Annotated in this window: 217 protein-coding genes, 2 pseudogenes and 1 riboswitch (2 of these 220 only partly in view); of the genes and pseudogenes, 108 read left to right on the top strand and 111 right to left on the bottom strand. The window is 71.0% G+C overall.

Annotated elements, in window-relative coordinates; all coding sequences use genetic code 11:
- Positions 1-664, bottom strand: partial view of a GNAT family N-acetyltransferase gene (locus EER30_RS47930; RefSeq protein WP_205650241.1) — the 5' portion only. Its footprint begins 119 nt before the window's first position; 664 of the gene's 783 nt are visible here — the first part of the coding sequence; the start codon lies at positions 662-664; its stop codon lies beyond the left edge, outside the window.
- Between the two features lie 205 nt (positions 665-869).
- On the opposite strand from EER30_RS47930, the gene EER30_RS14985 reads away from it, so the two are divergent.
- Positions 870-1,259, top strand: coding sequence for a hypothetical protein (locus tag EER30_RS14985; protein WP_127501030.1), 390 nt, complete (start codon positions 870-872; stop codon positions 1,257-1,259).
- Between the two features lie 22 nt (positions 1,260-1,281).
- Here EER30_RS14985 and EER30_RS14980 read toward each other — a convergent pair whose 3' ends face one another.
- A complete protein-coding gene (locus tag EER30_RS14980; protein ID WP_127501029.1) occupies positions 1,282-2,049 on the bottom strand; it encodes an alpha/beta fold hydrolase in 768 nt (255 codons plus the stop codon).
- Positions 2,050-2,061: 12 nt separating this feature from the next.
- Positions 2,062-2,445: a VOC family protein gene (locus EER30_RS14975; protein ID WP_127501028.1), complete on the bottom strand. Its 384-nt coding sequence runs from the start codon at positions 2,443-2,445 to the stop codon at positions 2,062-2,064.
- A gap of 58 nt (positions 2,446-2,503) precedes the next feature.
- Here EER30_RS14975 and EER30_RS14970 point away from each other — a divergent pair, with 58 nt between their 5' ends.
- Both EER30_RS14970 and EER30_RS14965 read left to right on the top strand, forming a co-directional pair.
- Positions 2,504-3,142 (top strand): TetR/AcrR family transcriptional regulator, encoded by a 639-nt coding sequence (locus EER30_RS14970; protein WP_127501027.1) that lies wholly within the window; start codon positions 2,504-2,506, stop codon positions 3,140-3,142.
- 27 nt (positions 3,143-3,169) lie between these two features.
- On the top strand, positions 3,170-3,742 hold the full coding sequence (locus tag EER30_RS14965) for a hypothetical protein (RefSeq protein WP_205650240.1): 573 nt from the start codon (positions 3,170-3,172) through the stop codon (positions 3,740-3,742).
- A gap of 29 nt (positions 3,743-3,771) precedes the next feature.
- Here the strand turns inward: EER30_RS14965 and EER30_RS14960 are convergent, their stop codons facing one another.
- The 7 genes from EER30_RS14960 to EER30_RS14930 form a co-directional block, all read right to left on the bottom strand.
- Positions 3,772-5,016 (bottom strand): hypothetical protein, encoded by a 1,245-nt coding sequence (locus tag EER30_RS14960; RefSeq protein WP_127501026.1) that lies wholly within the window; start codon positions 5,014-5,016, stop codon positions 3,772-3,774.
- 176 nt (positions 5,017-5,192) lie between these two features.
- A complete protein-coding gene (locus EER30_RS14955) occupies positions 5,193-5,984 on the bottom strand; it encodes a M15 family metallopeptidase (protein WP_127501025.1) in 792 nt (263 codons plus the stop codon).
- A 66-nt stretch (positions 5,985-6,050) separates the two neighbouring features.
- Positions 6,051-7,070 carry an ABC transporter ATP-binding protein gene (locus tag EER30_RS14950; RefSeq protein ID WP_127501024.1) on the bottom strand — a complete coding sequence of 340 codons (1,020 nt, stop codon included), beginning with the start codon at positions 7,068-7,070 and terminating at the stop codon, positions 6,051-6,053.
- Positions 7,067-7,912, bottom strand: a complete 846-nt coding sequence (locus EER30_RS14945; RefSeq protein WP_205650239.1) for an ABC transporter permease — start codon at positions 7,910-7,912, stop codon at positions 7,067-7,069. Before EER30_RS14945 ends, EER30_RS14950 begins: the two co-directional genes overlap by 4 nt.
- Entirely contained in the window at positions 7,900-8,799 is a 900-nt protein-coding gene (locus EER30_RS14940; RefSeq protein ID WP_205650238.1) for an ABC transporter permease, read from the bottom strand. The genes EER30_RS14945 and EER30_RS14940 overlap by 13 nt, the downstream gene beginning before the upstream one ends.
- Positions 8,792-9,910 carry an ABC transporter substrate-binding protein gene (locus EER30_RS14935; RefSeq protein ID WP_240670022.1) on the bottom strand — a complete coding sequence of 373 codons (1,119 nt, stop codon included), beginning with the start codon at positions 9,908-9,910 and terminating at the stop codon, positions 8,792-8,794. Before EER30_RS14935 ends, EER30_RS14940 begins: the two co-directional genes overlap by 8 nt.
- A gap of 218 nt (positions 9,911-10,128) precedes the next feature.
- Positions 10,129-12,516, bottom strand: a complete 2,388-nt coding sequence (locus EER30_RS14930) for a DUF4132 domain-containing protein (RefSeq protein ID WP_127501022.1) — start codon at positions 12,514-12,516, stop codon at positions 10,129-10,131.
- A gap of 107 nt (positions 12,517-12,623) precedes the next feature.
- Between EER30_RS14930 and EER30_RS14925 the strand changes: the two genes are divergently transcribed.
- A complete protein-coding gene (locus EER30_RS14925; protein ID WP_127501021.1) occupies positions 12,624-13,115 on the top strand; it encodes a hypothetical protein in 492 nt (163 codons plus the stop codon).
- Positions 13,116-13,147: 32 nt separating this feature from the next.
- Positions 13,148-13,957, top strand: coding sequence for a DUF1963 domain-containing protein (locus EER30_RS14920; protein WP_127501020.1), 810 nt, complete (start codon positions 13,148-13,150; stop codon positions 13,955-13,957).
- Here EER30_RS14920 and EER30_RS14915 read toward each other — a convergent pair.
- From EER30_RS14915 to EER30_RS14885, 7 genes are all read right to left on the bottom strand, one after another.
- On the bottom strand, positions 13,947-14,144 hold the full coding sequence (locus EER30_RS14915; protein ID WP_127501019.1) for a diguanylate cyclase domain-containing protein: 198 nt from the start codon (positions 14,142-14,144) through the stop codon (positions 13,947-13,949). The genes EER30_RS14920 and EER30_RS14915 overlap by 11 nt on opposite strands.
- Positions 14,145-14,169: 25 nt before the next feature.
- Positions 14,170-15,543 (bottom strand): B12-binding domain-containing radical SAM protein, encoded by a 1,374-nt coding sequence (locus tag EER30_RS14910; RefSeq protein WP_127501018.1) that lies wholly within the window; start codon positions 15,541-15,543, stop codon positions 14,170-14,172.
- A gap of 167 nt (positions 15,544-15,710) precedes the next feature.
- Positions 15,711-16,757: a GGDEF domain-containing protein gene (locus EER30_RS14905; RefSeq protein ID WP_127501017.1), complete on the bottom strand. Its 1,047-nt coding sequence runs from the start codon at positions 16,755-16,757 to the stop codon at positions 15,711-15,713.
- A 38-nt stretch (positions 16,758-16,795) separates the two neighbouring features.
- A complete protein-coding gene (locus EER30_RS14900) occupies positions 16,796-17,857 on the bottom strand; it encodes a CaiB/BaiF CoA transferase family protein (protein WP_127501016.1) in 1,062 nt (353 codons plus the stop codon).
- Positions 17,854-19,890, bottom strand: a complete 2,037-nt coding sequence (locus tag EER30_RS14895) for a 3-hydroxyacyl-CoA dehydrogenase NAD-binding domain-containing protein (RefSeq protein WP_127501015.1) — start codon at positions 19,888-19,890, stop codon at positions 17,854-17,856. Before EER30_RS14895 ends, EER30_RS14900 begins: the two co-directional genes overlap by 4 nt.
- Positions 19,890-21,095: an acetyl-CoA C-acetyltransferase gene (locus tag EER30_RS14890; RefSeq protein ID WP_127501014.1), complete on the bottom strand. Its 1,206-nt coding sequence runs from the start codon at positions 21,093-21,095 to the stop codon at positions 19,890-19,892. Before EER30_RS14890 ends, EER30_RS14895 begins: the two co-directional genes overlap by 1 nt.
- On the bottom strand, positions 21,085-22,248 hold the full coding sequence (locus tag EER30_RS14885; RefSeq protein ID WP_127501013.1) for an acyl-CoA dehydrogenase family protein: 1,164 nt from the start codon (positions 22,246-22,248) through the stop codon (positions 21,085-21,087). The genes EER30_RS14890 and EER30_RS14885 overlap by 11 nt, the downstream gene beginning before the upstream one ends.
- A gap of 61 nt (positions 22,249-22,309) precedes the next feature.
- On the opposite strand from EER30_RS14885, the gene EER30_RS14880 reads away from it, so the two are divergent.
- The 6 genes from EER30_RS14880 to EER30_RS14855 all read left to right on the top strand — a co-directional run bounded on the left by EER30_RS14880 (position 22,310) and on the right by EER30_RS14855 (position 29,465).
- A complete protein-coding gene (locus tag EER30_RS14880; protein WP_127501012.1) occupies positions 22,310-22,909 on the top strand; it encodes a TetR/AcrR family transcriptional regulator in 600 nt (199 codons plus the stop codon).
- A 127-nt stretch (positions 22,910-23,036) separates the two neighbouring features.
- Complete coding sequence (locus EER30_RS14875; protein WP_164842334.1) at positions 23,037-24,062, top strand: S8/S53 family peptidase; 1,026 nt, start codon at positions 23,037-23,039, stop codon at positions 24,060-24,062.
- Complete coding sequence (locus EER30_RS14870; protein WP_127501010.1) at positions 24,055-24,615, top strand: RNA polymerase sigma factor; 561 nt, start codon at positions 24,055-24,057, stop codon at positions 24,613-24,615. The genes EER30_RS14875 and EER30_RS14870 overlap by 8 nt, the downstream gene beginning before the upstream one ends.
- Complete coding sequence (locus EER30_RS14865; protein ID WP_127501009.1) at positions 24,615-25,061, top strand: carboxypeptidase regulatory-like domain-containing protein; 447 nt, start codon at positions 24,615-24,617, stop codon at positions 25,059-25,061. The genes EER30_RS14870 and EER30_RS14865 overlap by 1 nt, the downstream gene beginning before the upstream one ends.
- Positions 25,058-27,481: a CHAT domain-containing protein gene (locus EER30_RS49605; protein ID WP_127501008.1), complete on the top strand. Its 2,424-nt coding sequence runs from the start codon at positions 25,058-25,060 to the stop codon at positions 27,479-27,481. The genes EER30_RS14865 and EER30_RS49605 overlap by 4 nt, the downstream gene beginning before the upstream one ends.
- 64 nt (positions 27,482-27,545) lie before the next feature.
- Positions 27,546-29,465, top strand: coding sequence for a M48 family metalloprotease (locus EER30_RS14855; protein ID WP_127501007.1), 1,920 nt, complete (start codon positions 27,546-27,548; stop codon positions 29,463-29,465).
- Position 29,466: 1 nt separating this feature from the next.
- Here the strand turns inward: EER30_RS14855 and EER30_RS14850 are convergent, their stop codons facing one another.
- The 3 genes from EER30_RS14850 to EER30_RS14840 all read right to left on the bottom strand — a co-directional run bounded on the left by EER30_RS14850 (position 29,467) and on the right by EER30_RS14840 (position 31,755).
- Complete coding sequence (locus tag EER30_RS14850) at positions 29,467-30,510, bottom strand: sialidase family protein (RefSeq protein WP_164842333.1); 1,044 nt, start codon at positions 30,508-30,510, stop codon at positions 29,467-29,469.
- Positions 30,511-30,642: 132 nt separating this feature from the next.
- A complete protein-coding gene (locus EER30_RS14845) occupies positions 30,643-31,080 on the bottom strand; it encodes a GNAT family N-acetyltransferase (RefSeq protein WP_127501005.1) in 438 nt (145 codons plus the stop codon).
- 18 nt (positions 31,081-31,098) lie between these two features.
- Positions 31,099-31,755, bottom strand: a complete 657-nt coding sequence (locus EER30_RS14840) for an FHA domain-containing protein (RefSeq protein ID WP_127501004.1) — start codon at positions 31,753-31,755, stop codon at positions 31,099-31,101.
- A gap of 73 nt (positions 31,756-31,828) precedes the next feature.
- Here EER30_RS14840 and EER30_RS14835 point away from each other — a divergent pair, with 73 nt between their 5' ends.
- Positions 31,829-32,245 carry a pyridoxamine 5'-phosphate oxidase family protein gene (locus EER30_RS14835; protein ID WP_127501003.1) on the top strand — a complete coding sequence of 139 codons (417 nt, stop codon included), beginning with the start codon at positions 31,829-31,831 and terminating at the stop codon, positions 32,243-32,245.
- On the opposite strand, the gene EER30_RS14830 is transcribed toward EER30_RS14835, so the two are convergent.
- On the bottom strand, positions 32,239-33,252 hold the full coding sequence (locus tag EER30_RS14830) for an LLM class flavin-dependent oxidoreductase (RefSeq protein ID WP_127501002.1): 1,014 nt from the start codon (positions 33,250-33,252) through the stop codon (positions 32,239-32,241). The two genes, EER30_RS14835 and EER30_RS14830, sit on opposite strands and share 7 nt — an antisense overlap.
- 253 nt (positions 33,253-33,505) lie before the next feature.
- Here EER30_RS14830 and EER30_RS14825 point away from each other — a divergent pair, with 253 nt between their 5' ends.
- A complete protein-coding gene (locus EER30_RS14825; RefSeq protein ID WP_127501001.1) occupies positions 33,506-34,393 on the top strand; it encodes a DMT family transporter in 888 nt (295 codons plus the stop codon).
- Here EER30_RS14825 and EER30_RS14820 read toward each other — a convergent pair.
- Positions 34,380-34,823 (bottom strand): methyl-accepting chemotaxis protein, encoded by a 444-nt coding sequence (locus EER30_RS14820; RefSeq protein ID WP_127501000.1) that lies wholly within the window; start codon positions 34,821-34,823, stop codon positions 34,380-34,382. The two genes, EER30_RS14825 and EER30_RS14820, sit on opposite strands and share 14 nt — an antisense overlap.
- A gap of 21 nt (positions 34,824-34,844) precedes the next feature.
- Entirely contained in the window at positions 34,845-35,060 is a 216-nt protein-coding gene (locus EER30_RS14815; protein WP_127500999.1) for a hypothetical protein, read from the bottom strand.
- Positions 35,061-35,144: 84 nt separating this feature from the next.
- Here EER30_RS14815 and EER30_RS14810 point away from each other — a divergent pair, with 84 nt between their 5' ends.
- Positions 35,145-35,897, top strand: a complete 753-nt coding sequence (locus EER30_RS14810) for an N-formylglutamate amidohydrolase (RefSeq protein WP_240670020.1) — start codon at positions 35,145-35,147, stop codon at positions 35,895-35,897.
- A gap of 6 nt (positions 35,898-35,903) precedes the next feature.
- On the opposite strand, the gene EER30_RS14805 is transcribed toward EER30_RS14810, so the two are convergent.
- A complete protein-coding gene (locus EER30_RS14805; protein WP_127500997.1) occupies positions 35,904-38,120 on the bottom strand; it encodes a helix-turn-helix transcriptional regulator in 2,217 nt (738 codons plus the stop codon).
- Between the two features lie 74 nt (positions 38,121-38,194).
- Between EER30_RS14805 and EER30_RS14800 the strand changes: the two genes are divergently transcribed.
- Positions 38,195-38,620, top strand: coding sequence for a hypothetical protein (locus tag EER30_RS14800; RefSeq protein WP_127500996.1), 426 nt, complete (start codon positions 38,195-38,197; stop codon positions 38,618-38,620).
- 79 nt (positions 38,621-38,699) lie between these two features.
- On the opposite strand, the gene EER30_RS14795 is transcribed toward EER30_RS14800, so the two are convergent.
- Both EER30_RS14795 and EER30_RS14790 read right to left on the bottom strand, forming a co-directional pair.
- The gene (locus tag EER30_RS14795) at positions 38,700-39,167 is read right to left on the bottom strand and encodes a molybdenum cofactor biosysynthesis protein (protein ID WP_127500995.1); all 468 of its coding nucleotides are present in this window, start codon (positions 39,165-39,167) and stop codon (positions 38,700-38,702) included.
- 9 nt (positions 39,168-39,176) lie between these two features.
- Entirely contained in the window at positions 39,177-40,472 is a 1,296-nt protein-coding gene (locus tag EER30_RS14790) for a neutral zinc metallopeptidase (RefSeq protein ID WP_127500994.1), read from the bottom strand.
- Positions 40,473-40,561: 89 nt separating this feature from the next.
- On the opposite strand from EER30_RS14790, the gene EER30_RS14785 reads away from it, so the two are divergent.
- On the top strand, positions 40,562-41,182 hold the full coding sequence (locus EER30_RS14785) for a formylglycine-generating enzyme family protein (RefSeq protein WP_127501168.1): 621 nt from the start codon (positions 40,562-40,564) through the stop codon (positions 41,180-41,182).
- Here the strand turns inward: EER30_RS14785 and EER30_RS14780 are convergent.
- The 3 genes from EER30_RS14780 to EER30_RS14770 all read right to left on the bottom strand — a co-directional run bounded on the left by EER30_RS14780 (position 41,172) and on the right by EER30_RS14770 (position 44,295).
- A complete protein-coding gene (locus tag EER30_RS14780; protein ID WP_127500993.1) occupies positions 41,172-42,806 on the bottom strand; it encodes an ABC-F family ATP-binding cassette domain-containing protein in 1,635 nt (544 codons plus the stop codon). The genes EER30_RS14785 and EER30_RS14780 overlap by 11 nt on opposite strands.
- A 12-nt stretch (positions 42,807-42,818) precedes the next feature.
- Complete coding sequence (locus EER30_RS14775; protein WP_127500992.1) at positions 42,819-43,640, bottom strand: PhzF family phenazine biosynthesis protein; 822 nt, start codon at positions 43,638-43,640, stop codon at positions 42,819-42,821.
- 70 nt (positions 43,641-43,710) lie between these two features.
- Positions 43,711-44,295, bottom strand: coding sequence for a hypothetical protein (locus EER30_RS14770; RefSeq protein ID WP_127500991.1), 585 nt, complete (start codon positions 44,293-44,295; stop codon positions 43,711-43,713).
- A gap of 59 nt (positions 44,296-44,354) precedes the next feature.
- Here EER30_RS14770 and EER30_RS14765 point away from each other — a divergent pair, with 59 nt between their 5' ends.
- From EER30_RS14765 to EER30_RS14755, 3 genes are all read left to right on the top strand, one after another.
- Positions 44,355-45,773, top strand: coding sequence for a sigma 54-interacting transcriptional regulator (locus EER30_RS14765; protein ID WP_127500990.1), 1,419 nt, complete (start codon positions 44,355-44,357; stop codon positions 45,771-45,773).
- A 79-nt stretch (positions 45,774-45,852) separates the two neighbouring features.
- A complete protein-coding gene (locus EER30_RS14760) occupies positions 45,853-47,805 on the top strand; it encodes a vWA domain-containing protein (protein ID WP_127500989.1) in 1,953 nt (650 codons plus the stop codon).
- Between the two features lie 24 nt (positions 47,806-47,829).
- On the top strand, positions 47,830-48,783 hold the full coding sequence (locus EER30_RS14755) for a helix-turn-helix transcriptional regulator (RefSeq protein WP_127500988.1): 954 nt from the start codon (positions 47,830-47,832) through the stop codon (positions 48,781-48,783).
- On the opposite strand, the gene EER30_RS14750 is transcribed toward EER30_RS14755, so the two are convergent.
- Positions 48,774-49,691, bottom strand: a complete 918-nt coding sequence (locus tag EER30_RS14750; protein WP_127500987.1) for an SDR family oxidoreductase — start codon at positions 49,689-49,691, stop codon at positions 48,774-48,776. The genes EER30_RS14755 and EER30_RS14750 overlap by 10 nt on opposite strands.
- Positions 49,692-49,996: 305 nt before the next feature.
- Here EER30_RS14750 and clsA point away from each other — a divergent pair, with 305 nt between their 5' ends.
- The 13 genes from clsA to EER30_RS14690 all read left to right on the top strand — a co-directional run bounded on the left by clsA (position 49,997) and on the right by EER30_RS14690 (position 59,937).
- Positions 49,997-50,602 (top strand): cardiolipin synthase ClsA, encoded by a 606-nt coding sequence (gene clsA, locus EER30_RS14745; protein ID WP_127500986.1) that lies wholly within the window; start codon positions 49,997-49,999, stop codon positions 50,600-50,602.
- Positions 50,602-51,504 carry a DUF881 domain-containing protein gene (locus EER30_RS14740; protein ID WP_127500985.1) on the top strand — a complete coding sequence of 301 codons (903 nt, stop codon included), beginning with the start codon at positions 50,602-50,604 and terminating at the stop codon, positions 51,502-51,504. The genes clsA and EER30_RS14740 overlap by 1 nt, the downstream gene beginning before the upstream one ends.
- Entirely contained in the window at positions 51,501-51,833 is a 333-nt protein-coding gene (locus EER30_RS14735) for a small basic family protein (protein ID WP_127500984.1), read from the top strand. Before EER30_RS14740 ends, EER30_RS14735 begins: the two co-directional genes overlap by 4 nt.
- Before the next feature lie 12 nt (positions 51,834-51,845).
- Positions 51,846-52,784 carry a DUF881 domain-containing protein gene (locus EER30_RS14730; RefSeq protein ID WP_127500983.1) on the top strand — a complete coding sequence of 313 codons (939 nt, stop codon included), beginning with the start codon at positions 51,846-51,848 and terminating at the stop codon, positions 52,782-52,784.
- A 40-nt stretch (positions 52,785-52,824) separates the two neighbouring features.
- On the top strand, positions 52,825-53,205 hold the full coding sequence (gene gcvH, locus EER30_RS14725) for a glycine cleavage system protein GcvH (protein WP_127500982.1): 381 nt from the start codon (positions 52,825-52,827) through the stop codon (positions 53,203-53,205).
- Positions 53,206-53,457: 252 nt separating this feature from the next.
- Entirely contained in the window at positions 53,458-53,907 is a 450-nt protein-coding gene (gene odhI, locus EER30_RS14720; RefSeq protein WP_127500981.1) for an oxoglutarate dehydrogenase inhibitor Odhl, read from the top strand.
- A gap of 71 nt (positions 53,908-53,978) precedes the next feature.
- Complete coding sequence (gene ftsR, locus EER30_RS14715) at positions 53,979-54,656, top strand: transcriptional regulator FtsR (protein WP_127500980.1); 678 nt, start codon at positions 53,979-53,981, stop codon at positions 54,654-54,656.
- 107 nt (positions 54,657-54,763) lie between these two features.
- A complete protein-coding gene (locus EER30_RS14710; RefSeq protein ID WP_127500979.1) occupies positions 54,764-55,228 on the top strand; it encodes a bifunctional nuclease family protein in 465 nt (154 codons plus the stop codon).
- 158 nt (positions 55,229-55,386) lie between these two features.
- Positions 55,387-55,941 carry a MerR family transcriptional regulator gene (locus EER30_RS14705; protein ID WP_127500978.1) on the top strand — a complete coding sequence of 185 codons (555 nt, stop codon included), beginning with the start codon at positions 55,387-55,389 and terminating at the stop codon, positions 55,939-55,941.
- 58 nt (positions 55,942-55,999) lie between these two features.
- Positions 56,000-56,608 carry a class I SAM-dependent methyltransferase gene (locus EER30_RS14700; protein ID WP_127500977.1) on the top strand — a complete coding sequence of 203 codons (609 nt, stop codon included), beginning with the start codon at positions 56,000-56,002 and terminating at the stop codon, positions 56,606-56,608.
- A gap of 10 nt (positions 56,609-56,618) precedes the next feature.
- Positions 56,619-57,419 (top strand): transglutaminase-like domain-containing protein, encoded by an 801-nt coding sequence (locus EER30_RS14695; protein WP_127500976.1) that lies wholly within the window; start codon positions 56,619-56,621, stop codon positions 57,417-57,419.
- A gap of 93 nt (positions 57,420-57,512) precedes the next feature.
- A complete protein-coding gene (locus tag EER30_RS47065) occupies positions 57,513-57,683 on the top strand; it encodes a hypothetical protein (RefSeq protein ID WP_164842332.1) in 171 nt (56 codons plus the stop codon).
- A 4-nt stretch (positions 57,684-57,687) separates the two neighbouring features.
- Positions 57,688-59,937, top strand: a complete 2,250-nt coding sequence (locus tag EER30_RS14690) for an FxsB family cyclophane-forming radical SAM/SPASM peptide maturase (protein WP_127500975.1) — start codon at positions 57,688-57,690, stop codon at positions 59,935-59,937.
- A gap of 7 nt (positions 59,938-59,944) precedes the next feature.
- Here EER30_RS14690 and EER30_RS14685 read toward each other — a convergent pair whose 3' ends face one another.
- Positions 59,945-62,305: a tetratricopeptide repeat protein gene (locus EER30_RS14685; RefSeq protein ID WP_127500974.1), complete on the bottom strand. Its 2,361-nt coding sequence runs from the start codon at positions 62,303-62,305 to the stop codon at positions 59,945-59,947.
- A gap of 141 nt (positions 62,306-62,446) precedes the next feature.
- Here EER30_RS14685 and fxsT point away from each other — a divergent pair, with 141 nt between their 5' ends.
- Entirely contained in the window at positions 62,447-66,307 is a 3,861-nt protein-coding gene (gene fxsT / locus EER30_RS14680; protein ID WP_127500973.1) for an FxSxx-COOH system tetratricopeptide repeat protein, read from the top strand.
- Here the strand turns inward: fxsT and EER30_RS14675 are convergent.
- The 3 genes from EER30_RS14675 to EER30_RS14665 form a co-directional block, all read right to left on the bottom strand.
- Positions 66,295-67,212 (bottom strand): helix-turn-helix transcriptional regulator, encoded by a 918-nt coding sequence (locus tag EER30_RS14675; RefSeq protein ID WP_127500972.1) that lies wholly within the window; start codon positions 67,210-67,212, stop codon positions 66,295-66,297. The genes fxsT and EER30_RS14675 overlap by 13 nt on opposite strands.
- A gap of 19 nt (positions 67,213-67,231) precedes the next feature.
- Complete coding sequence (locus EER30_RS14670) at positions 67,232-68,122, bottom strand: alpha/beta fold hydrolase (protein WP_127500971.1); 891 nt, start codon at positions 68,120-68,122, stop codon at positions 67,232-67,234.
- A gap of 139 nt (positions 68,123-68,261) precedes the next feature.
- Positions 68,262-68,933, bottom strand: a complete 672-nt coding sequence (locus tag EER30_RS14665; RefSeq protein ID WP_127500970.1) for an alpha/beta fold hydrolase — start codon at positions 68,931-68,933, stop codon at positions 68,262-68,264.
- On the opposite strand from EER30_RS14665, the gene EER30_RS14660 reads away from it, so the two are divergent.
- Positions 68,932-71,643: a hypothetical protein gene (locus EER30_RS14660; RefSeq protein ID WP_127500969.1), complete on the top strand. Its 2,712-nt coding sequence runs from the start codon at positions 68,932-68,934 to the stop codon at positions 71,641-71,643. The two genes, EER30_RS14665 and EER30_RS14660, sit on opposite strands and share 2 nt — an antisense overlap.
- Here the strand turns inward: EER30_RS14660 and EER30_RS14655 are convergent.
- The 5 genes from EER30_RS14655 to EER30_RS14635 all read right to left on the bottom strand — a co-directional run bounded on the left by EER30_RS14655 (position 71,606) and on the right by EER30_RS14635 (position 77,524).
- On the bottom strand, positions 71,606-72,274 hold the full coding sequence (locus EER30_RS14655) for a response regulator (protein ID WP_127500968.1): 669 nt from the start codon (positions 72,272-72,274) through the stop codon (positions 71,606-71,608). The two genes, EER30_RS14660 and EER30_RS14655, sit on opposite strands and share 38 nt — an antisense overlap.
- Positions 72,271-73,857 (bottom strand): sensor histidine kinase, encoded by a 1,587-nt coding sequence (locus tag EER30_RS49945; RefSeq protein ID WP_432417536.1) that lies wholly within the window; start codon positions 73,855-73,857, stop codon positions 72,271-72,273. Before EER30_RS49945 ends, EER30_RS14655 begins: the two co-directional genes overlap by 4 nt.
- Complete coding sequence (locus EER30_RS14645) at positions 73,854-76,346, bottom strand: DEAD/DEAH box helicase (protein WP_127500967.1); 2,493 nt, start codon at positions 76,344-76,346, stop codon at positions 73,854-73,856. Before EER30_RS14645 ends, EER30_RS49945 begins: the two co-directional genes overlap by 4 nt.
- A 10-nt stretch (positions 76,347-76,356) precedes the next feature.
- Positions 76,357-77,010 carry a nucleotidyl transferase AbiEii/AbiGii toxin family protein gene (locus tag EER30_RS14640; protein WP_127500966.1) on the bottom strand — a complete coding sequence of 218 codons (654 nt, stop codon included), beginning with the start codon at positions 77,008-77,010 and terminating at the stop codon, positions 76,357-76,359.
- 142 nt (positions 77,011-77,152) lie between these two features.
- On the bottom strand, positions 77,153-77,524 hold the full coding sequence (locus EER30_RS14635) for a VOC family protein (RefSeq protein WP_127500965.1): 372 nt from the start codon (positions 77,522-77,524) through the stop codon (positions 77,153-77,155).
- A gap of 87 nt (positions 77,525-77,611) precedes the next feature.
- Here EER30_RS14635 and EER30_RS14630 point away from each other — a divergent pair, with 87 nt between their 5' ends.
- Entirely contained in the window at positions 77,612-78,316 is a 705-nt protein-coding gene (locus EER30_RS14630; RefSeq protein WP_127500964.1) for a winged helix-turn-helix transcriptional regulator, read from the top strand.
- A gap of 106 nt (positions 78,317-78,422) precedes the next feature.
- Here EER30_RS14630 and EER30_RS14625 read toward each other — a convergent pair whose 3' ends face one another.
- The 5 genes from EER30_RS14625 to mgrA form a co-directional block, all read right to left on the bottom strand.
- Positions 78,423-78,800 carry a hypothetical protein gene (locus EER30_RS14625; protein ID WP_127500963.1) on the bottom strand — a complete coding sequence of 126 codons (378 nt, stop codon included), beginning with the start codon at positions 78,798-78,800 and terminating at the stop codon, positions 78,423-78,425.
- Between the two features lie 332 nt (positions 78,801-79,132).
- Entirely contained in the window at positions 79,133-79,495 is a 363-nt protein-coding gene (locus EER30_RS14620) for a hypothetical protein (RefSeq protein WP_127500962.1), read from the bottom strand.
- Positions 79,496-79,519: 24 nt separating this feature from the next.
- Positions 79,520-80,299, bottom strand: a complete 780-nt coding sequence (locus tag EER30_RS14615) for a nucleotidyltransferase domain-containing protein (RefSeq protein ID WP_127500961.1) — start codon at positions 80,297-80,299, stop codon at positions 79,520-79,522.
- Positions 80,296-80,970, bottom strand: coding sequence for a nucleotidyltransferase domain-containing protein (locus tag EER30_RS14610; RefSeq protein ID WP_127500960.1), 675 nt, complete (start codon positions 80,968-80,970; stop codon positions 80,296-80,298). The genes EER30_RS14615 and EER30_RS14610 overlap by 4 nt, the downstream gene beginning before the upstream one ends.
- A 42-nt stretch (positions 80,971-81,012) precedes the next feature.
- On the bottom strand, positions 81,013-82,008 hold the full coding sequence (mgrA, locus tag EER30_RS14605) for an L-glyceraldehyde 3-phosphate reductase (protein WP_127500959.1): 996 nt from the start codon (positions 82,006-82,008) through the stop codon (positions 81,013-81,015).
- 50 nt (positions 82,009-82,058) lie between these two features.
- Positions 82,059-82,162, top strand: a riboswitch (glycine riboswitch).
- A gap of 66 nt (positions 82,163-82,228) precedes the next feature.
- Between mgrA and gcvP the strand changes: the two genes are divergently transcribed.
- Positions 82,229-85,033: an aminomethyl-transferring glycine dehydrogenase gene (gcvP, locus tag EER30_RS14600; protein ID WP_127500958.1), complete on the top strand. Its 2,805-nt coding sequence runs from the start codon at positions 82,229-82,231 to the stop codon at positions 85,031-85,033.
- A gap of 75 nt (positions 85,034-85,108) precedes the next feature.
- On the opposite strand, the gene EER30_RS14595 is transcribed toward gcvP, so the two are convergent.
- Complete coding sequence (locus EER30_RS14595) at positions 85,109-85,309, bottom strand: DUF5999 family protein (protein ID WP_127500957.1); 201 nt, start codon at positions 85,307-85,309, stop codon at positions 85,109-85,111.
- 124 nt (positions 85,310-85,433) lie between these two features.
- On the opposite strand from EER30_RS14595, the gene EER30_RS14590 reads away from it, so the two are divergent.
- From EER30_RS14590 to EER30_RS14560, 7 genes are all read left to right on the top strand, one after another.
- Positions 85,434-86,633 (top strand): chorismate-binding protein, encoded by a 1,200-nt coding sequence (locus EER30_RS14590; RefSeq protein WP_127500956.1) that lies wholly within the window; start codon positions 85,434-85,436, stop codon positions 86,631-86,633.
- Positions 86,634-86,654: 21 nt separating this feature from the next.
- A complete protein-coding gene (locus EER30_RS14585; RefSeq protein ID WP_127500955.1) occupies positions 86,655-87,230 on the top strand; it encodes a dihydrofolate reductase family protein in 576 nt (191 codons plus the stop codon).
- Between the two features lie 273 nt (positions 87,231-87,503).
- Positions 87,504-88,370, top strand: coding sequence for a hypothetical protein (locus tag EER30_RS14580; protein WP_127500954.1), 867 nt, complete (start codon positions 87,504-87,506; stop codon positions 88,368-88,370).
- The gene (locus tag EER30_RS14575; protein ID WP_127500953.1) at positions 88,367-88,858 is read left to right on the top strand and encodes a SigE family RNA polymerase sigma factor; all 492 of its coding nucleotides are present in this window, start codon (positions 88,367-88,369) and stop codon (positions 88,856-88,858) included. The genes EER30_RS14580 and EER30_RS14575 overlap by 4 nt, the downstream gene beginning before the upstream one ends.
- A 28-nt stretch (positions 88,859-88,886) precedes the next feature.
- Positions 88,887-89,387 (top strand): peptide deformylase, encoded by a 501-nt coding sequence (gene def / locus EER30_RS14570; RefSeq protein ID WP_127500952.1) that lies wholly within the window; start codon positions 88,887-88,889, stop codon positions 89,385-89,387.
- Positions 89,388-89,477: 90 nt separating this feature from the next.
- Positions 89,478-89,825: an effector-associated constant component EACC1 gene (locus EER30_RS14565; protein ID WP_127500951.1), complete on the top strand. Its 348-nt coding sequence runs from the start codon at positions 89,478-89,480 to the stop codon at positions 89,823-89,825.
- Between the two features lie 24 nt (positions 89,826-89,849).
- On the top strand, positions 89,850-90,242 hold the full coding sequence (locus tag EER30_RS14560; protein WP_127500950.1) for a VOC family protein: 393 nt from the start codon (positions 89,850-89,852) through the stop codon (positions 90,240-90,242).
- A gap of 193 nt (positions 90,243-90,435) precedes the next feature.
- Here the strand turns inward: EER30_RS14560 and EER30_RS14555 are convergent, their stop codons facing one another.
- Both EER30_RS14555 and EER30_RS47060 read right to left on the bottom strand, forming a co-directional pair.
- Positions 90,436-94,296 carry a ThuA domain-containing protein gene (locus EER30_RS14555; RefSeq protein ID WP_240670018.1) on the bottom strand — a complete coding sequence of 1,287 codons (3,861 nt, stop codon included), beginning with the start codon at positions 94,294-94,296 and terminating at the stop codon, positions 90,436-90,438.
- Between the two features lie 614 nt (positions 94,297-94,910).
- Positions 94,911-95,039: pseudogene (locus tag EER30_RS47060) on the bottom strand.
- 321 nt (positions 95,040-95,360) lie between these two features.
- Here EER30_RS47060 and EER30_RS14545 point away from each other — a divergent pair.
- Both EER30_RS14545 and EER30_RS14540 read left to right on the top strand, forming a co-directional pair.
- Positions 95,361-95,726: a PadR family transcriptional regulator gene (locus EER30_RS14545; RefSeq protein WP_240670017.1), complete on the top strand. Its 366-nt coding sequence runs from the start codon at positions 95,361-95,363 to the stop codon at positions 95,724-95,726.
- The gene (locus EER30_RS14540; RefSeq protein ID WP_127500948.1) at positions 95,723-96,541 is read left to right on the top strand and encodes a hypothetical protein; all 819 of its coding nucleotides are present in this window, start codon (positions 95,723-95,725) and stop codon (positions 96,539-96,541) included. The genes EER30_RS14545 and EER30_RS14540 overlap by 4 nt, the downstream gene beginning before the upstream one ends.
- 11 nt (positions 96,542-96,552) lie before the next feature.
- Here EER30_RS14540 and EER30_RS14535 read toward each other — a convergent pair whose 3' ends face one another.
- Genes EER30_RS14535 through EER30_RS14525 form a run of 3 tightly spaced genes read right to left on the bottom strand, consistent with a single transcriptional unit; the run spans position 96,553 to position 100,668 of the window.
- Complete coding sequence (locus tag EER30_RS14535) at positions 96,553-97,668, bottom strand: alanine racemase (protein ID WP_127500947.1); 1,116 nt, start codon at positions 97,666-97,668, stop codon at positions 96,553-96,555.
- Entirely contained in the window at positions 97,655-99,136 is a 1,482-nt protein-coding gene (locus tag EER30_RS14530; RefSeq protein ID WP_127500946.1) for an IucA/IucC family protein, read from the bottom strand. Before EER30_RS14530 ends, EER30_RS14535 begins: the two co-directional genes overlap by 14 nt.
- Positions 99,133-100,668 (bottom strand): IucA/IucC family protein, encoded by a 1,536-nt coding sequence (locus tag EER30_RS14525; RefSeq protein ID WP_127500945.1) that lies wholly within the window; start codon positions 100,666-100,668, stop codon positions 99,133-99,135. Before EER30_RS14525 ends, EER30_RS14530 begins: the two co-directional genes overlap by 4 nt.
- Before the next feature lie 845 nt (positions 100,669-101,513).
- On the opposite strand from EER30_RS14525, the gene EER30_RS14520 reads away from it, so the two are divergent.
- The 6 genes from EER30_RS14520 to EER30_RS14495 are packed head-to-tail and all read left to right on the top strand — an operon-like array spanning position 101,514 to position 106,945.
- Positions 101,514-103,094 carry an ABC-F family ATP-binding cassette domain-containing protein gene (locus EER30_RS14520; protein ID WP_240670016.1) on the top strand — a complete coding sequence of 527 codons (1,581 nt, stop codon included), beginning with the start codon at positions 101,514-101,516 and terminating at the stop codon, positions 103,092-103,094.
- 12 nt (positions 103,095-103,106) lie between these two features.
- Positions 103,107-104,036 carry a tyrosine-type recombinase/integrase gene (locus tag EER30_RS14515; RefSeq protein WP_127500943.1) on the top strand — a complete coding sequence of 310 codons (930 nt, stop codon included), beginning with the start codon at positions 103,107-103,109 and terminating at the stop codon, positions 104,034-104,036.
- On the top strand, positions 104,014-104,928 hold the full coding sequence (locus tag EER30_RS14510) for an undecaprenyl-diphosphate phosphatase (protein ID WP_349290867.1): 915 nt from the start codon (positions 104,014-104,016) through the stop codon (positions 104,926-104,928). Before EER30_RS14515 ends, EER30_RS14510 begins: the two co-directional genes overlap by 23 nt.
- Positions 104,925-105,875 (top strand): DUF3626 domain-containing protein, encoded by a 951-nt coding sequence (locus EER30_RS14505; RefSeq protein ID WP_240670015.1) that lies wholly within the window; start codon positions 104,925-104,927, stop codon positions 105,873-105,875. Before EER30_RS14510 ends, EER30_RS14505 begins: the two co-directional genes overlap by 4 nt.
- 9 nt (positions 105,876-105,884) lie before the next feature.
- Positions 105,885-106,394, top strand: a complete 510-nt coding sequence (locus tag EER30_RS14500; protein ID WP_127500941.1) for an NUDIX hydrolase — start codon at positions 105,885-105,887, stop codon at positions 106,392-106,394.
- Positions 106,391-106,945, top strand: a complete 555-nt coding sequence (locus tag EER30_RS14495) for a chloramphenicol phosphotransferase CPT family protein (protein ID WP_205650237.1) — start codon at positions 106,391-106,393, stop codon at positions 106,943-106,945. Before EER30_RS14500 ends, EER30_RS14495 begins: the two co-directional genes overlap by 4 nt.
- On the opposite strand, the gene EER30_RS14490 is transcribed toward EER30_RS14495, so the two are convergent.
- The 6 genes from EER30_RS14490 to EER30_RS14465 form a co-directional block, all read right to left on the bottom strand.
- The gene (locus EER30_RS14490) at positions 106,936-107,580 is read right to left on the bottom strand and encodes an MSMEG_1061 family FMN-dependent PPOX-type flavoprotein (protein ID WP_127500940.1); all 645 of its coding nucleotides are present in this window, start codon (positions 107,578-107,580) and stop codon (positions 106,936-106,938) included. The two genes, EER30_RS14495 and EER30_RS14490, sit on opposite strands and share 10 nt — an antisense overlap.
- A 77-nt stretch (positions 107,581-107,657) precedes the next feature.
- Positions 107,658-108,014: a GntR family transcriptional regulator gene (locus EER30_RS14485; protein WP_127500939.1), complete on the bottom strand. Its 357-nt coding sequence runs from the start codon at positions 108,012-108,014 to the stop codon at positions 107,658-107,660.
- Positions 108,014-109,393, bottom strand: a complete 1,380-nt coding sequence (locus EER30_RS14480; RefSeq protein WP_127500938.1) for an MFS transporter — start codon at positions 109,391-109,393, stop codon at positions 108,014-108,016. The genes EER30_RS14485 and EER30_RS14480 overlap by 1 nt, the downstream gene beginning before the upstream one ends.
- 77 nt (positions 109,394-109,470) lie before the next feature.
- The gene (locus EER30_RS14475; RefSeq protein WP_127500937.1) at positions 109,471-109,962 is read right to left on the bottom strand and encodes a hypothetical protein; all 492 of its coding nucleotides are present in this window, start codon (positions 109,960-109,962) and stop codon (positions 109,471-109,473) included.
- Positions 109,959-111,758 carry a dynamin family protein gene (locus EER30_RS14470; protein WP_127500936.1) on the bottom strand — a complete coding sequence of 600 codons (1,800 nt, stop codon included), beginning with the start codon at positions 111,756-111,758 and terminating at the stop codon, positions 109,959-109,961. Before EER30_RS14470 ends, EER30_RS14475 begins: the two co-directional genes overlap by 4 nt.
- Positions 111,755-113,251, bottom strand: coding sequence for a dynamin family protein (locus EER30_RS14465; protein WP_127500935.1), 1,497 nt, complete (start codon positions 113,249-113,251; stop codon positions 111,755-111,757). Before EER30_RS14465 ends, EER30_RS14470 begins: the two co-directional genes overlap by 4 nt.
- A 192-nt stretch (positions 113,252-113,443) precedes the next feature.
- On the opposite strand from EER30_RS14465, the gene EER30_RS14460 reads away from it, so the two are divergent.
- On the top strand, positions 113,444-115,924 hold the full coding sequence (locus EER30_RS14460) for a LuxR C-terminal-related transcriptional regulator (protein ID WP_240670014.1): 2,481 nt from the start codon (positions 113,444-113,446) through the stop codon (positions 115,922-115,924).
- The gene (locus tag EER30_RS14455; protein WP_127500934.1) at positions 115,921-116,484 is read left to right on the top strand and encodes a LuxR family transcriptional regulator; all 564 of its coding nucleotides are present in this window, start codon (positions 115,921-115,923) and stop codon (positions 116,482-116,484) included. The genes EER30_RS14460 and EER30_RS14455 overlap by 4 nt, the downstream gene beginning before the upstream one ends.
- A gap of 328 nt (positions 116,485-116,812) precedes the next feature.
- Here EER30_RS14455 and EER30_RS14450 read toward each other — a convergent pair whose 3' ends face one another.
- Positions 116,813-117,250, bottom strand: coding sequence for a VOC family protein (locus EER30_RS14450; protein ID WP_164842330.1), 438 nt, complete (start codon positions 117,248-117,250; stop codon positions 116,813-116,815).
- A gap of 125 nt (positions 117,251-117,375) precedes the next feature.
- Here EER30_RS14450 and EER30_RS14445 point away from each other — a divergent pair, with 125 nt between their 5' ends.
- The 5 genes from EER30_RS14445 to EER30_RS14425 are packed head-to-tail and all read left to right on the top strand — an operon-like array spanning position 117,376 to position 120,338.
- Complete coding sequence (locus tag EER30_RS14445; RefSeq protein WP_127500933.1) at positions 117,376-117,594, top strand: hypothetical protein; 219 nt, start codon at positions 117,376-117,378, stop codon at positions 117,592-117,594.
- Positions 117,595-117,644: 50 nt separating this feature from the next.
- A complete protein-coding gene (locus tag EER30_RS14440) occupies positions 117,645-118,496 on the top strand; it encodes a phosphotransferase (RefSeq protein ID WP_127500932.1) in 852 nt (283 codons plus the stop codon).
- 45 nt (positions 118,497-118,541) lie between these two features.
- Positions 118,542-118,871, top strand: coding sequence for an ArsR/SmtB family transcription factor (locus EER30_RS14435; protein WP_164842329.1), 330 nt, complete (start codon positions 118,542-118,544; stop codon positions 118,869-118,871).
- Positions 118,871-119,530: a cation efflux transmembrane domain-containing protein gene (locus EER30_RS14430; RefSeq protein WP_127500930.1), complete on the top strand. Its 660-nt coding sequence runs from the start codon at positions 118,871-118,873 to the stop codon at positions 119,528-119,530. The genes EER30_RS14435 and EER30_RS14430 overlap by 1 nt, the downstream gene beginning before the upstream one ends.
- Positions 119,531-119,555: 25 nt before the next feature.
- Positions 119,556-120,338 carry a lysophospholipid acyltransferase family protein gene (locus tag EER30_RS14425; protein ID WP_127500929.1) on the top strand — a complete coding sequence of 261 codons (783 nt, stop codon included), beginning with the start codon at positions 119,556-119,558 and terminating at the stop codon, positions 120,336-120,338.
- Here EER30_RS14425 and EER30_RS14420 read toward each other — a convergent pair whose 3' ends face one another.
- The 3 genes from EER30_RS14420 to EER30_RS14410 all read right to left on the bottom strand — a co-directional run bounded on the left by EER30_RS14420 (position 120,339) and on the right by EER30_RS14410 (position 122,267).
- Positions 120,339-121,055: a hypothetical protein gene (locus tag EER30_RS14420; protein WP_127500928.1), complete on the bottom strand. Its 717-nt coding sequence runs from the start codon at positions 121,053-121,055 to the stop codon at positions 120,339-120,341.
- A gap of 88 nt (positions 121,056-121,143) precedes the next feature.
- On the bottom strand, positions 121,144-121,458 hold the full coding sequence (locus EER30_RS14415; protein WP_127500927.1) for a DMT family transporter: 315 nt from the start codon (positions 121,456-121,458) through the stop codon (positions 121,144-121,146).
- Positions 121,459-121,550: 92 nt separating this feature from the next.
- A complete protein-coding gene (locus EER30_RS14410; protein ID WP_127500926.1) occupies positions 121,551-122,267 on the bottom strand; it encodes a VOC family protein in 717 nt (238 codons plus the stop codon).
- A 69-nt stretch (positions 122,268-122,336) separates the two neighbouring features.
- Here EER30_RS14410 and EER30_RS14405 point away from each other — a divergent pair, with 69 nt between their 5' ends.
- Positions 122,337-122,717, top strand: coding sequence for a MerR family transcriptional regulator (locus EER30_RS14405; RefSeq protein ID WP_127500925.1), 381 nt, complete (start codon positions 122,337-122,339; stop codon positions 122,715-122,717).
- A gap of 45 nt (positions 122,718-122,762) precedes the next feature.
- Positions 122,763-123,179, top strand: a complete 417-nt coding sequence (locus EER30_RS49940; RefSeq protein ID WP_127501161.1) for a GNAT family N-acetyltransferase — start codon at positions 122,763-122,765, stop codon at positions 123,177-123,179.
- Between the two features lie 51 nt (positions 123,180-123,230).
- On the opposite strand, the gene EER30_RS14395 is transcribed toward EER30_RS49940, so the two are convergent.
- The 4 genes from EER30_RS14395 to EER30_RS14380 form a co-directional block, all read right to left on the bottom strand.
- Positions 123,231-124,142, bottom strand: coding sequence for a hypothetical protein (locus EER30_RS14395; protein ID WP_127500924.1), 912 nt, complete (start codon positions 124,140-124,142; stop codon positions 123,231-123,233).
- Entirely contained in the window at positions 124,133-128,035 is a 3,903-nt protein-coding gene (locus EER30_RS47925; protein WP_205650236.1) for an eCIS core domain-containing protein, read from the bottom strand. Before EER30_RS47925 ends, EER30_RS14395 begins: the two co-directional genes overlap by 10 nt.
- Before the next feature lie 13 nt (positions 128,036-128,048).
- Positions 128,049-129,698, bottom strand: a complete 1,650-nt coding sequence (locus tag EER30_RS14385) for a phytoene desaturase family protein (RefSeq protein ID WP_127500923.1) — start codon at positions 129,696-129,698, stop codon at positions 128,049-128,051.
- A gap of 95 nt (positions 129,699-129,793) precedes the next feature.
- Positions 129,794-130,990: a hypothetical protein gene (locus EER30_RS14380; protein ID WP_127500922.1), complete on the bottom strand. Its 1,197-nt coding sequence runs from the start codon at positions 130,988-130,990 to the stop codon at positions 129,794-129,796.
- A gap of 123 nt (positions 130,991-131,113) precedes the next feature.
- On the opposite strand from EER30_RS14380, the gene EER30_RS14375 reads away from it, so the two are divergent.
- The 11 genes from EER30_RS14375 to EER30_RS14325 are packed head-to-tail and all read left to right on the top strand — an operon-like array spanning position 131,114 to position 142,274.
- On the top strand, positions 131,114-131,713 hold the full coding sequence (locus EER30_RS14375; protein WP_127500921.1) for a Pvc16 family protein: 600 nt from the start codon (positions 131,114-131,116) through the stop codon (positions 131,711-131,713).
- On the top strand, positions 131,710-132,537 hold the full coding sequence (locus EER30_RS14370; protein ID WP_127500920.1) for a hypothetical protein: 828 nt from the start codon (positions 131,710-131,712) through the stop codon (positions 132,535-132,537). The genes EER30_RS14375 and EER30_RS14370 overlap by 4 nt, the downstream gene beginning before the upstream one ends.
- 18 nt (positions 132,538-132,555) lie before the next feature.
- Positions 132,556-134,397, top strand: coding sequence for a phage tail sheath family protein (locus EER30_RS14365; protein ID WP_127500919.1), 1,842 nt, complete (start codon positions 132,556-132,558; stop codon positions 134,395-134,397).
- A gap of 16 nt (positions 134,398-134,413) precedes the next feature.
- Positions 134,414-134,860: a phage tail protein gene (locus EER30_RS14360; protein ID WP_127500918.1), complete on the top strand. Its 447-nt coding sequence runs from the start codon at positions 134,414-134,416 to the stop codon at positions 134,858-134,860.
- Positions 134,857-136,824 carry a phage tail sheath subtilisin-like domain-containing protein gene (locus tag EER30_RS14355; protein ID WP_164842328.1) on the top strand — a complete coding sequence of 656 codons (1,968 nt, stop codon included), beginning with the start codon at positions 134,857-134,859 and terminating at the stop codon, positions 136,822-136,824. The genes EER30_RS14360 and EER30_RS14355 overlap by 4 nt, the downstream gene beginning before the upstream one ends.
- Complete coding sequence (locus EER30_RS14350) at positions 136,817-137,317, top strand: phage tail protein (RefSeq protein ID WP_127500916.1); 501 nt, start codon at positions 136,817-136,819, stop codon at positions 137,315-137,317. The genes EER30_RS14355 and EER30_RS14350 overlap by 8 nt, the downstream gene beginning before the upstream one ends.
- The gene (locus EER30_RS14345) at positions 137,314-138,738 is read left to right on the top strand and encodes a CIS tube protein (protein WP_127500915.1); all 1,425 of its coding nucleotides are present in this window, start codon (positions 137,314-137,316) and stop codon (positions 138,736-138,738) included. Before EER30_RS14350 ends, EER30_RS14345 begins: the two co-directional genes overlap by 4 nt.
- Positions 138,735-138,917 carry a hypothetical protein gene (locus EER30_RS14340; RefSeq protein WP_127500914.1) on the top strand — a complete coding sequence of 61 codons (183 nt, stop codon included), beginning with the start codon at positions 138,735-138,737 and terminating at the stop codon, positions 138,915-138,917. Before EER30_RS14345 ends, EER30_RS14340 begins: the two co-directional genes overlap by 4 nt.
- Positions 138,910-139,995 (top strand): phage late control D family protein, encoded by a 1,086-nt coding sequence (locus EER30_RS14335; protein ID WP_127500913.1) that lies wholly within the window; start codon positions 138,910-138,912, stop codon positions 139,993-139,995. Before EER30_RS14340 ends, EER30_RS14335 begins: the two co-directional genes overlap by 8 nt.
- Positions 139,995-140,666, top strand: a complete 672-nt coding sequence (locus EER30_RS14330; protein ID WP_127500912.1) for a phage baseplate assembly protein V — start codon at positions 139,995-139,997, stop codon at positions 140,664-140,666. The genes EER30_RS14335 and EER30_RS14330 overlap by 1 nt, the downstream gene beginning before the upstream one ends.
- A 6-nt stretch (positions 140,667-140,672) precedes the next feature.
- The gene (locus EER30_RS14325; protein ID WP_127500911.1) at positions 140,673-142,274 is read left to right on the top strand and encodes a hypothetical protein; all 1,602 of its coding nucleotides are present in this window, start codon (positions 140,673-140,675) and stop codon (positions 142,272-142,274) included.
- 74 nt (positions 142,275-142,348) lie between these two features.
- On the opposite strand, the gene EER30_RS14320 is transcribed toward EER30_RS14325, so the two are convergent.
- The 3 genes from EER30_RS14320 to EER30_RS14310 are packed head-to-tail and all read right to left on the bottom strand — an operon-like array spanning position 142,349 to position 143,795.
- Positions 142,349-142,843 carry a GNAT family N-acetyltransferase gene (locus EER30_RS14320; RefSeq protein WP_127500910.1) on the bottom strand — a complete coding sequence of 165 codons (495 nt, stop codon included), beginning with the start codon at positions 142,841-142,843 and terminating at the stop codon, positions 142,349-142,351.
- 2 nt (positions 142,844-142,845) lie between these two features.
- Positions 142,846-143,037: a hypothetical protein gene (locus EER30_RS14315; protein WP_127500909.1), complete on the bottom strand. Its 192-nt coding sequence runs from the start codon at positions 143,035-143,037 to the stop codon at positions 142,846-142,848.
- 5 nt (positions 143,038-143,042) lie between these two features.
- Positions 143,043-143,795 (bottom strand): alpha/beta fold hydrolase, encoded by a 753-nt coding sequence (locus EER30_RS14310; RefSeq protein WP_127500908.1) that lies wholly within the window; start codon positions 143,793-143,795, stop codon positions 143,043-143,045.
- Positions 143,796-143,840: 45 nt separating this feature from the next.
- Here EER30_RS14310 and EER30_RS14305 point away from each other — a divergent pair, with 45 nt between their 5' ends.
- Complete coding sequence (locus tag EER30_RS14305) at positions 143,841-144,791, top strand: pyridoxal-phosphate dependent enzyme (protein ID WP_127500907.1); 951 nt, start codon at positions 143,841-143,843, stop codon at positions 144,789-144,791.
- Here EER30_RS14305 and EER30_RS14300 read toward each other — a convergent pair.
- Complete coding sequence (locus tag EER30_RS14300; protein WP_127500906.1) at positions 144,780-145,733, bottom strand: NAD-dependent epimerase/dehydratase family protein; 954 nt, start codon at positions 145,731-145,733, stop codon at positions 144,780-144,782. The genes EER30_RS14305 and EER30_RS14300 overlap by 12 nt on opposite strands.
- Before the next feature lie 46 nt (positions 145,734-145,779).
- Positions 145,780-146,241: a heme-degrading domain-containing protein gene (locus EER30_RS14295; protein ID WP_127500905.1), complete on the bottom strand. Its 462-nt coding sequence runs from the start codon at positions 146,239-146,241 to the stop codon at positions 145,780-145,782.
- Between the two features lie 130 nt (positions 146,242-146,371).
- Here EER30_RS14295 and EER30_RS14290 point away from each other — a divergent pair, with 130 nt between their 5' ends.
- Positions 146,372-147,145, top strand: coding sequence for an endonuclease/exonuclease/phosphatase family protein (locus EER30_RS14290; protein ID WP_127500904.1), 774 nt, complete (start codon positions 146,372-146,374; stop codon positions 147,143-147,145).
- Here the strand turns inward: EER30_RS14290 and EER30_RS14285 are convergent.
- Positions 147,142-147,651 carry a GNAT family N-acetyltransferase gene (locus tag EER30_RS14285; protein WP_127500903.1) on the bottom strand — a complete coding sequence of 170 codons (510 nt, stop codon included), beginning with the start codon at positions 147,649-147,651 and terminating at the stop codon, positions 147,142-147,144. The two genes, EER30_RS14290 and EER30_RS14285, sit on opposite strands and share 4 nt — an antisense overlap.
- A 74-nt stretch (positions 147,652-147,725) precedes the next feature.
- On the opposite strand from EER30_RS14285, the gene EER30_RS14280 reads away from it, so the two are divergent.
- Complete coding sequence (locus EER30_RS14280; protein WP_127500902.1) at positions 147,726-148,154, top strand: MarR family winged helix-turn-helix transcriptional regulator; 429 nt, start codon at positions 147,726-147,728, stop codon at positions 148,152-148,154.
- A gap of 11 nt (positions 148,155-148,165) precedes the next feature.
- Positions 148,166-148,588 carry an organic hydroperoxide resistance protein gene (locus EER30_RS14275; RefSeq protein WP_127500901.1) on the top strand — a complete coding sequence of 141 codons (423 nt, stop codon included), beginning with the start codon at positions 148,166-148,168 and terminating at the stop codon, positions 148,586-148,588.
- Here EER30_RS14275 and EER30_RS14270 read toward each other — a convergent pair.
- On the bottom strand, positions 148,585-149,541 hold the full coding sequence (locus EER30_RS14270) for a tyrosine-type recombinase/integrase (protein ID WP_127500900.1): 957 nt from the start codon (positions 149,539-149,541) through the stop codon (positions 148,585-148,587). The genes EER30_RS14275 and EER30_RS14270 overlap by 4 nt on opposite strands.
- Positions 149,542-149,899: 358 nt before the next feature.
- On the bottom strand, positions 149,900-150,109 hold the full coding sequence (locus EER30_RS48655) for a hypothetical protein (RefSeq protein ID WP_240670012.1): 210 nt from the start codon (positions 150,107-150,109) through the stop codon (positions 149,900-149,902).
- 89 nt (positions 150,110-150,198) lie between these two features.
- On the opposite strand from EER30_RS48655, the gene EER30_RS14260 reads away from it, so the two are divergent.
- Positions 150,199-151,107 (top strand): 2-hydroxyacid dehydrogenase, encoded by a 909-nt coding sequence (locus tag EER30_RS14260; protein WP_127501160.1) that lies wholly within the window; start codon positions 150,199-150,201, stop codon positions 151,105-151,107.
- Between the two features lie 16 nt (positions 151,108-151,123).
- Here the strand turns inward: EER30_RS14260 and EER30_RS14255 are convergent, their stop codons facing one another.
- The 7 genes from EER30_RS14255 to EER30_RS14225 are packed head-to-tail and all read right to left on the bottom strand — an operon-like array spanning position 151,124 to position 162,515.
- On the bottom strand, positions 151,124-152,821 hold the full coding sequence (locus tag EER30_RS14255; RefSeq protein ID WP_127500899.1) for a hypothetical protein: 1,698 nt from the start codon (positions 152,819-152,821) through the stop codon (positions 151,124-151,126).
- Positions 152,818-154,146 (bottom strand): hypothetical protein, encoded by a 1,329-nt coding sequence (locus EER30_RS14250; RefSeq protein WP_127500898.1) that lies wholly within the window; start codon positions 154,144-154,146, stop codon positions 152,818-152,820. Before EER30_RS14250 ends, EER30_RS14255 begins: the two co-directional genes overlap by 4 nt.
- Positions 154,143-156,140: an ATP-binding protein gene (locus tag EER30_RS14245; RefSeq protein WP_127500897.1), complete on the bottom strand. Its 1,998-nt coding sequence runs from the start codon at positions 156,138-156,140 to the stop codon at positions 154,143-154,145. The genes EER30_RS14250 and EER30_RS14245 overlap by 4 nt, the downstream gene beginning before the upstream one ends.
- Complete coding sequence (locus tag EER30_RS14240; RefSeq protein WP_127500896.1) at positions 156,133-157,743, bottom strand: hypothetical protein; 1,611 nt, start codon at positions 157,741-157,743, stop codon at positions 156,133-156,135. Before EER30_RS14240 ends, EER30_RS14245 begins: the two co-directional genes overlap by 8 nt.
- Positions 157,740-159,917: a phage tail protein I gene (locus EER30_RS14235; RefSeq protein ID WP_127500895.1), complete on the bottom strand. Its 2,178-nt coding sequence runs from the start codon at positions 159,915-159,917 to the stop codon at positions 157,740-157,742. The genes EER30_RS14240 and EER30_RS14235 overlap by 4 nt, the downstream gene beginning before the upstream one ends.
- Complete coding sequence (locus tag EER30_RS14230; RefSeq protein ID WP_127500894.1) at positions 159,917-162,085, bottom strand: putative baseplate assembly protein; 2,169 nt, start codon at positions 162,083-162,085, stop codon at positions 159,917-159,919. The genes EER30_RS14235 and EER30_RS14230 overlap by 1 nt, the downstream gene beginning before the upstream one ends.
- A 19-nt stretch (positions 162,086-162,104) precedes the next feature.
- Complete coding sequence (locus tag EER30_RS14225) at positions 162,105-162,515, bottom strand: GPW/gp25 family protein (RefSeq protein WP_127500893.1); 411 nt, start codon at positions 162,513-162,515, stop codon at positions 162,105-162,107.
- A 78-nt stretch (positions 162,516-162,593) separates the two neighbouring features.
- On the opposite strand from EER30_RS14225, the gene EER30_RS14220 reads away from it, so the two are divergent.
- A complete protein-coding gene (locus EER30_RS14220) occupies positions 162,594-163,505 on the top strand; it encodes a prolipoprotein diacylglyceryl transferase family protein (protein WP_127500892.1) in 912 nt (303 codons plus the stop codon).
- Positions 163,506-163,634: 129 nt separating this feature from the next.
- On the opposite strand, the gene EER30_RS14215 is transcribed toward EER30_RS14220, so the two are convergent.
- The 5 genes from EER30_RS14215 to EER30_RS14195 form a co-directional block, all read right to left on the bottom strand.
- The gene (locus EER30_RS14215; RefSeq protein ID WP_127500891.1) at positions 163,635-164,453 is read right to left on the bottom strand and encodes a sigma-70 family RNA polymerase sigma factor; all 819 of its coding nucleotides are present in this window, start codon (positions 164,451-164,453) and stop codon (positions 163,635-163,637) included.
- Between the two features lie 103 nt (positions 164,454-164,556).
- The gene (locus tag EER30_RS14210) at positions 164,557-165,168 is read right to left on the bottom strand and encodes a response regulator transcription factor (protein WP_127500890.1); all 612 of its coding nucleotides are present in this window, start codon (positions 165,166-165,168) and stop codon (positions 164,557-164,559) included.
- Positions 165,165-166,256 carry a sensor histidine kinase gene (locus EER30_RS14205; RefSeq protein ID WP_127500889.1) on the bottom strand — a complete coding sequence of 364 codons (1,092 nt, stop codon included), beginning with the start codon at positions 166,254-166,256 and terminating at the stop codon, positions 165,165-165,167. Before EER30_RS14205 ends, EER30_RS14210 begins: the two co-directional genes overlap by 4 nt.
- A 17-nt stretch (positions 166,257-166,273) precedes the next feature.
- The gene (locus tag EER30_RS14200; RefSeq protein WP_127500888.1) at positions 166,274-167,065 is read right to left on the bottom strand and encodes an ABC transporter permease; all 792 of its coding nucleotides are present in this window, start codon (positions 167,063-167,065) and stop codon (positions 166,274-166,276) included.
- A complete protein-coding gene (locus EER30_RS14195; protein WP_127500887.1) occupies positions 167,062-167,997 on the bottom strand; it encodes an ABC transporter ATP-binding protein in 936 nt (311 codons plus the stop codon). The genes EER30_RS14200 and EER30_RS14195 overlap by 4 nt, the downstream gene beginning before the upstream one ends.
- A 118-nt stretch (positions 167,998-168,115) precedes the next feature.
- Here EER30_RS14195 and EER30_RS14190 point away from each other — a divergent pair, with 118 nt between their 5' ends.
- Positions 168,116-168,640, top strand: coding sequence for a 2'-5' RNA ligase family protein (locus tag EER30_RS14190; protein WP_127500886.1), 525 nt, complete (start codon positions 168,116-168,118; stop codon positions 168,638-168,640).
- Positions 168,641-168,673: 33 nt separating this feature from the next.
- On the top strand, positions 168,674-170,818 hold the full coding sequence (locus EER30_RS14185) for an ATP-binding protein (RefSeq protein WP_127500885.1): 2,145 nt from the start codon (positions 168,674-168,676) through the stop codon (positions 170,816-170,818).
- On the opposite strand, the gene EER30_RS14180 is transcribed toward EER30_RS14185, so the two are convergent.
- Together EER30_RS14180 and EER30_RS14175 are read right to left on the bottom strand one after the other, a co-directional pair.
- Positions 170,755-171,192 carry a response regulator gene (locus EER30_RS14180; RefSeq protein WP_127500884.1) on the bottom strand — a complete coding sequence of 146 codons (438 nt, stop codon included), beginning with the start codon at positions 171,190-171,192 and terminating at the stop codon, positions 170,755-170,757. The two genes, EER30_RS14185 and EER30_RS14180, sit on opposite strands and share 64 nt — an antisense overlap.
- Positions 171,182-172,960 carry a PP2C family protein-serine/threonine phosphatase gene (locus tag EER30_RS14175; protein WP_127500883.1) on the bottom strand — a complete coding sequence of 593 codons (1,779 nt, stop codon included), beginning with the start codon at positions 172,958-172,960 and terminating at the stop codon, positions 171,182-171,184. Before EER30_RS14175 ends, EER30_RS14180 begins: the two co-directional genes overlap by 11 nt.
- Positions 172,961-173,050: 90 nt before the next feature.
- Between EER30_RS14175 and EER30_RS14170 the strand changes: the two genes are divergently transcribed.
- The 7 genes from EER30_RS14170 to EER30_RS14140 all read left to right on the top strand — a co-directional run bounded on the left by EER30_RS14170 (position 173,051) and on the right by EER30_RS14140 (position 182,286).
- The gene (locus EER30_RS14170) at positions 173,051-173,605 is read left to right on the top strand and encodes a TetR/AcrR family transcriptional regulator (protein ID WP_240670010.1); all 555 of its coding nucleotides are present in this window, start codon (positions 173,051-173,053) and stop codon (positions 173,603-173,605) included.
- Positions 173,602-173,922, top strand: a complete 321-nt coding sequence (locus EER30_RS14165; protein ID WP_127500881.1) for a DUF2255 family protein — start codon at positions 173,602-173,604, stop codon at positions 173,920-173,922. Before EER30_RS14170 ends, EER30_RS14165 begins: the two co-directional genes overlap by 4 nt.
- 11 nt (positions 173,923-173,933) lie before the next feature.
- Positions 173,934-174,437: a hypothetical protein gene (locus EER30_RS14160; protein WP_127500880.1), complete on the top strand. Its 504-nt coding sequence runs from the start codon at positions 173,934-173,936 to the stop codon at positions 174,435-174,437.
- A gap of 660 nt (positions 174,438-175,097) precedes the next feature.
- Positions 175,098-177,050 (top strand): NB-ARC domain-containing protein, encoded by a 1,953-nt coding sequence (locus EER30_RS14155; RefSeq protein ID WP_240670009.1) that lies wholly within the window; start codon positions 175,098-175,100, stop codon positions 177,048-177,050.
- A gap of 1 nt (position 177,051) precedes the next feature.
- Positions 177,052-179,988: an NB-ARC domain-containing protein gene (locus EER30_RS14150; RefSeq protein WP_127500878.1), complete on the top strand. Its 2,937-nt coding sequence runs from the start codon at positions 177,052-177,054 to the stop codon at positions 179,986-179,988.
- Complete coding sequence (locus EER30_RS14145) at positions 179,985-181,361, top strand: CHAT domain-containing protein (protein ID WP_127500877.1); 1,377 nt, start codon at positions 179,985-179,987, stop codon at positions 181,359-181,361. The genes EER30_RS14150 and EER30_RS14145 overlap by 4 nt, the downstream gene beginning before the upstream one ends.
- Positions 181,282-182,286, top strand: coding sequence for a hypothetical protein (locus tag EER30_RS14140; protein WP_127500876.1), 1,005 nt, complete (start codon positions 181,282-181,284; stop codon positions 182,284-182,286). The genes EER30_RS14145 and EER30_RS14140 overlap by 80 nt, the downstream gene beginning before the upstream one ends.
- Before the next feature lie 11 nt (positions 182,287-182,297).
- On the opposite strand, the gene EER30_RS14135 is transcribed toward EER30_RS14140, so the two are convergent.
- The 3 genes from EER30_RS14135 to EER30_RS14125 all read right to left on the bottom strand — a co-directional run bounded on the left by EER30_RS14135 (position 182,298) and on the right by EER30_RS14125 (position 185,317).
- The gene (locus tag EER30_RS14135; protein WP_127500875.1) at positions 182,298-182,747 is read right to left on the bottom strand and encodes an ASCH domain-containing protein; all 450 of its coding nucleotides are present in this window, start codon (positions 182,745-182,747) and stop codon (positions 182,298-182,300) included.
- A gap of 18 nt (positions 182,748-182,765) precedes the next feature.
- Positions 182,766-184,775: a methyl-accepting chemotaxis protein gene (locus EER30_RS14130; RefSeq protein ID WP_127500874.1), complete on the bottom strand. Its 2,010-nt coding sequence runs from the start codon at positions 184,773-184,775 to the stop codon at positions 182,766-182,768.
- Between the two features lie 89 nt (positions 184,776-184,864).
- Entirely contained in the window at positions 184,865-185,317 is a 453-nt protein-coding gene (locus tag EER30_RS14125) for an endonuclease domain-containing protein (protein ID WP_127500873.1), read from the bottom strand.
- 332 nt (positions 185,318-185,649) lie between these two features.
- Here EER30_RS14125 and EER30_RS14120 point away from each other — a divergent pair, with 332 nt between their 5' ends.
- Positions 185,650-186,153, top strand: coding sequence for a hypothetical protein (locus tag EER30_RS14120; RefSeq protein WP_127500872.1), 504 nt, complete (start codon positions 185,650-185,652; stop codon positions 186,151-186,153).
- 87 nt (positions 186,154-186,240) lie between these two features.
- Here EER30_RS14120 and EER30_RS14115 read toward each other — a convergent pair whose 3' ends face one another.
- Positions 186,241-187,035, bottom strand: coding sequence for a MerR family transcriptional regulator (locus tag EER30_RS14115; RefSeq protein WP_127500871.1), 795 nt, complete (start codon positions 187,033-187,035; stop codon positions 186,241-186,243).
- Positions 187,036-187,113: 78 nt separating this feature from the next.
- Between EER30_RS14115 and EER30_RS14110 the strand changes: the two genes are divergently transcribed.
- On the top strand, positions 187,114-187,473 hold the full coding sequence (locus tag EER30_RS14110) for a nuclear transport factor 2 family protein (RefSeq protein WP_127500870.1): 360 nt from the start codon (positions 187,114-187,116) through the stop codon (positions 187,471-187,473).
- Positions 187,474-187,515: 42 nt separating this feature from the next.
- The gene (locus tag EER30_RS14105; RefSeq protein WP_127500869.1) at positions 187,516-188,304 is read left to right on the top strand and encodes an SDR family oxidoreductase; all 789 of its coding nucleotides are present in this window, start codon (positions 187,516-187,518) and stop codon (positions 188,302-188,304) included.
- Positions 188,305-188,512: 208 nt separating this feature from the next.
- Here the strand turns inward: EER30_RS14105 and EER30_RS48650 are convergent, their stop codons facing one another.
- On the bottom strand, positions 188,513-189,133 hold the full coding sequence (locus EER30_RS48650) for a TetR/AcrR family transcriptional regulator (protein WP_240670042.1): 621 nt from the start codon (positions 189,131-189,133) through the stop codon (positions 188,513-188,515).
- 87 nt (positions 189,134-189,220) lie between these two features.
- On the opposite strand from EER30_RS48650, the gene EER30_RS48645 reads away from it, so the two are divergent.
- Positions 189,221-189,658, top strand: coding sequence for a nuclear transport factor 2 family protein (locus EER30_RS48645; protein WP_240670041.1), 438 nt, complete (start codon positions 189,221-189,223; stop codon positions 189,656-189,658).
- A 111-nt stretch (positions 189,659-189,769) separates the two neighbouring features.
- Here EER30_RS48645 and EER30_RS48640 read toward each other — a convergent pair.
- The 11 genes and pseudogenes from EER30_RS48640 to EER30_RS14040 form a co-directional block, all read right to left on the bottom strand.
- Positions 189,770-190,180, bottom strand: a pseudogene (locus tag EER30_RS48640) (Tn3 family transposase); the annotation flags it as partial.
- Between the two features lie 19 nt (positions 190,181-190,199).
- Positions 190,200-191,336: an RNA polymerase sigma factor gene (locus tag EER30_RS14095; protein ID WP_127500867.1), complete on the bottom strand. Its 1,137-nt coding sequence runs from the start codon at positions 191,334-191,336 to the stop codon at positions 190,200-190,202.
- 3 nt (positions 191,337-191,339) lie between these two features.
- On the bottom strand, positions 191,340-191,747 hold the full coding sequence (locus EER30_RS14090; protein WP_127500866.1) for a YciI family protein: 408 nt from the start codon (positions 191,745-191,747) through the stop codon (positions 191,340-191,342).
- Between the two features lie 13 nt (positions 191,748-191,760).
- On the bottom strand, positions 191,761-192,261 hold the full coding sequence (locus EER30_RS14085) for a pyridoxamine 5'-phosphate oxidase family protein (RefSeq protein WP_127500865.1): 501 nt from the start codon (positions 192,259-192,261) through the stop codon (positions 191,761-191,763).
- Positions 192,262-192,332: 71 nt separating this feature from the next.
- The gene (locus EER30_RS14080) at positions 192,333-193,559 is read right to left on the bottom strand and encodes an RNA polymerase sigma factor (protein WP_432417541.1); all 1,227 of its coding nucleotides are present in this window, start codon (positions 193,557-193,559) and stop codon (positions 192,333-192,335) included.
- 35 nt (positions 193,560-193,594) lie between these two features.
- Positions 193,595-193,936 (bottom strand): YciI family protein, encoded by a 342-nt coding sequence (locus EER30_RS14075; RefSeq protein ID WP_240670040.1) that lies wholly within the window; start codon positions 193,934-193,936, stop codon positions 193,595-193,597.
- 297 nt (positions 193,937-194,233) lie between these two features.
- Complete coding sequence (locus EER30_RS14065; RefSeq protein ID WP_127500863.1) at positions 194,234-194,974, bottom strand: SAM-dependent methyltransferase; 741 nt, start codon at positions 194,972-194,974, stop codon at positions 194,234-194,236.
- Between the two features lie 226 nt (positions 194,975-195,200).
- Entirely contained in the window at positions 195,201-195,554 is a 354-nt protein-coding gene (locus EER30_RS14055) for a DUF6204 family protein (protein WP_164842326.1), read from the bottom strand.
- Positions 195,555-195,631: 77 nt separating this feature from the next.
- Entirely contained in the window at positions 195,632-196,168 is a 537-nt protein-coding gene (locus EER30_RS14050; RefSeq protein ID WP_127500862.1) for an alpha/beta hydrolase, read from the bottom strand.
- An 8-nt stretch (positions 196,169-196,176) separates the two neighbouring features.
- Positions 196,177-196,725, bottom strand: a complete 549-nt coding sequence (locus EER30_RS14045; protein WP_127500861.1) for a hypothetical protein — start codon at positions 196,723-196,725, stop codon at positions 196,177-196,179.
- A gap of 39 nt (positions 196,726-196,764) precedes the next feature.
- On the bottom strand, positions 196,765-197,562 hold the full coding sequence (locus tag EER30_RS14040; RefSeq protein WP_127501155.1) for a class I SAM-dependent methyltransferase: 798 nt from the start codon (positions 197,560-197,562) through the stop codon (positions 196,765-196,767).
- Positions 197,563-197,975: 413 nt separating this feature from the next.
- On the opposite strand from EER30_RS14040, the gene EER30_RS14035 reads away from it, so the two are divergent.
- The gene (locus EER30_RS14035) at positions 197,976-198,767 is read left to right on the top strand and encodes a thioesterase family protein (RefSeq protein WP_127500860.1); all 792 of its coding nucleotides are present in this window, start codon (positions 197,976-197,978) and stop codon (positions 198,765-198,767) included.
- A 163-nt stretch (positions 198,768-198,930) separates the two neighbouring features.
- On the opposite strand, the gene EER30_RS14030 is transcribed toward EER30_RS14035, so the two are convergent.
- Complete coding sequence (locus tag EER30_RS14030; RefSeq protein ID WP_127500859.1) at positions 198,931-199,629, bottom strand: hypothetical protein; 699 nt, start codon at positions 199,627-199,629, stop codon at positions 198,931-198,933.
- Between the two features lie 11 nt (positions 199,630-199,640).
- Positions 199,641-205,727 (bottom strand): polymorphic toxin-type HINT domain-containing protein, encoded by a 6,087-nt coding sequence (locus EER30_RS14025; RefSeq protein WP_127500858.1) that lies wholly within the window; start codon positions 205,725-205,727, stop codon positions 199,641-199,643.
- Positions 205,728-205,864: 137 nt separating this feature from the next.
- On the opposite strand from EER30_RS14025, the gene EER30_RS14020 reads away from it, so the two are divergent.
- From EER30_RS14020 to EER30_RS14015, 3 genes are all read left to right on the top strand, one after another.
- Positions 205,865-207,367: an MFS transporter gene (locus EER30_RS14020; RefSeq protein WP_127500857.1), complete on the top strand. Its 1,503-nt coding sequence runs from the start codon at positions 205,865-205,867 to the stop codon at positions 207,365-207,367.
- A gap of 87 nt (positions 207,368-207,454) precedes the next feature.
- Positions 207,455-207,619 (top strand): hypothetical protein, encoded by a 165-nt coding sequence (locus EER30_RS47055; RefSeq protein WP_164842325.1) that lies wholly within the window; start codon positions 207,455-207,457, stop codon positions 207,617-207,619.
- Positions 207,620-207,858: 239 nt separating this feature from the next.
- A complete protein-coding gene (locus EER30_RS14015) occupies positions 207,859-208,239 on the top strand; it encodes a VOC family protein (protein ID WP_127500856.1) in 381 nt (126 codons plus the stop codon).
- Positions 208,240-208,254: 15 nt separating this feature from the next.
- Here EER30_RS14015 and EER30_RS14010 read toward each other — a convergent pair whose 3' ends face one another.
- Positions 208,255-209,826 (bottom strand): ISL3 family transposase, encoded by a 1,572-nt coding sequence (locus EER30_RS14010; protein ID WP_127500855.1) that lies wholly within the window; start codon positions 209,824-209,826, stop codon positions 208,255-208,257.
- A gap of 116 nt (positions 209,827-209,942) precedes the next feature.
- On the opposite strand from EER30_RS14010, the gene EER30_RS14005 reads away from it, so the two are divergent.
- Positions 209,943-210,338, top strand: coding sequence for an Imm1 family immunity protein (locus tag EER30_RS14005; protein ID WP_164842324.1), 396 nt, complete (start codon positions 209,943-209,945; stop codon positions 210,336-210,338).
- Between the two features lie 69 nt (positions 210,339-210,407).
- Here EER30_RS14005 and EER30_RS49935 read toward each other — a convergent pair whose 3' ends face one another.
- Together EER30_RS49935 and EER30_RS49930 are read right to left on the bottom strand one after the other, a co-directional pair.
- Entirely contained in the window at positions 210,408-210,791 is a 384-nt protein-coding gene (locus EER30_RS49935) for a transposase (RefSeq protein WP_164842323.1), read from the bottom strand.
- 23 nt (positions 210,792-210,814) lie between these two features.
- Positions 210,815-211,867, bottom strand: a complete 1,053-nt coding sequence (locus tag EER30_RS49930; protein WP_432417540.1) for an ISL3 family transposase — start codon at positions 211,865-211,867, stop codon at positions 210,815-210,817.
- Positions 211,868-212,071: 204 nt separating this feature from the next.
- On the opposite strand from EER30_RS49930, the gene EER30_RS13990 reads away from it, so the two are divergent.
- From EER30_RS13990 to EER30_RS49925, 4 genes are all read left to right on the top strand, one after another.
- A complete protein-coding gene (locus EER30_RS13990) occupies positions 212,072-212,995 on the top strand; it encodes a hypothetical protein (protein ID WP_164842321.1) in 924 nt (307 codons plus the stop codon).
- Positions 212,996-213,056: 61 nt separating this feature from the next.
- Positions 213,057-213,965 (top strand): phosphotransferase, encoded by a 909-nt coding sequence (locus EER30_RS13985; protein ID WP_164842320.1) that lies wholly within the window; start codon positions 213,057-213,059, stop codon positions 213,963-213,965.
- Between the two features lie 425 nt (positions 213,966-214,390).
- Positions 214,391-214,639 carry a hypothetical protein gene (locus tag EER30_RS47920; protein ID WP_205650233.1) on the top strand — a complete coding sequence of 83 codons (249 nt, stop codon included), beginning with the start codon at positions 214,391-214,393 and terminating at the stop codon, positions 214,637-214,639.
- Complete coding sequence (locus tag EER30_RS49925) at positions 214,572-214,823, top strand: hypothetical protein (protein ID WP_432417535.1); 252 nt, start codon at positions 214,572-214,574, stop codon at positions 214,821-214,823. Before EER30_RS47920 ends, EER30_RS49925 begins: the two co-directional genes overlap by 68 nt.
- Before the next feature lie 409 nt (positions 214,824-215,232).
- Here EER30_RS49925 and EER30_RS13975 read toward each other — a convergent pair whose 3' ends face one another.
- Positions 215,233-215,694 carry a winged helix-turn-helix transcriptional regulator gene (locus EER30_RS13975; protein WP_240670007.1) on the bottom strand — a complete coding sequence of 154 codons (462 nt, stop codon included), beginning with the start codon at positions 215,692-215,694 and terminating at the stop codon, positions 215,233-215,235.
- Between the two features lie 79 nt (positions 215,695-215,773).
- On the opposite strand from EER30_RS13975, the gene EER30_RS47915 reads away from it, so the two are divergent.
- Genes EER30_RS47915 through EER30_RS13955 form a run of 3 tightly spaced genes read left to right on the top strand, consistent with a single transcriptional unit; the run spans position 215,774 to position 217,814 of the window.
- Entirely contained in the window at positions 215,774-216,436 is a 663-nt protein-coding gene (locus tag EER30_RS47915) for a GNAT family N-acetyltransferase (RefSeq protein ID WP_205650232.1), read from the top strand.
- Positions 216,433-217,218, top strand: a complete 786-nt coding sequence (locus EER30_RS13960; protein ID WP_127500850.1) for a hypothetical protein — start codon at positions 216,433-216,435, stop codon at positions 217,216-217,218. The genes EER30_RS47915 and EER30_RS13960 overlap by 4 nt, the downstream gene beginning before the upstream one ends.
- A 53-nt stretch (positions 217,219-217,271) precedes the next feature.
- A complete protein-coding gene (locus EER30_RS13955) occupies positions 217,272-217,814 on the top strand; it encodes a dihydrofolate reductase family protein (protein WP_127500849.1) in 543 nt (180 codons plus the stop codon).
- Between the two features lie 126 nt (positions 217,815-217,940).
- On the opposite strand, the gene EER30_RS13945 is transcribed toward EER30_RS13955, so the two are convergent.
- From EER30_RS13945 to EER30_RS47045, 3 genes are all read right to left on the bottom strand, one after another.
- The gene (locus EER30_RS13945) at positions 217,941-218,807 is read right to left on the bottom strand and encodes a dihydrodipicolinate synthase family protein (RefSeq protein ID WP_127500847.1); all 867 of its coding nucleotides are present in this window, start codon (positions 218,805-218,807) and stop codon (positions 217,941-217,943) included.
- A gap of 96 nt (positions 218,808-218,903) precedes the next feature.
- Positions 218,904-219,932 carry a MerR family transcriptional regulator gene (locus EER30_RS13940; protein ID WP_127500846.1) on the bottom strand — a complete coding sequence of 343 codons (1,029 nt, stop codon included), beginning with the start codon at positions 219,930-219,932 and terminating at the stop codon, positions 218,904-218,906.
- A 148-nt stretch (positions 219,933-220,080) separates the two neighbouring features.
- The gene (locus tag EER30_RS47045) at positions 220,081-220,227 is read right to left on the bottom strand and encodes a hypothetical protein (protein WP_164842319.1); all 147 of its coding nucleotides are present in this window, start codon (positions 220,225-220,227) and stop codon (positions 220,081-220,083) included.
- A gap of 157 nt (positions 220,228-220,384) precedes the next feature.
- On the opposite strand from EER30_RS47045, the gene EER30_RS13935 reads away from it, so the two are divergent.
- The 6 genes in view from EER30_RS13935 to EER30_RS13910 are tightly spaced (at most 13 nt apart) and all read left to right on the top strand, a layout consistent with a single transcriptional unit that may run on beyond the window.
- On the top strand, positions 220,385-221,413 hold the full coding sequence (locus tag EER30_RS13935) for a LacI family DNA-binding transcriptional regulator (RefSeq protein ID WP_127500845.1): 1,029 nt from the start codon (positions 220,385-220,387) through the stop codon (positions 221,411-221,413).
- Complete coding sequence (locus tag EER30_RS13930; RefSeq protein WP_127500844.1) at positions 221,410-222,654, top strand: sugar ABC transporter substrate-binding protein; 1,245 nt, start codon at positions 221,410-221,412, stop codon at positions 222,652-222,654. The genes EER30_RS13935 and EER30_RS13930 overlap by 4 nt, the downstream gene beginning before the upstream one ends.
- Positions 222,651-223,577, top strand: coding sequence for a carbohydrate ABC transporter permease (locus EER30_RS13925; protein WP_240670006.1), 927 nt, complete (start codon positions 222,651-222,653; stop codon positions 223,575-223,577). Before EER30_RS13930 ends, EER30_RS13925 begins: the two co-directional genes overlap by 4 nt.
- Positions 223,570-224,394 carry a carbohydrate ABC transporter permease gene (locus tag EER30_RS13920; protein WP_127500843.1) on the top strand — a complete coding sequence of 275 codons (825 nt, stop codon included), beginning with the start codon at positions 223,570-223,572 and terminating at the stop codon, positions 224,392-224,394. Before EER30_RS13925 ends, EER30_RS13920 begins: the two co-directional genes overlap by 8 nt.
- 13 nt (positions 224,395-224,407) lie before the next feature.
- Positions 224,408-225,919 (top strand): glucoamylase family protein, encoded by a 1,512-nt coding sequence (locus EER30_RS13915; protein ID WP_127500842.1) that lies wholly within the window; start codon positions 224,408-224,410, stop codon positions 225,917-225,919.
- Positions 225,920-227,158: the 5' portion of a GH39 family glycosyl hydrolase gene (locus EER30_RS13910; protein WP_127500841.1), read on the top strand. It continues 552 nt past the right edge of the window; 1,239 of the gene's 1,791 nt are visible here — the first part of the coding sequence; its start codon is at positions 225,920-225,922; its stop codon lies beyond the right edge, outside the window.

The following is a 227,158-nucleotide window of genomic DNA, read 5'->3' as shown; positions in this document are numbered from 1 at the left end:
GCAGTACGGCCCGGGTCATCGCGGTGCCGATACCGCGGCGGCGATGCTCGGGCTGGGTGCCGATGAAATACAGGAGTACCAGGCCGTCGCAGTAGAACGCCTCCGCGGTGCCGGCGACCCGGCCGTCCGCGAGGCGGCCCACCAGACGCAGCACGTCGAACGACTTCTCCCGCTCGACGGCCGTCGGCACGCCCGCCTCCGGGATGCCCGAGACCCGGGCGTACGCGGAGACGAACTCGGCGACGTCGGTGGCTTCCTCGATGTTGATGCTCTCGTCGGGCCCGTCCGCGTCGGCGACGGTTGACGTCTTTGCGACCATCACCGGCATCCGGTCGAATAGGGGGAGCGCGCCCAGCTCGAGCAGCCCGTCGGCGGTTCCCGGGTCGCTGTCGGGGCCGACCCACCACACGCGGGGCAGCCCGGCCAGGCGCTCGCGCGCTGCGGCGTACGCCTGGGAAAGGGGTTGACCTTGCACGCGGACAACGCCGTTGAGGGGAGGGTGCGGCACCCCGCTGCGATAGAGGTCGCCCTCGGCGGGGCCGTCGTGCCAGCCGAGCAGATAGGCGCGGTTGGCGGCGAACACTCTCGCGACGGTGCCGTGGTGCGTGCCGGCGGCGATCGTGCCGTAGGCCTCGACGAGGTTCGCTTGCTGGCGAATCGACATGGGCGGAAAACTAGCCCGGCGACCCTTGACGATCAAACGGAGGCGCTATTCGGTAATGGCCGGGAGGACTGTCGCGGAGCGATTTCCGGGGGTGACGTTCCCAGTTCAGGGCCGTGCTTTTCGATGGTCGTTTGGAATTGACTTGGAATTGAGTGATCGGCCGCCGTGAAATCATTCACACCGGGTGATCGGCTAATGTTTGCCCATGATCGAGCGACTGACGCTGGGGTGGGCTCGCGAGGTGGCCGCGCAGGAGGCGGCCGTGGCCGCGGGGACGCTGCCGCCCGACCAGGCCTACGCGGCGAGGGCGTGGCCGGCCGACTTCATCGCCCAGGTCGACGCCGCCCTGCAACGCTACGAGCAAGACCTCGCCCGCCTCGACCCCACCGACGACGCGGCCGCATGGTCAGCCGTCGAACGCGTCGTGACCGCCATCAACGCGGCCGACCAGGGCGAGATCGACACGATGACCCGCGAGGAACTGGCCGAACATCTGGACGACGCCCTGACCGAGGCCGGCGTCGACGTCGAGGCCCTCACCGGCCGCCGCGACCTGGACCGCTCGGCACTCACCGACGAATGGCGCGAGTGGTAGAGCCGTCACGCCGGCGTCGTCATCAGCGGCTGGGCGATACGAACGATCCGCAGAACTGGTCGATTTCCCGGGCCAGATCGGTGGGCCTGGTCAACGGCATCAGGTGGTTGGCGCCGGGGATGGTGACGATCGTCGAGCCGGGGATCAGACCCGACAGGTGAGTGATCAGGCGGTGGAGCGGGGGCGGGCTGTCGCTGCCCTGGATCAGCAGGACGGGTGTCTCGATCCGGGTCAGGTCCGGCGGATTCCAGGCGCCGATCGCGGGGAGCTCGTCGGTGAAGAAGTAGGCGCGGCGGGCCGCGGCCTCGACGACGTCGGGGCCGAGCGCGTCGAGCATGACGCGGCGGTGGTCGGGGCCGCAGACCAGGGTCATGAACGTGTCGAAGGCCGCGGGGACGTCGCCGCGGGCGACTGCGACCATGGCTTCGCCGATGACCGGGCCGAACATGGACTGGAGCAGGTCGTGGTCGGCCGGGTCGGCGAGGGCGTCGACCAGCGGGGGTTCGACCAGGACGAGCGTACGGATCAGGTCGGGGTGGTCGAGGGCGAGCTGAAGGGCGACCGCGCTGCCGGACGAGTGTGCGACCACGTGTGCGGGGGCGGCCTTGATCAGCTCGGCGGCGTGTTGTGCGTGGTCGTTGACGGTGAGACCGGGCGGCACGGGCGTGTCGGTGTAGCCGGCTCGCACCGAGCGGATCACCCGGTAGTCCTTCAGTACCGGGTCGTCGGCCATCGGGGCGAACCAGTCGGCGAGTCCGCCGCCGTGGATGAGGAGCATGGTGTCGTTCATGGTGGTGCCTCCTTAGTCTGCGTACAACCTGATCTCGATGCCGTCGGGGTCGTGCAGGCCGACCAGGACCGAGCCGCCCCGGTGTCCGGTCACCACGCCACCGTGCGGTTGCCCCAGCTCGTCGAGCCGCAGGCGCCACACCTCGACGTCGTCGCGGGTGGGCACGGCCAGGGCGAGGAAGTCGAAGCCGGCCACGGCCGCCGCCCGTTCGGGATCGTGGCGCAGCGCCAGTGCCAGAGTGTGGCCCGGGTCGCTGAGGGCGAGGCCTTTGACGACGCCGTCCTCGGTGAACTCGATGTCCACGCCCAGGCCGAGCACGGACGTGTACCAGCCGCGGCTGCGTTCCAGGTCGGCGACGGGCAGCTTGACGTGATGAAAACCGGATAGGTCGGGCATCTTGCTGACCCTTTCGCTAGAGTCGCCTCTAGTAACTGACTAGAGTAGGCTCTAGCGAATGGCGGAGTCTGTCAAGCGGAAAACGGCGGGAACTCGTGCCGAAAAAGCCCGCGCCACCCGCCGGCGCATCATCGCGGCCGCGGCCGACAGCTTCGTCGCGCACGGCTACGGAGCGACACTGCTCGATCAGGTGGCGGCCGCGGCCGGGGTCGCCGTGCAGACCGTCTACTTCCACTTCGGAAACAAGCGCACGCTGCTGAAACACGTCCTCGACGTAGCCGCTGTGGGGGACGACGAGCCGGTGCCGCTGCTCGAACGGCCGTGGGTGCGCGAGATCCAGGCCGAACCCGACCCGCGGCGCATCATCGACCTGTGGCAGGCGAACGGGCGCGAGATCCTGCAGCGGGTGTCCCCGGTCATGCGCGTCATGCGAGGCGCCATCGGCACCGACCCCGAGCTGGCCGCCCAGTGGGACACGAACCAGCAGCAGACCCGAACGGCGTACGGAATGCTCGCGCAGCTGCTCGCCGCCCGCGGCGGCCTCAAGCCCTCGCTGGACGTCGACCAGGCCCGAGACATCGCCTTCACGATCGGCAACGTGGAGACCTACCTGCAGTTCGCCGACATCTGCGGCTGGACCCCTGAGCAATGGCAGCACCGAACCGCGGCGATCCTCACCGCCTCCCTCCTGGCGTGACCGGCCACCGTCGGTTAGCGTGCGCCGGTGAGACGGTCATACCCGTACGTCGGCCCGGCCGAACTGCGCCACACTCCGCCCGCGCCGGGCTCGACAACCGTCGACTCGCCGGCGCATATCTCCGACGACCAGCCTCGTACGTTCGTGGTCACCCCGGACGGCCGTCTCAGGCTGGCGCCACGCCATAGCGAACACGTGGCTCTGGCCGGAGACGAGAACGTAGCCGCAGCCGGCGAGATAGTGTTCGCTCGCGACGAAACCGGTTGGCGAGTGACCACAGTGACCAATCAGTCGACCGGCTACTGCCCCGACCCCGACTGCTGGCCCGCCGTGGCCGAGGCATTGGACCGTCTGGGAATCCGCCACCCCGGCGACTTCACCGAGAAGTTGGTCTTCCGCCGCTGCGAGTCGTGCGGCGAACGCAACGTGGTCCGCGACGCCGACTTCACGTGCGCCCTCTGCGACGCCGACTTGCCCGCATACTGGAACTTTGCTGCACTCACCGCCGGGTGCGTTGAACGGACTCCTGCCCACGTCGTCGGGGGCCTTTCGGCCGGCTTCGTCATCGGCGGCTCGGGGGAGGGATGTGCCGCCTCCTAGCCGCGTCGCGGGCTGCGCAACGCCCGCCGCTAACGCGGCGCGATATCGGCGAGACGGCGAGCCATCTCGTCGTCCCGTCCCATGGCCCTACCCAGGGCTCTGATGCTCATGAAGAGCGGCATGGAGACGTGCCCTCGGAAACGATCCTCCAGCGCTGAGAGACTCTCGGGATTCTTGCGGAGTTCAATCAGGTCAAGCTCCCCATCGAATTCAAGGCTCTGAAGGAACGGAGTCTCCACGAAACGGACGTCACGGCCGGCGAGTTCGTCGGAGGTCAGCTTCAGAAGTGTCACCCCGACGTACTCGGGCTTCGCGCCCTCCTTGACCCAGCGGAAATAGCCGAGTATCTCGGTCCAGGCGATGTCGCGATAGCGAATGTTCGATTCCTCGACCAGTTCGCGTTGCATGGCACCGGCGAGGAAATCCACGAGAGCGCGTTCACCGTTAGAGAATCGTCGAATGTCCCGCAGATCCGCCGACCCCGATCCGGCCGGAGCGTATAGGCCGGCTTCCGATGCTGACCCGGGTCCCTGCAGAGCCAGCACCAGTCTGCCGTCCGCGCTGAAGGCCAGCGTCGAGACGCCTATGGCGTTGGCTTGGGAACTGACGGCGAGTGGGATCAGCTCGCCGTCGCGAAGAAAGAGCTTCGCCCCGTCGACCAGTTCGCTGCCGGTGCGCCGGTCGAGCACGCGCCGACCCGTCAGGTAGTTCGAGCAGAACAGACTGAAGTAGTCGGTGCGGCTGAGATTCAGGGTGCCGCCTGCGGTCAGCGTCTCGGCGGTCAGATCATCATCCTGGCGCACCAGTGCTCCGTTGAACAGGCCCTCCCTCCTCGGGCTGCTGACAATGATCTCGTGGGCCAACCGGCTGATCCGATGGGGCAACTTCGTCTGCTGTGACCGCCAGCGGCATATTGCGGTTGACGTCGGTAAGGCCTCGTCGATGTCGTCCCAGACGACCGCCAGCCCTTTCCCGCTTTCCGCGACGCTGCCCGGCAGTCGCACCAGTGCGCCTCCGGCAGGCGCCGTCCTGACCTTCGGAACGGCGGCGGGAACCAGGGCGATGGTCGAGCGATGCAACCGGATCCACTCCGGAACCATGAGAGCGACCGACAACAGCACGCCGGCGACGCCCAGGCTGTAGCCCCAACTCAGGCTGGCGGTTCCAGCTAGCAGCCCGAGAACGCTGAGCAGGAGCCCGGCAATCGCGCCATAGTAGGTGGCGCGGCGCTGAACTCCAGTGCGACGAAGGTCCCAGCCTCTGCGCAGGCCCAACGCTAGCAACCACAGTCGGCTGGTTTCCCGTGCTTGCGGGTCCGGTTCTGGTGACATTCAGCCTCCCGATCACACACCAGGTATCTGTCGTGGACTCAGGGTAAGCCAAACGATCGACCTGGCCGCTGCGCGAGTTCAGGGTTCGGCAGGGCGCGGAACACTGACTATCTAGGGCGTCAGCGGTTGGTGAGGCTGAAGTGCATGTAGTCCTTCAAGGAGGTCCAGGTGCCGCCCCAGTGGAAGCCGTTCCACAGGAAAGCACGGGCTGCGCCCTCGGGGTGGATCATGCCGATCAGGCGGCGGTTGCGGTCGAGGTAGAGGCCGCCCGCTGCGGGGGAGAGGAACGTGCCACGCTTCATCGGGTTCTGCAATGGGTTGATGTCGACGGCGGTGCCTGCGGCGTGTTCTGACCAGACCTTCGTGCCGGCCACCGCTCGGCAGTTGTAGCCGGCCGTCACGATGCTCATGTCGGTCTCGCCGGGCATGTTCAGGCGCATGGGGGCCATGGCCATGATGCGGAAGCGCCAGCGGTAGAGGGTTTCGAAGGCCCGCTGCACCCTCGGGGCCACGTCGTGGCGGACGATGACGCTGCCGTCCCGGGCGGCGCCGGTGAAGTCGATGTAGGTGACCCACACGCGGCGCAGGTTGGCCGGGATGATCGGGCAGCCCTTGGCGGGGTTCCAGTTGACCATGCCGGGGCTGACGGTCTCGATCCGCGAGCTGAACACCGGCAGGGGAGCGGGCGGCGGGTTCAGCCGCAGCACGCCGTCGGGCTGGATCGGGGCCTCGTACGGGATCTGGTTCCAGGACGCCAGGTCGTGGGGGTCCAGGTCGTACATCCCGGCGATGTAGGCCAGGGACTCCTGTGGGCGGATCACGTGCCATACCGTTCCGGCCGCCGCGGCCCGGGTGGGGGCCGCGAACGGCAGGAGCAGCAGGACGATCAGGACGGGCAGGATTCGACGCACGGCTCAGACCGTACGAAGCGTCCCGGGCGAGTCGCAGGCAAACGCGTAAATCAGGAAACGCGGAGATCAGGCCAGCGCGACGGGATTCGGGGCGAGCGTCACGCGTACGGGAGTGCCGGGTGCCAACGTCGCCAGGCGGTCGGTGGCCACCTGTGCGACGACCAGCAGGTCCCCGACCGTGACCGTGATCTTGCTGATCGGGCCGAGGAAGCTGGTGGTCAGCACGCGACCCTCGCCCGACTCGTCGGGCGACACCGAAACCGACTCGGGGCGTACGAGCGCGGTCACCGACACCGAGGACGCGGGCGACAGCAGCGGCAGCCGCGTCCCCAGCACCTCGACCTTGTTGCCGACGACCGTGCCGGGCAGCCGGTTCGAGAGTCCGACGAACTCGGCCACGAACGGCGTCGCGGGCGTGAGGTATATGTCGGCCGGCGCGGCGAGTTGTTCGAGCTTGCCGGCCCGCATGACACCGACCCGGTCGGCGACCGCGAGGGCCTCCTCCTGGTCGTGCGTGACGAACAGCGTCGTCGTGCCGACCTCGGTCTGGATGCGGCGGATCTCGTCGCGGAGCTGCACGCGCACCTTCGCGTCGAGCGCCGACAGCGGCTCGTCCAGCAGCAGCACGCTCGGCTCGATGGCCAGGGCCCGGGCCAGCGCCACCCGCTGCTGCTGCCCGCCCGAGAGCTGATGCGGGTAGCGGTCGGCGAACGCGCCGATGCCGACGAGTTCGAGCATGTCCTTGGCCCGCGCCAACGATTTGCCCCGGCCCCGCAGCGACAGGCCGAAGGACACGTTGGCCAGGGCCGTCAGGTGCGGGAAGAGGCTGTACGCCTGGAAGACCATGCCCATGTCGCGACGGTTCGCCGGGAGTGCCGTGACGTCCTTGCCGCCGACGAGGACCTGGCCGCTGTCCGCGTCCTCGAGGCCGGCGAGCACGCGCAGCGCCGTCGTCTTGCCGCAGCCGGACGGCCCGAGCAGCGCGATGAACTCGCCCGGTTCGATCGACAGGTCCAGATTGTCCAGGGCGTGCACGGCGCCGAACGTACGGCGCAGCCCTTTGAGTTGTACGGCGACGCCGGTCATGCGGCGGACTCCTTGGGAGCGGGAGGAACGACGGGGGCACCTGGGGCGACCGGGACGGAATTGCGACGACGTCCGCCCAGCAGAGACAGCAGAAGCAGCAGTACGAAGGCGAGCAGCAGGGCGGTCAGCGACACCGCCACCGACATGGTCGCGCTGCTCTTGCCCAGGAAGTTGATGGCGACCTGCAGGTTCGTGCGGTTGAGCAGCGACGCGATCGTGAACTCGCCGAGCACCAGCGCCACGGTCAGGAACGCCGCGGACAGCACCGCCGAGCGGATGTTCGGCAGCACGACTCGCCACATCACCGTCGCCCAACCGGCGCCCAGACTGCGGGCGGCTTCGGCGAGGGTCTTCACGTCGATCGCCGACAGGCCCGCGTCGATCGCGCGGTAGGCGTACGGGAAAACCAGGACGGTATAGGCGAACACCAGGGTCAGGGACGAGCCACCGAAGAAGTACGTGACCCAGGCGTAGACCGGTGCGAGGCCCACGACCAGCACGATCGCGGGGATCGTGAGCGGCAGCAGGCACAGGAACTCGACCAGCCGCCGCAGCCGGGGCAGCCGCAGCCGCACCCACACGGCCGTCGGCACGAGCAGCACGAGCATCAGCAGGGCCGTGAACCCGGCCTGCAGCAGCGACGCGGTGATGCCCTCGGCCAGCGCCGGGTACTTCTCGCTCAGCGACGGCCAGTTGACCAGGGCGGGCCACGTCTCGGGGTCGCGGGTGGAGAACTCGACCATCGCGGCCAGGGGGAGCAGGAAGAAGACGCCGAGCACGATCAGCACGGTCCAGCGGAACACGCGCTGTTTACGGGCTCGGCGAGCGATCACCCCAGCCACTTGGACGTCCTTTTCTGCAGCAGGGTGTAGAGCGCCATGACCACGGCCACGACGACGACCATGCCCAGCGCCATCGCCTTGCCCACGTTCTGCTGGCCGAGCAGGACCTCGCTGGTCAGTGCCCCACGGATCTGCAACGGCACGAGCGGGCTGCCCTGACTCACGAGGGCGGCCGCGGTGGCGTACGCGGAAAAGCTGTTGGCGAAGAGCAGCAGGGTCGAGCCGAGGAACGCGGGGGCGAGCAGCGGGCCGGCCACGCGCGTCCAGTATTGCCAGGTCGTGCCGCCCAGGCTCTCGGTCGCCTCGCGCCACTGGGGACGGATGCCGTCGAGCGCGGGCAGGAAGACGATGACCATGAGCGGGATCTGGAAGTACGTGTAGACGAGCGTGAGGCCGGGCAGTTCGAACAGCCACACCCCGTTGGCGTACAGGTTGAAGTCGAGGTGTTCCTGCAGCCACACGGTGACGAAACCGGACAGGCCGATCGTCGCCAGGAACGCGAAGGCCAGGGTCACGCCGCCGAACTGGGCGAGTACGCCGGCCGCCGCGGTCACCGTGCGGCGCAGCAGCCCGTCGGGTTTCGCGGTCGTCAGGGCGTACGCCAGAAGGGCACCGAGAACCGCACCGATGAGCGCGCTGATGGCCGAGAGCCCGATGCTGCGGCCGAACGCGTCGAGGATGTACGAGTTCCCGAGCGCCTTGACGTTGCCGAGAGTGACGCCGCCCTCGTCCCCGGCGAACGCGCCGAGCACCACGACCAGCGTCGGGATGATCAGGAAGATCGTCACGTACGCGAAGAACGGAACCGTTCCCAGCAGGGCGGTGACGCCCCGCAGCCGCGACCGTACGGCCACACGCTGCGGGACGTCCGTCGCGATCTCAGCCAATGGCCTTGGCCCAGTTCGCCGCGAGGATCTCCTTGGCCTTCACGTTCTGCGCCTCGGTCGGGATGACCGGCGTGCCCTCGATCTTCGGCAGCGCGTCGAACGCGGTCTTGTCGATCGTGCCGGCCTTCTGCATCGCCTCGGCCCGCACCGGGCGGGCGCCACCCTTGAGCCACAGGTTCTGGCCCTCGTCGGAGTAGAGGAACTCCTGCCACAGGCGCGCGGCGGCCGGGTGCGGGGCGTCCTTGCTGATGGCCTGCACGTAGTACGAGCCGAGGACCGCGCCGTTGGGCACGAAGGTCTTCCAGGTCTTGACCTTGGCGACCTGCGCCGCGTTCAGGTAGTCCCAGTCGAAGACGACCGGGGTCTGACCGGACTGGATGGTCGTGTCGGACGGGTCGACCGGCAGCAGGTTTCCGGCCTTCTTGAGCTGACCGAAGAACTCGACGCCCTTGGTGATGTCCTCGACGGTGCCGCCGTTGGCCAGCGACGCCATCTGCACGCCGCCGAACGCGGAACCGGCCTGCGTCGGGTCGCCGTTGAGCGCGACCTTGCCCTTGTACTCCGGCTTGAGCAGGTCGGCCAGGGTCGCCGGGGCGGGGACCTTGGCGCTGTCGTAGCCGACCGACATGTAGCCGCCGTAGTCGTTCACCCAGGCGCCGTTCGCGTCCTTGAGGTTCTCGGGCACCTCGGCGAACTTCTCGGTCTTGTACGGCGCGAACATGGCGACGTTGGCCGTGGCCACCGACGCGCCCAGGTCGAACACGTCCGGCGCGCCGGCCTGGCCCTTGAGCTGGTTCGCGGCGTTGATCTCGTCCTGGCTCGACCCGTCCGGCTGCGCCGAGTTGACCTTGATGCCGTACTTGTCGCCGAACGCCTTGATGATCTCGCCGTAGTTCGCCCAGTTCGGCGGCAGCGCGATGACGTTGAGCTGGCCCTCGGCCTTGGCCGCCTCGACCAGCTTGTCGAGCCCGCCCAGGTCGGCGGCGCTGGTCGCGCTGGCGGCGCCGGAACCGGTCGACTCGCTCTCCTTCTCGGGCGGCGAGCAGGCCGCGACCGCGGCTATGGTGGCGGCCGCCATGGTGACGGCGATCGTTCGGGTAAATGGACGCACAGTGTTCCTCCCTCTGCGAACACCAGCCGGTGTGCGCTGGGTGATCATGAGAGTGCAGGCTTGACGGCAGGCGTCGCGGAGGCGTCCGCACGGCGACAATCAGTGAGTGATCCGGCGGGGCCCGCTCCAGCCGTCGCCGTGATCGTAAACCGGATGATGATCGAAACATATACCTGCTTATCTGTCGTGACGCGTTCGACGCACGCCGTCGTGCGGCCTTACCTGGAGATCTGTTCCACGTCGTCGGCGGCCCCGAGCTGAGTGGTGATCGAAGGGTCGGTGATCTTGTCGTCGGCGGCCAGCATGATGGCTTTGGAGAGGATCGCGGACAGGACCGGGTCGTCGTTGAAGGGCAGGGTCAGCTTCTTGGTCTTGGCGCGGTCGGCAACGATGCACAGGTAGGCGTCGTCGGGGGCCATCAGGATGTTGGCCGAGCCCAGGTGGATTCGGTAGATACCCAGATTGCCCCGGACCTGCAGGAAGCGGTCTTGCAGCTCACACCGCGGGCCCACGGCCAGGCGGGGGAGCAGGCGGGCCAGGGTCTCGCGGCGCATCTCGCCGGCGGGGGTCAGCGTGGCGAAGGCGGTGCGGTGGCGGTAGTCGGCGAAGCGGTCCTCGCCGCGGTCGCGCCAGTCGTCGTCGGCGGCGATCGAGGTGACGCCGACGAACAGGTCGACATCGCGCATGGCCTCGCTGAGCACCAGTGGCGGCACCTCGGCCAGCGGGGTGGTCGTCCAGGCGCGGCCGTCGCGGCGGGCGAAGCGCACCTGGTCGGTTGTGCAGTAGGGCAGGTCCCAGGTGCTCGACTCGATCCAGTCGTGGAAGAAGACGGCCTGCCAGTCGCCGCCGCCGAACTCCTTCTTCGCCTCGCCGTGGTAGCCGTCGCTCCAGCCGCCCAGGTAGTTGGCGGCCCAGCCGCGCTCGCGCATCAGCGCGTTCGCCTGCCGGTAGTGCAGGATGTGCGCGGCGAACCGGTTCGAATAGGTGCCTGTCTGCTCCTCGGCCGGGGTCAGCCGGTAGACCTCGCGGAAGGCCTGCTTGAGAGGCTGCCGCAGCTCGGCCTCGACGATCCGGCCGCGCCACCGGGCGACCTCGGCCGGGCCGACGAGCGCCGGATGCCACAGCCGCACCCGCCATCCGTCTCTCGGTGCGGCGTCGAGATCGGACAGGGTCCAGCCGTCACCGGAGCGCGCGGGTAGCCCGGACGTCCAGATCCCGCCGTTGGGGGAGATCTGCCAGATGAGGCGACGGGCGATGGCTCCGGTGATCGGGTGGTCGAGGTAGTGCCGTTTCCACGTGCCCCAGTCCCACGTCCGCTCCTGCGAGAACAGCCCTTCGATCCGGAGTCGTTCGACGCCGAGCGACTGATTGGCCTCGGCGACCAGACGGCGGGCCGGAGCCAGGGCCTCTTTCCAGGCGGGCGGCACGGCCCGCCGAACGACCCCGTTCTCGTACGCCCGCAGCCGCGCCCGGCCGTTGTCGATCGCCACGACGGCTTCGTTGGCCGAACCCATGGGCCAGGCGCGCCGGCCGTCTCGGTCGAGTCCGTGGTCGTCGACCGTCAGTTCGAGGGCCTCGCCGGGCGACCAACCGCGTTCGCGGCCGAGCCGGTCAAGGGCCTTGCCGACCCGGGGCAGAAGCAACCGGCTGCGGACGGTCTGGCTGAGCCGGGCGAGGACCTGGACGGGAACGTCGCCCGAGCGCTGGGCCAGGATGTCTACGACGGCGACCGCAGCCTTGGGCGCGACGAGTTGCGCGCCGCCCCGCCAGGCCGGGGCGGCCACCGCGAGCGCCACACCGCCGAGCAACTCGGTGGACTCGTCGCCGGGGACGCGCGACTGCAACCAGATCAGCCCGCGCAGCAGGGCGTCGATGTGGTCGCGGACCAGGCCGGTTCCGCCGCGGTAGCCGCCGAGCAGCAGCGCGACGGCCTCGCTCGCCGCTGGGGTGGCAGCCAGCCGCTCGTCGGCCTCGCGGAGCCAGGCCTTCGTCGGGGCGGGTTTGGTCAGGTCGGAGGCGAACCGGAACACCGCCTGGACCTCGGCGTCGGCGAGCAGCACCCACAAGCCCGGGGCCTGCCCGCGGGCTTCGTTGGCGGCCGCCGCCAGGTCGGCGGGCACCCCCTGGTGGAAGTGGCGCAGGCTGTTGCCGAAGAGCCTCGCCAGCCGGCGCGTTCCCTCCCCCGCGACGTAGTGACCGTTGTAGAGCCCGTCGAACGCGGCCAACAGTTGGCCTCCGAGACCCTGTAGCTCGGCCGGGTCGAGCGCGGACGCGATCAGGGCAGGCACCCAGAACGGCGCGTCGGAGACGGTGGTCAGCGGGATCTCGCAGAGCAGGTGCCGCAGCGCCCACACCAGGTCGTCGCGAGTCCACGGTGTATCGAGGCCGTCGGCGACCACCAGGGACTGACCGATGTAGCCGAAGTAGGAGGCGTCCTCTCCTGCCACACGTTCATGGACGAGCAGCATGGCGCGACGGCGCACCTCACCGTCGTGCGCGGTCAGCCCCAGGCCGCCCTCGCCGCGGATGATCTGCTCGGCCACCACCCGGGCCGCGTCGATCTGCTGTTCGGTCGTCGTGTCGACGGCCGCGACCACCTCGGTCATGAAGCCCACCCCGTTCCGTGTGCGCCAGATGATGCAGGAGGGGTACGACATCTTTTCCGGCGAACGACTAGGTTCCCTGATCGACGAGAGTCGGGAGGACCAGAGTCGTGAAGCGTGCCTGGTTGACAGTGGCCGCGGTCGCGCTGGTCGCCGTGCCGCCCGTCGCGTATTCGGCGGCGAGCGCGGCCCTGCCCGAACCGGCCACGACGTTGACCACCGGCTTGCCCGACCGGCTCGACGGGCCCTGGTGGTGGACGCCGACGGTGGAGCAGGCGCCTCCGGGGCGTACGGGTGTGGTCGTCGGTGGATCGACGCTGGGCCTGCGCAATCCGGTGACCGGTGAAGGGACCGTCGATCTGGTGGCCGGGGGCCGGCACACGTTGCTGCCGTTCGAGTTCGACGGGTATCAGGTGCCGGGGAACGGGTTGCTGCTCTCGCCCGACGGCAGCCACGTGGCCTATTCGTCCGACGACAGCGACGAACTCGCGGTTCTCGACCTGTCGAGCGGGAAGGTGCGGCGGGTTGAGGCCGCCCCCGCGGAACACACGCCGCTGGCCTGGGGCGTGGCTGCTCTGGTGTTCCGGCTTCGGTTCGGGTGAACTGTCGCACCCGCGTGGCATCATGCTCAGCCATGGATCAGCAGGGGCGGTTTCGTCAGGCGGCTCTCGCGTCGGGCATCCCGGACGACGAGGTCAGCAGGTTCGCCGAGCACCTTCGGTTGTCGGTCCGCTTGAGCGGCGGCTCCGGTGGGGTCCCGGTCGGGCGGTTCGGCGGGTCGCCCCCGCTGCCGGTCGGCGTGGACTGGCCGTCCGAACAGGGCGGCCGGCTCCCGTACGTCTTCTCTGTCGATTGTGCGGCGCTGCCCGAGGTCGACGGCTCGAAGCTTCCCCCGCACGGCACGCTGCTGTTCTTCCTCGACCACGAGAAGGATCACCTGACCGAGGGGTACGGACGAGTCGTGTACGGCACCGCGACCGCGCAGCCCCCCGACGGCGGGTACGACCTCAGCGCCACCCTCGTCGCCGAGCTGCCCGACTGGATGGAGCCGCGGGACGACGACGAGGACGAGGACGACGACGCCGAGCTGCCCGAGGGCTTTCCCCATCTCGAAGAGCTGCGGGCGTTGGCGTACGACCTCTGGCCGCTCGAGAACGGGCTGGCCAGCGCCTACCTCGGCGGCTACGTCGACGACGAGGTGATCACGAGCATCGCGGAGCAGACCCTCGCCGGGCGCGAGCAGGCCGGCGAGATCGTCGTCCCGGTGGCGAACTGGTACTCCCACGTGCAGAGGGAGAAGCACCGGCTGGCGGGGGAGTGGATGTCGCTCGCCCGTTTCTCCGCGGACGATGAGTTCTACTCCGGCAGTTTCGTCATCCGCCACGACGACCTGGCCGCAGGCCGGGTCGACCGGGCGTTCTCCGTGACCGGGTTCAGCGAGTAGAGCGCCGGGCCGGGCCCCCTCTCGTCGGGTGGGCGTCCTTGCCGATGTAGTACGTGTCCCGGCCCGCCTTCTTGGCCGCGCCGAGCGCGTCGCCGGCGGCCTGGAAGACCTCGTCGGGGCGTACGCCGTCGGCGGGGTACACGGCCACGCCCGCCGAGGCGGTGACGTGCGCCTTCTGCCGGGTCAGCGGCGGCGAGCTCCGCTCACTGTGGTCAGCGGCCTGAGCGGGCCAGTCCCAGCGTCGTCTCCAGCAGGGGCAGGGCGCGCAGCACCTGGCGGGAGCGGATCAGCGCGTCCCACAGCGGTTCGAACTTCTTCCAGCCGCCCGCGTACGCGAGATGGCGCAGGCGGTCGGGGAGGGGTTTGCCGGCCGCGCCGCGCCAGATCGCGGGCCAGCGGTAGAAGTCGCGGTACGCGCGCCAGTAGCCGTCCTCGAGCTCGGCCGGGGTCATGCCGACGGGGCGGAACACCACCTGGCGCGTGTCGTAGCGGTGCCAGTCGCGATGGCTGATGCGGCCGGCGGCTTCCATGCGGCGGAACAGAGCCGTTCCGGGATAGGGCGTCATGATGTGGAAGGTCACGGTTTCGAGACCCACCCCGACGGCCCAATCCACCGTACGGTCGAAGACGTCGGGCGTGTCGTCGTCCATGCCGAACACGAAGCTGGCGTTGATCATCGCGCCGGCCGCGTGTACGCGCGCGGCCACCTCGTCGTAGCTGCGGTTGATGTTCTGCCGTTTGCGCTGGCCGGGCAGGTTCGCCGCGTTGATGGTCTCGAAGCCGACGAAGACGCTGCGCATGCCGGCCGTGACCGCCTGTTCGAGCAGGCCGGGGGCCAGGAGCGCGTCGACCGTGCTGGCCGCCTGCCAGACGCGGTTCATCCCGGCCATGCCGGCGAACAGCGCCTCCGCGAAACGGCGATTACCCAGCAGGTGATCGTCGAGGAAGTAGAGATGACGGCCGGGCAACCGATCGATCTCGGTCAAAGCGTCGTCGACGAGTTGTGTATAGAAGCTCTTGCCGCCCTCGAAGAACGCGTCCTTGTAGCAGAAATCGCAGTGGTGCGGGCAACCGCGGGAAACCACGATCGAATTCGGTACGAGGTATCGTTCGCGCCGGATCAGGTCGCGGCGCACCGGTGGCAGGCCGGCCAGCGTCCGCTCGGTCGAGACATAGCGCGCGGCCGGCGAGCCACGGCGGAAGTCGTCGAGGAATCTAGGCCAGGTGTCCTCGCCGGGGCCGAGGAAGATCGCGTCCGCGTGGGTGGCCGCCTCGTCGGGCAGAGAGGTCACGTGCAGGCCGCCGAGTGCGACGAATGCGCCGCGGGAACGGTAGCTGTCGGCCAGTTCGTACGCGCGCCGGGCCGAGGTGATGTAGGCCTGGATCACCACGATGTCGGGCCGGTCGTCCGCCACGTACGAGTCGATGTTCTCCACATGCTCGTCGAGGATCCGGACCTCGTCGTCGTCGCGAAGATAAGCGGCCAGGGTAGCCAGCCCCAACGGTGGAAACAGCGAATACTTGATCGGCCGGAACAGGGGACTGGTCGCCTCGGTCAACGCCGGAAGAATCATCGTGACCCGCATGAGCCCGAACGCTAGGCCTCCGATGTGGAGAAATGGTGAGCGCCCGGAGCGAATAGCGCGGAGACGACGAATCCCCGCCCGGGTCACCGGGCGGGGATTCGATCAAGGGGCGCAGACCGGCGAGCGTTGATACGCTCCCCGTCCGCGTTCAGGCGACCCGGGGAGGATCAGAGGCGCGAGGTGGTTTTCTCGCGGTACATGGCGGCGTCGGCCAGCAGGCTCAGGGCGTCGAAGCCGCTGGTCTCGCTCGGGGCGCGGGTGGCGACGCCGACCGAGACGCCCACGGTGACCGCCCGGCCGTCGATGTCGGCTGGGCGGCTGATCTCGGTGCGCAGGCGGGCGGCCAGTGCGTCGGCCTCGGCGGGTGTCGCGTCGGCCAGCAGCACCAGGAACTCGTCGCCGCCGATGCGCCCGGCCAGGTCGGCGGGGCGCAGGTGGGCGCGCAGCCTGGAGGCGGTCACGCGCAGGAGTTCGTCGCCGGCCGCGTGGCCCAGGGTGTCGTTGACTGCTTTGAAGCCGTTCAGGTCGAGCAGCAGCAGGGCCATCGGGCGGCCGGTCAGGTCGTCGGCGTGGGTGCGCAGGTGTTTGCGGTTGGGCAGGCCGGTCAGGCCGTCGTGGGTCGCCTGGTGGTGGAGTTGGCCGCGGATGGTGGTGAGCTCGTTGACCTGGCGGCTGTAGGCGGCCGACTGGGTGCCGCACAGCCCGGCCACGAACAGGTTGACCAGCAGGGCCAGCACGAGGTCGTCGGGTGGCATCGCCTCGCCGCCGAAGACGACGGCCGCGACGATCAGGATGCCGCTGGTGGCGGCCCACGCGATCAGGGCGCCCGGCACCCGGCCGCGCATGGCCGAGACCAGCACCGGCACGGCGAGCATGGGCCACACCGTACGGCCGCTGTAGGCCTGGATGCCGACCACGATGCCGCTGATCGCGAGGGTGTCGAAGATGACCTGGAGGCGGCCGAACAGGTTGTAGCGCGGGCCGCCGGGGCGGCGCAGGTTCACCGTCGAGAAGCCGAGCGCGAGCGTCATCAGCACCAGGCCGGTCCAGCAGGAGAGCCGTACGGGCAGGGCGTCCTCGGCCTCGGGCGGCGCGCCGACCAGGCCGAACAGGAACAGGGTGGTCGCCACCATCCCGAGCCCGCGTGACAGCAGCGCGCTCGCCTCGGTGGTTCGGCGCCGGCGCAGCACGGACGGGTCCAGGATCGTGTTCATCGCCGTGACATCGGCCGCGTGAGCGCCCGCCTGAGGGTTTACCAGCCGGCGAGGACCTCCGGAACGGTCACGGCCGTGGGTGGTTGCGGTTCTTGTGAGGGCGTACGACCGAAGCGCGGCGCCGGCGCGGGCTGGGTGACGCCGTCCACGTCGACGAACGTACGACGGAAGTGGTTGTGGGGGTGTGCTGGCGCTTCGACCGGGGAGAGCACGGGCGCGACGCAAGCGTCCAGGGAGGCGAAAACCGCGGTCCACTCGTCGCGCGTGCGGGTGAGGAAACGTGACGCCAGCAAGGCGCGCATGGCGGGCCAGCCCGACTTGTCGTATTGCGGGGAAACGTCAGAAACGTCGAGGCCGTCGAGCAGCGCCTGGAAGAACGGCGGCTCGAGCGCCCCCACCGCCATGTAACCGCCGTCCGAGGTCCGGTAGGTGTCGTAGAACGGCGCTCCGCCGTCGAGCAGGTTCTCGCCCCGCTCCCCGTTCCACAGGCCCGAGGCCGTCATGCCGTGCAGGAACGTCATGAGCAGCGCCGACCCGTCGACCATGGCCGCGTCGACCACCTGGCCACGCCCCGAGCGGGACCGTTCGAGCAGGGCGGCGAGCACCCCCACGGCCAGAAGCATGCCGCCCCCGGCGAAATCACCGAGCAGGTTGATCGGGGCGTGCGGGCGTTCGCCGGGGCGGCCGAGGGGTTCGAGCGCTCCGGCGACGGCGATGTAGTCGATGTCGTGCCCGGCCCGTGCGGCGAGGGGTCCGTCCTGGCCCCAGCCGGTCATCCGGGCGTACACGAGCCTGGGGTTGATCTTCTCGCACTCGGCCGGGCCGAACCCGAGCCGCTCGGCGACGCCGGGGCGGTAGCCCTCGACCAGCACGTCGGCGCTCGCGGCCAGGCGCAGCAGGTCAGCCACCCCGGCCTGGGTCTTAAGATCGAGTTCGACCGTGCGGCGGCCACGGTCGAGCGGTCCCGTCGGCAGCAACGGCCCGCCGGGGCGGTCGACGCGCACGACGTCAGCGCCGAGATCGGCCAGCACCATGCACCCGAACGGGCCGGGCGCCAACCCGGCCAGCTCCACCACCCGTACGCCGGAAAGGGTTGTCATGCCGGAATGAACCGGTCGCCGTAGCGGGCGGCCAGCGAACGGGCACGGCGGTGAAAATCAGCGTGCTGGCGGGCGAAGCGCAGCACGCCGCCGGTCCACGCGGGGTAGCCGATGCCGAGGATCGAGCCGACGTTGCCGTCCTCCTCGGTGCGCAGCACACCCTCGTCCAGGCAGCGGCGCGCGTCGATGGCCTCGGCGAACAGGAACCGGTCCTTGAGGTCTTCGAGCGGAACCGAACGGCCCTCATCGGTCGCGAACGACGCCAAGCCGGGCCAGAGAGCGCCGCGACGGCCTTCGGCGTACGTGTAGAAGCCGCGGCCCGCCGCCCGGCCGGGCCGATCGTGTTCCCCGACCATCGCGTCGACCAGGGCGTGCGAGGGCAGGGCCACGAACGCGTCCCCGGCGGCCGCCTCGAACTGCCGGCGGATGCGCTGCACGAGCGACAGGCTGACCTCGTCGGCCAGCGCGAGAGGCCCGGTCGGATAGCCGGCCTGCAGCGCCGCGTGCTCGATCGACGGCGCCGGGACGCCCTCGGCCAGCATGCCGATCGCCTCGTCGAGGAACTTGCCGATGACCCGGCTGGTGAAGAAGCCGCGCCCGTCGTTGACCACGATCGGGGTCTTGCCGATGCGCCGGCCCAGGTCGAAGGCGCGGGCCACGGCCTCGTCGCCGGTCTGCTCGCCGACGACGATCTCCAGCAGCGGCATCTTGCCGACGGGAGAGAAGAAATGCATCCCGATGAAGTCGCCCGGCCGTTCGACGCCCCTCGCGAGGCCGGTGATCGGCAGGGTGGACGTGTTCGACGCGAGCAGGGCGTCCTCGGTGAGGTAGGGCGCCACCTCCGCGTAGACGGCGTTTTTCAGCGCCGGGTCTTCGAAGACGGCCTCGATCAGCACGTCGCAGCCGGCCAGGTCGCGCGGGTCGGCGGTCGTGGTGATGCGGGCCAGCACGGCCGGGTCGCCCTTCTGCTGGGTCGCGCGGGCCGCGAGCAGCGGGGTCACGTCCTTGACCACCACGTCGAGGCCGGCGCGGGCGCAGGCGTACGCGATACCCGCCCCCATCATCCCGGCGCCGAGCACGGCCACCTTGCGGGCCGGGGCGACCTCGACGTCCGGGCGGGCCAGGCCGCCGTTGACCGCGCGCATGTCGAAGAAGAGCGCACCCATCATGTTCTTGGCGATCTGCGAGGTGAGCAGCGTGATCAGGTGGCGGGTCTCGATGACCAGCGCGGTCTCGAAATCGACCTGGGCGCCCTCGACGGCGGTCGCCAGGATCTTCTCGGGCGCGGGCAGCGAGGCGCCCTTGAGCTGCTGTCGCAGGGTGGCCGGGAAGGCGGGCAGCATCGCGGCCAGTTTGGGGGAGGCGGGAGTGCCGCCGGGCATGCGGTAACCCTCGCGGTCCCAGGGCTGGGCGGCGTCGGGGTTGGCGGCGATCCACGCGCGAGCGCTCTCGATCAACGCGGCCGGTGTATCCACCACCTCGTCGACCAGACCGTTGTCGCGGGCGTCGGCGGGCCGCAGGCGGCGGCCGGTGAGCAACCACGTCGTCAGAGCCGGAGCCAACCCCAACATCCTCACCGTACGGGTCACGCCGCCGGCGCCCGGCAGCAGACCGAGGGTCACCTCGGGGAAACCGAGCCGCGTCCCCGGCGCGTCGAGGGCGATCCGGTGATGGCAGGCGAGCGCCACCTCGAGGCCCCCGCCGAGCGCGGCCCCGTTGATCGCGGCGACGACCGGGCGGCCGTACGTCTCCAGCCGCCGGAAGTCGCGCTTGATGGTCGTGAGCAGCTCGAACAGGGCGGGCGCGTCCTCCTTCTCGGCGCGGGCCATCGAGGGCAGGTCGCCACCGGCGAAGAACGTCTTCTTGGCGCTGGTCACGATCACGCCGGTGACCTGCTCGCGCTCGGCTTCGAGGCGGTCGAGCGCGGCGGTCATCGCGGCCACATAGGTGGCGTTCATCGTGTTCGCCGACTGGTCGGGGTCGTCGAGGGTGAGGGTGACGACGCCGTCGCCGTCCCGCTCGTAGTTGATCATCAGAGCCTCTCCAGGACGGTCGCGACGCCCATGCCGCCGCCGATGCACAGGGTGACGACGGCCCGGCGCAGGTCACGCCGTTCCAGCTCGTCGAGGGCGGTGCCGAGCAGCATCGCGCCGGTCGCTCCCAGGGGATGACCGAGCGCGATCGCCCCGCCGTTGACGTTGACCGTCTCGGGGTCGAGATCGAGGTCGCGGATGTATTTGAGGACCACCGCCGCGAACGCCTCGTTGATCTCGAACAGGTCGATGTCGGCGACGGTCAGCCCGGCCGCGGCCAGGGCCTTTCGGGTGGCGGGGGCCGGTCCGGTGAGCATCAGCGTCGGGTCGGCCCCGGTGACGGCGGCCCCGGCGATGCGGGCGCGCGGGGTCAGGCCCAGTTCGCGGCCGGCCTGTTCACTGCCCAGCAGTACGAGGCCCGCGCCGTCGACGATGCCCGATGAGTTGCCCGCGTGGTGGACGTGGTCGAGCCGCTCGAGCCAGTGGAATTTGCGCAGGGCGACGGCGTCGAAGAAGTCGGTCTTCGCGAACGATGGCCGTAGCCGGGCCAGGCTCTCCACCGTGGTGCCGGGGCGCGGGTGCTCGTCGGCGGTGAGGACGTCGAGTCCGTTGGCGTCGCGTACGGGCACGAGCGAGCGGGCGAAGTGGCCGCCGGCCTGGGCTTTGGCCGCCCGGTCCTGTGACAGCACGGCCCACGCGTCGACGTCCTCGCGGCTGAAGCCCTCGAGGGTGGCGATCAGGTCGGCGCTGATGCCCTGCGGCACGAAGTCGGTGGCCAGGGCGGTCTCGGGGTCGAGGAACCAGGCGCCGCCGTCGGAGCCCATCGGGTTGCGCGACATCGACTCGACGCCGCCGGCCACGATCAGGTGTTCCCAGCCGGAGCGCAGCCGGGCCGCGGCCTGGTTCACGGCTTCGAGGCCCGAGCCGCAGAACCGGTCGAGCTGCACGCCGGCCACGGTGTCGGGCAGTCCGGCCAGCAGGGCGGCCGAGCGGGACAGGTCGCCGCCCTGCTCGCCGACCGGGGTGACGATGCCGAGCACGACGTCGTCGATGCGGGCCGGGTCCAGGCCGGGCAGGCGGGTGCGCAGGGCGTCGAGCAGGCCGGTGACCAGGGAGATCGGCTTCACCCCGTGCAGCGCGCCGTCCGGCTTGCCCCGGCCGCGGGGGGTACGCAAGGTGTCGTACACGAATGCCTCAGAGGACACGGGCGATCAGCTCCTTCATGATCTCGTTCGTGCCGCCGTAGATCTTCTGCACGCGGGCGTCGGCATACATGCGGGCGATCGGATACTCCGTGGTGTAGCCGTAGCCGCCGAAGATCTGCAGGCAGCGGTCGACCACTTCGCACTGTCCCTCGGTCAGCCACGACTTCGCCATCGCGGCGGTGGCCACGTCGAGCTCGCCGCGGGTGTGCCGCACGATGCAGTCGTCGAGGAAGACCCGGGACACCCTCGTACGGGTCGCGCACTCGGCCAGCACCATGCGGGTGTTCTGATGACCCATCAGCGGCTTGCCGAAAGCGGTCCGTTCCTTCGCGTACGCCGTGGTCAGCTCGACCGCGCGCTGCATCGCCGCCACCGCGCCCACGCCGATCACCAGGCGCTCCTGCGGAAGCTGGGTCATCATCTGGAAGAACCCGGAGCCCTCGGTGCCCAGCAGGTTGGCCGCGGGCACGCGCAGATCGTCGAAGAACAGTTCGGCCGTGTCGTTGGAGTGCAGCCCGATCTTTTCCAGGAGGCGCCCGCGCCGGAACCCCGGGACGTCGTCGTTGACGGCACACACCAGGAGACTGATGCCGGCCGCTCCCTGGGACGGGTCCGTCTTGACCGCGAGGATGATCAGGTCGGCCAGGCCGCCGTTGGTGATGAACGTCTTCGAGCCGTTGACCACGTAGTCGTCGCCGTCGCGGACCGCCCGCGTGCGGATGGCCTGCAGGTCGGAGCCGCCGCCGGGCTCGGTCATGCCGATCGCGCCCACGAGGCTGCCGTCACAGAGGCCGGGCAGCCAGCGCCGTTTCTGCTCGTCGCTGCCGTAGGCGACCAGGTAGCCGGTGACGATGCCGCTGTGCACCGCCAGCCCCAGGCTGCCCTCGCCGCACAGCATCTGCTCGTGCAACATGACGGCCTCGTGGGTGAAGTCGCCGCCCCCGCCGCCGAACTCCTCGGGCACGCTCAACCCCAGCAGCCCCAGCTCGCCGGCTTGACGGTAGTGCTCCCGGTCGGGGTGGCCCTGCTGCTCGTGCCGGGCCGCGAAGGGCAGCACCTCCTTGGTGAAGAAGCCGCGGGCCAGCCCGGCGAGGTCGTCGTGCTCGGGCGCGAGCCACGCCGGGGTGTAGCCGTCCAGTCCAGGGGTGGGCATGGTCCTACCCTTCCGTGGTTGTTGGCGCTGTGTCAACAACGGCGTGAAGTAAGGTCGTCGCGTGAGTGTCGAGGCGGGACAGCGGCGCCGGCTGGAACCGGACGCGCGCCGCGAGCAGATCCTGTCGGTGGCCGTGCGCCTGTTCGGCGAGCGTGGCTACGCCGACGTCTCGACCACCGACGTGGCCCGCGCCGCCGGGGTGGCCCGCGGCCTGGTCAACCACTACTTCGGCACCAAGAAAGAGCTCTACCTCGAGGTCATCCGGGTGATGCTCACCGTGCCCGAGGGGGCGCTGACCGAGCTGCCCGAGGGCGACCTGCCGGCCCGGGTCGACGCCAGCGTCTCCTGGTTCCTCGACGTCGTCTCCCGTCACAGCCGCTCGTGGCTGGCCGCGATCACCGCCGGCGGCATGGCCGGCGACACCGACGTCGACCGGGTGATCGCCGAGGCCATCGACCGGGCCGCCGACGCTGTGCTGCAGGCCGTCGGCCGTCCGGCGCCCGGCCCGGCGCTGCACGCGATGGCCCGCTCCTATGTGGGCCTGGCCGTCTCGACCGCCCGCGAGTGGCTGCAACGCGGCGTGCTCACCCGCGACCAGGTGCACCGGCTGCTCGCGGCCACCCTGCTGACCATGGTCGAACAGGTCTTCAAAGACGCTTAGGGATCGGCTCCGTCCGTTCGGAGGGCTGCGCGGCCACCGTCCTCTGGTGACGATGGGTATCTGCGCGACTCGCAGGCACCTCGTCAAGGGTGCCCATCATTTCTTGGATTTTCTCGGAGTAACGGACATGGAAGCTGAGCGGTACAGCGCGGACACCCTGACGGCCGACGCCCCGGCCGACACGGACAAGCTCAACGACCTTCTGGAAGGCGCCGGCCTCGACCGGTTGATCGCCGGCTGCCACGACGCCGGCGGCCGGCAGGTCCTCACTGTCGCCGGCGGCGCGGCGTTCGCGGCCGGGCGGGCGCTGCGGGCGGCCGGCGCCCGCGACGTGCGGCACGACCCGCTGCTGCTCGGCGGCACGATGAAGCTCTCGGGCAAACACTGGGGGCACGGGTTCACCTGGGCGGAGCTGGCGCTCGCCCGCGAGGACTGGCCGCCCGTGCCGGAGTGGCAGGCCCCGCCCGCGGCGCTGCGGCGGCCCGTGGTGGCGTTGCTCGACACCGGCGTCGAGATCGAGCCGGGCGACTGGCTCGACTTCCCGACCCCTGACGACGACCCGTTCCTGATCCGGGCCTCGTTCGACGCGGCCCTGCCCGCTTCCGAGGGCGACGGCCGTGACGCCGGGCACGCCACCTTCATCGCCGGCCTGATCCGCATGGCCGCGCCCAGCGCCCGGGTGCTGTCGTTGCGGGTGATGAGCCCGGACGGCAAGGTGTACGAATCCACGGTGGTCGCCGCCCTGCGGTGGCTGGCCTCCTACGTGCGGGACGGCTCGCCGGTCGACGTGGTGTGCCTGCCCTTCGGCCGTGAACCGTCCGACACCGACCCGTTCGACGACATCGAGATGGCCCTCGAACCCTTCGCGGCGGCCGGGATCCCGGTGGTCGCGTCGGCCGGCAACGACCACGTCGAGGAACCGGCCGTGCTGCCGGCCGCGTCGCCGCTGGTCACGGCGGTCGGCGCCGGGTTCGGGAAGTATCACGCGACGTTCAGCAACTACGGCGATTGGGTCGACCGCTACCGCGACGGCGTCGACGTGTTCGGGCCGCTGCCGGGCGGGCGCTGGGTCAAGTGGAGCGGCACGTCGTTCGCGGCGGCCACCTTCGCCGGCGACCTGGCCCGGCCCCAGGTCTCCCGCGGCCATGTCTGACGTACGCCTGGGCGCGCTCCTCGAGCGCGCCCGGGACGGCGACCGCGACTCGCTGCGCGAACTGGTGCGGGAACTGAACCCGGTGCTGTGGCGGGTCGCCCGCGGTCAGGGGCTCACGGCCGAGGACGCGGCCGACGTGGTGCAGACGTCGTGGCTCGAACTGCTGCAGCGTCTGCACGACATCCGTACGCCCCGGGCCGTGACCGCCTGGCTGATCACCACGACCCGGCGGGAGGCGTGGCACCGGCAGCAGCGCGGTCGCCGCGACGTGCCGGACGGGGCGGGCGTGCTCGAGACCGTGGCCGACCCCGGGCCGCCGCCCGACGAGCGGCTGCTGACCGACGAACGTGATCAAGTGCTGTGGCGGCACTTCTCGCAGCTCTCGCAGCGCTGCCGGGACCTGCTCGGGATCGTGGCGCAGGTGGCGCGGCCCGACTACACGGCGATCGGGGAGGCGTTCGGGATGCCGCACGGCAGCATCGGGCCGACCCGGGGGCGCTGCCTGACGAAGCTGCGCGAGATGTTGCTCGCCGATCCGGCCTGGGGCGCGTGATGGACCCCGTCGACCGGGACATCCTCGACCGGATCGCCCGCTTCGACCCGATGCCGGCGGACCTGGACGAGCGGGTGCTGTTCACCATCGCGCTGCACGATCTCGACGCCGAGGTGGCCCGTGAGGTGCCCTCGGCGTACGCGGGCTCGGGCGCGAGGGCGGGCGGCGAACGCGCCCGGACCATCACGTTCGACGCCGACAGCCGCTCCGTGATGATCACCGTGGTCGAGCGGGACGACAACCTCGTACGCATCGACGGCTGGCTCGCCCCAGGGGCGGCGCTGCGGGTCGAACTGCGCCGCCCCGAACCCGACCCCACGCTCACCGTCACCGCCGACGACACCGGCCGGTTCGTCTTCGACGAGGTGCCGCACGGCCTCGCCCAACTGCTGATCCACGCCGGCTCCGGCTCGGGCAGGGTGGTGACGCCCTCCATGGTGCTGTGACCCTTCTTCCCGGCCGGGCCGGGCGGCTCTACACCGCCGGGGTCTCGGCGAGCGACGACGGCCGGCCCGCCCTGGCGGTGCGCCGGTTGCGGGCGGCGCTGCGCCTGGCCGGTGAGACCCCCGATCCCGTACGCGGCCGCGTGCTGATCACCCTGGCCTGGGCCGAGTCGGAGCGCGGACGCGTCGACCTGGGCTTCCGGCTGCTCGACGAGGCCGAGCCGCTGCTGCCGCCCCCGGGCCGCGCGGTGCTGCACGCCCAGCGCGCCGTGCTGCTGCACCGCAACGGCCGTCCCGAGCACGCGCTGTCCGAGTTCGGCCGGGCCCTCGCCGGGCTGACCGAGCCGCTCGACCAGATCAAGGCCCTCAACAACCGCAGCCTGCTGCACCTCGACTCGGGCCGCGTCGCCGCCGCCCGCACCGACCTGACCCACGCCCTGCGCCTGGCCCGCCGGGAGTCCCTCGACTTCGCGGTAGCCCTGTTGACGGTCAACCTCGGATATCTCGACGTCGTCGCCGGTGACCTGCCCGCGGCGCTCGGGGCGTTCGCCGCGGCCCGCGACACCTACGAGCGCACGGCCCCCGGCCGTCTGCCGTCCCTCGCTGTCGAACGGGCCCGCGCCCTGGTGGCCGCGGGCCTGTTCCGGGAGGCCGACCGCGAACTGGCCGCGGCCGTGGCTCAGGCCCGCGACCAGGGGCAGGAACACACGGTGGCTGACGCCCTGCAGGTGCGCGCCGAGGCGGCCCTGCTCGCGGGCCGTCGTGGTGCCGCGGCGTTGTATGCGACCGAATGCCGGGCGCTGTTCGTCCGCCGGGGCAACCGTCGCCGGGCCGCCCTCGCTGACCTGCTCGCCCTACGGGCCTTGCCGGTCCCGGACCCCCGCCGCGCCCGCCGCCTGGCCGCCACCCTGCGGCGTCTGTCGCTGGAGGAGGACGCCCGCGTAGCCGATCTCGTGGCTGCAGGCTTGTCCTATCGGCCCGGCGCGCTGCATCGGGCGGGGCGGCTCGACCGCCTCGACACACGGTTGCTGCGACGCCTCGTGCGGGCCGGGATCGCGCGGGCCGAGGGGCAGCCCGCCCGGGCCGCTCGGGAACTGGCCGCGGGGATGGCGGCGCTGCACCGGCACCGGGCCCGGTTCGGGTGCCTCGACCTGCAGACCGGGGCCTCGGCGCACGGCCGCGATCTCGCCGCAGCGGGGTTGGCGGCGGCCTTGGAGAGCGGCTCCCCGGCGGCCGTACATCGGTGGTCGGAGCGGGCACGTGCTCAGGCGCTGTTGCTGCCACCAGTCCGGCCGCCGGACGACCCGGCGGTGGCGGGTCAGCTCGAAGACCTGCGGCAGACGCTCCTGGCGCTGCGGGAAGCGCAGGTCGAGGGCCGGCCGGCGACGTTGCGCGGGCGGGCCGAGGCCTTGCGGCGGCGAATCCGCGAGAGCGCGTGGTCTGTGCGCGGGGCTACGAGCGGTGGCGGCGCACCGGTCTCGCTGAGTTCACTGCGTGCGAGGCTGGGCGAGAGGACGGCCCTGGTGGCGTACCTGCGCTCGGGGAACACGCTGCGGGCGCTGGTCGTGACCGGATCACGCGCGGTGGTAGCCGGCCTGGGGGAGTGGGCCACGGCCGAGGAAGCGGTGTTGCGGCTGCGGGCCGACCTCGACACCGCCGCCGGGCGCGCCCTGCCGGCCCGGCTGGCCACCGCCGTCGGCGCCGCCACCCGCCGCGACGCTGTGCTGCTCCAGCGTGTCGTGCTCGATCCGGTTGCCGCGCTGCTCGGCGACCGCGACCTGGTCGTCGTGCCGACCGGCGTGCTGATGACCGCTCCCTGGGCCTTGTTGCCGCTGTGCGCGGGCCGCCCGGTCACGGTGGCGCCGTCGGCGACGGCCTGGATGACCGCCCGCGATCAGCCGCCGTCGGCGGTCGCGCTCGTTGCCGGCCCCGGAAATCTGCGGGGAGACGAGGAAATCGCCGCGATCGCGGGGCTCTATCCGGGCGCGACCCGGCTGACCGGCGAACGCGCCACGCCCGCGGCCACCCTGGCCGCGCTCGACGGTGTGCGGCTGGCCCACGTCGCCGCGCACGGCCGGCACGAGGCCGAGAACGCGCTCTTCTCGACGCTCGACCTGGCGGGCGGTCCGGTTCTCGGCTACGACCTGCAACGCCTCGAACGACCGCCGGCGCTGGTCGTGCTGTCGAGCTGCGAGCTCGGTCTGACCGAGGTGCGGCCCGGTGATGAGACGTTCGGGATGGCGTCCGCGCTGCTCGCCGCCGGAACCGCGACCGTCGTGGCCAGCGTGGCCCGGGTCGCCGACGACGCGGCCCACGACGCGATGATCGGCTTCCACCGAGCCCTCGCCTCCGGATCGCCGCCCGCCACGGCCCTGGCGAGCGCCGTCGCGGGAACGGGCTTCGTCTGCCTCGGCGCCTCCTGAAACCGGGCCTTGTGTTCCGGGCCTTTGTGTTCCGGGCCTTGTGTTCCGGGCACGATCTCCGCCAATGTCGACTGTGGAGGCATGGATGGAGCGGCGCGAGACCCTGGATGAAGCGCACACCGCGGTCGGCGGCTGGGCGGTGCGTCGTCCGCCGTCGCCCACGCTGGGCCGCTATCTACTGGTCATGACGGTGCTGCTGCTCGGCGGCGCTCTCGCCGGGCAGATCACGCATCACGTCACGGTCGGGCCCGACTGGGCGGCTGTCACCGAGAGCTGTTTCCGGGAGGCGCACGACCGGCTGCCCGGCCCCGATCAGGCGCTCGCGCGGATGCCGCTGTTCGACGACTGCCGGGCGTACGTGGAACACCGCCTCGCCCTGTTCGCCGTCACCGGGGCCGCGCTCCTGCTCGCTGTCGCGGCCGCGGTCGCCCTGCTGCTGCCGACGATCCTGCTGCGCCGTCTCGGACCCCGCCATCCCGTCCCACCACCGATCCAGGCCCGCGCCGCCGAGATCGCCCACGATCTGGGCGTCCGCGACGTTCCCACCGTCGAGTTCGGTCCGTGGTGGCTCAGAGAGCCTTTCACCGTACGGGCCCAGGGCGCGACCCGCATTGTCCTGCCCCTGGCCGTCCGCCGCGCGGCCCACCTCGACGCTGTCCTGCGCCACGAGACCGCCCACGTCGCCGCCGGGGACGTCATGCTCGTCTGGCTGTCGCGGGGCCTGCTCTACGTGCTGCCCGTCGTCATGGCGGTCCCGCTCGTGCTCGGCGTCTTCGTCGACGCCGCCTACGTCGCGCGCGCCGCCCTGCTCTGGGTCGCGGGCCTGCTGCTCGCCCGCGCCGTGACCCGTGACCGCGAGCTCGAAGCCGACGCCCACGCCGCCCGCGCGGGTTCGGCCGACGCCCTGCTCGCCTTGTTCGCCCGTGCCCCGGCCGGTCGAAAGAAGCTGCTCGCCCTGCACCCGCCGCCGGACCACCGGGCCGCCGTCGTGGCCGACCCCGCCTGGACGGTCGGGATGCCGGCCACGGTCGCGGCGATCGCGGCGGCGCTGGCCGTGAACGTGTGGACGTCCGGCACGTCGATCGGGCTCTCCGCGTTCGTCGCGACGCCCCTGCAGCCGTACCCGTCGCTGGTGGCCGGTCTGGTCGCCGGGGCACTGCTCGCACTCACCTGGCGCCGCCCACCGCGGACCGCCCTGCTCGGACTGCTCGGCGGTGCCGCGATCGGCCTGCTCGTCAGCCTCGACCAGCGCATCCCCACCAACGTCCTCGCCGGTGACTGGCAGGACGTCATCGCCGTGCCGCTGATCCTGGCCGGGGCGGCCGGGCTGCTGACGGCGATCCGGGCGTGGCCCGTGCCCAGCGTGTTCGTCTTCGGCGGCGCCCTGTGGATCGGCTTCGACGTCGCGGTCCGGGCCCAGGTCACCGACGGCCCGGCGCTGCTCTGGACGTCGGGATTCGCCGGTGGCTGGCTCTATCCCGGGGCGGTGTTCCTGGCGGTCCTGGCTGTCGTCCTCGGGGTCCGGCGCCCGTTCGCGGCCATGACCGGCGTGCTGGCCGGGCTGGCCGCCCTCGCCGTCCGGTGGCTGGTGCCGCTGCCCGCGCTCGACCTCTACCCGGAGGCTCAGCGCGACTGGTGGACGGCCGCCGCAGCCGGGTTCACGCTGGTCGCGGCGCTGCTGCTTCTCGGGCGGGCCGCCGACGGCTTGGTCGCCGGCCCGGTCGCGGCGGTGACCGTCTCCGCCGGGGTGCTGGTGCGCTACCTGCCCGACTGGGACGACCCGCTCGACGCCGCCCGCGTCTACCTCTCCCGCCCGCTGGCCATGCTCCTGCTGCTCACCCTGACCGTCGGGGTGCTCGCGGGTCTGCTGCCGTCGCGCCCCGCGCCCCGCCGGCCCTGGCTCACCGCCGCCGGACTGACCCTCGCCGCCTGCGCGGTCGCCGGAGCCGTCCTGGCCGGCGGTGACGCCCTCCTCGTACGGTGACTCAGGCCGGGTAGGCGTCCGGGGTGGAGAAGAACCCGACGACCGTGGCGTCCTGCACGTCGAAGCTGATCGTCAGGAATCTGCCGGGCGAGACCTCGACGCTCGACGGGTTCGCCTGGTCCTTGTGACCCGAGTCGTAGAGCTGCACATCGCCGTACCCGTCCCAGCTCTTGCCCGGGTCGCGAACAAGCCGGCCGGTCGTCGCCCGGTGCTCGGAGAATCGCCGCGACACGTCACCGTAGGTCACCAGCACCTCGCCACTGTGCAGCCGCAGCGCGTGGTGCGAGGACGCGGGCATGTCGGTCGGCTGCGGCTCCGACCAGGTGTGCCCGCCGTCGGTCGAGCGGCTCAGCCAGGCCCGGTCGGCCGGCGAGTACTTCCGGTCGAGCGTCACGCGGAGCAGCGCCACAACCTCGCCGTCCTCGAGGACGGTCAGCGTCGGCTCCTGGAACCAGACGCCCTCGCTGTCGGCCACCACGACCTCGTTCCCGACGGGCCAGGTGCGTCCGCCGTCCGTGCTGCGTACGACGGTGGCCTGCTCGAACTCCTGCCCCGGCTTGCGGCCGTAGATCGGCAGCAGCACGTCGCCGTTCGGCAGTTCGGCCGCACCGCCGTGCGAGGCGGCCCAGGCCTGCGCGGCCGGGGCGAACCGGCCCTCGTCGGCCGTCATGGCCGTGCCGACCTCGGCGGCCTCGCTCCAGGTGCGGCCGCCGTCGGTGCTGCGGCGCACGAAGGTGCCGTGCGTGGTGTGCCGGGTGTCGGTGCTCCAGTCGATGACGAAGTAGCTGAGCAGCACGGTCCCGTCGGCCAGCCGGCCCATCTTCGGGTCACGGTCGTCGAACGGCCCGTCGACCGCCACCCACGGCTCCGACCAGGTCAGGCCCCCGTCGGCGCTCTCGACCAGGCTGATCCGCCCGTCCGAGCGCACATGCCCGGCGCCCTCGCGATAGCAGGCCAGCAGGCGCCCGTCGGCGAGCTGCACGATGTCGGGAAAGTGGAGCAGCAGGCCGGGTTCGGCCCGCGCCACGGTGAACGGCGTCGGCACGCTTCTACCTCCAGTGGTTGCGGCTCGCCGTCCATCTAACTCCTCGCCGGCCGAGGTGACGCGGCCGGGCCATGATGCATCGGCGAATCCCCTGGCCGACGCCGTCGACGCCCGCCTGGCCTTCCGGAACAGCTATCCGACGGTTTTCGTGTAGAACACGCGCGGTGCTGAGCGGTGGGTCTCGGTGAAGCCGCGACGGGGATAGTAGGCGAGGTTCTCGGTCATCGCCTCGTGGGTGTAAAGCCGCAGCTCGGGCACGCCCAGCGAGCGGGCCTGCTCTTCAGCGAGGGCCAGAAGCCGTCCTCCGACGCCCTGGCCGCGCACCTCGGGGTCGACCGCGAGGGTCTCCACCACGAGATGGTCGTCGGCCGGCTCGAGGTGCATCATCCCGACGACGCGCTCCGCGTCGACGGCGACCCAGCAGTGGCCCGCGGCCACGACGGCGTCGTAGTCGGCCAGCATCGGCACCGGCTTGCCGCCGACCCGCGGGATGTAGGGCATGAACGCGAGGTCGACCAGACGCCGTACGCTCGCAGCGTCGCCGGCGCCGGAGGCGAGCCGCACGTCCATGCCCCTATTCTGCCCCGCTCAGCGCTTCTCGCAGGCGATACCGTCCTTGTCGCGGTCGAGCTTGGCCCGGTTCGCCTCGTACATCTTCGTGTAGACGGTGAAGTTGGTGACCTTCTTGGTCTTGCCGCTGACCTTGTCCTTGGCGCCCTTGCGGCCCACGCCGTGCTTGAAGACCTTGTTCAGCGCGGCGCAGCGCACCCCCACCGTCAGGATGATCAACCCGGCGATCAGACCCACCCAGCGGTACGTCGTCAGCGCGCCCGCCGCAGCCAGTCCGGCCCCCACCGCGACCAGCGCCGCCGTACGCCGCTCCGGATCGCGCGGCCGTACCGGCGCACCGCCCGGGGGACACGCGAACGTCAGCCTCGTACGCCCGACCCCGATGACGTCACCGGGCCGCAGCTGTTCCTGACCGTGCAGTCGGCGGCCGTTGAGGGTCGTGCCGTTGGCGCTGCCCAGATCGTCGACCAGGAACCGGTCCCCGGAACGGCCGACGGAGGCGTGCCGCCGGCTGACGTACGCGTCGTCGAGCCGCACCTCGCAGTGCGGCGCCGTGCCGATGACGACCCCGTGCTCGCCGGGCAGGACGAAGCGGCGGGACGAACCGCCGGCGTCCACGACCCGCAGCGACGCCGGCGGGGACGGTGCCGACGGCGCGGGCCGCCGTGGGCTCATCCGGGCATGGTCCCACGTGATCACGCTGTCGCGCGGCGCCACTGCGCCTGGCCGCAGCGGATAGCATCGGGCGATGAGCGACCTGACCGCCGAGGACCTCGAGTTTCTCGCCCGTCCGTTGCACGGCTTCCTGTCCGTGGCCGCCGGCCCGCAACCGCCGCAACCGCGCCCGGTGTGGTTCGAGGCCACTCCCGAGGGCACCGTTCAGATCTTCACCGGGCCCGACACGCTGAAGGTCAAACGCCTGCGCCGCGATCCCCGGGCGTCGATCGTCGTCGCCGCCCCGGTCAGCGAGCGCGAACGCTGGATCTCCGTGGCCGGGCCCACCACGATCGAGACGGACGGCGCTCACGACCTCGCCGCCCGTCTCGCGGCTCGTTACTGGGATCTCGACGACCCGCGCCGCGCGGCCGAGCTCGCCGAGCTTCTCGACGCCGAACAGGTGCGCATCGTCATCCACCCCGAGGCCGTGACCCGATACAGCTACTGAGCGGGGGTCCAGCCGATCGCCGGGGCGATGTGCTTGGTGATCGTCTCGAGGATGCGGGCGTTGTAGGCGACGCCGAGCTGGTTCGGGACGGTGAACAGGATCGTGTCGGCGGCCTGCACGGCGGCGTCGGCGGCCAGCTCCTCGGCGATGCGGTCGGGCTCACCGGCGTACGTGCGCCCGAAGCGCGACCGCACCCCCTCGAGCAGGCCGACCTGGTCCTCCTGCTCCTGCCGGCCGAAGTAGACGCGGTCGATCTCCTCGGTGATCGGCAGGACGCTGCGCGAGATCGACACGAGCGGCGGCCGGCTGCCGGTCCACGCCCCGCGGTAGAGCGCGATCTGCTCGGCCTGGAGCTGGTCGAACGGCACCCCGGTGTCCTCGGACAGCAGCGTCGAGCTCTGCAGGTTCACGCCCAGCTGGGCGGCCCACTGCGCCGTCGCGCGGGTGCCGGCGCCCCACCAGATGCGGTCGCGCAGGCCGGGGGACTGGGGCTGGATCGCCAGGCCGCCGCTGACGCCGGTGCGGGCCGGGTCGGTTTGCGCGACCGCCGTGCCCGAGATGGCGTCCAGGAAGATCTCGGTCTTGGATCGGGCCAGGTCGGCGGCGGTCAGACCCTCGGGCGGCTCGTAGCCGAAGACCGACGCGCCGTTCAGCACCGACTCGGGGGACCCGCGGCTCACGCCCAGTTGCAGCCGTCCGCCGCTGATCAGGTCGGCCGCCGCGGCCTCCTCGGCCATGTAGAGGGGGTTCTCGTAGCGCATGTCGATCACGCCGGTGCCGATCTCGATGCGCCTCGTGCGCGCGCCGATCGCGGCCAGCAGCGGGAACGGCGAGGCGAGCTGCCGTTCGAAGTGGTGCACCCGCACGAAGGCGCCGTCGACGCCCAGCTCCTCGGCCGCCTCGGCCAGCTCGATGGTCTGCAGCAACGCGTCGGCTGCGGTGCGTGTCTGCGAACCGGCCGCGTTGCGCCAGTGCCCGAACGACAGAAACCCGATCTTCTTCTTCACGTCTGCGCCAACCTCACCGGCGCTCCGTCGATTCCCGCGGTCAAGACCCCGGGCGTACGCCGGTGAGCACCCTCGCCTACCATCAGCTCATGCGCCGACGACTCTTCGTCATCTCGCCGCCCCGCTCCTGAGCGGGACGGCTGACCAGCCCTGACGCGTCCGGTCCTTCCATCGACCCGCCGCGCATCGGCGCATCTCACCATCGTCCCGCTTCCGCGACCGATCCGATTCCTTCGTCGCAGGAGCGCTTCCCTTGCTTGTCGATCTTCAAAAACCCGTCAAATCGTACGGTCTCTGGTACCTCGTCGCGGCCGGCTGCCTCTGGGGCACCGGCGGCGTCACCGGGACCCTTCTCGCCCGTGAGGCCGGCCTCGGCTCGCTCGCCGTGGCCGCGGCCCGGCTCGGGGTCGGCGGCCTGCTGCTGGTCGTCCTGCTCGTCCTCACCCGCCGGCCGTTCCCGGCCGGGCGGGCCGCCTGGACCCGGGTCGTCGTGCTCGGGGTACTCGCGGCCCTCTTCCAGGCGAGCTATTTCGCGGCGGTCGCGCGCACCTCGGTCAGCCTCGCCACGCTGCTGACCATCGGGGCGTCGCCGGTGCTGGTCCTGCTCGTCGAGGCGGTGACCGGCCGGCGCCGCCTCACGCCGAAGGTTGTCGCCGCGACCGGGCTCGCGCTGGCCGGTCTGACGCTGCTGGTCGGCCGGCCCCAAGGAGATCTCGACCTGGCCGGGGCCGGGTTCGCGCTGCTGGCCGCGGCCGGATTCGCGACCATGACCCTGGTGGCCGCCCGCCCGGTCGACGGACTGGATGAACTGGCCGCGACCGGGTTCGGGTTCACGCTCGGCTCGATCATTCTCGCGCCGCTCGTCCTCGTCGGCGGGCTCACGTTCACGGCGTCCCCGGCGGCGGTGGGGCTGCTGCTCGTGCTCGGGCTCGGGCCGACAGCGATCGCGTACGCCGCGTACTTCCGGGGTCTGCGTACCGAACCGGCCGGCACCGCCGCTCTGATGGCGCTGCTGGAACCGCTGGTCGGGACGGTCCTGGCCGTGCTGATCCTGGGGGACCGGCTCGGGCTGGCCGGCTCGATCGGGGCGGCCCTGCTGATCGTGGCGCTGGTGCTGGAGAGCCGCCTCAACGCCGAGTGAGCTGGAACTGATCGACGATTCCCTGCAGCTCGCGGGACATCTCCTCGAGGTGTCCCGCGGTCTGCTGGGCCTCGGCCACCCCCGCCGACGTCACCTGGGCCGCGGTCGCCACCCCGGAGACGTTCTGGGCGATCTCGCCCGACCCGGTGGCCGCCTCGCCGATGTTGCGGCTCATCTCGGCCGTCGTCGCGGTCTGCTCCTCCACGGCCGCGGCGATCGTCGTCGAATGCTCGTTGACCTGGCCGATGATCCCGCTGATCCGGTCGATGGCGGCGATCGCGGTGATCAGCTTGACGACCTCGCCGATCTCGGCACTCGACCGGCTGAGCTGCCCGATCGTCTCGCCGGCCTCGCGGGCACTGTCCACACCGGTCGCGGCGACCCCGGCGGCCTGGCCGTCGTCGGTGGCGCCGGTGACGCCGCGCAGCACGTCGAGGGCGTAGCCGTTCTGTCAGCCGTTGAGGTCGGCCGTGCGGAACGTGGCGAGCAGCGCCTGCCGGCGGATGTCCACGGCGGCGGCCAGCGACTCGGTGGCGTTCGACGCGGAGTTCTGCCCCCAGAAGCCGATGCCCAGCGCGAGCACCATGCAGAGACAGACGCCCGTGAACGCGCCGCCGAGACGTACGCCGATCCGGATGTTGCTGATGAAACGCGTGCTGATCGCCATCGGGGCCTCCCGATGCCCCATATTATGGCTTTCATCCCTATCCAGAAGGATTTTCACGAAACGACGCTGGGTAGCATCCGCATCGTGTTTCACATCCAGCCCGGCGATCCGGGGTCCCCGGTGATCCTGCACGTGCCGCACGCGTCCCGCGCTCTGGGCTCTACCTCGTTCATGATCGACTCGCTGGACGAGGAGCTCGATCACCTCACTGACGCACACACCGACGTGATCGCGTCGCGGGCGGCTTCGGCCGTACGCCCCTGGGTCTTCGTCAATGGGCTGTCGCGGCTCGTGGTCGACCCGGAACGGTTCCCGGACGCGCGCGAGGAGATGCTGTCGGTGGGGATGGGCGCGGTCTACACGCACGGCTACGCGGGGCGACGTCTGCGAGCCGATGATCCCGTACGCGACGCCGCGCTGATCTCGTCCGTCTTCGAGCCCTATGCCGCGGCCATGACCTCGCTGGTCGCCGCGCGTCTGGCTGCCGTGGGCCGGGCCGTGGTGATCGACGTGCACTCGTATTCGACGGTGGCGTTGCCCTACGAGCTGCACGGCGCGGGGGAGCGGCCGCAGATCTGCCTGGGCACCGACGCCTTCCACACACCACCGTCGCTGCTGGCCCCGGCCACTCGGGCTTTCTCGTCGTACTCGGTCGCGATCGACACGCCGTTCGCCGGGGCGTATGTGCCGCTGAGCTACTACGGCGTGGAGCCCGCGGTGACCGCCCTGATGGTGGAGATCCGCCGCGACGTCTACATGACCGAGCTGGGCGGCGCGCCCCACGGCGGGCTCGACGGGGTGATCGCGGCCCTGGGCGCTCTGGTCGATGGGGTATGACCTGCCCTAGCGCTTGAGTCCGGCGACCCAGCTCGCGATCTGGGTGCGTGAATGGAAGCCCAGTTTGTTCAGGATGTTGCGCACGTGGCTCTCGACCGTGCGTTCCGAGATGAACAGCCGGGCGCCGATGTCCCTGTTGCTCAGGCCTTCGGCCACCAGCCCGGCGACATCGTTCTCGCGCTGTCTCAACGGACCGTCCGGGCTCGGGGCGGTCACCTCGCGCAGCGCCAGCCGCAGCGCGTCGGCCCGGCTCATCCGTCGGCCGTCGCGCAGCGACGACTCGAACCGGGCCGGGCCGAGGGCCGCCCGCACCGATGCGGTCGCCGACGACAGCGCGGGCGCCATTCCACTGTTGACGATCGCACCCACCTCGGCGCACAGCCCGTCCATGGCCCCGAGCAGCCGGGCCGCACGCTGCGGGTCGCGAACCGACGCGGCACACGCGCCGAGGCCGCCCAGCAGGTAACACTGCGCGACCCGGTCGTCTATCCGCCGGGCGATCGGCAGCGCCTCGGCGAACCGGCGTTCCGCCTCGCCGGCGTCACCGGAGCGCAGCGCGGCGAAGCCCTGGTTCACCAGCATCCACGTGAGGCTGTAAAGATCACCCGCCCGGCGACTCAGCCGCGCACCGTCGGCGGCCGCGGAACGGGCGGTCTCGAGATCACCGTCGCCGAGTGCGTTGAGGGTCCGAGCCTGGTGCACCATCAGCGTGGCACCGACGTCGTCGCGGCCGGCGGACAGGGCTGCCGCTTCGGCGAGCAGCCGTTCGGCCGACGGACGGTCGCCTGCCATGTGCGCCGCGATCGCCGCCATCGCGAGCAGCTGACACAGGACGTCGGGCTGCCCTTCCCCGCGGGCGGTGAGCACGCCACGCTCCAGCACCGGCACGGCGACGACCGGGTCGTTCTGCAGCACGGCCAGGAAACCCCGGGCGAAGCAGGTCCACGGCGACGCCGCCGCGGGAGCCAGTTCGTCGAGCCAGCGCACGCCCTCGGTCGTGGCGCGGGTGACCCAGAACCAGATCAGGCTCGTCGCCAGAGCGACGCCGCGACCGTCGCCGGACCAGGCCCGCAGCAAAGCCCGGACGTTGTCGACCTCCGGCTCGATCCACGTCAGCCACTCCACCAGCCGGTAGCGGCCCTCGGCACCGAATCGCGCGCACCGTTGCCGGTAGTGCTCCGCGCACCGATGCTCGAGGCCGTCCGAGGAACCGGTCGAGGCGGCGTACTCGCGCGTGGTCTCGTGCAGGCGGTAGAAGGCCGTGCCCGCAGCGGGCTCCCGCTGCAGCAGCGACTTGTCGACCAGCGAGGACACCAGTTCGACGCTCCGTGCCGCCGGCACGTCACCGAAGCAGCACACCGCCTCGACGTCGTCGAGCGTGAACCGGCCGGCGAACACCGAGAGCCGGGACAACATCGTCTGTTCGGCCGTCGTCAGCTGGTCGTAGCTCCACTCGAGGGTCGTGCGCAGCGTCTCGTGGCGCGGCAGGGCCGCCCGGGTGCCGTGGGCGAGCAGCGCGAACCGGTCGTGTAGCCGGTCGAGGATCTGGGCGGGGGCGAGCGCCCGCGTTCGCAGCGCCGCCAGCTCGATCGCCAGGGGCAACCCGTCGAGGCGCCGGCACAGGTCCACCACGGCCGCCCGGTTGGCGTCGGTGAGCTCGAAATCGCCCGACGCGGCCGCGGCGCGCTCGACGAAGAGCCGGACCGCTTCGTTCTCACCCGGACGCACCAGCGGATCGTTCACTGGCAGCGGCGGCACCGGCAGCAGGTGTTCCCCGGCCGCCCGCAGCGGCGCCTGGCTGGTGGCGACAACCCGCACCCCCGGCGCCGTCCGGAGCACGTCGCCGATCAGCTCGGCCGCGGCATCGAGCAGATGTTCGCAGTTGTCGACGACGAGCAGCAGTTCGGCGTCGCGCAGATGCCGGAGCAGCAGTTCACGCGGTTCGGAGGCGGCCTGGTCGCGCAGGTCGAGAGCCGCCATCGCGGTGTGCGTCACCAGCGCCGGGTCGCGCAGCATGCCGAGTTCGACCAGCCACGCGCCGTCCCGGAACCCGCGGGCGAGATCGGAGGCGAGGCGGACCGCGAGGCGCGTCTTGCCCACGCCACCGGGCCCGACGAGACTCACCAGGCGCCCGTCGGCCAGCTTCCTCCTCGCCTCGGCCAGCTCACGGCGGCGACCGACGAAGCTCGTGGCCTCGGCGGGGAGGTTGCCCGGTCGTCTCACGGCACGACGGTACTCAGTACCGGCTCCGTACTTCCACTGATGAGCGTCGACCTCGTTCTTCCTACCGTCTACTCATGACAACGAATACCCTGGTGAAACCCGTCGAGCTGTCATTGCCGCGCCTGTACGCGCTGCGCTTCGGCTACTCCCTGCTCGCGTTCGGTCTGGCGATCGAAACGTGGCCCGTCGTCGTGCACCACGACGCGTCCTGGACAGGGACGGAGAGCCTCGTCTACTGCATGCTGGCGGCGTTGTCGCTGCTGGCCTTCGTCGGCCTGCGCCACCCCGTGACGATGCTCCCGCTGCTTCTGTTCGAGTCGGCCTGGAAGCTGATCTGGCTGATCGCGGTGGCCCTGCCCGCCTGGCTCTCCGACTCAATGGACGACGAGACGTGGGGTTACACGGCCTCATGCCTACTCGTCGTCATCTTCCTGGCGGTGGTGCCGTGGCCCCACGTCATCCGGCATTACGTCCTGGCCACGGCCGAACGGTGGCGCTGAGGTCGTCCAGAGGCCGGCGTGACCGGCGAGGAGACCACTCCGGTCGTGCGCGGGTCAGAGCTTCCGGGCTTCATCGTCGTCAGGTAGTGACCATCACCGGGCCGACACGCAGGATGCCGTCGTCGAGGGGAGTGCAGCGGACGCCGCCTTTGCCGCGCAACGCTTTCCACGTGCCGGGGGCGACGGTGACGTCCATCCAGGCGCACGGGTGGGCCTTGCGGTTCACCCGCAGCCGCACCGGGCCGTCGCCCGAGTCGAGGGTCAGGATCTCGCCGATCAGGTCGTCGACGGGGAAGCCGGCCAGCAGGATGTTGCGGCGGACGGCGGCCAGGCCCGCGCCGGGCGGCAGAGACTCCTGGCTGATCACCGTCACGCTCGCGTCGCGGTGGGCCGGTTTCGCGAAGTAGCGGTCGCCGACGACGCCGAGGCCCGCGCGGATGCGCAGCGACGGGACGAGTTCGCCGGGCGGGGCGGGCGCCGGGCCGTCGGAGGGCCGCCCCTCGAACCGGTGGATCGGGGAGGCGAGCAGTTCGACGATCTCCGGCACCCGTGAATCCTAGTTCGTGCAGGCCCGCAGCCCCTTCAGCACGCCCTCGCGGTAGGCGGCGATGCGGTCGAAGGCTGTCGGGCCGGTGTTGTCGGACGCGCGGCCGAAGGCCAGCAGGGCCGAGACGGCCTCGTCGAGGTCGCCGGGCGAGAGACGTACGCGGCTTTTGGCGTCTCGGGTCAGCAGGTCGTTGGTCCACGAGCCGGCGAGGCAGTCGACGGTCAGCTGGCCCTGCTCGGTGCGGGTGGCTTCACCCCGGCGGTCCTGGGCGGCGCGGGCGAACAGGTCGCCGAGCAGCATGCCGATCGCGAAGTCGCCGATGCGCTCGTGCAGCGCGGGACCGAGTTCGGTGCTGTCGAACGCGATGAAGTCGCCCTCGGGGCAGTAGAACGCCGCGCCCTCGGCCGACGCGTCGGGCTGGGGACAGGCGGGCGGCTCGCCGGCCCGGAACGGCTGGATCGCCAGGTCGGGCCAGTTCGCGCCGGTCAGCCGGGGGAAGGTGCGCTGCCAGTACGACTGGGCGTCGTCGGCGAGCAGGCTGACCGCCTCGTCGTAGCCCAGGTTGCCGCCGCTGGCCGCCTCCTCGCGAGTGCTGAACGGCACCTCGGTGACCGGCAGGTTCCGCGCCCGATATCCGGCGCACGTGGTCACACCTTCGTCGACGCCGTCCTGCAGGGCCCGGATGCGGTCGAACGCGTTGCCGTGCGCGCCCTCGGCCAGGGCCGGTGTTCCGGGCTGGTCGCGCAGCTGGAGCACGCCCGCCACACTGTCGTCGAGCTGGGCCGGCGTCACGTCCTTGAACGCGGTCGACTTCCCGGCCAGCACGTCGGCCAGCCACGCCCCGGCATAGCAGTCGGCCTGCTGCTCGAGCACGACGGTCGGCTGGTCCGCCGGACCGATGCGGCCCTGGATCGCGTGCCCGTACTCGTGGGCCATGACGACCCCGACCAGCAGCGGGCCGAAGTCCTCCTGCAGTTCGGGGATCAGCCGCTGGGCGTCCCACGCGATGAAGTCGTCGGGCGGGCAGTAGAAGGCGTTCGGCTCGTACGAGGACTGCTGCCCTCCGCAGGCCGGAGGAGGATCACTTTCCGAGTACGGGAAGTAGCCGCCCCGCACCGGCGTGAACTTCTCGCCGCCCGAGACGGCGCCGAACTCGGCCGCCCAGAAACGTTCGACGTCCTTCAGCGCCTGGGTGACCACGTCGGGACCGGCCGGGCGCTGCTGCTCCCGGTCGACGGAGACGATCGAGCACCCGCCCAGCAGCCCGATCGTCGCGACCAGCGCGGCGGTGAACAGACGCTTCATCGGGCTCTCCTCAAGGGTCCGGCGTTAGCGATGACGGTAGTGCCCCGAGTCGACGGTCGCGCAACCGTAGAGTGGCGGCCATGCCGGAGATGATCACGCTGCCCGCGGGAGTGGTCCAGCTCTCCGACCGTCGCACCCAGCGACGCTGGCAGGTCGCGCTGACGTCGTACGAGATCGGGGTCTTTCCGATCACCCGCGCCGAGTACGGCCTGGCCGGCGACGCGCGTCGGCCGGCCGAGAGTGTGTCCTGGCTGGACGCGGTCGCCTACTGCAACACCCTGTCGATCGCGGAGGGGCTGCCGGAGGCGTACAAGATCGACGCGGACTCGGCCGTCACGGTGACGGGTGAGCCGGGATATCGGCTGCCGACCGAGGCCGAATGGGAGTACGCCTGCCGGGCCGGAACCGACGGACCGCGCTACGGCCCCCTCGACGAGATCGCCTGGTACCGGGGCAACTCCGGCGAGCGGCTGCACGACGTCGGCGGCAAACGCCCGAACGCGTGGGGCCTGTACGACATGCTCGGCAACGTGTGGAACTGGTGCTGGGACCTCTACGACCCCGAGGTGTACGGCGGCTACCGCGTGCTGCGCGGCGGCGGCTGGTTCGACGAGCACTGGAGTTGCCGCGCCTCGGTGCGCCGCCGCAGTCATCCGACGTTCCGGGTCGACGACGTCGGTTTCCGGGTGGCCCGCTCGATCAGCCCGTGACCTTGCCGTCCGCGACCTCGAGGCGGCGGGTGACCGTGACGGCCTCCAACATGCGGCGGTCGTGGGTGACCAGCAGCAGAGTTCCCGCGTACGACGCCAGCGCGGACTCGAGCTGCTCGATCGCGGGCAGGTCGAGGTGGTTGGTCGGCTCGTCCAGGACCAGCAGGTTCACGCCGCGGGCCTGCAGCAACGCCAGCGCGGCGCGGGTGCGCTCGCCCGGTGACAGGCTCGCCGCCGGGCGCGGCACGTGCGCGGCGCGCAGCCCGAACTTGGCCAGCAGCGTCCGCACGTCGGCGTCGCTGAGATCCGGGACGGCGAGCCCGAACGCGGCCGCCAACGGCTGATCGCCCAGGAACAGCCCGCGAGCCTGGTCGACCTCCCCGACGACGACGCCCGAACCGAGGTGCGCGGAGCCCTCGTCCAGCGGCAGCCGGCCGAGCAGGGCGGCGAGCAGCGTCGACTTGCCCGACCCGTTCGCGCCGGTGATCGCGATCCGGTCGGCCCAGTCGACCTGCAGCGTGACCGGGCCGAGCTGGAAGTCGCCGCGCCGCACGACGGCGTCGCGCAGGGTCGCCACGACCGAACCCGAGCGGGGCGCGGCCGCGATCTCCATGCGCAGCTCCCACTCCTTGCGCGGCTCCTCGACGACCTCCAGACGCTCGATCATCTTCTCGGTCTGGCGGGCCTTCGCGGCCTGCTTCTCGCTGGTCTCGCCGCGCTGGTTCTTGGCGATCTTGTCGTTGTCGGGGGCCTTGCGGCGGGCGTTGCGCACCCCCTTGTCCATCCAGGCGCGCTGGGTGCGAGCGCGTTCGAGCAGGTCCTCCTTCTTGTCGGAGTACTCCTCGAACTGCTCGCGTGCGTGCCGGCGGGAACGGTCGCGCTCCTCCAGGTAGGCCGCGTAGCCACCGCCGTACAGATTGACCTGTTGCTGGGCCAGGTCGAGCTCGAGCACCTTGGTGACCGTGCGGGTGAGGAACTCGCGGTCGTGGCTGACCACCAGCGCCCCGGCGCGCAGACCGGCGACGAACTCCTCGAGGCGGCGCAACCCGTCGAGGTCGAGGTCGTTGGTGGGCTCGTCGAGAAGGAACACGTCGTAACGGCTGAGCAGCAGCGACGCCATGCCGGCGCGGGCGGCCTGACCGCCGGAGAGCGCGGTCATCGGATGATCGAGGCCGACCGTCAGGTGCAGTTCGGCCGCGACCTGTTCGGCGCGCTCGTCGAGGTCGGCGCCGCCCAGGTCGAGCCAGCGTTCGAGGGCGGTCGCGTACTCGTCGTCGGAGCCGGGCCGGCCCTCGGTCAGCGCCTCGGTCGCCGCGTCGAGCGCCGCCTGGGCCGGGCCGACCCCCGTGCGGCGGGCCAGGAAGTCGCGCACGGTCTCACCCTCGCGGCGCTCACGTTCCTGCGGCAGATAGCCGACGTTCGCGCTGGGCGGGCTGAGCGAGACGGTTCCGCTCTCCAACGGCACAAGCCCGGCCAGCGTACGCAGGAGGGTCGTCTTCCCCGCGCCGTTGACCCCGACCAGGCCGATGACGTCGCCGGGCGCCACGACCAGGTCGAGACCGGAGAACAGGACACGGTCGCCGTGCCCGGCGGCCAGTTCACGGGCAATCAAGGTGGCACTCATCGCGCCGCCATCCTATGCGGGCAGCGCGACCGCCGTTCCACTCACCCGCACCCGCGGGTCGTCGGGGACCAGGCTGATCGTGAGCCGGCTCGGCCGCCCCAGGTCGTCGCCCTGCCGCAGGTGGACCGTGGCGTCGTCGGGCACCAGCTTCAGCGCGCGTAGATAGCCGCCCAGCGCCGCCGCGGCCGCTCCCGTGGCGGGATCCTCGACCACGCCACCGACCGGGAACGGATTGCGTACGTCGAAACTGCCGGCCCCGGTGCGGTGCACGAGCTGGATCGTCGTCCAGCCCTTCGCCTCCATGAGCTCCTTGAGAGCCGCGAAGTCGTAGTCGAGGTCGGCCAGCCGCTGCCGGCTGCGCACAGCGATCACCGGGTGATGAGCTCCCGCGTACGCCACCCGGGGTGGAACCTCGGGGTCGAGCTCGTCGGCACTCCAGCGCAGCGCCGCGAGAATCTGCGCCAGCTCGACGCTCGTAAGGTCGGTGATCAAGGGCGCGACGCTGGTCAGGGTGGCCCGCCCGGCGTCGTCGACCGTCACCGGCACCTCACCCGCGTTGGTCGTGAAGACGTGGTCGCCGGGCCCGAGCGCGACGGCCGTGGCCACGGTGGCGTGCCCGCAGAACGGCACCTCGATCAGCGGGCTGAAGTAGCGCACCCGGTAGTGGTTCCCACCCAGCCGCTGAGTGATGAACGCCGTCTCGGAATACCCGACCTCCGCCGCGATCTTCAACATCGCCGCGTCGTCCAACCCGGCGGCGTCGCGCACCACACCCGCCGGGTTGCCACCGGAGGGATCGTCGCTGAACGCCGCGTACCGCTCGATGCTCGCCATGCCCCTCACCCTGCCGCGCCGGGTCGCCGCGACGCGAGCGCCAGATCGACGCCCGTGGCTGCGGCGCACGTCACATCGCCCGGTCCTGCCACGGCTGATAGCCCCTAATGCCCGAGCCCGCGGTCCGCAGCCGTTCCTCCAGCCACGATCGCAGATAGACCTCGTCCTTCCGGGCGACGTGAATGCCCCACGACGAGAGCCCGAAGAACAGCACCATCCCACCGAGCGGTGCCAGGCACACGAGGAACACGGGAGCGCCGGCGTCGCCGTTCGACGCCAGGACAATGGCGTGGCCCAGGAGGGCGAGGAACAGGCAGAAGGCAAGACCGAGCCAGGTCGCGCTGAAGACCAGCGTGAAGATCGACCAGCCCAGCCGCCCGACGAACCGTGACCCGGTCGCCGTCGGTTCTAGCCTGCCCCGAACGCTCGGGCACCACGAATTCCGTACGCCCGCGGTGATCGCGGTCAACGAGAGCCGTCGCCGGCCGACCCGTCCGATCACGTGCTGACCGCCGCGGTTGCTGTACGCGGCGCGAAAGGACGAGGTGAGGCCCGCCTTGATCCGCTTGCGCACGTCGTCGACCGACGCCGGCGACGCCAGTTCCACCCGCTCGGACCGCCACGCCCGTAACCAGACCCCAATCCATCGATTCACGCCGACATTGTGGGTCTTGCGGCGGCGGCATGTCACAACCTCGGAGTAGCGTTCTTGCGGTGACAGACGCACCAACCGCGATCACACCTCCCACCGACCTTCCGCGCACTCTGGGCGAGCTGCGGGCCTCGGGCCACGAGTTCCGCACCGTCAAGGAAGAGCTGCGCGACAACCTGCTGGCCCGCATGCGGAACGGGGAGCCGCGCTTCCCGGGCATCGTGGGTTACGACGACACCGTTCTTCCCGAGGTGGAGCGGGCTCTTCTCGCCGGGCACGACATGGTTCTGCTTGGCGAGCGGGGGCAGGGCAAGACCCGGCTCATCCGGGGGCTCGTCGGGCTGCTCGACGAGTGGACGCCGGTCATCACCGGGTCCGAGCTGCACGAACATCCGTACCACCCGTTGACCCCGGCGTCGCGGCGGCTGGTGGCCGAGACCGGTGAACTGCTGCCGATCTCGTGGCTGCACCGCTCCGAGCGCTACGGCGAGAAGCTCGCCACCCCCGACACCAGCGTCGGCGACCTGATCGGCGACGTCGACCCGATCAAGGTGGCCGAGGGCCGGGCGCTGGGTGACCCCGAGACGATTCACTTCGGGCTGGTGCCGCGCACCAACCGGGGCATCTTCGCGGTCAACGAGCTGCCCGACCTGGCCGAGCGCATCCAGGTGTCGCTGCTCAACGTGCTCGAGGAACGCGACATCCAGGTCCGCGGCTACCAGCTGCGGCTGCCGCTCGACCTGCTGCTCGTCGCGTCGGCCAACCCCGAGGACTACACGAACCGCGGCCGCATCATCACCCCGCTCAAGGACCGGTTCGGCGCCGAGATCCGTACGCATTATCCGGTCGATCTCACCCTCGAGACCGAGCTCGTGCGGCAGGAGGCGGCGCTGGTCGCGGCCGTGCCCGACCACCTGATCGACGTGCTGGCCCGCTACACCCGGGCCGTGCGGGAATCGCCGGCCGTGGACTCCCGGTCGGGGATCTCGGCCCGGTTCGCCATCGCCGCGGCCGAGACGACGGCGGCCTCGGCCCTGCGCCGCAGCGGTCTGCGTCAGGAGAAGGAGGCCGTCGCCCGCGTCTGCGACACCGCCTCCGTGACGTCGACGCTGCGCGGCAAGGTCGAGTTCGAGAGCGGCGAGGAGGGGCGCGAGACCGAGGTCCTGGCCCACCTGCTGCGGGTCGCGACGGCCGAGACGTTCCGCGACCGGCTGGGCGGGCTCGACCTGTCCGGTTTCACCGATCTCGTCGCCGAGGGCGCGATCATCGAGACGGGCGATCTGGTCAGCGCCGACGAGCTGCTCGGCCAGATCGGCACCGTGCCGGGCCTGGCCAAGGTGCTCGACCGGCTGGGCCTGGGTGACGCGCCGTCGCCGGGGCAGGCCGCCTCGGGCATCGAGTTCGTGCTGGAGGGGCTGCATCTGACCCGCCGCCTGGCCAAGGAACTGACCGACGACGGCCGCACCCTCTACGGGAGCTGACAGTGGGCGAACGAAGTGAGTCCACCAGCAGGCTCAGTCGGCCCACTCATGCCAGCACGCAGCGAAGCAGAGTGCTGGCATGAGTAACAGGTTCCGTTACGGGGCGTGGCGGGACGGGCCCGACCCGCTCGCCCCGCCCTACGACGTGCGCGCCGCCGTCGACGAGGTCGGCGAACGTGTGCTGGCCGGCGACAGCCTGCGTGACGTGCTGCGCGACCTGGTGCGGCGCGGACCGCAGGACGGTCGCGGGCTCGACGAGCTGCGCGACCGGGCCCGGCGCATGCGGCGTGAGGCGCTGCGCCGGGGCAATCTCGACGGCGCGGTGACCCGGGCCCAGCAGCTGCTCGACCAGGCCGTGGCCACCGAGCGCGACGAGCTGCGGGGCCGCGACGACGACGATGCCCGCTTCTCCGAGGCGGTCCTCGACAACCTGCCCCGTTCGACGTCGCGGGCCGTCGAGGAGCTGTCCGACTATTCGTGGAGGTCGCCCGAGGCGCAGGCGCTCTACCAGCAGATCCTCGACGGGCTGCGGCGCGAGGTGGTCGAGCAGCGGTTCGCCGGCATGAAGCAGGCGCTGCAGCAGGGCGACCTCGAGGGCGTCTCCGAGATGGTGTCCGACCTCAACGACCTGCTCGCGAAGCACGCCCGCGGTGAGGACACCAACGACGCCTTCCAGCAGTTCATGGACAAGCACGGCCAGTTCTTCCCCGAGCAGCCCAAGAACGTCGAGGAGCTGATCGACTCCCTGGCCCGGCGGGCGGCGGCGGCCGAGCGGCTCATGCGTTCGCTCTCCCCGCAGCAGCAGGAAGAGCTGTCGCGTCTGATGGACCAGGCCCTGGGCGACGGTCCGTTGCGTGGTCAGCTCGGCGAGCTGACCGACAACCTGCGGGCTCTGCGGCCCCAGCTCAACTGGGGGCGCGGCGAGAAGATGCGCGGCCCCGAAGACCTCGGTTATGGCGACGCGGCGGCTGCCCTGGGCGAGATCGGGGAGCTCGACGAGCTGCTCGACCAGCTCGGGCAGGAACATCCGGGGGCCACGCTCGACGACGTCGACGTCGAGATGGTCGAACGGCAGCTCGGCCGCTCGGCCGCCGACGACGTGCGGCGGCTGCGTGAGCTCGAGCGGGAACTGAGCCGGCAGGGCTGGGTCACGCGCGACTCGGAAGGGCTCACGCTCTCGCCGAAGGCGTTGCGCCGGCTCGGGCGTACGGCGCTGGCTCAGGTCTTCGACGATCTGTCGGGCCGTAAGCAGGGGCAGCACGACCTGCGCGACGCCGGGGCGGCGGGCGACCTGATCGGCTCGTCGCGGCGCTGGGAGTACGGCGACGAGCAACCGCTCGACGTCGTGCGCACGATCGGCAACGCGGTGCGGCGGCGCGCCTCGGGCGGCGGGGTGGGCGTTCTTCCCGTACGCCTCGAGCCCGACGACTTCGAGGTGGCCGAGACCGAGCGGCGCGCGTCGGCGGCGGTCGCGCTGCTGGTCGACCTGTCCTACTCGATGTACGCCGACGGTCGCTGGGGCCCGATGAAGCAGACCGCCCTGGCCCTGTCGCATCTGGTCGCGACCCAGTTCCCGCAGGACTCGCTGCAGATCATCGGGTTCGGCAAGTACGCGTCGGCGCTGTCCCAGGCCGAGCTGGCCGCGATCGACCCGACCGCCGAGAAGGGCACGAACCTGCAGCACGCCCTCAAACTGGCGAGCCGGCATCTGCGCCGTCACCCGGGGGCCGAACCGGTCGTGCTGGTCGTGACCGACGGGGAGCCGACGGCCCACCTCGAGCCGGACGGCGAGGCGATGTTCTGGTGGCCGCCGCTGCCCGAGACGATCCGGGCGACGGTCCACGAGATCGACCACCTGACCCGGTACGGGGCCACGCTGAACTTCTTCATGCTGGGTGAGGACCCGGGGTTGCAGAGGTTCGTGGCCGCGGTCGCCGAACGCAACGGCGGCCGGGTCTTCAGCCCGGACGCCGCCGAACTGGGCCGCTACGTGGTCGACGACTACGTGCGCGCCCGCCGGGGCCGCCGCTGAGAGTCAGCCGGGCAGAATGCGTGCATGCGCGCTGCCCGGCTGATCAACCTCGTCCTGCTGCTGCAGGCGCGCGGCACGATGACCGCGGCCGAACTGGCCGGCGAGCTCGAGGTGTCGGAGCGCACCGTTTATCGCGACGTGCTCGCGTTGTCGGCGGCGGGCGTGCCGGTCTACGCCGAGCAGGGCCGGACCGGCGGCTATCGGCTGGTCGACGGCTATCGCACCCGGCTGACCGGGCTGAGCCGGGCCGAGGCCGAGGCGCTGTTCCTGGCCGGTCTGCCCGGTCCGGCGCGCGACCTGGGGCTGACCGAACCGGCCCGCGCGGCCCGGCTGAAGATGCTCGCCGCGCTGCCGCCGGGTCTGCGGGAGGCCTCCGAGCGGGCGGGGCAGCGGTTCCACCTCGACGCGCCGGGCTGGTTCGCCGACCCGTCGCCGCCGGAGCTGCTGGCCGAACTGGCCGACGCGGTGTGGCATGACCGGGTGCTGACGATGGTCTACCGGCGCCGCGACGAGGTGACGCGCACCGTGGCGCCGTACGGGCTGGTTCTCAAGAACGGCGTCTGGTATCTCGTCGGGAAGGTCGGGGACAGCCTGCGGTCGTACCGGGTGGATCGGATCGTGTCGGTGACCGTGGACGACGCCCTGTTCGTCCGGGACGACGGGTTCGACCTGCCCGGCTTCTGGGCCGAGCGGGCCGTCGAGTTCGTCCAGCAGATGCTGCGCGAGACGATCGACATCCGATTGAGCCCAGCCGGCGTACGGCTTCTCCGGTTCGTCGTCGAGGCGGTGGCTGTGCCCGGCGAGTTCGGCGAGCCGGACGCGGACGGTTGGGTCCACGCCCGGCTGCCGGTCGAGTCGTTCGACGTCGCCTACACGTACATGTTGCGGCTGGGGCCCGAAGTGGAAGTGCTCGCTCCGCCCGCGCTCCGGGAGCGGATGGCCGGCGCGGCGTTGCGGATGGGTGAGCTCTACCGGTAGCCGGTCACGTCGGCCGGTAGGCCCGCGTCCTGCACCTCGACCAGGTAGCGCCACGCGTCGGGACGGCTGCCGTCGAGGTCGGTGAAGCCGTAGACCTGGGCCAGTTCGCCGCTCGACACCGACGTGCCGTTCCACCGGGCCCGGTCCGGGTCGGCGGCCAGGGCGGCAACCGCCCTGCCCACGTACGCCGGGGTCTCGGAGATGGCGAAGTGGGGTTCCTTGGCCGTGCCGTCGAGCCAGTTGTCCTCGGTGACGCCGTAATGCTCGAGCATCATCTCGGAGCGCAGCCAGCCCGGCGTCAGCGCCACCGCGGTCGCGCCGTGCTCGGGCAGATCCTTCGACCAGGCGAAGGCGAGGCGGTTCACCGACGTCTTGGCGAGGTCGTAGAAGACCGACAGGCGGTAGTTCTTGTCGTTGTAGTCCGTGGTGCCGTCACCGACCTCGATGACCAGGCCACCCGGTTTGCGGATCAGCAGCGGCATCGCGAAGTGGCTGGTGATGATGTGCGTGTCGATCGCGAGACGCAGCAGCCGGAAGCCCGCGTCGAGGGGCTGCTCCCACACCGGCTTGTGCCAGGTGGCGAGGGGGTCGCCGCCCCAGACGTCGTTGACCAGCACGTCGAGCCGGCCCTGCTCGGTGTCGATCCGGTCGACGAGATCTTTGACCTGCTCGGGGACGAGGTGGTCGACGGCGACAGCGATGCCCTCGCCCCCGGCCGCGGTGACGAGCTCGGCCGTCTCCTCGATCGTCTCGGGGCGGTTCATCTCGGAGCGGTGCTCGCGGGTGCTGCGGCCGGTGGCGTAGACGGTGGCGCCGGCCGCGCCGAGCTGGACGGCGATCTGCCTGCCCGCCCCACGGGTGGCCCCGGCGACGAGGGCGATCTTGCCTTTCAGCGGTTGGTTCGACATGCGGCCGACGCTGCCACCAATACCTGACAACCGATGGCCGAATTTACCGAAGAGCTCAGGCGGCGCGGCGGTAGACGACCCCGCCCGCATCCGCAGAAAACTAGGTTCCTAGGATGGCGGACGCGATGTGCGACACGTGACGGGTTCGCGACGGGAATTCCGAACCTCGTTATAGTTGCTCGGCGAGTGGCCGGTCGGGGGACCGTCCGCCGGGGGACGCAAGCACATCCGGGCCGAGACCAGGTGGGTCTGGCCGGGGTGTCGCCGGGCTGCGGCCCGGCTCTTGAGGGGGAGAGGTAGTCGCGATGTCGCAGCAGCCTGCGCCGTCCATCGCCACCCCTTCCGATCGGATCTGGACGATCCCGAACGTGATCAGCTTCTTCCGGCTGCTCGGCGTTCCGCTCTTCCTTTACCTGTTGCTCGGCCCGCACCACGACGTGGCCGCGGTCATCGTGCTCGCGATCGGCGGCACGACCGACTGGGTCGACGGGTTCGTGGCCCGGCGCATGAACTCGGTGAGCCGGCTCGGTGAGCTGCTCGACCCGTTCGCCGACCGGCTCTACATCCTGGCCACGCTGATCGGCTTCACCGTGCGCGGCCTGGTGCCGTACTGGCTGACCGGTGCCCTGCTGCTGCGCGAACTGGTGGTGGCGATCGCCCTGCTGGTGCTGCGCCGGCACGGCTACACGGCGGCGCTGCCGGTCCACTATGTCGGCAAGACCGGCACGTTCGTGCTGCTCGCCGCGTTCCCGATGATCCTGCTGGCCAAGGCCGTGCCGTCGATCGACTGGTGGGCCGGCCCGGTCGGCTGGGGTCTCGCGTGGTGGGCGCTCGGCCTCTACTGGTCGGCCGGCGTGCTTTATCTCATTCAGACCGTGCGCCTGTTGCGGGCCGCCCGGGTGGCCACCTGATGAGCGGTGCCGGCGACGAACAGCCGCCGAAGCGGGTCTACGCGCCCGACTTCCTCACCGAGCTGTTCCGCAATCCTCTCGACCCTGGCTACGCCGACGCCGCGGCCCGCAAGGCGCGCGAGGGCGAGCCGACCGCTGCCCGTAAACGCGTCTCCACCGGTGTGCTGGCGCTGACCCTGCTGGTGCTCGGGTTCCTGCTGGTCGTCGCCTATCAGCAGACGATCGCCGACGAGCCGGCCCGTACGACCGCGCGCGCCGAGCTGGTCGAGCAGGTGCAGAACCGTCGCGAGACCACGGCCGAGCTGCAGAAGCGGGCCGACCGGCTGGCCGACGAGGTGGCCGCCCTGCGCGATCGCGAGCTGGGCGACGCGGCGGCCCGCAAGCTGCGCGACACCGAGGCGGCGACCGGGCTGGCCCCGGTGACCGGCTCCGGCGCGAAGATCACCGTGGGGGACGGGCCGACGCCGATCAACCCGGTCACCGGCGAACGCAACACGGCGGCCCGCGTCAAGGACTCCGACCTGCAGCTCGCCACGAACGCGCTGTGGTCGCTGGGGGCCGAGGCGATCGCGATCAACGGGCAGCGGCTGACCGCGACGTCGACGATCCGCCAGGCCGGCGAGGCGATCCTGGTCGACCTGCGACCGGTCACCACCCCGTACGAGGTGCAGGCGATCGGCCCTGACGAGCTCGCGAAAGACTTCAAGACCGGGTACGCCGGGCGGTTCTTCGAGCAGCTCGGCACGAAGTACGGCATGTCGTTCGACGCCCGCGACGCCCGTGACCTGCGGCTGGACGCCGCGACCGAGCTGAAGCTGCGGGTGGCCGAGCCGGTCGCCCCCGCAACCGTGAACTCCGGCCCGCCCGGGCCGTCCCCCTCGTCGTCGGAAGGCGGCCGATGATCGCCGTACTCGCCCTGATCGCCGGTGTCGTTCTGGGCATCGTGTTCCACCCCACGGTGCCGCCCGAGCTGGCGCCCTATCTGCCGATCGCGGTGGTGGCGGCGCTGGACGCGGTTTTCGGCGGCATCCGTGCCAAGCTGGACGGCATCTTCGACGACAAGCAGTTCGTGATCTCGTTCATCTCGAACGTGCTCGTGGCCGGTCTGATCGTCTACCTGGGCGACCAGCTCGGCGTGGGCACGCAGCTGTCCACCGGCGTCGTGGTGGTGCTCGGGGTGCGGATCTTCGGCAATGTGGCGGCGATCCGCCGGCACCTGTTCCGGGCGTGAGGCGGTGATTCGATGAGTGACGACAAGGACGAGCTGCCCACGGCGGGCCGCAAGCCGGCCCCTGCGGGCGCCGACGACGACGAGCCCACGGTCGAGGCCGCGCGGCGCGACCTTTTCGATCCGCAGACCGTCGATCTGGACGGGCCGACCCGTCCGCTCACGCCGCCGCCCGCCCCCGAAGGGGTGACACCGGCCACGGCGCCGCCGCCGGACGGCGTACCGGAAATGGACCCACCAGCGCAACCCAGGTCGGGCTCGCTGCTGACCAAGCGCCCCAGCTCGGCCGGGGTGCTGATCCTCGTGCTGGTGGCGTTGTTCGGGTTCACGCTGGTGGTGCAGCTGCGCAGCAACGACAGCGACGACGGGCTGGTCACCGCGCGGCAGGAGGATCTCGTACGCATCCTGAGCGACCTCGAGGCCCGCGACAGCCGGCTGCAGAGCGAGATCAGCGCGCTGGAGACCAGCCAGCGGCAGCTCACCTCGGGTGTGGTGGGCCGGCAGGCGGCGCTGGACGAGGCCGAGAAACGCGCCGACGAGCTGGGGCTGCTGGCCGGCACGGTCGCCGGGCGCGGACCGGGCCTGCGCATCGAGATCGACGGGGTGAAGGCCTCGGCGATCCTGAACACGGTGCAGGAACTGCGGGGCGCGGGCGGCGAGGTCATGCAGATCGGCGCGGCCGCCGGAAAGGCCGTACGCGTCGTGGCGTCCAGCTATTTCGTGGACGCCGAGGGCGGCGGGATCATCGTGGACGGTGAACGCCTCACCGGGCCGTACGTTCTTACTGTGATCGGTGTGCCTCAGGTCATGCAGACCGCGTTGCAGATCCCCGGCGGGGTGGTGGCGTCGGTGAACAGTGGCGGCGGTAGCGTGACGTTGGAACAACGGACCTTGGTCGAGGTGACCGCGGTGCGGGAAGCCACGACATTGCAATACGCACGGCCGGCCTCCTGAAACGGGGGCCGGGGAATCGTGGAAACGGGAGAGAGAGCGCGTGATTCCTGAGGACCTGCGGTACACCGCTGAGCACGAGTGGGTGGCCGGTGACGGCAGCGGGCCCGTGCGCGTGGGCATCACCCACTTCGCGCAGGACGCGCTGGGCGACATCGTCTTCGTCGACCTGCCCGAAGAGGGCACCGAGGTGACGGCGGGGGAGACGTTCGGCGAGGTCGAGTCGACCAAGAGCGTTTCCGAGCTCTATGCGCCGATCACGGGAACCGTGGTGGCCAAGAACGCGTCGCTGGCCGACGAGCCCGAGCTGATCAACGCCGAGCCCTATGCGGCCGGCTGGCTGGTGGAAATCGCGCCGGCCGATCCGAGCGCTATTGCGCAGCTGCTCGACGCAAGCGCTTACAAAGCTTTGACGGAGTCCTGACAAGGGTGAGGCATTTTCAGGGCGGTGGAGACCACCATGAAGACCGGCGGCTGCGTGCGGCTCAAGGTCGGCCCTGAAAAAACCTCAGTCAGTGTGTCCGGTTGCCCCGCGATATTGGCGCTGACTAGGCTCGCGGGGCACAACGAATGTTATGCCTTTGAAACCGATAGTCGTGCGTCCAAGCCTTACGGCCGCGGCGGGGGGAAACCCGTGCCGCAACGGCGACGACCAACTGATCCGTGAGGTGGTCCGATGACGCGCCCAGACGACGAGTTCCCCCCACTCGACGTCACGTCCACGCTGAACCTCGGTGCCCTCGACGAGGTGCTCGAGGGTCCCGATCAAGACGTGGTTCCGAGTCGCATGTCGGGCTCGCTCCCACCCGGGATGGCGCTGCTGGTGGTGCGCCGTGGTCCCAACGCGGGGGCCCGCTTCCTGCTCGACCACGACGTGACGACCAGTGGGCGGCACCCCGACAGTGACATCTTCCTCGACGACGTGACGGTTTCGCGCCGCCACGCCGAGTTCCACCGCGACGGCGGCACCTTCACGGTGCGCGACGTGGGCTCGCTGAACGGCACCTACGTCAATCGTGAGCGGGTCGAGGCGGCCACGCTCAGCAACGGCGACGAGGTCCAGATCGGCAAGTTCCGGCTGGTGTTCATCGCCGGCCCGCGGCCCGAGAGCGAGGGCAACCGGTAGTGAACTCGTCGGGGGCGGCGGCGCGCGACCCGGGGGCATCCCGTCCCCAGGGTGGGCGTGAGCCTGCGCTGATGAGCATCGGGGAGGTGCTGGCCCATCTGCGCACCGAGTTCCCCGACACGACGATCTCCAAGTTGCGGTTCCTGGAGGCGGAGGGTCTCGTCGACCCCCAGCGCACCGCCTCCGGGTACCGGAAATACTCGTGGAACGACGTCGCGCGGCTGCGTTTCGTGCTCACCGCGCAACGTGATCAATACCTGCCGTTGCGGGTGATCCGCGAGCAGCTCGACCGCATGGAGGAGGAGCCGGTGGCGCCCAGCCGCCCGGCCCTCGTCGCGGTCGGCGCGTCCGGCACCCAGAAGGCGGCCGATCCGTCCGACACCCGGGTTCCCCGGGAGGATGTGATGGAACGCACCGGCGCCACCGCCGAGCTGCTCGACGAGCTCGAGCGGATGGGGCTGGTCACCGCCCGCCCGCCGGGGTGGTACGACGGCGACGCCGTGATCATCGTCGAGGCGGTCGTCGGTCTGACCAAGTACGGACTCGAACTGCGCCACCTGCGTGGCTTCCGGGCGGCCTCCGATCGTGAGGTCGGCCTGTTCACGCAGCTGCTGGCGCCCCTGGTGCGGCAGAGCGACCCGGCGGCACGCGCCCGGGCGAACGAGACCGCCCGGGAACTGCAGGCTCTTTCGCAGCGTCTGCACGCCGCGCTGGTCCGGGCCGGACTGCGCGGCGAACTCGGCCGCTGAGGCTTGTTCAAGGGGTATGCCGCACCCGTGGGATCCGGACCCTGTGCGTGTAACGTGCAGGTGAAGGGCAGCCGTTGCGGGGCGGCGCTAAACGACGGAGGCGGGCTGTGCGCGAGCTTAGCGTGGTCGGAGTTCGGGTGGAGCTGCCCAGCAACCAGCCGATCGTCCTGCTGCGAGAGGTTGACGGGGATCGCTACCTGCCGATCTGGATCGGGGCGGTCGAGGCGACCGCCATCGCGTACGAGCAGCAGGGTGTGAAACCGGCCCGTCCGCTGACCCACGATCTGCTGCGCGACATCCTGACGGCGCTCGACCAGCCGTTGACCGCGGTCGAGATCACCGAACTGAAGGACAACGTCTTCTACGCCGACCTGCTGATCGGTGAAGATGTGCGGGTCTCGGCCCGCCCGAGCGACTCGATCGCGCTGGCGTTGCGGGTGGGGGCGCCGATCCGCTGCGCCGAGCAGGTGCTGACCGAGGCCGGCATCGTCATCCCCGACGAGCAGGAGGACGAGGTCGAGAAGTTCCGTGAGTTCCTCGACCAGGTCCGTCCCGAAGATTTCGCCGGCTGACGCGTTCAAGCGCGGGTCTCGTACGGCGGAAAGATCGACATCGGCCTCCCTCGTGCGCGGCGTGTCGCCGCGTTACTTCTCTGTTTCCGCGGGCGCTGAGATATACGCTCGTGAAGTCCAGGTGAAGCGGCGGCACCGCGCAGCGGGGAGGTGGTCGCGTGCACGAGCAGCCTCTTGAAGAAGAAGGCCCCCTCGTCGGCGAGGACGGCTCGGTCGGTTATCGCGGGGTGACGGCGTGTCAGGCGGTCAGCATCAGCTACCGCCAGCTCGACTACTGGGCACGTACGTCGCTGGTGGTTCCCAGCGTCCGTGACGCGTCGGGTTCGGGCACCCAGCGGCTCTACTCGTTCCGCGACCTGGTGGTGCTCAAGGTGGTCAAGCGCCTGCTGGACGCCGGTGTGTCGCTGCAGAACATCCGCCGGGCGATCGAGACGCTGCGCTCGCGCGGCGTGGAGGACCTGGCCGGCATCACCCTGATCTCCGACGGCACCACGGTCTATGAGTGCCGGTCGCCGGAAGAGGTCGTCGATCTGCTGCAGGGCGGTCAGGGCGTGTTCGGCATCGCCATCGGCGGCGCCTTCAAAGAGATCCAGGGTTCGCTGTCGCACCTGCCGGCCGAGCCCGCGGGCGGCCCGGTACCGGTGGGCTCCGACCCCGAGCCGGCCGCCGGTGACGAACTGGCCGCGCGCCGCGCCCGCCGCCGCGCCGGCTGAGTTTGCTGTTTCAGCAACGTTTGTTGGCGCATCGGCGGTGCTGTCGCAGGCTGGTGGCATGAGCGACGAACAAGCCTGGGACACCCGCTACTCCGAGAACACCCGCATCTGGAGCGGCCGGCCGAACGTGGTGCTGGTGCGCGAGGTCGGCGACGTGCCGCCCGGCCGGGCCCTGGACCTCGGCTGCGGCGAGGGCGGCGACGCGATCTGGCTGGCCGGGCGCGGCTGGCAGGTCACCGCGGTGGACATCTCGGGAGTGGCCCTCGCCCGCGCGCAGGAGCACGCCGCCGAGGCGGGAGTGACCGTCGACTGGCAGAAGCGTGACCTGGCCTCCGACTTCCCCGACGGTGAGTTCGACCTGGTCAGTGCCCAGTTTCTGCACTTCTGGGGGGCCTTCGACCGGGAGGGCATCCTGCGCCGGGCGGTGGCCGCGGTGGCGCCCGGTGGCCTGCTGCTGATCGAGGGGCACATGGACACCGGCCCGGTGCACCGCGCCGAGCACGAGAACGCCCCCGAGCTGCCCGCCCCGGCCGAGGTGATCGCCTCCCTGGCGCTGGGTGACGGCTGGGAGGTGCTGCTGGCCGAGGAGCATCCCCGCGAGCAGTCGGTCGACGGCGTCGTGCACCACCGCGTCGACAGCACGGTCAAGCTGCGCCGGCGCTCTTGACCCTGACACGGTGTCAGCCACGATCCTGAAGGGCATGCGGACATCGATGATGACCGGCCTCGGACGCCATGCCGATGCCGTCGAGCAGCTTCCCGGCGACCTCGCCTCGATCGTGACCACGGTGCAGGGCCTGTTGCTGCACGAGGGCTGGGCGGCGCACTACGGCGTGCCGCCCGGTGACCCGGCCAGCGTGCACCTGCGGCGTACGGAGGAACTGCTCGACGCGGCCGGTGACCGGCCGCTCGGGCAGGCCCGGCGGCCCGCCGACCGGGTGGTGACCATGTGCCGCAGTTTCACCGTCGTCACGGTCGCGATGCTGCGCGCGCACGGCGTCGAGGCGCGGGCCCGGTCGGGGTTCGCCGCCTACTTCGAGCCCGGCTTCTGGGCCGACCACTGGGTGGTGGAGCTGCGCGACGGCGACCGGTGGCGGACGGCCGACCCGCAGATCGACGCGCTGCAACGTGCCGACTTGAAGCTCGACTTCGATCCGCTGGACGTGCCGCCCGGCCGGTTCCTGGCCGGGCCCGACGCGTGGCGCCGGATCCGGACCGAGGGGGCCGACCCGCACAGCTTCGGGTTCTCGCCGTCGAAGCTGTCGGGGGAGTGGTTCGTGGCCGGCGCGGTGGTGCGTGACCTGGCGGCGGTCGACGGCGTCGAGACGTTGCCGTGGGACGTCTGGGACCCGATGCCCGGCCCGGACGACCCGGTCGACGTGGCCCGGTTCGACCGGATCGCGGCCGGCGAGGAGCCGCTGACGGTTCCGGACGAGGTGCTGAACATCAGGCGGGGAGCCGTGGAACCGTTGAGCTGAGACCGTCGCGGGCACCGTACGTGCTCGTGACATGACCTTCAGTGTTGTCTATGCTTCCAGGTGCCTGGTACCCGGCGTCCGGAGGTCACTGCCGTGCCGTTGACAACAGCGAGAACGCCCGCCCCGCGCCCCCTCGACGAGGCTCGCCGCAGCCCCATCGACCGCATCGAGCGCACCGCGTCCGTGACGATCGTGCGCCGCATCGTCCGGCTCGAGCGATCGGAAGACCGCTCCGGCACGGCGCTGTTCGGCTCGGCGATCTGATCGGGTGGAAGCTCCGTGGCGCCCGCTGCGCCACTTCGTGCTGAAGGTGCACAGCCGCTGCGACCTCGCGTGCGACCACTGCTACATCTACGAGCACGCCGACCAGTCCTGGCGCGGCCGCCCCGTGATGATCGCGCCCGGGACGGTGCGGGCCGCGGCCGCCCGCATAGCCCAGCACGCCGCGCGGCACGACCTGGCCCGCGTCTCGGTGGTGCTGCACGGTGGTGAGCCGCTGCTGCTCGGCCCGCGGCGGCTGCGCGCCGTCCTGACCGAGCTGCGCGCCACGATCGGCCCGGTCTGCGACCTCGACCTGCGGATGCAGACCAACGGCGTACGCCTCGACGAGCCCGTCGGCGAGTTGCTGCTCGAGTTCGGGGTGCGGGCCGGGGTGTCGCTCGACGGCGGCCGCGCCGAGAACGACCGGCACCGCCGCTACCGCAACGGCGCCACCAGCCACCCGCAGACGCTGCGCGCCCTCGAACTGCTGCGCCGGCCGCGTTTCCGTCCACTGTGGGCCGGCTTGCTGTGCACCGTGGACGCGGCCAACGACCCGATCGCCGTCTACGAGGCACTGCTGGCCCAGGGCCCGCCCCGCATCGACCTGCTGCTGCCCCACGCCACCTGGGACAACCCACCGCCCGCGCCGCTGGGGCCGTGGCTGCGCGCCTTCCACGACCGCTGGTTGGCCGACGGTTGCCCGGTCCCGGTGCGGCTGTTCGACTCGATCCGCTCGCTCGGCCTGGGCGGGCCGACCCAGAGCGAGACGATCGGTCTCGACACCGGCGACGTCGTGGTGATCGAGACCGACGGGGCGTGGGAGGAGCCCGACTCGATGAAGACCACCTGGCCCGGCGGCGGCGCGACCGGGCTGACGGTCTTCGACGCGTCGGCCGACGAGGTGACCGAGCAGCCCGCCATGCGCCGGCGCCGCTCGGGCCTGGTTGCGTTGTCGGCCACCTGCCGTGCCTGCGACGTGGTGCGCCAGTGCGGCGGCGGTCTCACCGCCCACCGGTTCAGCTCGGCGCGCGGGTTCGACAACCCCTCGGTGTACTGCGACGACCTGAAGGAGCTCATCACCGTGATCAACGAGCATCCCGGTCCGGTCGCCGGTGACCTGGGCGCACTCCCGGCGGACGCCTTCGACGGTCTCGGCTACGGCTACGGCGACGCCGCGGCGGTCGCTCTGCTGGCCGACGCCGAACTGGCCGTCAACCGGGCCCTGGTCGGCGAGGTCATGAGCGAGACGGCCGCGGGCGGGCCGCTGCTGGCCGAGGTGGAACGGCAGGCGCCGGAGATCTTCGACGAGGTGCTGCGGCATCCGTTCGTACGGTCGTGGGCGGTGAGCTGCCTCGACGGTGGTGGCGGGGCCGGCTGCGACCCCGACCGGGTCGCGGCGATCGCGGCCGCCGTCGCCGTGCGGGCCGGGCTGCGCGTCGACATCCCGGTCGGCGCTCACGACGGGCGCATCCACCTGCCCACGGTCGGGTTCTTCGCGGCGCCGGCGGCCGAGGTGCTGGTCTGCGCCGGGCCGGGCGGGTTCACGCTGCGCTGGCCGGGCGGGCGGGCCGAGGTGCGGGCGGGCATGACCACCCGCGGGTGGCACGCCGCGCGGTGGGTCACGGTCGGCGGTGTACGCGTCCTGCTCGAGGACGCCGACCCCTACCGCGACCGGATGGAGCACACCCCGGCCGGACGGCTCGACGCCGACGACGCCGGTGGGTGGTCGGCCGTGCTGGCCGACGCGTGGGCGAGGCTGGCCGCCGACGCCCCCGGGCAGATCGACGGCCTGCGGCAGGGGCTGCGCGCCATCGTGCCGCTCACCCCGGCCCCCGACGGCACCCTGCGCAGCTCGACGTCGCGGCACGCGTTCGGCGCCCTCGGCCTGGCCCGCACGGCCGACCCGGCCGCGATCGCCGTGCTGCTGGTCCACGAGTTCCAGCACACCAAACTCGGCGCCGTCCTCGACCTGATCGACCTGGTGCCCGACGACGCGGCGGGCGACCGGCTGCACGTCGGCTGGCGGCCCGACCCGCGCCCGGTCGAGGCGGCCCTGCAGGGGGCGTACGCCCATCTCGCGATCGCCGACATCTGGCGGCGCCGCACCGAGCGCGGCGACGGCCGGCGCGAGATCTACCGCCGATACCGCGACTGGACGGCCGACGCGATCGACGGTCTGCGCACCGGCGACCGCCTCACCGTGGCCGGCTCCCGCTTCGTCGCCCGCATGGCCGACACGGTCGGCGCCTGGGGTTGAGCCCCGCTCACGAGTCCGAGCGGGCGGTGACCGCCGGCGGGAGCTCGTCCAGTTCGCCGCGCCAGAACCGCAGCACGCCGTCGGCCTGCAGGGTGAGCGGATGGGCGGGACCGAGCACCCGGGCCCGCTCGCCGGCCAGTTCCGCCATCTCGGCGGTGGCCCGCGCGTGTTCCCCGGCCTGATAGCGCCAGCGGGCGAGCTGGTATCGGCTGGCCAGCGTGTAGAGGTGTTCCGGGCCGAGCACACGCACCCGGTCGGCCAGGATGCCCTCGAAGGCCGAGGCGGCCCGGCGCGGGTCGCCGGCGAAGCCGCGGAACCGGGCCAGGGTGTGCCGGAAGTGCAGCGTGTCGGGATGGTCCGGGCCGAGCACGCGCAGCGCGTCGGAGACCAGGGCGGACGCGGCCTCGGCGGCGGAATCGTAGGAGCCGGCCAGCCCGTGCCACCGCGCCGACAGGTGACGGGCGGCGAGGGTGTCGCGGTGATCGGCCCCCAGCACCCGGGTGCGGTCGCGGACCAGGTCGTCGAACAGGCGCGCGGCGGTGTCGTGGTTGCCCGCCTCGCCCTGCATGAAGGCGTGCCACGAGCGGGCGCGCAGCACGTCGGGGTGGTCGGCGCCCAGCCGCCGCGTGCAGCGGGGCAGGACCCGGTCGTAGGCGGCGACCGCCCCGGCCGGGTCGCCGCTCTCGCCGAGCCAGCGGGCCACGGCCAGTTCGGCGTCCAGGGTGAGCGGGTCGTCGTCGCCGAGCGCCGCGGTCGTGCGGGCCGCAAGGTCTCGCGCCGCTTCGAGGGCCGCGGCGGCGTCGCCCGCCTCGCCCAGCCAGAAGATCATGCGTTCCAGGAACCGGAACGTGTCGCGGTGCTCGGGTCCCAGCCGTCGTCCCGCCTCGGCGGCCAGGGCACGGAAGTGGGCAGCCGCGCCCGCCTCGTCGCCGGTCGAGCCGATGCTCACCCCGAGCCGCGCGAACAGTGGGCTCGCCGACCCCTCCCACAGGAAGTCGGCGCCCGAGCCGATGAGCGCGGTCGCGTTGGCTCGCAGCACCCGGCTGTAGGTGATGGACCGTTCCGGGGCCGGCCAGATGTCGAGCAGCGCCTCCGCGGCGGCGAGCACGGCCTCGCGGCGGCCGGCCGGATCGAGTGCCTCCCGGACGACGCGCTGCAGCAGCCGATGCGCCGAGACCTGCGGGGGATCGGCGCGCTCGTCCACCGTGGCCAGGCTGAGCCGGTGCAGGCAGCGCAGCGCGTCCCCGGCGTCGTCGGCGTCGACCGGGCCCTCGCCGGCGGTGCGGTGGGCGGAGACGTACGCGAGCACCGCCCGGTCGGTGAGCAGCGGCTGCGGTACGCCGGTGGGCGCGAGGAAGGCGAGCAGGTTCAGCAGCGGCGAGGCCACCCCGAGCGGGTCGAGCGTGTCGGCCAGCCCGACCGACAGCGACCAGGTGGCGGTCACCGTCGAGGCGTAGTCGTCGGAGGGGCCGGCGTCCTTCGGGAACAGCCGGGTGAGCTGGCGGCGGCTGTCGGCGAACCGGCGCCGGTAGGTGTCGCAGTCGATGCCACGATCGCTCATGTACGCGGCCGCCTGCGCCAGCGCCAGCGGCAGGTTGCCGAGGTCGGCGGCCAGCGCGGCCGGGTCGGCGCAGATGCCGGCCGGAAGTTTGGCGCGCAGGTAGGAAACCGCTTCGTCGACGGTGAACACATCCACGTCGATCACCACCCTCTGGTTTTCGGTCAGGACCGCGTCCCGGCGGCGGGACGTAACCACTATCCGGCCGCTCGGCGCCGGGCTCGGCCACAGTCCCCGCAAGTCGTCCGGGCTGGTGACGTTGTCGAGCACGACGAGCCAGCGGGCCGATCGGCGGGTCCACTCGATCAGCCGTACGGCGCCGCGCTGCTGGTCGCTGTCGACGACGCCGGTCAGCTCGCGGGCGGCCGCGGCCAGGCCACTCACGACCGAGTCACGCTCGGCCGCGTCGACCCAGACGAGCACGTCCACGGCGCCGCCGCCCAGCGCCTCGACGGCGTGCCCGGCCGCGAGCTGGGTCTTGCCGACGCCGCCGAGTCCGGTCAGGACGACCACGCGCCCGTCGGCGAACGCCTCGTCGAAGGCGCGCCGCTGGTAGGCGTCGGCGAGCCGGGGCAGAGCGCCCAGCACGACGGGCCGCCGTCGCGCCCCGGCCGGCTCGGGGCCGGGCCCGCGTTTCTCGCCGGACGCCCAGGCGGCGGCCGGGGCGCCGATCAGGGCCGCCCCCAGGGCGGCGACGGTGGCCGCCGTCTCGGTGTCGAGATCGAACTGGAACGCCGCGACCGTCCACGCCGCGGCGGCGAAGCCGGCACTCAACACGGAGGCGATCGTCCAGCGTCCGGCTGAGTTCATGCGCATTCGCTCCCGTACGGCATCGACGGAGGGCTCTGGTACCACTACGGACGGTACCCGTGGAGGGCAAAGAACGCCCCCGTGGCCCATTGTCGTTGTCATGGCATGTGGCCACACTGGCCCGATTGCGGGAGGAGCGGAATGGTCGACAACAGACAGGGCACGGTGGTCACGTTCTACTCCTACAAGGGAGGGACCGGGCGGTCGATGGCCCTGGCCAACGTCGCCTGGATCCTGGCCGCCAACGGCAAACGGGTCCTGGTCGCCGACTGGGACCTGGAGTCGCCCGCCCTGCACCGTTACTTCCGGCCCTTCATCGACCCCGACACCCTCGCCGATTCGGGTGGCCTGATCGAGATGGTCCGCGGCTACGAATACGCCACGCTGCAGGACGTCGAGCGTCACGAAAACTGGCACCGTGATTTCGCCCGGGTGAGCAGGCACGCCTTCACGATCGACTGGCAGCACTTCCCCGGCGGTGGCTCGCTCGACTTCCTCGGTTCGGGCCACGAGAACCAGACCTACGCCCGCAGCGTCTACGAGCGTGACTGGGACGAGTTCTACGAGCGTCTCGGCGGCGGCTCCCTGTTCGACGCGCTCCGCGAGGACATGCGGACCAACTACGACTACGCCCTCATCGACAGCCGTACGGGGTGGAGCGACGTCTCGGGAATCTCCACCGCTCACATGGCCGACGTCCTCGTCGACTGCTTCACCCTCAGTGAGCAGGGCATCCACGGCGCGGCCACGGTGGCCGCGATGATCGCGTCGCAACAGGGCCGCAGGCGCATCCGCGTGCTGCCCGTTCCGATGCGGGTCGATCACGCCGAACCGCGGCGCGCCGACGCGGGGCGTCTCGCCGCCCGGCAGCGGATGGCCGAGTTGCCGGCCGGGATGTCCACCGCCGACCGCGAAGCGTACTGGTCGGCGGTCGAGGTGCCCTACCTGCCCTCGCACGCCTTCGAGGAGACGCTGGCCACCTTCGACGACCGGCGTGGGCCGAGCGCCTCCATGCTGGCGGCGTACGAGGCCCTGACCAGGCACATCACCGACGGCGAGATCCACCGGCTGCCGCTGATGGAGGAGGAGCTGCGCGAACGGACGGCCGCCCGGTTCGTCCGGCTGACCATGCGGGCCGTGTCGACGGTCGCGCTCCGTTATGCCCCGGACGACCGGATCTGGGCCGAGTGGATCGCGACGGTGCTCGAAGCGGCCGGCGTCACCGTCAACGCGGTCGTCGCCGGCCCGGACCACGGCGAGCCGGCGCCCGATGGCCGGCCGATGGCCGTGATCTCGACGTCCACCGCGCCCGCCGAGCATCCGGCGGTTACCAGCGGGCGCGGCGACACCGGACCGCCCATGGCGGTCTACGTCTCGGACGTCCGGTCCCTGCGCGGGCCGGCCGACGCCGACTCGGCCTTCCTGGTCGGGCGCAACGAGGACGCGGCCGTCGCCGACCTGCTACGCCTCGTCGGCCGTTCGGCCGCCGACATCGACCGCAGCCGCCTCGGGTTGCGGTTCCCGGGTCGCTCGACCGTCCTGTTCAACGCCCCGCATCGCAACGTGCTTTTCACCGGCCGCGACCGGGACCTGCTCGACCTTCGCGAGAAGCTGCAGAGCAGCGGCAACCCCACCGCGCCGTCGCCGGTGGCGTTGCACGGCATGGGCGGCGTCGGCAAGACCCAGGTCGCGGCGGAGTACGCCCACCGCTTCCGCAACGCCTACGACTTCGTCTGGTGGATCGACGCCGACCCGGTGACCTTCATCGACACCGGCCTCGCCGACCTGGCCGGTGAACTGGGCCTGACCGCGGAAAGCGGGATCTCCGACGCCGCGCAGGCGGTGCTCAACGCCCTGCGGCGGGCCAACACGAACGCCCGCCGCTGGCTGGTCGTCTTCGACAACGCCGAGGAGGTCGGCGCCATCACCCGCCTGCTGCCCGGCGGGCCCGGCGGGCACGTCATCGTGACCTCGCGCAACGCGGCCTGGGCCGAACACGCCCAGATGGTCCGGATGGACGTGTTCGACCGCCGCGAGAGCGTCGTCCACCTGCGCGGGCGGGTGCCGGCGCTGGGTCTGGAGGACGCCTCCCGGCTGGCTGACCTGCTGGGCGACCTGCCGATCGCGGTGGCGGCGGCGGGCGCCTGGCTGGCCGACACGGGGGCGCCGATCGAGGCGTACCTGCGCCACGTCGAGCAGTTCGGCCCGGCGGACCTGGAAGGCGCCTGGGACCTGTCGCTACGGCGCCTGGAGGAGCGGTCCCCGGCGGCGTACCGGCTGTTGACGCTGTGCTCGGTGCTCGCGCCGCGGATCGCCCTCGATCTGATCTACAGCGACCGGATGGCCGAGTTGCTGAGCCCGCTCGACCCGGCGGTCGACGACGCGATGTACCGGGGAGCGCTGGTCCAGCAGATTCACCGCCTGGCGCTGCTGAAGGTCGACGTCGGCGGTGGGCAGATCCATGTGCATCGCCTCGTGCAGCACGCGGTGCGGCAGCGGATGACCGCCGAGGAGGTGGAGCAGGCCCGCCGGCAGGCGCATCTGGTGCTGGCGGCGAGCCGGCCCACCGGCGAGGTGGACGATCCCGCCACCTGGCCGCGCTTCCGGCAGATCTGGCCGCACCTCGAGGTGGCCCGCGCCTCCCTGTCCCGCGTGGAACCGGTACGCCGGCTGATGATCGACCAGGTGCGGTTCGCCTGGCTGTCCGGCAGCTACACCGACGGCCGACGCCTCGCCGAGGAGTGCGTGCGGTCCTGGACCGAGCTGATCGAGCAGCTCGCCGAGCCGGCCGAGCGGGACGCGCTGAGCAGGCAACTGCTGCACCTGCGTTCGCTGCTGGCGGGCATCATGCGCGACCGGGGAGAGTTCGGCGAGGCCCGCCAGTTGGCCGAGGAGGTTCTCGCCGAACAGCGCGTGCTGCTCGGCGACACCCATCCGCACACGCTGGCGACCGCCGGCGAGCTCGGCACCAGCCTGCGGGCGCTGGGGCGGTACCCCGACGCGCTGGAGATCGACAAGCTGACGACGGCGACGTGGATCGAGGCGTTCGGCCGGGACAACCCGCGCACCCTGGCGGCGATGACCGACCTGGCGACCTCGTTGCGCCTGTCCGGCCGGGTGCGGGACGCCCGGGACCGCGAGCACCACCTGCTCGAACGATGCGAACTGGTGCTGGGCCCGCTGCACACCCAGACGCTGCAGGTCGGCAACAACTACGGCCGGGGCCTGCGTGACACCGGCGAGTACGCGAAGTCGATCCTGCTGCTGCAGGACGTGTTGAACCGGCACCGCGCGGCGCTGGGCGACAACGCGCCGCGGAGGTTCACCACGATGACGAACCTGGCGGTCTCCGAGCGGGTCGCGGGCCGCCACCGTGAGGCCGCCGCCCGGTTCGACATGGCCTACGAGAACCTCAACCGCCTGCTCGGGCCCGACGGCCCCGAGACGCTGATGAGCCGGCTGAGCCGCGCGGTCTGCCTGCTGGCGCTGAACGAACCGGACGTGGCCGCCGACGAGATGATCAGGATCGAGCGGCTCTACCGCGCGGGCCTCGGCCCGTCGCATCCCCACACGCTCGCGTGCCTGGTCAACCGCTCCGCGGCCGCACGGGTCGCCGGTGACCCGACCAGCGCCCTGCGGATGGCGCGGGAGGCGGCCGAAGGGCTCGGCGACGGGCTGGGGGCCGAACACCCGTACACGCTCGCGGCGAGGATGAACCTGGCCGTGTTCACCGCCGAACTGGGTGCCGTCTCCGAGGCGTACGCCCTGATCGTTCCGGTGGTCGAGAGCATCGAACGGGTGCTGGGCGCCGCCCACCCGGCCGCGGCCGCCGCCGCGGCCAACCTGAGCCTCGTCGAGACCGACATCAAGGGTCATGACGCCGCCCGGGAACGTGACGCCGTCCGGCGGTTACGCGATGCGTTGGGTGACGTGCACCCGGCGATCGAAACGGCGCGTGAGGGGCGCTACCTGCACCGCACTCTCGACCCTCACCCGTTCTGAGCCACCGCGGCGGGCGGGCGGCTGGGTCCGAGCTCGTAGCCGCGGGTGAAACGGGCGCGGTATTCGGTGGCGGTCAGGCCGTAGTGGGCGCGGAAACGGCGGGCGAAGTAGTTCTGGTCGGGCCAGCCGACGCTTTCGGCGATCGCCCGGACCGTACGGTCGGTGTGCAGCAGCATCTCGGCGGCCATCTCGACGCGGTGGCGCGACAGGAACGCCATCGGCGGCAGCCCGGTCACCGACTTGAACAGCCGTACCAGATAGCCGGGGGCCAGGTGCAGGCCGTCGCCCAGGTCGGCCAGCGTCCACGTGCGGGCGGGCTCGTTCTCGATGCGGCGCATCACCTCGAGGGCGGCCGGGTGCGGCGGCTCGGGGCGGGCGTCGGCGCCGACCGTGCGGGCCACGCAGCCCAGCGCCAGCACGACCAGCGCGATCATGTCGGCGCGGTGCAGGTGCCGCGACCGGGGGTGTAGGTCGGCGAGTGCGTCGAGGTGGGTGAAGCACTCCACACGCTCGGCGGGCGCCAGGTGGGTGGTGAGGATGCCCCGGCGGCGCTCCGCGTACGGGCCGGTCCACAGCACGTGGCTCAGCAACGGGTCGTCGCGGGTCCAGGCCAGCTCGCGACGCAACAGCTCGGCCGAGAAGCAGAAGTTGTAGACCTCGAAGTCGTGGCAGTCCTCGTAGCCGTGCCACACGCCCGGCCGCAGCAGCACGGCGTCGCCGACGGTCAGCGGCCGGCGGCCGTCGAGGCTGTGGTGCACCGCGCTGCCGGCCGACACGATCGCGACCTCGACGAAGCTGTGCGTGTGCAGCCGCATCTCGTCGTGCTGATGTCGGCCCGCGTACGCGAAGGTGTCGTCCCCGAAATAGACCAGCGTCGACTTGTGGGCGATGGTGGTGCCGATCATCACCGCACCCTAGTGCCGGTCAGACCGACAGGGCCAGGCTCGGCTCGGACCCGGACACCCAGGCCAGCATCTGCGGAACCACATCCATCGCGCTGAAGTGACCCGTGCCGGCCGGCACGAACAGCTCGGCGGCCGGGATCTGCTCGGCTATCCAGCGGGCGTGGGCGGGCGGGACGCAGTTGTCCTCGGCGCCGTGCCAGACGCGCACGCTCTGCACGATGCCGGACAGGTCGAAGCCCCAGTCGTGTCGCAGCGCCAGCACGTCGTCGATCCACCCGTACGGCCCCGGGCGGGTCGCCTCGGCGTAGGTCTCGACGAGGAGGCGCTGGACCACATGATCGCGGACGACCATCCGGTCGGGGGCGCTGATCTGGCGGCGTAGCTCGTCGAGCAGGCTGCCGGGGTTGCGCCGGGTGCGGTCGGCCTCGAGTCGCAGCCGCTCGATCAGTCGGGCCTCGTCCTCACCGGCCGCGCCGAATCCCTCCAGGTTGAAGGTCATCATGCCGTCGAACCAGTCGATCTGGGCGTCGTGCGGGGCGAGGCCGACCAGCACCGCGGCGCGGGTGACCCGCTCGGGCAGCAGCGCGGCGCAGGCGAGCGCGTGGGGTCCGCCGCCCGAGCGGCCGACCAGCGAGAAGTGGTCGACGCGTAGGTCGTCGGCGACGGCGGCCACGTCGGCGGCGCAATCGGCCACGCTGCGGCCCGGACTTCGGTCGGAGCCACCGTAGCCGGGGCGGTCGTAGCTGATCAGCCGGATGCCCAGGCGGTGGAGCACGATCGCTCGGGGGTGCGGCCCGACGCGGCTGCCCGGGGTGCCGTGCAGCAGGAAGACCGGAATTCCGTCGGGCGCGCCGGAGACCTCGTAGCGCAGGCGCCGGCCGTCGGCCGTGTGTACGTCGCTGTAGGACACTCGGCCGCTCCCGGCTGCTCGGTCTGCCCCGCCGCCGGCCCTGGCGGTGACGGCGGAAACGCAACGACCCGAACCGGAGCGCACTGGCCCCGGTCGGGTCGACCCCGATTCTACGCCGCCCGCACCGGCGATCGGCACGTCACAGGTCGCGAATCAGATTCAGCACCCGTTCCGGGCCGTCGCGCAGGACGTTGTGGGTGGTCGGCCATTCCTCGTAACGCCAGGCCGGGTCGTCGCGCAGCTTGGCCATCGTCGTGGGGGCCTGCACGCCGCCGGGGGTGTCGAGGGCGGCGGCGTACCGCTTGATCGGCACCTCGCGCCAGGCACCGGTGAGGCGGCTCTTCTCGAGCAGGGTGGCGAACGGGTGCGGGCGCGCGCGGTCGTCGAAGAACGGCATCGGCGCCAGACCGAGGCCGTCGCCGCCGATCGCGTCGAGGAAGTACGACCGGTTGGCGTCGGTCGTGACGTCCCAGCACGACTCGCCGTCCTCGACCACGTCGGTGTCCAGGTGCACCAGGGCGCTGACCCGGGCCGGGTTGCGGTCGGCCACGCCGTTGATCACCTGGCCGGCGTAGCTGTGGCCGACCAGCACCACCGGGTCGCCGCCCGCGGTCAGGTCCTCGACCAGGGTGTCGAGCTGTTCGACGTGGGTCGTGAGGTTGACCGGGCGGCGGGTCAGATCGTCGTCGGGCCACAGGCCGGCCAGCGTCACGCACTCGGCGCGGTGCCCCAGCTTCTGCAGCTCGACGGCCAGGGGCTCGTACCACCAGCCGCCGTGCCACGCGCCGGGGACAAGAACGAACATGCTCATGACCAGGCCCTATACCCCGATCGGGTACGGAATAAGGCACCCGGCCGCGGGCGGCCCGCGCACCCGCATAGTGGCGACCATGTCTCGTCAGAACAAGCGGATCGCCGAGATCCGGGTGCACGGCGTCAGCGGCACGCCGATCGAGCAGATGCTCGACGATCCGTGGCCCCAGCAGGTCGCCGGCGACGACGACGGCCGGATCTTCCGGCGTACGCACGACACGCCGCCGGACCGCGTGGTCGAGGGCTACCACTGGGGTCGCTACACAGCCGGCTCGCCGTCGCGGGCGCTGTGGCTGCTGTTCCTGCCGTTCGCCCTGGTCAACGTGGCCCGCTTCGCGCTGCTCATGCCCCGTCGGCGTCGTCGGCGTGACCGGCTGGCCGACGCGGTGCTGCGCCTGCTGGGCCTGCTGCTGACCCTGACGATCGTGGTGACCACCTGCTATCTGGCGTTCAACGTGCTGGCCCGGCAATGCACCGGCAGCATCTGCGAGGTCGACTCCGGGCTGTTGAAATGGTTCGGTGAACGCTCGCCGGGCGTGCGGCTGACCGTCGCCGCGCTGCTGCCGGCCGTCGTGCTGGCCGTGTTCTGGCAGTTCGACCGGCTCGCGTTCCCGCTCGACCCGCCCGGCCCGAGGCGGGCCCCCCGACCCGGCGGCAACGGTGACGTCGGCGACCCGGGCTTCTGGCGCAGCGCCCACCCGACCTCGCTGCAGCGCGCCGCGCACGTCTGGGCCGGTTGCGCCGTCGCGGGCCTGCTCGCCCTGGCCGTGCTCGGGACGCCGCGCGACTGGCCCGGCCTGTTCACCACGGCCTGGGTCGGCGTGGCGGTCTTCCTGTTCGCGGGCCTGGCGAGCAGCCTGTTCGTCGTGCTCGCCGATCCCGCCCCACCCACCGACGACGACGGTCTGCCCTACTCCGACGGGCACGACACGGCGGCGCTGCGGCTGTGGATGCGGGTCACCCGCTATCTGACGGCCAGCTCCGCGGTGCTGGCCGTCGTCCTGGCCTGGATCGGTCTCGACCACGTCGCGGCGCCCGGCCCGCGTGCGGCGAGCCGCCTGTTCGCCGCGGTCGCCAACGGGGTCAGCGTCCTGCTCGGCGTGGTGCTGCTGGTCCTGCTGGCGGTGTGCGTGTGGCTCGCCCGCGGGGACGGCGGGCGGCAGCTACGGGACGTGCCGAAGCCGTTCCGCCCGTTCTTCGGCGGGCTGGCCGGCTGGATGGGGGCCTCGATCGGTGCGACCGTCGGGCTGGGCATGAGCGCCGCGGCCGTGTTCTGGACCGCCCGGGCGCTGGGCGACCCCGTCTTCGAGACCGCCGCCCCACCCACCACGGGCAAGATCGAGGTGGCCCACGTCTACTGGATCATGGCTGCGGTGTGGGGCGCGCTCGCGGTGCTGCTCGCCGTGTCGCTGTTGCCTCTCGCGGCCTGGCTGCTGCGCCGTACGGGCTGGTGGGTCCTGTTCTTGATCTTGGCGGTGACGCTCGTCGTGGACGCGTATCGGGTGCGGCACGAGGTGAGCCTGGCGACCCTGGCACGAGAGGCGGAGTGGCTGGTCGGCGGCTTCGTGCTCGTCGTGGCGGCGTCGCTGCTGGTGTTCCTGCTCAACCGCGACGGCTTCGAACGGCTGCTCTGCGCCGACTACGTGGGGGAGCGCGGTCTCGACCCGGCCCGCGCCCGGGTGGCCTTCCGGTGGCGGATCGCGCTGGTCCGCTACCGCTACCACCACGTGCTCGGGCTGCTCGCGATCCTCGGCGGCGCCGCGGTGATCCTGGCCGCGATCTGGTGCGGCGGGTTGATCGTCCTGCCGCGGCAGATCGACATGTTTCCCCGGCCGCTCGGCCGGCTCGGTGTCCTGGTGGTGTCGTTCGGCGCGACCGGGCTGGCCGTGCTCGGGCTGGGCACGTGGCGTAAACCCGCTCTGCGTACGGGGGTAGGCATCATCTGGGACCTGCTGTCGTTCTGGCCACGGCTCGGGCATCCGCTGTGCCCGCCGCCCTACGGTGGCCGCGCCGTGCTGGCCGTGGCCGCGCGCGCGACCCAGCTCGCCACCGAACCGCTGCCGGTGCCGGCCGCGCAGGTCGTGCTCTCCGGGCACAGCCAGGGCAGCGTGATCACCGCCGCCGCCTGCGCGGTGCTCGAGGAGCTGGGGCGCGGCGACGGCGACCGGGCCCGGATCGCGCTCGGCAAACTCCACATGGTCACGTACGGATCGCAGTTGCAGTTCCTGTACGCACGGTTCTTCCCGTCCTACTTCGGCTACGCGGTGCTACGCGGGGTCCATAACGGGCTCGGCGGACGGTGGCGCAACGTCTACCGGTGGACCGACCCGCTCGGGGGACCGGTGCTGGCCTGGGCGGACGCGGGTTTCGGGCCGGACATCGAGCGGTGGTGGCGGATGGACTGCGCGGCCGGCTGTCCCGGGCACACGGCGCAGGCCCGGTGCGGGTGCGAGACACCGTGCGGCGGGGAGAACTGCCCGAAGGCGCGCTACTGGGCGGTCGGGCCCGACCTTCGTTTCCGTGACCCGGCGACGATCGAGGACTCCGCGTTCCAGCCGCGGCAGCACGCGCGCGGGCACAGCGGATATCCGGCCGACCCGGCGTACGAATGTGTGCTCGACGACCTGCTGGCAGGCCGGTCCTCCGCCTGCGCCGCGACCGGAGCGCCGTTCAGGGTTGAAAGCGGTAGCCCATCCCGGGCTCGGTGATCAGATGCCGGGGGCGGGTCGGGTCGTCCTCGAGCTTGCGGCGCAGCCGGGCCATGTACTGCCGCAGATAGTTGGTCTCGGTGCCGTACTGCGGACCCCACACGTCGTGCAGCAGGCTGCGCTGCGTGATCAGCTTGCCCGGGTTGCGCAGCAGCCGTTCGAGCAGCTGCCACTCGGTGGGGGTGAGCCGCTGGTCCGGGCTGATCGTGTGATCGGCCAGGTCGATCGTGTAACGACCGACGGTGACCGGGCCGGGTGGGGCGTCGCTCGGCACCGCCCGGCGGGTGACCGCGCGGATGCGGGCCAGCAGCTCGTCGACGCCGAACGGCTTGGTCACGTAGTCGTCGGCCCCGGCGTCGAGCGCGGTCACCTTGTCGGTGCCCTCGGCCCGCCCGGACAGCACGATGATCGGCACGGCGCTCCAGCCGCGCAGCCCCCGGATGACCTCGGCGCCGTCCATGTCGGGCAGACCCAGGTCGAGCACGATCAGGTCGGGGTTGTGGGCGGCCGCGGCCTTCAGAGCGCCCGCGCCGTCGGCGGCCAGGTCGACCTCGTACTGGCGGGCCCGCAGGTTGATGCGCAGCGCCCGAAGGATCTGAGGGTCGTCGTCGACGACCAGGATGCGGGTCACGGCCGGCCCATCGGCAGCGTGAGGACCATCGTGAGGCCTCCTCCGGGTGTGTCCTCGGGGGTCAGGGCGCCGTCCATGGCCTCGGTCAGGCCCCGGGACAGGGCGAGGCCGAGACCGACGCCGGTGTGGTTGTCGCGGTCGCCCAGACGCTGGAAGGGCTGGAAGACGCGCTCGCGGTCACCGGACGGGATGCCCGGACCGTGATCGACGACGCGCAGCTCGACCCGGTCGTCCGTCGCCTGCCCGACGATCTTCGGCGGGCGGTCGGGGGGACTGTAGCGCAGCGCGTTGCCGACGACGTTGACCAGCACCCGGCCGAGCAACCCAGGGTCGGCGTACGCGGCGGGAAGGTCGTCGGGCAGGCGCACGGTGACGCGCCGTCCGGCTGGGCCGAGCTCGTCGAGGGCGGCGGGGACGACATCCTCGAAGCCGACGTCGGTGGGGTGCACGGCCAGGGCCCCGGCCTGCAGACGGGACATGTCGAGCAGGTTGGCGAGCAGCGCGCCCAGGCGGTCGAGGGACTCGTCGGCGGTCTCGAGGAGTTCACGGCGGTCCTCCTCGTCGAAGTGGACCTCGTCACTGCGCAGACCGGCTACGGCGGCCTTGGCGGAGGCCAGGGGGGTGCGCAGGTCGTGGCTCACGGCGGCCAGCAGTGCGGAACGGACGCGGTCACCCTCGGCGGCGGTGGTGAGGCGGCGCTGGCGCAGGGCGATGGCGGCCTGGGCGCCGAACGCGCGGGCTATGCGCTGCTCGCCGGGGTCGAGGGGGCGGCCGCGCAGGGCCAGGACGAGCCCGTCGTCGGCGGGCACCCAGCTCTCGTCGGCGGGCACCCAGTTCTCGTCGGCCGGGTGCGCCGGGTCTGCTCCGTCCGCCGGGATCGCCGAACGAATCGGGCCCGCCCCGCTCGCTTCCTGTGGATAAGCGGCGGCCTGTGGACGACCGGTTTCGTCGGTCGCGGAGTCGGTAGGGTTTTCTGCACCCGGGTGGGAGGGGGAGGCGGTGGCTGCTCCGAAAAGCGATGAATTGTGAGAATCCAGAAAATCGGAAATGTCGGAAACTGTGGAAGCGGCCGTACGCCAGCCCGCCGACGTGCGCTCGAGCAGCGTGACCGACTCCAAACCGAACAGTTCCCGCAGCTCGGAGAGCAGCCCCTTCAACGGGTCGGCCCCGGCCAGCACCCCACCCGCGACCGCCGCCAGCACCCGCGCGTCCGCCGACGCCGCCGCGGCCTGGCGCGAACGGCGGGCGGCCACGTCCACGATCCCCGACACCGCCAGCGCGACCAGCACGAACACCGCCAGCGCCAAAGCCCCTTGCGCCGTGTTGACGTCGAGACTGCGTACGGGGGCCGTGAAGAAGTAGTTGAGCAGCAGGAACCCGCCCACCGCGGCCAGCAGCGCCGGCCACAGCCCCCCGAGCAGCGCCACCGCCACCACCGCGGCCAGGAACAGCAGCACCCCGTCGGCCAGCAGCAGCCCGGTGGAGCGGGCCACCGCCGTCAACGCCGGCAGCCCCACCAGGGTCAGGACGAACCCGGCGGCCACGCGCCTCCGGGGCAGCGGCGCGAGACCCGCCGGGGTCATGGCGAGTGCGGTCCGACCGAGGTCACGACGATCGCCGCCGCGCCGGCCTCGTCCGACGCGGCCAGGTCGACCGTCGCCTCGATGCCCCAGTCGTGGTCGCCTTCCGGGTCCTCGAAGACCTGCCGTACGACCCACGCCGTGGTGCCCGCCTCGATGTGCAGGAACGCCGGCCCGCGAGCGGCCGGTCCGGTGCCCAGCGAGTCGTACTCGTCGAAGTAGTCCTCGATCGCGTCCTGCCAGCGGTCGGCCGTCCAGCCGGACTCGCCGTCGAGTTCGCCCAGCTCGCTGTAGCGCCGCAGCGCCGCCAGCTCGACCCGGCGGAACATCGCGTTGCGCACCAGCACCCGGAACGCGCGGGTGTTACGCGTGACCGCGGGCGGCTTGTCGTCGAGGCGGACCTCTTCGACCACCGCGCCGGGGTTGCGCAGCCGCTCCCACTCGTCGAGCAGGCTCGAGTCGACCTGCCGTACGAGCTCGCCCAGCCATTCGATCAGGTCGGTGAGCTCTTCGGTGCGGGCGTCCTCGGGGACCGTCTGGCGCAACGCCCGGAACGCGTCGGCCAGGTAGCGCAGCACCAGCCCTTCGGAGCGCGACAGCCCGTAGAACGACACGTACTCGGTGAACGTCATGGCCCGCTCGTACATGTCCCGTACGACGCTCTTGGGCTTCAGTTCGTAGTCGGCGACCCAGGGGTGACCCCGCCGGTACGTCTCGTACGCCGCCTCGAGCAGCTCGAGCAGCGGCCGCGGGTGGGTCACGTCCTCGAGGAGTTCCATCCGCTGCTCGTACTCGATGCCCTCGGCCTTCATCGCGTTGACCGCCTCGCCGCGCGCCTTCTGCCGCTGCGCCGAGAGAACCTGCCGCGGGTCCTCGAGCGTCGACTCGATCACCGACACCACGTCCAGCGGATAGTCCGGGGCCTCACGGTCGAGCAGTTCCAGGCTGGCCAGCGCGAACGGCGACAGCGCCTGGTTGAGCGCGAAGTCGAGTTGCAGGTCCTCGGTGAGGCGGTAGGTGCCCTCGTCCGTACGTTCGATGACCCCGCCCGCGACCAGCGCCCGGGCGATGGCGACGGCCCGGCGGATGTGCCGGCGTTGCGCGGCCGGGTCTTCGTGGTTGTCGGTGAGCAGGTGCCGCATCGCCGCGAACGGGTCGCCGCCGCGCGAGATGACGTTGAGCAGCATCGCGTGCGACACCTGGAACGACGAGTTCAGCGGCTCCGGGTCGGCCGCGACGAGCCGGTCGAAGGTGGGCTGGCCCCAGCCGATCGTGCCCTCCGGGGGCTTCTTCCGTACGACCTTGCGCCGCTTCTTCGGGTCGTCGCCCGCCTTCGCCAGCGCCCGCTCGTTGTCGATCACGTGCTCGGGCGCCTGCACGATGACCGTGCCGAGCGTGTCGTACCCGGCCCGTCCGGCGCGCCCGGCGATCTGGTGGAACTCGCGCGCCTTGAGCAGCCGGGTCTTCACCCCGTCGTACTTGGAAAGGCCCGTGAACAGCACCGTACGGATCGGCACGTTGATGCCGACGCCGAGCGTGTCCGTCCCACAGATGACCTTGAGCAGCCCCGCCTGGGCCAGGGTCTCGACCAGCCGGCGGTATTTGGGCAGCATGCCCGCGTGGTGCACGCCGATGCCGTGCCGCACGAGCCGGGACAGCGCCTTGCCGAAGCCCGCGGTGAACCGGAAGTTGCCGATGGCCGCCGCGATCGCGTCCTTCTCGGCCCTCGTCGCCATGTTGATGCTCATCAGCGACTGCGCCCGTTCCAGCGCGGCCGCCTGCGTGAAGTGCACGATGTAGACCGGTGCCTGCTTGGTCTGCAGCAGCTCCTCGATCGTCTCGTGCAAGGGCGTCATCGCGTACGAGAACACGAGCGGGACGGGCCGCTCGACGCTGCTCACCACGGCGGTCTCACGGCCCGTACGCCGGGACAGGTCGTCGACGAACCGGGTGGTGTCGCCGAGCGTCGCCGACATCAGGATGAACTGGGCCTGCGGCAGCTCGATCAACGGCACCTGCCACGCCCAGCCGCGGTCGGGCTCGGCGTAGAAGTGGAACTCGTCCATCACGACCTGGCCGACGTCGGCGTCCTTGCCCTCGCGCAGCGCCAGGTTGGCCAGGATCTCAGCCGTGCAGCAGATGATCGGCGCGTCCGCGTTCACGCTGGCGTCACCGGTCAGCATGCCGACGTTGTGCGCCCCGAAGGCCGCGCACAGGGCGAAGAACTTCTCGCTGACCAGCGCCTTGATCGGCGCGGTGTAGAACGTCGTACGCCCGTCGGCGAGCGCGGCGAAGTGCGCGCCCATCGCGACCAGGCTCTTGCCCGAGCCGGTCGGGGTGTTCAGGATGACGTTCGCCCCCGTGGCTATCTCGATGAGCGCTTCTTCCTGATGGGTGTAGAGGGCCAGGCCCTGCTCGGTGGCCCACTTCTGGAAGGCGTCGAAGACAGCGTCGGGCTCGTTGGTGCCGGGGAGGCGATCGGTCAGAGTCATGATTCGTCAATCATATGGATCGTGGGCGGGGCCATGTCGCCAGGCGTTGCCGCAGCTCGCGGATCTGGCGCGGATCGAGGCCGTAGAGCGCGAACCGCGCGTCGTCCAGCCGATCCAGATAACGCCCGGCGTCGGCCACATCTTCCGGATCGAGCGCCGGGTCGGCGTGCCGCCCCAGCTCGAGCAACTGGGCCAGGGAGTAGCGCTCAAGGGCGGCCGCGACGTCGATGTAGTCGCGCACCTCACGCCGGTTGACCAGGGCCGCGACCTTCGTGGCGACCAGATCGTCGAGGTGCATGACCGGGCCGAGTTCCATGACCACGGGCGTACGTTGCCGGTCGAGCCGGCACAGCGTCAGCCTCAAGGCCCGGTCGTCGGTCGCGACGAGGAATTCCTGAAGGTCCTCGTCCATGCCTTCGAAGAGCTCGTCGCCCTCCTCCCGTACGACCCGGTAGCCGGCCTCGCGCAGCGCGGAGCTCACCTCACCCGCCGCCGCGGCGACCCCACCGGCCGTGTCGGTGAACAGGTCGACGTCCTCGGTGGGCCGCTTGACCAGCCCGTTCACCAGCCAGGCGAAGCCCCCGCCGAGAACGAACCCGTGTTTGGTGGCGACCGCGAGGGCCACCCGAGCGACATCGGCATAGAAGTCGTCGACGCTCGCCATCGCGTCAGGCTATCGGCACTCCGGATCCCGGGGGCCCGCCGGTCATCGGAGCGAGCATCCTGGGCACCACGATCTTCGCGCCCCCCTGATACGCAGAGTGCTGAACAGGGGAGCAAAGCCGACCGAAATTCACGCTCAGTGATCAGGCTGAACCGGCCACGCCCACGAGGTTGCCTTCGGGGTCGGTGAAGTGCCCGACGACGAGAGCTCCAGCACGGCCCTCGGGCCCCATGCGCCGGGTGCCGCCGAGCTTCTCGGCCCGCTTCAGGGCCGCCTCCACATCGTCGACACCGACGTAGAACAGGACGCTGGGCCGGAAGCCGTCGCCGCCCCCGATGCCACCGTTGATCTGGACGGTCTCGCCGCTGACGAAGCCGTACCGCCCTGGCTGCGACACGTTCTCACTGACCGTGTCACCCACCTCGAACGTCCAGCCGAACAGGTCGCCGTAATAGCGCTGCAGCCCTTCCGGGTCGCTCCCGATGATCTCGAAATGCACGACAGGCAGTCCCATGTCGTTCCACCTCCTGCCCTCGACGCTAGACCTTGCTGGTTGTTAAAAACAACCCTCTAGTCTTGCTGTTGAAGTGAGAGGATGCCGATGCCGACCAGTCGCACCTACGCGGACGCCTGCGGGATCGCCCGCGCCCTCGACGTGGTGGGGGAGCGGTGGGCCCTGCTGGTCGTGCGGGAACTGCTGCTCGGCCCGCAACGCTTCACCGACCTGCGCCGAGCCCTGCCCGGCGCCAGCTCCAACCTGCTCACCGACCGCCTGCGCGAACTCGACGCGCACGGCGTGATCTCGCGCCGCCGCCTGCCCCCACCGGCCAGTTCCTGGGTGTACGACCTGACCGCCCGCGGCCGCGAGCTGGAGCCCATAGTCCTGGCGCTGGGCGTGTGGGGCGTCCAGTTCCCCCTCCCCGGCACGCCTACGACCCTCAGCGCGACCTCGGTCCTCATCTACCTGCGCACAGCCGGCCGCCCCGACCCGCAGTCGCCGGCCTACCGCCTGGAACTCGACGACCGGGTCTGGACCGTCGAGCCGGACGGCGACCGCTGGCACATCACCCCCGGCGAGCCACCCGACCCGGCCGCGACCCTGCGTACCAGCCCCAAGACGTTCAACACCCTCCTCGAGGACCCGGAAGCCTTGGACGAGGCACTGACCACCGGAACCGCCACCGCAACCGGCGATCTGCCGGCCCTGCGGCGGCTCCTGGCCTCGATCGATCAGGGCTCGGGAAACCTCTCGTCCTCGCAGCCGGGAGCAAGAATGGCGCCCGTCCCCGGCGGCAGCGTCAGTTAGTGCAGCGCCAGTTAGTAAGGCTGTCCATCAGCGCACTGGGCAAGGCACGTGTCGATCGCGATGTCAGCCGTCTGCCGGGGTCAGCAGCCGCGCCTGGCCGGCACGGTCAGAGGGCGCCGGCTCCGGCCAGCTGATCGGCGTGGGGCCGCAGACCGGCCGCGCGCAACCGGGGATGCCGGGCCTCCCAGGCCGCCCGCACCGCGCGGGGGAGATTGAGCTCCGGCCACACCCGCACGAGCGTCGCGCCGTGCAGATAGCCGCGCAATTCCTCGACCCGGATCGCCTCGCGCAGAACGTTCTCGTACATCCAGGCGAGCATGGTCGGCTGGGCCAGGTCGAACGCGCTGCGCGGCCCCCACCAGAGCCGCAATGGAAGCTCGACCAAACCGCTTGTCGGCCCGTTCAATTCGCCCAGGGTCCCCGCCACCAGGACGGCCCGATGCGGCCGAGCGAGGTGAACAGCGACACGAGAAGCGGTGGACATGCGATCAGCGTAAACCGACACCCTGCCCAAACCGAGTTCCTAGTTTCCTAGGATGCCATAGCGGCGGAGCCGCAGAACACAGAACGACGCCTTCGGCGACGACCCATGAGAAGCAATTCCTGGGCTCCCGGATGTCGAGGAAATCTGCTTTCACGTGCGGGAACGTGTGCCGCGCGCGTTATCGGAGCATGCGCGGTGATCGATGCGAGCTGTTCGGCGGCGGTGACATCAATGACCGGGGCAGCGGAATCGCATTCTTTCCGGCGCGGTAAACCGGGGCAGACCATGCTCGCCCCGGACCGCGGTCGGTCACTGGTCCCGCGTCGCGGCGGCTAACAGTTCGGCAGGCCCAACCCGCCGCGCTGGTCGCGAACCACCCACACCTCGGCCAGGTAGCCCGCATTGCCGTCGTCGTCCGTCACTCGATACCAGAGGCTCGACTGGGCCGCTTCCGGACATCCCTTGACCCGGCAGGAGTTGACCGTTCGGGACGACAGATAGCCGGCCCCGGTGTCGGTCATCTCGAGTCCTTTGGTGACTTTGTTGTAGACGGTGATCGGGGTTCCGCGGCGGTCCTCCTTCCACCAGTTCACCGCGATCACCGCCACGGCCAGGAAGAAGGCGAGGACCAGGAACGGCTGGAGTTTCTTGAGCCGCTGCCGGGTCAGGAAATGGCGGAGTACCGCGTAGGTCATCGCGAACGCGGCGAAACGGTAGTCCTACATCTGACGTTCGCTCTCGAAAGAGGACACCGTTTCCAGGCGTGCTCGCACCACCAGTGCGTCGAGGGCGTCCACCGCGGATTCGTCGGGATAGGCGGGCAGGGGAGTGGCGTCCCGGGCGGCTTCGAGTTCGAGGCGTAGCCGGGCCGTGTCGGCGCGGAGTTGCACCTCGAGCGCGGCGGGGAACGGTCCCTTCTCGGCCGATTGCTTCATGGCGATCAGTTCCGGCACGTAATCCAACGAGGTTCCGAGGACGTTCAGATCCGTTTCGAGAAGTCCGGTGAGCATCAGGTGCCGGCCGGTAAGCAGGACGCGTAGCCAATACAGGGCGGCTTTGAGGCGTCCGGTCTGGTCGAACAGCCTTTCCTGGGACGTCGCGAAGCCGAGGTAGTGGTGGGCGTGACCCGAGGTGATGAACGACGGTGCCAGGGCGACCAATTGCGAGTGCAGGGGAGTGGTGGCCACGACCAGTGGCGAGAGCAGTTGTTCGAGGACGTAGCCGTTGCGGCTGTTCAGCAGGCGGGCGAATTTGCGCAGGTCGTGGCTGACGACGTCGAGTTCGATGTCGTCTCGGTATCCGCTGGACGACACGGTTTCGGGGCCGGTGCGCAGTCCTACGACTTCGGCGGCGGGCAGCAGGTGGGCGGCGCGCAGGTCGAGGTCGGAGTCGATCGACGCGAAGCCGTACAGGTGGGCTCCGCTGACGGTCGCGAAGACCACCGGATAGGGCAGTGCGGCGACGACCTCGCCGGCCCACATTGGCACTGTCAGCGTCATTTGAGGCCCTCCTCTCGTACGGCGTGAAGCAGTTGGTCGATCGTGTCGCGGTCCGGCGATTCCGGTAGCGGGCTGGCCGCCAGTGCCGAGGACAGTTCCTCGCGCAGGGAGGCGGCCCACGCCGTCACCGATTGCCAGGGGATCGACCCGTTTCTGATGTCGAGCAGCCGTGTCCGCAGCGGAGTCACATCGACGAGGACCGAGCCGGTTCGCAGCACGTGGGCGCCGGCCGTCAGGAGCCGGATCATGTGCATGGCCTGTTTCCAGTTCGTCTCGCCGGTTCGTGCTCGGCGGGCGTCGACCCGGTTGAGTTGGTCGCGCGCGTATTCGCCGTACGTGGAAGCGGCTTTACGCGACAGAAAGGCGTCGCGCGCGGACAGCAGCCGTGAGCCGAGGGGTGTGACCTGTTCGACGATGGGGGACCAGAGCACTTCGAGAACCGTCGGATTCGCTTGCAGCGCCAGGGTGCAGAACCGTTCGATCTCCCACGAGAACTGTTCGGGCAGGGGCCCGTCGAGGTGGGTCGGTGGTTTGTCCAATGACCAGAACAGGCGGGTCGGTGCGGCGAAGACGCCCCGGCGGTCGTGGTCGGAGGAGGGCCCGGAAAGTCCGTACGCCCGCGATCCGACCACGACGCCGAGGATGGTGTGCCGTTCGACCAATTCGATCATGCGGCGACGGTATGCGAAACGCGGCAAGGAAGCCGCCGCGTTTCAGAGGTCGAGCACGGTCCCGTCGATAGCCCCGATCTCCTCTGAGGTGAGCGTGAGGTTGTTGATCGTGGCGACGTTGTTCTCGAGTTGCTGGACGCTGCTGGCCCCGATGATCAGGGACGTCATCCGGGGGTCGCGCAGGGCCCACGCGAGTGACATCTGGGCCAGGGACTGGCCGCGCTGCTTGGCGATGTCGTTCAGCGCGTGGATGCGTCCGAGCGTCTGGTTGTCAAGATCACTCTCGTTGAGGAAGTTGCTGGTCCGCACGCGCGAGTCGTCGGGGATGCCGCCGAGGTAGCGGTCGGTCAGCAGGCCCTGCTGCAGCGGGCTGTAGGCGATGGCGCCCGCGCCCACCGACTCGAGCGTGTCGAGCAGGTTGTCCTTCTCGATCCAGCGGTTGAGGATCGAGTACGACGGCTGGTGGATCAGCAGCGGGGTGCCGAGATCGCGCAGGATCGCGGCGGCCGCGGCGGTCTGCTCGGCGTTGTAGTTCGACAGGCCGACGTACTGGGCCTTGCCGGCGCGTACGACGGCGTCGAGGGCGCCCATCGTCTCTTCGAGCGGGGTGTCCGGGTCGGGCCGGTGGTGGTAGAAGATGTCGACGTAGTCGAGGCCGAGGCGCTTGAGGGACTGGTCGAGCGAGCTGACCAGGTATTTGCGGCTGCCCCACTCGCCGTACGGGCCGGGCCACATGTAGTAGCCGGCCTTGGTGGAGACGACGATCTCGTCGCGGTAGGGCGCGAGGTCGGCGGTGAGGATGCGGCCGAAGTTCTCCTCGGCGCTGCCGGCCGGCGGGCCGTAGTTGTTGGCGAGGTCGAAGTGGGTCACTCCGAGGTCGAACGCGCGGCGGACGATGTCGCGCTGGCGGTCCCAGGGCCGTTCGTGGCCGAAGTTGTGCCAGAGGCCGAGCGAGATGGCGGGCAGGCGCAGTCCGCTGCGCCCGGTCCGCCGGTAGGGCATGGAGTCGTAGCGGTCGCCCGCGGGGGTGTAGATCACAACCCCACCCTAGAGACATCAACGTGAAACATGCGCGCTGGTACGTTGTGATTAGCCACGCGGGAGAGACCGCAACATCCTACGGGATTGGTGTCGGCGCCGAAGGGGCAAATCCTCCCCGGAACCTCTCAGGCAAAAGGACCGCGTGGGCAGGCGACTCTGAAGCCGTGCGCGGTGACAGAGGGGGAGGCCGCCTTGTCGACCTCTCTTAGGAGCCGTCATGACGTTCGCTTCCCGGCATATCGGGCCGGACAACGAAGAGCAGACCCACATGCTCAAGACCATCGGGTACGCGTCCCTGGACGCCCTGATGGAGGCGGCGATCCCCGAGGTGATCCGCTGGCACGGGTCCCTCGAGCTGCCGGACGCGGCCTCCGAGGAGGAGGCGATCGCCGAGCTGCGCGCGATCGCCGGCCGTAACCGGGTGACGACCTCGATGATCGGCCTGGGCTACTACGGCACGTTCACCCCGGCCGTGATCAAGCGGAATGTGCTGGAGAACCCGGCCTGGTACACGGCGTACACCCCGTACCAGCCGGAGATCAGTCAGGGCCGGCTCGAGGCGCTGCTGAACTTCCAGACGATGGTGACCGACCTTACCGGCCTGACGACGGCGAACGCGTCGATGCTGGACGAGGGCACCGCGGTCGCCGAGGCGATGACCCTCGCGAAGCGGGCGTCCAAGTCCAAGTCCCAGGTGTACGTGGTCGACGCCGACACGCTGCCGCAGACGCTCTCGGTGTTGCGCACACGGGCCGAGCCGCTCGGTATCGACCTGCACCTGGTCGACCTGGATGGTGGCGCTGAGCTGCCCGGCGAGTTCTTCGGCCTGCACCTGCAGTATCCGGGCGCTTCGGGGGCCGTACGGGATCATGAGCAGTTGATCTCGGCGGCGCATGCGAAGGGCGCGTTGGTGACCGTGGCCGCGGATCTGCTTGGTCTGACGCTGCTGCGTTCTCCGGGTGAGATCGGGGCGGACATCGCGGCCGGTACGACTCAGCGTTTCGGGGTGCCGCTCGGTTTCGGTGGTCCGCACGCGGGCTATCTCGCGGTTCGTGCGGGTCTGGAGCGGTCGTTGCCGGGTCGTCTGGTCGGCGTTTCGAAGGACGCGGATGGTGCTCCGGCGTACCGGCTGGCTCTGCAGACGCGGGAGCAGCACATCCGTCGTGAGAAGGCGACGAGCAACATTTGTACGGCACAGGTCCTGCTCGCGGTCATGGCGAGCATGTACGCCGTCTACCACGGGCCGCAGGGTTTGAAGGACATCGCGACGCGGGTGCACTCGCGGGCGTTGTCGATCGCCGGTGGCCTGAGCGCGGCCGGCGTCGAGGTCGCCCACACCGACTTCTTCGACACCGTGACCGCCGTCGTCCCGGGTCGCGCCCAGGAGATCGTGGCGGCGCTGGGGGCCGAGGGCATCGACCTGCGTCTGGTGGACGCCGACCGGGTTTCGATCTCGTGCGACGAGACGACCACCGTGGCGCACGTCGCCGCCGTACTGGCCGCTTTCGGCGCTACGCCGGGCGCGGCCGCCTCTTCGGGGATCGCGGCGCTCGCGCGGACCAGCGACTACCTGACCCACCCGGTGTTCCGCACGCATCACTCCGAGACGAGCATGCTGCGCTACCTGCGCAAGCTGTCCGACCGTGACTACGCGCTGGACCGGGGCATGATCCCGCTGGGCTCGTGCACGATGAAGCTGAACGCGACCACCGAGATGGAGCCGGTCACCTGGCCGGAGTTCGCGAACATCCACCCGTACGCCCCGGCGGCGAACGCGGCCGGCTATGCCGAGCTGGTGTCGTCGCTGGAGGGGTGGCTGGCCGAGATCACCGGGTACGACGCGGTGAGCGTGCAGCCGAACGCGGGTTCGCAGGGTGAGCTGGCCGGTCTGCTAGCGATCCGCGGTTACCACCGTTCGCGTGGCGACGAGCACCGTGACGTGTGCCTTATCCCGTCGAGCGCGCACGGCACGAACGCGGCCAGCGCGGTCATGGCGGGCATGCGGGTCGTCGTGGTGGCCTGCGACGACGCGGGCAACGTCGACATGGCCGACCTGCACGCCAAGATCGCGAAGCACGCCGACAACCTGGCGGCGATCATGGTGACGTACCCGTCGACGCACGGCGTGTACGAGACGTCGATCGCCGACCTGTGCGCGGCCGTGCACGAGGCCGGTGGCCAGGTCTACGTCGACGGCGCCAACCTGAACGCGCTGGTCGGGTTCGCCCGGCCGGGCAAGTTCGGCGCCGACGTGTCGCACCTGAACCTGCACAAGACGTTCTGCATCCCGCACGGCGGCGGTGGCCCCGGCGTGGGCCCGGTCGCGGTGCGCGCGCACCTGTCCGACTTCCTGCCCGGCGACCCGCTGCTGCCCGGTGAGCACCACGCGGTGTCGGCGGCGGCGCACGGGTCGGCCGGCATCCTGCCGATCTCGTGGGCGTACGTGCGGATGATGGGCCCGGACGGCCTGGCGGCGGCGACCGGTACGGCGGTGCTGACGGCCAACTATGTGGCGTCGCGGCTGCGGGAGCACTACCCGGTGCTCTACACGGGCGGGACCGGGCTGGTGGCCCATGAGTGCATCCTCGATCTGCGGCCGATCACGAAGGCGACCGGTGTCTCGGTCGACGACGTGGCGAAGCGGCTGATCGACTACGGGTTCCACGCGCCGACGATGTCGTTCCCGGTGGCCGGCACCCTCATGGTGGAGCCGACCGAGAGCGAAGATCTGGCCGAGCTCGACCGGTTCGTCAACGCGATGATCGCCATCAAGGGCGAGATCGACCAGGTGGCGGCGGGGGTGTGGCCGGCGGGCGACAACCCGCTGTCGAACGCGCCGCACACGTCGGCGGCGGTCTCGGCCGACGAGTGGGAGCACGCCTACCCGCGTTCGGTGGCCGGGTTCCCGGCCGGGGTGGACCGTACGGCGAAGTACTGGCCGCCGGTGCGCCGCATCGACGGTGCCTACGGCGACCGGAACCTGGTCTGCTCGTGCCCCTCGCCGGAGGCGTTCGAGGACTGATAGTGGCTTCGCGGGGGCCTGGGTTCGCAGGCCCCCGTCGCTACGCTGGGTAGCGGGTTGAGTGCGGTTCCGCGGTCAGGCCGCGAGGGCGTGAGGGGCGGGGCCGCGGTGCGGGGCGATCATCGTGCCGTCGGGCAGGATCTCGCCGGTGTCCTCGAAGACGATCACGCCGTTGCAGAGGAGGCTCCAGCCTTGCTCGCGGCACGCCGCGACGGTCCGCGCGGCCTCACGGTCGACGGCTTCGGCACTGGGACAGGGGTTCGTGTGCTGGCACATCGGTGTTTCTCCGGTCGGGGGGCTGTGTGATGACTCACAACGACGGTGACGGACGTTACCTCAGATCGAACGACCGCGGTTCGGGCGGGTGACGGTGTCTCCATTGACAGAATCCTCGTATTCGATGGTCCACGGAAGCCGGTCGTTCGACCACTTCCCGACACCTCCTTTCGGCTCCCCGCCGGGCGCTCCGGCGTCCTGCCAGGGCCGTCACCGAGCGTCAACTTCGTTGGTATGGCGCTCATCCGACGGCGGGGACCCTGCCGAGCTTGTCTCCGAGTTCCTCGCGGACAACGGACTAGGCGTGCGAAACATTGGCCGAACGGCCACCCAGATTCACCCGACCAGCGCTGGCTCGATTTGCGGAGCGGCACTCTACGTGTCCGCGGATGCCGGTTCCGTGATGGCCGGCGGCGCCGCTGCCGCCAAGACGCCGGTGCCGTCGATCCCCGACGTGTACGCGGTCGTCTACCACCATGGTGACCACCCCGTGCAACCTTCCGGTAACGGTCGGTGGGAGTTGGGGGAGTGGGAGCCGAGCTGGACCCCGCAGGAGCACGCGGCGGCCGTCTCCGCGGTCCGCGAGGCGATCGGGCGCGGCGACGTCTATCAGGTGAATGTGGTCGGGCATACCAGCGCGCCGTACGCCGGAGATCCCTCGGCCGCCCTGCTGCGGGTGGCCTCGCTGCCGGGCGCGCGCTACGGCGGCGTCCTGGCCGGTCCCGGCTGGGCCCTGGCCACCGCGTCGCCCGAGACGCTCGTGGAGGTGCGCGACGGCCGGGTCATCACCCGCCCGATCAAGGGCACCCGCCCGGCCACCGCGGTCGGGCGCCGCGAGCTGCTGGCCTCGGTCAAGGAACGCGCCGAGCACGTGATGATCGTCGACCTGTCCCGCAACGACCTCTCCCGCCTGCCCGGCGTGGGCCCGGTCGAGGTCGAGGAGCTTTTCGCCGTACGCCGGTGGGCCGCGCTGTGGCAGGCCGAGTCGGTCGTGTCGGCGCCCGTCACCGGTGAGCTGTCCCTGGCCGCGTTGCTGCGGGCCCTCGTACCGGGTGGGTCGGTGACGGGTGCGCCGAAGATCGCGGCGCTGTCGCAGATCGCCCGCCTCGAACCGGTCGGGCGTGGGGTGAGCATGGCCGCGGTCGGCTGGATCGGCACCGGCCACGTCGATCTGGGGCTGACCATCCGTACGGTCGCCGTCGACGGCTCGCGGGTGCACGCCTGGGCCGGTGGGGGCATCGTGTGGGACAGCGACCCGGCCGACGAGGTGGCCGAGGCGGCGGCCAAGCTGGCCCCGATCAAGAAGGCCCTGAGTTTGTCGTAGGCGGGTGGGACAGTGCGGGGCATGACGAAGACGCAGTACTACACGGCCACCTCGATCGACGGCTTCATCGCCGACTCCCGCAACTCGCTCGACTGGCTCTTCGAGACCGAGGGCGAGCGCGCCGACGACACCGGCACCGACCCGTTCTCGGCGTTCTTCACCCAGGTCGGGGCGTTCGCGATGGGCGCCACCACCTACGAGTGGGTGTTCGACCACGACAAGCTCGGCGACAACCCCGAGAAGTGGTCGAGCTACTACGGCGACGTGCCCTCATGGGTGTTCACCCACCGCTCGCTGCCGCCGATCCCCGGCGCCACCGTGAACTTCGTCGAGGGTGACGTGCGCCCGGTTCACGAGGCGATGCGCGCCGCCGCCGCAGACAAGAACATTTGGATCGTCGGCGGTGGTGAGCTCGCCGGAGCCTTCGCCGACGCCGGCCTCCTCGACGAGATCATCCTCGGTGTCGCCCCGGTCACCCTCGGCGGCGGCGCCCCACTGCTGCCCCGCCGCCTGACCTCTTCCCGCCTGACCCTGACCGGCATGGAACAGCGCGGCCCGTTCGCCTACCTGACCTACGCCGTAGCCGCCCCGGCCTGACCCGCCCCGGAAGACCGCCCGCGCTATCCGCACTCCGCCGTTCTTGCGCGCCCCGCTCCTTCGGCCTCCGCCCGCCTCCCTCCCACCCCCTGTCGTGCCGACGGCCACGGCTCGGGGCTGATTTGGCCGGTTCGCGGGCGAGCGGGCACCATTGGGGCCTTCGGACGCGGGGGCGATGAGACCGGGGCCACACATCTGAGGGTGTCGGGGCGGTCACCGAACGGACGGGCCGGCCCGTCTTATGCCTTGGAACGGCTGGGGAAGGGTTCGCCTGTGACCGAAGACCTGCGTGCGCTGCTGCGGGCCGAGCTGAACGACGAGCGGCCGCCGCCGCTGGGTGACGTGGTGGGTGCCGCGCTGCGCGACGGGCGCCGTATTCAGCGCCGCCGCCGGGCGGGCCTGGTGCTGGCCGGTTCCGTCGGCCTCGTCGGGTTTCTGCTGGCCGGCAGCGTGGCGCTCGTGCCCGGGCCGCGCTCGGATCAGCTCGCCGCAGAGTCCGTCGACGAGCTGATCACCCCGGCCGCCGCACCGCCGGAGGCGCCGCGGGCGCAGGCGGCGGCCAAGGCGCCCGTGTCTCCCGGATCTGTGCCGTTCGGTTCAGCCGTCCCCGAAACGCTGGCCCCGCAGCGTAGTTTGGCGATCCGCAGCGGCACGCACGATGCCGCCGGAACTCCGACGAAAGCGACAGCGGGGGCCATGCTTTACCTTCTGACAAAGCTCCTGCCGGCCGGGGCGGCGAGCAAGCCGGCCACGGCCGACACCGGCCCGCTGAGCGTGGAGGTCATCCTCGACCGAGGGGCAGGCCCGGGCACGATCCGCCTGGAGCTCGACCAGGCCGCGACGGCCGGCCCGCGGCCCGCGCGCGGCGACACCGCGACGGTGACGGTCGCCGACTTCCCCGACGACTGCACGCGCTCGACCACGGTCACCTCCCGTTGGCCCGACGGCACGACGGTGCGCCTCGAGGTCGGGACGTGCCTGGCCCTGAAGAGCGGCGACGGCCCGGACGGCCCGCCGGTGCTGTCGCAGAAGGAGGCCATCCTGCTCGCCTCCAACCCGAGATGGGGCCTGACGATGGACCCCGAGCTGGTCGCGGTGGGTGACAAGCAGTTCGGCGCGCTGCCGGTGCCCACGCCGTGACCGACGACGAACAGTTCGCCGAGTTCGCGCAGGCCCACGCCGAGCGGCTGCGTACGACCGCTTTCATGCTGTGCCGCGACTGGCATCTCGCGCAGGACCTCACCCAGAACGCGCTGACCAAGCTGTTCCTCAACTGGCGCCGGGCCGTGCAGTCCGACAACCTGGTGGCGTACGCCCAAAAGATCTTGTTCCGGGTGTTCCTCGACCACCGGCGGCTGCGCTCGTCGAGCGAGACGACACCCGGCGTGCTGCGGGAACCGGTCCACCGCGAGAGCCACGAGCTGCGCCTGACGATGCTCGACGCGCTGGCCCGGCTGCCCGAACGCGACCGGGCGATCGTCATCCTGCGCTACTTCGAGGACTACAGCGTCGAACGGGTCGCCGACGTGCTCGACCTGCCGACCACCGTCGTCAAGAGCCAGACCCGCCGTTCGCTGGCCAAGCTGCGCGAACTGCTCGCCGAGGACCAGCTGGCCCTGTTCGGCTGAGCACCGCCTCCCCGATAATCTTGGCGGCATGACAGTGCGCCCCATCAGGATCTTCGGCGACGCGGTGCTGCGCACCGAGTGCGACCCGGTCACCTCGTTCGACGCCGAGCTGCGCGCCCTGGTCGACGACCTGGAAGACACGGTCCGCGAGCCCGGCCGCGCCGGAGTCGCCGCCCCGCAGATCGGTGTGAGCCTGCGCGTCTTCTCGTACAACGTCGACGACGTGGTCGGCCACATGGTCAACCCGGTGCTGACGGATTTCGAGGGCGAACAGGACGACGACGAGGGCTGCCTGTCGATCCCCGGGCTGTACTTCCCGACGAAACGCGCGATGTCGGTCACCGCCACCGGTTTCGACCGCAACGGCGACCCGCTGGTCATCCACGGCACCGGTTTCCTGGCCCGCGCCCTGCAGCACGAGACCGACCACCTCAACGGCACCCTCTACGTCGACACCCTCACGGGTGACGTGCGCCGCCAGGCCCTGCGCGAGATCCGCCGGCTACGGCCCGCCCCACCAGCCCGCTAGACCGTCCGGGCGCGGAGCGTAACGAACTGTTCACCGATGCGACGCCGTCGATGGCTGGCTTACCCGCCCGCATCGGAGCATCATCGCCGCGTGCACGCGAGAATCGCGCTCGTCGACGAAACTCCACACGACCTCATGACGCTCTGCTCCCGGCTACAGCACGACGACAAGCTGCGGGGCAACGTCTACACCGTCGCGGCCGAAGCGGCGCCCGGCGGCCCCTCCGAACTGCTCACCGTCGCGCTCGGCAGCGGCGGGGCGGTCGCGGCGCTCGGCGGCGTCCTGAGCGCCTGGCTGCTGTCCTCACGCCGGGCCAAAGTCATCATCGAGATGACCGACGGCCACCGCACCCGCCAAGTCGAGATCGACTCCGCCAACGCCGGCACCGCCACCCGGCTGCTGCGCGAGGCGTACGAGGTAACCGGCTCGCAGCCCTGACCACCAGTCTGGGATCGTTCGGGGATGACGTCCTTCGTTTCCCACACCACCGTGGACTGTGCCGACGCCTACACGCTCTCCCGCTGGTGGCAGGAAGTTCTGGACTATCGGCAGGACCCCGACGACCCGAACGAGCCGGGCCACGAGGAATGCCTGATCTCGTCGGCCGACGGGCGGCACCGGCTGCTGTTCATCGAGGTCCCGGACCGCAAACGGGGCAAGAACAGGATCCACCTCGACCTGCGCCCGGCCGAGGGCACCCGCGACGAGGAACTGGCCCGGCTGACCGGCCTGGGCGCGAACGTCGTGGCCGACCACCGCAACGACGACGGCACGGGCTGGGTGGTGCTCGCCGACCCGGAAGGCAACGAGTTCTGCATCCTGCGCAGCGAGGCCGAACTCGCCGTCACGCGGTAGAAGCCCTCATCCGCCACCGCGCCGCTTGACGGCCCACCCCGAGTTCCATATCGACTATCCGCCGGCGAGAGAGCGGGCCCGCGGTGTCAGAAACCGAACGTGCCGGTCCTTCGTCAATGAGTGACTCTCAGCCGGGACAGACCGGGGTGCGGGGCCCGAAGGTCCCCGCACCCGTCGTACGCGGTCTGTCCGATCAGCTGTAGACCTCGAACTCGAACAGCGAGTAGCCCCAGGCGGTGGCTCGGGCCGTGCCGTTGATCCGCACATACTGGCCGGTGGCGGCCAGCGCTGTGTTGTCGTCCACCCCACCGTCGCCGCCGGCGATCGTCCGTACCGTGGTCCAGGTCGTCCCGTTGGTCGACGTCTGGATCTGGTACGCGGACCCGTACGCCCCCTCCCAGGTCAACTTGACCCGATTGATGGGGTAGGACTGACCGAGGTTCACCTGGATCCACTGCGGGTCAGCGAAGGCGCTCGCCCATCGGCTGGTCAGCGAACCGTCCACCGCCGCGGAGGCCGGGTAGGCGACCGCCTCGGTGCTCGACGCCGTAGCCGGCTTGTTCAACGCCAGGTTGCCCGAGGGCTGCACGACAACGCCGCCGAACACCTCGAACTCGAACAGCGAGTAGCCCCAGGCGGTGCCGCGGGCCGTGCCGTTGATCCGCACGTAGCGACCGGTGGCGCCCAGCGCCGTGTTGTCGTCCACCCCACCGTCGCCGCCGGCGATCGTCCGTACCGTGGTCCAGGTCGTCCCGTTGGTCGACGTCTGGATCTGGTAACCGGAGCCGTAGGCCGCCTCCCAGGTCAACTTGACCCGGTCGATGGAGGTCGACTGGCCGAGGTCCACCTGGATCCACTGCGGATCGCTGAACGTGCTCGCCCATCTGGTGGTCAGCGAGCCGTCCACCGCGGCCGACGCCGGGTAGGCGACGGACTCCGCGCTCGACGCCGTCACCGGCTTGTTCAACGCCAGGTTGCCCGACTGCGGCGGGGTGGTGCCGCCGGAGGTGAACGTGAAGTCGTCGATGTCGAACAGCGATCCCGCGCCGCCGGTGAACACCAGGTACAACTGCTGCGTGCCGGCCGGTGGGCTGACCGTCCCGGTGACGTCGACCCACGTCTCCCAGCCGCCGGTCGGGCCGACCTGCACCGTGCCGGCCACCGGGCCGGTCGGTGAGCCGGTCCGCACGGTCAGCGTGCCACCGACGCCGGCCGAGGCGACCCGCGCTTTGATCCCGGTCACGCCGGACAGGTTGTACCGGGCGAAGGAGATCCAGTCGCCGTTCTCGATGTAGCCGATGGCATTGCCGCCGTGCGCGTTGGCCTTGGCGGCGACCTGGACGCCGTTCATGGTGCTGAAGTGTTCGGCCTGCCGGGTCCGCGGTTGCAGCAGGTGCTGAGCCTGGACCGCGACCCCGGTGACGGGGGTGTACTGCGCGGCGAGCACCCCGAAGATGTTCGCGCTCGCGTCGTGCTCACCGTCCACCGTGGTCTGGATCGAGCCGCTGCAACCGTTCTTGCTGGTAATCGGGTGACCGTGGCTGTCGTGGCCGAGCACGTAGTTGAGCACGACCCGGTTGCAGTCGATGGTGCCGGCATTCGGGTCGGTGACCCTGATCTCGTACGGCACCAGGTCGCCGAACTGGAACACCGATCCGTCGGGCGGTGCGACCAACTGGATGGATGGCCGGCCGACTCCGACGACCGTACTGGCCGTCGAGGTCTTGCCGCCGGAATCCCGTACCGTCAGCGTCGCGGTGAATTCGCCGTTCGCCGGGTAGGTGAACGTCGGGTTGGCCGCCGTGGAGTCGGTGCTGCCGTTACTGGTGAAGTCCCAGGCGTACGTGATCGGGTCGCCGTCCGGGTCGTTGCTGCCCGCCGAGCTGAACTGCACGGTCAGCGGCGCCGCGCCGGAGGACGGGGTGGCGCCGGCCTGTGCGATCGGAGCCCGGTTGCCGCCACTGTTGTACTCGATCCGGTAGAGAGCCGAGTTCTCATCCCCGCCGAACCAGGTCGTGCCGTAGTCGAGCACGTACAGGGCGCCGTCCGGCCCGAACTCCATGTCCATGATCGCCGTTCCGGTCCACGGGATCGGCTCGATCGCGCCGGCCGTGCCGTCGCCGTTCAGGGTGGCCGCCTTGATCCAGCGACTCGTGAATTCCCCGAGCAAGACTTTCTTGTCGTACGACGCCGGGAACTTCACATCGGACGCCAGCGCCGGGTTGAAGTTGTAGACGGGGCCGCCCATAGGCCCGCCCCCGCCCAGCTCGGGCCGCCAGGGACCCTGCCCACCGTAGGGCAGCCATGCCGCCTGCGACGCCGGCAGCGCCGTGACACCGGTGTTGTTCCGCGAGTTGTTCGTCGGCCCACCGGCACAGTTGTACGCACCGGACGACGGCCCGGAGGGGAACGCGTACTCCTGGTAGGGGGTGTTGTAGTTGGAGCAGTAGGGCCAGCCGAAGAAGCCCGGCCGGGTGATCCGCTCGAACGAGACGGTGCCCGCGGGCCCGCGCTGCGGGTCGGCCGAGCCGGCGTCGGGGCCGTAATCACCGAGGTAGACGACGCCGGTGGCCTTGTCGACGCTCATCCTGAACGGGTTGCGGAAGCCCATGGCGTACACCTCGGGCCTGGTGTTCGGTGTGCCCGGGGCAAACATGTTGCCGCCCGGGATGCTGTAGCCACCCGTCGCGCCAGGTCTGATCCGCAGCACCTTGCCGCGCAGATCGTTGCTGTTGGCCGAGGTGCGCTGCGCGTCGTAGGCGGGGTTGCGGTCGGCCCGCTCGTCGATCGGCGCGGAACCGGCCGAGTCGAACGGGTTGGTGTCGTCACCGGTGGACAGGTACAGGTTGCCGGCGGCGTCGAAGTCGATGTCGCCACCGACGTGGCAGCACAGCCCACGACTGGTCGGCACGTCGAGGATCGTCACCAGCGAGGCCGGGTCGATCGTGTTGTCGTCCCGCACGGTGAACCGGCCCAGCTTGTTGGAGCCGTTGAACGGGGCGAACTGCGCCGCCGTACCCGTGGACGGAGCGTCGCCGCCCGGCGTGCTCAACGGTGGCGCGTAATAGACGTACACCCAGCGGTTGGTGGCGAAGTTCGGGTCGGCCTTGATGCTCTGCAGACCCTCCTCGTCGTGGCTGTAGACCGGCAGCGTCAGCGCGATCTTGGTGTTGCCGTTGACATCGGTGTACCGGATGACGCCGTTTCGCGAGGTGTGCAGCACACCCCGGTTGGGCAGCACGGTGAGGCCCATCGGCTCACCGGTCTCCGCCACGCCTTTGGCCAGGTTCACCTGGCTGAACGTGCCGGCGGGACCCTGCACCGAGCAGTTGCCGACGTTCTGCGCGGCGTACTTGATGCCGCCGAGCAGGTGGGTGCGGAAGTGGGCCTCGGTGTAGCTCTCCTGAGTGTGGCCGAGGCCGGTGTACCAGGATCGGCCGCCGTCGTAGGGCCGGCACCACGAGATCGGGTGGTCGCCGTTCATAGTGCCGCCGGTGTACGTGGCCTCGTTGAGATTCGCGAGGACGTGCACCTGCGAGCGGGGGTTGGTGCGGTAGTTGTACAGCTCGTCGGTGCGGTTCCAGTTCACCGGGATGCCCGCGTTGGACGGGTGAGCGGTGTCCTCGATGCGAACCGTGACCGGCTGGATCGCGGGGTGACTCGCGAAGTAGGCCCCGACGAGGTTGCCGTACCAGGGCCAGTCGTATTCGGTGTCGGAGGCGGCGTGCACGCCGACATAGCCGCCGCCGGCGCGCAGATAACGCTCGAACGCGGCCTGCTGGGTCGCGTCGAGCACGTCGCCGGTGGTGGACAGCCAGATCACCGCTTTGAACCGGGCCAGGTTCGTGTCGGTGAACTGTGCGGCGTCCTCGGTCGCCTCGACAGCGAAGTTGTTCTGCGCGCCCAGTTGCTGGATCGCGGTGATCCCCGCCGGGATGGCGTCATGCCGGAACCCCGCGGTCTTGCTGAAGATCAGCACCGAGAAGTCGGCGGCGAATGCCGGGGCGGCGTTGACGCCCACTCCGGCCAGGACAAGGGCAACGATCAGTAGCACTCTGCGAATCATGATCGGTTGGGTCCCTCTCGTGAGGAAAGCAGCCGAGACGTGCGCCGATCACGTCTCGAACGTGGCCGCGGTAGGCGCCCCCGCGATGGGTCCCTGAGCGCGCATGACGGTGCCGCGTCTGTCCCAGCGGTGGAGGGTCGGCACGTCGCGCATCGGGGGACGTCGCGCGGCGCCGCGATGGGGGATGGAAGTGAGTCGGGTGTTCGTGGGCGGCTGCCGACGGCACCGGATCGGGGGTGTGGCGCCGTCAGATCGTGGAGCTCAACCCTTCGGAGAGCGCTTTCTCGGAAGGTGCTGAAAAGTTAACAGATTCGTCATCGCCCAACAATGCTTTCATCGACCGTCGTGAAACCAGGCGGCCGAAGTTCCCCTCGGCCCGGAAGCGTAAGGCACTGATCGACGGAACACTCAGACCAGTACGAACTGGTCAGGTCCGGTCTGCCGTCGATCCACCGTCGACAGACGCGGGGGTGACACAGGCGCACGCCGCATCTGCCCGTTGAGGCAGCGCGACATCCGACTATGTCCTTGGGCGGAGAGCGCTTCCCGGCTGCCGACAAGTCCTCGGCCTCCATGCCGGCCAACAGCGTCCGCCGGCCCGGTGGTGGACCGAAGGGGATTCGAACCCCCGGTGGGGTGCGGCACGCCGGTACCCCCACACATCCACGGCCGCCGGGCGTGCCCAGCTTCCGGCCGTGGATGTTGCGATAACCCGGCTCTGCCACCGGCCCGCGGCCAGTCTTGCAGGCCGGTGCCGATACGCCGACAGAATTTCGACCCGTGACCCCGAAGTCTGGGCCGCCCGAACTTCTTGGGGCGATGCGCCACCACCCGGGTGGTTCGAGCGGGTGGTTCTGCGCATCGCCACCGCCGTCGCGACGGGTCGCCGAGAAGGCCGGCTTCACCTACGAGGGGACTGCTCGAGACGCGGGCATCGTCCTCACCGGGCGGGTGGATGTGGCCGTCTACTCGCTGATAGCGGCAGACCTGCGACCCTCTAAGCGTCCGGACCCCCCTATGCAGAACTAGGACTAGCTATATAGAGTTCGGTCATGTCCTCTTTGCGGATGACCACTCCGCGCCTGCTGGTGTTGCAGGCGTTGCTGGCCGAGCCGGAACGTGAGCGGTACGGCCTCGAACTCGCCGGCACCGTCGGTCTGGAACCGGGAACGATCTATCCGATCCTGGTCGCCTTCGAGGGCGCCGGGTGGCTCACCAGCCACGCCGAGGAGGTTGACATTCATGCCGAGGGCCGGCCGCGCCGCCGCTACTACCGGCTCACCCCGGCCGGGGTCGCCGCCGCCGGTGCCGCGGCTGCCCGGGCGGCGCAACGCCGCAGTGCTCGCTCTGTCAGCGGCCGCCTGGCCGCCACCCGCGACGCCCAGCGCCCCGCGCGGAACCGGCGGTTCGCGTGGTGAGGAGCAGGCTGAGAAGCAGCCGGCTGGCCACGGCGGCGACCGCGGTGCTGGCGGCCGCGCTACCGGCCGGCTTCCGGGACCGCCAGCGTGGCGAATGGACCAGCGACCTCGACGAACTCGGCCCCGGTGCCCGGCTCAGCTATCTGCTGGGCGCGTTGCGCACCCTGCCCGGGCTGCGCCGGTCCGTGCTGCGGCACAGCGGCGCAGGGTCCGGCCTGCCAGCTGTACGGCTCACCGGCGCCGGGATCGGCGCCCGGATCCTGCTGTACGGCCTGCTCGGCCCGGTCCTGTCCTGGATCCTGATGGTGCCGGTGCGCTACTACGCACTCGACGTGCCGTCGCGGATCGCGGGCGGCACCGCGGACTACGACCCCAAGTCGCTCTGGCCGCTGGCCGGCACCCCCGGCTGGACGATGCCGATCTGGGTGGCGCTGTACCTCGCCGCCTGGGTCGCGGTGCTCGGCGTGCTGTTCCTGCTGCCGTGGGTGGTGATGACCGGCAGCCTGTCCGTGCTTCGCCGTGGTCGCGCCCGGCGGGGGCTCCTGGCGGCCGTGGCCGTGACCGCCGCGGTGGCGCTGGTCGGGGCGATGTGGTCGCTTTCGACGGGCGCGCTGCCGTTCGACCTCGCCGGCGTCAACGGCATCCGTACGACGGGTGTGCTCGGGCTGGTGGCCGTGCTGTGCGCGGTGCGGGTCCGCGACCTGACCCGCCGCGCGCGAACCGGGCTGGCCGTGGTCGGCACGGCCGCCGCGGGCATGGCCGTCTGGACCGCCACGCCCGCGGGTCAGGCCGTCCTCTGGTGGTTCATGGACTGACCGGGCCGGACTCAGACGATCACGAAGTCGGGCGGGTCGTGGCGCAGGAAGTCGTGGTGGGAGATGTCCCAGCCGTAGGCGCCCGTCCGGCCGAAGACGAGCACGTCCCCGGCCCGTACGCGGGAGACGTGCCGGCCGCGGCAGAGCACGTCGCGGGGGGTGCACAGCTCGCCTACGGCGTCGACCGGGGTGTCCGACACCGAAGGCCGGGGATACGGGTGCGGCCACTCGTCGACGGGCAGGACCGTGAACGGGTGGTCGTAGCCCCAGGCGGCCGGGAGGCGGAAGTGGTGGGTGCCGCCGCGCAGGACGGCGAACGTACGGCCGTGGGTGGTCTTCACGTCGATCACCTCGGCGGCGTACCAGCCCGCGTCGGCGGCCAGGTAGCGGCCCGGCTCGAAGATCAGGTCGACGCCGGGCGGCACCCGCACCGACGACAAAGGAGTCAGGTCCATCGACGCGTCGCTGAGGTAGTCGACGCCGAAACCGCCGCCGACGTTGACCACGCGCGGGTTGATGCCGGTGGAAAGCGACCAGCGCAACGCCTCCTCGACGAAAGCCGCGTGGGCGTGACCGTCCAGGTTGTTCGACACGGCGTGCAGGTGAAACCCGATGATGCGTACGCCGGGGACCGCCAGGGCCGCACGTAGAAGCGAGGAATCGACGCCGAACGGCGTGGACGTCCCGGTCATCGAGTGGCTGCCGGACAGGGCGGCCCCGGCCCGGTTGACCCGCAGCACCACCTCAACGCCCGGCCGCAGGGCGGCGATCCGGTGCAGCTCGTGCACGCTCTCCGCGTTGATCTGCACCCCGGCGTCGAGGGCGGCGACCAGTTCCGCGTCCGTCTTGGCCGGGCCGCCGAACACGATCCGCTTCGCCCCGGCGGCCCGCGCGAGGGTCAGCTCCCCGCCCGACGCCACCTCGAGCCCGTCGCACGACGAAGCCAGGGCGGCGAGCACCGACGGATTCCCGTTGGCCTTCACCGCGTACATCAGGGAAGCAGGAACCGGAAGGCGCTGCCGGACCACCTCGGCGCGGGAGCGCAGCGCGACGGTGTCGTAGACGTAGGCGCACACCGGCCGCGGCAGCGAGCGCAGCGCCTCGACGACGTGCTCAGGCGGGCGCATGCAGCGGATTCCGTACGGGCACGTAGATGTCGCCCTCCCCGGCCAGCCGCATCCGTACGAGGGCCTTGTGCGGCACGGTCGGCGCGGTGAACGCGGCCAGGTCGTCCGGCGCCGCATGCTCGTCGAGCACGGCGCGCACGATCCGCCACGCCCGGTCCTCTTCCACCCCGAGCCGCAGGATCAGCTCGCCCAGGTGGGCCTGGAACAGCGTGTACCCGATCTTCGCCCGGAACACGTCGAGGTCGTCGGTGCCGACCACCGAGCCCGGCCACAGATCGATCGTGTGCCCGGCCGCCGCGAGCCGGGGCAGGTGCAGCCGCAGGCCCGCGAAGTCGCGCAGCGCCAGTCGGTGCGGCCGCCCGTCGACAAAGGTCGGCAGACAGTTCTGCAGGTGAGCCTCGAGCGCGACCCCCTGAGCGGTGAGCCGCATCAGCGGCGGCACGACCATTTCCACGTACGCCCTGAGCCACTGCTCCGGATCCCCGGTGACCAGCTCGTCGAGCAGGAACGGCAGGGCGCCCCCGGGAATCGCCCGCTCACCGGGTTGCAGCCGCCCGGCCAGCCCGGCACGGCGGATCGCCGACAGGTCGCGCCCCGACCCGACCGGTACGGCCGCCCCGGCCGTCTCGGCCATGAGCATCACCCGGTCGTCGTCGACGAGCCGGTGCAGCAGCGCGGACACGGCCGGGCCGTTGCGGGTGCTGGCGACACTGATGCTGCGCCGCGTCGAGGTGACCTGGATGTCCAGTGACACCTTCAGATACTGCCCGGTGCCCGGCAACAGCACTGTGCGCAGCGCCGCGGTCGGGATCGCGGCCCGCTCCTCGTCGAGGATCCGCAGGTCCCCACTGGCGAGCAGGTCGGCGTAGCGCACGGGGAGCACGTTGTCGCGCTGCCACGCGTGCACCGGCTGCACCACGAACCCGTCCGGCCCGGCGACCTCGGGAAACACGTCGTCACCGACGAGCCGGTCGCGGCGGACGGCGACGAAACCTATCCGGGTGCTCGCGACCTCCAGATCGTGCGCGAGCACGTCGCCGGTGTCCCAGCCCAGACGCGTACGCCCGCAGGGGTGCAGATTGTGCCCGGCGATCGCCAGCCTCTCCAGACCGATCGCCTGCTCGTCCGGGTCGTCGCCCACCTCGGGCCGGGGCCGGGCCAGCGCGATGGCCAGGTTGATGACCGCGTTGCGGATCTCGGCGGCGAACCCGGGCGCGTCGATGCCCTCGAGCAGCTCGACCGGGTCGGCCACGCCGGCGTCCGGGTATTCGACCCGGCCGAACCCGTGCCGCTCGCCCGGCCCCATGTCGCGCAGCCCTTCGCGTACGAGGGCACCGCGCAGCCGCCGTCCGACGGTGTCGGCCGCCTCGGGCAGCGCGGCCAGGAAACCGGGCACCAGCTCGGGGGCGTGGACCGCGAGTGCGGCCTCGGTGTGCGCGATCCGTTCGGGGCGCAGGGTCTTGTTCATGCGTGGTCCGCCATCGGGTTGGGGAGCAGGGCCCATCGGTCGTCGAGCGGGTCGGTGGCCAGCCGCATCGCGGTCGTGGCCTTGACCGGCAGCGGGTCCTTCAGCAGGTGCGGCACGTCCTCGGTGCCGGTGGCGCGCACGGCGCGGGCGATGATGCCCCAGAGCCGGTCGTCGTCGGCGCCGAACGCCGCGATCAGCTCGGCGGCCACGGTGCCGAACGCGGCGGCGGCCAGCTTGGTGCGCAGCTCGGCCGGATCGTCGCTGGGCAGATCGCCGTGCAGCCGCGGCGGGTCGATGCCGATGGCGCGCAGCCGGGCGGCGCTGACCCGCACCCCACCGAGATCGCGGTAGAGCATGCGGGTGGGCCGGCCGTCCTCGAGCACGACGAGCGCGTTCTGGCCGTGCGCCTCCAGCGCGACGCCCCGCGCCAGCACCCGGGTGATGGGAGCGAAGAAGACCTCCGCCAGCAAACCCATCCACTCGTACGGGTCTTGGACCGTCAACAAGGGCACCGCGGCCAGCGGGACGGCCAGCTCGCCCGGTTTGAGCTGAGGGGCCTCCCGGAGGACGTGCGCGAGGTGGCGCTGCGGTTCGCCGTCGACGATGACGGCGCCGGCGGCGATCTCGGCCAGGATCTCGATCGGCTGGTCGGCGGTCAGACGGCGCAGCAGCCTGGACAGGACCGGGCCGTTGTGCACGGCGGCCGGGGAAACGGTGCGTACGGCGCTGGTCATCTGCACGTCGACGGCGGTCTTGATGTGCGGCCCGCCGTCGAGCGGGGCGACGGTGCGCAGCGACATCAGGGGCCGTACGGGGTCGGTCTCGCCGTCGGGGACCAGCCACGGGTGCTTCGCGACGAGGCGGTCGGCCTGCCACGGGTGGGCGAAGAGGATCGGCGGGGCCTGACCGTACCAGCGGTCGCGCGGCACCCGAAGCCGCCGCAGGCGGATGACGGGGGAGTGCTCCGGGGCGTACGCGAGGACGTCGGCGACGGTCATGCCGCCGCGGGTGCGGCAGCACGGGTGCAGCGGGTGCCCGTCGGTGACGAGCTGCTCGATCAGCCCGAGCGCGTCGGGGTCGCCCGGGCCGGGCAAGCCCTGTGCGGGCTGGTGGGCGCGGGCGAGCGCGAGGTTGGCGACACTGTTGTCGATCTCGCCCGCGAGGGGGACGTCACCCCAGAGCAGCCGTACGAGCTCGCGCGGGTCGGCGATCTGGGCGCCGCCGACGACCGTGGCCGTGAGCCCGGACGCCACCCGCGCGAACGGTCGTGCCGCGTCCGCGGGATACCGGACGGTCACCCGGGTTGGGGCAGCGGCGAAGGTTGCCTCGCCGGGGCGGCGGCTGAGCAGGCCGGGGAGGGGTTCGCGGTCGAGGGCGCCGAGCAGGCGGGCCAGGATCGAGGCGCGGGCGCCCGGCAGGGCCGCGTCGTAGCCGTCGAGGAGATCGGGCCGCAGGCTCGCCAGCTCCTCGCGAGTCCTCAGGGGACCGGCGGTGTGCCGGTGCGGCGGGGCACTTCCAGAAGGTCGCGGCACATCGTCGATTGTCCGCCTTCCCGCAACAAGATCCACCCGGGGCGTGGGGTCCGTGAGCGAGAACGCAGTAACCAAACCATCATCCTAGGATGCCTTAGACGGTGTGCGCCCGGCCACCGGCGCGCACAACCGCAAAAACCCTAAGAACCCAAAGGAATCAACGACATCCCCGCTTTGATTTCGATCTTGTGAGCGTCAGCGATAGGGGATTTCGCCAGTTCCCGGTACGGGCCGCGGGATTCCCGTTTCCGTTGCGGGCGGCCGGGTTCCGATGTCCGCAACGGCTGGTGGCGCGGCCGACCGTCGAATCGCTTGTCGGGGAGACGCGGCCGCTATGTGCCCGTTCTGTCGCGGATGTCGACCTGGTCGTGCGCCGGGGATCGATGGTGCCGTCGATCGACCGGAGCACCGACGGCACCCTGATCGTCGCGGCCGCACCCGTCGATATCGGCAAGTCTTTCCCGAACCAGCAAACGGGGCCTCGATGCTTGCCCGACGCCCTCGCCCGCCGCAGATCATGGGATCTTCCAGAACTAGGAAGCAGGGGTCTCGAAGCTAGATTGCCTTGTAGGTCTTTGATATCGGGTCTCAAGCGCGTTCGAGAGGCCTACATCGTTGATCTGCCCGGGGTGGGGAGGGCGTCGGGGTGGGATGGCGCGGGTTTGGAGATCGGGACTTTGGCCGAGGCGAGTGCGGGCGGGGCGGCGGTGAGGTATTCGGGTTGCGGGGGGGGGGGGGGGGGGGCACTGTTGGCGTGCTGTCGTCGATTTGAGGGGTTCTGTTCGGTGTGAGAGTGGCGGTCGTACCCGGTCCGGTCGGTTTCTCTCGCTGGGAGAGTTCTTTTGTTGAAGGCAGTCAATCTTTCGCGGTCCTATGACGGCGATCCGCTGTTCGCCGAGTTCGATCTTGTGCTGGGGGACGGGGATCGGGTCGGGATCGTGGGGCCGAACGGCGCCGGTAAGTCGACCCTGTTGCGGGTTCTGGCCGGGGAGTTGAGGCCCGAGGCGGGCAGTGTCACCTACGGTCCGGGCACGCGGGTGGGTTATGTCGCTCAGCAGATGCCGGATCCGGAGGGCACGGTCGGTGCGTTCCTGACGGCCGGGCTCGGTGAGCTGGCCCAGGTGACGGCCACGATGCGTGAGCTCGAGCGGCGTCTGGCCGAGGGTGCTGACGTGCTCGCCGAGTTCGGGGTGGCGCAGGAGCGGTGGACGGCCCTGGAGGGTTGGACGGCTGAGGCGCGGGTCGCGGAGATCCGGCAGCGTCTTGATATCGCGCATCTGCCTGACGAGTTGTTGTTGCGGCAGGTCAGTGGTGGGGAGCAGGCGCGGTTGTTGCTGGCGCGGGCGTTGCTCGACGAGCCTGATGTGCTGTTGCTGGATGAGCCCACGAATCACTTGGATGCCGAGGGTATGGCGTGGTTGCAGGGCTGGCTGGGGTCGTACGCGGGTGGGGTCTTGACTGTCAGTCATGACCGGGCGTTTCTCGACGCTGTGGTGTCGCGGGTGCTCGAGTTGGACGGCATCGATACCGAGGTGCAGGACTATCCGGGTGGGGGTTATTCGGCTTATCGGGCGGAGAAGCAGCGGCGGTGGGAGCGGTTGCTGCTGGATTTCGAGGCTCAGGAGAAGGATCGCCGGCGGTGGGAGGCGGACATCGAGCGGACGAAGGAGCAGTCGCGCGGTGTCGAGAGTGCGCGGGGGCTCGGGGTTGCCGGTCCGCATTTGCGCAGGGTGGCTCGTTTGGTGGCGCGGAAGGCGAAGGTTCGGGAGCGGCGGTTGCGCCGGCAAATGGAGTCGGTGTCGTGGATCGCTCGTCCTCGTACGCGGCCGCCGTTGACTTTGACGTTTCCGCAGGATTCGGTGGATGCGGATGAGGTGGTTCTGTCGGCGCGTGATCTGACGGTGTCGGCCGGGTCGAAGGTGCTGTTGAAGAGCGTTGATTTCGACGTACGGCGGGGTGATCGGATTCTGGTGACCGGGCGTAACGGTTCGGGGAAGACGTCGCTGTTGAACGCGCTGAGTGCTGATGAGACGGCTGTGTTGCCGCAGACCAGTGACGGGTTGCGGACCGATATGCCGGTGATGGAGTTTTTCCGGTCGCGGGTTCCGGTGTATCTGGATGACGCGGAGCGGTTGTTGCAGGGGCATCAGTTCGGCCCTGATCAGTGGGGTGCGCCGTTGCGGAGTTTGTCGGCGGGGGAGTTGCGGCGGTTGCTGCTGGCTGTGCTGGTGAATTCGCCGGCGCGGGTGTTGTTGCTGGACGAGCCGACGAATTTCCTCGATCTGGACGCGCTCGATGTGGTGGAGGAGGCGTTGCGGCGTTATCGGGGGACGTTGGTGGTGGTGACCCACGACCGGTTCTTCGCTGAGGCGGTCGGGTTCGGGCGGCGTTGGCATGTCGGGGACGGTTCGTTGATCGAGAGCTGACACGATGGGGCCATGCAGGTGGTTCCGAGGCAGGGCGGCGAGCTGGCGGTCGGTGGTGCGGCCGAGCAGGTCACGGAGGCGTGGCTGGCGAACCGGCGGTTGTCGGAGCACACCCGGGCGGCTTATCGGCGTGATGTGGCCGCGTGGCTGGGGTGGTGTGCGGAGCGGGGTGTGGAGCCTTTGCGGGCTTCGTTTCTTGACGTGAACGCGTACGCGCGGGGTTTGGAGGCGAGGAGGCTCGCGCCGGCCACTGTCGCGCGCAAGTTGTCGGGTTTATCCAGCTGGTACGACTTTCTTGTTAAGTTGCGGGCGGTGGACGGTAATCCGGTCGGGGGTGCGGACCGGCCGAACGTGTCGCGGGATCATTCGTCGACGGTGGGGTTGAGCCCGGACGAGGTCGACGCGCTGCTGCGCAGTGCTGCGGAGAACGGCCCGCGCAGTAACGCGGTGATGACGATCCTGGCTGATCTGGGTCTGCGTGTCGGTGAGCTGGTCGGTCTCGACTTTGGTGATCTCGGTTGGGAGCGCGGGCATCGTACGGTCCGTTTCGTCGGTAAGGGCGGTAAGCCGCGTCGCCGGGCGTTGACCCCGGGTGCTTCGGAGGCGTTGGACGCCTATCTGGGGGTTCGCGGTGATCGTGAGGGTCCGCTGTTCATGACCGCGTCGGGGGCGCGTCTTGACCGGCATGCGGTGTTCCGGTTGATCCGGCGGCTGGCGGCCGAGGCCGGCCTGCCCGGTGCCGACAAGTTGTCCCCGCACTCGTTGCGGCATGCGTTCGCGACGACGGCGCGGTCGGAGGGGGTGGCGCTGGAGGACGTGCAGGACGCGATGGGGCACGCCGATCCTCGGACTACGCGGCGCTATGACCGTGATCGGCACAATCTGGACCGTGATCCGGCGTACATGATCGCGGCGGCGCGTGCCCGGCGGGCCGGGGGATGACGGTTGCGCCTATGCTCTTCCGCGGTTAAAAGCGGAGAAAAGAGGCGGTCGGGGTTTGAACATCTTCGAAGCGGTGCTGCTGGGCGCCGTCGAGGGCTTTACCGAGTTTCTGCCCGTCTCGAGCACCGGCCACCTGACGATCCTGGAGAAGTTGCTGGGGTATCGGATCGATGATCCGGCGATCACCGCGTTCACGGTGATCATTCAGTCGGGTGCGGTGCTGGCGACGATCATCTTCCTGCGCAAGGACATCGCGCGGGTGGTGCCGGCGTTCCTGGCGGGCCTGTTCAGTAAGGCCAAGCGCGACAATCCGGACTACCGGTTCGGGTGGGCGGTGCTGCTGGGCGCGATCCCGATCGTGATCGTGGCGTTGTTGTTCAAGGATCAGGTCGAGACGACGTTGCGCAGTCTGTGGTTCGTCGCCGGGGCTCTGATCCTGTGGAGCGGTGTGATGGCGTTCGCCGATCACGCGGCCACGCAGGTGCGTCATGAGGAGGACGTCACCTGGAAGGATTCGTTGATCATCGGTTTGGTGCAGTGTCTGGCGCTGATCCCCGGTGTGTCGCGTTCGGGGGCGACGATGTCGGCGGGTCTGCTGCGTGACTTCGACCGGGTGACGGTGACGAAGTTGTCGTTCTTCCTGTCGATCCCGGCGTTGCTGGGCGCGTCGATCCTGCAGGGCTACGAGGAGGCCGGGAACATCTCCGCGGGGGTGGGCTGGCCGAACACGCTGATCGCGACGGCGGTCAGTTTCGTGGTGGCGTACTTCTCGGTGAACTGGCTGCTGCGGTTCGTGTCGCGGCATTCGTACAGCATCTTCATCTGGTATCGGGTCGCTCTGGGCTCGATCCTGATGGTGCTGCTGGCCACGAACGTCATCGAGCCGAAGTGAACGACGCCGGCGAGCGCGCCCTGGCCCACGTGCGGGAGCTGTTTCCCGCCGCGAGCCCTTCGGGGGTGCCGCCGGCTTCGATCACGGTCAGTTTTCATCCGGACCGGCTGCTCGGCGACGGTTCGACCGTCGCCGGGCGTCTGGCCGCCGAGGGTGTCTACCGCAGCCAGTTCGAGACCGGCATCTCCAACGGCGGGCTGACCGCTTTCTCCGGCGGGGCTCGTGACGTGTGGGAGCAGCGGATGTTTCCCGGCGTCTACACCGGTGCGCAGGGCCGCCCGGTCTACGGCGGGTTGAACCTGGCCGGTTATCCCGACGGTGCGTCGCCCCGCTTCGGTTCCTGCCATCTGGTTCTGGATCCGGCGGTGTCGGCGCGGGCCACGTTCAGCCTCGGCGACAGTTTCACCGAGCCGACCGTTGTGGGCACGGCGGCCACGTTCGCCGCGATCTGGGCGTCCCTGCTCGACGAGGTCTCTCGTACCGGCTCGGCTTTGAACCTGCGGGCCGGGTCGCCCGCTGCGTGGGTTCGTGCCCTGACTGCGCCACGCCCGGCTGCGGGGCGTGCTCTGGACGACTACGTCGAGGCTCAGATCCACGGCGGGCTCACCCTTGGTGAGGATGTCACGGCCGTCGTGGCCGATCCTTGCTTCCGGGGTACGCCGACAGAGGCTCATCTGCGCGGTCTGGGCGTGGCGCTGCGGTGGGCGCCCGGGTTCGTGCTGCCCGCCGACGAGTTCCCGGTCGACGAGAAGGGCCGGTTCGTCGCGCCGCTGATCGACGCGGTGGCCTCCCGCTACGGCCATGACCTGATCGATGCCGCTCTGCTGGGCCGGGCGACTCACGAGCCGGCGACGTGGGCGGGGTTCGGCTCGCCGGCCGAGGTGCTGCAGATCTTGAAGTACGCGTGGCACGTCCTGGTCGTCCGCGGCGTTGCCGTGATCAACTAGGTTCGGGGGATGCCCGTCCCCGAGTACATCACCCGCATGCGCGAGCACATCGGCCACGACCTGCTGCTGCTTCCCGGCGCCGGCGCGGTGGTCCGCGACGACCAGGGCCGCATCCTGCTTTTGCGGCGCTCCGACACCGGCCACTGGTCCCTACCGGCCGGCATGATCGAGCCGGGCGAGCAGCCCGCCGAGGCGATCCTGCGTGAGATCGAAGAGGAAACCGGCGTGCTCGCCGAGATCGAACGACTGGCCGGGGTGGCCATGCACGCCGCCGAATACCCCAACGGCGACAAATGCGAATACCTGGCCGTCTGGTTCCGCTGCCGCGCGATCGGCGGCGCCCCGCGCCCCGACGGCGACGAGTCCCTCGAAGTCGCGTTCTTCGCCCCCGACGACCTTCCCCCGGTGGGCGGTCTCACCAAGCTCCGCATCGAAACCACCGCCGCCCCTGACGCCCCCACCTGGTATGCCCAGCCCGGCGAGACCCGGGAGGCGTTCACCCGCGGCCACGGCCTGTGACGTCCACCGGCGGCCGGATCATCCTGCTCAACGGCGCCTCCAGCTCCGGCAAGACCAGCATCGGCGAGGCCCTGCTCCCGCTGCTGCCGGACCCGTGGTTCCTCGTCCCGGTCGACGCCGTCAACGCGATGCGTTCCACCACCCACACCCGGCGCCTGTCCGACGCCGAGATCACGCGGATGCTCGAGCGGACCCGCCGCGGCTACCACCGGGCCGTGGCGGCGCTGGCGTCCACCGGCAACGACGTCATCATGGACTACCCCCTGTCCGAGCAGTGGCGCCTCACCGACCTGCTGAGCACCTTGGACCCCTACGACGTGACCCTCGTCGAGGTCCGCTGCTCGGCAAGGGAACTGGCGCGCCGCGAACAGGACCGCGGCGACCGCCCACGCGGCCTGGCCGTCTCGCAGACGTTGGTCTACGCCCACGGCGACGCCGACATCATCGTCGACACCACGGCCACCTCACCCGCCGACTGCGCCGCCCAGATCGTCCAGGCTTTGACCGCGCTGGCACCCCCGAAGGCCTTCGACCGCCTGCGTCACTCGTAGCGGTACTGCAGGGCGTCCGCCTCCGTCTGCCTGATGTCGGCGATCGTCAGCTCGGGCCGGCGCAGTTGGGCCAGGGTCACCTCGGCCGACGAGGGCTGGGCGTCGGCGGGCAGCCACCGCTCCGGCTTCCACACGGCGCCGCGCAGGAACGCCTTCGGGCAGTGCGGGTAGACCTCGTCGATCCCGACGACCAGGGCGCTGGCCGGGGGCTTACCCACGGCCGTCAGCCGGGCCAGCAGTTCGGGCCGGGTGGAGACGCAGGCCCGCCCGTTGACCCTGAGCGTCGTGTCGCGCCCCGGAATCACGAACATGACGGCGGCCCGCCCGGTGGCGATGACGTTCTGCAACGTGTCGAGCCGCTTGTTGCCGGTCGCGTCCGGGATCGCCAGGGTCCGTTCGTCGAGAACGGCGACGAACCCGGCCGGCCCGCCCCGCGGCGAGACATCAGCGTTGCCGTGCCCGTCGACGCTGCCCACCAGCACCAGCGACGAACAGGCGATCAGTCGCCGGGCCTGATCGGTGAGCTCGCTCATCTGCTTACGAACAGCCGCGTCGCCCGGCATGTCATAGACGCGGCGCAGACTCTCATGATCCGCGACAGCGTCAAGGCGCAGCGCGTCGAAAGCAGTCGTCATGCCGCTGACCCTATGGCAAGCCGGCCGGATCCGGCCGGTCCGGCCTCAGCCGTCGAAGCGCGGGAAAGCCGCGGTTCTCACAGCCCCAACGCAGCACGAACCATCCCCAGCGCGGTCTCCGGTGCCACCCCCATGGCCAGAACTTTCTCCGCATAGGCCACAGCCGCTTTCTGCGCCTGCACCGAAGTCCCCGAAGCCCGGGCGGTGACGACCGTCCCGAGCCGCCCCCGAGTCTCGACCAGCCCCGCGATCTCGAGTTCCCGGTACGCCCGCGCCACCGTGTTGGCCGCCAGCCCGAGTTCAGCGGCCAGGGCCCGTACCGGCGGAAGTTTCTCGCCGGCCACGAGCGCCCCCGAGGCCGCCAGTTCCGCGATCCGCAACCGCACCTGCTCGTACGGTGGGGTCGCGGAACCGGCGTCGATCGTGATGTCCATCAGACCAGTGTGGGGGGTGTGTTGCCCGCCGCCGTGATGGCGCGGCGCATCGGGACCAGGGCCAGCAGGATTCCGCCGACGACGAAGAACACGACCAGCGAGATGATGCCCAGCCGGTAGCTGTTCGTCAGCTGGAAGATCAGGCCGAACAGCAGCGGACCGAGCCAGCTCGTGCCTTTGTCGCTGATCTCGTAGAAGCCGTAGTACTCGCCTTCTTTGCCCTGCGGGATCAGCTGCGAGAACAGGCTTCGGCTCAACGCCTGGCTTCCCCCCAGCACGATGCCGATGCCCGCACCCAGCAGCATGAACTGCAGCGGTTCGCCCGCCGGCAGCCAGTATGCCGCCACGATCACCACCAGCCACAGCACCAGGCTGAGCAGCACCGTCTTCTGCGCCCCGATTCTTGCCGCGACCGCTCCCAGCATCAGTGCCCCGCCGAACGCCAGGAACTGCACGATCAGGATCGTGATGATCAGCGTCGACTGTTCGAGGTCGAGTTCCTCGGTGCCGTACTGGCTGGCCAGCGCGATCACGGTCTGGATACCGTCGTTGTAGATCAGGTAGGCGAGCAGGAAGAACAACGTCAGCGGGTACGCCTTGAGGCTGCGCAGCGTGTGCCCGAGCTGCTTGAACCCGTCGGTCAGCACGTTCCCGCGCGCCACGGAGGCACCCGCGGCCGGATGTTCGCGCAGACGGCGCAGCGGGATCAGCGTGAACACCGCCCACCACACGCCCGCGCTGACGATGCAGAACCGGGCGATGTCCAGGGTCCGCTGGTCGTCGCCGTCGACCGACAGGACCATGACCGCGACCAGGTTCGCCGCCAGCAGCAATCCACCGCCGAGATAGCCGATCGCCCAGCCCCGGCTCGACACCTTGTCGCGTTCGTCGGGTCCGGCGATCTGCGGCAGGAACGAGTTGTAGACGACCACCGCCGCCCCGAACGCGATGTTCGCGATCAGGAACAGCAACCCGCCGAGCAGGTAACGCTCGCCGGTCACGAACACCATGGCGATCGTGGCCGCCGCCCCCAGGAACGCCGCCCCGGCCAGCAGTGGTTTCTTGCGCGGCGCCCGGTCGGCGATCGCCCCCATGATCGGCAGGACGAAGACCGTCAGGAACACCGACAGCGACACCACGTACGGGTAGAACGAGCCGGCCGCGATGCTCAGGCCGAACGGGTGCACGCGGCCGGTGCAGTCGTCGGTGCCCAGCGGGCAGCCCGCCGCGATCTCGGTGACAGTCGTCAGGAACGGTCCGAGGAAGACGGTCAGGACGGTGGTGGAGAAGGCCGAGTTGGCCCAGTCGTAGAAATACCAGCCCGTACGCTCGCGGCGCGCGGACGCGGGACGGTTTATGTCAGTGCCGGGTGCGGCCATGTGCTCGGCTCCATAGGTCGTTCGATGGCGCCGAAACTATTGCATCCCGCGGGGCCACGGGGGGAGGTGCCGCGTACTCAGTTTTCCTGCCACCACTTGGCGAGGCTGCTGGTCGCCGGATCCTCGGACCCGGCCAGGGCCGCCCACGGGTCCTGCGCGTCGGGAAGGTCCACACCGGCGTACTCGGCGAGCTCCTCCGGGCGTACGGGATCGGGGGTCTGCTCCAGGGCGGCGGCGTGCACGATGCCCAGGCTGCCGGTGTCGATCCACGGGAAGCCGTCGACCGGTTCGGGCAGCTCGCCGACGTCGAGGGCGGGCGGGAACACCTCGACCGGGTCCTCGGCCACGACCGCCGCCGCGTGATCGGCGAGCGGCTGCGGCTCCTCCTCCGAAGGCTGCTCGTAGTGGTGCTCCTCGACAACCGGCGCCTCGTACGGGTGGTCGTCGGTGTCGTACAGGTCGTGATGGTCGTCGAAGACCGGCTGCTGTTCCAGATGACCGCCGTCGTCGTGGTGGTCGTCGAAGACCGGGAAGTCGTCGTGGTCGCCGAAGTCGTGGTGGTCGCTCATCGGTCCTCCTCGTCATACGGCACGGGCGTCAGAGCCCGGGCCCGGGTGAGCGCCGTGTCGGCGGCGCGAAGCTTGGCGCGGACCCCGTCGAGGTCCTGCTGGGCGACGGCACGCCGTTTCGCCCGGCCGGCCGCGTCCTCGGCGGCCGCCGCGTCGATCTCGGCGATGTGGGCGTCCAGGTCGCGCAGGCGTTTCTCGACGGCGTCGTCGACGGCGACGCTCAGCGCGTACTGCAGGTCGGTGAACCGGTTCGCGATCTCGTCGGCCAGGGCGGCGCGGGCCTCGCCGAGCACGTCGCGCAGCCAGATGCGGGCCTGCTGACGGTCGGTCTGCACCCGCCTGCGGTACAGCACATACCCTCCGGCGGCCAGACCGAGCCCGATCCCGGCCACCGGTATGAGCAGCCCGCCGCCGACGGCCAGCGCGGACGCGCCCAGCATCGCGCCGCGCCCGGCCATGAACGCGATCCCACCGGCGGACAGGGCGATCAGCAGGTTGTCGGCCGAGCCGTCGCGGGGCGGGCCGGCCTCCATCGCGTGGCGCAGGGTCGCGTTGAGCCGGCCCAGCATCTCGGCCCGCTCGTGCTCGTCGAACACCGTGGCGAGGACTTTCTCACCGACCTGCGCGAACGTGGTCTCGAGCTGCTCGGACAGCTGCACCGCGACGGCTTGCAGCTCGGCGTCGACGTGCTCGGGCAGCCGGGTCAAACTCTCGCCGCGCCCCGTGTCGATCCGCTTGGAGAACTCCTGCAGGACGGCGGCGATACGGGTGCGTAGCTGGCCGACGGTCTCGACGCGGGCGCGCTGGGTCTCGGTGCTCAGCAGCAGCGTCCACTGGCGGGACTCGGTGCGTTTACGCGCGGCCAGGGCGGCGCGTTCGGCGCGGATCTGAGCGGTCCGGGCCGGGTCGGCCTCCACCGCCCGTACGCGGTCCTGTGCGGTTGTCTCGAGGCGGGCGAGCTCGCCGCGGGCGGCGCGCAGCACGTTCGCGAGTTGCAGCTGGTGGCCGCGGCCGGCCAGTTCGACCAGGGCGTGCTGCAGGTCGGCGATCTTCGACGCGTCGACCAGGGCGGCCTGCTCACCGGGGCCTGCTTGTACGGCCAGTTCGGCCAGCATCGAGGACACGGCGAACCAGGCCGCGTCGGCGAACCTCGGGGCGTGGGCGCGCAGCAGGGCCCGGTTGTCGTCGAGGATGCGCCGCCACCCCGGAAAACCGTCGATCTTGGTGAGGGCGAAGACGACCGCGTCGACCCGTTCGCTGGCCGCGACCAGGAAGTCGAGCTCGGGTTTCGACAGCGGAGCGGACGCGTCGGCGACGAACAGCAGCGCCGTGGCCCGCTCGACCGCGGCCAGGGCGACCGTGGTGTGGGCCGGGTCGAGACCACCGACGCCGGGGGTGTCGAGCAGGCTGACGTAGCGCAGCAGCGGCGCCGGGTGGGTGACCTCGATGCGCCGGGCCCGCTGCGCGCCGGTCGCCCACTCCTGCAGCGAGTCGATGCTGATCGGGTCGGCCGCGCCCGGCAGCCACGCCCGCGCGGCCGGCTCGCCCGGCACGAACTGCAGGTAGGTGGCGGTGGCGACGGCCGCGTCGACCGGTGACAGGCCGGGCACCCCGAGCAGGGCGTTGATCAGCGAGCTCTTGCCGCGTTTGGTCTCGCCGACCACCACGACCTCGGGACGGGTCAGCCGGCGGCGGCGCAGCTCGGCCAGTTCGGCACCCGCGTCGGGATCCTTACCGCGGACGTACGCCAGGGTGTCCTTGACGGCGGCGTCCAGCACCGGGGTCAGATCGGTCATCGTCGCACCTGCTGCGCCAGAAGATGGAAACCACGCTGAGCCACCTGCGCGACCCGGGACTGAGCCGGGCCCGCGCCGGCGACCGCGTAGACACGCCACCGGTTCGCGGCGGTCACCGCGGCGGAGGCCAGCTCAGCCGCGTCGGCGTCGGGCAGCCGCAAAATCCAGCGCGGGTCCTCCGAGGTGGCCAGGCGGGTCAGCTCCTGCTCCCACTCCAGCGGCAGCGGCACCGCGCCGGTCGCGACCCGCTGCGCCGCGTCGAGCAGCCGCAGCCGGTGATAGGCCGGATCGCGCAGCAGCCGCTCGACCCCGTCACGCAGCCGCTCGCGGTCACGTTCGTCGCGGGTGTGCCCGGCCAGCCGCTCGAGCCGCGACAACGCCCACCCGGCCTTGATCGCGTCGGAACGCCAGCGGAACGTCTCACCGAGGGTGAACAGCAGACGCGGATAGCCGGACGCGGCCACGATGCGGCGCACCAGTTCCCCGGTGCCCACGCCCGGCTCGGCGGCCAGCTGGGCCAGGGCGAACCCGATGCCGTAGAGGTCGAGCAGGGCCAGCAGCCGCTCGCGCTGCTCGGCGCCGACCGGGGCGGGCCGGGTGCGGAACAGGTCGACCGAGGCCAGCAGCAGCCTGATCTCGCCCGCGGGCAGCCCGGCCAGACGTTGCAGCGCGTCACGGTCGGCGCCGGTCAACCGGCCCGCCTCGCCGGTCTCGGCCAGCAGACCCACGACCGGCACGACGTCGGAGACCGTGCGGGCCAGAAGCGCGGCCTGCTGCTCGGCCAGCGGCCCGGCCACCGGCCACGGGTCACCCGCACCAGCCACCAAAGTGTCGATCTTGCCGAAGACGCCGAGGGCGTTGATCGGGCTCGACGACAACCGGGCCGACGCGTCCCGGAACGCCTCCAGAGCCCGCAGGTCGTCGGCCCGCACCGCCTGGGTGAACACGTAGACGACAGCCTCGGCCGCCGCGACCTCCGAAGCCGAGTCGGCGTCGATGTCGGCGTCGAACGGGGCCGCCGACACCCCGACAGCCTCCTCGGCGCGGGCGCTGACCAGCGTGTCGGTCGAGGCCAGACCGGGTGTGTCGACCACGGTCAGGTCGCGCAGCTTCTCACTGGTGAGAGTGACATCCACGTACGCCACCCGGCTCGCCGGCACCCCGAGACGCTGCGGGATCATGCCGTCGTCGTCCAGCGGCAGGCTGCGCCGCACACCGTCACGGCACACCACGTCGACCCGGTCGGCGGTGCCGTACCGGAACCGGGTGACCACCCGCGTGCACTCACCGACCGCCGTCGGCGCCACCCGGCGCCCGATCAACGCGTTGACGAGTGTCGACTTTCCGGCTTTCAGGCGACCCGCGATCGCAACCCGTAACGGCTCGCCGAGACGGTCACGGATCTGAATGAGCTGGCCACCGGCCTCTTGACCGACTCGGGACGACAGCTGGTCACAGAGCGTCGCTACGCTGGCGCTCAGCGGGCCGCTCACCACGACTCGTCAGCCGGGCACACTGTCGGAGAGAATGACCAGACCACGGCCGGTGTCACTGAGCCCTCCCCGCACGATCGGGGGCGGGCCTCGGAGTACCGCCCGCCGCACCGACAGCCTACGGACAGCGCACGAGCAGGGGATCCCAGGTTCGTGCCACACAGACAGCGACCAGCTAGGGGAGGGGATCAGGTGGCGGAAGCGCTGAGTCAGGCCGCCGCCATGCTGCAACGACCAGGTCTCGTCGTGCTGACCGGCCCGCCCGGCTGCGGCCGCAGCACAGCCCTGCGTGAACTGGCCGAAGCTGCCCGCGGCCCGGTACACACCGGCGGCGGGCTCGGCATGCTGCAGACCGTGCCCGCGCTCGCCCTGTCGCGCGCGGTCCGGGCCCGGCTGCCCGCCCACGACGTCAACCTGCTCACCGAAGCGGTCCGCTCCCGCGTGCGCGCCGGCCTGCTGGTCCTCGACGACCTGCAATACGCCGACCCGGCCACCCTGGCCGCGCTGCCCCTGCTGGCGGCCCACTGCCGGGTGCTGGTCGCCCTGCGCACCCCGCACCGGCTCCCGCCGGAGGTCCTCGCCGCGCTGCGGGCAGCGGCAACAGCCTGGGAGAACGTGCCGCCGCTGGACCGGCAACGGGCGCTCGAGCTGGCCCGGCGCAGCGCCGGGCACGTCGACGAGACGGTGCTGGCCGCCGTCGTCGACCGGGCCGGCGGGAACCCCCTGGCGATCACAGCCCTGGCCCGGCAGGCCGCCGCGGCCAAACCGTCGGCCGGGCCCGACATCGACCAGGTCGCCTACGCGATCGCCACCGCGCTGGCCGACCTGCCCCGGCCCGCGCGTACGGCACTGGCCGCCCTCGGACTGCTCGGGCGGCCCGCCCCGGCCGGACTGCTCGGTCCGGGCGCCGACGACCTGCTCGCCGCCGGCCTGGTGACCCCGGCCCCGCCGACCGGCCTCTCACCCGCCGACACTCTTCTGCTGCCCGTGTCGACCTACGTGGCCGAAACCGCGGCCGGGCTGCTCGACGGGCCCGCCCGCGTCGAACTGCACGCCCGGCTGGCCGAACTCACCCCGCCCGCCGAAGCCGCCCGGCACCTCGCCGCCGCCGGCGACCTGCCCGGCGCGCACCGCCGCGCCCTGCAGGCAGCCGACCGCAGCACCGGCGGCGACCGGGCCGCCCTGCTGCTGTTCGCCTGCGAACTCGACACCCCGATCGACCCCCGCGTGCGGCTCGCGGCGGCCGACGCGGCCCTGAGCACCGGCCGCCCGGCCTCCGCTGCCCGCGTCCTGACGACCGACGAGCCACTGGGACCCGAAGCCGACGTGCTGCGCGGCGAAGCCCTGCTGCAGGCCGGCGACCCGGCCGGGGCACGAGCCGCGGTACGCCCGGTGCCCGACGCCGCCACCGGGCCGGTGCTGGCCGCCCGCGACCGGGTGCTGCTGCTCGCCGAACTGGCCACCGACCCGGCCGCCGCCCAAGACCTCGCCGGCAAGATCAGCGCCCGGCATCCGCACCCGGCGCCCGGGGTCGCGGCCGCGCTGGCCGCCGTGCAGGCCCACTTCCGCCACCCCGGCTGGGACCACGCGCTGGCCGAAGCGGCCCGCAGCGGTGATCCGCTGATCAGCCGCTGGTCGGCGTGGCTGCTCGTCGAACAACTCGCCGCCGACGGCCGGCTGGCCGAATCGGCCGACGCGGCCCTGGCCGCCGCCCGCGACAGCGCCACCGACCTGGCCTACAGCTGGCAGACCCGGTTCACCGCGGCCGCCGACTGGGCCCTGGCCCTGCACGGCTCGATCGGCGCCGACCCGCTCACCGATCCCACCCCCGAGTGGGACGGCGTGGACGGGGTGCTGCGGCGGGCCACCAACCTCACCGACCGCACCCTGCCCGACGAGGCACGCGGCTACGCCACCGCGGCGGCCGCGCTGATCGAGGCCGACACCGGGCTGCTCGCCGCCGCCCGCGCCCACCTCGACGCGGCCCCGGCACACCCGGCCGCCGACTGGGTGGCCCAGGAGACCGCCTGGCTCGACGGGCAACCCGAACGTGCCGTCCGCGCCCGTCGGAATGACAGCGGCGGGCTCCTGGCCGGCCTGCACGCGATCACCGCCCGCTGGGCGGCACACGATCTGGGGGATTTGTCAGCCCAGCCGGTTCCAGGCCGGCTTCCCGCCCCCGCCCGGCGTACGCTGACCGCCTGGGCCACCGGGACCGGCTTCACCGCCGCGGCGGACGGCTGGCGGCCCATCGCCCTGCGCGAGCGGATCCGCTGCCTGCTCGCCGCCGGGGTGACCGACACCGATCCGTCCCGCGCCGTCGCCGCGCTGCTGTCCGCGGAACAACTGGCCGACGCCGCCGGGCTGACCGTGCTGGCCGGGCGGGCCCGCCGCGGTTTGCGACGCCACCACGTGCACCGCGACACCCGCAGCCCCCGCTCGGGTGACCAGCTCACCCGCCGCGAGACCGACGTCCTGCGGCTGGTCGCCGCCGGCGAACCCACCCGCCGCATCGCCGGCCAGCTCGGCATCTCCGCCGAGACGGTCGACACCCACATCCGCGCCGGCATGCGCAAGCTCGGCGCCCGAACCCGAACGGAAGCCGCCGCCCTGGCCTTCGCCAACGAACCCCCGCATCCCGACCCGTCTGACACGTTCAAGGATGGCCGGTGACCAGACAGCCCGACGCTCCCCGACACGTCGTCGCCAACCACGGCGACGCCGACACCGTGCTGCGCCGCCTCACCCGCGACGGCTGGGTGGCCCGCGACGGGTTCGCCCTGCCCGACCCCGCCTGGGACGTGACCGGCAGCCGCCTGGTCCTGCACGGGCGCATCATCGACCCCGACACCCTGCAACTGGCGGTCCTGGCCGCCGCCCGCGGCGCCGGCATCGTCGCCGTCTGCGACACCGAGTCCCCGCTGGGAAGGGCCCTGGTCGACGACCTGGCCCGCCTCGGCCCGGTCCACCAGGGCATCACCGAACCGGCCGCCGGCGGCAACGCGGTGGCCGACCTCATCCCCGAACAACGCGCCCTGCTCGACCGTCTCGCCGCCGGCGACACGATCGCCGCAGCGGCGGCCGCCGAGTTCCTGTCCCTGCGCACCGCCAACCGCCGCATCGCCGAGGCCCGCGCACTGTTCGGCGTCCGCACCACCCGCGAAGCCGTCCTGGCCTACCTGCGCCAGCGCGGCACCCCACCACCCCGCAACGGCCCGCACCGCACCCGCTAGCCCGCTAGCCCGCCGGCCCTCCGGCGCGACGGCTCGGCCGCCACCGAGCCCCCGCGCACCAGCCGCCCCCGCGCCACCAAGCGTCCACGCACCCAGCCGCACCCGCGCTCCCGAGCCCCGCGTCGGCGGCGCCCTCAGCGATATTGAACGGCCCCCGTGCCGGCCGTGCCCGCCACCGGCCACCGCTCTGTGCCGAGTCTCACGCTCCCCGCCGCACGCACCGACGAACCGCATTCCTGCGACCTGCCGGTAGGCGGCGAACTGGTCCCCGGTCATCGGTTCGAGCCGCACGTATGCCACCCCAGCCCCGGCGACACAGTGGACGGAGTCAGCCGAAACTGAGCAGGGCGCCGCGTTCGTCGAAGCGGGCGGTACCGGCCCAGGCGATCTCCCACCGGTTGCCCTCGGGGTCGGCGACGTAGCCCGAGCGGCCACCCCACTCTCTGTCCACCGGGGACGCCACCACCCGCGCCCCGGCGGCCACCGCCGCGTCGAACGCCGTGTCGACCTGGTCGCGGCTGTCGACGTTGCAGGCCAGCGTCGTCCCCGACCACGCGCCCGGCGGCCCGGACGGGCCGGGCACCGCCTCGAGAGCGAGCTCGTCGAGCGGGAACACGGCCAGCAGCACCCCGCCGAGCAGGAAACCGGACCAGGAGTCGTCGCTGCCGGGGACCTCGGGCCAGCCCAGCGACCGGTAGAACGCGCGCAGGACACCGACGTCGCGGGCGCCGAGGGTCACGACCGACAGTCGTGCGGGGATCGTCATGGCAGCATCGTCCTCCGGGGGTGTGACAGTTTTGGACCTGCACGACGTCTACTGGATCGGGGGAGGCAGCGGCGCCGGCGTACGCGAAAGCGGTCTGGCTGTTGCCGACCCCCGAATTCCGCAGGATGGCGTTCGAGCGGCGCGGCTCGACGTGGCTGATCGCCGGGCGCACCAGCGACCCGCCGCGGGCCCTGGCCAACCTGCTCGAACGCGACCGGCTGTTCACCGACCGGCTGCGCGGCTGCGGGCGAGCCACGATCGATGTCGCACCGGGGATGAGCGAGGACGAACTGGCCCGCCGCGTCGAACAGGCACTGAGTCCGATGGGTGACACCAACGGGTGACGGCGGGGACTAAACTCGAGCGTTCCAGGCGCTAGGGGGCGGGGGCCGAGGTGACCGAAGCAGTCGACCGTGCCTGGCCGCGCACGGCCCGTCTGGACGCATTGCCGGTCATCGACCGCATCGCCGAGATCACCGGGGTGCGGCTCGAACTGGAGGGCCCGGCCCCGGGCGGGGAAGTGGGCGCCGCCTACGTGCGCTGGCCCGACGGGCGCCGTTCGGTGCTGACCGAGGGCCGCTCCCGCAGTGGCCGGCTGGTCGACCGGGCCCGCCAGGCCGGGGTGCCGACCGCCCGCCACGAGCTGGCCGCCCACGTCGACGGGGCCCGCGTCATCGTCCAGCAACGGCTGCCCGGCGCGCCGCCCGAGACCGTCGACGCCCACCTCGTACGGCAGATGCTCGCCCTCAACGACCGTCTCGCCGGGCTGCTGGCCGACGACCCCGCCCCGAAACCCGCCGACCTCTACCTGACCTCCGACGGGCCCGGGTTCTGCCTGCACGCCCCGCTGGCCGAGTACAGCCCGCGCAGCGCCGCCCTGCTCGAACGCGTCCATGCCGTCGGCGCGAGCGGGTCGGCGATGATCGGCGACGACCTGGTCCACATGGATTTCCACCCCGGCAACGTGCTCGTCGACGGCGGCCGCGTCACCGGCCTGATCGACTGGGACGGCGCCATCCGCGGCGACCGCTACTTCGACCTGGTCACGCTGCGGTTCATGCTGACCGGCCGCGACGAGTCCCTGCTCGCGCCGATCGATCGCCGCCTGGCCGCCCTGACCCCACGCTCCCGCGACACGTACTGGGCCCACATGAGCTTGCGCCTGGTCGACTGGTCCATCCGCCACCACGACGCCACCGCCGTCGACCACTGGCTCACCGTCGCCGAGTCGGGTTTGCCCGCCTAGAACCGGGCCTTCTGTCGGTACAGGATTCGCTGTACTGTCGCCGGGGTGGAGACGTTGACGCACGGGCAGGTCCTCGCGCGGTTCGGGCACGCACTGTCCGACCCGACCCGGGCTCGGCTGCTGCTGGCGCTGCGGGACGCACCCGGTTATCCGGCCGAACTGGCGACCCTGCTCGGCGTGACCCGGCAGAACCTGTCGAACCATCTCGCCTGCCTGCGCGGGTGCGGCCTGGTCGTGGCCGCGCCCGAGGGGCGGCGCACCCGCTACGAGCTGGCCGACACCCGGATCGGGCACGCGCTGGGCGACCTGCTCGGGCTGGTCCTGGCGGTCGACCCGGCCGCCTGTCCCGACTCGGACGCGAAAGGCTGCTGCTGATGACGTTGCCGGCCACCCGCCGTACGGTCCTCACACAGCGGATCCGGCTGCTGGTGGCCGCGACCATCACCTACAACGTGATCGAAGCGGTCGTCGCGATCAGCGCGGGCACGGCGGCCGGGTCGACCGCCCTGATCGGGTTCGGCCTCGACTCGGTCATCGAGGTCTCGTCGGCGGCCGCGGTCGCCTGGCAGTTCACCGGGCCCGACCCGCAGGCCCGCGAACGCACCGCGCTGCGCGTCATCGCCGTGTCGTTCTTCGCCCTGGCCGCCTACGTCAGCGTCGAATCCGTACGGGCCCTGGCCGGCGGCGCCGACGCCGAACACTCCAGCGTCGGTCTCGTGCTCGCCGCGGTGTCGCTCGCCGTCATGCCGGGACTGTCCTACGCGCAACGCCGCGCCGGCCGCGAACTCGGATCGCGCACCGCGGTCGCCGACTCGAAGCAGACCCTGCTGTGCACGTACCTCTCCGGGGTCCTGCTGGTGGGGCTGGCGTTGAACAGCCTGTTCGGCTGGTCCTGGGCCGACCCGATCGCCGCCCTGGTCATCGCCGCCGTCGCCGTCAAAGAGGGCCGCGAAGCCTGGCGCGGCGACACCTGCTGCACGCCGGCCGTCCCGGCGGCGAAGAACGGCTGCGTGGACGGCTGCTGCGACGATTGAGGGCCATGCGATTATTGGCGGCCTCATGGACACCATCCCCGTTACGCGAACCCCGCTCATGTGGCGGTTCATGCTCGCGCTCGCCCGCATCATCGTGTTCCCGCTGTGCCGTCTGCGCGTCTCCGGCGACATCCCGGCCGGCCTGCGCCGCGGCCCGCTGATCCTCGCGGCCAACCACGTCAGCCCGTTCGACCCGATCGTGATGACCGCCGCCTGCCACAAGGCCCGCATCGCCCCGCGCTTCCTGGCCACCGGCGGCATCTTCGACGCCCCCGTCGCCGGGGCGGCCATGCGCGCCGCCGGGCACATCCGCGTCGACCGCAACACCGCGCACGTCGCCGACGCCCTGCCCGCCGCCGCCCGCGCCCTCAAGGACGGGGCACTCGTTCTCGTCTACCCCGAGGGCCGCATCGGTCTGGACCCGTGGATGTGGCCCGAACGCGGCAAGACCGGCGTCGCCCGCATGGCCGCCCTCTCCGGCGCGCCCGTGCTGCCCGTCGCCCAGTGGGGAGCCCACGCCGTGCTGCCCTACGAGACGCCGAAACACCTGCTGCGCTCACTGGCCAGAGCCGTGCTGCGCCGCCCGGTCGTGCACGTGCGCTTCGGCGCGCCGATCGACCTGACCGGCGTGAGCGGCACCGCCGGCGCCCAAGCCATGCAGGCCACCCGGCTCATCATGGACGGCATCCACGACACGCTCGTGCCGCTGCGCCCCGACGAGCCGGAGCTGCCGCACTTCATCGACGTGACCCGCACAGCGGACCCGTCCCGAATGCGGCCGCGCCGGCCCCGGGTCACCCAGCCGTAACTAAGCCGTCTCGCCCAGCTCGGCCAGGCGCGCCTCGACCTCGGCCAGCTCGGCGCGCAGCCGGGCCGCCTGCTCCTCGGCGTCGGCGCGCTCGGCGGACAGAATGTGCTCGACCGCCTCCTGCACGCCGGGCACGTCGACCAGTTGCACCATGCGCAGCGCCTCGGCCGGACGGATCACATAGGGCTTCGCGAGGGTCTTGGCGCCCTGCGACGCCGCCACCGTCCACTCACCCTCGCCGTAGGCCAGCGTCACCGTCAACGACGGCGACGGTTTCGGCTTCGCCGCCCGGCCCGCAGCCTTACGAGGCCCAGGTGCCGTCGTCACGTCATCCCCACCCTTTCGCGGCGCCGGCGCGCCCGCCGCCTTATCTTCGCCGGTCGCCGGCTTCGCGTCGGCCTGCGACGCGCGCGGCGCCGGCTGATCGAGCACGAAGGCCGGCCCGGCCGCAGCCTCGGCCACCGGCGGCGGCGCGACCTTCTTGGCCACCGCGCCCCGCGGCGCCACCTGCAGATCGCCGGGGGAGAAGGGCAGCTCGTCACGCCCGAACCGCACCGTCACCCACTCGTCGGACTCGGCCGGGTCGCCGAGCCCGATCACCTGCCCGATCTGCCCGGCTATCTGGCCGGCCGCCTCGGTGAACTGCACCCGAGGCTTACGCCCCGCACCCAGCCCGTCCCGGATCACTTGAAGCTCGTCGGTGCTCAGCCCCGCCATCGTCCTGCCCTCCGCACGCCTTCGAACGTTTGTATGACTCTTCTACCAGGAGCCACCGACAATTCCGCACGCGGGGGACGTAAAAGGATCAGTGGAACAGCTTGAGGCCGACCACCCCGGCCACGACCAGCAGCAACGACAGAATCCGCAGCACACTGTGGGATTCGCCCAGGAACAGCATCCCGGCCAGGGCCGTACCGACCGCGCCGATGCCGACCCACACCGCATAGCCCGTACCGACGGGAATGCTCCTGAGGCTGTAACCGAGGCCGACCATGCTCGCCAGCAACGCCACCCCGAAGACCACGCTCGGGGTCAGGCGGGTGAAGCCCTGCGAGCGGCTCAGGGCGATCGCCCACACGGACTCGAGAACACCGGAGGCGACCAGAACGATCCAGGCCATGACGACGCACCACCCTCACGCGGTCGTCTTTGCCTGCCGGGTACGACACGTCCTCGTCCGGGACAGCCGCTCCTGCGGTGCCGGCCTCTACGTTAGCAAACGCTGGGCGACCGTCCAGTCACGCAATACATACGCCCGGCCGGGTCGCGCAACGTCGTCCACTGACCCTCGACCCGCCGCACCACCCGCGCGCCCAGCCCGACGTGCCGCCGCACCTCACGATCGACGTCGTCGCAGGCCAGATCGACGTGCATCCCCGCCCCACCCGACTCGACGCGCTGCATGAGCAGCTTCAACGGCATCCCGTCACCCCGCTCGAGATGCTCGAGCTCCGGCCGATGAGACGCCCGCCGCTGCCACCCGGTCAACGCCGACCAGAACCCCGCCTCACCATCAAAATCAGCCGACGGTACGTCGACACACACCTGATCCACGAGGCTCAACTGCCCGCCCGGCCACCGCACCGGCGCCGGCCGCCGCCGTTCACCGTGCCACGGCACCAGGCAGAAGACCGCGCCGGCGGGGGAGCGCAGCACCACCAGATCACCCTCGTCGAGCAGGACGACCGCGCCCAGCCCGACCGCCTCCCGCGCCGCCGAGGGCACCGACGAGACGTGCAGGTCGAGATGCGTACGCGGGGAAACCCCCGCCAGCACCTGAACCCGCAGGTAAGCGTCACCGTCGGCCGGCAGCAACGTCGCGAAATCGCCGCGCCGGGGCGACAGCGAACAGCCCGTCACCGCCAGCCAGAACCCCTCGACGTCACGCGACGGCGAATCAAGGAACGCGGTCACCCACCCGATCTGCATCCCACACTTCTACTACGCTAAACTTTGACGCTGACGTCAACGTCAAGCTCGAACCCCCGAGGAATCGTCATGCGCGTCGGAGAACTCAGCCGTACCACCGGCGTCAGCACCCGCGCCCTGCGCTACTACGACCAGCAGGGCCTGCTGCGAGCCACCCGCACCGCCAACGGCTACCGCGACTACGGCGATCAGGCCCCCGACGTCGTTTCCTTCATCCAGGACATGTTCCAGGCCGGGCTCCCGTCCGAGGTCATCCGCGACATCCTGCCCTGCGCCGTGCACGACGAGTCCTACGACGAGGACGACTGCGACGCCCTCATGGCCCGCGTCCAGGCCGTCCGCGACGAACTCCTGCGTCAGGAGGACCGCCTGCGCTCGCGCCGCGAAACCCTCGACGACTACCTCGGCAAGATCGCCGCAGGCGAACACGTCGGCAAACTCCCCGCATGAAAATCCGGCTCGCCGGCCCCGGCGACATCCCCGCCATCACCCGCCATCGGACACCAGACCTGGCCGCAGACGTACGCCTTCGCCGGCCCGGCCTACATCGAACACGGACTCGCCACCTGGTGGTCACCCGAAGCCGTCGAACGTAGCCTGCACGCCACCACGGTCCTGATCGCCGAGGACGGGACCCGCCCGCTGGGCACCGGCAACATCGACCTGCGGGGCCACGTTGCGATCATCTGGAAGCTGTACGTCGTCCCCGAAGCCCAGGGAACAGGCACCGGCTCCGCGCTGCTGACCGAACTGGTCGGCCAGGCCCCAGATCTTCCCGTACGACTTGAGTACACCGACGGCAACCATCGAGCGGCCCGCTTCTACGCCGCCCACGGCTTCGCCGAAGTCGCCCGTGAACCCGCAGGCCGGCCCGGCTGGCCCGACACGGTCTGGCTGGAACGCACGCCTTGAGCCCACGGCGCGGCCGTCGCACCGGCGGTTCCGCTCCGACGTCGCGGGCGTTCAGTCCAGGCCGGTCTCGACGATTGCCGGGGTCAGGCCGTCGTCGCGGCGCCAGACGATGCGGCACCAGCCGGCGTCCAGCCGGGCGAAGACCTCACCAGACGGGCCTTCGAGCGACGGCGCGTCCCGCAGCGCACGCTCGCACGCGCCGAGCCAGTCGTACGCGTCGAAGCCCGGCGGCGCCGACGGGTGCCGGAACCAGTCGATCGAGACCGGCGCGCCCAGGATCGGCTGCCAGCGGGCGTCGTCGATGTGCCGGCGGCGCTGCTCGCTGCGCAGGTAGCGGTGCATGTCGCGGGCCGCGTTCGCATACCCGAGCAGCGTGGGCAGGCCCCACCCGCGCAGGTAGGCGGCGCGTTCGTCCCACCACGCGTCGGCGAAGATGCCGTGCCGTTCGAGCGCGCGCATCAGCTCCGGACGCTCGGCCGGGTCGTCGCGGCGCGCCATCCGCTCCAGCGGGCGCAACTGCTCGTCCTCGCCCGGTGCGGGCTCGCGCCATTGCGGCTCGGCCCGGAAGAACCACGGCCCGGGCGGTTTGGCCGCTTGGGCGCGCAGCCGCGCCAGCTCGCCGGCCAGGGCGACCAGCACCGTACGGGGCACCGCCAGCCGTTCGGGCAGGAAACCGATCGAGATCACCCACGGGTCGTCGCCGAGCGGCCCGCCGGACAGCTCCCGCCATCGTGCGTCCAGTGTGGGGCGTTGCTCGTCGTCGTCCTCCAGCGGGTAGATCGCCACCTCGGGCCCGCCGAGCGGCTGCCCGGCCGCGACCGCGTCGGTCAGGGCGATCGCGCCGGTCGCGCCGAGGTTCAGCGCCCACGCGAGCGGCTCGGTGCGCGGGTCGTCCTTGCTGACCAGCGGACCCATCGGTGTCGGGTAGAGCGGCAGCGTGACGCCGGCGGCGGTCAGAACCATGACGCGTCCACGAAGGCCGTACGCAGCCGCCAGTAGGCCGGCGTGGTCGAGGTGGCCGCGACGTAGTCGAAGAAGCCGGAGAAGTCGACCCCGGACGTGGAGATCGCCGCCGGGTTGGTGCCGGCCAGACCGCGTCCGAACTCGTTGGTCGTCGTGGCGGCGGTCGGGTTCGCGTGCCGCCACGCCCCCCACGCGTCCTCGGTCTCGCGAAGCAGCACGGGCAGGCTGTCACCGGTCGTCTTCGGCGAGGTCGACGGCGTCCAGTCGCCGGCGTTGAACCGGCTGCCGCCGGGCCGCAGCGCCCGGCTGGTCGGCGGCGGGACGGTGGTGCTCTTCCAGATCCACTGCCGGTAGTGGCGGAACGTCGTGCCGGCGGCGGGCTTCACCTGCAGCTGCTCGAAGCCCCAGCGCGGATTGGCCTTGGCGAACGCCTCGAGCTCGGCCGTCACATGGCAACCGTTGATGCCCCGGTTGACGAAATCGGTGCCGGTGCGGCCCTCGCCGACGAGCAAGTGGCGGACGAAGGCCTCGTCGACGCGGGTGACCGCGCGCGCGGAAGCTCCCGTGGCCGACATCGTCGCCGTCGCTTGGAGCTCACCGACCGCCGCCCGCGCCTCGATCCGTTTGACCAGCGCCTCGTCGACGCCGGCCTTGCGCAGCGCGGTGGCCCTGTCCTGCAGCATGGCCGGGGTGTCGAGGCCCATCTCGCGCATCAGCGCGTCGATCTGCTTCTCGCGCAGGGCCCGGCCCTGGGTGCTGCCGGGAATGCTCTCCAGCCGCTGCAGATCTTTCATCAGGCTCTTCAGCTCTTCGGCGGTCGCCGCGTCGTGCGCCGCCACCGGGACCGCGCGGCCGGTGGTGGTGCGGGTCGCCGAGGCCGGCTGGAAATAGGCGGCCTGGGTCTCGCGGGCGATGTCGCCGGGCCGCGCGGTGGGCCGGCGGTGGACCAGATCGGCGATCTCGTCGAGCTCGTGCCCGCCCGCGAAGCGCAGGTCGCCGGGGTGCAGGCCCTGGTCGAACTCGACGATCGCCTTCCAGCCGGTCTTGTCGCGGCTGACCAGCAGGCGGGCCGGGCCGCTCTGCGCGCCGTGCGGCCCGGGAGCCAGGGCGGTGGTCGGCCGTGCGCGCATGCTGACCTGGACCACTTCGGTGCCGCCGCTCTTGGTGGGGACGGTGAGGGAATACCCTATCTCGTCAGCCGCCCCGGCCGCGGCGGCGTTCTTGGTCAGCGTGGCGCCACGCAGTCGCGGCACGGCCAGCAACTCGTCGTCGACGAGCTTCTCCAGGCTCTTGCCGGGGCCACCGACCAGTTGCAGCTTCGTGGGATGGACCCGGTAGACCGACGTGCCGCGCACGGCGCCGGCGACCATGCCCTCCTCGCGCAGCGCGAGCATCGTCGCGTTGACGATCTCGTCCTCGGTCAGGGCCACGCCCCGCGCGCGCAGCCGCTTGGCCAGCGCGCGCACCTCACTCTCGACCGCCGTGGCCTCACCGCGCAGGGCGCTGGAGACCGCCCTCCCCAGCCCTTTGATCATGAAGACGGACAGCACCGCGTTGATGCCGAGGTTCAGCCACGCGTAGTGGAGGAACCGCCACTCGGGTGCCACGTCGGACAGCCGCGTCTCCTGGTTGAGACCCGACCCGTACAACTCCTCGGTCTGCTTGAGGCGGCCCTGCGTGTCGACGACGTCGTAGATAGCGGTGCCCAGGCCCAGCCCCGCCCCGGCGATGCCGGCGTACAGGGCGAGGCTGCCGCCGCCGGTGAAGACGGCCGCCCCCAGAGCGACGATCAGCGCGGCGACGTTGAGGATCTCCAGGAAGTCGCGGACCTTCCGCGCATCCTTCTTCTCTCTCGCCACCCGCGCGTCGACCACACCGGCCCAGGCCTTCTGCGCCTCGCTGCCGGGCGGGTCGTCGACACCGAACAGCAATTTCGTACGGGCGACGACCTTCTCGATCATCCAGACGTTCAGTTCGCCGCTGATCAGGTCGCCGCGGACCTTCTCGACGTTGCCGAGGATCCGGGCCAGGGCCACGTCGCGGATCCGGTCGAACGCCGCCGCGTCGCGGATCTTGGTGAGTTCGGTCAGCCCGCTGTCGGTGAGCCCGCCCAGCAGGGGCAGGGCGCTCTCGAGCTCCTGCTGGGCCTTCTTGACGTGGTCGCGTTCGGGCGTGAGCCGCTGTACCTTGCGTTGCGCTTGCCGGATGCGTTCGTTCTCGCGTTCGACCCGCTCCCACGCCCCGGCCGGGCCCTTCAGATCGAGCGGATGACGGCCGATGACGATGTGCGGGCCGCGGATGAACTCGGTCTCCTTGTCGATCTGCCGCTGCAGCCGCGCGATCTCCTCACGGAACTTGACGTCCATCGGCGCGCCGAGCAGGTGGAGCATGATCTGCACCCGCCGGTCGTACTCGCGGCGCAGCGACTCCTCACCGGCGTCGGCACCGACCCGCCGGGCGCTTTCCTCCAGCGCCGGACGCGCCTGGGCGTACGGGAGAATCGCGATCGCGGGCAGCGTCCTGCCGTCCTTGTCGCGCAGGTACTTCCCGCGTACGTCGTTCAGCGCGGCGACGATCCGGTCGGTCTCGGCCTGGATCTGTGCCGGGGGCGCGCCGCCGCCCTCCGTACGCGACAGCACCCGTACGATCTGCCCCTCGCTCTCGCGCAGCATCGTCAGCGCCACCTCGCGGGCCCGCGTGCCGAACAACGCGAGCACCTCGTCGGGGGCGGCCGTGGTGCCCTGCTTGATCGACGCGGCCTGCGTCTCGACGAGCGCCGCCAGCACGGGGTCGGCCTCGTCCAGGCCGCCGACCACGGCCGGGGCGTGGATCAGCCGGATCAGTTCCCGGTACTGCGCGTCCGTGCCCTTCGCCTTGACGATCGCCTGGACGGCGTGCAGCCGGTTGCCGTAGTTCGGGCTGTAGGTGCGGGTCAGCGCCAGCAGCGCCGGTTTGAGATCGTCAGGGCCGGCCGTACGCACCGCCTGCAGTGCGGCCTCGATGACCGGCGGGGTCACCGTTGCCGTGGTGGCCAGGGCGATCAGGTCGTCGAAGAGTTTGCGGCCGGTGACGCCGATCCGGATCGCCTGATCACCCTGCAGCGGGTCGGCGCCCAGCAGCCGCTGCGACTCCCAGTAGTCCGCCGTCGGCAGGTCGGCCAGCAGGTGCTGTAACGCGAGGAACTTGTTGCCGTGCCGTTCGTCCGGCACCAGCCGCAGCCGCTGAGCCACCTCGACGCCGTCGGCCGCGCCGCCCTGCAGGAAGAAGAACGCCTTCGCGGCGTCCCCGTCGGACAGGGCGGAGCTGACCGCGCTGGTGACCGCGTCGGGCCCGGTCGGGAAGCCGACGTCGACGTCGTTGGGGTCGAACGTGTTCGACACGCCGCAGCGGCGCAGGCTCAGCCCGAAACGCCCGCCGGTCCGCGCCGGGCCGTTCCCCAGGACGGCGTCGGCCGCGGCCCGGTTGCTTGCGCGTTCCCCGGCGGCGTGATCGAGGCTCGTCGGCTGACCGGTGTGGGCGAGCTCGTGGGCCAGCAGCAGCTCACCGCGGGGTGTGCCGGGCCGGTACTCGCCGGCCCCGAATCCGATGTGCGGGCCCACGGAGAACGCCCGGGCCCCGATCGAGGCGGCGACCCCGGCGGTACGGGTATCGGTGTGCAGCCGCACGTCGCCCGAGCCGGGAGCGAGCCGCGCGGCCGTACCCGAATCGAGCGGGACGCCCGGCCCGAGCTGACCGAGGACGGCGGCGGCGTCGGCCGGAACCTGCTCGCCGGCCCGCACCACGTGGGAGAGCTCGTGGGCCAGCCGGCGCCCGTCGCCTCGCACCTGCCCCGGGTCCGCGTCGACCTGCGGTTCCGCGGCGGCCAGCGTCCGGGATTCGGCGTGTCCCTTCATGACGCCGGCAGGGTCACCTTCGCCCGAGCGCGGTGCGGCGCATCATGCGCCCCACGGCGGCGCGGGCGCGACCGGCGTTGCCGGGAGTGGCGAGCAGTTTCTGCGCGACCAGGTGTCCCGACGCGCCACCGAGCCCGGCGCCCGGGTGGGTGCTGGCGCCGATGTGCCACAGGTCGGCGATCGCGGTCCGGTGGCTGCTCGCCTGCGGGAACGGACGCCACAGGAAGTTCTGGTCCAGTTGCGAGTCACCACCGTACGGGTCTCCGTACAGGGCGTTGCTGTTGTAGGCGTTCAGCGCCTTCGGCGTGATCACGTCGACGTGCAGCACCGACTCGTGCAGGCCGCGCACGTGCGGGGCCAGCCGGTCCAGCACCCGGTCGGCGTACTTGTGCCCCAGCTCCGGGGTCCAGCCGTGCGAGACGTCGAGCTCGTCGCGGGCGTCACCGAGCGGCTTGTACGGCACCTCGTGCAGCTGGATCCACAACGCGCCGGCACCCTCGGGCACCCGGGAGCTGTCGAGAATGTGCTGCTGGCCGACGACGACCGTCGGGCGTGACGGGAGCAGACCCGCCTCGGCCTCGGCACACGCGATGGCCGTCGTGGAGCTTCCGTCGGACAGGTGGATGATCGGGGTCGCGTTGAGGCGGGCGTCCTTCCAGTCCAGCGGGGCGTCCAGGGCGACGTGCACCTGCATCGCCGCGCGCCCGTACCGGAAGCGTTGCGCGCCGTACCGGATGTCCTGGCTGACCGCGTCCGGCGGCAGCAGCTTGCCGTACAACGCGGTCGGCGTGACCGACGCCAGCACGGCCGAGTCGGCCCCGATCAGGTCGTTGTTGATGATCACGCCGACGGCCCGGCCGTCCTCGAGCGCGATCCGGTCGGCGGCGACCCCCGTGATGATCCGTACGTCGAGCGACTCCAGCAGGGACCGGAAGGCCTGCACCAGCCGGGCCGAGCCACCCACGGCCACCGGCACACCGGCGGAGTGCAGGTTCGCCGCGAACACCGGGATGACGAAGCCGCCCGACGCGTGATCGGGTGACAGGCCGGCGTGCAACAGCCACGGTACGAACAGCCGGTCGACCTCCGGGCCCAGGAACTCGCGGCGGCACCAGGACCGGCCGCTGGTGGCCAGGTCACGCAGCCAGCTCTCCGAACCGGACACGCCGGTGGCCCGCAGCATCGTCAGCATCGCCTGCGTGGTGGCCAGCGAACGGAACTCGTTGCTCATGACGGTGCCGATGCCCTGGCCGTTGTCCATGACCCGTTTGACGTGCCGACGGTAGGTGCGGGCGTCCTCGGCGTGCTCGAATGTCGCCGCGGTCTTGCGGGGGCTGCGGTAGGCCAGCGTGACCTCGCCGTCGCCGGTGACGCTCGCGCACACCTCGCTGTCCGAGTTGACGTACTCGAGGCCGCATTCGCGCAGCTCCTCGCCGAGCACGGCGTAGGCACCGCCGGAGACGAACTGCGAATGCCAGGACGAGTACGTGTCGTGCAGATATCCGGGCCGGGTGCGTTCCTCGGTGGCGATGAAACCGCCGATCTCGCGGTTGCGCTCGATCAGGGCCACGGTCCAGCCGGCCAGCGCGAGCTCGGCCGCCGCCACCATCCCGTTGATCCCCGCACCGATCACGACGGCGTCGAAGCTTGCGGTCCTGGTCATGTCAGCTCCTCGTGGGTGTCGTTCAGTCCCGGGTACGCCGCCCGAGCGCGCGGCCCAGCCGGCGCAGGACGGCCGTCCACCACCCGGGCGGCCGGTCAGTCGCCGGAACGCCCGGTGTCACGGTCGGGGTAGCGATTCCGGTCCCGGTCGTAACCACCTCCGCCCGGCGGCTCGTCGCCGTCGTACTTGTAGCCGGGCGGAGGTTCCTTGCCCTCCTCGTATTCGCGGAACGGCGGCTGGTTGTCCGGGTAGCCGCCGCCGGGCGGTTCGGGCGGGCGCGGGTAGGTGGGCTCGGGGTTGTCGCCGCCGGGCTGGTACTTCGGCTTCTCCGGCTCCGGATAGCCGGGCCGCTCGGGCTTGTCGTAACCAGGCCGATCCGGCTTGTCATAACCGGGCCGATCCGGCTTGTCGTAGCCGTCGTCCGGGCGCGGGGCGCAGATCCGCAGGTACTCGGCCATCACCTCGTCGACCGTGTTCTCCCGCAGCCGCCGGCATCCTTCCTCGACCGACGCCTGGTAGCACGCGTGCACGGCCGCCACCCCGGTGAGGATCGCGATCGCTGTGTGCCCTTTCAGCTGACACGTCAGCGCGCAGCACAGACAGTCGACGTACGCGTTGGTGTGCTCGAAACCGCGCCAGACCGCCGACAACTTGCGCCGCGCGACCAGCGCCCGGGCGTACAGCTGCTTGAAATCGGTCGTCTTCGCGTCACCGGCCATCGCCGCCGCGATCGCGGCCACCTCGGTCTTGAGCGCGGCGACCCGGGTCGCCAGCTCGGTGGGCTCCTTGATCAGGTCGGCGAACGCCTTCTCGGCGGCCTCGGTGCGGCGCTGGATGTCGGCTTTGCGGGCCGGCACGTCCTCGGGCCGGCAGTCCTTGACGTCGTCGTCGAAGTCGCAGTCGTCGGTGAAGTAGCAGCCGCTGGTCTCGCCGCACTTGCGCAGCCGGTCGACGACCGCGTCCCAGGCCCGGTCCAGGCAGTCCACCTCAAGCCGGTCGTTGATCAGGCACTTGAGCTGGTCGATGACCGCGGTCAGCTGATGGCGGGTCTCGGCGACGATCGGGGCCGCGGTGGTGCGCGCCTTGCCGTACGCGGACCGGGCGGCGTCGTACGCGGCTCTGGCCTGGGTCAGCGCGTCGATGTGGGCGGCGTTGTAGGCGGCCTGAGCGGCGACACCCTGGGCCTTGCACTTGAGGTCGTCGAGCAGTCGCGGGTTGCACTCCGGCGTGGGTGCCGGACGCCGCGCCGCCGCTTGCCCGGTCGTATCGTTCGCGTTCGCAGGGCTGGTCATCGCTCCTCCATCCGTGGCAACACGCGGATTGTCGGAGCCCCCCTGTCACCGCAGCGTTGCCCGCGGCGAGGAGGCCCGCGGACGGCGACGCTGCGGTGACGAGCCGCGCCGACGATCGGCGCCATGGCCGGTTACCAGGCGTTGGCAGAGGTGGGGCGAAGCATCGTCGCGCTGCTCAACCGCGGGTTCGACGAGGCGCTGCCGGCCCCGCAGCGCCGGCCCAACGCGGTGCTCGCCGGAACCGCCGACTTCGACGCGGTCAACAGCGCCTCCGACGCGGTGATCCAGTACCCGGCGGTGTCGGTGTACTGCTACCGCATCTGTGTCGACCGTGAGACCCGTCCCGGGTATTCGGCGATGGCCGCCGAGGACGGCATCCCGCGCATCCCGTTGCGTATGCACCTGCTGATCGCCGCGTGGGACCAGTTCGTCGAGTCCGAACTGGAGTGGCTCGGCCTGGCGATCCGCACCCTGGAGAGCCACCCGGTGCTCACCGGGCCCCTGCTGCACGGCACCGGCGTGTGGGGTGCGGCCGACTCGCTGCAGGTGGTGCCGGACGAGCTGGCCCTGGACTCGATGAGCGAGGCGTTCCAGGCACTGACCACCGACTACCGGCTGAGTCTTCCGTACGTCGCCCGGGTCATCCGCATCGACGGGCTGCGCCGGCCCACCGACGAGGCGGTCGCCACGGTCGCCTCCGGGCTGCAGGGCGTGCTGCCGTGAGCGTCGACCCCGCCGCCGGGCTGCGTGTGCTGCATCGTCTCGCCCTCGGGGTCGAGCCGTTCGACGCGATGACCGGCGCCCGGGCCGGGAGCGCCGTCCGCGTGGGCCGCGAGGTGACCACGCGCCCGCGCCGGCGCCGGCCCGCCTCGGTGCTCGACCTGGTGACCGCACGCCCGACGCTCGAGCTGGAGGGTTCGGGCAACGGACGGTTCAAGCTGCGGCACCAGCCGGGTGTCGGTGATCGGGTGCTGCTGCGCGTCGACGACCCCGGCCGGCGCTGGGTGCCGCGGCGCTTCGACGTCGAACTGTGGACGTCCGCCGACGCCGGCCCGGCGATCCCGGTCGCGGCCCGCACCCTGCAGCCGCGGCTGTTGCCCGGCGCCGCCTGGAACCCGCCGCGCGGATCGACCTGCGTACGGGGCCGGGTGAGCTGGGCGGGACGGCCGGTGCGGTGGCCCCGGCTGGTGGCCACCGAGGGCGACGCGAACGTCGGCTGGGCGCACGGCGACGAGAACGGCGAGTTCCTGCTCGTGGTCACCGGCCTGGGCACCGCGATAGGGCCGTTGCCGGACACGCTGAACCTGGATCTGATCGTGCAGATCCCCGACCCGGCCGCCCCCGCCGACCCGCACGACCCGGTGGCCGACCTCGTGGTCGAGCCGATCGACAGAGCCCTGAGCCAACCGGCCCCGGGAACGGCGGCCCACGAGGTGCTGATCGGCCGGGCCGCCCCGGCCGGCTACTTCGTGTCGTCCGTGCCGTTCCCGGTGACCGTCGTCGTGGGCGAGACGCTCGCCCGTCTCGACGTGCCGTTCAACCCGTGACCGAGGAGGTCCACCACCATGCCCGAGTACCTGACTCCCGGCGTCTACGTCGAGGAGACCAGTTTTCGGTCGCGGTCCATCGAGGGGGTGCCGACGAGCACCTGCGGCATGGCCGGAGCCACCCGGTACGGCCCGGTGCCCTACCAGCTCGACGGTCTGGCCATGGTTCCCGAGCCGGTGCTGGTGACCAGCTACACCGAGTTCGAGCGGGCGTTCGGCGACCTCGACCCGCTGTTCGGTGACGTGTCGACGCCGAACTACCTGGGCCTGTCGGCCCGCGCGTTCTTCGCCAACGGCGGCCGCCGCCTCTACATCTCCCGGGTGTTCCCGCGCGACGAGAACGGCAACATCGCGGCGGACAACTTCGCCGCGCTGGGTGTGCCGGTCGCGGCGCCGGCCCCGGTCGTGCGGTGGCGGGCCCGGTGGCCGGGCGCCTCGGGCGGCGAGATCACCGTGCAGGTCGCGCTGCAGCGCAGCAAGAACCTGATCGTGCGTGACCGGCTCGGCCGGGCGCAGGTGTCGGGCGCCCAGCCGGGATGGCTCGTCGAGGTCGTGCCCGCCATCAACGAGTCGCAGCCTCCGGCCGCCGGGGACCTGCGGGTGCTCGCCCGGGCCGCGGACGGCACGTGGGTCTACCGCGGTGACGCCGGCGACGAGCCGATCACCGACGGGCGGCAGGCCTCGCACCTGCGGATCTCGGTCACCGTGTCGATGGGGGAGCGCACCGACGTCTACACCGAGCTCGAGCTCGGCCCCGACCATCCCCGCTCGGTCTACAACGTGCTGAACGCGGAGGACCCGGCCGACGAGTTCGCGCTGGTCTGGCTCGAACGCGTGCCCGGCCCCGACAACCAGCCGCCGTCGGCGGCCGCGGCGCTGGCCGCCCTGCTCACGCTGACCCAGCCGACGTTCCTGGCCGGGGGCGGCGACGGGCCGGGCCTGACCCCGGGCGACGTCGCCGGCCGGGTCGCCGACCCGGACGACCTGCGGCGCCCGGCCACCGGCCTGAACGCGCTCGGGGAGATCGAGGACATCGCCATCGTCGCGGTGCCCGACACCGTACGGTTCACCGACGAGGACGAGCAGAAGACCGTGGTCGACAGCCTGATCGAGCACTGCTCGTCGCTGCGGTACCGGATCGGGATCGTCGACCCGCCCGCGCAGAGCTCGATCTCGCAGGTGCGCCAGTTCCGGTCGCGGTTCGACACCACGTACGCGGCCCTGTACTACCCGTGGGTGGAGATCGTCGACCCGACCCGGCGCCCGGACCCGGGTTCGCCGCCGTCCAAACTGCTGATCCCGCCCTCGGGCTATGTCGCCGGGATCTATGCCCGCAGCGACATCGAACGCGGCGTGCACAAGGCCCCGGCCAACGAGGTGGTTCTCGGTATCACCCGGTTCGAGACGAACGTGACCTTCCAGCGGCAGGCCGTGCTCAACCCGGAGGGCATCAACGCGCTGCGCTTCTTCGAGGGCCGCAGCAACCGGGTCTGGGGCGCGCGGACGATGAGCTCCGACCCGGAATGGAAGTACGTCAACGTACGCCGCCTGTTCATCTATCTCGAGCGTTCCATCGACCGGTCGACCCAGTGGGCGGTGTTCGAGCCGAACAACGAGCGCCTGTGGGCCTCGATCCGGCAGACCATCGAGGACTTCCTGCTGGTCACCTGGCGCAGCGGCGCGCTGATGGGCAACCGGCCCGAGGAGGCGTACTTCGTGCGCTGCGACCGCACCACGATGACCCAGAACGACCTGGACAACGGCCGGCTGATCTGCCTGATCGGGGTGGCGCCGACCTATCCGGCCGAGTTCGTGATCTTCCGCATCGGCCAGTGGACCGCCGACGCGAACCGTGCCTGAGGCCTGGAGGTAGCTGGTGACCGCCCCACGTAATCCGTTCGGAGCCTTCAACTTCACCGTCGCCCTCGGGGACGGCAGCCCGGTCGGGGGATTCTCCGACGTCAGCGGCCTGGGCAACGAGGTGAAGTACTCCGAGTACCGCAACGGCGACGACCTGGAGAACCACGTCCGCAAGATCGCCAACACCAACAGCACCGACGACGTGACCCTCAAACGCGGCATCATCGCCGACCGGAGCCTGTTCGTGTGGCTGGACGAGACCCGCCGCGGCAACCACGCCCCCCGGACGGTGACCATCACCCTGCTCGACGAGGCCCGCACCGGCGTGTGCAGCTGGGTGCTGACCAACGCCCAGCCGAAGAAGTGGGTCGGGCCGACCCTGGGCGCCAAGGGCGGCGGCGAGGTGGCCATGGAGGAGCTGCACCTGGTCGCCGAGAAGATCGACTTCAAGTCGCCGCCGTGACCTCCGCGATCGGTCTGCGGCTGGGCGCGCCCGGCATCTATCCCGCCCCGGCCCAGCGCGCCGCACCGGCCCTTCGACCGGTACGCCTGGACGTCTGCGGCTTCGTCGGCGTGGCGCCACGCGGCCCGGTCGACACGGCCGTACCGGTGCAGAGCTGGTCGGACTACCTGCGCCGGTTCGGCGGGTTCCGCTACGGAGGCGAGCAGCTCGCGTGGCCCGGCCGGCTGCCCTTCGCGGTCCAGGCGTTCTTCGCCCAGGGCGGTGTGAAGGCGTACGTCGTACGGGTGGCGCCCGTGACCGGCGGCGCGGCCCGGGCCCGGCATCGGCTGCCCGTGGCCGGCGGCCTCGACGTGCTGGCCCGCGACGAGGGCTCCTGGGGTGACCGGCTGACCGTACGGCTCACGTTCGACACCACGCAGCACTGGCGTGCCCCGCTCGGGGAGGGCATCGAGGTGGAGGTGCCCGACGGTGTCACCGCGCCGCCGGGCACGCTGCTGCGGCTGCGCCGCGACGGACTGGCACCGGCCGGCGAACTGCGCTGGATCGTGGCCCGGGCCCACCGTACGACCCCGGGCGGCGGGCACCGCCCGGTCGCGGTGCTGGACCGGCCGCTGCCACCCTCGACCGCCGCCGGGACCACCCTCGCCGTGGTCACCGCGACGGTCGTGGTCGACGACGCCGATCCGGAGTTCGCCCGCCAGGAGCGTTTCACCGGCCTCGGGCTGCGGGCCGGGCACCCCCGGTTCCTGCCGGACGTGCTGCGCGACGAGTCGCTGCTCGTCGCCCCGGCCGGCGACTGGCCCGAGCAGGTGCCGCCGCCCCATCCGCTGCTGCGCGCGGTCACGTCCGTGCCGGTGGACGGCGCTCGTGGCGCGGACCGCCATGACCTGATCACGGGGGCCAGCTTCTTCGACGACGACGACCCGGACACCTCGGCCCCGGCGGCGCTCGCGGCCGACGACGACCCGCTCGACGAAGCCTGCCACCGCGGCGTGGACGTGATCGCCCGCGTCGACGAGATCGGCCTGCTGGTCGTACCGGATCTGGCCTGGACCTGGACCCCGGAGCAGATCGAGACGGTGCACACCCGGCCTGAGGGCACCGGTTGCTTCCGGCCGCGCGGCCCGGACCCGGCGCCGCTGACCTTCGTCGACGTCAGCGCCGGCCAGTCGCTGCTGGACGGGGAGCACCTGATCAACCGTCAGCTGCGCGTGGTGGCCCGGGCCGAGCAGCGACGCCGGTTCGTGGCCCTGCTGGACGTGCCGTCGCGGCTGTCGCAGTCCGCGATCGGGCAGTGGCGGGCCCGGTTCGACAGCAGCTTCGCCGCCGCCTACCACCCGTGGCTGGGGATGATCCGCGCCGACGACCCGCGGCGGCGGGCGGTGCCGGTGCCGCCGTCGGCGTTCGCGGCCGGCATCATCGCCGCCCGCGAGCACCGGCTCGGCATCCCGTTCGGCCCGGCCAACGAGCTCGCGCTCGGCGCGGTCACCGCAGCCGACCCGGTCCGGGACGCCGACCATGACCGGCTGCACCTGCTCGGCGTCAACGTGTTCCGCGCCGAACGCGACGGCTTCCGGCTGACCGCGGCCCGCACGCTGTCCGGCGATCCCGACTACCGGCAGCTCAGCGTGCGCCGCCTGATCACCATGCTGCGCCTGGCGCTGACCCGCCAGGCGCAGGTGCTGGTGTTCGAGCCGAGCACCCCGGCCCTGCAGACGCTGCTGCGCGACACGCTCACCCAGTTCCTGCGCCGGCTCTACCGCGGCGGCGCGTTCGTCGGCGACACCGAGCAGGACGCGTTCTTCGTGCACTGCGACGCCGGGCTCAACCCGCCCTCGTCGCTGGCGCTGGGCCGGCTGATCGCCGAGGTCGGTGTGGCGCCGGCCGAACCGATCGAGTACATCGTGCTGCGGATCTCGCAGAACGCCGACGGTGTGGTGAGCGTGGAGGCCGACCGTGTTTGAGCTGGCGCAGACCTTCAACTTCGTCGTCACGCTGACGCGCGGCGAGACCGCGTCCGGGTCGGGCGCCCCCGACCTGCTGGGCACCGGCGGGTTCCAGGAGTGCAGCGGGCTGGAGCTCGAGGCGGACATCAAGGAGTACCTGGAGGGTGGCCGCAACGACGGGGTGATCCGCCGGGTCGGGCGGGTCAAGCTGCAGCCGCTGGTCCTCAAGCGCGGCATGTTCATCGCCGACGACGGCTACGTCGACGACCGGGTGTGGCAGTGGCTGCAGTCGATGGTCGCCGGGATCCTGCCGGTTCCCCGCTACGACGGCTCGATCCAGGTCAAGGCCCCGGACCGGCGGCGGACCGGCACCGTGGCCCGGTGGACGTTCGAGCGGGGCCTGCCGATGAAGGTGACCGGGCCGGCGCTGAACGGCAAGACCGGCGACATCGCGGTCGAGGAACTGCACATCGCCCACGAGGGCCTGCGCCTGGAGAGCGGACGATCATGATCTTCGTACCGGCGACCCTGCAACGCCTGGACGACGTCAAGGGCGGACCCAAGGACAAGAAGGCCAAGGTCACGCCGGCCGGGCCGGTGGTCACCGTCCAGTTCAATCCCACGTCGCTGAAGCTGGAACGGCGCAACAACGTCAGCAAGGGCGGCGCGACCGTCAAGACGGCCAAGCGCACCACCCCGTCGACCGAGCCGGCCACCCTCAGCTTCGACCTGGAGTTCGACACCGCCGAGGAGGGCAGCCTCGACCACCCCGCCGACGTACGGGTCAGGACCGCCGAGATCCGCAAGTTCGTCGAACAGCCGCCCGGCTCGGCCGACCCGCCGCCCAGGGTCCAGTTCAAGTGGGGCACGTTCACGTTCAACGGGATCATGGACCGGGTCTCGGAGGACCTGGACTACTTCGCCGCCGACGGCACCCCGCTGCGGGCCAAGCTGAGCGTGACCATCAGCGAGCAGGACCTGCAGCTGGAAGGCAACGACAAGGGCGCCGGCAAACGCGACGCCGCCACCGCGACCGATCCGGGTGGCAGCCCGAAACGCAGCGGACCGGGCACCAGCGGCACCAGCACCCGCGATCGGGTCGTCACCGTCAACGACCGGGCGAGCGCCCCGGACGTGCTGGCCGGTCTGGGCAAGGACCCGTCGGCCTGGCGTTCGCTGATGAACAACCTCGACAACCCGTTCGAACTCGGCGCCGGGGCGCAGGTCGAGCTGGGCGCCGAGATCGACGGCGCGGGCGGCATCGGCGTGTCGGCCGGGTTCGCCGCCGGTGCCGGCATCTCGGCCGGCGCGGAACTGTCGGCCGCCCTCGGCCTCGGCCCGGACACCTCGCCCGGCGGTGCCTTCGACGTGCTCACCGGCGGGTCGATCGGCGGGTCCTTCATCGGGTCGATCACCGGGGCGGCCGGCGGCGGGCAGCCCGGCCGCGAGGCGGGCACGACAGCCGGTTTCCTGCTCGCCGCCGGCGGAGGCATCCAGCGTTCCCTCGACGTCGTGCGGGCCGGGCAGGCCGGCGCCGCCGTCGCGCAGGCCCGATCGGCGTTCGCCACCCCCGCCCCGGCCGGTCCCACCGGCACGCCGCCGCCACCGGCCGGGCTGCCCCGCCCACCGCCGGGCGCCGCGTCGGCCGGGTCCCGGGCGGTCACCACGCCACCGCAGATCGACCGGCGCGCCCTGGGGTACGGCCGGGCCGTCCCGCTGCGGGCCCGCGCCAACGCGCCCACCCTGGCCGACAGCGAGGCCGGCGGCCGGCGCAGCGTGGCCGCCCGGGCCCGGCCGCAGGAGACACCCACCGCCGACCGGGCCGGGTCGGCGCCGTGGGAACAGCTGCCACCGGCCGCCGGTGAACAGCAACGCCGCCGTGACGCCCGGCCCCGCACGATGCGCTGGAGACCGGGAGGTGAATGCACGTGAGCGTCATGGTCGGCGAGATGCACACCAGCGTCGTGCAGGACAGCACGGCCGCACCGGGACCGCCCACACCGGAACCGGGCCCGCAGCCGCCCGGCGTCACCGAACAGCAATGGCGCGCCGCCCGCCGCCGCGCCGAACATCTGGCCCGCCGGGTCCGCGCGGAGAACTTCGATGACTGAACCGGCGCTTGCCGCCACCAGCCCGGTGTTCACCGTCGACGGTCAGCTCGTGCGTGACCTCGGCCGTGACTGCGTACGTCTGGAGGTCAGCGAGGGCGTCGAAGGGCTGCGCACCCTGCAGGCCCACTTCCTGGCCACCGGCGCGGGCGCGACCGGGCCACCCGGGCGGGGGCTGCACCTCGACGGGCGCACCGTCGACCTGGCCAAGACGATCAAGGTCAGCATCGGGCCGGACACCGAGCAGCGTTTCGTGTTCGACGGTGTCGTCTCGGCCGTCGAGGCGGTCCTGGACGACCCGCAACCGCTGGTCGTCGTCGTGCACGCCGAGGACGCGCTGATGCGGCTGCGGATGAGCCGCGGCCTGCGCACCTTCGCCGACGTCACCGACGGCGCGATGGCGCAGGAGATCGCGACCGCGCACCACCTCGACGCGGACGTGTTCGGCGGCGGACCCACGTACGACCTGGTGCAGCAACTCAACCAGAGCGACCTGGCGTTCCTGCGCGAACGCGCGCGGCTGATCCAGGCGGAGATCTGGTGCACCGGCCGGACCCTGCACTTCCAGCCCCGCACCGAACGTGACGCACCGTCGCTGATCCTGTCGTACCCGGCCGACGTCATCTCGCTGCGGCTGTGCGCCGACCTGTCCCACCAGCGCCACGAGGTGCGGGTCTGCGGGTTCAGCGCCCGCGGCGACGAGATCATCGACGCCGGCGCCGGCCGTGAGGTGATCGAGGCCGAAGTCAGCGGCGGCCGTAACGGCCCGGCCCTGGTCAAGGACGCGCTCGGACCCAGCGTCACCTTCCGGATCCGGGAGGTCCCGCACACCACCGCGCAGGCCGAAGCCTGGGCGAAAGCCGAGATGCTGCGCCGGGCCCGGCAGTTCGTGACCGCCACCGGGGTCACCCGCGGCACCGCCGACATGGTCGTCGGCAGCCGGCTACGGCTGGAGTCGGTCGGGCCGTCATTCGACGGCGGCGGCTACTACGTGACCCGGGTGACGCACACGTTCGACGTCGTCAGCGGGTTCCGCACCCACTTCGACGCCGAACGCCCGATCGTGAACGAGGTCAGCTGATGAGTCTCCCGACCCCCGCCGACGGCGCCGCCCCCGGCTACTTCGGCGTCTACCCGGCCGTGGTCACCCGCATCGCCGGTGACCCGCAGAAGCTCGGCCGGGTCCAGTTACGGTTCCCGTGGCTCGGCGCCGACGGCAACAAACGGGTCCGGCCCTGGGCGACCCTGTGCAGCCCGTACGCCGACGACGACCAGGGCCTGCAAATCATGCCGGCCCGTAACAGTCACGTCGTCGTCGCGTTCGAGGCGGGCATCCTCACCCGGCCCTACATCCTCGGCGCGGCCTGGCACCGGCACAAGGACCGCCCGTTCGACCCGCAGGAGACCAACAACATCCGGGTCCTGCGCTCGCGGGCCAAGAGCAAACTCGAGTTCGACGACACCCAGGGCCGTTCGAAGGTCAGCATCACGATGAGCTCCGGGCACCAGGTCGTCCTGGACGACTCGGTGCAGCAGATCACCGTGCAGCACTCCAACAAGACCACGGTGATCCGCCTCAACAGCCGCGGCGGCGTCGAGATCACCGCGTCCGAGGTCGAGATCACCGCACCCCAGGTGAAAGTCACAGCGGCGGTCTCCACCTTCACCGGCGTCGTCAAATGCCTGGCCCTGAAGGCTGACGCGGCGATCAGCTCGCCGGTCTACACCACCGGCGCCGGAAACTTCCTGTGAGGACCGATGGATCACCCGTACGCCCTGCGCGCACCCTGGTACGTCCGCGAACGCGGCCAGTACAGCCTGCTGGACCCGCGGGCCCGGCGCCCGGCCATCCAGAAGTACGAGACCGACGACTTCGTCGAGCGGCTGTTCACCGACCCACGCGACTCGACCAGATTCGACGACCTCGGCGATGACGTCTGGTCCTATCCGGTCCCGGTGGCCGCCACGCCCGGCCCCGGAACCGGGCGGGCCCGCTTCGCCACCCACACCCTCGTCCGTTCCCAGCTGCGCAAGCTGTACCAGCCGACCCACGACCGCTTCTACGTCATCGTCGTCGAACTGTTCTGCGACGTGCCCGGCCTGCCCCGAGCCGGCGACGCCGAAGGTATCGAGGTCGGCATGGTCCTGCGCCGCCGCCGCACCACCGTCGACGCGCCCGTCCTGCAGGTGCGCCGCCTGGCCCGCCAGATGGCCGGCGACCTGCTCAAGGCCCAGCAACCAGGCACCCAGCCCGGCGGCCTGCGCGGCGGTGACCTGCCCGACGTGCTCTGGGCCGACCTCGCCGCCCGCCGCGGCTTCGAGACCGCCCACGCCGACGAACTCGCCGGCATCACCGTCGACAGCACCACCGAGGCCTGGATGGTCGGCGCGGCCGGCGGACACTGGCGCACCGCCGGCACGCCGGCACCGGCCGGCGAGACCGACCACGAACTCGAGATCCCGATGTGGCGGCTACCGCCGCGCGAACAGGACTGCCCGCCGGCGCGGACCCGGTCACTGTGGTTCGGCCTGGTGCCGACCTACTCGGCCGACATGGACCGCGAAGGGACACCACGGCTCGACGACCACGCCATCTACGAGATCAACTGTTTCGCCCGCCGGAACCCGGAACCCGGTCACGAACACTGCCCGCCGAAGATCTCGTGGAGCGAGCCGACCGAACCGTTCCGGCTGGCCGCCGTCTTCGACCCGGACGGCACCAAGAACCACAAGGTCGCCGTCAAACTGCCCGACCTGCGTACGCTCGCCGCCCGCGCCGGGCGCCCACCCGGGCCGGGCGGGGTGGCGGTGACCAGCCCGCCCGGCTCGCAGATGCACTTCAACCCGTTCGACGGCGTCCCCAAACCGGCCGTCAAACCGGTCGGTGAGGCCGAGCGGATCTGCGTGTTCGCGTTCGAGCTGTTCATCATCGTCGGCTTCTTCGTCTTCCTGCTGTTCCTGCCGATCGTGGTGTTCCTGTTCCAGCTGTGGTGGATGCTCGCGCTGCGGTTCTGCCTGCCCCCGCTGGTCGAGGCGTTCGAACTGCTGGAGACCCACTTCACTACCGGCGGCACCCTGGGCAACCTGCCCGCCGACGACAGCTCCGACCCGCCGGTGGCCGACCAGCACGACCTGGACGCGGTCCTCGGCTCGGTCGGCGTCACCAAGGCCCTCGACGACGCCCGCGCCGACGTCGACGGCGTACCGACCCCGGTCTTCGACCCGGCGATGATGCAGGATCTGCTGGCCGCGGTCGACCCGTCCGGCGCCGCCGACCCCGAGCCCGGCGAGCCGGAGACCAAGCCCGACGACCCGCTGTGCCCGGCCCCGCCGGGCACCCGCGGCCGAGCACGGCCCTGACCTGCTGAGCGTGGCGCCTGTCGACCCGGACGCGGACGTCCGGTCGCTGACTGCCGATCTGCTGCGCCCGCCTCTCAACGCCACTCCGCCGCCGTGAGGTTGCGTTCGAACCAGGTGCCCGGCTGGCCGCCGGGGCTGGCCGGGCCGGTCGGCACGAAACCGGCCTTGGTCAGCACGCGGCGGGAGGCGATGTTGCGGTCGGCGGCGGCTGCTCGTAGCCGGCGCAGGCCGTACTCGGTCGCGGCCAGGCCGCACAGGTCGCGGACGGTTGCGGTGGCCAGGCCCCGGCCGCAGGCGTGTTCGGCCATCCGGTAGCCGAGGGTCGCGCTGTGATTGCCGATGTCGAACAGGTTGAACCGGCCCAGCACCGCGTCGTCTGCGACCAGCACGTAGAAGGCGCACACCCCGGCCCGCTGCTCGGCCAGCAGGGCGTTGTGCCGGTCGGGGAACTCGGTGAAGTAGTCGTCGCCGCGGTCGCTGATCGAGGCGGCGAACCAGGCGCGGTTGGCCAGCTCGAACGCGAGGACCGCAGGGGCGTGACCGGCGTTCAACCGCTGCAGTACGGGCATCGTCACAGACCCCAGAACGGGCCGGACAGACCGGACGCGCGCAGGTACTGCCGGGCAGCGGCCGGCGCCGCCAGCCCGGCCCGCACGTCGTCCACGGAAACGCCGTGTTCGACGGCCAGCTCGGCCGGGGCCGGTGCGCTGCCGGTGCAGGCGAAGCGGTGATAGACCGACAGGCGCAGATCTTCGAGGTCCATGACGTTCATTCTCGGCGCAACAGGTCCAGCAGGAGCTCGTTGACCGGCGCCGGGTCCTCCAGGTTCGGCAGATGCCCGGCCCAGTCCAGCGACACGTGCCGGGCCGCGGGCAACACGGATGTCAGTGCTGCGGCGATCGCGGCGAAGTCGGGCAGGTCGTGAGCGCCGGAGACGAGCAGGGCCGGCGCGGTGATCGTGGCCAGGTCCCACTGCGGGGATGCCTTCGCGGCGTTCGGCGGGGCGGCGAGCTGCACCTCGAACGCGTGCCGCTGCATCTGCCGTACCAGCGCCCGCGCCTCGGAGCCGGCGCGCGGCCCGACCCAGGTCGCCACGTTCAGGTCGGTCGCGGCGGCCACATCGCCGGCTTCGAGCAGCGCCTCCTCGCGCTCCCACAGCTCGTGCAGGGCCGGGCTCGGCGACATGCCGGGCGCCGCCGTGCACAGCAGCGCCAGCGACGACACCCGCTGCGGCCACCGGGCGGCGATCTCCAGGGCGACCAGGCCACCGCCCGATGAGCCGACCACGGCCGCCGTTTCGATCCCGAGATCATCGAGTACGCCGACAACGAGCTCAGCGGTGTCGAACAGCTCATCCGGGTACGGCGAGTCGCCGTACCCGGGAAGGTCACAGCGGACCGCCCGGAACCCGGCCGCAGCGAGCGCGGCCATCTGCGGATCCCACTGGCGGCGATCGCAGACGGTCGAGTGCAGCAGCAGAACCGGCCGCCCGGAAGTGTCGGAGTCATGAGATAGCGTCATCGGCGCGCACGTTATCGGCGCACCGCGTGGGAAGGGAAACGAAATATGGTGACCTTGCAGGACGTCCGCGACGCCGCCAAGCGGATCGAGGGGGTCGCCCACCACACCCCGGTCCTGCGCTCGCGCACCCTCGACGCCCTCGTCGGCGCCCAGGTGTACCTGAAGGCCGAAAACCTGCAGCGGATCGGGGCGTTCAAGTTCCGCGGCGCCTACAACGCCATCCGCAAACTCGGCCCCGAGCAGCTCGCCCGCGGCATCGCGGCGTACTCGTCGGGCAACCACGCGCAGGCGGTCGCCCTGTCGGCCCGCGAACTCGGCACCCACGCCGTCATCGTCATGCCCGAAGACACGCCACGCTCCAAGCTCGACGCGGTCGCCGGCTACGGCGCCGAGATCCTCACCTACGACCGCTACACCGGCAACCGTGAACAGATCGGCGACCGGCTCGCCGCCGAGCGCGGGCTGACCCTGATCCCGCCCTACGAGCACCCCGACGTGATCGCCGGGCAGGGCACCGCCGCCCTCGAACTGCTCGAAGAGGCCGGGCACCTCGACGCGATCCTCACCCCGGTCGGCGGGGGCGGGCTCATCGCGGGCAGCGCCATCGCGGCCAAGGGTGTGCAGCCGGGCATCCGAGTCGTCGGCGTCGAACCCGAGGCCGGCAACGACACGTTCCTGTCCCTGGCGGCGGGGGAGCGGGTGACGATCCCCGTGCCACGCACGATCGCCGACGGGCAGGCCGCCCCCACCCCCGGCGAACTCACCTTCTCGATCAACAAGGAACTCGTCGACGAGATCGTGCTGGTCAGCGACGAGGAAATCCGCGACGCGTTGCGCTTCGCCGTCGACCGGCTGAAGATCGTGCTCGAGCCCAGCGGGGCCAGCGGCCTGGCCGCCCTGCTGTCCGGCCGCCTGAACCCGCCGCCGGCCCGCATCGGGGTGATCCTGTCCGGCGGCAACGTCGGCGCGGCCCGCCTGGCCGAGCTACTCGTCTAACACCTTCGCCTCCACCGCGGGGTCCAAGCCCTTGACGGCCCGGTCGGCGCGCTGGGGCGCGTCGCCGGGCAGGGCGGTCAGCCACGCCCACGTGTCCTCGATCGTCGCGCGCACCGGCCGGCAGACCAGACCGTTCGCGTACGCCTTACTCGTGTCGCCACCGTGCAGAAAGTCGTGCAGCTCGCCCGGCGGCAGGTAGACCGGCAGCTGCGTCCACGGCTCGATCCCCGCCGCCTCGATCACCTCCGGCGCCGTCCACCGCAGCTCGGCCCGCCCACCGGTCACCTCGTTCGCGATCTCGAGGAACTCACCCATCGTCGTATGACCGGGCCGGCTGACCAGGTCGAACGGCCCGTCCCGGCCGACCGTGCCGAGCAGGAAGTTCGCCAGATCGCGTACGTCGATGAACTGCAACGGCAGATCCCGCGGCCCGGGGGCCAGGGTCGGCCCGCCGCGGGCGAGGCGGTTCAGCCACCACGGCAGCCGGCCGACGTCCTCGTACGGGCCGAGAATCAACCCGGCCCGCGCCAGCAGCACCGGACCGTCGAAAACCGCCGCGCCGAGCTCACCGCGCCGCTTGTCCCCGGCGTACCCCTGCTCGGTCTCGTCGACGACCGGCGCGTCCTCCGCCGACCTCGGAGAGGCACCGGTGTAGACCGAGCGGCTGGACACGTACGCGTAATGCCCGGCCCGGCCGCTGAGCAACTGCGCCGTACGCCGAACCGCCTCACCCTCGGCCGACCACGTGTCGACCACCGCGTCCCACGTGCCGCCCCCCAGGGCCGTCAGATCACCTTGACGGTCCCCGACCAGCACCGACACCCCGGCCGGCGCCTCCCGCAACCCCCGATTGAACACGGTCACATCGAAACCCCGGCGCACACCCTCGTCGGCGACCGCACGGCCCACGAAACCGGACCCGCCCAGAATCAGCAATCTCATGCGCCGAGGCTGCCCCAGCACCGGGCGAGTCCGGAAGGGTTTACTGCTACGAGCGGAAAGCCCGCAACGCCTCCACGACCAGAGCGTGGTCATCGGCCTGCGGCAACCCCGACACGGTCACCACACCGACCACACCCACGTCCCGGATACGGATCGGGAACGCCCCACCGTGCGCGGCATAATCAGCCGGGTTCACACCCATACCCGCGTCGAGCTCCTGCCCCTTCGCGGCCAGACGCCGCCCGACCAGGAACGACGACGCCCCATAACGCTCGACGACCCGTACCTTGCGCTCGATCCACCGGTCGTTGTCGGCCACACTGCCGGCCAAACCGGCGTGGAACAGCTGCTGCGCACCCCGGCGGATGTCGATCGCCACCGGCAACCCCCGCCGCGCCGCCAGCTCGACCAGCAGACTCCCGAGCCGCCACGCGTCGGCGTTGTCGAAACGACCCAGCTCGAGCTCGCGCTCCTGAGCCTCCAGCTCGGCGATCAGATCTTCACTCATGGCAGGCATTATCGGCCGCGCCGGCGTTGAAGCCAGATCCCGATCGCCGCGACTGCGATGAAGATCATCATTGAGCAGCAGAGCGCCTTGATGAACACGTGCCCCTCCCGCATGACTATGGTCGGTACTCGTGCGCCTGGCCACGTTCAACCTTCTGCACGGCAGATCCCTGTCCGACGGCACCGTACACGCCGACCGGGTCGCCGCCGCCGTCACCGAGCTCGACGCCGACGTCCTCGGCATCCAAGAAGTCGACAAGGCCCAGCCCCGCAGCGGCCTGCTCGACCTCACCGCCATCGCCGCCCAAGCGCTGGGCGCCCAGGTCCACCGCTTCGCCGCCGCCGTCGTCGGCACCCCCGGCGAGACCTGGCAACCCTGGCGCAGCGACGACGACAACCACCACCCCCTCTACGGCATAGCCCTGATCAGCCGGTACCCGGTCACCCGCTGGCAGATCACCGCCCTGCCCGGCGCCCCCATGCGCTCACCCATCTACGACCCCGACAACGGCCTGCGCCTGCTCAAGGACGAACCCCGCGTCCTGCTCGCCGCCGTCCTGGACACCCCGCGCGGACCGATGACCGTCGCCACCACCCACCTGTCCTTCGTCCCCGGCTGGAACCTCAGGCAACTGCGCCACGCCGTACGGGCCCTGCGCGCCCTGCCCGCCCCCAGAGTGCTGCTGGGCGACCTCAACATGCCCACCCGGCCCGTACGCGCCGTCACCGGCTGGAAAACCCTCGGCCGCGCCGCGACCTTCCCCAGCCCCATGCCCCGCGCGCAACTCGACCACATCCTGGCCGACCCCCGCGGCATCGAGGCCCTCGGCCGCGTCGTGCAGGTCGCCACCAGCCGGCCCGCGTTCTCCGACCACCTGCCCCTGGTCGTCCAGCTCGACCGCTAACGATCATTGCCGGGCCGCAGGAACACATCCTCCAGACCGTCCTCCGGATCCCACTGCTCACCGATCTTCCGGAAACCGGTGCCGGCGATGACCGCCCGGGAGCCGACGTTGTCGGGCCGGATGCTGGCCCGTACGGCCGTCACGTCTCGATCATCGTCGGCGCGCTCCAGCAACGCCCGCAGCATCGCCTTGGCATAACCACGCCGCCGGAAAGCCGGATCGACCGAGTACGCCACCTCGACCACCCCGTCAGCGTCGGGCGGACCGTGGAACCCAGCGTGACCGACCACGACACCCTCCGGCTCGGCCACCACCGCCCGCGCGATCCACTGCGCCGCCCGCGGATCGGCCTCGATGTCGGCCAGGCGGATGCGCCACAACCACGCCTCATCCACCAGGAACTGGCTCAACGGCGTACCCGCGGCCGCGCTCGCGGCGTCCAGATCACCGTCGATGAGGGCGGCCAGCGCGGCGGGGGAGAGCTGTACGAATCGGATGTCCGGCACGCCGCCGATGATCACACGCAGTGGCGCCCGCATCCAGTTGCGCGCAACTTAGTTGTGCACTACCGTTTCGTTTCATGGTCGACGACACCGGACTCGAACAGATGGTCTGCTTCCAGCTCTACGCAGCCAGCCGAGCCATGACCGCCATCTACCGGCCCGCCCTCGACCCCCACGGCCTCACCTACCCCCAATACCTCGCCCTACGCGTCCTCTGGCACCGCGGCCCCACCACCGTCCGCGAACTCGGCAAACAGCTCGACCTCGACAGCGGCACCCTCAGCCCCCTGCTCAAACGCCTCGAAACCGCCGGCCACGTCACCCGCACCCGAGGCACCACCGACGAACGCACCGTCGTCGTCCACCTCACCGACAGCGGTCGCTCGTTACGCGAGACCCTCACCGACCTGCCCCGCCGCATCGCCTGCTCCGTCGACCTGACCGAAGACGAATTCATCCAACTGCACCACCTGCTCGGCCGCGTCCGCGGCACCACATCCCCATGAAAGGCATCCCCATGAGCGCGCTCTACACCGCCTCCGCCACCGCAACCGGCGACGGCCGCAACGGCCACATCCGCTCCAGCGACGGCGTCCTCGACTTCGACCTCGCCGTCCCCAAGGAAATGGGCGGCGCCGGCGGCGAACACAGCAACCCCGAACAACTCTTCGCCGCCGGCTACGCAGCCTGCTTCCACGGCGCCCTCAAACTTGTCGCCCGCGCCCAGAAGATCACGCTGACCGACACAGCCATCACCGTCGACGTCACCATCAACCCCAAGACCGACGGCCCCGGCTTCGTCCTCGGCGCCACCATCGAAGCCGAGATCCCCGGCGTCGACCAGGCCAAGGCCCGCGAACTGCTCGAAGCCGCCCACCAGGTCTGCCCCTACAGCAACGCCACCCGCGGCAACATCGAAGTAAACCTCACCGTCGCCTAGCCCAGACCCCTCAACGCGCGGTTCGTACGGTTCGCCCGTACGGCCGCGCGTTGCTGTTCCGCCGTCACCTCGATGTAGTTCTGCGACGTCGTCAACGACGCATGCCCCAGCAACCGCATGATCTCGCTGGCATTCGCACCGTCCTCGGCCAGCCGCGTCGCGAACGTATGCCGCAACGCGTGCAGCTGAGCACCACGAGGCACCCGATCGGTGATCCCGGCCCGGCGATAACACGAAGTCACCAGATATTGCAGGCCACCGCGCTGCAGGGGAGCACCCTTACGGTCGACCATCAACGCGTCACCGGACGCCGCCCGGCCGAAACGCACCCGCCGCGTATCCACATAACGCTCCACGACAGCGTCCAGCTCGGGCTCGATCGGCACCGTACGCGGACGGCCGCCCTTACCGGCCACCTCGACCCGCCGCTCACCGTCACGGCCGTGGAAACTCCCGATCCGCAGCGCCAGCAACTCCGACAGGCGCAGACCCGCGCACAGGGCCAGGGCCAGAACAGCCACGTCACGTTCCGGCCAGGGGTCACGCTGACGGTCGTCGGCCCTGCTCACCGCGTCGAGCAACTGCTCGGGAGTGTCCTCACCCCGCAGCGGCTTGGGGGAGTGGGGCTTGTGTCGCGGCTTGTCCACAGCCGACATCGGATTGCCCGCCACCACCTGCTCGGTCACCAGGAACGTGAAGAACGCGTTCCAGCTCGACCAGGCGCGAGCCACCGAGGCGGGAGCACGACTACTGGCGAACGTCGCGAATGCCAGTCGCAGAACGCGGGGGGAGAGGTCACTCAGGGTGACCGGCTCGGCGTCGACCAGAGCAACGATCGAGTTCAAATCCCTCTCGTACGCCTGCAGCGTGTGCACAGACGGCTTGCGCACAGCCCGAGCCGCCAGAAAATCACCGACCAGCTCCCGGACCGACAAGCCTCGCGCGTCATGCATATGGGATATTATGCAGCTTTTGTACTGAAGTCGCCACCGTAGACACAAGACAAAAGATATTCCAATGCCTACACATAACGCCAAAGAAGGGCGGCTGCGGAGCCGTCCGAGTCGGATCTGCTCGCCAACGCGCGGATGCGGCCTCTTCAAGTCGCTCGCTGACTTCGGATGGCGGGCGTCGAAGCCTGACGCGATCTGCCTGGAATGCCAGCGCAAGGTCAACGCGGCCTACCAGAGGAAGAAGCGCTCAGAGGATTCAACTGCGGTCCGGATCATTGGCTTGGCCAGGGAGCGCCCCCGAGGTGCTCGAGGGGGTGCCTCGCATACCTCCGAGCATTCTAGGTTTACATAATGTCGATTATCGACCTGGGATATCGTCGATGGACTGAGCGGCCGTTATCGGTTCGCTGTGGACTGCGAGCCAGTCGCGCCACTCCCCCTCGCCGTAGCTCTGCTCCCTGGTCAGGGAGGACGCGAACGCCTGCGGTGAGTCGGACAGGGCGGCCAGTCTCAGGGCGCGCCAGGTCGGCCAGTCGTCGGGTTCGAGGCGGCGCAGGGTTGGGCGCATCGGCTTGTCGCTTCCTCGCTGGGGTGTCTGACCCTAGGGCGGCGGGGAGGGGCCGCGCCATCGAATTCGTGGCAGGGCACGATGGCGTCGTGCGTTTTTTGATCTCTCATCCGGGTGCGGTGGCCGACCTTGGTGATCTTGATGTCGGGTTGTACGACGGTGCTGGGCCTGCGCCGGCCGCGCTCGGTGATGTCGAGTTCTACGCGGTGCCGTACGGGGTCATCGATCCTCGCTTCGGTGAGCCGATCGCCTCGATGCCGCGGCTGCGGGTGGTGCAGACGGTGACCGCGGGTTATGACCATGTGCTGCCGTTCCTGCGCCCTGGTGTGGTGCTGGCCAATGGGCGGGGTGTGCACGACGCGGCGACGGCTGAGATGGCGGTGGCGCTGATTCTGGCGGCTCGCCGGCGGTTGCCGGAGTTCGTGCGGGCGCAGGGTGAGCGCCGGTGGGTTCCGGCGGCGTGGTCCGCGGGGTTGGCGGACGCGCGGGTGTTGATCGTCGGGTACGGCTCGATCGGGGCGGCGATCGAGCGGCGGTTGGCGGGGTTCGAGGTGGAGGTCGCACGGGTGGCTCGTCGGGCGCGTCCGGGCGTACGGCCGATTTCTGCGGTCGGGGAGCTTTTGCCGTGGGCGGATGTCGTGGTGCTGGCGATGTCGTTGACGCCGGAGACCGAGGGTCTGGTCGGCCGGGGTTTTCTCGCTGCGATGGCTGACGGTGCTCTGCTGGTGAATGTGTCCCGGGGTCGGGTGGTCGATACCGGGGCGTTGCTGGCCGAGGTGGGTTCGGGCCGGTTGTGTGCGGCGCTGGATGTGACTGATCCGGAGCCGTTGCCTGGGGGTCATCCGTTGTGGTCGGCGCCGAACGTGGTGATCAGTCCGCATGCGGGTGGTTTGACGGGTGCGTTGGCGCCTCGGGCCCGCCGGTTGCTGGTGGATCAGGTGCGGCGTTTTGTCGCGGGTGAGCCGTTGGTGAATGTGGTCGTGGACGGAACGGGTTGAGTGGTGCTGTGCGGCCTTATTGCTCCTCCCCCGGTTCTGGTGGGTCTTCGGGTTTGGTGGGTGCGACTTGCGCGTCGCCGACTGCGATGACGATGGCTTCTCGGGTGCCGGCCGGGACTACCGCGGTGCGCAGGACGAACGAGTCGATGTCTTTGTCGTCGAGGGGGCCGAGCAGCAGGGCGGCGCGGACGGCGGCGAGGGGCCGGCGTTCCTCGGAGGACGCGAGTCCGTAGAGCGCGATCTTGTTGTGCTCCCCCACCGCGGCGACGGCTTTCTGGTAGGCGTCGGAGGTCGGTACGGCCCAGGTGCGTGGTGGGAAGGTGGCGGTGGCCAGCGGTTCTCCGTCGGGGACGTGGCCGGCGTCGAGTTTTTCGATGACGGTGCTGTCGTCGGTGGTCGCGTACACGTCGACCTCGTCGACCGGCCCGGGTCCGCAGTCGGTGCTGCGGCGGCGGGTGAAGGCGACCCACCCGTACGCCGTGGTGGCGTCGGTGATCGGGCCGGTGCCGGGGATCGGTACGAGGATGTCGATCGCTGGTGGGTGGGCCTGGTCGGTGAGCGGGATGCGGTCCATGTGCTGGGCTTGTTCGATGGCGTGGGGCACGTGGTCGGGGCGGCAGCGGCAGAAGCGGGTGTCGACGTGTGGTCCGAGCAGGGCGGTGATCTGGTCCTCGACGCTGTCGGAGCCGCTGGTGGGCAGGTATCCGGCTGGGGGTAGTTCGGTGATGCCGAGGCCGGGCAGCGGTTCGGTGGTCTCGGTGGTGGTGCCGGCGAGGGTGGAGCGCAGCATGTTGAGTACGTGCAGCGGTTCCTTCTGTTTGCGTTCCTTCACTTTGGCGATGGCGTAGGCGAGTTGTTGTTCGATGTGGCGTTGGGTGTTCGCCGCGGTGGGTGGGGCGTGTTTGGTGGCGAGCAGGTCCTGGAATTGCAGGATCTGGGCGAGGAAGGCGGGCCAGGGGCGCATGCCGAGGCGTGTCTGCCAGGTGTGTTGGGGTGTGGGGGCGCCGATTTCGCGGCGTACGGCCCAGACGTCGATCTCCCATTCGCCGGCGGTGCGCAGCAGTACGGCGATGGGGACGCTGTCTCCGGTGGGTGGTGGGGCGCCGAGGTTCCAGTCGTGTGAGGTCAGTGGTGGTGTGGTGAGCCACGGTGGTCCGGCGGTGTGTTCTTTGGCGAACAGGCGGGAGGCGAGGAAGTTGCGGCGTTGGGCGGGGTTGAAGAGGTTGTCCAGTTGTGGTTCGGTCGCCGGGGTGAGGCGGACACGGATGCCTTCGGTGCTGAACGGTTGCTGGGTGGAGCCGCCGGCGCAGGGGTCGGTGCAGAGCTGTCCGTAGACGGATTCGTCGCCGTATGGTGTGCTGGCGGCGATGATCTCGACGATCCAGTAGCCGTCGGCGGCCGGGGTGAGGCCGGTCAGGGCGATGGTGGCGATCTGTTCGGATTTGAGGGGCCGGCCTTGGGGGTTGACGGCCAGTCCGGGTCCGACGCGCAGGATGGCGTCTTTGTCGATCTTCGGTACGTCGAAGCCGTGTACGACGCCGTGGCCGGTGGCTTGTCCGGTGGCGTAGGCGAGTTGTTCGGCGTAGGTCTGGATCTGCTGGAGGTGTTCGGCGCGCAGGAAGAGCCCGTCGAAGGCTTGGAGCCGGTTGAGGCCGCCGCCGACCGGTTCGGAGGTGCGGCCGGTGGTGGTGGCGGCGTCGGTGGTTGTGGTCATGGGGTGGACCTCCACCCGGTCGGGTTGGGCATGGTGAGGGCGGCGTCGTGGCCGTCGTGTTCGGTTGCGGGTGGGCCGCCGACGATGCCGGCGAGTGGGACGGGTGGGTCGGTGCCGTAGACGGGCCGGTCGCCGGTGCCGCGGACGAGGACGCGGACCAGTGGGTAGGCGGGCCGGTCGTCGAGGTGGATCAGCAGTTGGTGTGGTGGGCCGGGCTGGTGTTCGATGCGGTTGATGTCTTCGGTGACCCAGCCGCGGTCGGACAGGGAGGTGACGGTGACGGCGTCCTCGGCGGAGCTTTCGTTGACGGCGGCGGTGAGGTCGATGCTGAGGCAGCGGTCGTTGTCGGACCAGTGCAGGGAGCCGGGGATGACGCGGGGTCCGCCGGCGTCGCCGCCGGGAGTGGCGTCGGGGTTTTCGCCGGTGGTGAGGTCCTGGATGGTGGCGGTGGGCAGCAGGGTGCGCCGTACGCAGGGGTCGGGGACGACTTTGCGGATCTCTTTGTTGTCGTCGGCGTCGCGGACGGTGATGGTGACGGCGGCGAGGACGACCGCGGCGTCGTCGTCGAGGGCCGGGAACAGTCCGGGTGCGGGGTCGCCGGGTTGTTGGGCGGGCCGGCGGTCCATGCCGTCGTGGGCGGCCATGGCCTGGAATTCGTGGAGCATGGTCGCGGCGCGTTCGGCGGGTGGGGCGGCGGTGACGCGCTGGGCGGCTTCGGTGGCCTGGTGCCCGGCTTCGTCGTCGGGGCCGGTGACCTGGTCGAGGCCGAGCAGGACCCGTACGCGGTGGTAGGGCGACGGGTCGGCTGGTGGGGTGCCGAGTCTCAGGTCGAGGCGGGTGGTTTCGAGGACGCGGGAGAAGTCGTCGTGGCGGCGGGTGACGTCGCAGGGGTCGGCCAGGGTGGGCACGGGCGCGGCCGGGCAGCCCTGGAACTCGGCGACGACGTAGGCGTCGACGTCGAAGGTCTCGCCGGGTTGGTGCTCGGGCAGGTCGGCGGGTTTCTGTTTTTTGAGCCACTGGTCGACGTCGAGGTCGCGGCCGGCGTCGAGCAGCAGTTCACGGCCTTGGCTGTCGAGGGCCAGTCCGGGTTCGACGGTCAGTTTCCAGGTGCCTTGACGGCCGACCCGGTAGCCGTGGATGACGCCGGAGCCGTGCAGCCAGGTGGTGTGCAGCATCTGTTTGCCGCGGGGGTGACCGATGAGGGTGCGGAAGTCGTCCTCGCCGAGCAGCATCCCGTACGCCACCCGCAGGGCGACGAACGGGTTGACCGGCAGGTCTTCATCGGGGCAGGACGTCGTGGCCGGCGTGTCGTCGAGGGTGCTCATCTGGTCTCCTTGTCGCTGCCCGCCCGGTGCGCCGGCTGGGGTGGTTCGCCGGGGAACGGCCGGGCGGCTTTCGCGTACTCGCGCCGGATGGAGCTGATCAGGTGCGCCTGTCGCACCCGGGCGCCCGTGTCGGCGGCGGCGAGGAAGGCGGCGGCGATGGCGGCGTTGCGGATCCAGCCGCCGGGCACCGGGTAGAGCCGGGCCAGTACGCCGTATTCGACGTCGTCGTCGCGGATGCGCGGCGGCAGGTGCAGGGCCCACAGGTCGCGGCGGCACGCCTCGTCGGGCATGGGGAAGTCGATGACGAAGTCCATGCGGCGGATGAACGCGGCGTCGATGTTCTTGCGCAGGTTGGTCGACAGGACGGCGAGCCCGTCGAAGTGGTCGAGGCGTTGCAGCAGGTAGGCGGTTTCCAGGTTGGCGTACCGGTCGTGCGCGTCGGTGATCTCGGTGCGGGCGCCGAACAGGGCGTCGGCCTCGTCGAGGAGCAGGACGGCCTGGGTGCGTTCGGCGATGTCGAAGACGGCGGCGAGGTTCTTCTCGGTCTCGCCGATCCATTTGGAGACGACCTGGGAGACGTCGACGCGGAGCAGGTCGGTGCCGATGGCGGTGGCGACGACTTCGGCGGCGAGGGTTTTGCCGGTTCCGGGGGCGCCGGTGAACAGCAGGCGTACGCCCCGGTCGGCGCGGGCGTGGTGGCGCAGGCCCCAGTCGTCGAGGACCAGGGACTGGTGCTGCAGGCGGGTGGCCGCGTCACGGAGTTGGCGTCCGGGTTCTGATGGTAGGACGAGGCGGTCCCAGGGCACGGTGGCGGTGATGAAGTCGACGCTGGGGGGCAGGGACCCTTCGATGCGGGCGCGGATCGAGGCGGACACGTCGGGCACCTGCATGGTGGCGGGCATGAGCTGTTGGCGGCTGCGTACGTCGGCGGCGATCCAGGCGGTCAGGGCCGGGTCGAGTGGGTGCCGGGCGGCCAGGGTGGCGGCCTGGGTGGTCAGGGCGGGCAGGCCGGTGCGCCAGGCGGTGCGGTGGTCGGTGGCGTCGAGCGGTCCGATCGGCACGGTGAGCATCGGGCGTTGCCCGGTGGGGCGGGCGGCGCCGGGGGCGGTGCAGACCAGGACCGGGCCGGGGATGTCGTGTAGATCCAGGTCGCGGGTGGCGGCCGGGCCGTCGACGGCCGGTATCACGAGTACGGGGATCGCGTCGCGGGCGGCGGCGTGCGCGGTGAGCAGATGGGCGGTGCCGATTGTCTGGTTGCCGTCGAGGCGTCCGGCGGCCAGGCCGGTGCCGGCGGCGGCGGCGATCGCGGCGCAGCGGCTCAGGGCCACGTTCTGGTCGGGTGAGGTGATCAGCAGGGTGCGGTCGTCGCCGGCCCGGATCGCGGCGATCGCGTATCGCACGTCGGTGTGTTCGAGCCATCGGGTCAGCCCGGCCGGGGGTTCGCCGACCGGGACTCGTTCGATGGTCTCGGGCCAGGCGTCGTGGCCGTGCAGCGCTTCCCACAGCCGGTCGGCCGGGCGCAGGCCGCGTTCGAACAGGGGTCCGTCGCCGTGGAGGCGGACCAGGCCGTGTCGGGTCGCGGCGCCGCCGGTCAGCAGCCGGCGCAGGGTGGCGCGGCCGGTGTCGTCGCCGTCGCCGAGTACGAGCGCGGCCAGTCCGGCCGTCGGGTATGGCTCGCTGCGCGGGTGCAGTGCCCGGAAGGTGCTGGCCAGTCCTTCGTGTTCTTCGGGCAGCCCGGCGAGCAGCAGCAGGTCGCGTTCGGCGTCGGTCAGGGCGAACCGGGTGGTGACGGCGTCGAGCGGGGTGGAGCAGGTGGGGGCGGGCCGGGTGGTCATGGCGGTGCCGGCCCAGGAGCGCAGGAACGCGGCTGCGGCGCGGGCGCCTGATTCGGCGGTGCAGACGGCTTCGAGCAGGGCGGCGACGCGCAGGGCGAGTTGCGCGGCGCGGGCGGACAGGTCCCGGCCCGGGAGCACGGTGCTGGGCGCGTCACGCATAGCGGAACCTCACGACGGTGGCGAGCCAGGGCACCCAGCCGGGGTCGAGGTCGAGGCCGGCCCGGCGTACGTCGACGTCGACCTCGTCGAGGCGCAGGTGGATGTCGATCCAGCCGGGGTCGGCGACGACGTGGCCGGTGCGGCGGGCGACCCGCGAGACGATGTCGGTGTTGCCGGGCTGCGGGAATCGGGCGGTGGTGGCGGCGGCCCACGTTCGGGCCAGTTCGTCGACGCGGGCCTGTTCGGCGGGTTCGGCGTCCCCGGACGGTGGGTCTGCTGTCGGGCCGAGGCCGGCGAGGGCGAGTACGGCCGGGTCGTCGGCGTCGGCCGGGATCAGGGTGCGGGCGATGGCGTGCAGCGTCCAGCGCAGCGGCCGGGCGGCCAGCACCGGGTCGTCGGCTATCACGGCGGGGATGCCGGCGTCGGCGGCGGTGGCGAGCAGGAACGGCAGGCCGGCCCAGATCGTGTACCGGTGGTCGGGTTCGGCGGTGTCGTCGGCTGCGGTCTCGTCGGGGGTGCGGCTGCGCGGCGGTGCGGCGGTGGTCGCCCGGGTTGGGGTTGCTTCGGGTGGGGTGGGGAGCGGTGCGGTGTTGCGGGTCCGGCCGGGCGGGGCGGCGGAGGGTGGGCGCTCCCCCGCCCCGGGCGGGGTGGGGACGGTCTCGGTCACGCCGCGGTAGGCAGGCGCGGCGGCCGATGGCGGTGGCAGTGGCCGGGTGGGCGGTGTCGTGGTGGTGGGTGCCAGCAGTTCGGCGACGGCGTCGATGACGGCGGCGGCCCGCGCGCCCGGCCGGGACAGCAGGACCGGGTCGGTGCCGGCGACCACGAGGACCGCCCAGGCGGTGCGGGTGGCGGCGGGCGGGCGTAGCCGGCTGCTACGCAGCGCCGCCGCCAGTTCGGACGTGCGTACCAGGGCTGCGGCGAGGGTGTGCACGGTCGCCGCGGCCGGTGGTGCCGGGTTCACCGGCGCCGCCGCCACGGTCGCCGGTGGTGGTGGGGTTGTCGGCGGTGCGGGCTGCTGCGGGGTTCCGGTTGCGGCCGCGCTGACCAGGGCGGCCACCGCGGTCCAGCCGTCGGCTCCGAGGGCCCGGTCGAGTGGCGCCGTTCCGGTGCGGCGTACGGCGTTGGCGACGGCGGCGAGGGCGTGTTCGGGCCGGCGGCTCAGGGCGGTGAGGATGACCGCGGCGGCGGGCTGGCCGGGGGCCGGTTGCCCGGCGGGCAGCAGGCCGAGCCCGGTCCACGCCCAGGCCCGGTCGTGGCGCCCGGCCGCGACGTGGGTGAGCAGGTCGGTGAGGGCGTCGTGGTCGTGGTGGTAGTGGACGACGTCCGGGGACTGCTGGGCCAGGGCGTGCTGCAGGACGGCGATGAGCCGGCGGGCCCATGCGGTTTCGACGGTGCTGTCGGTGTCGTCCGGGCCGAGGTGGATCGGTATGTCGATGCGGCGTACGCACCAGCGGCCCGCCGGCAGGGTGACGGCGCGCAGTGCGTCGTCGAGGCGGCGGTCGGCCAGGCGGTGCAGCATCCGGTCGACGCGGCGGCCGTCGCCGTCGTGGCCGGTGTGCACGGTGGCGGTGAGCCGCTGGACGTGCAGGGCGGGGGTGTTCATCCGACTCTCAGCTCCCCCGGCCGTGAGCTCTGCCCGAGGCGGGCGCCGACGGCGGGTAGCCCGACGACGCCGTCCCCGCCTACGAGGACCTGGCCGACCACGGCGGGTCCGGCGGCGGCGCCGGGTCCGACGAACGAGGTGAGGCTCAGGTGCAGCCGCCGTCCGATCCGCATGCCGCTGCCGAGTTCGCAGATGTCGTAGGTGGTGTGCGCCGGTTTGTGGGTGTCGACGATGCCGCGGACGACCTGCAGCTGTTCGGTGCTCAGCTCGGCCGGGATCAGGACGCTGAACTGGTGGGCCGAGGTTTTGTAGACGTCGTCGCCGGGGCGGCTGCCGCCCAGGGTGAAGCGGCCCAGGGTGCCGGTGGCCCGGGCGGCGCCCTCGATGGCGGGGGCGGGGGGTCCGCCGGGCTGGGTGCCCAGGACGGCGCCGCCGATCCCGCGTAGCCGCCACCGTTCGACGATGACCGGGGCGACGCCGAGGTAGACGGCGATGATCCGTTCCAGGGCGGCGATCGTGCCGCGGCGCCGGAACAGCGGGTAGGCCTCGGCGATCAGGGTGCGGCGGGCCGGTTCGGGCCAGCGGCGGTCCAGGACCAGCCCGGCGAACCCGGCCAGCCAGTTGAGGGTCTCCTGGGGGCAGGTGTGCGGGTCGACCAGGACGGCGCGTTGGGCGGAGCGTTCGTCCATCTCGTGCAGCAGGGCCTCGGCCGGGGCGAGGTAGCGCTGCAGGAAACTCGCGGCGGTCTCGTCGCGTGACCAGGATCGTGGCAGGCGGCGCAGGAGCTGGTGGCCGGGGCGTTCGACGCGCAGGGCGCGTACGCGGGGGGTGGTGCGGTGGGTGCCGCTCAGGTGCAGCACGAGCCACAGGTAGCGCCCGGGTGGTGCGGCGACGGGGGTCTCGTACGTTTCGAACCGGTCGTCGGCGGCGATCTGCGCCCACGGCCATTCGCGTCCGGTCGGGCGGCGCACCAGGGTGGCCGGTGGTGTGGTGGGTGGTTCGTCGAGCAGGGTTCGCGAGGGCAGGGTGGGTGTGTGGTCGCGCCGGCTGTGGTGGCCGCGGTCGGCGGGCCGCCACGGCAGTGGGTCGGTGACGTCGTCCTCGTCGGTGGTCAGGAACCGTACGGTGACCGTGGTGCCCGGCGGCAGGCAGGCGTCGAGGAACAGCCGGCCCCAGCGGGTGGCGTAGGCGCCGCTGTCGAGGCGGTAGGTGGTGACGGTGCCGGTGGTCGTGTGCCGGGCGCTGGGTCCGGCGGTCCAGGCGTGCCCGCCGGCGGCGGTGTACGCGATCCGTCCGTTCGGGGCCACGCTGAGCGCGCCGCCGTCGTAGCGGGGGGCGTCGAGCGGTTCGAGTTCCGGCCGGCCCGGGACGGCCGGCTGGAATCGGCGGAACGGCCGGTGCGGGGCGCGGGCGACGATCAGGGTGCCGTCAGCGGTCAGGTCGATGTCGGTGGCGCCGTCGACCTCGGCCTCGACGGTCCCGTCCGGGCGGGCGATCAGGCCCAGCGGGGTGCCGGGGCGGCGCCACAGCACGTAGAGGCCGCAACGGTGCGCGGCGATCCGGGTCGGTTCCAGGGGGCCGCGGCCGCGGGGGCGGTGCAGTGGTGGGCCGGGCAGCGGGCCGCGGCGGCCGGTGATCACGACGAGGGCGGCGGGTCGTTGCAGCAGCACGTAGGCGCGGCAGCACAGGGCGGCGACGTCGACCGGGCGGCGGGCGCGGTGCGCGGCGCTGCGGACCGGTACGCGGCGCAGCAGGCGCTGGGCCCACAGGTCGACGACGTGGACGACGGCGGCGCCGTGCTCGACGACGTAGAGGCGTTGCGCCCGGTCGACGGCCAGGCCCAGCGGGCGGCGCAGGATGCCCGGCTGGTGCGCGGGTGTGCGCGGGTCACCGGCGGCGGTGGCGACGTCGACGCGGTGCTGGGCCGGGTTGGAGCGGTAGCTGCGGCACCACCGGTCGAACGCGAGCCCGGCGGGTTCCTCGGGCACCCGTACCGGTGGGGTGGGCGGCACGCACCGGCCGGCGAGCAGGCGGGGCCGGCGGGTCTCGTCGTTGTCGTCGTCGGCCCAGGTCAGCTGAACACCGCCGCCGGGCACCAGGGCGGTGCCGTCGTGGCTGCAACGGGCCCACTGGTCGGGGTGGGCCAGCAGGCTCAGGCCGCGGTCGCCGTTCATCAGCAGACCTCGGGCGGCAGCGGGACGATGACGACGTCCGGGCCGGTGCCCGGCGGGGCCGGCACGTACGGATCGCCGGGCGGCAGCGGTGCGCCGGTGACCACGGTGATGGCGGTGAGTTCGGGGACCTCCCACGCGGCGAGCTCGACCAGTTCGCTCGGCGGCCGGCCGGGTTCGGCCAGGCTCAGCCCTTCGAGGAACTCGACCCCGTCGACCTGGACGGCGACCGCGTGCAGTTCGGCGGCGCGTACGGCCCGGCCGAGGGGCCAGCCGCCGGCGTCGGGGCCGTACGGCGGGACGGGGGCCAGGAACTGGCGCAGGATCAGTTCGACCCAGCGGCGTACGGCGTCGACCTGGTAGCCGTCGCGGACCCGCACCCCGACCGACACGGAGATCTGCTTGTAGGTGGGCGGGATGACGTACAGCTCGGTGGTGACCAGCCGGCGCGGGTCGAGGTAGGCCGCGACGCGGCGCAGCAGCGTCACGTCGGGCATGGGGGCGGAGGGCCTGCGCAGGTCCTCGGCCGGGAACAGCAGCACGCTGATCACCCCGGCGGCGGGGGTGCGCGGGTTGTCGGGGTGCATCAGCGGCAGCGTTTCGGCGCGCAGCACGCCGGGGACCTGCAGGGCCAGGTCGCGGAAGTCGTCGGCGACCACGGCCCGGTCCCGGCGGTGGACCTCGGCGGGGATGCTGTCCATCGCGTCGGTCAGCGGCGCCGCGTCGGCGCCACCGGCGGCCGGCAGCGGGTTGCTGACGGTGACCCCGGCGGTGCCGCTGATCCGGGTGATCGCGCCGGCGGCGACCGATCCGGCGCGGCCGCCGCCGTAGCGGTAGGACAGCACGCGGATGCGTTCGCCGATCTGCGGTACCCGGGTGCGGGCGCCGAACTCGACCTCCCCGGCCGTCAGGTCGACCACGTAGTGACGGTCGTCGGGGCTGCTGGCGGTGAAGTCGTCGGTCTCCTGCCAGTCGCGCCAGCCGTCGGGTTCCTCGACCTGCAGCCGCACGGTGCGGCGCAGCACCGGCCGCTGGGTGAGCGCGAACCGTTGGGAGCCGTCGCCGCTGCCGGTGCCGAGCAGTTCGGCGCCGGCGGTGCGGGCCTGCACCGCCGAGACGGCGTTGAGCCCGACCCAGCGCACCCCGCCGATCGAGTCGTTCTCGGTCTGCGGGCGGCGTATCTGCAGCCAGGCCACGACGCGGGCGGCCTGTTCCTCGTCCTCCAGCGGCGGCGGGTTGTCCAGGTCGCCCGGGGACCGTTCGAGCGGGTCGAAGCGTGGCAGGGCGGGCGGCACGGCGACTTTGACGACGCCGCCGCGCACGAGCCCGGCGGTGGTGTCGCCGAGGATCTGCAGGTCGGTGAACGCGGCGCCGGTCCGGGTCGCGGGCGGGCCGTTCCAGAGGCGCCAGAGCATCGCCGGCGGGTCGGCGCCCAGCCCGGTCGAGCGGTAGCGGGGCACCTCGTCGTCGTCCAGGCGGTCCAGGTCGAACGGGGTGGTGACCTGCTCGTCCATGGCGAAACCGACGAACAGCGTACGGTTGGCGAGCTGGTCGACGTCGGTCGTGTCCTCGCCCAGCAGTGCGATCCACAGTGCCCGGTCGAGGGTGTTGTTCACGTCGAGGATCGTGGCGTCCGGGGCCAGCGGGTCGTCCGGGACGGCGACCGTCTCGTAGAACTTGACCTTGTCGGGGTCGACGGGTGCGGCCGCGGTGCTGAGCCGGGCGATGGCGTCGTCGCGGCGTTCGGTGTCCCCGGCGGTCTGCGCGGCCGGCACCGCCCGTTTACCGACGGCCAGCGCCTGCAACGGCCACACGTACACCTCGTCCTCGGTCTCGAACGAGACCGCCCCGGCTTTGGCCTCGGCGTCGCGCAGGATCGGCACACCGCCGGGCTCCTCGGTCCGCAGGGCCAGCAACGCCCGGGCCGGCTGGGCGGGCCGCGGGCGCACCCCCAGCAGCCGCAGGAAACTCACCTTGGTCGCGTCGGGGATCTGGTTGAACCGGTACAGCAGGGTCTCGCCGAGGAACGCGAACAGCTCGAGCAGCGCGACACCCGGGTCGCTCTCGTTGTGGTCGGTCCACTCCGGCGCGTACACCGGGATCCGCTTGACCAGCTCGTCGCGCAACTGCTCGAACGAACGGTCGTCAAGGATGGGGCCGATCAGGGCCACGGCAGCGTCACCTCCCGGCCTAGCTCAGGTAGAAGGGGTAGACCAGGTTGTCCGGCCGCTGGTCGGCGACCCGGACGAACGAGATCTCGATCCACACCAGTGCAGGGTCCTCCCCGGCCGTCACCGCAACGTTCGTCACCTGGATGCGGGCCTCCCACCGGCCCAGCGCCTCGGTGATGTCCTCGGCGATCGCCGTACGGGTCGCGGTGGTGTTCGGCGCCATCAGATAGCGGCGCAGCCCGCAGCCGAAGGTGGGCAGCATGATCCGCTCCCCCGGCTCGGTGTCGAGGATCGTCTCGATCGACTGCCGGACGAGTTCGTCGCCGCGCACCAGCGGGATCCGGCCGCTGCGCGGATCGGGCCGCATCGGGAACCGCGGCCCGGCGCCCAGCCACGCCTCGACGATGCTCGGTTGCGATGGGTCGGCCATACCGCCGACCTTCGGCGTCCGCCGTCACCCGCCCGTCGCGCAACGCCCGCGTGACGGTACCGGGAGGACCGTCGGCGGGTGTCCGACATCAACGACCGGCTGGACCGGCTCCCCCGCGACACGATCCACCTGACCGGCACCGAGTCGCCGGCGTTCCGGGCGATCGGCGTCGCCGGGTTCCACGCCGCCCTGGCCACCATGCTCGGCGGGGCTCTGCTGCGCGGCCTGCCGCTGACGGTGGCGGTCGTCGTCGCGCTCACGGCGGCGGTGTCGTTCTTCGCGTGGGCCCTGCCGCGGCGCCTGCTGACCGGCCGCGAGTCGCTCGTGCTGCTGGAACACGTGTGGTTCACCGGCGCGTGCGTGCTGGCGGCCCTGTCGCTGCTGGGCGAGCCGTGGCTGCCCTGGCTCGACGTGCTCGCGGTGGCGCTGGCGGTGTTCCTGGCCGCCGGCCGGGTCGGTTGCGCGGTCGCCGGCTGCTGCCACGGCCATCCGGCGGGCGTCGGGATCCGCTACCCGGACGGGCACCCCGAACCCCGGGTAGCGGGCCGGCGGCTGTTCCCGGTGCAACTGCTCGAGTGCGCGGGCCTGCTGACGATCGCGGTGACCGGGACGGCGGCCCTGCCGTTCGCCGCACCCGGCGCGATCCTCGTCTGGGCCCTGGCGGCGTACGCGATCCTGCGCTTCGGCACCGAGGCACTGCGCGGCGACCCTCGCCCGCACGTCCTGGGCGTACCGGTGGCCCGGTTCGCCGCCGGCCTGCAACTGGCCGCCGCACTGATCATCGACACGCTGCGCTCCCCGGCCCCGCACGACTGGCAGCCGGCCGTCCTCACGGTCGCCGCGCTCGCCGCCGCCGGGCTGCTGGGACTGCCCCGGTACCACCGCCGCCCGGCGATCGTCACCGGGCCGCCCGACCCGGCGCTCCCACCGAGCGACGCCACCCGCTTCACCCTGCCGGCCTGGGTGGACAGCGACGACACGACAGACTGACTCAGCGGGCGCGCGCCGGTGGAGCCGGCGGGCGAGCAGTACTGAAGGTGTGCCGGGCTGTCCTCCAGCTCCCTGCTCGCCAGGTCGAAGGCGTGCGAACGGCCGGACCCCCGGGCGAACTCGAACGGCTCAGGCGGCCAGGCTCAGACCCAGGGCGTCGGTGGCGCGCAGCCGTGAGGTCATGGTCGTGCGGGCGGCGATCTTCGCGGTGTAGGCGGCGCGGCGACGGGCGACGCAGCCGTCCTTGCCGACGGTGGGGCCGCGCTGGTCCAGGTGGGTGCTCAGGCCGTCCTTGAGCAGGGCGAGGGCTTCGGTGCGCAGCTGCGACACGCGGGACTCGGTGACGTCGAGGGCGGCGGCGACCTCGGCCAGGGGCCGCTCGCGCAGGTAGGACTCCTCGACGACGAAACGCAGCCGCTCGGGCAGCACGGCGACGGCGTCGTGCAGGTAGCCGACGCGCTCGCGGTGCAGCAGCATCTCCTCCGGGTTCAGCGACCCGTCGGTGACCAGGTCGTCGGCGCCGGCCGCGAAGCCTTGCAGGGACAGGACGGCGGCGCGTTGCACGTCGTCCTGCACGCCTGCGAGCTCGCCGACGGCGACGCCGAGCAGCTCGGCCAGTTCGGTGTCGGTCGGGGTGCGGCCGAGGCGGGCCGACAACTCCTGGCGGGCCTGCTCGGCGCGGCGGGCGCGGGCCCGCACCGAGCGGCTGGCCCAGTCGAGGCCGCGCAGCTCGTCGAGCAGGGCACCGCGGACGCGCTGGGCGGCGAACCGGCCGAACGGGACCCCACGGGACGGGTCGTACGCCTGGGCGGCGGTGACCAGGGCGGCGTAGCCGGCGGAGGCGAGGTCGTCGCGGTGCACGTGCGGGGGGACCTTGAACAGCATCTCGCGGACCATGTGGCCGACCAGCGCCATGTTGTCGCGGATCAGGATCTCGGTGGCGTTCATGATGGTTCCCCCTCGTCGTTGCTGACGGGAGGGACTTTTCGGGGCGCCGGGTGCGGATCACGGTCGCGGACGGTTGCCGGCCGGGTGCATCGCGAGAAAGTTCTTAAGTGAGCAGCCAGCCGTTCTCCGCCGCGAGGCGTACGGCTTCGGCGCGGGTGCGGGCGCCGGTCTTGCCGATCGCCGCCGACAGATGGTTGCGGACGGTGCCTTCGGACAGGTGCAGTTCCCGGGCGATGTCGGCGACGGTGCCGCCGTCGCGGGCGGCGCGCAGCACCCCGGTCTCGCGGTCGGTCAGCGGCGAATCGCCCTGGGCCAGGGATTGGGCGGCCAGGGCCGGGTCGACGACGCGCAGGCCCTCGTGGACGCGGCGTACGGCGTCGGCGAGCTGGCGGGCCGGGGTGTCCTTGACGATGAACCCGCCCGCTCCGGCGGTCATGGCCTGGCGCAGGTAGCCGGCCCGGCCGAACGTGGTCACCATCAGCACCCGGCAGGCGGGCAACGCCTGGTGCAGGGCGCGGGCGGCGGCGATGCCGTCGAGGCCGGGCATCTCGACGTCGAGCAGGGCCACGTCGGGCCGGGTGTCGAGGGCGGCGGGCACGACCTCGTCGCCGCGGCCGACCTCGGCGACGACTTTCAGGTCGGGTTCCATGTCGAGCAGGGCGGCCATCGCGCCGCGCACGAGGGCCTGGTCGTCGGCGAGCAACAGTTTGATCATGTCGGTACCTCCACGCGGACCCGGAAGCCGGGCTGGTCGTCTCTCGTGCCGGCGACCAGCCGCCCGCCCAGGGCCTCGGCGCGGCGGCGCAGCCCGGCCAGGCCCTGCCCGCCCACCGCCCGGCCGCCGACCCCGTCGTCGACGATCTCGACGCTGGCCGGGGCGAGCAGCACCTCGACGTGGTGGGCGCCGGCGTGGCGTACGACGTTGGTGACGGCCTCGCGGATCGTCCAGGCGAACAGTTCCCGGTTGCGAGTCGGCACGTCGTCGGCCGCGCCCGGCAGCGACGCCTCGACGTTCGCGGCGGCCAGGGCCTCACGGGCGGCGGCGATCTCGCCCGGCAGGCTGATGCCGCGCACGCCCAGCGCGGTCGCGCGGACGTCGGCCAGCGCGTCGCGGGCCAGGGCCTCCAGGTCGGCGAGTTCGCGGCGGGCGCGGTCGAGGTCGACGTCGAGCAGCCGCTGGGCGAGCTCGGCCTTGACGGTGACCACGGTCAGGGAGTGCCCGAGGATGTCGTGCAGGTCGCCGGCGATGCGGGCCCGTTCGTCGGCCACGGCCCGGTCGGCCAGTTCCCGCTGGGCGGCGATCAGCCGGCGTTGCCGTTCGCCGGCCATGCGGATGCCGTAGGTGGCCAGGGAACCCAGCAGCACGGCCAGGCCCCAGCCGCCGTCGGTCCAGCCGTCGACGGTGCGCGGCAGCACCTCGGCCGCCACGAACAGGACCGCCGCGAACGGGGCGGCCTGCGCGACCGGCAGGTTCACCATGGCCAGGGCGGCCAGGTAGACCAGGCAGGTCAGCGCGTCGTCGCCGGCGCCCGGGACCTGCAGACCGAACAGGGCCAGCAGCACGGCGATGCCGAGCCAGGTGTGCAGGCTGTGATGCCGGGGGCGGACCCCGTGGCGGATGTGGCGGGCGTGTGAGACCAGGTAGAGGTAGCCGGCGGCGAACGCGGCCACCGACGCCAGCCCGATCACGCGCCACATCATGTCGTTCTGGTGCAGCAGGGCCTGCACGGTGCCGGTGAGGTAGAACAGCCAGACGGCGGCGAACACCCAGCCGTAACGCGGTGGGCCGCTCGTCGCCGTCATGGCACAGAACCTACGACTCACACGCGGGCCGTGTCGCGCCGGAACCGCCACATCGCCCCGGCGGCGAACACCGCCGTCCACGCGATGACGTTGACAGCGGCCAGCCACAGGTTCCCGTCGTGGGTCAGCGGATAACGGGCGATCTCCCCGACCCCGTACACGGGGGTGAATTTCGCGATCGTGGCGAACGTGTGGCCGAGCTCGTCGACCGGCACGAACAGCCCCCCGGCGAACGACAGGATGGCCAGGACCGGGCCGAGGATCTGCATGACGTTCTCGCTGGGCAGCAGATAACCCATGAACAGGCCGAACGCGGCGAACACGAGCGCGCACACCCAGCCCAGCAGACCACAGGCCACCCACGCGTACGCCGGCAGCTCGGCCCCGGCGAACGCGCCGACCACGAACGCGACGGCCACCGACACCGCCCCGATGATCATGGCGAGGACGAGTTTGACGGCGATGTAGGCGACCGGTTTCAGCGGGGTCAGCCGCAACTGCCGGCTCCACCCGGCGGCCCGTTCGATCGACACCATCGCCCCGCCCGAGGTGGTGGCCAGCATCGCCCCGTAGACGGCCATGCTGACCAGCACGTAGCCGGTCACGTTGCCGCCGCCGAGACGTTCGGTCCTGTAGTCGCCGCTGGTGCCGAACAGCAGGAAGAACACGGCGGGCATGATGAACGTGAAGATGACGGTGCGCCGGTTGCGCATCATGCGGCGCAGCTCGAGCCCGATCATTCCGGCGGTGAACCCGCCGAAACGCGGCAGCGTACGGACCGGCAGGACGGTGGCGGTGGTGGTGCTCATGAGGGCTCCTCGTCGCTGGTCAGGGCCAGGAACGCGTCTTCGAGGTTGCGGGAGGTGATCTCCAGGTCGCGGGCCGGTGTGCGGGTCAGCAGCCAGCGGGCGATCGCGTCGGTGTCGTTGCCGTGCAGCAGGACGGTGTCACCGCGGACCTCGGCCCGGTCGACCCCCTCGACGCGGGCCAGGTCGGCCTCGACCGCCCCGGGCAGGGTCGCCCGCACCGTGCGCCCGGACGCGAGAGCCTTCACTTCGGCGGCGGTGCCGTCGGCGACCACACGCCCGCGCCGGACGAAGACGACCCGGTCGGCGTACGCGTCGGCCTCCTCCAGATAGTGGGTGGCGAAGATGACCGTGCGGCCGCGGCGCGCGTCGTCGCGGATCGCCGTCCAGAAGTCGTGACGCCCGGCGACGTCCATGCCGGTCGTCGGCTCGTCGAGGATCAGCAGCTCGGGGTCGGGCAGCAGAGCCATCGCGAACCGCAGCCGCTGCTGCTGACCGCCGGAGCACTTGCCGACCAGCCGGCCCGCGACCTCGGACAGCCCGGCCCGCTCGACCGCCTCGTCAGCCGCCGACCGGGGCCGGCCGAACAGCACCGCCGTCAGCCGCACCGTCTCGGCGACCGTGTAGTCCTTGAGCAGCCCACCGGACTGCATGACCGCCGAGACCAGCCCCAGAGCGACCGCGTCGTGCGGGGCCCGGCCGTAGACCGACACCTTCCCGGCGTCGGGGTGCTGCAGGCCCAGCAGCATGTCGACCGTGGTGGTCTTGCCCGCCCCGTTCGGGCCGAGCAGCGCGACCACCTCACCCGGCCGGATGCGCAGCGAGATGCCGTCGACGGCGGTCACCGCGCCGAAGCGCTTGACCACACCGTCCAGATCGACCGCGGCCAGATCAGTGCTGGACACCGCGGTCGCCGAAGCAGTGGTGACTGTCATGGCTTTCATGGTTCGCCGCCGGACGGGCGCGCGCTGCTGTCACCCGTCACCAATCACCCATGACATTCGTCAGGGTCACCCTCTGGCGCCCGGATCCCGTATCCCCCAGAATGCGTCGATGGACCGGAGCCAGAGCGCGTTGATCGTCGCCGTCCCGGAGGCCGACCCGGTCGTCGGGCGTCACCGCGACCGCCTCGACCAGGCCGCCGCCTGGGGCGTGCCCGCCCACATCACCATCTGCTACCCGTTCCTGGCCCCCGAGCTGATCGACGAGCAGGTCCTGGCCGGGCTGCGCCAGGCCGCCGCCACCGTGCCCGCCTTCTCGTACCGGCTCAACGCCGTCAACTGGTTCGGTGAACGGGTCGTGTGGCTGGCCCCCGCCCCGTGCGATCCGCTGATCGCCCTGACCGTCGCGGTCACCGCCCGGTTCCCGGCCGTACGTCCCTACGACGGCCAGTTCGACGAGATCGTCCCCCACCTGACCGTCGGGCACGACAAACCCGTCGCCGACCTGAAGACCGCCGCCGCCGACATCGCCGAACACCTGCCGATCGCCGCCCGGATCACCTCGATGCGCCTGGCGACCGGCTGTCCCGAGCCCGGCCACACCTGGTCGACACTCGCGGAGTTCCCGCTCGGCTGAGCAGCGGGGCCCCGACTCGATAGGGTCGCGATCATGAGCGAGTGGTTGCCCGACCGCGTCGCCGCCGCCGAACGGGAGACGGGGACGACCTTCGACCTGACGGCCTGCGTGCGTGAGCCCATCCACCGGCTCGGCGGCGTCCAGTCGTACGGGGCCCTGATCGCCGTCGAAGGCGACCGGATAGCGGTGCTCAGCGAGAACACGAGCGCGATCCTCGGCATGGAGGTGGTCCTCGGCGCGCCGGTGGCGACCCTGCTGAGCGCCGAACAGCAGAACACCCTGTGCTCCCTCGCGGACGCCGACACCGGGCAGACCGCGATGATGCCCCTGGAACTGGGCGGACGCCGATTCGACGTGACCGTGCACCGCGCCGACGAGCACCTGGTCCTCGAGTTCGAACCGGCCCCCGACACACCTGAGTTCGGCACCCTGTACGCCCCCGTACGGCAGGCGTTGAGCCGGCTGCAGCACGCCGCGACCGTCGTCGAGGCCTGCCAGACCGCCGTACGCGAGATCAGGGAGCTCACCGGCTACGACCGGGTCGTCGCCTACCGCTTCGAGAACACCGACGGGCCCGGCGAGGTGATCGCCGAACAGGTCACCGACGGGTGGGAACCGTGGCTCGGGCTGTGGTTCCCGGCCACCGACATCCCGCCGCAGGCCCGCCGGCTCTACGAACGCAACTGGATCCGGGTCATCGCCGACGTCGCCGACACCACCGCCCGCCTCGACCCGGCCGTGCTGCCCGCCACCGGTGAACCCCTCGACCTGTCACTGTCGGTGCTGCGTACGGTCTCGCCGTTCCACCTGGAATACCTGCGCAACATCGGTGTCACCGCGTCGATGTCGGTGTCGCTGCTCGACACCGGCCGGCTGTGGGGGCTGATCGCCTGCCACGCCGGCACCACCAAAGCGCTCAGCCCGCAGACCCGCGCCGCCTGCGAGTTCTTCGGCATCGCCCTGTCGCTGCACCTGGCCGCCCTGCGCGAACGCGACGAGACCGCCGCCCGTGAACGCTCCCGCACGGTCATCGCCCGGCTGCTCGAACGGTACTCGACCGACCTGCCGCTGCGCTGGTCGCGGGACCCGTCCGGCCTCGACGAGGTCATCGACTGCGACGCGGTCCTCGTCCGCACCGACGGCCGCGTCGCCGGGCACGGACTCGACACCGCCGCCGACCAGGTCTTCGAAACGCTGACCGTGCCGGCGGCGGGCGAGGTGTGGCACAGCGACCAGCTCGAGGGCCCGTACGCGGGAGCCCTGGTCCTGCCCTTCGGTGAAGGCGACTGCATCGTGTGGCTGCGCCACGAACGGACCGTGTCGCGGCGCTGGGCCACCGACCCGGAGATCCCCGTCGTGCTCGGCCCCCACGGCAGCCGCCTGACCCCGCGAGGCTCCACCGTCGTCTTCCTGGCCTCCGTACGCGGACGCTCGGTTCCCTGGAGCACCACCGACCTGGCCATGGCCGTCGAACTCGGTCGCGCCGTCATGGGCGTCGCCGTCGCCCAGGCCCGCCGGCTGGCCGAACTCAACGTCGACCTCGACTCGTTCGCCCACGCCGCCGCCCACGACCTCAAGGAACCGCTGCGCGGCATCGCGAACACGTCGGCGTTCATCATCGAGGACGAGGGAAGCCGCCTCGACGAGGTCACCAACCGCCGCCTGGAGGCCATCCAGCGGCTCGCCACCCGCATGGACGAACTGCTCAACGCCCTGCTGCTCTACGCCCGCCTCGGCCGTTCCGAACTGCGACGGGCCCCGGTCGCGTTGCGTGCGGCCGTGCTGCGCGCGATGGACGTCGCCGGGCCACGGCTGCGCGAGGCGAGCGTCGAGATCGCCGTGCCCGCCGACGGTCAGATCGTCGACGCCGACCCGGTGCAACTTGACCAGGTGCTGGTCAACCTGCTGGTCAACGCGGCCAAGTACGGCGCCTCGACCGTCAGCGTCGGCGTCGACGGCACGACGTTGTTCGTCCGTGACGACGGCATCGGCATGCCCGCCCACCTGCGCGACGAGGCGTTCCAGCTGTTCCGGCGCCTGCACCCGGAAACGGCCCGCGACGGCTCCGGCGCCGGGCTGGCCATCGTGCGGCGCGTCGCCGAACGCCACGGCGGTCAGGCCTGGGCCACCGAGTCCCCCGGCGGCGGCACCACCGTCTGGGTCACGTTCTCCCAGTAGTCGAGGGTGCGGCTGAGCACGCTGCGGAACAACGCGAAATTGATCGGCTTGTAGACGTAGGAGTCCGCGCCCGCCGCGTAGCAGGCCTCCGCCTCGGCCTGGCTCTCCGAGGACGTGAACACCACCAGCCGTACGCCGGCCAGGCCGGGCACCGCCCGCACCTGCTTGATCACGTCGAGGCCGCCCTCGCCGGGCATGTTCAGATCGAGCAGCACGACCTGCGGCAGCGGCCGGCGCCGCAACCGTGGCAACACCTGCGGGCCCGAGCGCAGGAACTCCAGCCGCGTGTCCGGATGCGAACGGCCGATCGCCCGGCCGATCGCCTCGATGTCCTCGTCGGTGTCCTCCACGACGAGGACCAGGTCAACGCCCATCGCAAGCCCGGACCGCCAGCAGCGCGATGTCGTCGGCCGCCTGCGCCGACTCGCTCAGATCGTCGACCAGCGTCTGCACCGGCACGTCGCGCAACCGGTCCAGGGCCGTGGTCAGCCCCGCCTGCTCGAACATCGTTCCCGTTCCGTCCCGGCTCTCGGTCAGCCCGTCGGTGAACATCAGCAACGTGTCCCCAGCCCTCAGCCGCAAACGCGACGACGCGAAAACCGGAGAATCCAGGACCCCCACCGGTACGCCACCCCCGGCGCCGCGCCGCGCGTCGGCGCCGGTCCGCAGCACCACCGGTGCCGGGTGCCCGGCCGAGGTCCACTGCACGGCGAACCCGTCGCGGTCCGGGCGCAGCAACGCCACCCCTACGGTGATGAACCGCCACGAGCCGTCCAGGCGCAGCCGCTCGTTGAGCCGGGTCAGCGCCCGCCGCGGCGACACCCCCTCCTGCAGCAGCGTCGCCAGGGTGTGCCGGGCCATCCCGGTCAGCGCGGCCGCGTCCACCCCACGCCCGCACACGTCCCCGATCAGCGCCGCCACCGCGCCGTCGTCCCGCACGACCACGTCGTAGAAGTCCCCGCCGACCTCCAGCACCCGGTCACCGACGGTGTACGACGCGGCCACCGACAGGCCCGCGACGCGCGGCAGCCGGGTCGGCAGCAGGTGCTGCTGCATCCGGATGACCTCCTGACGGCGCTGCTCGTACAGGGTGCTGTTGTCGATGGCCAGCGCGGCCCGGGCGGTCAGGTCGCGCAGGAACGCCGTCGGCGGGATCCGGTCGGGCGGCCGGTCGAACAGGAACACCAGCCGCCCGATCACCCGGCCCCGGGTCCGCAGCTCGAGGCGGTGCTCGCCCGGCTCGGCCAGCAACTGCACCGCGGCCGGGTCCCGCAGCATCGCGTCCAGCCGGCGCATGTCGACGTGGACCGCCCCGCGCAGCACCGGCTTGCCACCGTCGTCGTCGATGAACACCAGGCAGCCCTCGGCGATCGCCGGGACCGCCATGCGCGGCACCCGGTACATGGTCTGTTCCGCGTCCAGAACCGCGTCCATCTGCAGCGACGCCTCGGCCAGCAGAGCGTCACGGACCTGCTGGTCCTGCTCGGCGCGGACCACGGCCAGCCGCCGCACCGCCTCCTGCGTCACCTCGATGACCTGCGTGAGACAGTCCGCCACGAACCCGGCGTCGGCGGCGGCACCGACCGCCACCAGGATCGTCCCGGCCGCCTGCCCCGGCTCCTCGAACCGGACCGCGACAACCCGGGTGAACTCGTGCCCGCGCAGCTCGATCACCCGGGCCGGTCCGGGGGCCTGCGGGGCGAGGCTTTCGGCCAGGGCGCGGCGCTCGGCGGTCAGGGGCAGACCCCGCCAGCGGTACGCGGTGACGCCGTCGGGCCCGTGCCGCAGCCCCCACACCGCCCGTACGCCCGGCAGCTCCTGCAACGGCGGCAGCACCAGGGCGGCGAGTTGCTCGCGCGAGTCGATGACGACCGCCGCGCTCCACAGGCGGTGCAACGCCCGCGCCCAATCCGATCCGACCTGCGACAACCCCGTCACCCCCCCAGCAGCGGCCGCCAGTATCCACCGGATGGTTGACGTGCGGCAACTAACCGCGCAGTCCGACCCGGCCGCCGACCGGCTGCACCGGGTCCACTTCCGGCCGGCGAGCACGTGGCGCGGATAGTCGGTGGTGACCTGCTGGATCGTGGCGATCCGTACGTCTGTCTTGCCCGGGCGTACCGGCTTGATCGACACGATCATCGGGGTCTCCCTCGGATGCGGACGGAACCGTGTTCCACCAACATGCGGAACCTTGTTCCGTTTGCCCGCCGGCCAGTATGCTCGGACCTCGTGAACGAACGGATCAAGCGGGCCGACGCGCGGCGCAACGAGGAATCGCTGCTCGACGCGGCCGCCGCCGTGTTCGTCGCCGCCGGGGTCGAAGCACCCGTACGCGACATCGCCGCCCGCGCCGGCGTCGGAACGGGCACGATCTACCGGCACTTCCCCACCCGCGCCGACCTGATCGTCGCCGTGTACCGCCACCAGGTCGAAGCCTGCGCGGCGGCCGGGCCCGCGCTGCTGGAATCGGGCGTGACCCCGTACGCGGCTCTGCGCAGTTGGATCGACCTTTTCGTCGACTTCCTGGTGACCAAGCACGGCCTGGCCGGCGTCCTGCGCTCCGACCAGGCCGGCTTCGAGACGCTGCACGCCTACTTCCTCGACCGGCTGGTGCCGGTGTGCGGGGCACTGCTGGCCGCGGCGGGCGCGGCGGGGCAGATCAGGACGGACGTGGACGCGGTGACGCTGATGCGCGGCGTCGGGAATCTGTGCATCGGGGCGGAGAACGACGATCGCTACGACGCGCGGAAACTGGTCTCGGTGCTGATCGCCGGCCTGCGATGACCTGGCCCGCCGAGGCGCTGGAACTGATCGGTGCCGCCCGCGAGCTGAGGATCCCGCGCCCGATCTGGGTCGTTCGTGTCGGGGACGAGGTGTACGTGCGCACCTGGTACCGGCGCGACACCGGCTGGTACGGCCACGCCGTCGCCACCGGCTTGGCCCACATCAGCGTTCCTGGCCTGGAGGCCGACGTCACCGTCACGGAGTTCACCGGCCTGCGCGCCGAGATCGACGCCGCCTACCAGGCCAAATACGGAGACGCTTCCATGATCACCGACGCGGCCGCGGACACGACGCTGCGGTTACGGCCCGCTCTCTAGGATTGGCCCCCGTGCAAACCCTCACCCCCACGCCCCCTGAAGAACTCGGTCGCCGCCGCGCCCGGATCCTGCTCATCGTCGTGCTGGCCGTCGCCGTGCTCGGCGGCGGAACCCTGGCCGCCGCGCTGGCCGGCGCCTTCGACGACAGGGGCAAGTTCTCGGCCGAACCGCCGGCGTGCGCGACGGTCGAGGCCAGCGCGGCCAAACTGGGCCCCGGCTACCAGCTCACCCAGGACGCCGGCAACAACTGCGAACTGCGCGGCCCCACCACGGTCACCGTCTCCTACGTGGTGGTCAAGCCCTCACGCGGCGACGCTCCGGCCGCCGCGTCGAACAAGCTGAAGGAACTGAGCCCGCTGGGCCTCAAGGCCCTGCCCAGCGTCGGCGAGGAGGCGTACCGCTGGGAGGACCGCATCTACTTCCGAGTCAGCAACCTGCTCGTCAGCGTCACCGCCGCCCCGAGCCCCGAGGTGATCGCCTTCACCACCGACGTAGCGACCCGCCTGGCCTCCTGACCACTGGTGAGTTGGCCGGCGTCGATCGGCACGAAGATCCTGTCGGCGTGCGCGGCGCACCGGGCGGACCGGGCGGACCGATCCCCCTCCGCCGATATCTGACAGCGCTGTACTTCTGCCGGGTGATCCGCGCTGCGTGCCGGAATCGTGGCGCAGCGCGATCGTCGCTGATAGACGGACTCGGCCCCGCATGGTCATCGGGAATTCCGAATCGACGGTTGGACATGTCCGGGATGCCAACTTCGAGTACCGAAGGTGACAGCACCTCGATTGCCCGTCCCGTCTCAGGCATCCTGACATGAGACAAGGTGCACAGGCCGTCGGAGCTGAGGTGGGTGGGTGCGGCAGAGACCGGGAAGCGTTCGCCGGCGGGCCCCGGGGCTGCTGACGATCCTGATGTTGCTCATGCCGGTTGTGGCCGCGTGGGTTGTGTCGTCCGCCGGCAATGGCGACGAGCCGCTCGGGTGGCTCGGCCTGCTCGCAGGATATGCCGTCGGCATCGTCGGAGTGGTGGTGAGCGGATGGTTCGCCGTCCGCAGGGGCGACATGCCGGTCCCGCAGGAGCTGCCGGCAGTTCCGCCGCTCTTCCTCGGGCGCAGCAGCAAGGTCGACGAGGCTGTGGCCTATCTCCGCGCGTCCGCGACCACCGACCAACGCCTGGTGGTCGTCTCCGGACCACCAGGGATCGGCAAGACCGCATTCGCCCTGCATGTCGCCCATCGCATTGCCGCCGAGTTCCCTGACGGGCAGCTGTACGCCACCCTGGACGGACGCGGCGGCAACCCCGAGAAGGTCGTGCACAACACGCTGAAGCGCTTCCTCAAAGCGCTCGGCCACCCCACCGACAGGATGCCGTCCGGACTGGACGCGTGCCGGCTCGCGTTTCAGCGGCTGTCGGCGTCGAAGAAGCTGCTGGTCGTGCTCGACGACGTCTACGGCATCGATCCGCGCGCGGTGATACCGCCCGGGCCCGCGTCCGCCACGGTGATCACGTCACAGCACGCGCCCGCCGAGCTCGGCCCCCACCTGTCAAGGCCTCTCGACTCGCTGTCGGACAGTGACGCGGTCGAGCTACTGGCGAACATCGTCGGTGAACAGCGTGTGGAAGAGAGTCAGGGGGCCGCTGTGGCTCTCGCCCAGGCCTGCGCCGGGATCCCACAGGCGCTGCAGATGACCGGCCAGGCGTTGGTCGCGCGTCCGTCGGCGGACATGTCGATGGTGGTGTCGCGAACCGATGCGGGCGTGGCCAGGCCTGACCCGCGCGGGTGGGCACTGGAGGTCAGCTATCGGCTGCTCACCGAAGGTGATCAGGCTGCGGTACTCAGTCTGGGACGCCTGTCGCGGCGATTCGAACCGCGGGAGCTGGCCCGGGAAACGGATCTGGACGAGGAACAGGCGCGGTCGCTGGCCGACCGACTGTCGGCGAACCAGTTCGTGGACCGGTACACCACGGACGCGGCTGGTGTGCCGGTCTACCAGACCGTCGAGCAGGTGCAGGACTTCGCCCGGCTCCGCGCCGGCGTCGACACCACGGCCGGGTCGCAGCCGCAGCCGGACCGCGACCCGTTGGACGAACAACAGATCCACACCTACGGCCTGCTCGACAAAGGAGACCTTGTCGCGGCCGACGTCAACGTGCGTGATCTGCTCGTCAGCGCGCGTGTCAGCGCAGACCCGTTGCGAACCGGCCGCGCGTTGGCCCTGCTCGCGGAGTTGCGTGCCGAACTCGGTGGCACCGACGAGGTCGTCGATCTCGCCGATGACGCCTGGCAGTACGACGACCCAGGAATCCGGGCGCGGGTGTTGCGGGTGATGGGTCATATCCAGCGTCGTGTCCGGCAGCTCGACGTCGCCGAGGCGAACCTGTCAGAGGCGCTGAACGAGGCCGCCAAGGCCGAGGATCAACCGGAACGGATTCGCATCCTGGTCGAGTTGGCGTTGGTGGACCGCCTCGGCGGCCGGCCCGAGCGGGCCCTGGAACACACCGGAGAAGCAAGGATGCTGGCCGGGCAACGCAGCGACGGCGGTATTCGCTACCAACCCCGGATCCTGCTCGCCGAGGCCATGACCAGCACCGTGCTCAAACAATGGGAACAGGCCGAGCGGCAGTTCGTCGAGGCGCGCTCGGCCGCGGACAGAACCGGCTTCATGCTGTGGCGTCACTGGATCGACTACCGCGAGGCCCAACTGCGCCTGCGGGCCGGCCAACCCGAACAAGCACGTGAGCTGGTGATGAACGCACTGGCGGGATTCACCGGCATCCGGCACCGCTACGGCACCGGGCACTGCCGGCTGCTTCTGGGTCGGATCCATGTCGGCGCCGAAGAACTTGAGTCCGCGCGGACCGTCATCGAGGACGCCCTCGAGACGTTCCGCAATTGTGGAGATAGGTTCATCGAGGGGCACGCCGCGGCAGATCTGGCCAGTGTGCATCTCGCCGTCGGTTCCCTGCCGGAGGCCGCGGACGCGCTACGCCGAGCCAAGCAGCTCAAAACCGGGCAACGCTATTGGCGGACCTCGCTCCGTCTCGTGACGGCCCAGATGCGACAGGCGGCCGGCATCGGTCGTGACCAGGCCGCGTCGTCGGCCACACGGCACACGGTGGGTCTGTGACATGTCCGTCTCGTCCTTCTCGCAGCGTCGCCCGCGCCTTCCACGCCCCGGCTGGCTCGCCGCCCTGCTGACCCTGACGGCCAGTACCGCGGCCGGCTTGATCAGCGTCGGACCGAACGCGACTCCGGCGGCCGCCGTGCTGACCGGCGTCGCCGCGGCGCTCAGCGCCGGCATCGGCGCCCGGGCCGTCGCCGCACGGCGTCGCTCGCACACCGGCCGCTCGGCCGAGTCCCCCGCCGCACAGTGGAAGTCCTACACCGAGACCCTCGTTCAGCCGGTGCCGGCACAGCTGCCCCCGAGCAACAGCACCTTCCGAGGACGAGCTACAGAGCTCGCAAACCTTCAGGAACGGCACGAACGATGGCGCGATCGGCAACGAGCTGGCCAGGCCGGCGCACCAGTGGTGATCTTCCTGCACGGCATGGCCGGGATTGGCAAGACGGCGGTTGCGCAGACGCTCGCACACGCCATCAAGAGCGGCTACCCCGACGGCCAGTTGTACTCCAACCTCGGTGTCGCCGGCACGGCCCGCCCACCGGGGCAGGTCCTGCACAGCTTCCTCTCCGCGCTGGGCTGGGACGTCGAGCTCATCCCCGACTCCACCGCGGAAAGGGCATGGCTGTTCCGAGTGCTGACCCGCGGCAAGCGGATGCTGATCGTGCTGGACGCGGCCCGCGATCAGGCTCAGCTGCGGGAGTTGATGCCCAGCGAGTCCCGCTGCACGGTCGTGGTCACCAGCCGGCGGGACCTGAGCCCTGCTTTCGGCGCACGATCGTTGCAGATCGGGCCGCTGACGCCGGACGACGGCCTCGACCTGCTCGCCGCCGCACTCGCACAAGGACCCGATTTCGACCTCGGCGCGGCGACCGAGATCGTCGATGCCTGCGGTGCTCACCCTCTGGCCCTGCGGGCAGCCGCCGACCTCGCCATGCAGGGACAACACTCGCTGCCCGGCTTGGCGGCCCGTCTGCAGGAACCCGGAGGTCTGCAGACGGTGCTGTACGCCCCCAGCCGCGACCTGCACGACCGGCTCAGCGGCGAGTACCGACAGCTCAGCACCGATCATCAGAAAGCGTTTCGGCTGCTGGCGTTCGTCAGTAGCCGCACTTTCGTTCCCTGGGTGTTGAGGCCCGCATCAGAGGTCGAACTGCCGGAAGCGGAGAACCTTCTGGCCGACCTGGCGTCCGCTCAACTGGTTCTGGCCGCTGGACGCGACGAGGTCACGGCCATCGACCGTTATGAGCTCCCGCCGATTACCCGGCAGCTTGCGGCGTCTCTCGCCGAGCCCGCCGATGACGCGACCGGCGCCGGCCTACGCTTGGACGAGGCCTATCTCGAGGCCGCCGAGAGGGTCATCCGGGAACTCGACCCGGACTTTGCCGTCGGCCGTCCGGACATCACCGACCGATGGCTGCCGCAGGACGCCCTGTTCGCGACCAGGGTCGCCAACCAAGGCCAGGCGAAGGCGTGGGTGCGGGAGGAGTACAGCAACCTGCTGCGCGTGATACGCCTGGCCCGCGAGCGAAGCGACCATGCGCTGAGCGCCCGCATCGCGTCCTGGCTCGGCGGGTGCATGCCACGGGGCGTGGCGGTGCGGGACGTCCTGGACGGATTCACCCGTGGGATCGACTCCGCGCACCAGGTCAGTGAGGCAGCGGTCATCGACGTGCTCCTGGCCCGCGGCGCCTACTGGACAGCCCTGGAACAGTACGGTGCGGCGTTCGACGATTTCGCCGAAGCCCTGTCGCGATGCCACACCGGCAGGTTCGCCACGCGGCGAGTAACGGTGGAACGACGATGCGGCGAGGCCTATCTGCGCGCTGGGGAGCACGGCGCAGCCGCCCGGCGGCTCGCTCGAGCGGAGGAACTGGCCGGTCAGCTTCCCCGCGGAGAACAAATGTTGCCTCTCATCCGAACTTTGCGGTTCCTGGCCGACCCGGAGGTCCGTGCGCCGGCGCCCATCGGGCAGGTGCCGCCCGACGACGAACTCGGCTACTGGACGGCACTGGCGCGCAGCGACGAGGCCGTGACCATCGCGAACGACTGGGCCACCGCCGAGACGTTCTTGTCCGAAGCGGCAAGGGACTACCACGGCGACCTGCGCCGGGCCGCAACCATCGGCTACTGGCAGTCACGGCTCTACCTGGCGAGGTTCCACCGCAAGACCGGCGACGTCGCGGACGTACGGCGCGCCGTACGTTCGGGGCACCGCAGCCTGCACGACCACCACCAACTCGGTGACGTCGCGGGCCAGATCAGGGTGCGGTGCATCCTGGTCGGCGCCTACCTGGCCGCGGGCCGGCCGGACACCGCCGCCAACCAACTCGAAGCGGCCCGGCGACAACGCAGCCACGTCGACCCGTGGCTCACCCGACCCGGAAACCCCCTCGACGCGGTGCTGCGCCGCGCACATGCCGAAACCAGGTTGCAAGGCGGCCAACGGCAGCAGGCCATGGACGATCTGCGCACTGCCGCGACCGTTCTCGCCGCCCACGACGACCACCGGGCCGTCGCCGAGATCGCAGCCCTGACCAACAATCACGTCGAAGAACTGCTCGACGCCGCCGAGCCGGAGATCCTGTCGGCTACAGCAGTGCGGGCGTATCTGGATCGAGAGATACCGACCACCGTGGGGCAGGCCGCAACCCTGCGGGTCGAGGTCTCCGCCGCCCACCTGCTCCGGTACCAGGGCGCCGTCACCAACGACACGATCACTGTGCTGGTCTGCTCGGCCGACGCCGACGTACGGCCGATGGGAGTAACGATCGACCTCGGCAGGCTCGACGGTGACGTGCACCTCGTCCATGAGATCCGGCCGCGCCGTGCCGGCCGGGTACAGGTGAAAGTGCAGTTGTACGCGCCGGCCGACGGGGTGTTGCTTCAGGAGTTCACCACCGGTCTGCCCCCGGTGGCACGTGCGCAACAGGACGCGGCTTGATCCCCGACGACCTGGGCATGCGGCGCACGGTGCAGAACCGGCTCAACGAACCTGACACCCGGCCCGGCCACCGAGCGGGCGAACAACCGCATGTGCCGCTGCGACGCACCATCTTCATCAGACTCGACGTCGACAGCGACACACGGTGCCGGATCAGCCTGATGGGTGAGGCGCTGGGCAACGACGGTGGCGGCCCGGTCGGCGGCCGTACCGCCGGCAACAGCAGGCGTCTGCTCGCACTGGTCAACCGGCTGCGCCAGGCATGGACGACAAAGTTCCTGATGGTGCAGGCCGGCAACGACGCGATGTTGAAGCGCCACCGGTTCGCAGCCTCGTTCGACCTGTCGATCCATCGCGGATCACCGGAATGGGACGCCGCGATGCGCGACCTGGCTCGCATCGGCAATGACATCTTTCGTGCGATCTTCCTGACCGGTGAACCGAGGCTGGCCGCAGCAGGGCGACGGTTGGTCGAGATCCTGATGTCGGGGCCACAGGTCGTTTCCATCCACAGCGACGACGTCTTCGTCCCCTGGCACATGCTCTACGTGCCCCCGGACGGCGGGACGATGGTGGCCGACGACTGCCCCTGGTCGTTCGAGGGCTTCCTCGGCTACCAGCACCATCTCGAACACGTCTTCTCCGACCGGCCGGACTCGTTCCGGCACCGACTCGACACCACCGGCGGCATCAGGGCCGGGTTGAACGTCGACACGGCCATCGACGAGATGGACCCTCCGGTGATCGAGCCCCTGCGCGCGCTGCTGAGCCGGCAACCCACGGAGCGGATACAGCCGTGCTGGCGCGCCGACTTCGCCGCACTCGACAGCGCCCTGCGCGACCAGGACTTCAACGACCAGATCATGTACTTCAACTGTCACGGGACCGTCGACCCGGCGGGCCACGATCAGCCGTTCATCGCGCTCACCGATCGCCGCGAGATCTATACCTCACACTTCGAGGAATGGCTGACCGGTCGCCCGCTCACGCACAGCCCGATCGTGGTCGTCAACGCCTGCGAGGGAGGACAACTGTCCTCGATGTACCTCGATTCGTTCGGACTGGCCCTGCTCAACGCCGAGGCCAACTGCCTGATCGGGCCTCAGATCGAAATCCCCGCGTCCTTCGCCGGGAAGTACGCGGCCGAGTTCTTCCGCGAACTGCTTCGCGGCGTACCGGTCGGCGACGTGGTGCGCGGCCTCGCCCGCGGCTTCGCCGAACACCACGCCAACCCGCTGGGCCTGACCATCTCGCAATACAGGGGACTGGACACCTACTTTGACGTATCGAACAGTGACGACCCGGATCCCACGACGCAGCGCGTTCTCCTGGTACGAGACGATCCGGTTGAACGCCAACGGGCACCTGCTTGACCGATTCCAGACGCCGGTCGCGCCCGGCCGCGTCCGCGACGAGCTGGCATCGCAGCTACGGATGACTCCCTCGGTCACCGACATCTTCGTGTTCGTCCACGGGTGGCGTACCCCTGAGCGTTCCGCCCAGTCCGCGTTCGCGCGGTTCTTCGGCGCGCTGTGGGAGTCCCGTTCGCGTTGGGCGGACCTTCGTGGCGCGTCCGGGCCGTTCGTGCCCTGGTTCATCGGTGTGCAGTGGCCGTCCTGCAGCGCGCCCACCCCGTCGGGATATCAGAGGATCCGGGAGCGAGCACACCGGGTCAGTACTCAAGGCCACGCCGCATTCGTGGTGGGCCAGCTTCTCGGCTACCTCGACGAGCAGCGTGAACCACCGCCGCGCGGCCCGGACCGGCTGCGCAACGCCGCCGGTCAATACCTGCACTGTGTCGGTCATTCGTTCGGCGGCCGTTTCCTCGGTGAAGCGATCCGCTGGGCCGCGGACACCCCGCCCAGCACACTGGCTTGGAAGCACCGCAGCTCCCGGCCGTTCGGTGTCGACACGTACCTCGCGTTCCAGATGGCCGCGCCGCCGGACATCTTCGCGAACCGGTTCGCCGGGCTTCTGACCGAGGGTCCTGTCCACGGACCGATCGCGCTGACCTTCAGCCGTTTCGACTACGCCAACGCCGTCTGGCACCGGGTGATGGAGGGAGCGCCCGGCATCGGTGCTGTCGGGTCGAGCACCCCGGCGGGGCTGGTGTCGACCATCGCGATGCGCGATGCCGGCGACCCCTACGACCGTACGGATTTCGCGACCCCCATCGTCAACGTGGACGCCTCCCGGGTGTTCACCCGGCCGAGGGTCAGCGTCACCGGCGCACACTCCGACTTCTGGCGAACTCAGTCCGTCCATCTGACCTTGAGCCTGGCCGCGCTGGCGCGCTGACCTGTCGGTGGTCAATGACGAGGCGCTTTTGTTGCTCTCGACGGTGCAGTCACGGAAGCGAGACGGAACCGCTCCAACACCGCCGGGGTGTCGTCGTCCACGACGAAGTCCGGGTCGCCGAGCCAGCCCCGGTAGTCCGGCCCGTGCCAGAAACGTTCGTGGGCGGCTCTCCACGCGGTGACCGAGTCGTGGCCTTCGCCCTCGTCGCGGGCGTGCGCGGCGTCGATGTCGCCGAGGCGGCACACCCGCACCTCGCTCAGTTCGATGACCGCGACCCGGTGACCGGCCGAGTCGACCACGGCCGAGCGGGTGCCCACCACCGGCAGCGGCTCGCCGTCGATCTCGTAGTCCTGCAGCAGCCCGGTCGTGGTGGTCTTGGTTCCGTCGAGCACGGCGGCGACCAGCTTGTCGCGCAGCGGGCCGGGAAAGGCGAACTCGAACGTCGGCAGGTCGTCGATCACCGCACGAATCTAGCGGGTTCAGCCGAGGTTCACCGCGGCCAGGACGGTGTCGACGAAGGTGGTCAGCTCGTCGGCGGTCTGTTCGTCCTTGATGAGGAACTGCAGGCCCGCCTCGCGGCTGTCGGGGCTAAGGTTCGCGACCACCGCGTGGATCGTGACGTGCCGGGCGCCATGCTCGAGGTCCAGGGTGACCGTGTCGCCCGGCGACAGGGACAGCCCGTCGGGCAGTGCGCAGCGCAGACCGCCGACGCTGAGGTTGACGATCGGGACCGTGACCGCGCCCCGCCCGGGCCGCGACACTCTGGCCGTACTCTGGGCTGTCGTTCTTTCGTGCTGGCGGCGTTCGAGGCGTTCGGCCAGGGTGGACATGTCCTCGACGCGGCCGAGGGTGTCACTCATCTGCTGGGAGAGCCGGCCCACCAGTGTGTCCTGGTCAGCGGCGACCGCGCGCAGTGAGTCGGTGGCGTCGCCGACGCTGGCGATCCCCTCGATCATCGTGGTGATCGTGCGGGCCATCTCGGCGGTGTCACGTTCCAGGTTCGCGATCGTCTCGGTGATCTGCTCGGTGGAGCGGGCCGTGTTCGTGGCGAGCTGTTTCACCTCGTCGGCCACGACCGTGAAACCCTCCCCGAGCTCCCCGGCCCGGGCTGCCTCTATGGTCGCGTTCAAGGCCAGCAGGCGGGTCTGCCCGGCGATCCCGGTGACCAGGTTCGCGGTCGCGGCGACCCGGCGCAGGCTCTGCTCCAGCGAGTGGATGACCTGCTCGGCCTGCCGGGCCTGCCCGATGACGGCGGTGGTGGCCGCGTCGGTGGTGGCGATGCTGGTGTCGATGACGTCGGCGGCGTCACGTACGTGGCCGACCTGTTCGGTGATGGCCCGCATGTCGTGGGCGATCACCCCGGTCGACTCGTCGATGACGGTCTGGGTGCGCTGCCGGAACTGGGCCTCGACCTGCCGCTGGTGCAGGAACCCGGCCCGCAGCTGCTGTTCCCGGGCCCGCTGGGCGGAGGTGAGCTCCTCGTCCTGGCGGTACAGGCGGTCGCGGGCGCGGTCCAGGGCCCGGCCGATGTCGCCGAGCTCGTCACGGCCCTCGGGCAGGGGCCGCGCGGTCAGATCCCCTTCGGCGATGGCGGTGACGGCGCGCACGGTACGGCGTACGTCATGGGTGGTCTTGTAAACGGCGGCGGCCGCGAACCAGCCGGCGATCAGGAACCCGCCGAGGCTGACGGCGAGCACGATCGTGCGCTGGGTCCGCAGAGCGTCGATGCGGGTGTCGAGAAGATCAGTGAGTACGGCGTGCAGAGGCGCGACGGCCTGCTCGACGGTGGCGGTCAGGGCCTTCGGGTCGGCGCCGGTCTCCGAACTGAGATCCGCGGTGATCGTCTTCGCGAGGGTGCCGGCGGCGGCCGCGACCCGGGCGACGGGCTCGAGCTGTTCTCCGACATCCTCGGCCGCGGTGTTCTCGACGGCCGTGCCGAGGTCGCTGGTCAGGCTTTCCGCGTCGGCGACCAGGTCACCGGCGAGCACGGCCCGTCCGGCGACGCGTTCCTGCGGCGAGCCCTGCGGTTTGGTGGCGGCCGCCGCGGCGGCGAGGAGCACGCGGGGAACCTGCACGACCTGGGCGTCCATGACGTAGAACGAGTCCAGGTCGGGGTCGAGGATCAGGTTCGACGTGTTGGCCGTCTCAGTGATCAGATCGGCCAGGGCGGTGGCGAGGGCCAGACGCTGCTGCGGGGTGCCCTGCCCGAGCGCGGGGAGCTGCGCGTCGATGGTCTGCAGGTCAGGCGTCCCACCGCCGACTGTCACGGCCATGGCCAGCAACATCGGGCGTACGGCATCGGCGCCGTCACGTTCGGCGGCGCTGAACGCGATCTGGTCCTGGCGGGTCAGCGTGTACATGGTCGTGGCGACCGCACCCGGGATCAGCAACAGGATCACCAGCACCAGCAGGCGCATGCCGGTGCGCAGCCGCCCGCACACCGGCAGCATCGGCAGCAGCAGCACCGGCCGGCCGTCCGAGGTCTCCATGCATGCTCCCGAGGCAGGGCCGCTCTTTGAACCGATCATGATGGTTTTTCCTGCTGCGGGTGGCCGGTTCCTCTGGACTCGGTACTCCACTATCGCGGCGGGAACCCTCGCTGATAGCTCAATAGGTAGTAGCGGATCGCGTCGAGCAGGTCCGGGTTCTCCTCCACCGCCCACGTGACCAGGTTGCAGCGTTGGCACAGGAGCTTTCGGATTTCACCGGTGCGGTGATCATGGTCTACAGCCAGGCGCCTCGGGGCGCCGCCGCGCCCACGCGCAGTCTCCGGCTTTCGACAGATGGCGCAGAGCCCTTGCTGAGCCTTCAGCATGGCCTCGTATTGCCGCGGAGTGAGGTTGTACTTCTCGCGGAGAACCTGGGCGTGCGAAATGCGGTCGCCGTCCTGGGTGGCATATCGGGCTCGCTTGTCGGCGAGGAGGCATGCCTTGCACGGCCTGCGCGGCGCTGTCGAGTGTTGAAGGCTGTAGAACGCTGACCGCGGTTTGGTCTCGCCACATTTCCCGCAATACACGAGCTCGTCGTCCACCGGTACACCATACAACCTGTGTGTTGCCGCGCATAACTGTCATTATGGTGTGTCGGCGTTATGTCCGTTTCTTGGTTTACTGGATTGCCAGTATTAGTAATCCAATAATTGCCGGGCATGAGTGGGCAACGGTCTCCGCGGAGAAGACCGTTGTCAGTTCTCGTGCGAGGTGGCGGAATCTCACGCGGTCTGTCGGGCACAGGTGGCCGGCGGGGACCGGCGGTGCTCATCTCATCGATGGAACCGCCGAGGTGCTGAGACCAGGCGTTCATCCAGGACTTCCCGATGAGCCCGGCCAGGCGCGCGGGCGCAGGCCGGACAGAATGAGGATCATGCCGGGACGATGGGAGCAGGCGAGGTCGGCGGCGGCGACCTCGATCGACCGGATCATGGCGCCGCTCAAGGCCAACGTGCCCAACGCCGAGAACGTCACCTTCGAAGGAATCAAGGCGTTGGGAAACCCGATGCCGATGCGTGTTGCCAACAACGGTGAAACGTTGCTTGAGCTGGTGCTGGAGCCCTCCGGCGCGGACTACTGGCTCCTGCCCGACGAGACCGTAACAATCACGTCCTACGGGACATGGGATGACCATCCGTTTGAAACCTATTACGAAGCCGACCGGTTGACGGTCTGGGCTACCCCACCGTCTCGGACGGTAACGGTGACGAAGTTGCGTGTGGGCACAACCGGCCGTAGGAGGGCCGATGACGGAATGCAGCTTCCGCGTCTCAGCAGATCAAGCGGCCCGGCGCCTTCGTCTCACCGTGCAGCCGGTCCAAAGTGGCGTACTGGGCTGCGGTCAGGGACATGGCACGGGAAGTTTCCGAGGCGCTGAGTTTCTTCCAGATCGGCGGAAGCCGCATCGATGCCCGCGACCGGTACACGACCTCGAGCAGGACGGCGGTCCACTGGCCACAAGTCTTCATGTCACGCGGAACACCGGCCACCCGATCTCCGTGCGCCAGGCGGCCGGATCGCTCTCATCCCGGGGCCCCACGCGGTAAACCTCCCGCACGGGCCCAGCCACCGACATCGCGTTCTCCACGACCCACGTACCGAGCTCGCCGTAGGTGACGTCTACGCCCTCGTGCTCGCCGACGTGGGTGGTCACCGCCAGTTCCGCGGCGGGCAGGGTCACGGCGTGCACCCGTCCGTTGCGCGGCGGGGTGGAGGTCGGCAGGTAGACCAGCACCCGACCGCGGTCCTCCTCGAACAGGGAGTTGTCGTAGGTACCCCCCGGCGGTCCGGTCACACCCGCGCCCACGGCCGCTTCCAGCTCGGCCATCGCGCCGGCGAACCACGCCTCGACGTCGGCGTGGCCGATCACGGCCTCAACCGCCGCGACCTCGCGGGCGGGCTCGGCGCGCAGCTCGACCTCGATCGGCGCAGGATCGGGCTGCAGGAGGCGGCGCAGCGCGGTGACCGCGGCCCGGGTGCGATCCAGCTCGGCCTCCAAGCGCCGCAGGTGACCCGCGACCAGGGTCGACCGGACGCCGGGGTCCGGCGTCCGCAGAATCTGCTGCACGTCGCTCAAGGGGACGTCGAGCTCGCGGAGCCGGTTGATGACCTGCGCGGTCGGGATCTGCTCGACGGAGTAGTAGCGGTAGCCGGTCGCCTCGTCCACGACGGCCGGCTTGAGCAACTCCCCCTCGTGGTAGCGGCGCAGGGTCCGCACGCTCAGGTGGGTCAACCGCGAGAACTCCCCGATCGTCAGCACCCCCTCAGTGTGCAGGCTCCCCTAGGGGGAGGGTCCAGCGCTTGACCCTCCCGCCCCGCGAGGCCGCACGGTGACGACATGACACACACCGACCTTCGCTCCGGCTCCCTCCCGACCACCGTCCGCGACTTCCTCGCAGCCAGCACCGTGCACGACGCCGACACGGCCTCGTCGTTCCTCGTCGAGGACGTCGTGGTCGTCGACCAGAACGAGACCTTCCGGGGCCGCGATGAGGTGCACGCGTTCCTGCGCGACGCCGGCGCCGAGTTCGAGTACACCACCGAGCAGATCGGCGCCCGGCGCGTCGACGACGACCACTGGGTGGTGACCCTGCGCCTCGAGGGCACCTTCCCCGGCGGCGTCGCCGACCTGGACTACCGCTTCACCCTCCGCGGCGACCTCGTGGCCGAGCTCGTCATCGCCAACCACGAGGCCTGAGCCCGGCCGAACACCACCGAACCGCCGGAAGGAAGAGAAAGAATGACCAGCAAGGAACGTGACCGCCTCGACGGCCGCCACGCGCTCGTTACGGGCGGGTCGAAGGGTTCGGGCAAGGCTGTCGTCACCCGCCTGCGGGAGATGGGCGCCGACGTGTGGACCACGGCCCGGACGACGCCCGACGGGTCCGACCGCCCCGACCGGTTCATCGAGGCAGACACGTCGACCGTCGACGGCGCGCAGCTCGTGGCGGACCGCATCGCCGAGGCCGTCGGCGCGCTCGACATCCTCGTGCACGTCGTCGGGGGCGCCTCGACGCCGTCCGGTGGGTTCGCGGTCATCACCGAGGAGCAGTGGCTGACCGAACTGAACCTGAACTTCCTGGGTGCGGTGCGGCTCGACCGGGCCCTCCTGCCGGCGATGGCCGGGGCCGGGTCGGGTGTGGTGCTGCACTTCACCTCGATCCAGCGGGAACTACCGCAGTACGACGCGTCGCTGGCGTACGCGGCAGCCAAGGCGGCGCTGCGTACGTACAGCAAGGGCCTCGCCAACGAGCTCGCACCCCGCGGCGTGCGGGTCAACGCGATCAGCCCCGGCGGCATCGAGACCGAGGCCTACGAGCGGTTCGTGGACCGGATCGCCGAGGGCAACGGGCTCACCCGAGAGGCCGCCAAGCAGACGATCTACGACTCCCTCGGCGGGGTTCCCCTGGGGCGGTTCGCCCAGCCCGAGGAGATCGCCGACCTGGTCGGGTTCCTGGTGTCGGACCGCGCCTCGGCCATCGTGGGCGCCGAGTACGTCATCGACGGCGGCACGGTCCCGACCGTGTGAGCCAACGGCGGGGCGGCCTTGAGGAGATCGTGGCCGCCCCGTCCAGACCACCCGTGGGAACACCCGATAAGTCACCGACGACGAGGAACTCCGTAGCGGCCGGTCGCCGTCGGAGTCGAGCTGGCCCAGTCCGTCGTCGACCTCACGGCCGGTGCGGCGTAAAGCAGCCACGTCGAGGCCAGATGTTGCTGTCGATCAGCATCGCTCCTCATCGGTTGACAGCGGATGGTTCGCGAAGTGCGGCCAGCACGACGCCGTCGATGATCGAAAGCATGAACTCCTCGTCGACGACCTGCTGCATGAAGAACGCTCGGTAGGCCGCCATCGACGGGATCACCTGTGCCAGAGCGTCGAGGTTGCGCGGCGGAGCGTATTCGCCCCGATCGACGGCCCGCTGGATCAGGAACCGGTAGGCGGCGGTCGACGGGTCGACGATGGCCTTGGTCACGGCGTCCACGGCCTTGGTGGTGCGGGTGATCATGGCCGAGACACTGCTCAGGATGCGCAGGCGCCGCTCGTTGCCGCCCATCCAGTTCGGGTCCAGCAGGGCCAGGAAGTCTGAGCGCAGTGTGCCGGTGTCCGGCAGGCCGTCCGGGCCCAGATCGGCCGAGTCGGTGCAGGCGATGGCGGCCAGGATCAGCTCGTCCTTGCCTTCCCAGCGGCGGTAGATGGTGTGCCTTCCCGCTCCGGCCCGGGCCGCGACCAACTCGATGGTGACGTCGGCGTAGTCCGTCTCCGCGAGCACGTCGAGGGTGGCCTGGAGGATCTGCGCGTCTTTCTCAGGGTCGCGCCGGCGTCCGGCCTTGCCCGCCGTGGGAGTGCTGGTCATCCCGTGATGGTACGCATCATCGATTGCGGCACTGTCTAGTGCCGTATTAGCGTCGGGTGTCTTACCGATCCGATCCAGGAGAACCACATGCACAGCAACGACGTTCAGGAACTGCTCGACCGCGCCGCCATCACCGACGTGCTGTACCGGACCGCCCGCGCGATGGACAGCAAGGACTGGGACCTGCTCGCGGCCGGCTACACCGAGGATGCCCAGGGCGACTACGTCAACGCCGCCGCCAGCGGGCGCGCGGAGATCGTCGAGGGCACCCGGGCTTTCCTGGGGCCGCTCGATGCGACCCATCATGCCGTGCACAACATCGAGGTCAGCATCGACGGCGACGCCGCCACCACCCACGCCACGATGACGGCCCAGCACGTGCGAGGTGGAGAGCAGTTCCTGTTGGGCGGCACCTATGACGACACCTTCCGGCGTACCGAGCAGGGCTGGCAGATCAGCCACCGCCGCATCCGGGGCCTCTGGAGCACAGGGAACCCGACCGTTCTCACGGTGCCCGTCTCCTGAGTCGATCGGTGCCTGAAGACGTGTTCGGCGGACCACGGCGCACGCTGGCGGCGATCCGCCGAACACGTCCCAGATGACTGGTGAAGGACGGTCAGATGCCCGCCCCCGCCGGTTGGTGGCCAGGGTCAGGCACCACATCTGCTCGGTCTGCTGCTCGCGATGCCGGCGCCGCAGTGCTCCCTCGCTCGCGTAGGCCAGGCAGCGGCGCAGGGCGTGCAGGTTCTCGCCCTTGTTGAGCTGCCGGGCGATCCGCCGCCGGTAGGTCTCGTCGGCCAGGTACCGGGTGGCGTAGACGGTGCGGCGCAGCGCCCCGTATTCCTTGATCGCGCTGGTCAGCGCGTTCTGCTGCCGTTTGGAGGAACACAGCTTGCCGACGACCAGGGCTGCGGTCGCGTGTCCGCCTTGCATGCTGGCGGCGACGCGCAGCAGGTCGTCCCACATGTCCGTGATCAGGTCCAGGTTCAGCCGCCGGGTCAGCAGCGGCCCGGTGCGCGGGTACCGGTCGAGGAAGTCGGCGCGTGGGCGTCGTGGTTCGTCTAGGTCATTCTCGGGCGGCTCGGTTGACGCGCGCGGCCTCACGCGTGAGATGGTCGCGTTCAGCCGGGTTGGTCGCGGCCCGGGCGGCGTCGGCGTACAGGCGGGCCGCGACACCGAGGTCGCCGGCGCGTTCGTGCAGATACGCCGCGGCGGCCGTGTGCCGGGGCAACGCCGGGTCGAGGTCGGCCAGGGCGGCCAGCCCGGCCACCGGGCCGTCGACGAAGCCGAGGGCGACGGCCCGGTTGAGCCGCGCGATCGGGCTGCCGGTGAGGCGTACGAGTTCGTCGTACCATTCGACGATCTGCACCCAGTCGGTCTCGTCGGCGGTGAAAGCGTCGGCGTGCAGCGCGGCGATCGCCGCTTGGGCCTGGTATTCGCCGAGCCGGTCGCGGGCCAGGGCCGCCTGCAGGATGTCGACCCCTTCGGCGATCATCCGGGTGTCCCACCGGCTGCGGTCCTGCACTGCCAGGGGGATCAGGCTGCCGTCGGCGCCGAGGCGGGCGGCCCGCCGGGCGTGGTGCAGCAGCATCAGCGCCAGCAGCCCGGCTGCTTCCTCGTGCTTGGTCAGGGCCGTGACCTGCCGGGTGAGCCGGATCGCCTCGGCGGCCAGGTCGACCTCCCCGGAATAGCCCTCGTTGAAGACCAGGTACAGCACCCGCAGCACGGTGGCGGGGTCGCCGGGCTGGTTGAGGCGGACCCCGGCGATCGTCTTCTTGGCGCGGCTGATCCGCTGCGCCATCGTCGCCTCGGGCACCAGGTAGGCCTGCGCGATCTGCCGGGTGCTGAGCCCGCCGACCGCGCGCAGGGTCAGCGCGACCGCCGACGCCGGGCTCAGCGACGGGTGCGCACACAGGAAGTACAGGTGCAGGGTGTCGTCGGCCTCCGCACCCGCCGCGGCCAGAGGTTCGGCGCTGACCTGGTCCTCGCGTCGGCGGCGGGCGGTGTCGGCGCGGGCCGCGTCGAGGAATTTGCGCCACCCGACGGTGATCAGCCAGCCCCGCGGGTCGTGCGGGCGGACCCGTACGGCTTCGACCAGGGCTTCCTGCACGGCGTCCTCGGCCGACGCGAAGTCGGCGCCGCGGCGCACCAGGACGGCGATCACCGCCGGGGTCAGAGCGCGCAGCTCATCCTCGTACGGCATGGGTCAGTCGGTGATCGTGGGCAGGGAACCCATGACCGGGCGCAGCTCGAGCCACTCGTGGATCGGTTCGCCGCCCTTGCCGGGGGCCGCCGACAGTTCACCGGCCAGTTCCAGGGCCCGCTCGTAACCGTCGACGTCGATCATCATCCAGCCGGCGATCAGGTCTTTGGTCTCGGGGAACGGGCCGTCGGTGACCGGTGGGCGGCCCTGCCCGTCGGAGCGTACGAACGTGCCCTCGGGCAGCAGGGCGAGCTCGGCGACGAACTCGCCGGTGTCACGCAGCCGGTCGGCGAACGCGGCCATGTACCCGATGTGCGCCTCGACCTCCTGCGGCGTCCACTGGTCCATGGGTACGTCGTTGACCGCGGCCGGGGCGCCTCGGTAGTGCTTGAGCAGCAAGTATTTGGCCATCGTGGTGGTCCTTTCAGCTCTGCGAAGCGGCGGCGGCGCGGCGGGCGACGAGTTCCTCGACCGCGCTGGGCAGTGTCGCCTCGAAGTCGATCAGTTTCGCCCAGGTCGGGGTGATGACGATGCGCACCATCCCGTCGTACAGGGATCGGACCTCGGCCTCCCACTCGACGCGCTGCTCGGCACTCATGTCGTAGGTGCCGTTCATCGTCAGGTACTCCTCGGGGATGCCGTCGACGACGTCCAGCTCGGCCCGGCCCCGCAGCAGCAGGATCTTGGGCGGGTGCACCTCGGTGTCGATCGTCAGCGCGACCATCGGGTTGACGCGCAGGGCGTGCAGTTTCGGGGCGTTCTTCGTCGTGCACAACACGATCTGCGTGCCGATCCAGGTGAAACCGATCGGCACCGTACGGGGTGTGCCGTCCTTGGCGACGTAACCGAGCCGGGTCAGGTCACGGGCCAGCAGTTCCCGGCTGTACGGCCGTTGCAGCACCTCGGTGATCTCATCCGAACGCATTCTCGGGACCTCCTCGCGTCGTTGTCGTCCCAGGGACGGAGCAGATTCCCGGTTCTCGACAAACCCGAGGATCAGATATTCAGCTCCCGCAGACGGCGGCGCAGATGAACGCGTTCCGGGTCGGTGCCGGCCAAGTCCAGGGCTTTCGCGTACGCCGCCGCGGCGTCGGACGTGCGGCCGAGGCGCTGGAGCAGGTCGGCACGGGCCGCATGGAAAGGCATGTACGCCCGTAAACGTTCCTCGCCGCTCAGAGCGTCCAGCAGGGTCAGACCGGCCGGTGCGCCGTCACGCATGGCGACCGCGGCGGCCCGGTTGACCGCGACGACCGGGGACGGGGTCAGGGTGAGCAACACGTCGTAGAGGGCGACGATCTGCGGCCAGTCCGTGGTGGCGACCGACGCGGCCTCGTCGTGCAGGGCGGCGACCGCAGCCTGCACCGCGTACGGGCCGGCCGGGCCTTTCAGCGCGAGCGGCACAAGCTCGAGCCCTTCGGAGATCATGGGGGCGTCCCAGCGGCCGCGGTCCTGGTCGTCGAGCAGCACCATCGACCCGTCCGGGGCCGTGCGGGCATCACGGCGGGCGTGCACGAGCAGCATCAGCGCCAGCAGCCCGGTCACCTCCCGCTCACCGGGCAGCAGCCGCCGCAGGATCCGGGCCAGCCGGATCGCCTCCGCGGCCAGATCGGTGCGCTGCAACCGCGGACCGGTACTGGCCACATACCCCTCGGTGAAGATCGAATACAGGACCTGCAGTACGCCGGGCAGCCGCGCGGGCAGTTCGTCAGCGCCGGGAACCCGGAACGGGATCCGCGCCTCCCGGATCTTCCGTTTCGCCCGCACGATCCGCTGCGCCATCGTCGCCGCCGGCACCAGGAAAGCCCGGGCCACCTCGGGCGTGGTCAGCCCGGCCAGGCACCGCAGCGTCAACGCCCCCCGCGCGTCGTCGGGCAGCGCCGGGTGCGCACACGTGAAGAACAACTGCAACCGGTCGTCGGGGAACTCGGCCTCGTCCGAAAGCTGCGTCACCGTGTCGACGTGCACCAGGGCCAGCTTCGCCGCGTACGCCTGATCACGCCGCAGCCGGTCGACCGCCTTACGCCGCGCGGTCGCCATCAGCCACGCCCCCGGATTGTCCGGCACCCCCTGCACCGGCCAGTGCACCAGCGCCGCCTCGATCGCCGCCGAAGTCACCTCCTCGGCCAGATCCAGATCACCGAAGCGGTGGGCGAGGGCGGCGAGCAGCCGGCCATGCTCCTCCCGGAACACGGCCTCCACCGCCCCGCCCACGGCCCCGCCCAGGGCCCCGCCCGCTGCCTCGCCCACGGGTGAGCCCGTCACGCGCCCATGTCAGCGACCGGGCGCACCACCACCGAACCGCTGCCCAGCGCACCCGGGCAACGGGCCGCCCAGTCCAGGGCCGCGTCGAGATCGGGGACGTCGACGACGTAAAAGCCACCGAGCACCTCCCGCGTCTCCGCGAACGGCCCGTCGACCACGGTCCGCGCCCCGTCGGAGGCGACCCGCACCGTCGTCGCGGTCACCAGATCAGCCAGAGACTCCCCCGACACGAAGACCCCCGCGTCCTTGACGGCCTTGTCGTAGTTCACCCAGTCCTGCACGTCGCACTCGGCCGCGGACCCGTCCCCGGCCACCGAACCGGCGTTGATGAGCAGCATGTACTTCACAGCGAACCTCCCGCTACAAGAATCGGCGGCAACCACCGCACACCATGACGACGATCGGAGACGGCGCCCGTCGACATCATCCCCGGAATTTTTTCCGCCCGGTTCCTGAGCGGATGCCCCGCCTCGCCCCACTGCGCCTGCCCGGAGCTGGCCCGACGACGCTCGGGACGACCAGGTGATCGATCGGCGGCATCTCCCGCCGCCGGCCCGCGACAGCCATAAGCTACTGGGGCGAGGCGGCGGGAGATGCACCAGCGGTAACCTCTCCGATGCGCAGCTGCCCTCGGGCTATCCGCGTTTGCGCAGGGCGAAGACGCCCCAGCCGAGGTATTCGCGCCGGTATCGCACATGCCGCATCGGGTCGGTATCGAGTTCGGCGCGCAGCTGCGGGACCAGCTCATCGTCCGGGTTGGCATCCAGCCAGGTCCGGATGTTCAGCCAATGCGCGGCCGCGTACCGATCCCACGAGTCCTGGCTGGCCAGCACCATCTCGACCAGGTCCCAGCCCAGGTCGTCACCGAAGTGGGCGACCAACTCCGGCAACGACCGGAAGAAATCGCGGGACTGCGCGTGGCACGCCTCGATGGTCCGCTGGTCGGGCGGGTCCAGCCGCCAGTACGGCTCGCCGATCAGCAGCATGCCGCCGGGACGCAAGCTGCGCTCCATGATCTCGATGGTGCCGGCGACGCCGCCGCCGATCCAGGTGGCACCAATGCAGGCGACCACGTCAGCCGGTTCCGGCGCGACGAAACCCGCCGCGTCGCCGTGGACGAACTCCACCGGAAAGCCGGCGGCATGCTCCCGTGCCTCAGCTACGAACGCGGTGCTGATGTCCACGCCGATGCCCCGGATGCCGTGCGCCACGTGCCAGCTGCGGAGCAGTTCACCCTTGCCGCAGCACAGGTCGACGAGGCGTTCGCCGGCCCGCAGCTTGATCGCTTGGCCGAGGGTGGCCAGCTTCGCGGGCGAGAACGGGTTGAGAATGCGAAGGTCACCCTCGCGGATGACGTGATGACGGGGAAGGTCCATGCCGAGGTGTCCTGTCCGAGGTCGTTGCGAAGGCGAAGGTCATCAAGGAATCGCCACGCAGCGGCATCAAATGCACCCACTCTCCAGACAGGTTTCCACGCCACGCTAGATCCACCCGGGAAGGCCCGGCAACCTGAATATCAGGCTCGCTCCACCTCGGAGATGAAATCAGGATGACCCGGCGTATCGATCAAATTGACCGTGACACCCCGCAACGGGATGGTCTTCAGGACTTGCGCTCGGCCTCACGACGGCCGCGCTTACCCAACGGCACCTCGGCCATGTCGACCGTCTGAGTGCTCACGTTCTTGATCGGATAACCGTGCCCGGCCATCCACGCCTCCGCCTTCGCCGTCGCGCGCGCCGTCGCCGCGGGCACCTCGTCGGCGCTGCCGACCTCCTCGGCGAACCGGAACGTGAAAAACGGCCGCGCCGGCAAGTCATAGGCCAGATAACCCTCAGCCGTATAACGCGTATTCATGAAATCGTGCTCAGCGGCCACCGACCGCAACTCCGACAACTGCGCCTCGCTCAAACCGTCGAAGCTGCCCCGCACGGTCACCCGCACCGTCCGACCCATGACCCAGCCACCTCTCCTCAGCACCGTCGGCCAGTATCAACCGGCGACGCCCACCAGGAAACCGGATTACGGCGGGCTCACGGCCAGCCGATCTCGTCCAGGAACTCGTCGACCGCCACCACGATCCGGGCCAGAACCGCGATCGTGTCCGTCAACGGACCCGGCACATACATCCCATGATCAGCAGCCGGGACCTCCACCACATGAGGCGACAACCGGCGCGCCAGACCACGATCCCACGCCTTGTCCGCCGTACCACCGATCAACAAGAACGGCGCCGTCGCCCGCCCCAACGCCTCAGCCACCCACGGCGCCGTCAGAATCGGCGTCAACCACACCGCCGGCAAACTACGCTCCGCCGCCAGCCCCGCCGCGAAACTCCCCAACGACTTCCCGATCACCAGCGGCTGAACACCCATCCCGTCCAGCACCGGACGCACCTGATCACACACCCACGACTGCGCCGACACCACACCCAGATCGACCGGCACCGGCCCCGTCCAATCGAACCGGCGCACCACCCCACCCCGGTACTCGGCGACATCGCCCACATACATCGGCAAAGGCGCACCACTGCCGAACCTGCTCCCGGGGATCACCACCGCATCGGCCATGCCTGACGCTAACCGGGCTGGAACCGGAACGCGATGCCCCGAGGATCACCAACTTCGGCCAGACCCGCCGTCTCGGTGAAACCCGCCAGCCGCGCCAACGCCTGCGACGCCGACGACACCTCGGCCAACTGCACCGACACACCCCGAAACGCCAGCCACGCATCGACACTGACCTCATCCGGCCCCAGACCGTCAAGATCACCCGACAGGGTGGCCACCACCCGGATCAGATCACCCCGCTGCTCGGCCACCCGCACATGCACCGAGTCATAACGATGATGACCACGCAACCGCACACTCGCCTCGACCGGCTCGGCGAACGACCCACACTTCACCTCGACCCCGGCCATCGCCTGCCAACCGGAAGCCTCCCACGGCAACCACTCCAGATCGAGCCCCGCCGGCACACCCTCGACGGGCGCCAACGGAATCTCACACGCCCAGGTCAACGCCGGGGGCAACCCCACCGCCGCACTGTCGAACAGCAGCCCGGACCAGCCGCCACCCTCGACGGCGACCAGCGCGCGGGACTCCAGCCCACCCTTGTCGTCAGCCACGGGCCGGAGTTTGCCACACCCCTACGACACTTCTGAAGATCAACCCGCCGCCACGTCGCGTACCGCCACCGTCAACAGGTGACTACTCGCCCCCAGCAGACTCGGCTCCTCCTCCACCAACCGCAACATGTCCAGCAGAAGCGACGGCTCCTCAAGAAAACCGGCCAGCGCGTCCCCGCTCATCCACACCGGACTCTCCACCGACACCAGCTTCTCCAGTACGAGCCCCGCATCCGCGACCTCAGCCGGAATCTCCTCCGGCCGATGAAAATAGGCGCTCGTGAACCAGCGCGGCACATTCCCCGGATTACTGTGCCGGCCCTCGGCCAGATCCCGCTCCGCCACCGACCGGAACGCCGGATCGGAATAGAACCCCTTCACGAACCCGTCGAACACCGACGCGAACCGGCTGATCGTCGCGGCCACCACAACCCCACCCGGCCGCACGACCCGCGCCGCCTCCCGCCACGCGGCAACCCGATCCGCACGCTCCCGCAGGTGATACAGCGGCCCGAACAACAACACGACGTCAGCACTCGAAGACTCCGCCGGCAGATCCCGGGCATCCCCGCACACCGCCCGTACGCCCGGCAACCCGGCCGCCGCAGCCACATGCTCCGGTACGGGATCAACAACCGTGACGTCGTAGCCGGCGTCGGCGAGCGGCGCCGCATAAACCCCGGTCGCCCCACCGACGTCGAGCACCACGGCCGGAGCGGGCGGCAACGTGCGCGACAGGATGTCCCACGTCCGCAGGAACTCGAGCCGCCCGGTCCCGGCCGAAAGCCTGTTCAGCTCCCCGCCCCGCAAGTAATAGTCCAAAACCTCTGGTTGCATCCAGCGATCGTCCGATGTCACCCGCCCCCGGGCAATCGATAAACGCCACACGGCAAGCGCCACCAACACCTGCGCCAGCCCGAGCTCAACGGCGAGCAAACCCGACGCCATCAACGCATCCGTGCGACGCGGCGCGCAAGGGTGCCGGCACCGACCAAAGCCGGGCCGCCCTGACCGTTCTTGTGTTTGTCGGAGTTGAGAGCGGCCCGCAGGGTCGCTCTTCCGCTGTGGTGTGGATCTCGACCTGTAAGGCATCCTAGGAAGATAGGATAGAAGGGAAGGTCACTGACCTCGTGCGCGATCGTCGTGAAGCCCGCCCGTCGTCCTGAACCTGGGTGCCGGGCACGTCCGGCAGAACCGCTCGACACATGAGCGGGATCCCACCCGCCGGATCGGCATGGCACCGTAGGCGGATGAAGACCTTCAGCCAGGCGACCGCCGTCGTCGCCGGTGACCGGGGCCTGCGGGCCGACCTCGATCCCCAGTGGGCGGTCGGCGACAAGCTGCACGGCGGCTACCTCATGGCCGTCCTCGGGCGCGCCGTGGCCGTCGAGGCCTCCCACCCCCACCTCGTCGCCATGAGCACGACGTTCCTGCGCCCGCCCGCCCCCGGGCCCGCCGACGTCGAGGTAGAGGTGCTGCGCGAGGGCCGAAGCGCCGGCCAATACCGGGCCCGCCTCGTGCAGGACGGCCGACCGTGCGCCGAGGCCCTGGTCACGCAGGGCGTTCTCGATTCCGCCGCGCCCTGGTGGGGCCGGGCCAAGCCACCCGTCATCCCCGCCGAGGACGAGTGCTTCCGCCTGCCCGCCGACGCGCCCGGCTCACCGTTCCGCGTCCCCCTGCTCGACGTGGTCGAGCACCGCCACGACCCCGCCTGTCTGGGTTTCGCCGCCGGTAAGCCGTCGCCGGACGGCCGGGTCGCCGGCTGGCTGCGGTTCGCCGACGGCGCCGACTGGGACCCGCTGAGCCTGCTGATCGCCGCCGACGCCGCCCCGCCCGTCTCGCTCACCCTCGGCATCACCAGCTGGGCGCCGACCCTGAGCCTGACCGCGTACGTCCGCCGTCTGCCCGCCCCCGGCCCGGTGCGCTTCGTCATGACCTCCAGCGAGATCACCTCGGGCCGCATGGACGAGATCGTCGAGGTGTGGGACTCGGCTGACACTCTCGTGGCCCAGGCGACCCAGCTGGCCGCGGTGCGGGTCTGACGACAAGTCCGCGCCGCCGAAAAGCGGCGCGGACAAGCAGCGCGAAACGAGCAGCGCGAAACGAGCAGCGCGAAACGAGCAGCGCGAAACGAGCAGCGCGAAACGAGCAGCGCGAAACGAGCAGCGCGAAACGAGCAGCGCGAAACGAGCAGCGCGAAACGAGTCAGCCGAGCAGCCGCGACACCGTGACCAGATCAGCCTCGGTCAACGCGACAGCGCTGGCCGGGTTCCGCGGGCTCGACTCGCCGTCACAGCAGGTCGCCCCGAAATCCGTCTCGTACCAATCCGCGGGCTCCCATTGCAGGTTCTCCGCGACGATCAGCCGCGCCATCTCCTCGGCCGAAGCGACAGCCCCGGCCGACCGCAGCGCCTCGGCCAGCACGGCGATCGGCTCATCGTCGTCGGCCTCCACGTCCCCCAGCATGGGGGCCAGCAGCAGGAGGATCTCGGCGGAGCCGCCGGCCACGGCCGACAGCTCCGCCCACGAGATACCCGGTCCCTCGTACTCGCCCTCGGTCGTGGCGATCCGAAGGACTTCCGACTCGCCGTCGGGCACGAGCAGATAGTCGACACCGGCGTCGTCGGCGAAGTTGCGGTAGACGACGACCAGCTTGCCCCCGGAGGCGAGGTCGGCCTCGAAGGCCGGCCACGCTCCCGGATCGTTCAACTCGTCCTGCACGGCCCGCACGACGGCCCGGTCGAGACCCCACACCCCGTCGACGAAGGTTTCGTCCTCCATCGTCTGGCTCAGGTAGTGGGCCGCCCAGAAGCCGGGCACGCCCAGGAACCTCGAGCCGTCGACGATGAGCCGATCGACGTCCAGGTCGTCGGGGAAGCCGTCCGCGTATCCCTTGTAGATCATCGATTTATGCCTCAATAACGCCAGGTTCGCCAGAACATCCGGTATGCGGTCTTGTCGTCGTTGCCCCGGAAGGCGGGACCGTCGAGCCGGAGGCCCCGGGGTCTCATGAACGGCGCGCAGATCTTCTTGCAGACGTTGCGCGACGTGCCACCGTAAAGTACCTCCTCGTTGTCGGCAAGACCCTTGAAGATCGACTGTTCGGCGTGGCCGGGCGCCTTGTGGAACTCCTCCCCGGCGCCGAGGATCCATTTGGGCATGCGCCGGTTCCCGTTGACCGCGATGCGGTTGACGATCTCACCGGTGTCGAGGTTGCGGACCCCGATCACGGCCACCGTGCCGCCGTTGTAGCCGGTGCTCTCGGTCCACATGTCCTTCAGCGACTGCGCCCGTTCCTGGGCGAAGCGCGCCTCCTGCTCGTACCCGCAGTTGTGGACGAGGATCGACGCGTCGCCGGCGACGACGTAGTACGTGTGCAGGTCGTCGACGGTGAGGTCGTACGTGCGGTCCTCGTGCTGGTAGGAGCGGACCGCCGAGATCTGGACGTAGGTGCCCGCTGCCGTACGCAGCACCTCACCCTTGCGCAGGTCGCCCGCCTCGACCCACTGTTCGCGGGTCACCGACCAGAACGGGTGGTGCGCGGTGGTCGTCACCGTGTCGGAACCGACCGAGACGTCGACGAACTCCTTGTCATCGTCGGTGCGGATGGTGCGGGTGACCTGCCGGTCGGCGTTCTCCCCGGTCGCCGGGTCGGTGGCCTGGACGGTGTCGCCCGGTTCGACCTGTTCGATGGGCTTGGTGGAACCGTCGGCCAGCAGCACGGGCGTGCCCGCGACGAAGCTGTGCGGCGAGGGGCAGGCGGACCCGTCCCCGGCGTCCTTCTTCGTCTTGGCCTTGGCCTTGGCCGCCGCGGCTTTCGCCTTGGCCTGGGCCTCGGCGGCCGCTTTCTTGGCCGCCCGTTCAGCCGCGGCCCGGGCGGCGGCTGCCTTCTCGGCGGCGGCCTTGGCCGCTGCCGCCGCTGCTTCCTTGGCCGCCTTGGCCGCGTCCTCGGCGCCCTTGATGATGGCCTTGGCCCACTTCAGCTCCTGGAAGAAGGTGACCACGGCCTTGCCGGCCTTGAAGATCGCCTCGCCGATCTTCTTGGCCTTGAAGATCTTGCCCCACGGCAGCGCCCCGACGACCATCGAGACGCAGGCGACCAGGTCGCCCTTGAGGCAGTTGAGGATGTCGTTGATCCCCAGGAACTCCATCAGGATCTGGCCGCCGGCCTCCAGGATCACGTCGAGCGTGCTCTTGGACTGCAGCTGGTTGGCCTTGGCCAGGTCCTCCGGCGACGGGCCGGTCGTGGCGGCCGGCGCGGTCGTGGCCGTCGTGGTCGGCCCGGCGTCCGGGACCATCCCGGTCGGGTCGCTGAACGCCACCGGGTTGTTCGACGCGTACGTGTACGCCGAGCTCGCACCCGCCCCGGTCGGCATCGGGTCACGGCTGTCGAAGCGGCCGGTCCCCGGGTCGTAGTTACGCGCCCTCAGGAAGTAGTTGCCCTTGCCGGACGTGTCGTCCTGGTACGCCCCGGCGAACCGCATCGGGTTCTCGACGCTCTGCTCCGGCCGTTGCTGCCCGGCCAGGGTCGGCCCCTCACGCGGGTTGCCGTACGGGTCGTAGTCGTAGCTCTCCTGCGGCACGCCGGACGGCGACAGCAGGCTCGACGTGCCACCCAGCCAGTCGTGGGTGTACGGGTGCACCCCGGCCGCCGGGTCCAGCAGAGCGAGCGGCTCGTCGTCCGGCCCGTACGCGAACCCGCGTTTCTCGACGACCGCGCCGCCCTGCTCGACCGTGTCGATGCCGATCTGCGGCAGGGTCCCGGCCACGTCCCACGACCAGCGCTGCGTCGTGGATTCCGACTTGAACGCCGTGGTCGACGCGATCCGCAGACCTTCGGCGTCGTACTTGAAGGTCGTGGCCTGCCCGGACGCGAGCGTGGCCTTGGCGATCGTGTTGTCCAGGTTGTACTCGAACCTGTCGCCGCCCGCCTTGATCTGGTTGCCGCGGGCGTCGTAGCGGTACTCGGTCTCCCGTTCGTGGTTCGGGCCCTCGAGCTCCTCCTCGACGAGCTGGTCGGCGTCGTCGTACTCGTACTCGGTGACGTCGTTGCCGGCGGTGCCGCTGCGGACCTGCTTGGTGCGGTTGCCGACCAGGTCGTACTTGTAGTCGATCCGGCCGACCGGCTTGACCGTCTTGTCGGTGCAGGACGCCACGCCGTAGCAGGCCGAGGTGAGCTGGTCCGCCTCGTCGTAGCTGTAGGCCACCGACTCGGCGATCCCGCCGCGGGTGGTGACGACCCGGCTCGGGTTGCCGACCTTGTCGAGCGTCAGGTCGTACCGGCCGACCGGGTCCTGCACGCCCGGCACCGCGTCGCCCGTGCGCTCGGTGCCGATCGACGTGAGCCGGCCCGCGTCGTCGTAAACGCGCTTCTCGGACAGACCCGTCGCCGCAGGCAGGGTCGTGCTCGTGCGCCGGCCCGACACGTCGTAGCCGAAGCCCCAGGTGGAACCGGCCGTGGTCAGCGACGTGATCCGGCTGGCCGCGTCGTAGCCGTACGACACGGTGGTGCCGTCCGGGTACTGCCGGCTGGTGATGTTGCCTCGCGCGTCGTAGTCGTAGCCGTACGCCTCGTCGGCCCGGCCCGCCTCCTTGCGCGTGACCGACCTGATCTGGTCCTCGTCGTCGTAGGCGACCTCGCGCACCCCGGCCGGGTCCCCGTACGAGGTGATCCGGTCCTTGGCGTCGTAGCCCCAGGTGTAGACCGGGCCGGACGTGCCCTGGGTGCGCTTGGACAGACGGTTGACGATGTCGTACTCGTCGACGATGGTCCGGGCGGCGATCTCCTTGGCGCTGAGGTCGTCGAACTCCTCGTCCTCGCCGAGCGTCAGCGTCTGCACCCGGTTGCTGTCCGCGTCGTACTTGGTGTAGGTGCTGCGCCCGAGCGGGTCGCTGCTGCGGATCAACCGGCCCGCGTCGTCGTAGTAGACCGAGGTCCGGTTCCCGCGAGGGTCCGTGACCGACGAGAAAGAACCGTCTTCCCCGTACGAATACACGGTCGACTGGTCGTCCTCGTCGGGGTCCGCGTTCGGCGCGGTGACCGTACGCGGCTGGTCGTCGTCGGTGTAGGTGAAGCGGGTCGTGTGCCCGTTGGCGTCGGTGGTCGACACCTCACGGTTCAGCGCGTCGAACTTGGTCGTCGTGACATTGTCGAGCGCGTCGATCGTCCGGACCGTGTTGCCGGCCAGGTCGTACTCGTAGTGCGCGGTGAAACGCTCCTTGTCCGCGCCCTCCACGTTCCCGCGAGGCTCGGTGACCGCGGCCATCAGACCGTCGTCGGTGTACGAGTACGTCGTGACGCCGCCGGTCGCCGACGTCATCTTGATCTTGTTGCCGGCCTCGTCGTACTCGGTCTTGGTCTGCGCGCCGCCCGAGTCGGTAATGCCGGTCTGGCGGCCCGACTTGTCGTAGGTCATCGACGACGTGCGGCCCAGGCTGTCCCTCGTCGCGGTGACCCGGCCCGTGTTGGCCCGCGTCGTCGACATCGCCTTGCCGAACTCGTCGACCGTCTCGACACTGCGGTCCAGGTCGTCGACCCGGAAGTCCTTGATCGCCACCTGCCCGTTCGGATAGGGCCGGCGCACCTGGATCAGGTTGTCGTTGTGGTCGTAGACGTAGCTGGTGGTGAAGTCGGCCTTGACCGCCCCGGGCACGTTGCCGCGCGGCGAGGTGACCGAGTCGACCAGGCCCTTGGCGTTGTAGGCCCAGCTGGTGACCAGGTCGGCCTCGTGCTTCATGTCGGTCGCGGCGGTCAGCCGGCGCCCGGCCGCGGTGTACGTGTAGAGCATCGTGCGGCGCGCTTCGTACGTGGCCTTGGGCAGGCCGTTGTCGAAGTACGCGTAGGAGACCGACACGCCGCCGGCGGACGTCGACTTCTTCAGCCGCCCGACGGAGTCGTACTCGCTGGTGTCGGGCTTCTTCTTGGTCGGCGCGTAGACCGCCACCGTGCGATCGAGGTTGTCGTAGACCGTACGGGTGGTGTAGTTCTCCGGTTTCGCCCCGGCCACCGTGCCGCGCGGGTCGGTGACCGTGGTCTGCCGGCCGACCTTGTCGTAGCCGAACTCGACCCGCCGCCCCTCGGCTGAGATCGACGCCGCGGTCAGACCCGCGTTGGCCTGGCCGTCCGGCAGGTTCTCGTAGCGGGTGACCTTGCCCCGCTGGTCGGTCACGGTCAGAGGCAGACCGCGAGAGTCGTACGTGTAGAGGACCGAGTGACCCTCCGGGTCGGTGCTCTTGACCAGCTCGTCGAACTCGTTGTAGTCGTCCTTCCACGTCTGCCCGTCGGCGTCGACGTGGGTGGTCGGGTTGTTACGGGCGTCGTACTGGGTCTTCTCGCTGAACTTGCGGCCCGGCGCGAACTGCTCGATCAGGTTCCCGGCCGCGTCGTATCGCGACTCGTGCTGGTTCTGGTTGCCGTTGACCACCAGGTTGCGGTTCAACGTGCCGTCGTACCGGTGGCTGTTGGTGTCGCCGTTGCCCCGCTGCGTGTAGAGCAGCACGTTGCCCTTGTAGCCGTCCCACACGACCACGTTGTCGGCGTCGGTGGTCTTCGCCTCCTGCTTGCCGGCGTCCCACGCGAACGTGGTGGCGGCGCCGAGCGCGTCGAGCTGGCGCACGATCCGGCCGTTCTCGCCGTACTCGTTGGTCAGCGTCACGACCTTGCGCGGGTCGATCACCTGGGTCAGCAGGCGGGCGGCGTTGTATTTGTACTGCCACTCCTCACCGGCGGCGTCGCGCACCTTGGTGAGCAGCCCGTTGGTGTAGAAGAAGAGCGTCTTGCGGCCGTCGGGCAGGGTGAGCGAGTCGATCAGCCCGGCGGTGGTCTTGGCGACGGCCTTGCGGCCCGACGCGTCGGTCACGGTGATGCTGGTGTCGGTGTGCGCGAACCGCAGGCCCACCTGGCGCGGGCCGAGGACCGAGACCAGCCGGCCCTGCGCGTCGAACGTGAACACAAGGTTGTCGCGGGTCGTCAGCGTCCAGCCGTCGGCCGTCTTGCGCAGCGTGGACCGCACACCCGGCGGGCGTACGAAGCCGTCGCCGTCGGCCTTGAACAGGGTGTCGGAGCCGTCCTCGGCCCGCACGAGAACCCCGCCGTCGACCGGGGTGACCTTCAGGTCGTACACCCAGGCCCAGCCCGGGCCGAACGCCGACGCGCCGGTGTTCAGCGACGCGTAGGCGCGCCCCGACGCGAACGGGACCCCGAACGAGTTCATCGACAGGTCGGTCTCGGCGAACGTGAAGCCGCCGGTGCCGGTGTTCACCCCGATGGCCCGTACGGCCTGGCTGGCGTTGGTCATGCCCAGCGCGACCGAGCAGCCGCAACCGGCCGCCTGACGGTCCGGGATCGCCGGCGGGTCCACGGTCGTACGCGGCTGCGCGTTCTCCGAGTTGGCCGACGGCACCTCGCCGTCCGGGTAGATGCCGGTGACGGTGACGAAGTAGTTCTTCTCCGCGTCGAGCTGCCAGCCCTCGGCCACCCCGAGCGACTTGCAGTAGCGGCGCAGCTCGCCGCAGCCGTCGTTGCCCAGCCGGTCGCGGCCCAGCACGACCGACTCCTGCTTGGTCTGCGAGTCGGCGTCGAAGAGATCGACCCGCCACGACTCGAACGCGTCGTCCTTGACGTTGAAGTAGGCGACCAGCGAGGTGTCGCCGATGACGAAACCGGGCCGCAGCAGGACGTCGACGAAGGTCTCACCCGGCGCGGCGGCAGCCGCTCGGGAGATCTCGGACCGGCTGACCCGCTCGGCCTTGCCGCCCGCCTCGACCAGCGGTGGGACGACCGGTGGACGGTCCTTCTCGGCGACCGCGGTGGTGCGTGCCGCGCCGCCGGGCAGGCCGCGTTGCTGCGGCGCCTGGCCCGCGGAGACCTTCGGGACGTCGCCGCTGGGCTCGGCTTTGGCCCAGGCCGGGACGTCCGCGGGTGGTGCGAGGGTTGCTACCAGAAGGAAGGCGGTGAATCCCGCCAGCCATCGGGCTCGCGCGAACTTGTGCGCACGAAACATGATCATTTACCTCCCCCGTGAGATGACCGCAGGCAGCCAAACATGTACATGTTTCGATGGCTTGGGATTTGTCCTTGATCTGTCAGAGCCCTCATCTGACTTGACTCCCCTGAAGCCAGCCCGATAGCCTTCTGACTATGCAAACGCAAAGTCAGATCCCGGTTGCCCCGTCGCGCGCGGGCCGCCGCCGGTGGCTGGCCCTGGCCGTGGTCTGCCTCGGCGCGATGATGGCCTTCGTCAACGTGTCGGGCACCATCGGCGGCCTCGCACGCATCCAGGCCGACCTGCACGCCTCGCCCACCGCGACGATCTGGATCACCAGCGCCTACAGCCTGGTCGTCGCGGCCCTCGTGCTCGCCGCGGGCACGCTCGGCGACCTCGCCGGACGCCGCCGCGTCTTCCTCACCGGCACTTTGATCTTCATCGCGGGCAGTCTGCTGGCCTTCGCGTCCGGCAGCGCGGCCGCCCTGATCACCGCGCAGGCCGTCATGGGCGTCGGCGGCGCCCTGGTCCTGCCGACCAGCCTCGCCGTGGTCAGCCACGCCTTTACCGACCCGCACGAGCGCACCGAGGCGATCAGCGTCTGGGCCGGCAGCTCCGGGCTCGGGCTGGCGCTCGGCCCGCTCGGCGGCGGCCTGCTGCTCAACCACTTCACCTGGCACTCGGTCTTCCTGATCAACGTGGTGCTCGGCGCGCTCGCCTTCACCGGCACACTGCTGGTCGTCCACGAGAGCCGCCGCCCGTCACGCTCGCTCGACCCGGTCGGCATCGTGCTCGGCACGGTCGCCGTCGCCGCCCTGACCTACGCGGTCATCGAGGGCCGCTCACAGGGCTACACGTCGGCCCGCCTGCTGCTCGTCTACGCGGTCTTCGCCGTCGCCCTGGCCCTGTTCATCACCTACGAGGCCCGCCACCACGACCCGATGATCGACGTACGCCTGTTCCGCTCGGGCTCGTTCAGCGCGGTCATGGGCGTCGCCGCCACGGCCATGTTCGGCTTCACCGGCACCGCCCTGATCACGGTCCTCTACCTGCAGCACGTGCAGCATCTGACGCCGCTCGGCGCCGGGCTGCGACTGCTGGCGATGTTCGTGCCGTTCATCGTGATCAGCGCCGTCGCCGCCCGCATCGTGCGCCCGCTCGGCTTCAAACTCACCCTGACCGCCGGCCTGATCCTGGTCGGCGCCGGCGCCGGCGCCGTGGCCCTGACCGCCGCCCCCTCGGCGATCTGGCCCGGCCTGCTCGTCGCCGGCCTCGGCACCGGCCTGCTGGTCGCCCCGTCCACCGCGGCCGCCGTCAACAGCGTCCCGCCGTCCCAGGCCGGCATGGCCAGCGCCGTGGTCAACATGTTCCGCCAGCTCGGCAACGTCCTGGGCGCCAGCATCCTGGGCACAGTCCTGACCACCCACTTCGCCGCCGACCTGACCGACCGCCTGACCACCCGGGGCCTGCCCGCCGACCAGATCGTCACCGCAGCCGAACGAGGCACGTCAAGCGGCCCGATCCCGCCCGTCGTAGCCGACCAGATCAGCTTCGCCTTCACCGACGCCTACCACGTGGGCGCCCTGACCGCCGCCGCCGTCCTCCTGGCGATCGCCGTCCCCACCGCACTGCTGGTCCGCCGCCGCCCCGCCGCCTGAGCTCGCACACACCCAGCCCCGCCCGTCCCCTCTCCGACGCCGCGCCTTCCCCACGCCCCCTCCAGATCCGGAGTGGGCGCGCCGGCCGTGGATCCGCCCCCGGACGACGAACCCGGCCGCTTCCGCGCGGCCACCGCCCACGGGCACCTGCCGACCTCGCTCATCGCCGCCTGGCGGCAGACCGTCGAACGATGCGAAGAGGGCTACCCTGACTATCTCCACGGCTTCGGGGTTCTGGCGCGAATTGCGTGATAGACGTCGGGTGATGCGTCGTTGCGCTGCTGTGACTTCGCCGTTGTCGTCGAACAGCGCCGTCACGATTTGGGCCGACGAGATCGACGCGCAGTGGAGGTGGGTGTCCGTCGTGCTGACGGCGGCCCTGCGTCCTCGTGGCATCGCCGGATGTTGACTTGGACGCGGCTTTTCAGCGTAGTTCGCGTGACGTTAGTGTCACCTCCTGCGGGAGCCGCCACCAGACACAGGGGAGTCAGATGACGCGTCCGAGCATGCGTATCAGCGGAGCGACGATCGGTGCGCCGAATCCGGGCGAGCTGGCCAAGTTCTATAGCGACCTGCTGGGTTGGCCCAGCGAGATCGAGAAGAACTGGGCACAGGTCAGGTCGCCTGGCGGCGATGGACTGTCCACGCTCAACTTTGAGATCGAGCCGGACTATGTGCGTCCGACCTGGCCCAGCAAACCTGGCCAGCAGCAGATCATGACCCACCTCGACATCGGAGTCGACGACCTGGCGGCCGCAGTGGCGTGGGCCGAACGGCACGGGGCGGTGCGGGCAGAACATCAACCGCAGGGCGATGTGCGGGTCATGCTGGATCCCGCCGGGCACCCGTTCTGCCTCTTCGCGAACGACTAGGCCGAGATCATCGGGTCAACCCGCCAGCAGAACGCGCTTACGCAGCAGGGGAAAGCCGGCTCGGCCGTACATTTGCCGTTTGATCATCTTGATCCGGTTGACGTTGCCCTCGACCGGTCCGGAGCTGAAGGGCAGACTCAGCCCGGCCGTGACCGCGGCGAGGTCGGCGGTCAGGCCGGTGGCGAAGCGGCTAATGCCGGGCAACGCTGCCTGTTCGGCTGCAGCGATCCACGCGGTGAGCCGTTCGCCGTGCAGATGAGTGATCATGTCGGCGAAGGAGCGGACCAGATCAACGGCGGCTCGCAGTTCTTGGCATCGGTTCAGGATCTTGCGGAGCTGTTCGGTGTCGCGGCTGACAAGGTTGTCCGGATGCCGGCAGATCCATCCGGTGACCTGCCGAACCGACGGCGGGCGGGGCACTCTCGCCAGGTCGGGTTTGGTGCGGTACTGCTCAATGAACTTGCGGACGATGGCGTAGCTGCCGGTGAAGCCCTGAGCGGTGATCTCGCGATACAGAACGCTGGCTTTCAGACAGCCCTCGCCGATGCGGCGCACCAGGTGGGGCTTGAACGAGTCGACCAGACTCGGTCGTGGCTTTTGTCCGACCAACAACTCCTGCCAGGTAGCGGCGTGGGCATACTTCGAGACGGTCCGATGCGACCAGCCGAGATGCCGGGCGATCTGCCGGAAGCCCGCACCTTGCGCGAGTAGCTCGTGGACCAGGGCGTGATGGGCGCGGCGGCGTTCGGCCATCGCTCCGGTCGGCTCGGCAGACAACGCCTCTGCAGGTTCGCCGGGCGCCATGTCGATGGGCTCGTCGAGGCAGCTCTTATGCCGGGCGACGCACTTCGCCGCGGCCGTGGCCAGGTTCTTCCAGAGGTGGAACCGGTCGGCGACCTGCACCGCCTCCGGCGCAGCGGTCCGAGCCGCTTCGGCATAGGCGCTAGCCCGGTCCCGACAGATCACCGCCGGGCTTGGACGTTCTTGCAGCCAGGCCGTCAGCGGTTCGGCATCCCGGCCGAGCAGCATGTCGACGACCTTGCGGGTCTCGCAATCGATCAGCACAGTGCCGTAGTGATGGCCGCGCTTGATCGCAAAGTCATCGACGCCGAGCACCGTGATGTCACTGATGGGCGGGTCGGGCAATGCCCGGACCAGCCGAAGAAGGCGATCGCGGCTGGCCGGCATACCCAACTCTGATGCGAGCCGCGCACCAGCTCGGCCAGCCAACGCGAGTCCGATCGCTGTGAGCATCCGCCGGAAGCCCTCGCTCATACGTGACCAGCGGCGAGTCAGCCCGTTGACCTGCTCGGCGAAGGTCTTACTACAGCATTCCGGGTTATCGCAGAAGAACCGGCGTACTTTCAACAAGATTCGTATCACCCGCCCTGTCACCGGCGCATCGGTTAGCGTGCGCTGATACCGGGAGTGCACCCGGGTCGACGACTTCGAGCAGGCAGGGCAAGTGCCTTCGTCTCCGCGCACGGCGGCTATGAGGACGACATCGGTGGTGAAGCGCACTCCTTCGATCTCGATGCCTGCCAGATGAGGGAGGAACTGCTCGACGGCATCACACAGCCCAGACAACGAGTCATCGTTCGCCGTCCATCACACAGTTTGCGCCAGAGCCGTTTCGGGCTCTGGCGCGAACTGTGTGAATGATCTTGAATGGCGGGCAGCACCGCGCTAACCCGAGGAGCAAGTTGCGCGCCAAGATCAAGTGGCGGGACGACGAAGACGGCCATCTCGTTTCCTGTGAAGAGGAGTTCCGGCACACACTCGCGGAGGCGGAACAGGACGCCGCCCGCATGCCATTGATCGCTGAGGTGATCCTCGACGATGGCGACTGTCTGGCCATCGGGCTCGGCCGCGAGGTTTCAGTGTTGAGCTATGTGGGCGCATCCAAGATGCCGCCGTACTTCAGCAGCCAAGGCTCAGCGCGGGTGCGAGACGGTGAAGGCGTGGTGTTCCACTACTACGGACACTGGTCGGAGTTTCCTCCATCGGCCGCGGTGCCGATCGCGGAGGCCGTCGAAGCAGTTCGCTACTTTTGCAGGCATGGCAAACTATCCCCGCTGATGAACTGGGCCGAGGTGTAAGCCTTCTTCCGCCTACAATGTTCATCAGCGCGGCGGCCTTCCTGCCTTGGCGGTAGCCAGCGCCGTTTGCTAAGCGAGCAGGACTCGCTTTCGAAGCAGGTCGAAGCCAGCTCGGCCGTACATCTGCCTTTTGATCATCTTGATCCGGTTGACGTTGCCCTCAACCGGTCCGGAGCTGAAGGGCAGACTCAGCCCGGCGGTGACTGCGGCGATGTCGGCGTTCAGACCGGTGGCGAAGCGGCTGATCCCGGGCAGTGCGGCCTGCTCGGCCGCGGTGATCCACGCAGCGAGACGTTCGCCGTGTAAGTGGGTCATCATGTCCGCGAACGAGCGGACCAGTTCAACAGCGGATTCCAGTTCTGGGCAGCGGTCAAGGATCTTCCGGAGCTGTTCGGTGTCGCGGCCGACGAGGTTGTCCGGGTGTCGGCAGATCCATCCGGTGACCTGCCGCACTGACGGCGGACGAGGCAGGCTGGTCAGGTCGGGTCCGCTGCGGTACTGCTCGACGAACTTGCGGACGATCGCGTAGCTGCCGCTGAAGCCGTGCTCGGTGATCTCTCGGTAAAGGGCACTGGCCTTGAGGCACCCTTCGCCGATGCGCCGCGCCAGATAGTGCTTGAAGGGGTCGACCAGGCTCGGCCGTGGCTTCTGTCCGACGACCAGTTCCTGCCAGGTGGCGGCGTGGGCATACTTCGATACCGTCCGGTGCGACCAGCCGAGATGGCGGGCGATCTGCCGGAAACCAGCGCCCTGAGTGAGCAGTTCGTGGACCAGGGCGTGATGGGCTCGGCGGCGTTCGGCCATCGTCCCTGTCGGCTCGGCGGCCGCCTCGGCGGGCTCGAACTTCGGGTCGACAGGCTCGGCAAGGCAACTCTTATGCCGCGCGACGCACTTTTCCACGGCTGTAGCCAGGTTCCGCCAGAGGTGAAATCGGTCCGTGACCTGACCGCCTCCGGCGCCGCGGTCCGAGCTGCCTCCGCGTATGCCGAAGCCCGGTCCCGGCAGATCACCGTCGGCTTGGCGTGCTTGTGCAGCCAAGCCGTCACCGGCTCGGCATCCCGCCCCACCAGCACATCCACGACCTTGCGCGTCTCGCAGTCGATCAGGACGGTGCCGTAGTTATGGCCACGCTTGACGGCGAAGTCGTCAATGCCGAGCACCGCGATGTCACCGGTGGGCGGGTCGGGCGATGCACGAACCAGCCGAAGGAGTCGATCGCGGCCCGTCGGCATGCCCAGCGTCGTGGCCAGCCGGGCACCCGCCCGGCCGGCGAGCGCGAGTCCGATCGTCGTAAGCATCCGCCGCAGTCCTTCGCTCATGCGTGACCAGCGCCGAGTCAGGCCGTCGACCTGCTCGACGAAGGTCTTACTACGGCATTCCGCGTTGTCGCAGAAGAACCGTCGCACCCTCAGCAGGATCCGTACCGACCGCCCGGCAATCGGCGCATCGGTCAACGTCCGCTGATACCGCGAATGGATTCGGGACGAAGACTTCGAGCAGGCGGGACATAACCCCTCGTCACCACGCACGGCGGCAATGAAGAGCACAGCGGCGTCGGAGTGCACCTCTTCGATCTCGATGTCGGCCAGATGAGGGAGCAGTTGCTCGACGACGTCACACGACCGGACAACGACTCATCGTCAGGTGTCCATCACACAGTTTGCGCCAGAGCCGAGTTTCGACACCACCCGGGGCGGTGAGAGCATCGGCTGACCCGAGACGGAGGCCGGCCGATGCCGCGGATGTCGAAGATCGAGCTGTTCGCGGCGATCCGCCGCGATGCCGCTGCGGGGATGTCGGGCCGGGCGATCGAGAAGAAGTATCGGATCGGGCGGCGCACGGTCAGCGCGGCCATGTCATCGGCGTTGCCGCCGCCGCGCAAGGCGATGCCGCCTCGGGGTTCGAAGCTTGATCCGTTCAAGCTGGCGCTCGACGACATCTTGCGGGCTGATCTCGACGCGCCCCGCAAGCAGCGGCACACCGTCCGGCGGATCCATCACCGGCTGCTCGACGAGCACGGCATGGCTGACGTCTCCTACCAGGTCGTCCGGACCTACGTCGCCGACCGCAAGCCGAAGATCAGGGCAGAGTCAGGCCGCGGCCCGATCAAGGTGTTCTTCCCGCAGACCCACCGGCCGGGCGCCGAGGCAGTCAAAGCCGACGACGGGAAGGTGCCTCTCCAACAGCGCTACGACACGCACGAGAGAACCTTCGGACCCCCGCTACCGCACCTGTTGCAGCGCATCACCCACCATCGTCTTCAGGTCATCCCACCCGATCGGATCAGAGAACTCTTGGCTGACGTGGCCCGACGGGCGAACGCTGTCGACGTCGACGGGACCCCGCTGCGGTTCACCCCGCACGACTTCCGCAGAATCTTCTCCACCGAAACCGTCAACAGCGGCCTGCCGATCCACATCGCCGCGAAACTCCTCGGACAGCGCAAACACCCCGCCTACTGCAGATCGAACGCAACACCCAGGACCGGCTCGGCGAGGCCCGGCAAATGCAGTGGCTCGGCGAGGTCGCCGCTCTCGAAGAGAGCCTCCGTCACATCGCAAAGAAGAAACAGCAGATCGAGCACCGCCACGCCCAGGAAAGGCTCGGCGAAGGCGGTGCCGAAGCACTCACCTGACCGCGGGTCCACGATCTGCTGATCAACCTCGCCCACCGAAAATCAGCACGCGCAAAACGGGGCTCCTTGGGCAGAATGCCGTGGTGATCGAGACAACGCTGCCCGGCTGGCTTCCCGACCTCGACGGCACGATCGTCGGCGGTGATCTACTGCGCGGCTGGGCGCTGTCGGAAGTCTGGCGGATCCGCCTGGACGGTGCCACCCGAAAATCGGTGATCGTCAAGCGGGGCATTGGCGAGCTGGCCGGCGAGGCGCAGCGTTATGACGAGTTGGTCGTCCCCCTTGGGATTGCTGTGCCACGGTTGCTCGCAGAGGACGGCTCGGGGGTGATCGTCCTGGAGGACCTCGGCGGCGACAACCTCGAGGACCGCCCGACCGCCGAAGGCTACGAGCAGGCCGTCCGTGTCCTGGCCCGGATGCGGATCGAGTCGGCGCTGCGGCTGGCCGCCGACCCGGCGCTGGCCGCCGGTCTGCGCCGGTCCACAGCAGATTTGTTGGCCGTGGCGGCCCGTGCCGCTACGGCAATGACGGCCCTGCGTCCCGATTTGGCCGGCGCAATCGACGACCCGATCCGGGTGATGACTCATCGCCTGGAGCAACTGTCCAGCGAACCTGAAACCATCGTGCACGGCGACTTCCAGGCCAAGAACCTACTGCACACCCAGGGCGGCGGGATCGTCACCATCGACTGGTCGGACGCCTACGTGCACCCCCATCTCGGCGACCTCTACCTCTTACTGCGCGAGGGCCGCAAACAGGGTCGGATCGCAAGTGCTCGGATGGACGCACTACCGGCGCTCTTCGCGCACGAGGTCGGCACCGACCCGCAGATCGTGATCGACCGGATGGTGACCGGCGGTCTGTGTTGGACCATGAGCGCTCTGCGCTGGGTCGTAGAGACCGGCGTTCATGCAGTCCCAGTGTCCCGCGAATGGATCGACGAACTGGTCACCGACCTCCGCGGGCTGGCAGAGCATCATCAATCTCGGTGAGCTGAGTGCCGGTAAATCGCCGGATGGATCTGGACGGTCTGTCGCGTGAGCGTCCGAACCTGCGTTGCGAGCCGCTGGTCACGCTCCGAACGCCCGCGACGTTCGTCTGGACGCGTCGCGAACGGCGGATCCTCCTGCTCCACCGATCAGTCCGGCCCTCGCCGAGGCGCGGTCGGTTAGTGCGGAGAAGAATCTTCGCCTCCGGCGGGCAGGAAGCCTTCTTCGAAGGCCACGTCTATGCCCTGAAAAGACTCGGCGGGCTGCCGACCGCATTACGGCCTGGACGTCTTCTATTGCCAGCCAGGCATCGAAGGGGCACACGAGAAGGGCGGCGTCGAGGGCCAGATCGGCTGGTTCCGCCGCAACCATCTCGTTCCAGTGCCGCGCGTCGACTCATTCGATCAGCTCAACGCCATGGTCGACCTGTGGACGATCAGGACGACGCCCGGCGCATCGGCGCCCGGGACCGCACGATCGGCGAAGACTTCGCCGTCGAGCAGCCGTTGCTGGTGCGGCTGCCGGACGACGACTTCGAGACCGGCATGTGGCTGGCGCCCCGCGTCGAACCGCTACAGCCAACTCACCGTCCGCACGAACCGCTACTCAGTGCCGGTGCGGCTGGTCGGCCGGCAGGTCCGCGTTCAGCTGCACGCCTCCCACCTGGTCGTCAATGACGGCCGGGAACAGGTCGCCTGGCACGAACGGCTGATGGCCAAAGGCGGCTCACGGCCCGGGTCGGGGACTTGGCCCGGGTCGGGCATCCGCTTTCCGTGGCCGGCACCGACGGCACGGTGGTCACTGAGGCCTCCCAAGCGGGCCGGCGTCGTGGCGCCGCGCCGCGCCACCCGGTTGCGCTGACAAGCAGCCAAGCCGGATCACAGGTCCCGAGTTCAGGAATACAGGCCCCTCCCCGTCCATGATCGATCCGAGACCTGGATCCAGGCCCCTGGAACGCGATCGAGGCCCCTGCATCAAGGACCAGCTCAACGATCAAACCGGGGAGAGCCCTGTCTCCTGGTATCAGGCACGGAGGCGGGCCAACCGGCCACCGCGACCGGCCGCACTACTGCGGCACCCACGACGGTGGCCGGCCTGGACAGCCTGCGCGACCAACCAGTCACCGCGACCGGCCGACATAGGTGAGGCCGTCTGGGCCCCGGGGCAACGGCTGCGCCAACCAGACGAGACGCCTGCACCGGGCCTCCAGGGCAGACCTCGAGCCCGGAGGCTCTCTGGCGGGTCTGCACGCAGGGAGCCGGGGCGGGGCTCAGGGCGTACGAAGGCGAGCTTCGACCTGGTCGATCGTGACGTCGTGGGCGTGGGTGCAGCGGACCACCGCGTCGACGGGGGCGCCGCAGCCGGCGTGGACCAGCTCGACGACCGCCGGGCGGTCCTCGCGGAACTCGTCGCCCCAGCGCTGCAGCGCCACGAAAGCCGGGAACAGCGCGCGCCCGGATTCGGTGAGGACGTATTCCTGCCTCGTACGCTCGCCCGGCTCCTGATAGTCCTGCCGGGTGAGCAGACCGGCGGCGACGAGCTCGCGGACGCGTTTGGCCACGCTCGCCTCGGTCAGGCCGGTGCCGCGGGTGAACGCGTCGAAGCGCCGCGCGCCGTAGAACGCCTCGCGCAGCACCAGGAACGTGGACCGGTTGGCCAGCACGTCGAGCGCCCGCTCGAGCGAGCACCACTCACTCTTCTCGCCGCGGCTCCACTCGACGAGCCTTCCCACCGGATGTATGATATCCACCGCGCCCACCTCCTCTGACTGCGCTATTCTATAGCCAGCGCCGCGGTTAGGCTGTAACCCCGTGATCACTGTTGCGGGGGCCGGGGACCGGCAGAACATCGTCGACGCGCTCGTTGCCGCGTTCGTCAAAGATCCGGTGCTGCGGCACCTGTTCCCCGACGACGAGACCTATCCGCGCTGGGCGGCCGCGTTCTTCGGGCTGTGCTTCGACAAGCGCGTGCACCGCCGCACGATCTGGACGATCAACAGCGGCGCCGCCACCGCCATCTGGGAGCCGCCCAGCCCCGAGCGGCCCAGCCCCGCTGCGAGCAGCGCTGAGGCGCCCAGCCCCGGCACAGCCGGCGGCGACCCGAGCGAGGGCGCGCAGGCATACAGCCTCGCCGGTGACGACGCCTCGCACGCCACTCCGTCCGGAAGCGACCTCAGCCAGTTGCTGCCGGCCGACGCCTACCGGCGTATGTGCGACTACGACGACGCCGTCCACGCGGCCATGCCGGCCGAGCCGTTCTGGTATCTCGGCGTTCTCGGCACCCACCCCGACCACACCGGCCGCCGCTGGGCGCAGGCTGTCATGCACGCCGGCCTCGACCGGGCCGCCGCCGACGGTCTGCCCGCCGTCCTGGAGACCAGCAACCCCGCCAACGTCGAGTTCTACCGCCGTGCCGGCTGGCGGGTCGTCAACGAGATCGCGAATCCGATTCCGATCTGGATAATGCAGCGGTGACAAAACCCACGGGGAAGTACGGTTTCTCGCTACTGACGGTCGGCGTCCTGCTGGCCGGGTGCACTCCCGCCGCCGGCGACGACGACGTCCAGTCCCGCTCCGCCTCGGCTTCGGCTCCCGCGCCGGGCGCCGGGAAGGCCAAGCCCAAGCTGGTGCCGGCGGCCGACCAGTTCAAGGCCGCCCTGACCAAGACCCTCAACTCGAGTTTCAAGTACACCGTCAGCAGTGACCTGCCCGAGAAGCGGCGCGTCACGGGCAGCGGCACCTACGACCGCAAGTCGAAGAAGCTGCAGTTCTCGATGAAGTTCACCGGCAAGGACGCGCGCACCGCGCAGGCAATCCTGATGTCGAACGACTACTACGAGAAGATTCCCGGCAGCAGCCGCTGGGCCCACCTCGACCTGAAGCGCCTCAAGAAGAACTCGATCTACCGCATGGACACGGCCGACCCGATCGGTGTGGAGACCTTCCAGAAGCAGATCAAGACGGTACGCCGCACCGGCGCGACCACGTTCGCGGGCACCTTCGACGCGAACGGCGGCGGCACCGACGGTTTCCTGCCCCTCGGGGCGCCCAGCATGGTCGTGTTCACGTTCGGCACCGGGGGCTGCACCTTCACCGCGACCACCGACGCGGCCGGCCGGGTCACCGCGATCGACATCACGGTCAAGCTGAAGGACGGCACCTCCAAGATGTCGACGAAGCTGTCCGCTCACGGCGGGCCGACCGGCATCAAGAAGCCCGCCCGTACGGCCGAGGTCGCCGACTTCATCTACGAGTGACCGTCACGGTAGCCGGGCCGACGAGTTCCCGGCCCGGCTACCGTCGGACCATCATGGCGAAACTCCTGTACTCCGCGACGATGTCCCTGGACGGCTTCATCGCCGGCCCCGACGGCGACATGGGCTGGATGGCCGGGCTGCCCGACTCCGGCCCGCACCCGGTCGCCGACGACCTGTGGCCGCGGGTCGGCGCCCTGCTGGCCGGCGCCCGCACCTACTTCGGCGATGACCCGAACGCGGGCACTGATGCCGAGGGCGCGTTCGGTGGCCAGTGGTCGGGCCCCCAGTTCGTCCTGACCCACAACCCGCCCGCCGACCCGGTTCCCGACGTCACGTTCCACTCCGACCTGTCCGAGGCGGTCGCCGCCGCCCGCGCGGCCGCCGGCGATCGCTACGTCAACGTGCTCGGCGCCGACGTGGCCGCCCAATGCCTGGACGCCGGCTTCCTCGACGAGATCCTGGTCATCGTCGCCCCCGTCCTGCTCGGTGACGGCACCGCGCTGTTCCGCCGGCCCGGCGGCACGAACGTCGCCCTCGAGGAGATCTCCTCGACACCGGGCCCGTATCCCAGCGTCTGGCTGCGCGTCCCTGCGTGAGCTGGTCTACGACGACCCGCTGGACGCCTGGGCGACAACGCCGGTGCTGGAGCTGGACGGTCTCCTCGACGACCGTGTGACGGCGGTACTCACGGCGCTGGGCCGGCCGTAGGAACGGACGGGCGCTCACGGAACCACGGCGGTCCCCGCGCTGATAGGCCCGGCCGCGCCGAGACCCGCGGCCAACGCGGCGTCGCGAACGCCCGGGGTCGCGGGCAGCAACGGCAGACGTACGTCCGGGGTCGGAATGCGGCCGTCGGCATGCAGCACGGCCTTGACCACGGCCGGGTTGGGCTCGGCGAACAGGGCCGCCGACAGCCGGGCGAGCCGAAGCCCCAGCCCGGCGTCCCCCGAGCGGGTCAGCTCGGCGAACGCCGCCGTCGCCACGTGGGCCGAGGCCAGCACCGCGCCGTGGGCGCCCAGCGCGAGCAGCGGCGAGATCAGCACATCGTCGCCGCCGAGGATCGCGAACCGCGGCGGCGGATCGGCCAGCAGCGCGACCGTGTCGGCGTCGATCGCGCCCGTGGCCAGCTTCATCCCGATCACCCCGGGAATGCCGGCCAGTCGGCGCAGTGTGGCCACCGACAGCGGCTGCGCCGTCCGGTACGGCACGTGATAGATCACCAGCGGCACCGCGCTCGAGGCGGCCAGCGCCCGGAAATACGCGACGACCCCGTCCTCACCCGGCCGCACGAACGGCGGCACCAGCGTCAGCGCCGCCGTGGCTTTCAAGGAACCCAGTGAGGTCGCGTCGTTGGCCCCGACGAGCACCTGGGCGTCCCGCGCGAGGCACACCGCCGCGACCAGGTCGAGCACCTGCGCGCGCTCGACCGGGCTCAGGGACGAGGGTTCGCCGGTGGTGCCGAGGGCGACCACCCCGCTCGCCCCGGCGTCGAGCACGTCGTGGGCCAGCCGCTCCAGTGCGGCCAGGGCGACGGTGCCGTCCGCGGCGAACGGGGTGATCAGGGGAACGTACAGACCACTGAGACTCATGCGGGTCACGCTGCCACCGCGAACCCGTAAGGTCCATTTAATTCCGCTCGACTACAGTTAAGCACCACTGAAATAAGAGCGGGCGGCAGCGCCGGGTCAGGCGACGCTGAAACAGGCCGCGCAGGCGACGTTGTCCGGCGCCCCGGCGTCCCGGGCGGCCGCGATCAGCCGCTCGACCGCGTCCTGCGGCGTCGCGGCCGCACCGAGGACGTCGCGCAGCGTCGAGCGGGGGACGACCGTGAACAGGCCGTCGGTGCAGAGCAGGTAGCGGTCGCCCGGCAGGACCGTACGCAGGGCCAGGTCGGCCTCGACCCCGTCACCCCAGCCCAGCGCGCGCACGAGCAGCGCCCGCCGCGGATGGCTCTCCGCCTCGGCCGCGTCGATGGTTCCCTGGTCGACCTGCGAACGCACCCACGTGTGGTCCTGGGTGAGCAGCGACAGCTCGCCGTCGCGCAGCACGTAGGCACGCGTGTCGCCGACGTGCACGAGGGCGAGCCGGGAGCCGCGCCGCACCAGCGCGGTCAGGGTCGTGAAGGGCTGGTCCGCCGGGGACAGTGCCCGCACCGCCCCGTCGGCCGTCGTCACCGCCGCGGACAGCGCCGAGAGCAGGTCGCCGTGCTCGAGGACTTTGAGGGCGTCGATCGCCGCGCCGGCCGCCGCCGCCCCGAACGGTCCCCCGCCCCCGTCGGCCACGGCGACGAGCTGCTCCCCCGCGTACGCCCGGTCCTCGTTGCTGTCGCGCGCGGTCCCAGGATCGGTCGCCGCCGCGAACAAGACGTCGCTCATGTCTTTGTCCCTTCCGGACAGATGCTCGACGAGGTCGGAGGTCACCCGGGCCCGGGCCGCCGTGTCGGCGCTGACCCGCTGCCAGAACCCGGCGATCGCGTCCGCGGCCCGTCCGGGCGGCAACGCGCACACCTGGCGGATCTCGGCCAGCGGCATCCCGATCTCCCGCAGCCGCGCGATCAGCCGGGCATGCGCCACCTGCGACGGCGCGTAATACCGGTACCCCGTCTCCGCGTCCACCGCCGCGGGCCCGAGCACACCCTGCTCGTCGTAGAGCCGCAGCGCCTTGGCCGTCAGCCCCGTCGCCCGCGCGAACGCCCCGATGGTCAGCAGACTCACGGTGAGATCCTCCCTCGTGCCGGTCACCGCGACCGGCACACCCGAGACTGGCCCTTCCCCCAAGGTCAAGGTCAAGGTCCGGGCGTACGAGTCGTCCGGCGCGACGGCCGAAGCGGTCAACCCGGTTCCCGCGCCCGAGGGCCCACCGTCACCACCAGGGCCGCTCCAGGGCCCGGTCGCTCCTGCGGGTGCGGTCGAGCCCGTCGAGGACCGTCATGTCGTCGGACGACAGCTCGAAGCCGTTCACGTCGGCGTTGCCGGCGATGCGGTCGAGGCTGCGTTGCAGCTCGGCCACCGGGTCGCGGTCGGGTCGAACGTGTCGACCTTGAACAAGTGTGCCGACTGAACGCCGAACCGCACGGCCTTTGTCCGGTTTCGACGGTCATTGCGGATGATGAATACGTCGATGCCTCAAGTTTCGGGGCCATGGCGGCGGCGTTACGTTCCCTGACATGGCGATGAAAGCGCTTTCAAAGGCGACCATCTATCAGGTCGCCCAGTTGGCCGGCGTCTCGATCGCCACCGTGTCGCGGGCCCTGCGCGACTCCGACCTGGTCACCCGCGAGACCCGCGAGCGGGTGCGGGCCGCCGCGCAACAGCTTCACTTCACGCCCAGCCGCCCGGCCCGGTCGCTGGCCGAGGGCCGCCACGCCGCGAACGGAATCGTCTTCCCCGACCTGGTCGGCCCGTACTACGCCGAGGTCGTGCTCGGCTACGAGGCGGCCGCGTCGGCGGCGGGCAGCAGCGTGCTGATCCTGACCACCCACGGCCGTCGTGACCCGGCGGCCGCCGTGCGCGAGCTGGCCGGCCGGGTCGACGGGCTGACCGTGATGGGCCGCACCGTCGACGACGACGTGGTCGGCGGAATCGCCGGCACCGGCCTGCCCGTCGTGCTGCTGGCCCGCGACCCCGTGCCCGGAGTCGACACCGTGCGGGCGGGCAACGCCGGAACCGCGCGGGCCCTGGCCGAGCACCTCGTCGAGCACGGCCACCGCACGATCACGTTCCTCGGCGACCCCGCCCGCTCCCCCGACGTCGCCGGGCGCCACGCGGGCGTCAAGGCCGGACTCGCGCGTGCCGGTGTCGAGCTGCCTGACCCCGTACGGCTGAAGGGTCTTGACCTGGAATCGGGGCGTCGGGCCGCCGAGCGGCTGCTGACCGGGGCGCGGCCCGACGCGGTGATCTGCGCGAACGACGAGGTCGCGCTCGGAGTGCTGGTGGCCGTCGAGGAGGCCGGGCTGAAAGTGCCCGAGGACCTGGCCGTGACCGGCTGGGACGACCTGCTGGCGGCCCGGTTCGCCGGGCTGACCACGGTGCGCCAGCCCATGCGGGAACTCGGCGCGACCGCCGCCCGCTGGCTGAACCGGCGGATCAGCGAAGCCACGGAAAGTAGCGAAAGGACAGCCGCGCGGCGCCGGATCCTCCCCACCGAACTGGTGGTCCGGCGCAGTTGCGGCGTGCACAAGGAGGTGCGTTCATGAGGAAACGATGGTTGGCCGCGGTTCTCTTGGTCAGCGTGGCCGCGGGCTGCGGGCGTGGGGACGGCGGGGGCGGCGACACCGCTCAGGCCGTCAAGGACGGTAAGGCGACCGGCGAGATCACCGTCTGGGCGATGGGCACCGAGGGTGAGAAGCTGGCCGAGTTCGCGAAGGCGTTCACGGCCGAGAACCCCGAGGCGAAGGTCAGCGTGACCGCCGTACCGTGGGACTCGGCCCAGCAGAAGATCTCCAGTGCGATCGCCGCGAAGCAGACCCCGGACGTGTCGATGATCGGCACGACGATGCAGGGCGAGATCGCCAAGACCGGCGCGCTGGACGCCACCCCGACCGAGCTGTTCCGGAAGGACGCGTTCTTCCCGGGCGCCTGGGACACGACCGTCGTCGACGGCACGCCGTACGGGATCCCCTGGTACGTCGAGACGCGCGGCATCTACTACCGCAAGGACCTCGCCGCGAAGGCCGGCTTCCCGGACGGGCCGAAGACGTGGGACGACCTGACCGCGATGGCCAAGGCGCTGCAGCAGAAGGCCGGCGCGAAGTGGGGCATCAGCCTGCAGCCGGGCAAGACCGGGAGCTGGCAGTCGATCCTGCCGTTCGGCTGGTCCAACGGCGCGTCGCTGAACACCGGCGACAAGTACACGTTCGACACCCCGCAGATGGCCGAGGCCCTCGCCTACTACCAGTCGTTCTTCACCCAGAAACTGTCCCCGGACAACCTGCCCCAGGGTGCTCTCGAGCCCGCGTTCGTGCGCGGCGAGATCCCGATGTTCATGTCGGGCCCGTGGCACGTCGGCATCCTGAACGAGCAGGGCGCGAAGGACAAGTTCGGGATCGCGCCGATGCCGGCCAAGCAGTCGTCGACGTCGTTCATCGGCGGCAGCAACCTGGCCGTGTTCAAGGACGCGAAGAACCGTGACGCGGCCTGGAAGTTCCTGGCCTGGCTGAGCAAGCCCGACGTTCAGGTCAAGTGGTATCAGGCCGTGAACGACCTGCCCGCCGTGCAGTCCGCCTGGGACGACCCGGCGCTGACGGCCGACCCGCTGCTCAAGGTGTTCGGCACGCAGCTCGAGTCGGCCAAGTCGCCGCCGACGTTCCCGACCTGGACCCAGCTCGCGGCGACCTTCGACGTCGAGGCCGAGAAGGTGTGCGTCGCCGGGGCCGACCCCGCGGCCGCGCTGAAGGCGGTGCAGAGCCAGGCTGATTCTCTCGGCACCGGCTCGTGACCGCCCTGCTCGAGGCCCCGCCGGCTGTGAAACGGGCGGAGCCGCGCAAACACCGCCGCAAGATGATCGGCTGGGCCTTCGCCGCCCCGTTCACGGCCCTGTTCCTGATCTTCGGGCTGCTGCCGGTCGTCGCGTCGCTGGTCATGAGCGTGACCGACATGAGAGCGACCGACCTGCGTACGCCCCTGGCCGTGAACTTCGTCGGCCTCGACAACTACACGAGGTTGTTCTCCGACGACCTGTTCGTCCGCTCGGCGATCAACACGCTGATCTTCGTGGTCGTCGGGGTGCCGCTGACCATCGTGGCCGCCCTGGCCGCCGCGAACGCGCTGAACTCGGGCCTGATCCGGTTCCGGGCCCTGTTCCGCGTCGGCTTCTACCTGCCCGTCGTGACCAGCATCGTCGCCATCGCGGTGATCTGGCGGTTCCTGCTCGACCCGCAGGCCGGCCTGGTCGACAACCTGCTCGCCCGGATCGGCGTCGACGGCCCGGCGTGGCTGCAGGACACCCGCACCTCGCTGGGCTCGCTGACCGTGATGGCGGCCTGGCGCAACTTCGGTTCCCTGATGGTCATCTTCCTGGCCGCCCTGCAGGGCATTCCCCAGGACCTGTACGAGGCGTCGCGCCTGGACGGCGCCGGCCGGTGGCAGCAGTTCCGGAGAATCACGATCCCGCTGATGCGCCCGGCCCTGCTGTTCGGGGCGGTCATCACCGGCATCGGCTACCTGCAACTGTTCGAGGAGCCGCTGGTGATGACGCAGGGCGGGCCGCTGAGCTCGACGCTGTCGGTCAGCTACCACATCTACAACCAGTTCGGGTTCGGCAACTACGGCTACGCGGCCGCCGCCTCGTACGTGCTGTTCGTCGCCATCGTCGCCCTGTCCGTCCTGCAGTTCCGCCTGTTGGGACAGCGAGATGACTAGAGACCGCCTGGCCAAGATCTCCCTGTACGGCATCCTGAGCGCCGGGCTGCTGGTGGTGGTCGGCCCGTTCGTGTGGATGCTGCTGTCGTCGTTCAAGCCCGAGGCCGAGATCCGCTCGGTGCCGCCGACGTGGTGGCCCTCGACGTGGACGTTCGACAACTACCGCACCCTGTTCGACCGGCTCGACTTCCCGCAGTACTTCACCAACTCGGTGATCGTCGCCGTGCTGGTGACGGTCGGGAACCTGCTGTTCTGCTCGTTGCTCGGCTACGCGCTGGCCAAGCTCGACTTCCCCGGTCGCAAGGCGCTGTTCCTGACGGTGCTGGGCATGCTCATGGTGCCGGGCATGGTGACCTTCGTGCCGCAGTTCGTGCTGGTCAGCAATCTCGGGCTCGCCAACTCGTACGCGGGCCTGGTCCTGCCGTTCCTGGCCGGGCCGTTCGGCGTGTTCCTGATGCGCCAGTTCCTGCTCGCGATCCCCGACGACCTGATCGAGGCGGCGCGCATCGACGGGGCCGGCGAGTGGCGCATCTTCTGGCGGGTCGTGCTGCCGCTGTGCAAACCGGCCCTGGCCACGCTGGGCATCCTGACGTTCCTGTCCTCGTGGAACAACTTCCTGTGGCCCCTCGTGGTGGCCACGACCGACGACAAGTACACGCTGCCGGTGGCGCTCGCGCTGTACTCCATCGGGCAGAACCGCATGTATTTCGGGCTCCTGCTCGCCGGGGCCGTGGTCGTCGTCATCCCCGTCCTGATCGTCTTCCTGGCGTTGCAGAAGCACTTCATGCGCGGCATCGCCACCACCGGACTCAAGTGAGGAGCTGTCCGTTGTGAAACGCCTACTCGTCCCCCTTGTCTCCCTGGTCCTCGTGCTCGGCAGCGGTGTCACGGCGCAGGCCGTGCCGGATCCGTTGCGCACCTACGCGAAGGACACGTGGCGCTCGCTGGTCGCCATGACCGATCCCGCCACCGGCCTCGTGGCCGACAACATCCCGGGTGATCTGTCGGCGCCCTCGGCGTACACGTCCCCGACCAACATCGGCGGGTACATGTGGTCGGCCCTGGTGGCCCGGCAACTCGGCCTGATCTCGTCGCGCGAGGCCACCCAGCGGGTCTCGCGGACGTTGGACACCCTCGCCACCCTGCGCCACCATGACGAGTCGGGCATGTTCTACAACTGGTACGACCCCCACACCGGGGCGGTGCTGACCGTGCTCCCGGACGGGTCGGCCGTCACGCCGTTCCTGTCCAGTGTCGACAACGGATGGCTGGCCGCGGCGCTGCGCGTGGTCCAGGGCGGGTTCCCGTCGCTGCGGGCTTCAGCGGCCCGGGTTCTCGACCGGATGGATTTCGGGTTCTACTTCAATCCCGCTGCCACCTCCCCGATCGGGTCGCGCGGGCTGATCCGCGGTGGCTTCTGGGACACGGCACCGTCGGGCTGCTCCGTGCCTCAGGACGGCCTGTGGTTCACCTGCAACCACTACGACATCACCGTCACCGAGCCACGCATCGCCACGTACCTCGGTATCGGCGCCGGGCAGATCCCCGCGACCGCCTACTTCGACACGATGCGCACCCTGCCCGACAACTGCGACTACTCGTGGCAGGAGATGCAGCCGCAGGGCCCCACGACGACGCACCTGGGCCGTTCGGTCTACGAGGGCTCGTACCGCTACCGGGGCATCACGTTCGTGCCGTCGTGGGGCGGGGACATGTTCGAGGCGCTGATGCCCGACCTGTTCGTGCCCGAGACGACCTGGGGCCCGCGCAGCTGGGGACGTAACCACCCGGCGACGGTCGCGGCACAGATCGAGCACGGCCTGAACGACGCCCGGTACGGCTACTGGGGCTTCTCGCCCGCGTCGAACCCGTTCGGCGGCTACGGCGTCTACGGCGTGGACGCGATGGGCATGGACACCGACGGCTACCCGTCCGACGTGCAGGGCGGCAAGTACGACGCCGGGTTCGGTGACTGCCGCCCGGCCGGCCCGCCCGCCGTCTACGGCGACGGTGTCGTCACCCCGCACGCGGCTTTCCTGGCCCTGCCGTACGCCCCCGGCCCGGTCCGCTCGAACCTCGCCAAGATCAAGAGCGACTTCGACGCGTACGGTCCCGGCGGGTTCTACGACGCCGTGGCGGTGCGCTCGGGCACGGTCGCGAAGCGCTACCTCTCCCTCGACCAGGCCATGATCATGGGGGCGCTCGGGAACCACCTCTCCCACGACGTGATCAAGAAGGCGTTCGTGACGCCGCAGTTCGAGCGCAAGATCCGGCCGCTGCTGGCCCAGGAGACGTTCAACGTGCCCGCCGGGCAGAGGCTGCCGCAGCTGGGAGGCCGTTAAATGACGATCGAGGGCCAGGCCCGGGACAACTGGGCCGCGCTGATGGGCGGCGGGGGCGCTCAGGACCGTACGCCCGGAGCGCCCCGGGAATCGTCGCTGCCCGCACCGGCCGGGGTCACCGCGCAGGTCGGCCTGGGCCAGGTGACCGTGTCGTGGGAGCCGGTGCCCGCGGCCATCGGGTACGCCGTACACCGCTCCGCTTCGGCCGACGGGCCCTTCGAGGTGGTCGATCACGGCGGCGGCGACGTCCTCGCCGTGCCGCACGGCCCGTACGCCGACACGACGCCCGGGCGCGGTGGCTGGTACGCGGTGGCGGCACTGTCGTCAGTCACGGCGCTGGGTCCATTGTCGGCCCCCGTCTTCGCGGGACTGGGCGCCCTGTCAGAGACGGTGACCGTGTCGTTGGGCTCCGGCGGCGTGCCGCTGCCCCGGATCTGGGAGGCGATGGTCGGCTCGGAGCACCTGTCCCACCTGCTGTCCTCTGATTCCACCGGTGGCGAGGTGATCGGCCCCGCCCTGCTGGACGCGCTGCGGCGGGTGCACGACGAGCTCGGCGTACGGTCGGTGCGGGCGCATCACATCCTCGGCGACGACGTCGGCGTCTACCGCGAGGTCTCCGGGTCGCCGGTGCACGACTTCAGCCGGGTCGACGAGATCTACGACCTCGTGCTGGCCGCCGGCCTGACCCCGGTCGTCGAGTTCGGCTACATGCCCCGCGACCTGGCCCGCGACCCGTCCCGCACGGTCTTCACCTATCGGGGGATCATCTCGCCGCCGCGCGACTGGGACCGCTGGGCCGGCCTGATCCGCGCCTTCACCCAGCACGTCGTCGACCGTTACGGCCTCGACGAGGTGCGGTCGACCTGGTGGTTCGAGGTGTGGAACGAGCCGAACCTGTCCGTGTTCTGGTCCGGCACGCCTGCGGAGTACTGGAAGCTGTACGAGGTCACCGCGCGGGCGGTCCGCGACGTCGACCCCGGCCTGCGCGTCGGCGGCCCGGCCACTGCGGCAGTCGGCTGGGTCGAGGACGTTCCCCTCGCCTCCTCCGATTTCGTCTCCACCCACGTGTACGGGACTCTGCCGCTCGACCTGCGGCCCCTGGCCCAGGGGTTGCCGCAGCTGTGGACCGAGTGGGGGGTGACGGCCACCCACAGGCACCCGATCAACGACTCGGTGTTCGCGGCCGCGTTCCTGCTCAAGGGCATGCAGTCGGCGGCCGGCCGCATCGACGCCCTCGCC

It is taken from the genome of Actinoplanes solisilvae (assembly GCF_003999975.1).
GTDB classification, from domain to species: Bacteria; Actinomycetota; Actinomycetes; order Mycobacteriales; family Micromonosporaceae; genus Actinoplanes; species Actinoplanes solisilvae.
This window is presented reverse-complemented; position numbering and strand designations above follow the sequence as displayed.

What these genes read in the sequence shown, in the direction of transcription:
- EER30_RS14020 (WP_127500857.1), top strand. Translation starts at nt 205,865, where the DNA reads ATGCAAACGCAAAGTCAGATCCCGGTTGCCCCGTCGCGCGCGGGCCGC.
- EER30_RS14175 (WP_127500883.1), bottom strand. Translation starts at nt 172,960, where the DNA reads ATGATCGTGTCGATCAAGCCGGTACGCCCGGGCAAGACAGACGTACGG.
- EER30_RS14920 (WP_127501020.1), top strand. Translation starts at nt 13,148, where the DNA reads ATGGATCAGCAGGGGCGGTTTCGTCAGGCGGCTCTCGCGTCGGGCATC.
- EER30_RS14240 (WP_127500896.1), bottom strand. Translation starts at nt 157,743, where the DNA reads ATGAACACCCCCGCCCTGCACGTCCAGCGGCTCACCGCCACCGTGCAC.
- odhI (WP_127500981.1), top strand. Translation starts at nt 53,458, where the DNA reads ATGACGCGCCCAGACGACGAGTTCCCCCCACTCGACGTCACGTCCACG.
- EER30_RS14885 (WP_127501013.1), bottom strand. Translation starts at nt 22,248, where the DNA reads ATGCCCACCCCTGGACTGGACGGCTACACCCCGGCGTGGCTCGCGCCC.
- EER30_RS13990 (WP_164842321.1), top strand. Translation starts at nt 212,072, where the DNA reads ATGCCGCGGATGTCGAAGATCGAGCTGTTCGCGGCGATCCGCCGCGAT.
- EER30_RS14430 (WP_127500930.1), top strand. Translation starts at nt 118,871, where the DNA reads ATGACGTTGCCGGCCACCCGCCGTACGGTCCTCACACAGCGGATCCGG.
- EER30_RS14090 (WP_127500866.1), bottom strand. Translation starts at nt 191,747, where the DNA reads ATGGCCAAATACTTGCTGCTCAAGCACTACCGAGGCGCCCCGGCCGCG.
- EER30_RS14980 (WP_127501029.1), bottom strand. Translation starts at nt 2,049, where the DNA reads ATGAACGACACCATGCTCCTCATCCACGGCGGCGGACTCGCCGACTGG.
- EER30_RS14635 (WP_127500965.1), bottom strand. Translation starts at nt 77,524, where the DNA reads ATGGGACTGCCTGTCGTGCATTTCGAGATCATCGGGAGCGACCCGGAA.
- EER30_RS14855 (WP_127501007.1), top strand. Translation starts at nt 27,546, where the DNA reads ATGTCGACTGTGGAGGCATGGATGGAGCGGCGCGAGACCCTGGATGAA.
- EER30_RS14365 (WP_127500919.1), top strand. Translation starts at nt 132,556, where the DNA reads ATGCCCGAGTACCTGACTCCCGGCGTCTACGTCGAGGAGACCAGTTTT.
- EER30_RS14325 (WP_127500911.1), top strand. Translation starts at nt 140,673, where the DNA reads ATGGATCACCCGTACGCCCTGCGCGCACCCTGGTACGTCCGCGAACGC.
- EER30_RS14660 (WP_127500969.1), top strand. Translation starts at nt 68,932, where the DNA reads ATGACCAGGCCCTATACCCCGATCGGGTACGGAATAAGGCACCCGGCC.
- EER30_RS14280 (WP_127500902.1), top strand. Translation starts at nt 147,726, where the DNA reads ATGGTCGACGACACCGGACTCGAACAGATGGTCTGCTTCCAGCTCTAC.
- EER30_RS14615 (WP_127500961.1), bottom strand. Translation starts at nt 80,299, where the DNA reads ATGACGCTGACAGTGCCAATGTGGGCCGGCGAGGTCGTCGCCGCACTG.
- EER30_RS14335 (WP_127500913.1), top strand. Translation starts at nt 138,910, where the DNA reads ATGACTGAACCGGCGCTTGCCGCCACCAGCCCGGTGTTCACCGTCGAC.
- EER30_RS14775 (WP_127500992.1), bottom strand. Translation starts at nt 43,640, where the DNA reads ATGGCGAGCATCGAGCGGTACGCGGCGTTCAGCGACGATCCCTCCGGT.
- ftsR (WP_127500980.1), top strand. Translation starts at nt 53,979, where the DNA reads ATGAGCATCGGGGAGGTGCTGGCCCATCTGCGCACCGAGTTCCCCGAC.
- EER30_RS14425 (WP_127500929.1), top strand. Translation starts at nt 119,556, where the DNA reads ATGGACACCATCCCCGTTACGCGAACCCCGCTCATGTGGCGGTTCATG.
- EER30_RS14665 (WP_127500970.1), bottom strand. Translation starts at nt 68,933, where the DNA reads ATGAGCATGTTCGTTCTTGTCCCCGGCGCGTGGCACGGCGGCTGGTGG.
- EER30_RS14215 (WP_127500891.1), bottom strand. Translation starts at nt 164,453, where the DNA reads ATGAACGCCACCGAGATCCTGATCCGCGACAACATGGCGCTGGTCGGC.
- EER30_RS14470 (WP_127500936.1), bottom strand. Translation starts at nt 111,758, where the DNA reads ATGACCGATCTGACCCCGGTGCTGGACGCCGCCGTCAAGGACACCCTG.
- EER30_RS14480 (WP_127500938.1), bottom strand. Translation starts at nt 109,393, where the DNA reads ATGGCCGCACCCGGCACTGACATAAACCGTCCCGCGTCCGCGCGCCGC.
- EER30_RS14780 (WP_127500993.1), bottom strand. Translation starts at nt 42,806, where the DNA reads ATGAGTGCCACCTTGATTGCCCGTGAACTGGCCGCCGGGCACGGCGAC.
- EER30_RS14250 (WP_127500898.1), bottom strand. Translation starts at nt 154,146, where the DNA reads ATGAGCACCCTCGACGACACGCCGGCCACGACGTCCTGCCCCGATGAA.
- gcvP (WP_127500958.1), top strand. Translation starts at nt 82,229, where the DNA reads ATGACGTTCGCTTCCCGGCATATCGGGCCGGACAACGAAGAGCAGACC.
- EER30_RS14085 (WP_127500865.1), bottom strand. Translation starts at nt 192,261, where the DNA reads ATGCGTTCGGATGAGATCACCGAGGTGCTGCAACGGCCGTACAGCCGG.
- EER30_RS48650 (WP_240670042.1), bottom strand. Translation starts at nt 189,133, where the DNA reads ATGACCAGCACTCCCACGGCGGGCAAGGCCGGACGCCGGCGCGACCCT.
- EER30_RS14700 (WP_127500977.1), top strand. Translation starts at nt 56,000, where the DNA reads ATGAGCGACGAACAAGCCTGGGACACCCGCTACTCCGAGAACACCCGC.
- EER30_RS14930 (WP_127501022.1), bottom strand. Translation starts at nt 12,516, where the DNA reads ATGACCGAGGTGGTCGCGGCCGTCGACACGACGACCGAACAGCAGATC.
- EER30_RS14040 (WP_127501155.1), bottom strand. Translation starts at nt 197,562, where the DNA reads ATGCAACCAGAGGTTTTGGACTATTACTTGCGGGGCGGGGAGCTGAAC.
- EER30_RS14255 (WP_127500899.1), bottom strand. Translation starts at nt 152,821, where the DNA reads ATGACCACAACCACCGACGCCGCCACCACCACCGGCCGCACCTCCGAA.
- EER30_RS14185 (WP_127500885.1), top strand. Translation starts at nt 168,674, where the DNA reads ATGAGCGAGTGGTTGCCCGACCGCGTCGCCGCCGCCGAACGGGAGACG.
- EER30_RS14190 (WP_127500886.1), top strand. Translation starts at nt 168,116, where the DNA reads ATGGACCGGAGCCAGAGCGCGTTGATCGTCGCCGTCCCGGAGGCCGAC.
- EER30_RS14675 (WP_127500972.1), bottom strand. Translation starts at nt 67,212, where the DNA reads ATGATCGGCACCACCATCGCCCACAAGTCGACGCTGGTCTATTTCGGG.
- EER30_RS14210 (WP_127500890.1), bottom strand. Translation starts at nt 165,168, where the DNA reads ATGATCAAACTGTTGCTCGCCGACGACCAGGCCCTCGTGCGCGGCGCG.
- EER30_RS14560 (WP_127500950.1), top strand. Translation starts at nt 89,850, where the DNA reads ATGACGTCCTTCGTTTCCCACACCACCGTGGACTGTGCCGACGCCTAC.
- EER30_RS14950 (WP_127501024.1), bottom strand. Translation starts at nt 7,070, where the DNA reads ATGACCGGCGTCGCCGTACAACTCAAAGGGCTGCGCCGTACGTTCGGC.
- EER30_RS14685 (WP_127500974.1), bottom strand. Translation starts at nt 62,305, where the DNA reads ATGAACTCAGCCGGACGCTGGACGATCGCCTCCGTGTTGAGTGCCGGC.
- EER30_RS13935 (WP_127500845.1), top strand. Translation starts at nt 220,385, where the DNA reads ATGGCGATGAAAGCGCTTTCAAAGGCGACCATCTATCAGGTCGCCCAG.
- EER30_RS14410 (WP_127500926.1), bottom strand. Translation starts at nt 122,267, where the DNA reads ATGCAGATCGGGTGGGTGACCGCGTTCCTTGATTCGCCGTCGCGTGAC.
- EER30_RS14025 (WP_127500858.1), bottom strand. Translation starts at nt 205,727, where the DNA reads ATGTTTCGTGCGCACAAGTTCGCGCGAGCCCGATGGCTGGCGGGATTC.
- EER30_RS14320 (WP_127500910.1), bottom strand. Translation starts at nt 142,843, where the DNA reads ATGCCCGTACTGCAGCGGTTGAACGCCGGTCACGCCCCTGCGGTCCTC.
- EER30_RS14150 (WP_127500878.1), top strand. Translation starts at nt 177,052, where the DNA reads ATGTCCGTCTCGTCCTTCTCGCAGCGTCGCCCGCGCCTTCCACGCCCC.
- EER30_RS14295 (WP_127500905.1), bottom strand. Translation starts at nt 146,241, where the DNA reads ATGAGTGAAGATCTGATCGCCGAGCTGGAGGCTCAGGAGCGCGAGCTC.
- EER30_RS14530 (WP_127500946.1), bottom strand. Translation starts at nt 99,136, where the DNA reads ATGAACAAGACCCTGCGCCCCGAACGGATCGCGCACACCGAGGCCGCA.
- EER30_RS14740 (WP_127500985.1), top strand. Translation starts at nt 50,602, where the DNA reads ATGAGCGGTGCCGGCGACGAACAGCCGCCGAAGCGGGTCTACGCGCCC.
- EER30_RS14730 (WP_127500983.1), top strand. Translation starts at nt 51,846, where the DNA reads ATGAGTGACGACAAGGACGAGCTGCCCACGGCGGGCCGCAAGCCGGCC.
- EER30_RS14120 (WP_127500872.1), top strand. Translation starts at nt 185,650, where the DNA reads ATGCCGGGACGATGGGAGCAGGCGAGGTCGGCGGCGGCGACCTCGATC.
- EER30_RS14015 (WP_127500856.1), top strand. Translation starts at nt 207,859, where the DNA reads ATGACGCGTCCGAGCATGCGTATCAGCGGAGCGACGATCGGTGCGCCG.
- EER30_RS14055 (WP_164842326.1), bottom strand. Translation starts at nt 195,554, where the DNA reads ATGGGTCGGACGGTGCGGGTGACCGTGCGGGGCAGCTTCGACGGTTTG.
- EER30_RS47925 (WP_205650236.1), bottom strand. Translation starts at nt 128,035, where the DNA reads ATGAAGGGACACGCCGAATCCCGGACGCTGGCCGCCGCGGAACCGCAG.
- EER30_RS14105 (WP_127500869.1), top strand. Translation starts at nt 187,516, where the DNA reads ATGACCAGCAAGGAACGTGACCGCCTCGACGGCCGCCACGCGCTCGTT.
- EER30_RS14840 (WP_127501004.1), bottom strand. Translation starts at nt 31,755, where the DNA reads ATGAGCCCACGGCGGCCCGCGCCGTCGGCACCGTCCCCGCCGGCGTCG.
- EER30_RS14165 (WP_127500881.1), top strand. Translation starts at nt 173,602, where the DNA reads ATGACCTGGCCCGCCGAGGCGCTGGAACTGATCGGTGCCGCCCGCGAG.
- EER30_RS14075 (WP_240670040.1), bottom strand. Translation starts at nt 193,936, where the DNA reads ATGCTGCTCATCAACGCCGGTTCGGTGGCCGGGGACGGGTCCGCGGCC.
- EER30_RS14735 (WP_127500984.1), top strand. Translation starts at nt 51,501, where the DNA reads ATGATCGCCGTACTCGCCCTGATCGCCGGTGTCGTTCTGGGCATCGTG.
- EER30_RS14345 (WP_127500915.1), top strand. Translation starts at nt 137,314, where the DNA reads ATGATCTTCGTACCGGCGACCCTGCAACGCCTGGACGACGTCAAGGGC.
- EER30_RS14585 (WP_127500955.1), top strand. Translation starts at nt 86,655, where the DNA reads ATGACGAAGACGCAGTACTACACGGCCACCTCGATCGACGGCTTCATC.
- EER30_RS14270 (WP_127500900.1), bottom strand. Translation starts at nt 149,541, where the DNA reads ATGCATGACGCGCGAGGCTTGTCGGTCCGGGAGCTGGTCGGTGATTTT.
- EER30_RS14330 (WP_127500912.1), top strand. Translation starts at nt 139,995, where the DNA reads ATGAGTCTCCCGACCCCCGCCGACGGCGCCGCCCCCGGCTACTTCGGC.
- EER30_RS14875 (WP_164842334.1), top strand. Translation starts at nt 23,037, where the DNA reads ATGGAAGCTGAGCGGTACAGCGCGGACACCCTGACGGCCGACGCCCCG.
- EER30_RS14975 (WP_127501028.1), bottom strand. Translation starts at nt 2,445, where the DNA reads ATGCCCGACCTATCCGGTTTTCATCACGTCAAGCTGCCCGTCGCCGAC.
- EER30_RS14760 (WP_127500989.1), top strand. Translation starts at nt 45,853, where the DNA reads ATGAGTAACAGGTTCCGTTACGGGGCGTGGCGGGACGGGCCCGACCCG.
- EER30_RS13920 (WP_127500843.1), top strand. Translation starts at nt 223,570, where the DNA reads ATGACTAGAGACCGCCTGGCCAAGATCTCCCTGTACGGCATCCTGAGC.
- EER30_RS14485 (WP_127500939.1), bottom strand. Translation starts at nt 108,014, where the DNA reads ATGGACATCACGATCGACGCCGGTTCCGCGACCCCACCGTACGAGCAG.
- EER30_RS14245 (WP_127500897.1), bottom strand. Translation starts at nt 156,140, where the DNA reads ATGCGTGACGCGCCCAGCACCGTGCTCCCGGGCCGGGACCTGTCCGCC.
- EER30_RS14375 (WP_127500921.1), top strand. Translation starts at nt 131,114, where the DNA reads ATGGCCGGTTACCAGGCGTTGGCAGAGGTGGGGCGAAGCATCGTCGCG.
- EER30_RS14310 (WP_127500908.1), bottom strand. Translation starts at nt 143,795, where the DNA reads ATGACGCTATCTCATGACTCCGACACTTCCGGGCGGCCGGTTCTGCTG.
- EER30_RS14590 (WP_127500956.1), top strand. Translation starts at nt 85,434, where the DNA reads ATGGTCCACGGAAGCCGGTCGTTCGACCACTTCCCGACACCTCCTTTC.
- EER30_RS14395 (WP_127500924.1), bottom strand. Translation starts at nt 124,142, where the DNA reads ATGGTTCTGACCGCCGCCGGCGTCACGCTGCCGCTCTACCCGACACCG.
- EER30_RS14475 (WP_127500937.1), bottom strand. Translation starts at nt 109,962, where the DNA reads ATGAGCGACCACCACGACTTCGGCGACCACGACGACTTCCCGGTCTTC.
- EER30_RS14415 (WP_127500927.1), bottom strand. Translation starts at nt 121,458, where the DNA reads ATGGCCTGGATCGTTCTGGTCGCCTCCGGTGTTCTCGAGTCCGTGTGG.
- EER30_RS14900 (WP_127501016.1), bottom strand. Translation starts at nt 17,857, where the DNA reads ATGACAACCCTTTCCGGCGTACGGGTGGTGGAGCTGGCCGGGTTGGCG.
- EER30_RS14865 (WP_127501009.1), top strand. Translation starts at nt 24,615, where the DNA reads ATGGACCCCGTCGACCGGGACATCCTCGACCGGATCGCCCGCTTCGAC.
- EER30_RS14030 (WP_127500859.1), bottom strand. Translation starts at nt 199,629, where the DNA reads ATGATCTACAAGGGATACGCGGACGGCTTCCCCGACGACCTGGACGTC.
- EER30_RS14205 (WP_127500889.1), bottom strand. Translation starts at nt 166,256, where the DNA reads ATGACGGCGACGAGCGGCCCACCGCGTTACGGCTGGGTGTTCGCCGCC.
- EER30_RS14385 (WP_127500923.1), bottom strand. Translation starts at nt 129,698, where the DNA reads ATGACCAGGACCGCAAGCTTCGACGCCGTCGTGATCGGTGCGGGGATC.
- EER30_RS14095 (WP_127500867.1), bottom strand. Translation starts at nt 191,336, where the DNA reads ATGCCGTACGAGGATGAGCTGCGCGCTCTGACCCCGGCGGTGATCGCC.
- fxsT (WP_127500973.1), top strand. Translation starts at nt 62,447, where the DNA reads ATGGTCGACAACAGACAGGGCACGGTGGTCACGTTCTACTCCTACAAG.
- EER30_RS14785 (WP_127501168.1), top strand. Translation starts at nt 40,562, where the DNA reads ATGATCACGCTGCCCGCGGGAGTGGTCCAGCTCTCCGACCGTCGCACC.
- EER30_RS13945 (WP_127500847.1), bottom strand. Translation starts at nt 218,807, where the DNA reads ATGAGTCTCAGTGGTCTGTACGTTCCCCTGATCACCCCGTTCGCCGCG.
- EER30_RS14815 (WP_127500999.1), bottom strand. Translation starts at nt 35,060, where the DNA reads ATGGCGATCAGCACGCGTTTCATCAGCAACATCCGGATCGGCGTACGT.
- EER30_RS14195 (WP_127500887.1), bottom strand. Translation starts at nt 167,997, where the DNA reads ATGACAGTCACCACTGCTTCGGCGACCGCGGTGTCCAGCACTGATCTG.
- EER30_RS14065 (WP_127500863.1), bottom strand. Translation starts at nt 194,974, where the DNA reads ATGGACCTTCCCCGTCATCACGTCATCCGCGAGGGTGACCTTCGCATT.
- EER30_RS14035 (WP_127500860.1), top strand. Translation starts at nt 197,976, where the DNA reads ATGAAGACCTTCAGCCAGGCGACCGCCGTCGTCGCCGGTGACCGGGGC.
- EER30_RS14755 (WP_127500988.1), top strand. Translation starts at nt 47,830, where the DNA reads ATGCGCGCTGCCCGGCTGATCAACCTCGTCCTGCTGCTGCAGGCGCGC.
- EER30_RS14970 (WP_127501027.1), top strand. Translation starts at nt 2,504, where the DNA reads ATGGCGGAGTCTGTCAAGCGGAAAACGGCGGGAACTCGTGCCGAAAAA.
- EER30_RS14200 (WP_127500888.1), bottom strand. Translation starts at nt 167,065, where the DNA reads ATGAGCACCACCACCGCCACCGTCCTGCCGGTCCGTACGCTGCCGCGT.
- EER30_RS14625 (WP_127500963.1), bottom strand. Translation starts at nt 78,800, where the DNA reads ATGTCCACCGCTTCTCGTGTCGCTGTTCACCTCGCTCGGCCGCATCGG.
- EER30_RS14640 (WP_127500966.1), bottom strand. Translation starts at nt 77,010, where the DNA reads ATGGCGAGCGTCGACGACTTCTATGCCGATGTCGCTCGGGTGGCCCTC.
- EER30_RS14305 (WP_127500907.1), top strand. Translation starts at nt 143,841, where the DNA reads ATGGTGACCTTGCAGGACGTCCGCGACGCCGCCAAGCGGATCGAGGGG.
- EER30_RS48645 (WP_240670041.1), top strand. Translation starts at nt 189,221, where the DNA reads ATGCACAGCAACGACGTTCAGGAACTGCTCGACCGCGCCGCCATCACC.
- EER30_RS14235 (WP_127500895.1), bottom strand. Translation starts at nt 159,917, where the DNA reads ATGAACGGCGACCGCGGCCTGAGCCTGCTGGCCCACCCCGACCAGTGG.
- EER30_RS14315 (WP_127500909.1), bottom strand. Translation starts at nt 143,037, where the DNA reads ATGGACCTCGAAGATCTGCGCCTGTCGGTCTATCACCGCTTCGCCTGC.
- EER30_RS14835 (WP_127501003.1), top strand. Translation starts at nt 31,829, where the DNA reads ATGAGCGACCTGACCGCCGAGGACCTCGAGTTTCTCGCCCGTCCGTTG.
- EER30_RS14630 (WP_127500964.1), top strand. Translation starts at nt 77,612, where the DNA reads ATGCCGACCAGTCGCACCTACGCGGACGCCTGCGGGATCGCCCGCGCC.
- EER30_RS14895 (WP_127501015.1), bottom strand. Translation starts at nt 19,890, where the DNA reads ATGATCAACTACGAGCGGGACGGCGACGGCGTCGTCACCCTCACCCTC.
- EER30_RS14450 (WP_164842330.1), bottom strand. Translation starts at nt 117,250, where the DNA reads ATGACGATCCCCGCACGACTGTCGGTCGTGACCCTCGGCGCCCGCGAC.
- EER30_RS14490 (WP_127500940.1), bottom strand. Translation starts at nt 107,580, where the DNA reads ATGACGACTGCTTTCGACGCGCTGCGCCTTGACGCTGTCGCGGATCAT.
- EER30_RS14800 (WP_127500996.1), top strand. Translation starts at nt 38,195, where the DNA reads ATGACAACGAATACCCTGGTGAAACCCGTCGAGCTGTCATTGCCGCGC.
- EER30_RS14275 (WP_127500901.1), top strand. Translation starts at nt 148,166, where the DNA reads ATGAGCGCGCTCTACACCGCCTCCGCCACCGCAACCGGCGACGGCCGC.
- EER30_RS13930 (WP_127500844.1), top strand. Translation starts at nt 221,410, where the DNA reads ATGAGGAAACGATGGTTGGCCGCGGTTCTCTTGGTCAGCGTGGCCGCG.
- EER30_RS14905 (WP_127501017.1), bottom strand. Translation starts at nt 16,757, where the DNA reads ATGAACACGATCCTGGACCCGTCCGTGCTGCGCCGGCGCCGAACCACC.
- EER30_RS14910 (WP_127501018.1), bottom strand. Translation starts at nt 15,543, where the DNA reads ATGCGGGTCACGATGATTCTTCCGGCGTTGACCGAGGCGACCAGTCCC.
- EER30_RS14610 (WP_127500960.1), bottom strand. Translation starts at nt 80,970, where the DNA reads ATGATCGAATTGGTCGAACGGCACACCATCCTCGGCGTCGTGGTCGGA.
- EER30_RS14130 (WP_127500874.1), bottom strand. Translation starts at nt 184,775, where the DNA reads ATGGAGACCTCGGACGGCCGGCCGGTGCTGCTGCTGCCGATGCTGCCG.
- EER30_RS14845 (WP_127501005.1), bottom strand. Translation starts at nt 31,080, where the DNA reads ATGGACGTGCGGCTCGCCTCCGGCGCCGGCGACGCTGCGAGCGTACGG.
- EER30_RS14405 (WP_127500925.1), top strand. Translation starts at nt 122,337, where the DNA reads ATGCGCGTCGGAGAACTCAGCCGTACCACCGGCGTCAGCACCCGCGCC.
- clsA (WP_127500986.1), top strand. Translation starts at nt 49,997, where the DNA reads ATGTCGCAGCAGCCTGCGCCGTCCATCGCCACCCCTTCCGATCGGATC.
- EER30_RS14645 (WP_127500967.1), bottom strand. Translation starts at nt 76,346, where the DNA reads ATGACTCTGACCGATCGCCTCCCCGGCACCAACGAGCCCGACGCTGTC.
- EER30_RS14985 (WP_127501030.1), top strand. Translation starts at nt 870, where the DNA reads ATGATCGAGCGACTGACGCTGGGGTGGGCTCGCGAGGTGGCCGCGCAG.
- EER30_RS14535 (WP_127500947.1), bottom strand. Translation starts at nt 97,668, where the DNA reads ATGCGCCCGCCTGAGCACGTCGTCGAGGCGCTGCGCTCGCTGCCGCGG.
- EER30_RS14300 (WP_127500906.1), bottom strand. Translation starts at nt 145,733, where the DNA reads ATGAGATTGCTGATTCTGGGCGGGTCCGGTTTCGTGGGCCGTGCGGTC.
- EER30_RS14180 (WP_127500884.1), bottom strand. Translation starts at nt 171,192, where the DNA reads ATGGGCGTTGACCTGGTCCTCGTCGTGGAGGACACCGACGAGGACATC.
- EER30_RS14790 (WP_127500994.1), bottom strand. Translation starts at nt 40,472, where the DNA reads ATGAAGCGTCTGTTCACCGCCGCGCTGGTCGCGACGATCGGGCTGCTG.
- EER30_RS48655 (WP_240670012.1), bottom strand. Translation starts at nt 150,109, where the DNA reads ATGCGCCCAACCCTGCGCCGCCTCGAACCCGACGACTGGCCGACCTGG.
- def (WP_127500952.1), top strand. Translation starts at nt 88,887, where the DNA reads ATGACAGTGCGCCCCATCAGGATCTTCGGCGACGCGGTGCTGCGCACC.
- EER30_RS14225 (WP_127500893.1), bottom strand. Translation starts at nt 162,515, where the DNA reads ATGGCCGACCCATCGCAACCGAGCATCGTCGAGGCGTGGCTGGGCGCC.
- EER30_RS14750 (WP_127500987.1), bottom strand. Translation starts at nt 49,691, where the DNA reads ATGTCGAACCAACCGCTGAAAGGCAAGATCGCCCTCGTCGCCGGGGCC.
- EER30_RS14500 (WP_127500941.1), top strand. Translation starts at nt 105,885, where the DNA reads ATGCCCGTCCCCGAGTACATCACCCGCATGCGCGAGCACATCGGCCAC.
- EER30_RS49945 (WP_432417536.1), bottom strand. Translation starts at nt 73,857, where the DNA reads ATGACCCCGGCGGGTCTCGCGCCGCTGCCCCGGAGGCGCGTGGCCGCC.
- EER30_RS14595 (WP_127500957.1), bottom strand. Translation starts at nt 85,309, where the DNA reads ATGTGCCAGCACACGAACCCCTGTCCCAGTGCCGAAGCCGTCGACCGT.
- EER30_RS14420 (WP_127500928.1), bottom strand. Translation starts at nt 121,055, where the DNA reads ATGGCGGGGCTGAGCACCGACGAGCTTCAAGTGATCCGGGACGGGCTG.
- EER30_RS13955 (WP_127500849.1), top strand. Translation starts at nt 217,272, where the DNA reads ATGGCGAAACTCCTGTACTCCGCGACGATGTCCCTGGACGGCTTCATC.
- EER30_RS14515 (WP_127500943.1), top strand. Translation starts at nt 103,107, where the DNA reads ATGCAGGTGGTTCCGAGGCAGGGCGGCGAGCTGGCGGTCGGTGGTGCG.
- EER30_RS14545 (WP_240670017.1), top strand. Translation starts at nt 95,361, where the DNA reads ATGTCCTCTTTGCGGATGACCACTCCGCGCCTGCTGGTGTTGCAGGCG.
- EER30_RS14870 (WP_127501010.1), top strand. Translation starts at nt 24,055, where the DNA reads ATGTCTGACGTACGCCTGGGCGCGCTCCTCGAGCGCGCCCGGGACGGC.
- EER30_RS14620 (WP_127500962.1), bottom strand. Translation starts at nt 79,495, where the DNA reads ATGACCTACGCGGTACTCCGCCATTTCCTGACCCGGCAGCGGCTCAAG.
- EER30_RS14445 (WP_127500933.1), top strand. Translation starts at nt 117,376, where the DNA reads ATGGCGTTCGAGCGGCGCGGCTCGACGTGGCTGATCGCCGGGCGCACC.
- EER30_RS14050 (WP_127500862.1), bottom strand. Translation starts at nt 196,168, where the DNA reads ATGGCCGATGCGGTGGTGATCCCCGGGAGCAGGTTCGGCAGTGGTGCG.
- EER30_RS14110 (WP_127500870.1), top strand. Translation starts at nt 187,114, where the DNA reads ATGACACACACCGACCTTCGCTCCGGCTCCCTCCCGACCACCGTCCGC.
- EER30_RS14380 (WP_127500922.1), bottom strand. Translation starts at nt 130,990, where the DNA reads ATGACCAGCCCTGCGAACGCGAACGATACGACCGGGCAAGCGGCGGCG.